Here is a 225,751-nt window from a genome sequence, read left to right on the forward strand (position 1 = left end):
CAGCAGCTCGTTCGCCATGGCGGAGGGCAGGCCCTCCACCTTCGCGATGCCGTCGCCGGCAACGCTGACCGTCCCGACCTCCTCGCGCGAGGCCGCGTCCGGCTGGTACGACTGGACAAAGTTATCCAGTGCGTCCCGGATCTCCTCCGGCCGGATCGTAAGCTCCGCCATCTGGGGTTCCCTGCTCTCCTTGTTGGGCCCGAAGTTTCTCAAAGGGGTCTGGGGGCGACCCCCAGGAATCTTCTGCAATTTCTGCACGGCCCAACCGGGCCGCTGTTCTTGCTCGTTCAGTTGGTGCTGTGGCGCTGCGCGCTGTCAGCCGGCCATCCTGCGGGTGACCTCTTCGAGGCGCTCCGCGATCGTGCCGTTGATGACCTCGTCACCGACGCGCACCGAGATCCCGCCGAGGACCTCGGGGTCCACGTCCAGGTTCAGGTGCATCTGCCGGCCGTAGATCTTCGCCAGGGCGGCGCCGAGGCGCTGCTTCTGGCGATCGGACAGCGGCACCGCCGAGGTGACGACGGCGACCATGCGGTCCCGGCGCTCCGCGGCGAGCCTGGACAGGGAGTCGAGTCCCGCTTCCAGGCTACGTCCTCGGGGCTGCGTCACGAGGCGCGTGACCACGCGCTCGGTGACGGGCTGGGCCTTGCCACCGAGCAGGCTGCGCAGCAGCTCGCTCTTGGCGGAGACCGTGGCCGACTTGCTGGTCAGGGCGGACCGCAGTGCCACGTCGGAGGAGACGATCCGGCCGAACCGGAACAGCTCGTCCTCGACGTCGTCGAGCACACCCGCGCGCTGGGCCGCGGTGAGGTCCGCGGTGTTCGCCAGCTCCTCGACCGCGTCGACCAGGTCACGCGATTGCGACCAGCGCGAACGGACCATGCCGGAGACCAGGTCCACGGCTTCGCCGCCCACCTGACCGCGCAGCAGCCGTCCGGCCAGCTCGGCCTTGGCCTCGCCGCCCTGCGACGGGTCGGTGAGGACCCGGCGCAGCGATACCTCGCGGTGGAGCAGCGCGGTGACGGCTGCCAGCTCCTCGGCGAGCTTCGCCGCGTCGACCGACGTCGAGTCGGTCAGTGCGTCGAGGCGCTCGCGTGCGGCGGCCAGCGCCTCGCGACTCGCTCCGTTCATCGGACGGCCTCGGCCTTCGCCTCGAGCTCGTCGAGGAACCGGTCGACGGTGCCGCTCTGCCGGGCGTGGTCCTCGAGGGACTCACCGACGAGCTTGCCGGCCAGGGCGGTGGCGAGGCTGCCCACGTCCTGGCGCAGCGCGGACGCCGCTGCCTTGCGGTCGGCCTCGATCTGGGCGTGGCCGGCCGCGATGATCTCCTCGCGCTGCCGCTGACCCTCCGCCCTCATCTCCTGGATGATGACGGCACCCTGCTCCTGAGCCTCCTGGCGCAGGCGGGCGGCCTCGTGGCGGGCCTCGGCGAGCTGAGCCTTGTACTGCTCAAGCACGCTCTGGGCCTCGGTCTGGGCCGCATCGGCCTTCTCGATACCGCCTTCGATGGCCTCGCGGCGCTCTTCCAGAACCTTGTTGATGTTCGGGAGGAGCTTCTTGGCGAGGAAACCGAAGACGATGGCGAAGGCGATGAGGCCGATGACGATCTCAGGCACCGCGGGAAGCAGCGGGTTCTGGATCTCTTCTTCGGACGCCAGCAGTAGGGCGTTCACATCAATGCCTTTCGTCGCTTCGGGCAGTGGGAATGCCGCGAATTAGTCGACCGGGTAGACGAAGGGCATGACGAGACCGATCAGGGCGAGCGCCTCACAGAGCACGAAGCCGAGGATCTGGTTCGAGCGGATCAGGCCGGCGGCCTCGGGCTGACGGGCCAGGGCCTGGGTGCCGTTACCGAAGATGATGCCGACGCCGACGCCGGGGCCGATCGCGGCGAGGCCGTAGCCGATGGAACCGAGGTTGCCCGTGATGTTGACGGCGGCGAGGGTCTCAAGAGCGGACATGCCGTTTCTTCCTTCTCTTTCAGAACCGGTGGGGGTTGGCCACCGGACGACTATCGGGGGTGGAGCTGGCTGCTCAGTGGTGCTCGGCGAGAGCGCCCTGAATGTAGTTGCAGGCCAGAAGGACGAACACATAGGCCTGCAGCGCCTGGATGAACAGCTCGAAGGCGGTCATCAGGATGGTCATCACGAACGACACACCGGCGTAGGCGATGCCGATGCCGTTCAGCAGGTACCAGCTGGCGATCGTGAAGATCAGCAGCAGCACGTGGCCGGCGAACATGTTGGCGAACAGTCGCACGGCGTGCGTGAAGGGCCGGATCAGCAGGTTCGACATGATCTCGATGATCATGACGAAGGGAAGAGCCGGGCCGATCGACGGGTCGTAGCCGGAGATGTTCTTCCAGCCGCCGACGAAGCCGTGCCGCTTGAAGGTCAGGCTGACCCAGAGGATGTACACGATCGCGGCCAGCGCCACCGGGAATCCGATGACCGAGACCACCGGGAACTGGGCGAAGGGAATGATCGCCCAGAGGTTCATGATCCAGATGAAGAAGAACAGCGAGACCATGAGGGGCACGTACTTCTGGCCCTCACGCTTGCCGAGCGTCTCGTAGACCACACCGGTGCGGATGAAGTCGTAACCCGCCTCGGCGACCATCTGGAGCTTTCCGGGCACGACCTTCGGCTTGCTGAAGGCCGCCCAGAAGAAGCCGACGACGACAACGGTGCTCAGGACCGCCAGCAGCATCGGCTTGTTGATCTCGATGCCGCCGACGGTGAACATCGGCTCGAAAACAAAGGAGTGCAGGCCAGGAGCCGGGAAGCCGCATCCGTCGAAGATGTGGCAGTCGGTCTCGAAGGCGAGCACCGTCGTCGGGTCAGCACTCACCGCGGGCTCCTTCAGCGTGGCGCATAGGTACGGCAACCTCGTTGTGTCGGCGCGGCAGGCAGCCGCTGGTCGGCACTGGACTGGTCTTACGGATGGGGGGCGGCTCAGGCATTACGCCTCGCGATGAAGCAGGCGCCGTTTTTGATGCCCGCGCCCGCAGTGCCGCAGTTGGCACCGGACGATAGCAGGGTCTCGAACGAGCGCTTATCCCGGCCCTACCCCTCACGTCGACGACCCCATGTTCTCGGGCTTCTTGCCCGCGGACGAGTCCGGCTCGACGTAGAGGATCTTGGCTTTCATGTGGACGCGGATCTGCGCCGCGACCCACGAGAGGGTCGCGACGATCACCGCGGCTGCGAAAGCCCTGGGATTGAACAGCGTCGTGTTCTTGAACGCGGCGACGAAGACGAACAGCAGCAGCAGTTCGGTCGTGTACAGCAGGAGCCCCATGGACTGGAACAGATGCGGCAGGGACTTCGCGGTGCGCTGCAGAACGGCGAGCCCGATCCCCATGAAGAGCATCACCACCAGCGTCCCGACGGTCGCGCCGACCGCTCCCTTGCCGCCGGCGAGCGCAGCACTGACGGCGACGGTGACGACACCGACGGCGGCAGTGGGCACGGCGGTGTGGAGGAGAGTCCGGACGTCGTTGGACGGCATGGCGGTTACTCCGCATTGCAGGGGGTGGGCAAAGGTCGTCAGGGACGAGCGTAGGCCCGGTCCGAGTCGATGTTTCGGGCCAATGGACCGTGCTACTCAGGTCCTTCGGCTTCCTCACCGGGCTTCGTGAACGGTATCACAAACTATTTGATGAGGTCTTTACTCAGAACGTGTGCCAGCTGTCACACATGAGGGCTACTCCGCGCGTGTGTGCAGAACATCACGACGCGCTGTCTGGTATTGGCACATCCGCCCAGCAGGATCAACGCGAGGAGTCGGCACGGTCCCGATCCGCGAAGCGCGAACGGGGGCCGATGGCTGTCGCTCCGTTGACGCCTGAGACGCCCACGGCGACGGGCGCCCGCTCCGGGGCCGGAGAGGCCATCTGCGAACCGTCCAGGCCGTGTTGCCCCTCCGGGGCCTCCTCCTCGCCCTCCCCGTGCCGCCGGCGCCGGTAACGCGGCGGCACGAAGGACTCGGCCCAGCGCGGGGCGCGCGGCGTGAAGCGCGGCATGAGCAGCAGGACCAGGCCCACGGCGCTGAGCCCCACGATCACCAGCACGATCCAGAGCGACGCGGAGTGCACGGAGTAGCCGACGGCACCGAACGCGATCAGCGCGGACCAGAAGTACATGATCAGGACCGACCTGCTGTGCGAGTGCCCGACCTCCAGCAGCCGGTGGTGCAGGTGCCCGCGGTCCGCGGCGAACGGCGACTGCCCGTTCCACGTACGCCGCACGATGGCCAGCACCAGGTCGGCCGCCGGGATCGCGATGATCGTCAGGGGCAGCAGCAGCGGGATGAAGACCGGGAGCATCGCGTGCGTCGCCCCGCGCTCGCCGCCCACGAAGATCCCCAGGCGGTCGGGGTCGACCTGCCCGGTGATCGAGATCGCGCCGGCGGCCAGCACCAGCCCGATGAGCATCGACCCCGAGTCACCCATGAAGATCCTCGCGGGGTGCATGTTGTGCGGCAGGAAGCCGAGGCACATGCCCATGAGGATCACGGCGAAGAGCGTGGCCGGCGCGGCTTCCTCGATCCCGTAGCCGTACCAGAGCCGGTAGGCGTAGATGAAGAACGCCGCGGAGGCGATGCAGACCATGCCGGCGGCCAGACCGTCCAGGCCGTCGACGAAGTTGACCGCGTTGATGGTGATCACGACCAGGGCGACCGTGAGCAGCGTGCCCTGCCACTGGGTGAGTGCGACCGTGCCGACACCGGGGATGGGCAGCCACAGGATCGTCAGACCCTGGATGACCATGACGGCGGCGGCGATCATCTGTCCGCCGAGCTTGATCAGCGCGTCGATCTCGAACTTGTCGTCCAGGACGCCGATCAGCCAGATCAGCGCGGCACCGGACAGCAGCGCGCGCGGCTCGTTCGAGAGCTGGAAGACACTCGTCAGGTTGAACAGATGGGCGGCGACGACCAGACCCGCGCACAGCCCGCCGAACATCGCGATGCCGCCGAGCCTCGGCGTCGGCTCGCGGTGCACGTCCCGCGCGCGGATGGCGGGCATCGCCCCGACCGCGATGGCGAACTTCCGCACCGGCCCGGTCAGCAGATAGGTCACTGCGGCCGTGGCACAGAGCGTCAGCAGGTAATCACGCACGGGCTGCCCCAGAAATCTAGCTGTTGACCGAGCCTCACACCGTCGACCGTACCGTGCGGGACGGCGAGGGCTCCTGCTGCGCCGGATCAGGGGAAGCGGACGACTCCCCCCGGCGGACCGAGGGGCGCGACACCCGTGGAACACACGCCCCCGATACCGGCGAAGGGACGTGTGGAGAGAGCATCAGCTCCGGCCACAGTGTAGATCGAACCCACAAACCTCAGGACACGCCCGCCGGATCCGCACGGACGTCCTCTACGACGAGGGAACGGCCGCGGGCGGTTCCGTCCCCGGCCCGGTCCGCGCGACCGGGCCGCACCGCGCGCGTCCTCACCTCTCGCCGTGCGGGCGTCCGGCTAGGCGCGGGGGTCCGTGGTGTCCGGGCGGACCGGGTTGCGGGAGGCCAGTTCCCGGACCTGTGCGAGGACCGTGCCCGTGCCGCCCTCGTCGCGTACGGCCGCGCCGAACAGCTCGGCGATCCTGGCCATGTCGTCCTCGTCCATCCCCTGGGTGGTGACGGCCGCGGTGCCCAGCCGGATGCCGCGCTCGTCCCCGTACGGCAGCGCGCACGTGTCCACGACCAGCCCGGCCGCCATGAGCCGCTCGCGGGCGGTGCGGCCGTCGACGCCCAGCGGGCCGGGGTCCGCGACGACGATGTGGGTGTCCGTGCCGCCCGTGGTGATCTCGAAGCCCTCGGCCTCCAGCGCGGCGGCGAGGACGCGGGCGTGGGCGACGACGCGGTGGGCGTAGACCGCGTACGCCGGGGTCGCGGCCTCTCCGAACGCCACCGCCTTCGCCGCGATCGTGTTCATCTGGGCGCCGCCCTGGGTGAAGGGGAAGACCGCGCGGTCGATGCGTTCGGACAGTTCGACCCCGCACAGGATCATGCCGCCGCGCGGGCCGCGCAGCACCTTGTGCGTCGTCGCGCACACCACGTCCGCGTACGGGACGGGGCTGGGCGCCGCTCCCCCGGCGATCAGTCCCATGGGGTGGGCGGCGTCCGCGATCAGATAGGCGCCCACCTCGTCGGCGATGGCCCGGAACTGCTCGTAGTCGGGGTGGCGGGGGTACGAGATGGAGCCGCAGACGATCGCCTTGGGCCGCCGCGCCCTCGCCAGGGCACGCACCTGGGTGTAGTCGATCAGCCCGCTGTCGGGGTCGACCCCGTATCCGGCGAACTCGAACCAGCGTCCGGAGAAGTTGCCCGGGGCGCCGTGGGTCAGGTGCCCACCGTACGGAAGTCCCATGGCCAGCACCGTGTCGCCGGGGCGCAGCAGCGCGGCGTAGGCGGCGAGCACGGCCGAGGAGCCGGAGTGCGGCTGGACGTTGGCGTGCTCGGCGCCGAACAGCGCCATGGCTCGCCGGACGGCGGTGCGTTCGGCGGCGTCGGCCTGTTCGCAGCCGCCGTGGTGACGGGCCCCGGGGTAGCCCTCGGCGTACTTGTTGGCGAGCGGGGAGCCGAGGGCTGCGAGAACAGCCGGCGAGGTGAAGTTCTCGGCGGCGATCAGCTGGAGTGTGCTCGCCTGCCGGTCCGCCTCGGCCAGCAGGATGCCGCCGATCTCCGGATCCTGGCGGAGCAGGGCGTCGAAGTCCCGGGGCACGCCGGTGTCGTACGGGGAGGGAGGCGGCGCGGTTGCGCGTGCGGCTGGAGTGGTGACCGACATGTGACGGCTCCGGGCCTGAGGAGGGGGGTGCGTGGCGTCAGCTCCAATGTAGGCCCGCCCCGGGCGGCCTGCCCGCTGCCGTGCGGCCCTCTACGCCGGTCGGCGCACCTCAGTGCGGAGCGCGCACACCGGTCAGTGCCGTCATCACGGGGTCGAGCGCCTGGCTGATCTCGTCACCGATCGAGCGGAAGAACGTGATCGGGGCGCCGTACGGGTCGTAGACCTCGTCGGCCTCCGCCGTCGGCGCCAGCAGCCAGCCGCGCAGGGCCGCCGCGGCGCGCACGAGTGCGCGGGCCCGCTCGACGACGCCCTCCTCGCGGGCGTCCGGCAGGGTGGCGGGGTCTATGGCCCGCACCAGGCGGGTGAACTCCTTGAGCGTGAAGGTGCGCAGACCCGCCGAGTGGCCCATCGAGATCACCTGGGCGCGGTGGTCGCGGGTGGCGGTGAGCACCAGGTCCGCCCGGATCACGTGCTCGTCGAGGAGCTCGCGGCCGACGAAGCCGGTGGCGTCCGCACCGAAGTCGGCGAGGACGACCTCGGCGTTGGCCTCCATGGGCGCGCCCTCGTGCCCCCAGGTGCCGGCGCTCTCGACGATGAGGCCGCCGCTGAGCGGATCGCCGAGGCGGTCCACGAGGGCATGGCGGGTCAGCCGCTCGGTGATGGGCGAGCGGCAGACGTTGCCGGTGCTGACGTGGAGGATGCGGAAAGTGTCGTGCTGCCCCGCTATGCCACGCCCCTCAGGGGCGGTCAATTGGCCACCTCGAGGTCGGGTACCACCTTGCGGAGTTCCTCGACGGAGAGCGCGCCCGCGCGGAGCAGCACGGGGACCTTGCCGGTGACGTCGACGATCGAGGACGGCACGATGCCGGGGGTCGGTCCGCCGTCGAGGTAGACGGAGACGCTGTCGCCGAGCATCTCCTGGGCGGAGTCGCAGGTCTCGGGCGAGGGGTGTCCGGTGAGGTTGGCGCTGGAGACGGCCATGGGGCCGACCTCCGTGAGGAGCTCGATCGCCACGGGGTGCAGGGGCATCCGGACGGCGACGGTGCCCCGGGTGTCACCGAGGTCCCACTGGAGCGACGGCTGGTGCTTGGCGACGAGCGTGAGGGCGCCGGGCCAGAACGCGTCGACGAGCTCCCAGGCCTGCTCGGAGAAGTCGGTGACCAGGCCGTGCAGGGTGTTCGGGGAGCCGATCAGGACAGGGGTCGGCATGTTGCGTCCGCGGCCCTTGGCGTCCAGGAGGTCGGCGACGCCCTCGGAGCTGAAGGCGTCCGCACCGATCCCGTACACGGTGTCCGTGGGCAGCACGACCAGTTCGCCGCGGCGGACGGCGGACGCGGCTTCACGCAGGCCGGTCGTACGGTCGGTCGCGTCGTTGCAGTCGTATCGCCGTGCCATCAGCCGGCCTCCTCGGACATGTACGGGTGGGAAGGGTGGAAGGGTCGCGGTGCCGGTGTGCCGGTGGTCACGGCATGGCCTTGCGGGCCGTCGCGAACCGGGGCCGCCTGTTCAGGTCGGGGTGGTCGGCCGCGTCGGCCCAGCCCCGCTCCTCGGTGAAGATCCACGGCACCTGGCCGCCCTGGGTGTCGGCGTGCTCGATGACGACGAGCCCGCCGGGGCGGAGCAGCCGGTGGGCGGTCCGTTCGATGCCCCGGATGGTGTCGAGGCCGTCCTCGCCGGAGAACAGCGCCATCTGCGGGTCGTGGTCGCGGGCCTCGGGTGCCACGTACTCCCACTCGGTGAGCGGGATGTAGGGCGGGTTGGAGATGACCAGGTCGACCTGCCCGTCGAGCTCGGGGAGGGCGCTCAGGGCGTCGCCGCGGTGCACCGTGACCCTGGACCCCTCGGCGTTCTTCCGGGTCCACCTCAGGGCGTCCTCGGAGAGCTCCACGGCGTGCACGCGGGACCGCGGCACCTCCTGGGCCATGGCGAGCGCGATCGCGCCCGAACCGGTGCAGAGGTCGACGATCAGCGGTTCGACGACGTCCATCGCGCGGACCGCGTCTATGGCCCAGCCGACGACCGACTCGGTCTCGGGCCGGGGCACGAAGACGCCGGGGCCCACCTGGAGCTCCAGGTAGCGGAAGAAGGCGCGGCCGGTGATGTGCTGGAGCGGCTCGCGGGCCTCACGGCGGGCGATCGTCTCCCAGTACCGGGCGTCGAAGTCGGCGTCCGGCACGTTGTGCAGCTCGCCCCGCTTGACGTCGTGCACGAACGCGGCGAGTTCCTCGGCGTCGAATCGCGGTGAGGGGACACCGGCGTCGGCCAGCCGCTGGGTGGCCTGGGCCACCTCGGCGAGCAGCAGGTTCATCGCGGTTCTCCGTACGGGTTCACGAGCGGGGCGGGGCGGTGGAACTCACGCGGCGGCGAGCTTCGCCGCGGAGTCGGCATCGACGCAGGCCTGGATGACGGCATCGAGGTCGCCGTCGAGCACCTGGTCCAAGTTGTACGCCTTGAAGCCGACGCGGTGGTCCGAGATGCGGTTTTCCGGGAAGTTGTACGTCCGGATCTTCTCGGACCGGTCGACGGTGCGCACCTGGCTGCGGCGTACGTCGGAGGCCTCCTGCTCGGCGGCCTCCTGGGCCGCGGCCAGCAGCCGGGACCGCAGGATGCGCATGGCCTGCTCCTTGTTCTGGAGCTGGCTCTTCTCGTTCTGGCAGGAGGCGACGACGCCGGTCGGCAGGTGCGTGATGCGGACGGCGGAGTCCGTGGTGTTGACGGACTGGCCGCCGGGGCCCGAGGAGCGGTACACGTCGATGCGGAGGTCGTTGGCGTGGATCTCCACGTCGACCTCCTCCGCCTCGGGCGTGACGAGCACACCGGCGGCGGAGGTGTGGATGCGGCCCTGGGACTCGGTGGAGGGCACGCGCTGCACACGGTGCACGCCGCCCTCGTACTTCATCCGCGCCCAGACGCCCTGGCCGGGCTCGGTGGCGCCGTTGCCGCCCTTGGTCTTCACGGCGACCTGGACGTCCTTGTAGCCGCCGAGCTCGGACTCGGTGGAGTCGATGATCTCGGTCTTCCAGCCGACGCGCTCGGCGTAGCGCAGATACATGCGCAGGAGGTCGCCGGCGAAGAGGGCGGACTCGTCGCCGCCCGCGCCCGCCTTGATCTCCAGCAGCACGTCCTTGTCGTCGCTGGGGTCGCGCGGGACCAGGAGGAGCCGCAGCTTCTCGGTGATCTCCTCGCGCTGCTTCTCCAGGACCTTGACCTCGGCGGCGAAGTCCGGGTCGTCGGCGGCGAATTCGCGGGCCGTCCCGATGTCGTCACCGGTCTGCTTCCAGGACCGGTACGTGGAGACGATCGGGGTCAGCTCCGCGTAGCGCTTGTTGAGCTTGCGCGCGTTGGCCTGGTCGGCGTGGACCGACGGGTCGGCGAGCTTCTTCTCGAGATCGGCGTGCTCGCCGATCAGTTCCTCGACCGCCTCGAACATCTTCGGGCTCCTGGTTTCTGCGTCATACGTCTGCGGGCCTGCTGGACGGCGTACCGGCGGCTCCGCGGCCCCGGAGGGCGCGCCCTGCCGCGCAGCCGGAAAAAACGCCGGCCCCGGCGCCCCCGCTAGAGGGCGCCGGGAACCGGCGCAGTGGCTCGCTACTTGCTGGCGGAGCCGGCAGCCTTGCCGAAACGGGCCTCGAAGCGGGCCACGCGGCCGCCGGTGTCGAGGATCTTCTGCTTGCCCGTGTAGAACGGGTGGCACTCGGAGCAGACGTCGGCGCGGATGGCGCCGCCCTGGAGGGTGCTCCGGGTGGTGAACGACGCACCGCAGGTGCAGCTGACCTGCGTCTCGACGTACTCGGGGTGAATGTCGCGCTTCAAGGTGTCTCCTAGATTCGGGAGGGCTCCGGGTCGTTCGCGCGGATTGCGCGTCCGTGAACCGGGGCCGACGTACCAGTCTGCCAGGACCGGCCGTATCTCCCAAAACGAGGACCCCGCCGCAGGTATTCCCGTGCCCGCGGGGGACGTTCCGCGACCGTCCGGCGACGGAGGGTGCCGTTACCGTACGACCTTTCCCGCCCCGCCCTTGTCGCCCGCCGACTGCGCGGTGGCGGAGGCCGGGATGGGCTTGTCCTGCTTGAGGGCCGCCCAGACCTGCCGGCCGGCCTTCTCCTGGGGCAGCACCCGGTTGGGGTCGGCCGGGTCGTACTCGACGGGCAGGGTCACCATGTCGACGTCCGACGAGCCGAGTCCCTTGAGTCCGTTCGCGAAGCTCGTGAGCTGCTTGACCGAGGCGAGCGCGGAGTCGGTGGTGACGGCCTTGGTCGCGGCGTCGGCGAGGCCGAACAGCTTCTTCGGGCTGGAGAACACCCCGACGCTCTTCGCCTGGTCCATCAGGGCCTTCATGAACGCCTGCTGGAGCTGGATGCGGCCCAGGTCGCTGCCGTCCCCGACGCTGTGGCGCGTGCGGACGAGGCCGAGCGACTGCTCCCCGCTCAGGGTGTGGGTGCCGGGCTTCAGCGCGAGGTGGCTGTCGGGGTCGTGGATTGCCTGCGAGGTGGTGATCTCGACGCCGCCGAGCTCGTCGACGAGCTTCTTGAAGCCGGTGAAGTCGACCTCGAGGTAGTGGTCCATGCGTATGCCCGACATGGCCTCGACGGTCTTGACCGCGCAGGCGGGCCCGCCCGTCTGGTAGGCCGAGTTGAACATCGTCTGGTGCGCGGCGGGGACCTGCTCGCCGGTCGTGGCGTTCGTGCAGGCGGGGCGGTCGACGAGGGTGTCGCGCGGGACCGAGACCACGCTCGCGGAGGTGTGCCCCTCGTCGACGTGCACGACCATCGCGGTGTCCGCCCGTGCGGTGCCCTCGTCGGTGCCGTACGCGGCGTTGGCGCCGGAGCGGGAGTCCGAACCCAGCACCAGGATGTCTTCGGACCCGTTGTCCACGTCGTCGGGACGGTGCGTCCCGAGGGCGGCGTCGATGTCGACGCCCTTCAGGTTTCCGTTGAGCGTGACGTAGGCGTACCCGAGCCCGGAACCGCCGACGACCACCAGTGCGGCGGCGCCCCACAGGGCGGCGTTCCTGGCCCGCCTGCCGCGCGAGGGCTTCCTCCGGCGGCTGCCGGTGCCGCGTATTCGGCCGGTGCTCCTGCTCTGCTCGCTCATGCGGATCCCTCTTTCCGTTCCTCGCCGCTGACCCCCTGCCGTGGCGCACGGGCGTGGTCCGGTGTCGCGCGGTGCGACGACCGGAGCAGCGAGAAGCCTCGCACAACGGGCTGAGGCCCCCGCCGAACGGCGGGGGCCTCTCCCGGAGCGGGTGAGCGGGCCGGGAACCCGGCGCTCACCTGGTGTTTCAGCTGACCGTGTAGTAGCTGTTCCAGCCGGTTCCGAGCTTCACCTGTGTGGCAAAGATCTCCGAGGTGCCGACGCCCGTCCCCTTGAGGAGGTACAGGGCGCCCGCGGGCGTGCGCGCCACGAGGTCGGACTTGGCGTCGCCGTTGACGTCGCCGGGCGTGACCAGCAGGTCGTAGGCGGACCAGTTGCTGCGGACCTTGACCGGGACCTCGAACGGGGCGGTGGACTTGCCGGTGCCCTTGGCGAGGTAGAGGTCGTTGGTGCCGCCGCGGCGCAGCAGCAGGTCGTTCTTGCCGTCGTAGGTGAAGTCACCGTGACCGCGGACCTGGTTGTACACCTGGTAGCCGGCAGCCGCCTTGACCGCCGTGTTGAACTTCCCGTTGCCGTAGCTCGGGTACACCAGCAGGTCACCGGTGGAGGTGACCGCCAGGACGTCGCCCTTGCCGTCGTTGTTCACGTCGCCGGGGGCCACGATCGCGCGGACGGTCTTCCAGCCGCTGAACATCTTCGTCTTGGCGTAGGTCGAGCTGGTCGCCGACCGGTGCAGCCAGTAGACGTCGCCCGTCGAGCTCTGCCGGGCGATGAGGTCCTCGTAACCGTCACGGTTGAGGTCCGTCTGGATGATCAGGTTGTACGCGCTGTACGAGCCGGCGAGGACCTTGCGCGCGGCGAGCGCCTCACCGGTGGAGTTCATGGTGTAACCCGTCGCCCCGGTGGTGCGGGCGAACAGGTCGGCGCGGTGGTCCCGGCTGAAGCTGGTGTCGTCGATCCGCGGCTGGATCGAGCGGTAGTACGTCGACACCTTGGTGTACACGTCGTACGTGCCCTGCATGTTGCAGGCCTCGAAGTCACTGGCCACACCCCACGAGGTGATGCCGATGACCCTGCCGCTGACGAACATCGGGCTGCCCGAGTCACCGGGGCAGGTCGCCTTGCCCGTGGCGTCGTTGCCCGTGCCGCCCACGCCCGCGCAGATCATGTGCCCGGGCTTGTAGGCACCCGGGATGTTCACGGCCGTGTCGAGGTTCGCCGAGCAGTCGGCGTCCGACTGCAGCGGCTGCTCCAGGCGCAGGAGGGTGTCCGACAGCGGGGAGAGGTCCCAGTCGGAACCCGTCATGCCCCAGCCGTACGTGGTGGCCACGGTGCCCGGGGCGTACCGGGCGGTGTCGCCGTACGAGGCCGGCTGGGCCGGGGTGTAGGACAGCGGCTTGGAGAGCGTCAGCAGCGCGATGTCGTTGTCGATCGCGTCCGCGTTGTACGTACCCGCGAAGTAGGAACGGGTGATTCCGACGGCGGTTCCCTCGTCGGCAGGACCACCCGCGAGCTTGGCGGTGCCGGCGAGCACCATTCCGTGCCCCGCCATGTCGAGCGCTTTGCCGTTCTCGTCGGTGACGCAGTGCGCCGCCGTCATCACCTTGTTGGGCGCGACGAGCGTGCCGCCGCAGGTGAAGTAGAAATATCCGTCGTTGTCGTACTCGAACAGGAGCTGCACCATCCAGGGGGCGCTGCTGAACGACGTACCTGTACCGCCGATTATCTTCGACGACATGTTCTTCGGGCTGACCACCTTGGCGCCCTTCGGCGGCAGGAACTGCTCGCCGCCGTCATCGGCCTGGGCGGTGGCCGTCAGGCCGCCCCCCAGGAGTGCCAGCGTGGCCATACCGGCAGCGAGGTATCTGCTGATTCTTCCTACCGATATGCCACGACGCGACATGCGCACACAAGTCTCCCGTTGTCCAAAAGCATGTGGTGTGTGGTGCCGTAAGTGGGGGGAGAGTGACGGCAAGTTGAATGGTACATGCAGAAATCCGCCCCGTCACCGAAGTAACAGGGCGGATTTCAGAGAAACTTGACCGGTACTGCGTCAGAAGTGAATTCAGTCGTTCCCATTGCCGTTGCCCGGCGTGGTCTTCTGGATCTGGAGCAGGAACTCCGCATTCGACTGCGTCTTCTTCATCCGGTCCAGCAGCAGCTCGATCGCCTGCTGCTGGTCGAGCGCGTGGAGCACCCGGCGCAGCTTCCAGACGACGGCCAATTCGTCGGTACCGAGGAGGATTTCTTCCTTACGGGTGCTGGACGCGTCCACGTCCACCGCCGGGAAGATGCGCTTGTCCGAGAGCTTCCGGTCGAGCTTGAGCTCCATGTTGCCGGTGCCCTTGAACTCCTCGAAGATCACCTCGTCCATGCGCGAGCCGGTCTCGACGAGCGCGGTGGCCAGGATGGTCAGCGAACCGCCGTCCTCGATGTTGCGCGCCGCACCGAAGAAGCGCTTCGGCGGGTACAGCGCGGTCGAGTCGACACCACCGGACAGGATGCGGCCGGAGGCCGGTGCCGCCAGGTTGTAGGCGCGGCCCAGGCGGGTGATCGAGTCCAGCAGGACCACCACGTCGTGCCCCAGCTCCACGAGGCGCTTCGCACGCTCGATGGCGAGCTCGGCGACCGTGGTGTGGTCCTCGGCGGGACGGTCGAAGGTCGAGGAGATGACCTCGCCCTTCACCGACCGCTGCATGTCGGTGACCTCTTCCGGACGCTCGTCGACCAGGACGACCATCAGGTGGCACTCGGGGCTGTTGACCGTGATCGCGTTGGCGATGGCCTGGAGGATCATGGTCTTACCGGTCTTCGGCGGGGCCACGATCAGGCCTCGCTGGCCCTTGCCGATCGGGGCGACCAGGTCGATGATCCGGGTGGTCAGGACGTTGGAGTCGGTCTCCAGACGGAGCCTGTCCTGCGGGTACAGCGGGGTCAGCTTCTGGAACTCGGGGCGTCCCCGGCCGCTCTCCGGCGCCATGCCGTTGACGGAGTCGAGGCGGACCAGCGCGTTGAACTTCTCGCGGCGCTCGCCGTCCTTGGGCTGGCGCACCGCACCGGTGACGTGGTCACCCTTGCGCAGTCCGTTCTTGCGGACCTGGGCCAGCGAGACGTACACGTCGTTCGGGCCCGGCAGGTAGCCGGAGGTCCGGATGAACGCGTAGTTGTCGAGGATGTCGAGGATGCCCGCGACGGGGATCAGGACGTCGTCGTCGGCCACCTGCACGTCGGTCGCGAAGTCGTCGCGTCCACGACGGCCGCGGCGGTCGCGGTAGCGGCCCCTGCGTCCGCGCCGGCCGCTCTCGTCGTCGTAACCGTCGTCCTGCTGGCCGCCACCCTGCGGGCCCTGGCTCTGGCCGCCGCCCTGCTGGCCCTGACGGCGTCCGCCGCCCTGCTGGCCCTGGTCGTCGCCCTTGCCGCGGCGGTCGCGCTGGCGGTCCCGGCGGTCACCGCGGTCACCGCGCTCCTGGCGGTCGCCGCGACGGCCGTCCTGGCGGTCGCCACGGCGGCCCTCGGCGGCGTCCGCGGCGGACTCGGCCTTGGCGTCGCCCTTCGCCTCGCCGCGCTCGTCGGCGCGGTCCTGGCGGCCCTCGCCCTTGTCCTGGCGGGGCTCGGCCTTCGGCTCGGCCTGCGGCTCCGCCTTGGACTCGGCCTTGGTGTCGGGGCTGCCCGCCTGCGCGGTGGCGCGGCGACGGCGACGCTCGCCCTGGGGCTGGTCGTCGCTGGCCGGCTGACCGGGGATGTCGATCTGCTGCTGGGCGGCGGCCTTCTCGGCCGGCGCGGCGGCGGTCTCGTCACCGGTGCGCGACTTGGACGTGGCGCGCCGCTTCGGCTTGCTCGCGGTGTCCGTACCGGCGGACGCGGCGGCCTTGGGGGCGGGCGTGGAGGAGCCTCCGGCCTGCGCCTCCTTGATGACCTCGATCAGCTGGCTCTTGCGCATCCGCGCAGTCCCCCTGATGCCGAGGCCGGACGCGACCTGCTGCAGCTCGGCCAGGACCATGCCCTCGAGGCCGGTGCCGGAGCGGCGGCGCCGTGCGGTGGTGCCAGTGGCAGCACCTTCGGCGGGCACGGAGCTGTCGACGCTCTTGTCGGCAGTCACGCCCATCAGATCGGTGGTGTCGCTCACGAAGGGTCCTTCCCTGGAGCGGACGTCGGCCTTCTGGCTCGGCGACCGGTTGTGCTGTCCGACTGCGGTCTGTTGATCGTGTCGATCGCGGACCGTGCCGGGGCGGTGGTCCGCCGGGTACGGCGGAGAGATGAATGTGCGGGGTTCCGGCGCGAGATCCCCCTGCTCGGCCCACTCCTGGACGAGCAAGAGGGTGTCGTGCCGGTTCCGGAGCGTGCTCGAAAGCTCAGGCAGGCTGCTCAGGCAGTCGGGGAGGCTCCCGGAAGAGTGGTGGTCCCGGAGGGGGACACGAAGCAACGCGCCACGAAGACGTCGATTGCTGACTTGAGGTTAACACTACCGGCTCCAACAAACATTCCCCCTCTCATGCACCGGCAATCACATGCGATCACGCGGCGAGCGGCAGCACGCTCGCACCCGGGGCGTCGAGAGAGAGCCGGTTCGCCGCCCAGCCCTCACCCGCCAGCCGGGCGACCTTGTCGGCGGAGCCCTCCTCCGTCAGCGCGAGCACGGTGGGCCCCGCGCCGGAGATGACGGCGGGGACGCCGTCGGCGCGCAGCCGGTTCACCAGCTCCACGCTCTGCGGCATCGCGGGACCCCGGTACTCCTGGTGGATGCGGTCCTCTGTGGCGGCGAGCAGCAGCTCGGGACGCCTGGTCAGGGCCTCGACGAGCAGGGCGGCGCGGCCGGCGTTGGCCGCCGCGTCCACGTGCGGGACGGTGCGCGGCAGCAGGCCGCGGGCGGTCTCGGTCAGCACCGGCGTGGCCGGGACGAAGACCACCGGAACGACCGAGTCCGCGGGGTCCATCCTGATCGCCCTGGCGGCTCCGCCGTCCATCCAGGCGAGGGTGAATCCGCCGAGGAGGCAGGCGGCGACGTTGTCGGGGTGGCCCTCGATCTCGGTCGCCAGCTCCAGCAGGGCGGCGTCGTCGAGGCGGGCCTCGCCGCCCGTCGTCACGGCGCGGGCGGCGACGATGCCGGCGCAGATGGCCGCGGAGGAGGAACCGAGGCCACGGCCGTGCGGGATGCGGTTGGCGCAGACGATCTCGAGACCGCGGGGCTGTCCGCCGAGCAGGTCGAAGGCGGTGCGCAGGGAGCGTACGAGCAGGTGGCTCTCGTCGCGGGGAAGCGTCTCGGCGCCCTCACCCGCGATGTCGATGTGCAGCCCGGAATCGGCGACCCGGACGACCACGTCGTCGTAGAGCCCCAGCGAGAGGCCGAGGGCGTCGAAACCCGGGCCCAGGTTGGCGCTGGTTGCGGGGACGCGCACCCGGACGGCGGCGGCTCGGAACGCGGGACCGGCCATCGGTTGGACGACTCTTCCTGTACGGCGGCGGGGATGTGGTGCAGGGTACTTCGGCGTGCGTGGGGTGCCGTTGTGCGGGGGATGGGGGACCCGGCAGTCACGACGGCTGCTGCACCGCGGCGGATGCGGCGGGGCGGGTTGAGTACAGCTTATCGAAGGAAGGTTCTGTGGCGACATAGGGCGCACAGGAGGCGCACGATGCGTGTCGCACACCTCCCATGCGCTCTCCGCCCCTGGAGGCGGGGAGCTGCCACGGCGGCCGGGCGGGCGAGGCCCGCCTCCCGGCCGCCTCGGCCGTCAGGCCAGGCCCAGCTTCTCGGCGGCGGCGACCGCGTCCACCGGGACCGTGACCGGCTGCGGAGCACCCGCGACGGCCCAGTCGGGGTCCTTCAGCCCGTTGCCGGTGACGGTGCAGACGATCTTCTGGCCGGGGTCGACCTTGCCCTCTTCGGCGGCCTTGAGCAGACCGGCCACGGACGCGGCCGACGCGGGCTCGACGAAGACACCTTCCTGCGACGCCAACAGGCGGTATGCGGACAGAATCTGACGGTCCGTCACCTCGTCGATGAAGCCGCCCGACTCGTCCCGCGCGTCCAGTGCGTACTGCCAGGAGGCCGGGTTGCCGATGCGGATCGCCGTGGCGATGGTCGCCGGGTCCTTGACGATCTCGCCGCGCACGATGGGCGCCGAACCCGAGGCCTGGAAGCCCCACATCCGGGGCGTGTGGGTGGAGATCGCGTCCCCGGCGTACTCCTTGTAGCCCTTCCAGTACGCCGTGATGTTGCCCGCGTTGCCCACCGGGAGGACGTGGATGTCGGGGGCGTCGCCGAGCGCGTCGACGATCTCGAACGCGGCGGTCTTCTGGCCCTCGATACGGACCGGGTTCACCGAATTGACCAGCGCCACCGGGTAGTTGTCCGAGAGGCTGCGGGCCAGCGTCAGGCAGTCGTCGAAGTTGCCGTCGACCTGGAGGATCTTCGCGCCGTGGACGAGGGCCTGCCCCATCTTGCCGAGCGCGATCTTGCCGCGCGGCACGAGGACGGCGCAGACCATGCCGGCGCGCACGGCGTACGCGGCGGCGGAGGCGGAGGTGTTGCCGGTGGAGGCGCAGATGACGGCCTGCGCGCCCTCCTCCTTGGCGCGGGTGATCGCCATGGTCATGCCGCGGTCCTTGAACGAACCCGTCGGGTTGGCGCCCTCGACCTTGAGGTGCACCTCGCAGCCCGTGCGCTCGGAGAGGACCTGCGCCGGAACGAGCGGCGTACCGCCTTCACGCAGGGTGACGACCGGCGTCGTGCTCGTGACCGGAAGCCGGTCCCGGTACTCCTCGATGATGCCGCGCCACTGGTGGGTGCCCTTGGTGGTCATGGGTCCTTACTCCCCTTCAACACGCATGATGCTGGCGACACCGCGCACGGTGTCCAGCTTGCGCAGCGCTTCGACGGTCCCGGAGAGGGCGGCGTCGGGCGCGCGGTGGGTGACGACGACGAGGGATGCCTCGCCGTCCCCGCCCACTCGTCGCCCGCTGCCGCCCTGCTCGATGACGACTTCGTCGCCGCTGCTCGAATGTCGGCTCTGCTGTCGGACCGTATCGATCGATACGCCCTGTTCGGCGAAGACCGTCGCGACCTGGGCGAGTACGCCAGGCTTGTCGGCCACGTCGAGACTGATGTGGTAGCGCGTGACGACATCGCCCATGGGGCTGACGGGCAGGCGCGTGTACGCGGACTCACCGGGGCCGGTGGTCGCGCCGATGATGTTGCGGCACACGGCGACCAGGTCACCGAGGACCGCGGAGGCGGTCGGGGCGCCGCCGGCGCCGGGGCCGTAGAACATGAGCTGCCCGGCCGCCTCGGCCTCGACGAAGACCGCGTTGTACGCCTCGCGGACGGAGGCGAGCGGGTGGCTGAGCGGGATCATCGCGGGATGCACCCTCGCGGTGACGGATTTGCCGTCGGCGGCGCGCTCGCAGATCGCGAGCAGCTTGACCGTACAGCCCATGCGGCGGGCGGAGGCGATGTCGGCGGCGGTGACCTCGGTGATGCCCTCACGGTGCACCTCACCGATCTTCACCCGGGTGTGGAAGGCGATGCCGGCCAGGATCGCGGCCTTCGCGGCGGCGTCGAAGCCCTCCACGTCGGCCGTCGGGTCGGCCTCGGCGTAACCGAGCGCCGTGGCCTCGTCGAGCGCCTCCGAGTAGCCGGCGCCGCTGGTGTCCATCTTGTCGAGGATGAAGTTGGTCGTGCCGTTGACGATGCCGAGCACCCGGTTGACCTTGTCGCCCGCCAGGGACTCGCGCAGCGGGCGGACGAGCGGGATGGCGCCGGCCACGGCCGCCTCGTAGTAGAGGTCCCTGCCGTTGCGCTCCGCGGCGGCGTGGAGCGCGGAGCCGTCCTCGGCGAGCAGTGCCTTGTTGGCCGAGACGACGCCCGCGCCGTGTTCGAAGGCCGTGGTGATGAGCGTGCGGGCGGGCTCGATGCCCCCGATGACCTCGACGACCACGTCGATGTCGCCCCGTTTGACCAGGGCGGTCGCGTCGGTGGTGATCAGGGCGGGGTCGATCCCCTCCCGCACCTTGGAGGGCCGGCGGACGGCGACACCGGCGAGCTCGACCGGCGCGCCGATGCGCGCGGCGAGGTCGTCGGCGTGCGTCGTCATGATGCGCGCCACCTCTGAGCCGACCACTCCACAGCCCAGCAGCGCCACCTTCAGCGGACGCGTACGCATCATCCGACCTCGTTTCTCATACTTCTGATGTGTGGACCAGTCTCACTCACCGGACGGGGGTTTCTGCCACCCGTCCGGATTTTGAGATGTGAATTTCATCAGCCGACATCGAGACGCAGGAGATCTTCCTCCGTCTCGCGCCGGACGATGACCCGCGCCTCACCGTCACGCACGGCGACGACGGGCGGGCGCAGCGCGTGGTTGTAGTTGCTCGCCATGGAGCGGCAGTACGCCCCGGTGGCAGGCACCGCGATCAGGTCGCCCGGTGCCAGGTCGGACGGCAGGAACGCGTCCTTGACCACGATGTCACCACTCTCGCAGTGCTTGCCGACGACGCGTACGAGCATGGGCGCGGCGTCCGAGCTGCGCGAGACGAGGGCGACGCTGTACTCGGCGTCGTAGAGAGCGGTACGGATGTTGTCCGACATGCCGCCGTCGACACTCACGTACGTCCGCAGGCCCTCCAGGGGCTTGATGGTGCCGACCTCGTACAGGGTGAAGGCGGTCGGGCCGACGATCGCGCGGCCGGGCTCCACGGAGATGCGCGGGGTGGCCAGACCGGCCGCCTCGCACTCGCGGGTCACGATGTCGCCCAGCGCCTTGGCGATCTCGTGCGGCTCGCGGGGGTCGTCCTCCGAGGTGTACGCGATGCCGAGGCCGCCGCCGAGGTCGATCTCCGGGAGCTCGATGCCGTGCTCGTCGCGGATCTCCGCGAGCAGCTGCACGACGCGCCGCGCGGAGACCTCGAAGCCGGCCATGTCGAAGATCTGCGAACCGATGTGCGAGTGGATGCCGATGAGCTCCAGCCCGTCCAGGGTGAGCGCCCTGCGGACCGCTTCCGCCGCCTGCCCGTCGGCGAGCGCGATGCCGAACTTCTGGTCCTCGTGCGCGGTGGCGATGAACTCGTGGGTGTGCGCCTCCACGCCGACCGTGACGCGGATCTGGACGCGCTGGCGGGTGCCGAGCGCCTGGGCGATGTGGGAGACGCGCGCGATCTCCTGGAAGGAGTCGAGCACGATCCGCCCGACGCCGGCCTCCACGGCCCGCTCGATCTCCGCGACGGTCTTGTTGTTGCCGTGGAAGGCGATCCGCTCGGCGGGCATCCCCGCCGCCAGCGCGGTGGTGAGCTCGCCGCCGGAGCAGACGTCCAGGTTCAGGCCCTCCTCCTCGAGCCAGCGCACGACGGCGCGGGACAGGAAGGCCTTGCCTGCGTAGAAGACATCGGCGTCCGGACCGAAGGCGTCGGCCCAGGCGCGGCAGCGCGACCGGAAGTCGGCCTCGTCGAGGAAGTACGCCGGGGTGCCGAACTCCTCGGCCAGCCGCGCGACTTCGATCCCACCGACGGTGAGCGCGCCGTCCGCGTCACGGGTGACCGTACGCGACCAGACCTTCGCGTCCAGCTCGTTCAGGTCGGTGGCCGGGGCGGTGTAGTGGCCCTCGGGGAGGACGTCGGCGTGACGGGGCCCGGCGGGGTGTGCGGATCGGCTCATCGTTCTGCTCTGCTCTCTCAGGTCTCAGAGGTGTTCGGGCGCGCTGATGCCGAGCAGGGACAGGCCGCCTGCGAGCACCGTCCCGGCGGCTTCGGCAAGAGCCAGCCGGGAGCGGTGGGCGGCCGAGGGTTTCTCGTCGCCGGCGGGCAGGGGCGGGGTCGCGCCCTGGAGGTCGAGGAAAGCGTCGGCCAGCGTTTCGAGATGCCTGGCGAGCCGGTCGGGTGCCTGGTGACGGGCGGCGGCGGCGAGGACGGAGGGGTAGTCGTCGAGCGCGGCGTGCAGCGCGGGCGCGGGAACGTCGGCGGAGTGCTCGTACACGCCTGTGACGCCGAGCCGCGCGCCCTCGCGGACGAGCGCGCGGGCGCGGGAGTGGGCGTAACGGACCAGGAAGAGGGGGTTGTCCTCCCCCTGTACGAGGAGTTCGCGGCCGAGGGCCGCGTGGTCGTGCCCGGCGGGCCTCAGCAGCCCCCACCGGGCGGCGTCCACGCCGAGCCGCTCCAGGAGCTCTCCCGCGCCGGCTCCGGCGGGGACGGGGCGCGTCTCCCTCAGGGGGGTGGGAGGGTGCCCGTGCCCGTCGACGGTCACGCCGAGACGCGCCCAGCCGGGGTCGGGGGTCTCCTCGCAGGTGGTGCGCACCAGGGCACCCTGCGCGCGGAGCAGCTTCGCCACCGTGGCCGCCACGACCGCCGCCCGGACCTCGCGCCGGTGGTGGAGCTGATGGATCTGGCCGGCGCAGACGTCGCCCCGTCCGTAGCGCACTCCCCGCTCCAGCACCTCGTGGACGCGGGCGGAGCGGGCGACTCCGCCTGCGGAGGGGGCGAGCGTGAAGTTCAGGAAGCCCGGACCGGTGATCTCGACGCGCCCGATGCCGGGCGCCCCGGCCACCCGCTCGCGCAGGATCTCGGCCACCCCACGCGCCGGAAGCCCCGCGGGCCCCGCCAGCTGCAGCGCCACCGCGCAGGCGTAGTCCCCGCTCCCGCCGGGCCGCGTCCGCTCCACCCGCACGCGGGCGGGCACGGGCGCGCGCAGGGCGTCCTCGTCGACCGCACGGCGCACAGCGTGCAGCACGGTCCGGGAGAGATCTGCGGGGGTCACGGGACAAGCGTATGGGAGGAAGGGGGGCACTTCGCCAACCGGTTTCGCCATACGGTCACCGACCCGCCGGCCGTGCGTCCGGCCACCCGCTCAGCCGGCCGTGCTCCCTGCCGTTCCCGCCCCACGCCTGCCGTCCAGCGGCACCCTGCTCCCCCGCTGCGCGAGCCGCCGCACGATGCGCACCAGCTCGCTCGGCTCGAACGGCTTGGCGAGGAAGGCGTCGACCCCCACGTACTCCCCGGACTCCACCTCGTACGGCGTGCAGGCACTCACGACGGCGACGGGCAGGTCCACGGTCCGGGGATCGGCACGCAGCCTGGCCGCGGTCTGGATCCCGTCGAGCCGGGGCATGACCACGTCCAGCGTGATCACATCGGGGCGGACGTCGTGCACGAGGTCCAGGCACTCGACACCATCGGCCGCGGTCACGACCTCGAAGCCCTCCAGCTCGAGATTGACCCTGATCAGCTGCCGGATGACCTTGTTGTCGTCCACAACAAGCACGCGGCCGTACGCCCCTGACACCCTTCGAGAGTAGGTCGACCGGAGGAGCCGCGTCCGGGTTTTGCCCACTTCCGCCCCCGCAGGAGTGGCCGGCTCCCCTCCCGCGTCCGCCCCACGGGGGCACGCGCGACGCGGAAATACCTGTTCCCGGACACCCCCTCGGAGCTGGTAGGGTTTCACTCGTCGCCGCCGAGCGCAGCGACATCGCCCCCGTAGCTCAGGGGATAGAGCATCGGCCTCCGGAGCCGGGTGCGCAGGTTCGAATCCTGCCGGGGGCACTTCGCAGGAAGTGCCGAAAAGACCCTCTCGCCAGTGGAAACACTGCGCAGGGGGTCTTTTTCATGTGGGGCCGCCAGGGCGGCTCTTCTCTCCGGAGCCGCACCCTCGGGATCCAGGGCACGGACCAGGCCCCGCGCGCAGCGGGAAGCGCGGGGCATGGCCGATGAAGAGCCCCGGCACGATCTCTTCCGGTGAGCCGTCCGCACGCCCCGCGTGCCTGTCGCCGTTTCGTCCTGGCGGTTCCGCGCCTGCGCCACCGCCACGACCGGTGGCTTCGGACGCCCGTCGGAGGACTACGGCCTGGTCGTCGTCTCGGACACCGAGGTGGGCATGTACGGGAACTTCTCCGACTGCTGAACCGCCCCTCGACGACGCCCGACCGTCCTCCCGCCGGGCCCGTGACGCGGCCTATCGGCGCTTCAGGAGACGCCAGTCACGACCAGGCTTCGGGATCTTCGCCTCGTCCGCCGCCGGACGGTCCTCGTCCTGGATGACCTCACCCGGGATGACCTGACCCCCGGCCGGCCTGGCGAGTTCCAGGCCGGAGAGATGCGTCTTGAGCCTCTTGGACATGGGGCGGAAGGTCGCGTACGTGAGCCCGCCGGAAACCGCGGCCCCGACGAGGGGAATGGCCTTCGACACGGACTTGGCGAAGGTCTGCTTCGTCATCTCGACGCCGAGATACTCGGCGACCTTCTTCACGATGGGGTAGACGACACCCTTGGTCAGGGCCTGCTGAGGCAGCTTCTTGGCGACCTGCTCGGCCATCGCCTCCGCCACCTTGCCCACGGCGGCGTTCGCGGACTGCGTCCCGAACATCACTCCGAAGAAGAGCGTGAGCACTCCCTTGGTGGCGTCATCGAGGTCGTCCTTGTCCGTGGAGAAGAGATCGGGCCAGCTGTAGAGGTAGGCGAGCTTCTGCGCGATGCGCAGCATGTGGCCGACGTACTGGGCCAGATCGGCAGGCACCGTGGCCGGCAGGGCGAGGACTCCAGGAAGTCCCGCCGCCGCGGAGAGCGCGCTCACCTTGGCGGTCTCGTAGCGGATGGACTCGTTCGCCACCCTGTCCAGAACGTCAAGAGGGATACCCGCCGCTGCGGGGGTCTCTTCCATCGCCCTGAGCACATCTTCTTCCGGGCAGTGCCGGGCGAGCGCCGTCCGGAGGTACGCCTCCCGGTCGACCCGTACGCCCGGAAGCCTTGCCGCGCCCGCCAGAAGAGCGGAGAAACGTGACTCCGGGTTCTCGCTCACTTGTCCCTTGACCATGCCCGGAACGTACATCAGACGGGTGACGCGTATCCCCGGAACTCGTGCAGGAGCGAGCCCGCGTCCCACGACCGTCCCGCCCCGGACGTGGCGGAGCCCGGGAGTCGTATCCAGCTCCCGGGCCCCTGGGGTTGCCACCCAATTGCGCTTGCCAGCGCCGTTTAAGAGTGCGGATCAGTCGTCATACCGTCGCGTTCTGCCTTTGAACTACCGCGCCGCGTAGAGGCGCAGGCCGGATTCGAACCAGCATTCAACGGTGTTCGTCCGTACTCGGTCGATCTGGCAATCGGCGGCGATACTGAAGCTGGAGCGAGAGTCTGAGATTGATCGCGGCTGCCTCTGCCATGTTGGGCCACCCCGGCAGGTGGAGCCGGGGGGAGGACTCGAACCTCCACCGTCACCGCGTCTTCAGGCTGAACGTTCAGTTTCAGCTTGCGCTCGTCACACGGGGCGGACCTCAATTCCGCCTCGTGCAGGGTGCGCAGCCCCCACGGCATTGGCGCGGGGGCGTTCTTGGGGTGCCGCCTGGCGCGTCCGGCGTCAGCCGAACAGGTAGCCGAACACCGCGTCGCCGACCCGCCGGTCGGTGACCTCGGCGCCGTTCGCCTCCTCGCGGGCGAACTTCACCGCGTGCTGGAGCTTCTCGACCCGCTCCATCAGCTCGTTCACCCGGCGCGCCGGAAGCGCTCCGGAGAACTTCACGGTCGTCCAGTACCCGATCGGGACGTCCTCGTAGTACACATCGACCTGGGCCGGGTGCTTGTCCGTCGCCTCCGCCTTGACGTGGTTGCGCGGCACCTTCTTCGTGCGGATCGTGCGGACCGGGTCCGTCTTCCACCAGTCCGTCGACGGGTCGAGCGACCAGGACTCGGAGGCGTCCAGGACCGGGAGCTTCTTCACGAAGGTGTGCAGGTCGGTGAGCTGCTTCTCCAGGAACAGCAGGTAGCTGACCGGGACCTCGGCGACGATCGTGCGTCCGTCGACGGTCACGTCTGCGCGGGCCGTGCAGTTCGCCCAGTCCTTCGTCGCGGTCACGTCGAACAGGCGGGTCAGCGACGCGGACATCTCACGCAGCGCCTCCTCGGCCTTGACCTGCACCCGGGCGGACTCGGGCGGCAGCTGCTCGCCCTCCTCGTCCTTCGGCTGGTACGTACGCGAGATGCCGGCCAGCAGCGCCGTCTTCTGCACCTTGTGGTGGGCCGCGGTGATGTCCTGGAGCGACTTGCTCTTGACACCCTTCTCCACGGCGATGATCTGGTTGAGCTTGGTCACTTCGCCCCCTTCGAGTGACAGGAACGTACCGCACGCGACCTCGATCGTCCGTACGGTTTTTCAGCGGGGTCCGGACTACGGAGCCGGGTACGTCACCCGGCCGCGTCCGTCGACCCGGGGCTCCGCACCCCAGGCACCCAGTTCGTGAACGCGGGTCTCGAAGGAGCCGGAGCCGGAGCCCAGGATGTGCCGGACCGTCCAGCCGCGGGCGGTGAGGGTGTTGGCGATCAGCAGGCGATGGCAGCGCCACGGCATCGGCTCGCCGCACATGACGGCGACACGGCCGTGCTCCGCGAGCGAGGTCAGGCGGGTGATGCCCTGCTCGTAGGCCGGGAGGAGGGTGTAGTCGGCGTAGTTCCTGAAGCTGGGGTTGTGCCAGCCCGCGTTGACGGCGGGGTCCACGTCCTGCTTGCGCCGCCGGCCGCCGAGCTCGTCCAGGTAGGCGTAGTCGATCCCCGCCCGCTCCAGCCACTCGGGCATCACGTCACGCGAGAACTGCGGGCTCCGGCGCGAACCGGGGTGCGCCCGGACGTCCGCCAGGGCATCGACGCGCTGGGCGTCGAGCAGGCCGATGAACGTCTCCTCCGGGCACGTCCAGTGGCCGACCGTCCAGATCTCACGCACCACGTCATGATGCCCTCCGCCGCGCCCTGGGGCCGCTCGCGACACCCAGGCGTCCCCCGCGCCGGTCAGCCCGCGTTGCGGGCCATCCGGAAACCGAGGTCGTCGATCGCGAACGTGGGGTGGCTGCGACGGCGCACCGTGGCGCCGCAGCCGCGCTCAGCCTCGGCCCAGCCGCCGCCGCGGAAGGTGCGGTAGGCGCCGTAGACCTCCTCGTCGTAGAGGTCCCAGCACCACTCCCAGACGTTGCCCAGCATGTCGTACAGGCCCCAGGCGTTCGGAGACCTGCCGCCGACGTCGTGGAGCCTGCCGTCCGCGTTGTCCTCGTACCAGGCGATGCTGTCGAGTTCGCCGTAGCGGTAGCCGGTGGTACCCGCCTTGCACGCGTACTGCCACTCCGCCTCCGTGGGCAGGCGGTAGCCGTCGGCGGCGAGGTCGCGCACGACCTCGCCGCTCCGTGCGTCGCGGGAGTAGACCGGGGCCAGGCCGACACGGGCCGAGAAGCGGTTGCAGAGGTCGACGGCGTCGAGCCAGCTGACGTTCGTCACCGGCAGGGCGTGGGACACCGAGAGGTCGGGGGCCGTGTCCGTGAGAGCCCAGTACTGCCCGAGCGTGACGGGGAGGCGGGCCAGCAGGAACGGCTGGACGGCCTCCTGCCACCGTGTCCCGCGGCGGTCGTCGCGGAGATCGACGGTGCCGGCCGGGATCCGGACCATGCCTGCTGCCGTCTCGTCGTCGAGCAGGCTCACGCGGCGCCCTCCTTCACCGAGGGCCGAAGTGCCCTCGTGCACAGGCTACTTCGACCGGCGGACGACCGCCGGTGAACCGGCTCCCGCGACGGGACCGCCTCAGCCGAGCCTGCGGACGGGCTCTCCGTCGAGGTAGGCGCGGATGTCCTCGACCGCGTGGCCGTAGTACGCGGCGTAGTTGGCCTGTGACACATACCCCAGGTGCGGTGTGGCCAGCAGGCGCGGGGCGCCGCGCATCGGGTGGCCAGCCGGGAGGGGCTCGACGTCGAACACGTCGACTCCGGCCCCGGCGATGGCTCCCCGCCGCAGGACGTCGAGCAGCGCGTCCTGGTCGACGATCGCCGCCCGCGACGTGTTGACCAGGTAGCTGCCGGGCCGCATCAGACCGAGCTCCTTCGCGCCCAGCAGCCCCCGGGTGCGCTCGCCGAGGACCAGGTGCACGGAGACGAAGTCGCTGGTCTCCAGCAGCTCCTCCTTGGAGGCGGCGAGTCCCACCCCGGCCGCTTCGGCCCGCTCCTGGGTGAGGTGGTGACTCCAGGCCACCACGTCCATCCCGAAGGCGAGGCCGACCGCGGCGACCCTGGTGCCGATCCTGCCGAGGCCGAGGAGGCCGAGCCTGCGCCCGTGCAGGTCGGCGCCGACGGTGGACTGCCAGGGGCCGCCGTCCCGCAGGGCGTTGGCCTCGGTCACGATCCCCCGCGCCAGGCCGAGCAGCAGGGCCCAGGTGAGCTCGACGGGCGGTGTGGCCGTGCTGGCGGTCCCGCAGACGGTGACGCCGTGGCGTCGGGCGGCGGCGTGGTCGATGGACGTGTTGCGCATGCCGGACGCGACGAGCAGCCGCAGGCGCGGCAGCCGCTCGATCAGGGTCGCCGGGAAGGGCACCCGTTCCCGGAGCGTGACGACGATGTCGAACTCGGCCAGCCGCGTGGCGAGTTCGTCCTCGCTCGCACAGTGGTCCGCGAAACACACGACGTCGACCTCACCGGTGACGGGCGACCAGTCGGCGGCGGTGGACGCCACGGACTGGTAGTCGTCGAGCACGGCACAGCGGAGCTTCATGTGTCTTCCCCTTCGGCGGCGCGGCAAGGCTCCGCGGCGGCCCGTCCTTCGCCGGCCGTCCTTCGCCGGCTCAGCCTCCAGCGACACAGCTTCCGGCGGCCGGCTCCGGCGGCCCGGGCAGGCCTGCGGCAGCACCCGGGAATCTACCGGCTCCGGCCCGCCCTCACGCGTCCAGCCAGGCCTCCCCGTTGCGCGCCACGTCGTAGACCCGCTCCACCTGGGTGGGGGTGAGCACGCCGGTCAGCGGGGCGAGAGCGGACACCTGCCGCTCGCGGCAGACCCGGATGCCCGGCGGGGTCGCGACCACCTCGAGCGCGGTGACGCCGGTGAACACCAGGACGGACTGGACGGGCACCTCGAAGACGCAGTGCGCCCCCAGGACGGCCCGGGCCCACCGGGTGCCGGGGACGGCGTCCAGCACGTACGGCTGCGGGGTCCCCTCGTCGATCCGCACGGTGCCGTCGCCGATCCGTACCGATGCGCCGGGGCGGTGCTCGGTGCCCACCGCGAACACTCCACCGGGCCCCATGAGCAGATGCCCGATCTCCGTACCGTCCGGCAGGGGCACGGAGTGCAGGACCCGCCAGCCGTGCCGGGTCAGCCGTTTGAGCTCGGCCCCGACGCGCCGCTCCCCCGCGAGGGCGCTCCGGCGCGGGTCCGGGTCCTTGTGCCGTCGCAGCGCTCCGGTGGCCGCCCGGACGAGCGCCCCGGTGCCGGACTCGCCGAGCTGCTTGCGCAGTGCGGCGCCCGGCCGGCGCGCCGCGAGGTCGTTCGCCGGTGTGAGCGCGGGCAGGACGGGCCCGCGCGGGGAGCCTTCCCGGCGCGGCACGGACAGCGGCGGCCGGACCCGCTCCTCCCCGGCCGAGGGCGCCACCCCCGCAGCGCCCTCGCCGGGCTGTCCGGGCGCCTCCGCCCCCGCGCCCCCGGCCGGCCGGCCAGGCGCCGCCACCGCGGTGCCGTCCTCCACAGGCTGCCCGGTCTCTCCGGGTTCCGGCCTCCGTACGGGCATCGACTCCGCCGCGGGCGGCGGTTTCTGCGCGGGCACGCCGTTCACCGCGACGCCCCGTTTACGCAGTCCCCGCACCGGAGGGATTCTCGGGACCTGCGGCGGCGTGCGGGGTGCCGGCGGCCCCGCCGGGCCCTCCTCGCCGACGAGCGCCGGCAGGTCCGGGACCTGCCGCGCGAGCGCGTCGGTCACGGCGTCGCGGTACCGCGGGTGCAGCACCGTGATCGTGCCGCTGCCCCGGTCCGCCCATCCGATCGCGGTGCCGTCCGGCAGGTTCACATACAGCCGGTCGTGCCCGAAGAGCTGCCATGACGTGACCTTGAGATCCTGCATCGTGCCCCCTCTGTTCACAGCTCCGGCGTCCGTCTCCGCCAGCCTCTACGGCGATCCGGCGGCCGCACAGGGCGCAGAACGGGCGCGCGGGATCGGGGGCCCGGCGTTCCGGAGCAGTCCGGGCCCCGTGTGCCCCCGGAGCGGACTGCTCCGGCGCCCCCGTCAGACCAGGGGGAGCCCCGGCGCCGGATAGGCGTCCATCATCGTCCTGACCTCGTCACGGACCGCGGAAACGGTCGCTTCGTCACCTGTACGAGCGGCATCGACCACCAGACCGATCCACTCCGCCACCGCCGCCATCTCGGACGCGGGGATGCCCCGGGAGGTGAGCGCGGGGGTGCCGATACGGATGCCGGACGGGTCGAACGGCTTGCGCGGGTCGTAGGGGACGGTGTTGTAGTTGACGACGATCCCGGCGCGGTCGAGGGCCTTGGCCGCGATCTTCCCGGACACGCCCTTGCCGGTGAGGTCGGCCAGCAGCAGGTGGTTGTCCGTGCCGCCGGAGACGAGGTCGAAGCCCCGGGCCGCCAGCTCCTCCCCCAGTACCCGGGCGTTGGCGACGACCTGGTGCGCGTACGCGGCGAACCCGTCCCCTGCCGCCTCCTTCAGCGCCACGGCGATGGCTGCGGTGGTCTGGTTGTGCGGCCCGCCCTGGAGCCCGGGGAACACGGCCCGGTCGACGGCCCTGGCGTGCTCCGCCCGGGTCAGCAGCATCGCCCCGCGCGGCCCGCGCAGGGTCTTGTGGGTGGTGGTGGACACCACGTCGGCGTACGGGGCGGGCGAGGGGTGCGCGCCTCCCGCGATCAGCCCCGCGATGTGGGCGATGTCGGCCACCAAGACCGCGTCCACCTCACGGGCGATCTCGGCGAAGCCGGCGAAGTCGATCACGCGGGGCACCGCGGTCCCTCCGCAGAAGATCACCTTGGGGCGCTCGGCACGCGCCAGGTCGCGCACCTCGTCCAGGTCGATGCGCCCGGTGTCGCGGCGCACCCCGTAGCGCACGCCCCGGAACCACGTGCCCGTGGCGGAGACGTCCCAGCCGTGCGTCAGGTGCCCGCCCATCGGCAGCGACATGCCGAGGACGGTGTCACCGGGTTCCAGGAACGCCAGGTAGGCGGCGAGGTTGGCCGGGGAGCCCGAATACGGCTGCACGTTGGCGTGGTCCATGCGGAACAGCGCCTTGGCCCGCTCCACGGCGAGTGTCTCTACCTGGTCGATGACCTGCTGGCCCTCGTAGTAGCGCTTCCCGGGGTAGCCCTCGGAGTACTTGTTCTGCAGGACGGTGCCGGACGCCTCCAGCACGGCGGCGGAGACGTAGTTCTCGCTGGGGATCAGGCGCAGGGTGTCCGCCTGGAGCCGCTCCTCGGCGTCCACCAGTGCGGCGAGTTCGGGATCTGCGGCTGTCAGGGCGGGGCGGCGGGCATCGGACGGCTGTACGGCCACGGGGTTCCTCCCGGGTCGGTCGCACGGGGCGACGTGGACCCGGACAGCCCAGGCGGACGGCCCTCCGGCGATGACGCCCCGGGCGTGCCCGGAGTGTGCCGCTCCCTCGTGGTCGGTTCCACGGAGCACCCGAAGGGTGCGCGCCAGTCGCGGCACCGGGCACTCTACTGCGCGCGGGGCCGATCCGGCAGCGCGCCCCGTCCGGCCCGTACGCCCTCGGAGCGGACCTTTCGCGCCATTTCCTCCGGACGCCCCCGAGGGTGCGTGAACGGGTACGGAACTGGGCAGTTTCCCCGGGACCTGACGAGGTTCGGCGGTGGGGGGCCGTGATGGAGTCACGTGATCAGCCGGGTGCGCCCGGAACCGGACCGGGGTTCGGGACGGAGCCGGGGACGGAGCGCCCTCCCGGGGCCGCGTGGGGCGGATTCCGGCCGCCGCCACCGCCCGCGGGGCCGTCGGCCGGCCCGCCTCCGCAGGGGGCAGCACCGCGCGCCCTCGCCGCTGGACTGCTCGGCCTCTCGGGCCTGGGCCTCGGCCACCTCCTGGTGCGGCGCCCGCGCCGGGCCGCGGTGAGCTGGGCGGCGACCGGGATCTTCCTGCTGGTCGCCCTGCCCGCCGATCCCGACGGGGTGCCCGGCGCACTCGTGGCCGCCTATCTCCTGGTGCTCGTCCTGGCGGGTGCCGACGCGGCCCGCATCGCGCTGCGCACGGACACCGGACGGCCGCCCCGGCCGCTGATCGCGGCGGTCCTGGGGCTGCTGCTGCTCGCGGTCCCGGTCGGTGGCGCCTTCGCCTACGGCTCCGCCCGGGACGAGGCCGTGGAGCAGGAGCTGCTGGACCGTCTGGAGAAGGGCGACGTTCTGGTCGCGAAGGCGGCGAAGAGCCCGTTCGCCCTGTCCCGGCCCGACTACCACCGCGCGCTCACCCTCTACCGGGAGCTGGGCGAGAGGCATCAGGGCTCGCGGGCCGCCGCCCTCGTGCCCGCACGGCTCCAGGCCTACTACGACACGGTCGCCGCGCCGTACCGCGCGAAGGAGCACTGCGAGGCGGTCGCTCCCCTGACCTATCTGCGGACGGTGCCCGAGAGCGTGGACGGGAAGCTGCTCGGCGATCTCGCGGGCTGGCCCGACACCCCGCTCGCGGAGTCGCTGTACGCCTGCGGCGTCTCCCGCCTCGGTGGTACGGGGACGAGTTCGGGCGGCGAGGAGCTGGGCGCCCTGCTGCGTACGTTCCCCGACTCCGCGCAGGCCGGACAGGTCGGCCCGGCGATCAGCGCGACGATACGCAAGCAGGTCGCGGGCCTGAGGAGCGGGGACCCCTGCACGGTGACCGAGCAGCTGCGCGGCACGCGCACCCTGGTCGCCGCGCTCCCCGGAACCTCCCTGTCCGCGCTGGAGCCGCAGGCCGAGGCCGGAGTGCGCGACGGGGTGTACGCCTGCGGCGTGGACGAGTTCACGCACGAGCGGTTCGCCGAGGCCCGGCAGACCCTGGGCGATTTCGCGGACACCTACAAGGACGACGGCCGCAGGCAGCAGGCCCGGAACATCGCCATAGCGGCCGAGATAGCCGAGGACCGCCCGGCGGCCGGAAAGCGACTGCCCAGGAGCGGCAGGCCCGGGGGCGCCCGCATGGAGCTGGTCATCAGCAACGACGCGCCCTCCGGAGTCGAGGTGCTCTACACGGGCCCGGTCACGGGCAAGGTGAAGCTGAAGGGCTGCGGCGGCTGCGCGCGGTACTCCAGCGAGGCCGCCGGCTCGGCGAAGTCCTGCCGGGCGAACGGCAGGTCGTACCCGAAGGTACGGCTGAGCCTCCCGGCGGGCGACTACCACTTCCTGTACAAGCGCGGCTCGGACGAGGAGGCGGCCGTGGACAACTACACCTCGGGCACCAGCGTCAAGCCCGGTTACTCGTACACGAGTTGTACGTACGTCGTCGAGCAGGACAAGTACGGCCTGGACCTGCCCCTGCTGCCGGACCCGCTGGAACCCGCGACCGCCCGCCGGTGAGCGGCCCGCCTCGGCCGGTGCGGTGACGCGTCAGGCGGAGGCGCGTCAGGCGGAGGCGCGCTTGCGCGTGCCCCCGCCGGACGTCTTCGCCGCCGTCGTCTTCGTGGCCTGTGCCTTCTTCGCGGGGGCCTTCCCCGTCGCGGCCTTCTTCTCGGCGGTCTTCTTCGCCGGGGTCTTCTTCGCGGCGGTCTGCTTCGTGCCGGTCTTCCCCGCGGCGGACTTCTTCGCGGGGGCCCTGCCCGCGCTCGCCTCACCCTCCGCCGCCCCGTCAGCCGAGGTCTTCTTCGCGGGCGCCTTCCTCGCGGCCGTCTTCTTCGCGGCCGTCCTCCCCCCTGCGGACTTCCCGCTCTCCCCCCGTTTCGCCGGGGCCCGCCCGGAGGGACCGGTCTTCTTCGCACCGCCGCGGCCGGAGCCGATGGGGTGGACGTCCGCCACCCCTCCCTCGCGCCCGCCGTCCTGCCCGTGGGACTCCTGCGCGGCCCGCACGCTGCTCTCCAGCGCGGCCATCAGGTCGATGACCTTGCCCTCGGGCTCCTCGCCCTCCGTCTGCGCGACGGGTTCGCCCGCCGCCTTCGCCGCGACGAGTTCCTCGACCGCCTCGCGGTAGTCGTCGTGGAGCGTGTCCATGTCGGCGTCACCGAGGGTGTTCATCAGCGCGTCGGCCAGGTCGAGTTCGGCGTCACGGACCTTGACGCCCGCGTCGGGGGCCACGCCTTCCGGGGCGCGGATCTCGTCCGGCCACAGCAGGCCGTGCATGGCGATCACGTCGTCGACCACCCGCAGCATGCCGAGCCGTTCCCGCCCCCGCAGGGCGTACTTCGCGACGGCCACCTTCCCGCTGCGCCTCAAGGCCTCCCGCAGCAGGGCGTACGGCTTGGCGGCCGGGACGCCGTTGGCCGAGAGGTAGTACGCCGAGTCCAGCTGGAGGGGATCGATGGCCGACGGGGGCACGAAGCCCTCGATCTCGATCGTCTTGGCGGTGGGGAGCGGGAGCGAGGCGAGGTCCTCGTCGGTCACCGGGATCACCGTGCCGTCGGCGTCCTCGTACGCCTTGACGGTCTCCGAGGCGGGGACCGCCTCCTCGTCCAGCTCGCAGACCTTGTGGTACCGGATCCGGCCACCGTCGGCGAGGTGGATCTGCCGGAAGGAGATCGAGTGGTTCTCGGTGGCGTTCATGAGCTTGACCGGGATGCTGACCAGTCCGAACGAGATGGAGCCGTTCCAGATGGACCTCACCGTTCACCCCTTACGCCCGCTACGCCCTCATCGATACGATTTCATGTGATTCTTATCGTATGACGCCGATCACAGAGGTGGAGGGGCGGCGCCTGGCGCTCAGCAACCTCGACAAGGTGCTCTATCCGGCCTCCGGGACCACCAAGGGCGAGGTGCTGCACTACTACGCGGCCACGGCGGCGGACGCGATGCTGCCCCATCTGCGCGACCGCCCGCTGTCCTTCCTGCGCTATCCGGACGGCCCGGAGGGGCTGCGCTTCTTCACGAAGAATCCGCCGCCCGGTACGCCCGAGTGGGTGCGTACGGCCCCGGTGCCGCGCAGCGACGACCCGGGCGCCCGGCAGGTGCTCGCGCAGGACCTCCCCTCGCTGATGTGGGCGGCGAACCTGGTGGTGGAGTTCCACACCCATCAGTGGCGGCAGGACTCCCCCGCCGTGGCCGACCGCATGGTGTTCGACCTGGACCCCGGACCGCCCGCGAGCGCCGTCGAGTGCCGCGTGGTCGCCCTGTGGCTGCGGGAGCGGCTGGCGGCGGACGGGCTTGCGGCCTACGGGAAGACCTCCGGTTCCAAGGGGCTGCACCTGCTGGTCCCGCTGGTGCCCACGCCCTCCGAGGAGGTGACGGCGTACGCCAAGGAGCTGGCCGTGGAGGCGCAGGGCGCGCTGCCCGACCTGGCGGTGCACCGGATGACGCGCGCCCTGCGGCCCGGGAAGGTCTTCGTGGATTTCAGCCAGAACGCCGCGGCGAAGACGACCGCGGCCCCGTACACCTTGCGCGCGAAGGGCCGCCCCACCGTGTCGGCGCCCGTCACCTGGGACGAGATCGAGGCGTGCGAGGCCCCGGAGGAGCTGGTCTTCCTCGCGGGCGACATGGCCGCGCGGCTGGACCGGCACGGGGATCTCCTCGCTCCGCTGAACGATCCCGTGCAGGCGAGGCCTCTTCCCTGACGCTGAGCCGACGGGACGCGCACAGCCTGTTCACAGCCGTCGGGGCGCCGTGAGGAAAGGCCGCAAGTGGCGGGTGGATTGTCCTGGCGGTGGTGCACACTCTGCGCAGGCGCTGCTTCGCGGACGCGGTTTCCCGCCGCTTCCGGGACGCGGAGGCAAGACACGGGGAGGGTGTGGCGTGTTCAGGGGGATCGACGAGGTCGACTGGGCCTCGATGAAGCATGCCTACGGCCCGGCGGACGACGTGCCGGGGCTCCTGTACGGACTCGCCTCCGCCGATCCGGCGGAGCGGGAGAGCGCGCTCGACGGGATGTACGGAGCGGTGCACCACCAGGGCTACGTGTACGCGTGCACGCTCGCCTGCATCCCGTTCCTCTTCGAACTGGCCGTGGACCCCGGCATAAGGGACCGCGGCGGCATCGTCGAGCTGCTGACCAGCATCGGCGGGATCGATCTGGACGAGGACGAGGAGGACGGGCTCGACGAGCTGGACGAGGACGAGATGGAGGGCATAGCCAACTACGCCATGGCCGCGGCGGCGGTGTCCGCCGGCTCTGCGGTGTTCTTCGAGCTCGTCGCCGACGAGGACCCGTGCGTGCGGCTCGCCGCCCCCCTGGCCCTGGCCACGCTGCACGAGCGGCCGGACAGGGTGCTCGCGCTGCTGCGGGAGCGGCTGCCGGTGGAGCCGGACGACGAGGTGCGGCTCGCGCTCGTCGAGGCGGCGGGCCGGATCGCGCTGCGCCACCGGCGGCTGGGCGGACAGGCGGCGGACTGGCTGAGCCGGCTGGCCGCCGAGGCGTACGCGCCGGGACTGCGGCTCGCGGCACTCGCCCAGCTGGCCCGGTGCGCCCCGGACGCGCTGCCCGGTGACGTCGTCCGGCTCGTGTCCGGCCTGCTGCGGGAGCTGCGCTCGGGCCCGGTCCGGGCGGAACCGGCCGCCGGGAAACCTCCGGCCGGTGAGGGGGACGGGCCGGCGGACCGTGCCACCACACCGACCCTGGTGGGACAGCTGCGGGAGCTGACCGCCGGGGAGTCCGCGGGCCGCAGCGCCCCCTGGGCCGCCGACCTGCTGCGGACGCTGCACAGCGGGCTGGGCGACCGGGTGGACGACCGGACGGCGCTGCTGATGGACCAGCTGCGCAGTCCGGACCCCTGGCAGCGCGTCGACGCCGTGCGGATGAGCGGTGGACTGATCCGGACCTGGCGCGGTTCGTACGAGGGTCTGGTGCGGCTGGTCGGGGTCCAGCTCGGTGATCCGGAGCCGCGGCTGGCCGACGCCGCCTCGCACGTGCTGGAGGAGCTGTTCGGCCTGGCGGCGCCTGCCGCCGACGCCCTGGCCGCGCGCGTGGCGGCCGACCCCTCGGCGTGGGTGAAGGAGTGGGCCAGCGGCCCGCCGGGGCTGGGTTCGGCGGTGAAGGCGCTGGCGGGGCTGGGGGACGCCCGGGCGCTGCCCGCGCTGGCGGCGGCCCTGGAGCGGCCGGAGGTGCCGCACGACGCGGGGTTCGCGATCCGGTGCCTCGGTGACGCGGCGGCCCCGCTCGCCGGGGTGCTGCGGCGCAGGCTCGGGGAGGTCGGCCTGGACGAGGGCGCGTACGACCGGGCGAGCCCGCTGCTCACGGGGCTGACGGCGCTGCGGGCGGGCGAGGCCGCACCGGAGGTGCTGCGGGTGCTGCGGGGGGCGCCCGAGTACCGGGGCGAGTGGCTGCGGACGGCGGCGGTGCGGGCCCTGGCGTCGTTCGGGCCCGCAGCCCACTGTGCCGTTCCGGAGCTGCGGCGGCTGATGGCCCGGCCCGGGACGGGGGCGGCGACGGAGGCGGCCGAGGCGCTGTGGGCCGTCACCGGCGACGCCGACGCGGTGCTGCCGGTGCTGACCGAGGGGCTGCGGGCGGAGAGGGCGCACGACTGCCTGGCGGCGGCGAGCGCCCTGGGCGCGCTGGGGCCGCTCGCCTCGGCCGCGGAACCGGGGCTGCGGGCCCTGCTGTCGCACGAGGAGCTGTGGCTCGGGGTCGAGGCGGCGATCGCCCTGTGGGAGGTCTCGGGGCGGACCGCCGACGTGGTGCCCGTGCTCCTGTCGGCGTGGGAGAGGAACCGTCACGTCAGGGTCCGGGTCGCGGAATGCCTGGCGCAGATGGGCCCCGGCGGTGCAGGCTCGGACGCGACACGGGTGCTGCGCGCCGAGCTCCTCTCCGTACGCCGTCACAACGCGATGGACGGCGGGTACGGCAGTCACGACACTTATAGGGACGAGAAGCTGCTGGCGCTCTGCCGGCGGGCGCTTCCGGGAGAAGCGGGGAAAGGAACCACATCATGATCATCTTCGGTACGCGGGGCTATCTGTACCAGCTGGCGGTCCTCACGATGGTGTGCGGCTGGTGCGGCAATCCGGCGGCGCACACCCTGCGCAAGAGGGTCACCAAGTTCACGCTGTTCTTCGTGCCGCTGTTCCCGTTCTCGACGAAGTACGTGACGCAGTGCACCTTCTGCGGCGGGGAGCGGCAGATACCCAAGGAGCAGGCCGACCAGCTGCTGGCGCAGGCCCAGGGCGGCCAGGACGGCAATCCGTACGGCGCCGCGCCGCAGCAGCCCGGCTACGCGCCGCCCGGCGGCCAGAACCCCTACCAGAGCTGAGCCGTCGCGGGAACGCCCACCGAGGAGTGCCACGAAGCTGACATAAGGGAAATAATACCCGCCTCTTGCTACGTTGCGGGGCATGACCGCAACGACGGCGGACGCGCGCCCGCCCGAGCTACGCCTGCCCAAGCGGCGCGGGGTCGAGCTCTCGCTCCTGATCGGGGCCGTGATCGTCTCCGTCTACGGTTACGCCGCCGTCGGCCTCGCCCGGAACAACGCCGTACCCCCCGACGTGGCGGGCTACGGCGCCGGTCTCGGTCTCCTCGCCCTGCTCGCCCATCTCGCGGTCCGCTTCCGGGCCCCGTTCGCCGATCCGCTGCTGCTGCCGATCGCCGTGCTGCTCAACGGGCTGGGCCTGGTGCTGATCTACCGGCTCGACCTGGAGACGCCGAGCGACCGGGCGGCCACGACCCAGCTGATCTGGTCCACGCTCGGGGTGGCCTTCTTCATCGTGGTCGTCGTCCTGCTGCGCGACCACCGGGTGCTCCAGCGCTACGCCTACCTCTCGGTGGCCGCGGCGCTGGTGCTGATGATCGTGCCGATCTTCTTCCCGGCGGTGAACGGGGCCAAGATCTGGATCCGCGTCGGCGGGCTCTCCTTCCAGCCGGGTGAGTTCGCCAAGATCCTGCTCGCGGTCTTCTTCGCCGCCTACCTCGCGGCGAACCACAACGCGCTCGCCTACACCGGCCGCAGGATCTGGAAACTCCAGTTCCCCACCGGACGCGTCCTGGGGCCCATCGTCGCGATCTGGCTGCTCAGCGTCGGGGTCCTCGTCCTCGAACGGGACCTCGGCACCTCACTGCTCTTCTTCGGCCTCTTCGTGATCATGCTCTACGTGGCGACCGGCCGGACCGGCTGGATCGCCGTCGGGCTGCTCCTGGCCGCCGCGGGCGCCTTCGCGGTCGGCTCCTTCGAACCCCATGTGCACAGCAGGGTGGAGGACTGGCTGAATCCCTACGCCACGATCGAGGCCGGTCAGGGCCCCAGCCAGCTCGCCCAGTCCCTCTTCGCCTTCGCGGCGGGCGGCATGCTCGGCACCGGTCTCGGGCTCGGGCACTCGATCCTCATCGGCTTCGCCGCGAAGTCCGACTTCATCCTGGCCACTGCGGGCGAGGAGCTCGGTCTGGCCGGGCTCACCGCGATCTTCCTGCTGTACGCGCTGCTGGTGGCCCGCGGCTTCCGTGCCGGGCTGGCCCTGCGCGACCCCTTCGGGCGGCTGCTGTCCATCGGCCTCGCCTCGATCCTGGCGCTCCAGGTCTTCGTGATCGCCGGCGGTGTGATGGGGCTGATCCCGCTGACCGGGATGGCGATGCCGTTCCTGGCCCAGGGGGGATCGTCGGTCGTGACCAACTGGATCATCGTCGCCCTGCTCATCCGGGTGAGCGACGTGGCCCGCACCCCCGCCCCTCCGGCCGCCCCCGCCCCCACCGGATCCGGCACCCCGGGGCCCGTCGCCGCCGGGGAGGACCAGTGATCCGCTACATCCGGCACGCCGCGGCCTTCTGCCTGCTGCTGCTCGTCGCCCTCCTGGCGAACGCCGCGCGCGTCCAGCTGTTCGAGGCCGACGAGCTCAACGCGAACCCCGCCAACCGCCGCACCACGATCGACCGTTACGACCAGCCGCGCGGCAACATCCTGGTCGGCGACGAGCCGGTCACCGGCTCGAAGGACACCGGGGAGCAGCTGGCGTACGAACGCACCTACCGCCACGGCCCGTTGTACGCCCCGGTGACGGGCTACGCCTCCCAGACGTACGGCACCACGCTGCTCGAGAACGCCGAGGACGCGATCCTCTCGGGCACCGACCCGATCCTGGCTCCGCTCCCGCTGTGGGGCGACATCACCCGCAGCAGGCAGCCCGGCGGTGACGTGGTCACCACCGTCGACGAGGCGATGCAGCGGGCGGCCTACGAAGGGCTGGACGGCCGGCGCGGGGCGGTGGCCGCGCTCGACCCGTCCACCGGGCGCGTCCTGGCGCTGGTCTCCTCCCCCTCGTACGACCCGGAGGTCCTCTCCGGCACGGGATCCGCCGTCACCGACGCGTGGACACGGCTCAACCGCTCGGCGAGCAGGCCCATGCTCAACAGGGCCATCCGGCAGACCTATCCGCCCGGCTCCGCCTTCAAGATCGTGACGGCGGCCGCGGCGCTGGACGCCCGGGTGGTGACCGATCCGGACGCGGAGACGGACACCCCGTCCCCGTATGTCCTGCCGGGCACCTCGACGACGCTGCCCAACGAGGCGAGGGGCTGTGAGAAGGCGTCGCTGGCGGAGGCGATCCGGGTCTCCTGCAACACGGTGATGGCCCATCTCGGCGTCGAGGTGGGGCTGGACGGGATGCTGGAGGCGGTGGGCCGGTTCGGCTTCAACGACGACGACCTGACGATCCCCTCCCGGGTGGCCCGCAGCAACTTCGACACCGACATGAGCGACGACCAGCTGGCGCTGTCCTCGATCGGCCAGTTCGACACGACGGCGACCCCGCTGCAGATGGCGATGGTGGCCGCGGCGGTGGCCAACGGCGGTGATCTCAGGCGCCCGCACCTGGTGGACCGTGTGACCACGGGCGACGGGGACACCGTCCGCAGGCCCGGCTCGGAGTCGTACCATCAGGCGATGGAGCCGGGGACCGCGCAGCAGCTCCAGCGGATGATGGTCGACGTGGTGGAGAGCGGCACCGGTGCCAACGCGGCGATCGACGGGGTGACGGTCGGCGGCAAGACGGGCACGGCCCAGCACGGCGTCGACAACTCGGGCACGCCGTACGCCTGGTTCATCTCCTGGGCACAGGCCCCGGACTCCGGGCGCCCGGCGGTCGCCGTGGCGGTGGTCGTGGAGGACGCCTCGGCCGACCGTGCGGACATCAGCGGGGGCGGCAACGCGGCGCCGATCGCCAGAGCGGTGATGGAGGCCGCGCTGGAGAACTGAGGCCGTCCCGCGGCGCGTCACCCAGCAGACTGGGGCCATGACCACGGCACTGGAGACGGCCCTCGCCCGGATCGACCGGTTCGACCCCGAGCTGTGCGCCTTCACGGAGGTCTGGCACGAGCAGGCGCGGGCCCGCGCGGGGGCCGCGTCCAGGCTCCCGCTCGCCGGACTGCCGTTCGCCGTGAAGGGTCCCACGGGCATCCGTTCCTACGCCGCCCTCCGGCTGACCGCCGCGGGCGGGATACCGGTCGGTGCGACCTCGGTGCCCGGTCCGGGCACCACGTGGCAGACGTGGGGGCAGGGGGCGCGGGGCCGCACGGTCAACCCGTGGCGCCCCGACCGGACCCCGGGCGGCTCCTCCGCGGGATCGGCGGCGGCGGTCGCGGCCGGCCTCGTGGAGCTGGCCACGGGAAGCGACGGCGCGGGGTCGGTGCGGATTCCGGCGGCCTGGTGCGGGGTGTTCGGCCTGAAGACGACGGCGGGCCTGCTCCCCTCCCCCGACCGCACGGGTCTCGCGTCCCCGGGGGTGCTGGCGAGCTCGGCCGCCCGGGCGGAGACCTGGCTGCGCCACGTCCTGGACGGGTACGTCCCCCGGCCCGCGCGGCTGCCGGTTCCGGCGGTCTACAGTCCCGACCTGGGCTTCGCGTCCGTCGACCCGGCGGTGGCGCGGGTGACCCGGGAGGCGGTGGACCGGCTGGTGGACGCCGGGACCGTACGCCTGGTGCCCGGCTCGTGCGACCTGGCCGACCCCGCCGCGGCGTGGTTCGCCACGCGCGCGGGAGGGCCCCTGGCCCCGGCCCGGCGGCTGCGGGCCGCCGACGACCGGGTGCTCGACGCCTGCTTCGCCCGTGCGCCGTTGCTGCTCACCCCGGTCACGCCCAACTCCCCGCACGGCCACGAGGGACCGGGGGAGCTCTACTCCACGGCCCTGACCTGGGCGTTCAACCTCAGCGGGCATCCGGCGGCGAGCGTGCCCGCCGGCTTCACCCCGGACGGCTGCCCGGCGGGGCTCCAGCTGGTGAGCGGGCGGGGCACGGACGCGGCGCTGCTGGGGGTGGCGCGCGCGGTGGAGCGCGTCCTGCCCCCCTCCCGGCCGCCCCGGTTCAGCTGATCGGCCGGCGCAGCTCGGAGCGGACCTGGGCGGTCTCCTCGGCGGCCTTGTCGAGGTCGACCGACTGCGCGTCCTTGTCGAGGTCGGCCGTGCGGAGCACGGAGACCATGGCGGCGGTGTTCCCGTCGGCCCACGCGCACACGGGCTTGTTGACGGTCAGGCCGATCTCCTCGATCTTCACGACCTGGCACTCCACGGTGATGTCGTACCCCTCGGGACTGAACTCCTCGGGGGGCACGGCCACGGTCGTCCCCTCCGCGGCGGTGACACCCTCCAGGATCTTCGTCCGCATGAGCGAGGGGTCGGACAGCCGCCCGTGCAGGCCGGAGAGCACCAGCATGCCGTTCTCCTCGGAGCCGTACTGGGCGAGCGCGGCCTCGCCGTCCCGGACGGTCGGATCGGGTGCCTCCTCGATCTCCTTGCCCTCGGTGTCCGACAGGTCCTGGGTGAGGGTGAACTCCCCCTTCAGCACGGTCTCGCCGACCACGAGTTCGTGCGTCGCCTCGGGGAACGACGTCGTCGCGCTCCTGCCGAGCAGCGCGAACACGCCGAAGCCGACGGCGAGTACGAGGACGAGCGACCCGAGCACGATGCCCACGACGAGCCCCGCCCGGTTCCTGCGCGGCGCCCGGGGCGGTTGCGGCCACCCGGGCCCGCCGGTGTTCCCCCACGGACCGCCGGCGCTCCCGGGCTGCTGCGGGTAGCCGTGGACCTGCTGCGGATACGGGGGCTGCTGCGCGTACGGGTTCTGCTGCGGCAGAGGGTGCTGCCCGTACGGGCTCTGCGGCGAGGGCTGCCCGTACGGATTCTGCTGCGGCGGTGGCATGCTCATGCACTCACGTTACGTCACCCTCGTCAACGGGCAGCCGGCGTACGGGAGTACGGGCCGCGGGCGCCACCGGAGACCGGCCGTCCGCGGGCCGGACCGCGGCCCCTTTGCGGGTCCGCCCGCCGCTCAGTCCAGCGGTTCCCGGCGCAGGCGCCACTCCGCGGGGACCCCGTCCATGCCCGTGGCCGCGCCGACGACGCCCCCGGTGATGGCGCACGTCGTGTCCACGTCCCCGAACCCCTCGGCCGTCGCCCACAGGGCCGCCTCCAGGTCGCCCTGGTGCCGGGCGGCGGTCCACAGCGCGAACGGCACCGTGTCGTCGGCCCTGATCCGGTGGCCGTTGCCCAGGAGGTCGGCGGCCTGCCACGGCTCCGTGGCGAACGGCACCTCCGCCGCCCGCAGTACACCGTCCCGCACCAGCCCCGCGGGCGTGCGCTCGGCCACCGCGTCCAGCGTGAACTCCCCCCGCACCGAGAGCGCGGCGGCCACCGCGACCGCCACCGCTCCGGCGACGCCCTCGGGGTGGGAGTGGGTGACGACCGCCGAGAGCTCGGCCTGCTCCGCGGCGTGGCCGAGGTCGGCGTGGAAGCGGGCACCGAGCGGCGCGACCCGCATCGCGGCGCCGTTGCCGAGGCTGCCGCCCTCGAACAGGGTGGGCGCCAGGGTGCGCCAGTCGGCGGGCGCGGACAGGAGCAGCGGCAGCAGCATGTGCATGCCGTGCCCGTAGCCGCGGGCCTGGTCCGCGTCGAAGGCCAGGGCGTAGTACAGGGCGAGCCGGTCCTGTTCGACCTCCCCGTACTCGTCGAGGACCCGCTGGAGGGCGAGGGCCAGGGCGGTGTCGTCGGTCCAGTGCCACACGGGCTCGTGCGGGGTCCGGCGCGCCCGGACCTCCGCGTAGGCCTGGCGGGGCGGCCTGAAGAGCGGGAACCACCGCTCCCCGAAGGCGTCACCGAGTGCGAGTGCCTCGAGGCTGCGCCGTGCCGCCGCGCGGTCCCCTGGGACGGTGGTCGAGTTCATGCCTCCATCCTGTCCGTACGGCCCGGGCGCCGTACACCCCGTTTTCGGCACGCGGCCGGGAGCACACCCGCCGCCGGCGCGGCCCGAGCTCCGAAGGGAACGGCTCAGTCCCGTACGCCGCCGTCGGCTATCGCCTCCTCGACCTCCGCCACGCGCGCCTGCTCCTCCGCCGCGAAGCGGTCCCGGTCCAGTTGCTCGGCGATCTCCTCGTCCTGGGCCATCAGCAGGTCCAGGTTCGAGTCCCCGAGTTCGAAGACGCCCATGTCGACGTAGGCCTTCTGGAGCCGCTCGCCCCAGAGGCCGATGTCCTTGACGCACGGCACGATCCGGCTGAACAGGAGCTTGCGGAAGAGCTGGAGGTACTCCGAGTGCTCGGAGAGGTCCTTGGCCTCCTGCTTGCCGATGCCGAAGTTCTCCAGGACCTCGACGCCGCTGAGGCGGTCGCGCATCAGGTAGCAGCCCTCGATGACGAACTCCTCGCGCTCGCGCAGTTCCGCGTCGCTCAGCTGCTTGTAGTAGTCGCGCAGCGCCATCCGCCCGAAGGCCACGTGCCGGGCCTCGTCCTGCATGACGTAGGCGAGGATCTGTTTGGGCAGCGGCTTCGTCGTGGTGTCGCGGATCATGCCGAAGGCGGCGAGCGCGAGCCCTTCGATGAGGACCTGCATGCCGAGGTAGGGCATGTCCCACCGGGAGTCGCGCAGGGTGTCGCCGAGGAGCCCCTGGAGGTTGTCGTTGATCGGGTAGAGCATCCCGACCTTCTCGTGCAGGAAGCGGCCGTAGATCTCGGCGTGCCGCGCCTCGTCCATCGTCTGGGTGGCGGAGTAGAACTTCGCGTCCAGGTCCGGGACCGATTCCACGATGCGGGCGGCGCAGACCATGGCGCCCTGCTCACCGTGCAGGAACTGGCTGAACTGCCAGGAGGTGTAGTGCTTGCGCAGCTCACCCCGGTCCCGCTCGGTCATCTTGGACCAGTGCGGGGTGCCGTAGAGGGTGAGGGCCTCGTCCGGGGTGCCGAGCGGGTCGGCGGGGTCGACCTCCAGGCTCCAGTCGATGCGTTTGTTGCCGTCCCACTGCTTGTCCTTGCCCTTCTGGTAGAGGGCGAGGAGGCGTTCGCGGCCGTCGTCGTAGTCCCAGCTGAACCGGGCGGCACCCGTGGCAGGAACCTGCCATGTGGGAGCCGGGGGCGGGGTGATGTAGAGGTCGTGTGTCGACACGGACAGCTCCTTCGCCTGGCGAGGATCGTGCATTCCGTGGTGCTGACGTCAGTTGGCAGGTTCACACGTTGGTAGACGCGCGGTCAACAAGTCGCGCACAAGGGATTGACTGCCTTGCTGACAAGCCGTCTCATAATCTCTGAACGGAAGTTGACCGCCGGTAACCCCCGCAGAGAGGTGCCTTCAGCCATGACGCCAGTGACCGAAGAGGACATCCAGGTGCTGCGCGACGCGCTCGGCCCCCTCAAGGACCGCGAACAGGTCGCGGTCCGCCTGCTCGAGGCCTCGGCCAAGCACTCCTTCGACCCGGACACCGAGCTCGACTGGTCCTCGCCCATCGAGGACGGCAAGTGGTTCTGGCCCCCGGAGCTGGTCTCCCTCTACGGCACGCCGCTGTGGCGGAGGATGCCGGAGGAACAGCGGATGGAGCTGGCCCGCCACGAGGCCGCCTCCCTGGCCTCGCTCGGCATCTGGTTCGAGATCATCCTGATGCAGCTCCTCGTGCGCCACATCTACGACAAGTCCGTGACGAGCAAACACGTGCGCTACGCGCTGACCGAGATAGCGGACGAGTGCCGCCACTCGATGATGTTCGCCCGGATGATCGAGTGGGGCGGCGCGCCCAGCTATCCCGTGCCTCCGCGCTACCACAACCTGGCGCGGGTGCTGAAGACGGTCTCCACCACCCCCGGTTCCTTCGCCGCGACCCTGCTCGGCGAGGAGATCCTGGACTGGATGCAGCGGCTCACCTTCCCCGACGAGCGCGTCCAGACGCTCGTCCGCGGAGTGACCCGCATCCATGTCGTCGAGGAGGCCCGGCACGTGCGCTACGCACGCGAGGAACTGCGCCGCCAGATGGTGACCGCGCCGGCCTGGGAACGGCGGATGACACGGCTGAGTTCCGGGGAGGCCGCGCGCGTCTTCTCCGTCTGCTTCGTCAACCCGCAGGTGTACGACAACGTCGGGCTGAACCGGCACGAGGCCGTCGCCCAGGTGAAGGCGAGCGGCCACCGCGCCGAGGTCATGCAGACGGGGGCGAAGCGGCTCACGGACTTCTTCGACGACATCGGTGTGCTCAACGGCGTGGGACGCAGGCTGTGGAAGAGCTCGGGTCTGCTGGCCTGAGGGGGCTCTTGAAGCCACCGCTTAGGCTTCGGAGTATGACCTCCGCCCCCGCAGCACCGCCGGCCCGCGCCTACCGACGGCTCGGTGTCGAGGAACGCCGCGCCCAGCTCCTCGCCGCGGCGCTCACGCTCTTCGCCCACCGGGCGCCGGACGACGTGTCGATCGACGAGGTGGCGGCGGTGGCGGGGGTCTCCCGGCCGCTGGTCTACCGCTACTTCCCCGGCGGCAGGCAGCAGTTGTACGAGGCCGCGCTCGGTTCGGCGGCCGAGCAGCTGACGCTCTGCTTCGCGGAACCGCCCGTCGGGCCCCCGACCGAGCGGGTGGGCAGGGTCCTGGACCGCTATCTGGGCTTCGTCGACCAGCACGACGCCGGTTTCAGCGCGTTGCTGCGCGGGGGCAGCGTGGCCGAGACCTCGCGCACCTCCACGATCGTGGACGGCGTGCGCAGGGCCGCGGCCGAGCAGATCCTGCTCCACCTGGGCCGGGGCAGCGGCCCCGGACAGGAGGCCGCCGGTCCCCGGCTGCGGATGATGGTGCGCACCTGGATCGCCGCCGTGGAGGCGGCGTCGCTGATCTGGCTCGACGAGGGGAAGCAGCCCGACGCCGCCGGGCTGCGGAGCTGGCTGGTGGACCATCTGATGGCCCTGCTCGCGGTCACCGCGGCCTCGGACGAGGAGACCGCAGCGGTGGTGGCGGACCTGCTGAGCCAGGAGACGCCCGAGGGCCCCGCCGGACGGCTCGCCACGCTCATCGTCCCGGTGGTGGGCGGGGCGGCGCACCTGCTGCCGCCCGGCTGACCGCGCCTGGGTCAGACTGGCCCGGTGAAAAGTGAGAACACCCCCTTCCGCGGCGGGCCCCTGGACGGCCGCGAGCTGCCCGTCCTGCTCGGGCCGACCGGCCATCCGCCCAAGTGGTACGAGGTGCCGGTACCGGACGCCGGGGGCGGCCCGGCCACCGTGTACGCCTACCGGCGCGCCCCGGCGGGATATTCGAAGCGGCTCGGCATCCAGCGCGGCTGGGTCTACGAGTTCGCCCCCGGCGGCCGTGAGCGCTTCACGCCCAAGTGGCCCTGGACCAGGCGCCGCAGCGAGTCCTGAGCGGTGGGCCCGCCCACGCCCGTAAGATCGACGGTCAGATGCCGAGGGCACGGTCACAAGGGGGGTGCGCCATGGAGGCGCTGCGTCAGGACGATCCACGCCGCTTCGGCCCGTACACGGCGCTGGCCCGCCTGCGCGAGAGCGCGAGCGCGGTGCACTACCTGGCCCGGGACGCGGACGGCGGCGAGCTCGCCGTGGTGACCGCGGCGCGGGCCGCCCTCGCGTCCGTACCCGCGTTCCGCAGGCGCTTCCGCGCGGAGGCGGGCATCGCGGAACGGCTGGCGGGCGGCTGGGTGCAGCCCTCGCTCGCCGTGCCCGAGGACGACGGCCTGTGGACGGCCGCGGCGTACGTCCCCGCGGTGACCCTCGCCGAGGCGATCGGCCTGGCGGGCCCGCTGCCCGAGCGTGCCGTACGGATACTGGGCGCCGGGCTGGCCGAGACCCTCTCCCGGGTGCACGCCACCGGAGCCGTCCTCCAGGGGCTGGCCCCACAGACCGTGCTGCTGGCCGGGGACGGGCCCCGGCTGACGGCGTTCGGGCCGCTGGGGGCGGCGGCCTCCGCCGAGGCGCGCGAGGGCGGGCAGCTGTCCGTGCGGCTCGGCTACCTCACTCCCGAGCAGGTCGCGGGCAAGGAGGCGGGGCCGGCGTCCGACCTCTTCGTCCTGGGTCTGCTGCTCGCGTACGCGGCGACCGGGACGACCCCGCTCGCCGACGGCCCCGTGGAGGAGGCGGCGGAGCGCATCGCCCACGGGTCGGCCGAACTGGGCTCCGTACCCGACGAGTTGCGCGCGCTCATCGCGAGCTGCCTGGCGAAGGACCCGGACGACCGTCCCACCGCGGGGTCGGTGGCGGCGGAACTGGCGCTGGAGGGCGCCGCCGGGCTCGCCAAGGGCGGCTGGCTCCCCGGGCCGCTGGCGGCGGCCGTGACGGACCAGGGGGCGCGGGCCCGGGCACTGGAGCCGCCGTCCGATCCGGTCCAGGACGAGGGACCCGCAGGCGGTGACGCGCCAGCGGTCGGCGGGGACACCGCCGAGGACAGCGGGACGACCCGCTTCCTGGGGACCGTGCGGGCGCCCCGGTCAGACCGGGCCACGGCCCAGCTGGCACTGCCGCGCGAACTCCCCGGCGCGCTCCCGGGCGGTCCTTCCGGCGAGGACCCCCGCGCGCTCCCCGGCCCGGCCTCCGGTGCCGTGCCCCCGCGGCCCGCCGCTCCCGCGCCGCTCCCCGCCCCGGCTCAGGCCCGGCCGTACGGCTACACCCACCCGGCCTCGGCGCAGGGCGCCCCGGCTCCGCTGCCCCTGCCGGGCGCAGCACCGGCCTCCACGGCGGCCTCCACCCCCGCGACCAGCAGGCGGGCCCTGCTGACCACCGTCGCGGCGGGTGCCGCCGGACTGGTCCTGGGCGCGACCGCGGTGTCCGCCCTCGGCTCCGACGAGCCCGCCCCGGCCACCGACGGGAAGCCGGCGGCGAAGCCCCGTCCCACCGCTCCCGGGCGGGCTCCCGACCCCCGGTGGACGTACCACCACCCGGCCGCCGGGCCCGCCCCGCTGACGGCGGGGGTGTGGCGCGACGAACTGCTCGTGCTGACGGACACGGCCGGGGCGACCGCCGTCGACCTGCGGACCGGCCGCAAGCGCTGGGAGCGCGCCGAGGCCGCGGGCGCGCAGACCGTCATGGCCGCGGGGGACGGGCTCTGCTTCCTGGCGAGCCCGACGGAGTTCCTGTGGCTGTCGCCCGAGGACGGGCGGATCAGGCACCGGCTGCGCTACGCGGACCAGTTCACCGGCGTACCGGGGATGAAGGTGGCCCCGCTGACCGGCCTGACCGGGTCCGTCCTCTGGTTCACCGGCTCCCACACCGTCACCGTGAAGTCCCCGAAGCCGAAGAAGGGGAAGAAGCCCGGCAAGGACACCCAGGTCGTCAGGGCCTACTTCTTCGCGTACGACATCGTGCGGCGCGAGGAGCTGTGGCGCGTCGCGGTCCCGGCCGGCCGGGCGCCCGGCACCCCCGCCTACCGGCTGACCGCCGTCCGCGACGCCGACCTCGTGGTACGCCAGGACGCCGCGACGCTCACCCCCGCCGACGTGACGGCCGGAAAGGGCAAGGCCGTCTTCCGCTGCTTCGACCGCACCACGGGAAAGCTCCTGTGGAACCGGCAGTTCGGCACGGTCGCGCCGTCCGGCGCGGCGACCGGTGACGAGGGGGGCCGGCTGTACGCCGCCGTCGGCGACGATCTGCAGGCCTTCGAGACGGGCACGGGCAAGCCGCTCTGGACGCTCAACGGGACCGCGTCCTCCCTCTTCGGCACGCCCCTCCCCGCCGGGACCCTGCTGCACACCACGAACCGCAACCAGGAGGTCGGCGCGGTCGAGCGGGCGACGGGACGGCTGCTCTGGCGCCGCTCCACCGAGGTGCCCCTCGGCGGCAACGCCCCCGCGCTCACGCTCAGCGGCGGCGGGAAGACCCTGCTGGCCGCCGACGCCTCGCAGGTGACCGCGTTCGCGGCCGGGGACGGGCGCAGGCTGTGGAAGTTCCAGGACGTGGGGGTGCAGGACCCGAAGGGCGCCACGGTGCTCGCGCCGTACCGGGTGCTCGCCGCCGGGAGGAAGAACGTGGTCGTCCAGCGCGAACGGGCCTTCTACGCCCTGCCCGTGACGTGACTCCCCCGTGGGCCGCCCCCTGCCGGTGTACGCCGTCCGTGGCGCGCCAGGGGCGTACGCCGTTCGGGGTACGCCCCGGACGGCACGCCGGTCGGTCCTTGCATCCCCCCACGGCACATGACCGGATGGTCGCGATCCGACCATTCGTGGGCTTTTCCGATTAGCTGGCATCGCCCTCGTCCTTGGAGGTGATGTCGTGTCAGGCCGGCTCGCACGTACCCTCTGCACCGCGGCGCTCGCCGCCGCCCTCGTCGCCGCCTCCCCCGCACCCGCGGAGCCGGCCGGCGCCGATCCGGTCCCGGCCCCGGGACCCGCCCCGCAGGGCGTCGCCGGGCTGCTCAAGCAGTTGCAGACGCTCTACCAGCAGGCCGAGGAAGCCGGGGAGCTCTACAACGGCACCGAGGAGGAGCTGAAGAAGCGGACCGCGGAGGCCAGGAGACTGAGCACCGAGGTCGCACGCGCCCGCACCGCGCTGGAGTCCGGCCGCAGGGAGGCGGGGCGGCTGGCGCGGGACCAATACCAGGGAAGCAACGACTTCTCCGCGTACCTGCGGCTGCTGCTCGCCGACGACCCCTCCCGCGCCCTGGAGCAGAGCCACGTCATCGAGCGCGCGCAGGCGGGCCGGGCGGCCGTGATCGAGCGGCTCACCGGCGCGGAGAAGCACGCCGAGACGCTGGCCGCCAGGTCACGGGCGGTGCGGGAGCGGCAGCGGGTGCTGACCGAGCGGCGGAAGGAACAGCGGGACGCCGTGCGGTCCCGGCTGAAGGGCATCGAGGCGATGCTGGCCTCGCTCTCGGACGAACAGCTCGCCGCGCTCTCGGCGCTCGAACGGAAGAACGTCGGCGAGGCCCAGGACGCGCTGGCGGCCTCGGGAGCGCTCAGCTCGGCCCGGGCACCGTCCGAGGAGGGCGAGGAAGCGGTGGCGTACGCGGTCGAGCAGATCGGCAAGCCGTACGTCTGGGGCGCCGAGGGCCCGGAGTCCTACGACTGCTCCGGGCTCACCTCGCAGGCGTGGTCCGCCGCGGGCCGGGACATCCCGCGCACCTCGCAGGAGCAGTGGCGCCGGCTGCCCAGGGTGCCGATGGACTCGCTGCGCCCGGGCGACCTGGTGGTCTACTTCCCGAAGGCGACGCATGTGGCCCTCTACATCGGCGACGGGCTGGTGGTGCAGGCTCCGAGGCCGGGCGCCACGGTGAAGGTCTCGCCCCTCGCGTCGAACCCGCTGCTGGGCGCGGTACGCCCCGACCCGGAGAGCGAGCCGCTGAGCACGTACACGCTGCCGGACCTGCCCGAGGACGCCGTCTCGGGTGCCGACGACGGGTACGACGCCCCGGAGGTCTGAGACGCACCGGGCCGCCGCGCCCGTCCCCTGTCCGGCGACGGATGCGGCGGCCCGGTCGGCGCTTCGCGGACCGAGGTCCTACAGGGCTCCGGTGAGCGAGCCGAGGTAGGCGTTCGTCTTCTCGGGCTCGAAGAAGAAGTTGTCGAAGTCCGCGGGGTTGTCGAACCCGTTGGCGAACCGGTCGGCGGCGGGCTGGAGCTGACCGGACGCGCCGATCAGGTTCAGCACGTGCTCCGGCGGCGGGCCGAGCATCGCGTTCGTCCACTTCACGACGTGCTGCGTCTTCTCCCAGTGCCGCTCGAAGGTGGCTTCCATCCACTCCTCGTCGAAGGGGCGGTCGCCGTGTTCGAGGATCGAGTGCAGGTAGGAGTGGGCGCACTTGGACGCGGTGTTGGAACCCTGGCCGGTGATCGGGTCGTTGGCCACGACCACGTCGCCCACGCCGAGCACCAGGCCGCCGCCGGGCAGCCGGCCGACGGGCTTGCGCACGGTCGGGGCGTAACGGCCCGCCAGCGTGGCGTTGGCGTCGGTCAGCTCCACCTTGGTGGCGCGCGCGTACTCCCACGGCGTGAACCGCTCCATGAGCTCCAGCGTCTTGGCCAGGTGCTCCGAGGGGTCCTTGATGCCCTGGAAGGCGTCCAGGGGCCCGCCGGGGATGCCTTCCCAGAACAGGATGTCCGCGCGGCCCGAGGTCGTCAGGGTCGGCATGATGAAGAGTTCGCCGACGCCCGGCACGAGGTTGCAGCGCACCGCGTCGAACTCGGGGTGCTCCGGGCGCGGGCCCATGCCGTGGACGTAGGCGACGGCCAGCGCGCGCTGCGGGCTGTCGAAGGGCGAACGGGAGGCGTCCCGGCCGAACATGGAGACGAGCTCGCCCTTGCCCGCGGAGACCATGACGAGGTCGTACGTACGGGAGAAGTAGTCGAGGTCCGAGACCGCGGCACCGTGGATGACGAGCTGACCGCCGCGCTGGGCGAAGGTCTCCATCCAGCCGGCCATCTTCACGCGCTGGTCGACGGACTGGGCGTAACCGTCGAGCTTGCCGACCCAGTCGACGGCACGCGAGGAGTCGGGACCGGCGACCGAGACTCCGACGCCCTCGATCCGCGGGGCCTGCGACTCCCAGAAGTTGAGCTGGAGGTCACGCTCGTGCTGGAGAGCCGTGTGGAACATGCACTGGGTGGACATGACTCGGCCGGACCGGATCTCGTCCGCGGTGCGGTTGGACATCAGGGTGACTTCGTACCCGTGGGACTGGAGTCCGAGGGCCAGCTGGAGACCGGACTGGCCGGCTCCGACTATGAGTATCTTCCGCATCGCGGTTCTCCGTTACGTGTACTGGGTGCGTCTGTCGTTACTCGGGGGCGACGTCGAGGGCGTGGCCCACCAGAGCGAGCAGCGACTCGACGACGGTGATCCTCTTACGCGCATCCATGATCACAACAGGCACGTGCGGAGCTACGGTCAGGGCCTCCCTGACGTCGGCCTCGTCATAACCGGTCGTTCCCTCGAAGTGGTTGACGGCCACGATGTAGGGCAGGCCGCAGCTCTCGAAGTAGTCGAGTGCGGCGAAGCAGTCGGCGAGGCGCCGGGTGTCGGCCAGGACGACGGCGCCGATCGCGCCGCGCACCAGGTCGTCCCACATGAACCAGAAGCGCTGCTGACCGGGCGTGCCGAAGACGTACAGGACGAGGTCGTCGTCGAGCGTGAGACGGCCGAAGTCCATCGCCACGGTCGTGGTGACCTTGTCGGGCGTGGCCGAGAGGTCGTCGGTCTCCTCGCTGGCCTGTGTCATCAGCGCTTCGGTCTGCAGCGGGGTTATCTCGGAGACCGAACCGACGAAGGTCGTCTTGCCCACACCGAAACCTCCGGCGACCACGATCTTGGTCGCGATCGGCGCGCGGGTGGTGTCGAGTTGCCAGGCCTGTACCGACTCGACGGGCGCGTCCTGAGAACCTCGGGGGCGCGGAGTGAAGAGCGGCGCCTCAGAGACGGCGGAGTCCATTGAGCACCCTTTCGAGCAGTGCGCGGTCGGGCTGGCCGGCTCCGTGACCGGTTCCGTACACGCGGATCTTTCCCTGGTCGGCCAGGTCGCTGAGCAGCACCCGGACGACTCCGAGCGGCATCTTCAGCAGGGCCGAGATCTCCGCGACCGTACGCATGCGGCGGCAGAGTTCGACGATGGCGCGGAGCTCCGGCATGACCCGGGAGGCCAGATTGCCGTTGGTCAGCTCGCGGCGCTCCTCGGGTGCTTCCAGCGCGGCGACGAACGTCTCGACGAGCAGGACGTGGCCGAAGCGGGTCCGGCCGCCGGTGAGGGAGTACGGACGGACGCGTGCCGCCTTGCGGTCGGCACCCCGGACGGGGAGTTTTCGTACGGGTTCAGCAGCTGACGTCACTGGGTGCTCTCCATCGATTTGCGCAGCTCACTGCGGAGTTCGGGGGTGAGTACGTGTCCTGCACGGCCGACGAAGAGCGCCATGTGGTAGGCGACGACGCTCATGTCGCAGTCGGGGGTGGCGTGCACACCGAGCAGCGAACCGTCGCTGATCGACATGACGAAGACGCTGCCCTCGTCCATCGCCACCATCGTCTGCTTGACGCCGCCGCCGTCCATCAGCTTGGCGGCGCCGATCGTGAGGGACCCGATGCCGGAGACGATCGTGGCGAGGTCGGCGCTGGAGCCCCTGGGGCCTCCGGCACCTCCCGCGGCCTTGGCCGCCGCGAGACCGGGGTCCGAGGACAGCAGCATCAGTCCGTCGGACGAGACGACGGTGACCGAGTGGACTCCGGGCACCTCCTCCACGAGATTGCTCAGCAACCAGTGAAGGTTCCGGGCCTCGGTGCTCAGCCCGAATGTGCTGGGCGCAGTCAACTGCGTGCCTCCTCGACTGTGTCCCCCGTCTCATCGATTCGACCGTCGTTACGGTCGGTCAGCTCAGTGTGGTCGGTCTGTGGGCCGCTCTCGGCGATCTCCGCCTCGACGTCGCGCCGCCCCTCCTTGGCGCCCTGGTGGAAGCCGCCGAGCCTCCGGCGCAGGGCTTCCCTGTCGATGCTTCCCTTGCGCTCGGCGACCGGGGCGGTCGGTGACGCCACGATCTTCGGGGTGCGCTTGGGCAGCCCCTTGTCGGTGAGCCGCGCGGGACTGGGTGCGGGGTCGGGCACCTCTTCGCCCAGTCCGGTCAGCGGCTGCCGGGGGCCGGGGACGGCGTCGGCGTGAGCGGCGGCCGGGGCGGCGGGCGACGGAGCGGGACTCGTGTCGGCGGCGCGCTCATGGCGGTCGGGGCTGATGGCGTACGGGCTCTGCGCCTCGGGCCGGGCGTGCGAGGGCGCCTCGGGCCGGGACGGCACGGGCACGTCGGAGGGGGTGCCGGGCTCCGCGTCACGGCCGGTGCCCTGCTCGGTGTTCTGCTGCACGGGCAGCCGGACCTGCATGGTGGTCTCGGCCTCGGACTCCGGGGGGATCCCGGCACCGGAGGCCGGCGCGGCCGGGGCCGGCGCCTCGGGGGCCGGGGCGGACGCCGAGGGCGCCGCTCCGGCGGGTGCGGCGTCCGCTGCCGCGGGGGCGACCGGTCCGGGTGCGGGGGCGGCGTCCGCCGCTGCGGGCGCTGCGGCATCGGCTTCCGCCGCCGCGTCCGTGCCCGTGGCCCGCAGGGTCCGCTCGGCGGCGGCGATCAGCGGGTCACCGGCGGAACGGGACGGCAGGGCGTTGGAGTTGGCCTCGGCGACCGACCCCGGGAGGTTCAGCGCGGGCGCGTCCCCGGGAAGCTGGACGGGCGGCGGGGAGGACGCGGGCGGCGCCTTGGGCAGCAGGGCCTGCGGAAGGACGACGACCGCTGTCACCCCGCTCCCCTTCTGCTCGCGCAGCTGGACCCGTACGCCGTGGCGTGCGGCCAGCAGCGAGGTCACCTGAAGACCCAGCCCGGCCCCGTCCGCGGCCTGTTCACCCGCTTCGAAGGACGCCGGGTCCGCCAGCCTGGCATTGAGCTCGCCCATCCGGACCGCCGACATGCCGATGCCCTCGTCCTGCACGGAGAGCATCACCTCTCCGGTCTCCAGCAGCCAGCCGGAGAGCTCGACATGCGAGTCGGGCGGCGAGAAGGACGTCGCGTTCTCCAGGAGTTCGGCGACGAGGTGGCTGAGGTCGTCCGCGGCGAAGCCCGCGACCTGGGCGTGCGGCGGCAGGGACTGGATGGTGACCCGCTCGTACCGCTCGATCTCGCTGACGGCGGCGCGCAGGACGTCGACGAGGGGGATCGGGTTCGGGTGGCTCTGTCCGTGCTCGGTGCCGGCGAGGACGAGCATGTTCTCGCTGTGCCTCCGCATCACGGTGGCCATGTGGTCGAGCTTGAAGAGCGTGGCGAGGCGCTCCGGGTCCTGCTCGCGCTCCTCCAGGCCCTCGATGACGCCGAGCTGGCGCTCCACAAGCCCCAGCGTGCGCAGCGAGAGGTTGACGAAGGTGTGGTGGACCGTGTTCCTCAGCCGCTCCAGCTGACCGGTGAGTTCGGCCACCGTGACCTGGAGTTCGGCCCGCTGGAGGGTGAGCGCCTCGCGGCCCGCGACGAGTTCGCCGCGCTCGGTCTGCAGGCTCTGGAGCTGACCGGTGACGTCGTGGTGCAGGCCGTGCAGTTTGCCGTGCAGCGCGTTGATGGACCGTACGACCTGGGCGAACTCGTCGTTGCGCCCCGTGTAGCGGACCGGCTCCGCGGTCTCGGGCTCGGCGGCGATACGGCCCGCCCCGATCCGCAGGACGGCGAGCGGCTGGGTGAGGGTGCGGGCGACGGCGGTGGAGACGCCCACGGCGATGAGCAGGCAGCCGCCGAGGAGGGCGAGGCGCAGCTCCAGGGCGGTGACGTCGTCGTCGCGGATCCCTTCCAGACGCTGCACCTGTGCGGTGCCGAGCGCGGACTCGACCCCGCGCATGCGGTCGATCCTGGCGGAGAGGGCTGCCTCGACCTTCTCGGGGTCGGAGGACCGGTCCGAGTCGGACAGCTCGGGCCGGTCGGTGAGCCGGGTGAGGTACTTCTCCGCGGCGGTGACCTCGGGGCCGGTGACGGTGGAGCCGAGCTTGTCGCGTGCGGAGGGCCCCGCGGCCTGGTCGAACTCGGCGAGGGAGGCGAGTTCGCGTACCCGGGCCTGCTGGGCCGCGGCGCTGAGCTCGTCGCGGTTGCGGTCGTCCTCGCCGCTGCTCGTGTCCTGCCCCTGGACGGGCAGCCCGGTGAACGGGTCGATCCGGGGTTCCTGCGGCTCGGTGCCGGGCACGGAGAGCGCCGCCAGGAGCAGCCCTCGCGTGGCGGCGGCCTGCTCCACCGCGCCGCCGAGGGCGAGCGGGGCGCGGGTGGCGTCGGCCGCGCGCGGCGGTGTCTTCTGGGCGAGTTCGTCCGCGAGGCCGTGGAGCTTGGCGATGACCTCGGAGTACGCCTGGTAGGCGTCCATCGCGGAGCCTTCGCCGGTGAGGGCGGCGCGGCGGAGCGAGGGGATGGTCGAGAGGTCACGGCGCAGCGCGGCGGGGGCGGCCTCCCGGATCTCGTCCACCTGCTGGTCGACACGGGCCGCGGGGCTCGACGAGCCGTCCTCGTCCCCGCCCTTGCGGCCGGCCGCGATGTGCGTGACGACCTCGTCGCGCTCGTCCGCGAGGGAGTGCGCGAGGGTGATCGCCTGCTGGTTCAGCTTCGCGAGCGTGACCAGGCTCTGGGACTCGTTGAGATCGGAGGACGCGCCGAGAGCCGCCGGGGCACCCGCGGCGATGACGGTGATCCCCACGACGGCGACGCCGGCGACCAGCCGGCTGCGTACCCGTACGGTCCGCTTGGAGGCACCCGCTGTCTGAGGCGTCGCCCCGGACTCCTCGCGCGTGCTGTCCTTGCTCCGAGGCCGCTTCTTCTGCACCGGTGCTCGCAATCTTGACTCGTCCGCCCTTGAAGCAGAGGTGACGCACGGTCACGTAAATGAACCCCGCCCTGGTGGGCACCGTACGGCTTCTGACCATTCCAGCGCTTTTGAGAGGGGGCCGCGCATCAACCGCTCCGCCACTCGAACGAGTGAACATCACTCCGGAGTTGGCGAACAAGTCTCCCCCGGGGCGCCGTCGGGCATGCACGGGCCGCCGGGTGGAAGTTCGGGCCAGGCTTTGGCAGTATGCCCGCCCGCATATGCACGGAGCCCGCTGTTCCGGTGCCGCGGGCCACTCTGACCTGCTGGTACGGTCCCGCCGCGATCGTGCAGGCCCCGTGAAGGCTTGGTGCAGACTGGCCGGATGCGTATCGAACTCGCCACCGAGCCCGGCAGTCCCGAACGCCCCAACGAGGACTGGGCGTCGGCCGTCGCCCCTGCGGCCGGCCAGGGCGGCACCCTCGTCCTGCTCGACGGAGTCACGCCACCCCGGGGCGGCGACGGGTGTGTGCACTCGGTTTCGTGGTTCACCTCGCGGCTCGGCGGCGCCCTGGCCGAACTGTCCGCTTCGCGGCGGGATCTGACGCTGGCGGACATCCTCGCACTGTCCATTCGGCGCACCGCCGACACGCACCGTTCCCTGTGTGACCTTTCTCACGTACGCACGCCCCAGGCGACGGTGGTCCTCGCGCGGTGGGACGACGTGCGGATCGAGCACCTGGTGCTCTCCGACTCCGTTCTGCTGCTGGAGGCGCCCGACGGGACCGTCGAGCCGGTGCTCGACGACCGCCTCGACCGGCTGCCTCCGGGCTCGCTCACCTCGGAGGAGGCCGTGGACACCCACCTGCGCAACAAGGAGGGCGGCTTCTTCACCGCCGGCGCCGACCCGTCGGTGGTGTCACGCGCGGTGACGGGCGAGCACCTCCGGACGGAGGTGCGGGCCCTGGCCGCGCTGACCGACGGGGCGAGCCGCTGGACGGAGAAGTTCCGCGAGGGCGACTGGGCGGGGACCCTCGGAATGCTCCGCAAGGTGGGGCCGCAAGGGCTCATCGACCGGGTGCGGGAGCTCGAGCGGGCCGACACCGGCCGTGTGTTCCTGCGTCGGGGCAAGACCCACGACGACGCGACAGCCGCGCTGGTGGAGTTCTAGCCCGCGTCCGCGATCCCCCAGCGCCGCACGCCCTCCTCGCGCGCGGCCCCCGGCCGTGGGGCGCGCGTCACTCCGGGCGCGCCCGTCCCCGTGGCCCGCGGGCGGCCCTCCCCCCGCCGTCCGTCCGGCCTCGCGCCGGCTCGCCTCAGTCCCCGGAGCGCTCGTTGAAGTGGTGCAGCAGCCGCGCGAGTTCGGCGACCTCGGCGCGGTCCCAGCCCGCGAGCTTGCGGGCGTACCGGCCCCGGCGCGCGTCGCGGACCCTCCGGAAGCGCGCGAGGCCTTCATCGGTGAGGTGGACGAGGGAGGCGCGACCGTCGGCCGGATCGGTCTCCCGGGCCACCAGCCCCAGCGACTCCAGGGCCCGCAGTTGCCGGCTCATGGTCGCCTTGCCGACACCGAAGTAGGCGGCGAGATCCGTCGCGCGCTGCCGCCCGGCCGACTCCAGCCGTACGAGCAGCCCGTAGGCCGCGGCCTCCAGGTCCGGGTGCACCTCGCGGGCCATCTCACCGGAGTTGGCGCGCGCCCGGCGCAGGAAGACCGCCAACTCGCGCTCCAGCGCCAGGAACTCATGGTCCACACCACTTCCGGCGGTTGCGCCGGGTTCACCACCGCTTTCGCTCCCGTGCACGTCAGTACCCCTCACACGCTTTCCAGCCGATGAAAATTTCTTTCAACCGCCGCTATCACCGCAGCTTGGCCAGTATTTCGCAGGCATAGACCTCCGGCGTCGCCCAGGCCCCCTTCCGGAGGGCGGGTCTACGTGCGTAGCTTCGTGAGTGCCATGGGTGGCATGTCCACACCATGGCGCACGACCGCAGGAGCGTCCCGCATCCGCTCCTGGGCCATGAGCTCCCCCCACCGAGCCCTCGGAGGCACGCAATGCCCGTGCACAGATCCGGAACCTCCCCCTCTCGCCGCTCCCGTGTCGCAGCGGCGGGCGCACTCCTCGCCGCCCTCGCCCTGCTGCTCACACTCCCCGGCGCGGCGTCCGCGGCCGGCACCGCGGTCGTCCCGGAACGAGGGACGGCGAGGATGGGCCAGGGCGTGCTCGCCCACGACGGCGGGCAGAGCGGCGGCGTCGGCGCGACCGCCGTCCAGACGGAAGGCGTGGACGTCAGCGGCCACCAGGGCAACGTCGCCTGGTCGACCCTGTGGAACAGCGGCGTGAAGTGGGCCTACGTCAAGGCCACCGAGGGGACGTACTACAAGAACACCTACTTCACCCAGCAGTACAACGGCTCCTACAACGTCGGCATGATCCGCGGCACGTACCACTTCGCGACCCCGGACACGACGAGCGGCGCCACCCAGGCGAACTACTTCGTCGACAACGGCGGAGGCTGGTCCAGGGACGGCAAGACCCTGCCCGGCGTGCTGGACATCGAGTGGAATCCGTACGGGGCGCAGTGCTACGGCAAGACCCAGGCCGGCATGGTCTCCTGGATCCGCGACTTCGTGAACACCTACAAGGCGCGCACCGGGCGTGACGCCGTGATCTACACCGCGACCAGCTGGTGGAAGGACTGCACGGGCAACAACGCGACCTTCGGCGCGACCAACCCGCTCTGGGTGGCCCGCTACAACACCACGGTGGGCGAACTCCCGGCCGGCTGGGGCTACTACACGATGTGGCAGTACACGTCGTCGGGCCCGACGGTCGGTGACCACAACCACTTCAACGGCGCACTCGACCGCGTGGCCGCACTCGCCAACGGCTGACCCCGCACGACGCACGACCGGACCCCGGTGACCAGCCCCAGGTCACCGGGGTTCCGCGTGGTGCCGCCACCCCCACTATGCACGATGCGTATACACGCTATGTATAGTCACGCCGTGCCGCACCGCCGGCGTGCGGCCGAGCCACGGGGAAGTGACGCGCTGTGTCTGTTGTGCCCGGAAAGATGTCGTCGTTCCGTCCAGGGTTGGCCGCCGCCCTGGTGACGGTGCTCACACTGACGCTCGGCGGGTGCGGTACGCGGACCACGGCCCCCGGGTCCGCCCGCGCCGAAGCCGCCTCCGACGCGAAGGGGGCGTTCGGGTCGGTGGACTGCCGCAAGGCCATGTGCATCGCGCTGACCTTCGACGCCGGTCCGGCGAAGGACACGCCGCACCTCCTGGACGTGCTGGCGGAGAAGAAGGTGCCGGCCACCTTCTTCCTGCTCGGCAGGGACCACGTGCTGAAGCACCCGCAGACCGTGCGCCGCATCGAGGCCGAGGGGCACGAGGTCGCCAACCACACCTGGTCCCACAAGATCCTGACGGAGCAGAAGCCCGAGGAGATACGCGCGGAGCTGGAGAGGACACAGCTCGCGATCGAGGACATCACCGGGAAGAAGCCCCGGCTGATGCGCCCCCCGCAGGGCCGCACCGACGACACCGTGTCCAGGATCTGCGAGGAACTCGGGCTCTCCCAGGTGCTGTGGAGCGCGACCGCCAAGGACTACTCCACCGACGACCGCGCGCTGATCAGGAAGCGGATACTCGACCAGGCGGGCAAGGACGGGATCATCCTGCTGCACGACATCTACCCGGGGACGGTGCCGGCGGTGCCGGGCATCATCGACGCGCTGAAGGCGCGGGGCTACACCTTCGTGACCGTTCCCCAGCTGATGGCCCCCGCGGAGCCGAAGCCCGGCACGGTCTACCGCCCCTGACCCCCGGACCTCCCCCTGCGCCGCGGTCCAGGCCCGGGCCCGCGGCCCATGGTGGGGCCCGATCCCTGCCCCCGCGTCCACGCGGAACGGCCCGCCCTCCGAGGGGAGGGCGGGCCGTCCGTACCGGCCGCGCGCGCGGCGCCGCGTCCGTCACCACGTGACGCCTATGCGGCGGCCGGGATCCTCTCCTGCGCCCTGGCCGGGGCCAGCGCGATCTCCAGCACCTGGCGCACATCGGTCACCGGGTGGACCTCCAGCGTTTCGAGGACCTCCGCCGGGACGTCGTCCAGGTCGGCCTCGTTGCGCTGGGGGATCACCACGGTGGTGATGCCCGCGCGGTGGGCTGCCAGCAGCTTCTGCTTCAGGCCGCCGATCGGCAGCACCCGTCCGGTCAGCGACACCTCGCCGGTCATCGCCACATCCGTACGGACCAGCCGCCCGGAGAGCAGCGAGGCCAGCGCGGTCGTCAGGGTGATGCCGGCGCTCGGGCCGTCCTTCGGGACCGCGCCCGCCGGGAAGTGGATGTGCACACCCCGGTCCTTGAGGTCGGCGACCGGAAGCTCCAGCTCGGCCCCGTGGGAGCGCAGGAAGCTCAGGGCGATCTGCGCGGACTCCTTCATGACGTCGCCGAGCTGACCGGTCAGGGTCAGTCCGGACGCCCCGGTCTCCGGATCGGCGAGCGAGGCCTCGACGAAGAGCACGTCACCGCCGGCTCCGGTCACGGCGAGTCCGGTGGCCACCCCGGGTACCGCGGTGCGGCGCTCGGCCGGGTCCTGGGCGGACTCGGGCACGTGGTGCGGCCGGCCGATCAGACCCCGCAGGTCCTGATCGGTCACCGTGAACGGAAGCTCCCGCTCACCCAGTTCGTGCTGCGCGGCCGCCTTGCGGAGCAGCCGGGCGACGGCCCGCTCCAGGTTCCGGACCCCGGCCTCCCGGGTGTACTCGCCGGCGAGCTTGCGCAGAGCGGACTCGTCGAGGCTCACTTCGCTCTCCTCCAGTCCGGCCCGCTCCAGCTGACGCGGCAGCAGGTGGTCCCGGGCGATGACGACCTTCTCGTCCTCGGTGTAGCCGTCCAGCGTGACCAGCTCCATGCGGTCGAGCAGGGCCTCCGGAATGGCGTCCAGGACGTTGGCCGTCGCCAGGAAGACGACGTCGCTGAGGTCGAGTTCGACCTCCAGGTAGTGGTCGCGGAAGGTGTGGTTCTGGGCGGGGTCGAGGACTTCGAGCAGGGCCGCCGCCGGATCTCCCCGGAAGTCGGAGCCGACCTTGTCGATCTCGTCGAGCAGGACGACCGGGTTCATGGAACCGGCCTCCTTGATCGCCCGCACGATCCGTCCCGGCAGCGCGCCGACGTACGTACGCCGGTGCCCGCGGATCTCCGCCTCGTCCCGGACGCCGCCGAGCGCCACCCGGACGAACTTGCGCCCCATGGCGTGGGCGACGCTCTCGCCGAGGGAGGTCTTCCCGACCCCGGGCGGCCCGACCAGGGCCAGCACCGCACCGCCGCGCCGGCCGCCGACGACACCGAGGCCCCGGTCGGCACGCCGCTTGCGTACCGCGAGGTATTCGGTGATGCGCTCCTTCACGTCCTGGAGACCCGCGTGCTCGGCGTCGAGGATCTCCTGGGCGCCCCGGATGTCGTACGCGTCCTCGGTGCGCTCGCTCCACGGGAGTTCGAGGACCGTGTCCAGCCACGTCCGGATCCAGGAGCCCTCGGGGCTCTGGTCGGAGGCGCGCTCCAGCTTGTCGACCTCCTTGAGCGCGGCCTCACGGACGTGCTCGGGCAGGTCGGCGGCCTCGACGCGGGCCCGGTAGTCGTCGGTCTCGCCCTCGGGATCGCCGTTGAGCTCGGACAGCTCCTTGCGTACGGCGTCGAGCTGGCGCCTGAGAAGGAACTCGCGCTGCTGCTTGTCGACGCCCTCCTGGACGTCCTTGGCGATGGACTCGGCGACGTCCTGCTCGGCGAGGTGCTCCCCGAGCCACTGGATGGCGAGCTTCAGCCGGGCGATCGCGTCCGTGGTCTCCAGCAGCTGGACCTTCTGCGCCGTGGTGAGGAAGGGGGAGTAACCGGAGTTGTCCGCGAGGGCGGAGATGTCGTCGATCTGCTGCACCCGGTCCACGACCTGCCAGGCACCGCGCTTCTTCAGCCAGCTGGTGGCCAGCGCCTTGTACTCCTTGGCCAGCTCGGCTGCGGAGCCCGGGAGCGGGTCGGGCAGGGACACGTCGATCCGGGTGCCCTCGACCCAGAGCGCGTTGCCCGGGCCGCTGGTGCCGGCGCCGATGCGCACCCGGTCACGGGCCCGGATGAGGGCGCCGGGGTCCCCGTCCGACAGCCGTCCGACCTGTTCGACGGTGCCCAGCACCCCGGTGCCGGTGTAGTTCCCGTCGATACGCGGCACGAGCAGCACCTCGGGCTTGCCGCCACCGGGCCGCGCGACGGCCTGGGCCGCCTCCACGGCGGCCCGCACCTCCGCGTCCGACAGGTCGAGCGGAACCACCATCCCGGGCAGTACGACCTCGTCGTCGAGCGGCAGCACGGGCAGGTCGATCGGCGTGGACGCCTTGGACGCATTGGATTCGGCAGTCATGATCTCCCCTTCGGCAGGCAAGTTGAGCTATGTGGGCTCAATGCTTGTGAGTCCCTGAATGTTCCCCGGACCGTGTTCGCTGTGAGCGATCACCGCTCCACCGGCTTCCGGCGACCGCGTGTCCCGCTCCGGAGCCGGACGGGATCGGCGACCACCGGGGACACCGAAGGGGCCGCCCGGTCCGCCTGCCTCTCTACGGCAGCACCTCGCCCTCCGCGGTCATTCCCCGCACCTCCGCCCGGCCGGGACCCGGCGTGCGGCGGAAGCGGCCGGCACCCCCGCACAGGAGGGTGAGATCTCAGGAATCCACTGGTCCGGGCCTCCGCCGACGGGAAAAATGGGCGCCCGAAGAGCCACGCCGACCGGAGACCGGAGACCGCGCCCATGCCCGCCACAGACGCCCACCGCCCCGTCGTCCTGGACCGCCGCGAAGGGCCGTTCGGCGAAGTCGTCCTCCGGGAGCGCGGCGAGGACTTCGAGATCATCGCCAACGGCTGCTTCCTCATGGACACCTCCGACGGGCGTTCCGAACGGCTGCTGGTCGACGCCGCGCTCGCCGCGCTGCCCGCCGGCCGGCCGGACCCGTCGGTACTGATCGGCGGGCTCGGCGTCGGCTTCTCGCTGGCGCACGCCGTGGCGGAGCCACGCTGGGGCCGGATCGTGGTGGTCGAGCGCGAGGAGGCGATCGTGGACTGGCACCGCACCGGACCGCTGGGCCGGATCTCCCGCGCGGCGCTCGCCGACCCCCGGACCTCCATCCTCCGCACCGATCTCGTCGCCCACCTCTCCACGGCCACGGAGCGTTACGACGCACTGTGCCTCGACATCGACAACGGCCCCGACTGGACCGTCACCCAGGACAACGGAAGCCTCTATTCCGCCACCGGTCTGGCAGCCTGCCGGGCGCGGCTGAAGCCCGGTGGAGTGCTCGCGGTGTGGTCGGCGCAGCCCTCCGCGATCTTCGAGGAATCCCTGCGGAATGCCGGATTCCGCGCAGTAAGCACCGAAGAAGTAGCCGTTGCCCGAGGTGTGCCGGACGTGGTCCATCTCGCACTCCGCGGGGACTGAACCCCCACCCGGTATGCGCACCCCCGTCCCGCTGCGGATCACGTGCCGCAAGTCCGCCGATCCGTCCCTATCCCGTGGGTAACACCTTCACGACGGACAACACCCTGCGTAGCCGAGAGGCCCGCTCAGCCTTTACGCTGCTTGGCGGCACAAGGGATCACCGACGACATCCACAAGCGATAACCGTGCTTCCGGGGGAATGGCCTCCGCGAGAACGGGCAGGGGCGGGGCGATGGAACAGACACACACCACCCACAACGGCGTCGCGGCCACCCCCGGGGCTCAGCGCCGGGTGCTGGTGGTAGAGGACGACGCGACAATCGTCGACGCCATTTCCGCCCGGCTGCGGGCCGAGGGCTTCCTGGTGCAGACCGCACTGGACGGGCCCGCGGCCGTGGACGCGGCCGAGGCATGGCAGCCCGACCTGATGGTGCTCGACATCATGCTTCCCGGCTTCGACGGCCTGGAGGTCTGCCGTCGTGTGCAGGCCCAGCGCCCCGTGCCGGTGCTGATGCTCACCGCACGCGACGACGAGACCGACATGCTGGTCGGGCTCGGGGTCGGCGCCGACGACTACATGACCAAGCCGTTCTCCATGCGGGAACTGGCGGCGCGCGTGCACGTCCTGCTGCGCCGGGTCGAGCGGGCCGCGCTGGCCGCGGTGACCCCGCGCAGCGGCATCCTGCGGCTCGGCGAGCTGGAGATCGACCACGCCCAGCGCCGGGTGCGCGTGCGCGCGGACGACGTCCACCTCACCCCGACCGAGTTCGACCTGCTGGTCTGCCTGGCCAACACGCCGCGCGCGGTGCTCTCCCGGGAACAGCTGCTCGCCGAGGTCTGGGACTGGGCCGACGCCTCCGGGACCCGGACGGTCGACAGCCACATCAAGGCTCTGCGCCGGAAGATCGGCGCCGAGCGGATCCGTACCGTGCACGGCGTCGGCTACGCCCTGGAGACCCCCGCGCCATGACCCGGCCCGGCTCCGGACTGCGGCCCTTCTCCATCAAGGCCAAGCTGGGCACCCTCGTGGTGATCTCCGTGTTCATCACGACCGGACTGCTCATCGTCGCCCTGCGGACCAGGACGGAATTCCGTTTCATCACGGTCTTCTCCGTGATCGCCACGCTGCTGATCACCCAGTTCGTCGCGCACGGCCTGACCGCACCGCTGGACGAGATGCGCGCCGTCGCGCGCTCGATCTCGCACGGCGACTACACGCGCCGGGTCAGCGGCGCCGGGCGGCGCGACGAGCTCGGGGACCTGGCGCAGACGATCAACCGCATGGCGGACGACCTGGAGGCGGAGGACCGGCACCGCAAGGAGCTGGTCGCCAACGTCTCCCACGAACTGCGCACCCCCATCGCCGCGCTCAGAGCCGTGCTGGAGAACGTGGTGGACGGGGTGTCCGCCGCCGATCCCGAGACCATGCGTACGGCGCTGAAGCAGACCGAGCGCCTCGGCAGACTCGTGGAGACCCTGCTCGACCTCTCGCGGCTGGACAACGGGGTGGTGGCGATCAAGGCCCGCCGCTTCGAGGTCTGGCCGTATCTGTCGGGCGTCCTGAAGGAGGCGAACCTGGCCGCTTCCCAGCGCCGGCTCTCCTCCGGCTCCGGCAATCACTCCCGCACGGACGTCCATCTGCATCTGGACGTGTCGCCGCCCGAGCTGACCGCGTACGCCGACGCGGAGCGGCTGCACCAGGTGGTCGCCAACCTGATCGACAACGCCGTCAAGCACAGCCCGCCGCACGGCCGGGTCACGGTGCTGGCCCGGCGCGGGGCCCATCCCGAGTCGCTGGAGCTGGAGGTCGTGGACGAGGGCCCCGGCATCCCGGAGGCGGAGCGCCACCGGGTCTTCGAGCGGTTCAACCGCGGTCAGGCCCCGTCGCCGCACGGTCCGGGGAGCGACGGCGGTACGGGACTGGGGCTCGCGATCGCCCGCTGGGCGGTGGATCTCCACGGCGGACGCATCGGCGTGGCCGAATCCGCCCGTGGCTGCCGGATTCAGGTCACTCTTCCGGGGAACCCGCAACCAGTGGGTTGACCTGCTGTTCGAAGATCAGGGCCCTTGTTCTCCCCAGCCCGGGGAAAGAGATACGGTCCAGGGGGCCGTAGCACCGGCCTCGCGTACCGAAGGGCAGCGGAACCCTGCTTGTTTCCCGCCATTTCATGCGCCGAAACCCGGCTTCGGATGTGATGTGCACGACGAAGACCGGCCCGGCCTGCACGTAACGGCTCGGGAGGCGTAGCCTTGATTTCCGCTGTCCATCACCTTGTGAAGCGGAAGAGGGCGGTTGCCGCCGTGTCGTCTCAGTCCCCCAGTAACTCGAGCATCTCGACCGATCAAGAAGCAGGCTCCGGGTCGAACCCGGCCGCCGCTTTCGGCCCCAATGAGTGGCTCGTCGACGAGATCTACCAGCAGTACCTCCAGGACCCGAATTCGGTCGACCGCGCCTGGTGGGACTTCTTCGCCGACTACAAGCCGGGCGCGTCCGGCACGGCGGACAAGCCCGTACCCGCCCCCGCGGGACCGGTGACACCGGCTCCGGCAGCCGCCGCGGAAGCGCCGGCTCCGGCGAAGGCGCCCGCCGCCCCGGCCGAGCCCGCCCCCGCCGCTCCGGCGAAGGCAGCAGCTCCCGCGAAGGCCGCACCCGCGGCCCCGGCCAAGGCGGCCCCCGCCAAGGCCGCTCCGGCCGCCGCGAAGGCGGAAGCCCCGGCCGAGGCCCCCGCGGGCCCGGAGTTCGTGACGCTGCGCGGCCCGTCGGCCGCTGTCGCGAAGAACATGAACGCCTCCCTGGAACTGCCGACGGCCACGTCCGTCCGCGCCGTCCCGGTGAAGCTGCTCTTCGACAACCGCATCGTCATCAACAACCACCTCAAGCGCGCCCGTGGCGGGAAGATCTCCTTCACGCACCTCATCGGGTACGCGATGGTGCAGGCCCTCAAGGCCATGCCGTCGATGAACTACTCCTTCGCGGTCAAGGACGGCAAGCCGACCCTGGTCAAGCCGGAGCACGTCAACCTCGGTCTGGCCATCGACCTGGTGAAGCCCAACGGCGACCGCCAGCTCGTCGTCGCGGCCATCAAGAAGGCCGAGACGCTCAACTTCTTCGAGTTCTGGCAGGCGTACGAGGACATCGTCCGCCGTGCCCGCGTCGGCAAGCTCGGCATGGACGACTTCACCGGAGTCACCGCCTCGCTGACCAACCCCGGCGGCATCGGCACCGTCCACTCCGTGCCGCGCCTGATGCCCGGACAGGGCCTCATCATGGGCGTCGGCGCGATGGACTACCCGGCGGAGTTCCAGGGGACCTCGCAGGACACCCTGAACAAGCTGGGCATCTCGAAGGTCATGACCCTGACCTCGACGTACGACCACCGGGTCATCCAGGGTGCGGCGTCCGGCGAGTTCCTGCGCGTCCTGGCCCAGCTGCTGCTCGGCGAGAACGACTTCTACGACGAGATCTTCAAGGCGCTGCGCATCCCCTACGAGCCGGTCCGCTGGCTCAAGGACATCGACGCCTCGCACGACGACGACGTCACCAAGGCCGCGCGGGTCTTCGAGCTGATCCACTCCTACCGGGTCCGCGGCCACGTCATGGCCGACACCGACCCGCTGGAGTACCGCCAGCGCAAGCACCCCGACCTGGACATCACCGAGCACGGCCTCACCCTGTGGGACCTGGAGCGGGAATTCGCGGTCGGCGGTTTCGCCGGCAAGACGATGATGAAGCTCCGCGACATCCTCGGCGTCCTGCGTGAGTCGTACTGCCGCACCACCGGCATCGAGTTCATGCACATCCAGGAGCCGAAGGAGCGCAAGTGGCTCCAGGACCGGGTGGAGCGTCCGCGCCCGGCACCGGAGCGCGAGGAGCAGCTGCGGATCCTGCGCCGCCTCAACGCCGCCGAGGCGTTCGAGACGTTCCTGCAGACGAAGTACGTCGGTCAGAAGCGCTTCTCGCTGGAGGGCGGCGAGTCCGTCATCCCGCTGCTCGACGCGGTCATCGACTCCGCCGCCGAGGCCCGCCTCGACGAGGTCGTCATCGGCATGGCCCACCGCGGCCGGCTGAACGTCCTGGCGAACATCGTGGGCAAGTCGTACGCACAGATCTTCCGCGAGTTCGAGGGCAACCTCGACCCCCGGTCGATGCACGGCTCCGGCGACGTCAAGTACCACCTGGGCGCCGAGGGCACCTTCACCGGTCTGGACGGCGAGCAGATCAAGGTCTCGCTGGCCGCCAACCCCTCGCACCTGGAGGCCGTCGACCCGGTCCTCGAGGGCATCGCCCGCGCCAAGCAGGACATCATCAACAAGGGCGGCACGGACTTCACCGTCCTGCCCGTCGCGCTCCACGGCGACGCGGCCTTCGCGGGCCAGGGCGTCGTCGCCGAGACGCTCAACATGTCGCAGCTGCGCGGTTACCGCACCGGCGGCACCGTGCACGTGGTGATCAACAACCAGGTCGGCTTCACCGCCGCACCGGAGTCCTCGCGCTCCTCGATGTACGCCACGGACGTGGCGCGCATGATCGAGGCGCCGATCATCCACGTCAACGGCGACGACCCGGAGGCCGTGGTCCGCGTCGCGCGGCTCGCCTTCGAGTACCGGCAGACGTTCAACAAGGACGTCGTGATCGACCTCATCTGCTACCGCCGCCGCGGTCACAACGAGGGCGACAACCCGGAGTTCACCAACCCGCAGATGTACACCCTGATCGACAAGAAGCGCTCGGTGCGCAAGCTCTACACCGAGTCCCTGATCGGTCGCGGCGACATCACGCTGGAAGAGGCCGAGCAGGCCCTCCAGGACTTCCAGGGCCAGCTGGAGAAGGTCTTCGCGGAGGTCCGCGAGGCCACCTCGGCGCCGTCCCAGCCGCACGTCCCGGACGTGCAGGCGGAGTTCCCGGTCGCCGTGAACACCGCGGTCTCCTCGGAGGTCGTGAAGCTGGTCGCCGAGTCGCAGGTGAACATCCCCGACGGGATCACCGTCCACCCGCGTCTCCTGCCGCAGATGCAGCGCCGTGCCGCCTCCGTCGAGAACGGCACGATCGACTGGGGCATGGGCGAGACGTTGGCCATCGGTTCGCTGCTGATGGAGGGCACCCCGGTCCGGCTCGCCGGCCAGGACACCCGCCGCGGCACGTTCGGCCAGCGCCACGCGGTCCTCGTCGACCAGAAGACCGGCGAGGACTACACCCCGCTGCTCTACCTCTCCGACGACCAGGCCCGTTACAACGTCTACGACTCGCTGCTCAGCGAGTACGCGGCGATGGGCTTCGAGTACGGCTACTCGCTGGCCCGTCCGGAGTCCCTGGTGATCTGGGAGGCCCAGTTCGGTGACTTCGTCAACGGCGCCCAGACCGTCGTGGACGAGTTCATCTCCTCGGCCGAGCAGAAGTGGGGCCAGACGTCCGGCGTCACCCTGCTGCTCCCGCACGGCTACGAGGGACAGGGCCCGGACCACTCGTCCGCCCGCCCGGAGCGTTTCCTGCAGATGTGCGCGCAGGACAACATGACGGTCGCGATGCCGACCCTCCCGTCGAACTACTTCCACCTCCTGCGGTGGCAGGTGCACAACCCGCACCACAAGCCGCTGATCGTCTTCACGCCGAAGTCGATGCTGCGCCTCAAGGCCGCGGCCTCGAAGGTGGAGGAGTTCACCAGTGGCGGCTTCCGCCCGGTGATCGGCGACGAGACGGTCAAGGCCGAGGCGGTCCGCAAGGTCGTCTTCGTCTCCGGCAAGCTCTACTACGACCTCGACGCCGAGCGCGAGAAGCGTGGGGACACGGAGACGGCGATCATCCGTCTGGAGCGCCTGTACCCGCTGCCGGGTGCCGAGATCCAGGCCGAGATCGCCAAGTACCCGAACGCCGAGAAGTACCTCTGGGCCCAGGAGGAGCCGGCGAACCAGGGTGCGTGGCCGTTCATCGCGCTCAACCTGATCGACCACCTGGACCTGGCCGTCGGCGCCGATGTGCCGCACGGCGAGCGCCTGCGCCGCATCTCGCGTCCGCACGGCTCGTCCCCGGCGGTCGGCTCGGCCAAGCGTCACCAGGCCGAGCAGACGCAGCTGGTCGCCGAGGTCTTCGAGGCCTGATCAGCGGCTGTACGTCACCGGAGGGCCCGGCCCCGCGAGATGCTCGCGGGGCCGGGCCCTCCGGTGTTCCGGCCTCGTTATTCTTGTTCCATGTACTTCACGGACCGTGGCATCGAGGAACTGGAGAAGCGGCGCGGCGAGGAGGAGGTCACCTTCGAGTGGCTCGCCGAGCAGCTCCGCACGTTCGTCGACCTCAACCCCGACTTCGAGGTCCCCGTCGAGCGCCTCGCGACCTGGCTGGCCCGGCTGGACGACGACGAGGACGAGTAGTCAGTTTCCGGGGCCGCTCCCGGCCGCGTCCCTGAAGCGGTTGTACGCGATCCCGAGCACGCCCTGCACCAGCAGGACCAGGCCCGCCGTGATCCAGCCGCCGCTGCGGCGGCGGGCGCCCCAGAGCGTGAGCGGCAGACCGGCGGCGATCTGCGCCGTCGCCACGGCACGGGCTCTGGGGCCGAGCATCCACGGGCCGAGGCTGCCGCTCTCCACCGCGTCGAGCTCCACCCGCACGGCGTCGCGCCATCCGCCCCATTCGATCTGTTCCGTCTCCGGGTGGACCCCCGCGACCGAGCGCAGCCGGTCGGCCGGCTCGCCGGGGGCGAGGCCGGGGGGCAGGGCGACTCCCGCCCGGGCGAGCACGGCGATCAGACCGCGGAGGCGGGCGTCCGCGTCGGTGCCGGGGTCCGCGCGGGTGAGTGCTTCCAGCTCCTGCACGTCCAGGACGGGGTCGAGGCCCAGCCGGGTGGCGAACGTCCGCATGGCCTCGTCCTCGGCCACCGGGGTGCCGTCGGCCAGCCAGATGTAGCCGACGGGGCGCCGGAAGCCCGAGGCGAGCGTGTACCCGGACCGGTCCCCGTCCCACCACAGGGCGAGTACGGGCCAGGTGGAGCCCACCGCGAGCGCGGTGGCCCAGCCGCCCACGACCCGGTCGACGGGCTCGGGCTCCCGCCCGGCCGCCGCCCCGCCGCTCGTGTTCCCACCGGGCCGCCACGGCGTGCCCTCGGGGACGAGCACGCTCCAGCCGTCCCCCGCAGGCATGAGCAGCATGTGCTCCTGGAGGAGATGGGCCACGGGCCGTACGGTCTCGGGTTCGGCCCGGCAGAGGAGCAGGGCACCCACGGATGTCGCGGTCATGCCTCACACGCTAGGGCACATTGCCCGGATCTGAACCATTTGCACCGATTCTGCGGCTCTCCACCCCTCGACCACCTCCTCCTGTTCACCCTTGACTTCCAAGATCCGCGATATATCGTGAAGAGGAGAAGACGCGATATGTTGCGTCACGCCACCTCATGGGAGGTCAGACCATGCCCGAGTCGACGTGGACCGTCGCCGAGCCCCGGAAGCTCACCTTCGACGACCCCGTGACGGCGCTCCACGTGCGCATCGTCGACGGCGCGGTCAACGTCGTGGGCACCGACGAGACGACCGCCCGGCTGGAGGTGTCCGCCATCGACGGCCCTCCCCTGGTCGTGACCCAGGAGGGCGGGACCCTCACGGTGACCTACCCGGATCTCCCGTGGCACGGCATCCTCACCTGGCTCGATCGCAAGGCCCCACGCCGCCGCGCGGCGGTCTCCCTCGTGGTGCCCGCCGGCGCGGCGGTGGAGGTCGGCGCGATCGGCGCCGAAGCGGTCGTCTCGGGAATCAAGGGCCGCACCGAACTGCGGGGGATCTCCGGCGACAGCACCGTGGTGGGCCTGTCCGGCATCGTCCGGGCCGAGACCGTGTCCGGAAACCTGGAGGCCCAGACCGTGAGCGGCGACCTCCGCTTCCACTCCGTGTCGGGCGATCTGACGGTCGTCGACGGCTCCGGCACATCGGTCCGGGCCGAGTCGGTCACGGGCCACATGGTGCTCGATCTCGGCGCCTCCTCGAAGCCGACCGACATCAGGCTGACGTCGGTCTCCGGAGAGATCGCCATCCGGCTGCCGCACCCGACGGACGCCAAGGTGGAGGCGAACACCGCGAGCGGCGCGGTCTCCAACGCCTTCGAGGATCTGCGTGTGGGCGGTCAGTGGGGCGCCAAGAAGATCACCGGCACGCTGGGCGCGGGCACGGGGAAGCTCAAGGCGACCACCGTCTCGGGCTCGATCGCACTGCTGCGCCGCCCACCCGCCCAGGACCACACGCACGAGGCCGAGCCGACCGGAAAGGTGCTCTGACATGCCCCCCGTATTCGCCCACGGGCGCCTTCGCCTGTACCTCCTCAAGCTGCTGGACGAGGCCCCTCGCCACGGCTACGAGGTGATCCGGCTCCTGGAGGAGCGCTTCCAGGGCCTCTACGCCCCCTCGGCGGGCACCGTGTACCCGCGGCTGGCCAAGCTGGAGGCCGAGGGTCTGGTCACCCACGCCACGGAGGGCGGCCGAAAGGTCTACTCGATCACCGACGCCGGCCGGGCCGAGCTGGAGGGGCGCGGCGCCGAGCTGGCCGATCTGGAGCTGGAGATCCGCGAGTCGGTCTCCGAGCTGGCCTCGGAGATCCGCGACGACGTGCGCGGGGCCGCGGGCCGGCTCCGCAGGGAGATGCGTGCAGCCGCCTCCGAGTCCCGGCAGTCCTCCGCGCCCACGAGCAGCGGCTGGGACGCCGGATTCGGCGAGAAGGAGGCGTGGCGCACCGCGAAGGAAGAGCTGCGCAAGGCCAAGCAGGAGTGGAAGGAGCAGGCCCGCAAGGCGAAGGCCGAGTCCCGCAGGGCCAGGGAGGAAGCGGAGGAGGCCCGCCGTCAGGCCCAGGAGGCGCATGAGAACGCCCGGCGGCAGATGCAGAACGCCGCCCGCCAGGTCCAGGAGCACTTCGCGCGCGGCGACTGGCCCACGGGCGTACGGGAAGGGCTGGCCGAGATCACCGGGCAGCTCGGCAACTTCGCGAGCACCGGGACTTGGCCTTACTACAGCAGGCCCACGCCCGAGGAGCCGGACATCGAGTGGGCTGCCGACACGGCGAGCACCGGCGATCCCGGCCGGGACCTGGACCGCTTGCTGGACCGCTTCCGCGACGACATCCGTGACGCGGCCCGGGACCACGGCGTGACCGGGAGCCAGCTCGCGGAAGCCCGCCGGCATCTGGCCACGGCCGCCACCCGGATCGAGGGACTGCTGCGAAAGAGCGCCGACACGCCGAAGGACACCTCCGGCAAGGCCTGACCGGCGCGTGCTGTCCGGGCGGGGGATGCTCCGGCCCGGGCGGTACGGGGGCGGAGCCGCTGACGCCCGGGCAGCGGCTGTACGGGCCAGGCCGACCGACGCCGTACAGGCCGGGCCCTATCAGCTCGATACGGGCCGGCCCGGCGCGGCGGCCCTGCGCGGCCCGGCGCCGGACGTTACCGGGACGACCGATCCGCACCGTACGGCCGGTCCAGCGCGGTACATGACGGCACGGTGCGGAACCACGGACCGGGTCGGCCCGTACCGCGCTGTGCAGCCGGGTCAGCCCGCCAGGGCCTGGCCCTGTGCCCCGCCTCCCGCGCCGTACAGGGCGCGTTCGACCGTCGTGTACGTGGCACCGTGCTCGGCGAGCACATCTGCGACGACTCCAGGGCCGGCTGTCAGAGCCAGCAGCAGGTGCTCCTCGCCGATGAAGCGGTCGCGACGCCCGAGCGCGATGCGCAGGGACTTCTCCAGGATGCTCTTCGCGCCCCCCGTGAAGGGACGGCGTGCCGACCACCACCGGCGGGTCGAGCGGTCGCCCGCCAGGACACCCTCGCCGTGCGCGTCCTCGACCCGCGCCACGATCTCGGTGACGTCGATGCCGATGCCGGCCAGCGCCTCCGTGTCGGCCTTGGTGAGCCCGCCACGGCGGCGGGCCTCGGCGAGCGAGGCCTCGAGCGAGGCGCGCCGGTCGGTGAGCCCGAGTGCCGCGACGGCGAAGGACGCACGACTGCCCTCCTGGTCCAGCAGCGAGAGAAGCAGGTGTTCCTCGGTGACGGAGTCCGCGCCCGTTCGCTCGGCGTGTGTCACCGCACCGGTCACGGTGGCGCGTGCGCCTTTGGTGAATCGCTCGAACATCAATGCCTCCCGTACTTCTTGTGCACGGCCTGCCTGGTGACACCCAGCTCGGCAGCGATTTCCTGCCACGACCACCCCTTGGCGCGGGCGCTCCTCACCTGGACGGCTTCGAGTTGCTCCAGCAGCCGCCGCAGGGCGGCGACGGCCCGCAGCCCGACGCGCGGGTCGTGGTCACCGGCGCGTTCGGCGAGATCCGTTGCTTCGGTCATGACGTCAACTTACGTTGACACCAGGGTTCCGTCAACCGTCGTTGACATCATCGGTGGCAAGGCGGGCGTGACGCTCCACGTCGTAGCGTTCGTCGCCGTAGCGGAGCTTCTGCCGGTCGATGCCCTCGGCGGCGAAGCCGGCCCGCCGGGCGACCGCGCAGGAGGCGGGGTTGTTCGTACGGTGTCCGAGTTCCAGCCGGTGGAGGCCCAGTTCGTCGAAGGCCCAGCGGGCCAGCGCCCGTACTCCCATCACGGCGACGCCTCTCCCCCGCGCCGACTCGACGGTCCAGTACGAGACCCAGCCGGTGTCGTGGACGTGGTTCACCGCCGCCACGGCCACGGAGCCGAGCGGGACATCGTCGCGGACGACGGCCCACGTGTACGCGGTGCCCGCCGCCCGCTCCGCCTCCCGGGCAGCCACCCAGTCCAGGGCCTCGGCCATGGTCGTGACGGACCGCCCCGCCTGGCGGGCCATCTCCTCCGGCACGAAGGCGCGGAGGACGGCCGCCGCGTCATCGGGACGCCAGGGCCGCAGCAGCAGCCCTCCAGGCGTCGGCAGCTCCTCCGCCCCGCTCACGAGGTGGTGAGGACGATCTTCCCGAACAGGTCTCCGGCGGCTAGTCGTTCGAAGCCCTCACGCGCGCGGTCCAACGGCAGGGTCTCGTCGATGACGGGCCGCACCCCGGTCGCCGCGCAGAACGACAGCAGGTCTTCCAGCTCGTCCTTGGAACCCATCGTGGAGCCGACGACCTTCAGTTCCAGGAAGAAGATCCGGGTCAGTTCCGCGTGCGAGGGCCGGTCGCCACTGGTGGCGCCCGAGATCACCAGGGTGCCGCCGGGCCTCAGCGACTTGACCGAGTGGGACCAGGTCGCGGCACCCACGGTCTCGATGACCGCGTCCACACGCGCCGGCAGCCGCGCGCCCGGCTCGTACGCCTCGACGGCCCCCAGCTCGACGGCCCGCTTGCGCTTGGCCTCGTCGCGACTGGTGGCGAACACCCTGAGCCCCGCCGCCTTGCCGAGCACGATCGCGGCGGTGGCCACACCGCCGCCCGCGCCCTGCACGAGCACGGAATCGCCCGGGCGCACCCCGGCATTGGTGAAGAGCATGCGATACGCCGTCAGCCAGGCGGTGGGCAGGCAGGCGGCCTGCTCGAAGCTGAGTTCCTTCGGCTTGGGCAGCACGTTCCAGCTGGGGACGGTGACCTGCTCGGCGAAAGTGCCCTGGTACCGCTCGGTGAGGATGGAGCGCGGCTCGTCCGGGCCGACCCCGTGTCCCGTCTGCCCGATGACGGAGTGCAGGACGACCTCGTTGCCGTCCTCGTCGACGCCCGCGGCGTCACAGCCGAGGATCATGGGCAGCTTGTCCTCCGCGAGGCCCACCCCGCGCAGGGACCAGAGGTCGTGGTGGTTGAGCGAAGCGGCCTTGACCCGGACGGTGGTCCATCCGGGCCGCGCCTCGGGGGCCGGGCGTTCACCCAGCTCAAGTCCGTCGAGGGGCCGGTCACGGTCGATGCGGGCTGCGTAGGCGGCGAACATGGCACGACGATAGGACGTGACGCGACGTGACGTAACCGTTCGATGGTGTGACACACACCCCAGCGGGCGGAGCGGGCCCGCCCGCGAGGAAAGCACCGCGCCCGCCGGTGCGGGGGGCCCGCCGGCACGAAGGCCCCGGGCCCCGCCGACACGCCAAGATCCCCGCCGAGACGAGAGAGGCCGACGCGCAAGGGCGACGCACAAGGGCCGACGCGCAACAGCGACCCCGCCGGCGTGAAGGGGACCGACCCGCCGATGCGGGAGCACCGTCCCCGCCGAGACGAGAGAGGCCGGCCCGGCACGGAACGCCCTGGCCCGGCGCGAGAGGGGAGGGCCCGACGAGAAGGGCGGGCCCCACGTGAGAGGGGCGGGCCCGAAGCGCGGTCTCGCGCCGCGGCGCGCGTCCGTACCCCGTCCCGCCCCGTCGGGCGTCAGCGCCGGGCCACGCCCTCGGCGCGGGCGGCGGCGGCGACGGCGGCCGTGACCGCCGGAGCGACCCGCTCGTCGAACGGCGACGGAATCACGTAGTCCGCGGCCAGTTCCTCACCCACGACGTCCGCCAGCGCGTTCGCCGCGGCGATCTTCATGCCCTCGGTGATGCGGGAGGCACGCACCTGGAGCGCGCCCGCGAAGATGCCGGGGAACGCCAGCACATTGTTGATCTGGTTCGGGTAGTCCGACCGTCCGGTCGCCACCACGGCCGCGTACTTGTGCGCGACGTCGGGGTGGACCTCGGGGTTCGGGTTGGCCATGGCGAACACGAACGCGCCGGGAGCCATGGAGGCCACGGCAGGCTCGGGGACCGTACCGCCGGAGACGCCGATGAAGACGTCGGCGCCGGCCAGGGCCGTTTCCAGCGAGCCGGTGATGCCGGCCCGGTTCGTGAGCTCCGCCAGCTCGCGCTTGACGTCCGTGAGGTCCTCCCGGTCCCCGCTGACGATGCCCTTGCGGTCGGCGACGGCGACGTCACCGATGCCCGCCTCCAGCAGGAACTTGGCGATGGCCACGCCGGCCGCCCCCGCGCCGGAGATGACGGCGCGCAGATCGCCGAGCGTCCGGCCGGAGAGCTTCGCCGCGTTCCGCAGGGCCGCGAGCGTCACCACGGCGGTGCCGTGCTGGTCGTCGTGGAAGACCGGGATGTCCAGACGCTCCTGGAGCTTGCGCTCGATCTCGAAGCACCGGGGCGCCGAGATGTCCTCCAGGTTGATGCCGCCGAAGGAGGGCGCGAGGCGCACCACGGTGTCGACGATCTCGTCCGCGTCGGTGGTGGCGAGCGCGATCGGCACCGCGTCGACACCTCCGAACTGCTTGAACAGGATCGCCTTGCCCTCCATCACCGGGAGGGAGGCCTCGGGACCGATGTCCCCCAGGCCGAGGACGGCGGTGCCGTCCGTGACGACGGCCACGACCTGGGACTTCCAGGTGTAGTCGTGGACGAGCTCGGGATTCTCGGCGATGGCGCTGCACACCTTCGCCACGCCGGGCGTGTACGCGAGGGACAGGTCGTCCTTGTCGCGGATCGGAACGGTGGCCTGCACGGCCATCTTCCCGCCGCGGTGCAGGGCGAACGCCGGATCGAAGGGCTCGTCGGCCCCGCCGATTCCCGCCGTCCCGGCCGTGCCGTGCGTCGTGCTGTCGCTGCGAGGATTGACGATCTCCGCTGCCATTGTGTTGACCCCTTAAGTCTTCATCAGTTGAGGGTGGCCACTCCTGGTTGAGGAGGGGTGGGCGGGCACCGCGTACGTTCCCGGCACTGAGCGGGTTGGCCCGCTCCGGCAGGGGAGGCACATACGCGCGGGCGCGCCGCACACGCGCCCTGAGCCCCGGATGAGGGGTGTAAAGGTCTTTCTTACCGGACGGACCGGGCCTCTTACGAGTCGGTATCGAATCGGTGACATGACTCATAAGCGAATATCTGGACAAGTCCACTAAGGACCACAAAGGCCGTCCGAAGACCGAGACGCACCGGAGATTCTCCGGAGGAGCACTCGCTTTTCAGCAGATGGTCCGGCCTTGCCATGCCGGTCCGTTGAGGTTCGGGGGTCACCCGTTACCCGATTTTGACATGCCAGGCCCCCTGGATGGGTGAGTCCGAATGGCAAGATGCCCTAATCACACAAGGTGGCGACACTCGAAGGTGCGTGCGTGCCCACCTGACCAGCATTCCCTCACCGCCGGAGGATTCCGACCATGACCGCAAGCACCCTCTGCCGTTCGACCGCGAAGTCCCGGATTGCCGCGGTCTGCGCAGTCGCGGTCGCCGGCACCCTGCTGCTGACCGCCTGTGGAGACCAGACCGACAGCGCCTCCACGAAGGAGTCGGGCTCGGCCACCGCCACGAAGGACGCGCCGCTCGCCGACCTCCTCCCCAAGGCCGTCAAGGACAAGGGCGAGATCAAGGTCGGGTCCGACATCGCCTACCCGCCGGTCGAGTTCAAGGACGAGTCCGGCAAGACCGTCGGTATCGACCCCGACCTGGCGGACGCGCTCGGCAAGCAGCTCGGCGTGAAGTTCGTCTTCGAGAACGGCACCTTCGACACCCTGCTCACGGGCCTGCGCTCGAAGCGCTACGACCTGGCGATGTCGGCCATGACCGACACCAAGGACCGCCAGGAAGGTGTGGACTCCGAGACGAAGAAGAAGGTCGGCGAGGGCGTCGACTTCGTCGACTACTTCACGGCGGGCGTCTCCATCTACACGAAGAAGGGCGACGACAAGGGCATCAGCACCTGGTCGGACCTCTGCGGCAAGAAGCTCGTGGTGCAGCGCGGCACGGTCTCCCACGACCTGGCCAAGGCCGAGAGCGCCAAGTGCGGCAGCAAGGGCAAGATCGCGATCGAGGCGTTCGACAACGACCTGGAGGCCCAGACCCGCCTGCGAGGCGGCGGCGCCGACGCCGGTTCCTCCGACTTCCCGGTGGCCGCGTACGCGGTCAAGACCTCGGGCGGCGGCAAGGACTTCCAGCTGGTCGGCGAGCAGGTCGAGGCGGCCCCGTACGGCATCGCCGTCGCCAAGGGCAACGACGAGCTGACCAAGGCGATCGAGGCGGCCCTGAACGCGGTCATCGAGAACGGCGAGTACCAGAAGATCATCGCCAAGTGGGGCGTCGAGGCCGGCGCGGTCACCGAGGCCAAGATCAACGGCGGATCCTGACCGGGTTCCGGCGCTGAAAGGCAACATCTGTGACTGACATCAAGAAGACGGACGCGGCGGCCACCCCGCCCACCCCGTCGGCGGGGCCGGAGGCGATCAAGGCCATTCCGGTACGCCACTACGGCCGGTACGTCTCCGCGGTCGTCGCGCTCGGCCTGCTGGCCTCGCTCGTCTACGCGTTCGCGCAGGGCGACATCAACTGGAACGCGATCCCGGACTACTTCTTCGACGACCAGATCCTCGAGGGCGTCAAGAACACGGTCATCATCACGGTCCTGTCGATGATCATCGGCGTCGTGCTGGGCATCGTGCTCGCCGTGATGCGGCTCTCCAAGAACCCGGTGACGACCTCCATAGCCTGGGGCTACATCTGGTTCTTCCGCGGTACCCCGGTCTACGTACAGCTGCTGGTCTGGTTCAACCTCGGCATCGTGTTCGAGTACATCAACCTCGGGCCGGTCTACAAGGACGAATGGTCGTCCTTCATGACGCCGTTCCTCTGCGCGCTGCTCGGCCTGGGGCTCAACGAGGCCGCGTACATGGCGGAGATCTGCCGGGCGGGCCTCCAGTCGGTCGACGAGGGCCAGACCGAGGCGGCGCACGCCCTGGGCATGAGCCACGGCAAGACGCTGCGGCGGATCGTCGTCCCCCAGGCGATGCGCGTGATCGTGCCGCCGACGGGCAACGAGGTCATCAACATGCTGAAGACCTCCTCGCTCGCGGTCGCCGTCCAGTACACCGAGTTGCTGCGTTCCACCCAGAACGTCTCGCAGACCTCGGGTGCCACCGTGGAGATGCTGTTCCTGGCCGCGGCCTGGTACATGGTGCTCACCTCGGTGCTCAGCGTCGGCCAGTACTACCTGGAGCGGTACTACGCGCGCGGCTCCAGCCGGAGCCTGCCGGACACCCCGTTCCAGAAGATCAGGGCCACCATGCTGTCGCTGGGCCGCCCGAAGGGAGGCGCCGCATGACCGCCATGGTGAAGGCCGAGGGCGTCCACAAGTCCTTCGGCCCCGCGCACATCCTCAAGGGCATCGACCTGGAGGTCGCCCCCCGCGAGGTGTTCTGCCTGATCGGCCCGTCCGGCTCCGGCAAGTCGACGTTCCTGCGGTGCATCAACCACCTGGAGCAGATCAACGCCGGCCGGCTGTACGTCGACGGCGACCTCGTCGGCTACCGCCAGAAGGGCGACAAGCTCTACGAGCTCAAGGACAGCGAAGTCGCCCTGAAGCGCCGGGACATCGGCATGGTCTTCCAGCGCTTCAACCTGTTCCCGCACATGACGGCCATCGAGAACGTCATGGAGGCTCCCGTCCAGGTGAAGGGCGAGGCCAAGGCCGTCGCCCGGGCCCGGGCGGAACGGCTGCTGGACCGGGTCGGCCTGTCCGACAAGGCGAGGAACTACCCCTCCCAGCTCTCCGGCGGGCAGCAGCAGCGGGTGGCCATCGCCCGCGCCCTGGCCATGGAGCCGAAGCTGATGCTCTTCGACGAGCCGACCTCCGCGCTCGACCCGGAGCTGGTCGGCGACGTCCTGGACGTCATGCGCGGACTGGCCGAGGAGGGCATGACGATGATCGTCGTCACCCACGAGATGGGCTTCGCCCGCGAGGTCGGCGACGCGCTGGTCTTCATGGACGACGGCGTCGTGGTCGAGTCCGGCCACCCGCGCGACGTCCTGACCAACCCGCAGCACGACCGGACGAAGTCGTTCCTGTCGAAGGTGCTCTGACCCCACCCGCACGGCGAGGAGGGCGGTACGGACCCGGTCCGTACCGCCCTCCTCGCCGTCGCCCCGTCCCGTCCGCTACTTCCGCCCCTGCTCCGCCGGCACCAGCTCCGGCCTCAGCAGCAGGGCGCGCAGCTGCGCCCGGTCCAGCGGCGTGCTCGCGAGCAGCGGTCCCTGCGACCGGCTGCCCTCGTAGCCGGTGCTGGCACGCGCGGCCAGCAGCGAACCGTCCTTCAGGACGAGCCGGGCCGTGAGTTCGGGCCCCCACTGCGGTGTGCCGCCGTCGCCGTAGTCCATCGCGTCGCGCCAGATCGTCAGGACCCCGCCGTCCGGCAGTTCCTCGCGCACGCACTCGGAGCGGGGCGGCTCCTTGCCGCGGACCGCGCAGAAGTCGCCGAAGGGGTCCGTCCCCCCGAGCTTCCGGGCGGCCTGTGCGCGGGGCAGGTACGAGAGGGTCAGGAAGCCGACGCCCCCGTCCCTGCGCACGGAGTACTGCCCGTCCAGCGGACCCGTGTAGGTCTCCTTGGCCTGTGCGGGTGTCGCGTTCTTGATGAGCACGGCGAGCGACACCTGCTCGACACTCCCGACCCCCTCCGGCAACAGCGCGGTCAGCCGCTCCGCCCTGTCCCCGGCGCCGCTCCTCTCGGGGGCGCCCGCCACCGACGTCCGCTCCGTCCCCGGCCCCGTGGCGAACCCCGGGAGCACGAACGCCCCCGCCGCCACCACGGCCAGCGCGACACCCGATCCGGCGACACGGCGCCCCCGGCGCACCCGGCCGGCCCGTGCGTACACCGCTTCGGTGGACACCGCGGGCTGTCCCGCACCTTCGGCGGCCCGCTCCAGCAGCTCACGTACGTCGCTCATACCAGTTCCCCCGCCATCTCGGCGCGCAGCGCCGTCAGCCCCCGAGCCGTGTGGCTCTTGACCGTGCTCTCCCGCATCCCGAGCAGTTCGGCCGTGGCCTGGACGCTCAGGTCCTCCCAGTAGCGCAGCACCAGCACCGCTCGCTGCCTGGCCGTGAGCCGGGCGAGCGCCGCCCGGACCATCAGCCCCGTGTCCGAGTCAGCCTGCTCACCGGCGCTGTCGGGCAGTTCGCCGTACGGTCGCTCCCGCCGCCAGAAGCGACGGCGGGCGGCGATGTGCGTGTTGACCAGCGTCTTGCGCGCGTACGCCTCGATGTTGTCGAGCCGCCCGTGCCTCTTCCCGCCGAGCACGACCTTGACCAGCGTCGTCTGGACCAGGTCCTCGGCCTCGTGCCGGTCGCCGCACAGCAGGTAGGCGCTGCGGAACAGCGCCGCGCGTCTGCTCTCCACGAACGCGTGCAGAGCCGCGTCGTCCTCGATCCGCGCCATCGGCGCCCCTCTCCGGGTCCGCGGGTGCGGACCGTCTCACCCTTCCAGTGCGCCGGGGCGGGCCGCAGGTTGCAGGGCGGCGAAAAGAGGACGAGGGGCGGCCGGAGCCGCCCCTCGTCCTCCGTCTTCCGGCCCTTCTCGCGGGGGCCTTCGCCCTCGCGGGGCCCTCGTCCTCGCGCGCGGGCCCTACTTCACGGCCAGTACCAGGCTGTCCGAGGGCGAGGACCAGACCGCGCGCGCCTCCGCGAAGCCGGCCTCGCGGAGGGTGCGGGCGTGCCAGTGGACGGACGGCATGTCTCCGTCCGCGTGTTCGCCGTAGATGGCGAACCGCTCGGCGGTGGGCCCCGCGAGGGCGGGGTCCTCGGCCGCCAGGGCCCACCACCCCGCCCAGTCCACCGCCCCCGCGGCCTTCGCCCGGTCCATGGCGGCGTGCCGGTGGGCGCGCTCCGCCGCGTTGATGCGCGGGGTGGAGGTGTCGATCATGTGGTCCGCGTTCATGAACACCCCGCCGTCCCTGACCAGCCCGCCGATCTGCCCGTACAGGACCGCGAGCGGTTCGCTGTGCAGCCAGTGCAGGGCGGTGGCGGTGAGCACGGCGTCGTACGAGGTGTACGGGAGGCGCTCGGTCCAGGCGGCGTCCTTCAGGTCGGCGGTCACGAAGGTGACCCGGTCGTCCCCGTCGAAGGTGCCGCGCGCGATGGCGAGCAGCGCCGGGTCGAGGTCGACGCCCGTGCTGGTGGCCTCGGGGAACCTCTTGAGGAGCCGGTCCGTAATACTGCCCGTACCGCACGCCAGATCGAGCACCCTCGGTTCGGGCCCCACGACGGCTTCGACCATGTCCAGCATCACCCGGAACCGTTCCTCACGGTCCGGCATGTACCACTCCTGCTGCCGGTCCCAGCTCTCCTGCCAGGACTGCCAGTCGGTGCCCGTCCCCGCCATGCGAACCTCCACCTGTACCTCTATGCGTAAGACCCTTTGAGTACGACCACCCATTACACTGGTCGACACAGCGACCATAGACCCGCGCCGTAAGGACTACAAGTGGAACTGGCCTATTACTCGGACTACGCCGTGCGTCTGGTCAACACCGAGGAGCCGGCCCGCGACAAGGACAGCCTCACGACGGTCGAGTCCGTGCGCGAGCTGTTCGGCGCCAACGCCCAGGCGGCCCGCCGGGCGACCGACGCGGACGTGACACGCTTCCGGTCCGTGCGGGCCCGGCTGCGCGCGGTCTTCGAGGCGGCGGACGACGGCGAGGAGACCCTGGCGGTCGACCTGCTCAACTCGCTGCTGCTTGAGTTCCCGGTGAGCCCGCAGATCTCCGGCCACGACACCCGGGACGAGGACGGCAAGCCGGACTGGCACATGCACCTCGCCGACCATCCCTCGAACGCGACGGCGGGATTCGCCGCGATCGCGGCGATGGGCCTGGCCTTCCACCTGACCTCGCACGGGGTGGACCGGCTCGGCCTGTGCGAGGCGGCGCCGTGCCGCAACGCCTACCTCGACACCTCCACCAACCGCTCCCGGCGCTACTGCTCGGACCGCTGCGCGACCCGGGCCAACGTGGCCGCCTACCGGGCCCGCAAGCGCCTGGAGACGGACCGCTCCGGGGAGACACGGCGCACCGCGGACAGCGCCCAGCCCATCACCCCGAGCACCGATCGCTGATCCTTGCCCAACGGCCGGTAGCGGGCCCGCGCCCTGGCCAGCACGAGCTCCTCGGGGACCGTCCCGTAGTCCGTACTGTCACCGCCCGCGTACGCGTTGTCCCCCAGCACCCACCAGCCGTTGCCGCGCCGCTCGGCGGCGCGCTTGACGACCAGCAGGTCCTGCTGGAACGGGTGACGAAGGATCACCACGTCCCCGGGACGCACCGGCGCCCCGTACTGCACGAGCAGCCAGTCCCCGTGGTACAGCGTGGGCACCATCGAGGGCCCCGTCACCTCCACCACCTGGAACGACCTCCGCGCCGCCCGCCCGTTCCCTGACCCCTGCGCCGGTTCCGGCATGTGTGGCACCTCCCGGTCCATCCTCCAGTACACCGCTGCGCGCACCGTCCGTGTTTTCGGCCCACCGTCCCATCCTCACCCTGGACTTTTGGCCTAAGCCCAAGGGGGCAGCCGCAAAAAGCCGCTTCCCACGGAGTAATGTCCCACCTGAGAAGACGATCACGAGGAAGGACAGCTCCATGCTTTCCCGCCTGTTTGCCCCCAAGGTGAAGGTCAGCGCGCACTGCGACCTGCCCTGCGGTGTGTACGACCCGGCCCAGGCCCGCATCGAGGCGGAGTCCGTCAAGGCCGTCCAGGAGAAGTACCAGGCCAATGAGGACGCGGACTTCCGCACCCGCGCCGTTCTGATCAAGGAACAGCGTGCCGAGCTCGCGAAGCACCACGTCTCGGTGCTCTGGAGCGACTACTTCAAGCCCCCGCACTTCGAGAAGTACCCGGAGCTGCACCAGCTGGTCAACGACACCCTGAAGGCGCTCTCCGCGGCCAAGGGCTCGAACGACCCGGCCACGGGCCAGAAGGCTCTGGACCTGATCGCTCGCATCGACGAGATCTTCTGGGAGACCAAGAAGGCGTGACGCGTGCCCGGCACGTCCGACCCGCTCCGCTGCGGGCCGGACGGCCCGGCTGACCGCACCCGGTCCTCAGGCCGCCGGCAACGGCAGTCCTGACGGGCCGGGTGCGGTTGTGCGTTCCGGGGTGTGCTGCCCGGCGCGCGTCCGGCCGCGCGGTGCGGCGGCCGGGGAGCGGCGATGCTCCTGTCCCGCCGGGTCAGCCGCCCGGCAGGAGGTGGCGGTAGCTGTCCGGGTTCTCCAGGAGATAGGCGGCCAGGTTCTGCGCCGGGCGGCCCGTGAGGGTGGGGACGGCGTCCGAGACGGTCTCCAGTTCGCCGGCCGCGATCGCCTCGTACGACGTGACCCAGCCGGCCACCTCCCACTCCGCGGCACCGTAGTGGGCGCGGGAGGCGTAGGCCTCCTCACGGCTCTCGGGGACGTACCGGATCGTGCGGCCGGTGCGCCGGCTCAGCTCACCGGCGGCCTCCGCGAGGGTGAACGCCTCCGGGCCCGTCAGGTCGTACGTCGCGCCGTCGTGGCCGGTCCCCGCGTCCAGCAGCACCGCTGACGCCGCGTCCGCGATGTCCTGGTGCGACACGGCCGAGACCCGGCCCTCTCCGGCGGGTCCGCGCAGGATGCCGTCGGCACCCGTCATCGCGGGGATCGCCGCCAGATACCAGCTGTCACGCAGGAAGGTGTGGCGCGCCCCGGCCACCCGGATGTGCGCCTCGGTGTGCCAGTGGTCGCGCGCGAAGGTGAACGTGGCGTCCGGTGCCGCACCGAGGAACGACACGTACACGATGCGCTCGACGCCGGCCGCGAGGGCCGCGTCCACCGCGGTGGTGTGCTCCAGGACCCGGTCCGGGCTCTCGTGCGCCGAGACGAGGAAGAGGGTGTGCGCCCCGTCCAGCGCGCGGCGCATCGCCTCGCCGTCGCCGTACGGAGCGGGCGGCGCGGCGACCGCGCCGGGGAGCCGGGGCAGGCGCGAGGGGTCCCGGCCCAGGAGCCGCACCGGGACGCCTTCCCGGGCCAGCCGCCCGGCGACCCGGCCACCGACCGCTCCGCTCGCGCCCGTCACCGCTACGAGGGGACTGGTGAGGGGGCTGGTCATTCCGCCTCACCTCCCGCGTGCGACGGGTGTCCGGCCCAGGGGCGCACCTCCACGACCGCGTCGGCGGGAAGCGGTCCGTAGATGTGCGGGAACTCCTCGCCGCCGGGCTCCATGGCCTCGTAGCGCACGGGCGCCGGAATACGGTCCGCGTCGATGACCAGCACCACCAGGCCCTGGGCGTCGGCCCCGTACAACGCCTGGGCCACGGCGGGGAGCTGATGGGGCAGCGAGCAGTGGATGAACCCTTCCTCGCGCAGGGTGCGGCCCCGGGTGGACATCTCGTACGTCCCGGCTCTCCGGGCGGCCTCCCACAAGGGCTCTTCGGTGAGGTGCAGCAGGTGTTCGGTCATCGGGCCACGCTAAGGGCTGCCGGGGGCCGAGAGGAGCTTCGCCTCGGTCCGCGCGTCGAGCCCGACGGACGGCCGGTCGGGCCGCTGCGGGGCCGTGCCCCCTCGTCCGCGCAGCCAGGTCCAGGTGTCGACGACGGTTTCGGTGACGGGTCTGCACCGCAGGCCCGCGGCGTGGGCCTTGGTGACGTCACCCTGGTGCATGGTGTCGTGGAGCTCTCCCGCCGGCAGCCAGATCGGCAGGTCGGTCCAGGGTTCGACACCGGCGGCCAGGATCACGTCCGGGTCGGTCCAGCGCAGTCGCGCGCTGTCGCCCGTGACGCGGACGCAGGCGTCCAGCAGCTCCCCCATGGTGGTGTGCCCCGGGCGACTCACGGTGTTGTACGCCCCGCTCAGGCCGCCCGCCGCGGCGTCCAGGAGCCACTCGGCGAGGTCCCTGGCGTCGATGTACTGGAGTGGGGCGTCCGGTGGCCCCGGCGCGATCACCGGACCGCCCCGTGCCGCTCTGGTGAGCCACCACGGCAGCCGGCCGATGTTCTCGCCGGGGCCGAGGATCAGCCCGGCCCTGGCCAGCAGGGCCTTCTCCCCGAAGGCGTCGAGGGCCGCCAGCTCCCCGCCCCGCTTGGCCTGGGCGTAGGGGACGTCCGGCCCCGCGTCCGGGGAGGCGCCGGCCACCAGTGGTCCGTCCTCCGTGAGGCCTGCCGGGGCCGGGTAGGCGTAGACCGATCTGCTGGAGACGTAGCTGAAGTGCCCTGCTCTGCCCGACAGCATCCGGGCGGCGTCGCGCACGGCCGAGGGCGCGCCGCTCCAGGTGTCGACCACGAGGTCCCAGCTGCCGTCCGCCAGCGCCGCGAGTCCTGCCTCCCCCGTCGTCCGGTCCCCTGTCAGCGACCGCACCCCGGCGGGCGGCGGGTGGTGGCCTCGGTGGAACACGGTCACCTGCCAGCCCCGGCCGAGCGCCGCGTCGGTGACCGCGCGCCCGACGAATTCCGTGCCGCCCAGCATCAAGATCCTCATGCGCTGAGGCTGCCCGTCGTCGCAGGCGGGGGAAACCGGACCTCGCTGTCGGCAGAACGGGGAACTCCCGCCCCCTGCGGTGCCGTTCGGGCCCACCCCGGCCAGGCGGCGCCGTTCCGGATCACCCGGCCCCGCGGGCGGAGCCCGGTGAGCCCACGGTGCCGGGCCGCCGCAGGGAAGTGCCTGACGAGAGCAGGGGGCCCTCCCGCTCTCCCGCTCTCCCGCCCTCAGCATCAGGCCGGTCGGGCAGGTCGGGCAGGTCAGGCAGGTCAGGCGAGTTCGAGCGGGAAGGCGCCCCGGTGACCGGTGCCTGCGCCGTGTGCAGGGCGCGGTTCGAACTCCCGGCAGCTCCATATCTCCTGGACGAAACCGGTGCGCCGGTCCCACAGGCCCGCGACGTCCTGGCCGCCCTCCACGTCACGGTAGGCGTCCTTCGCGCCGCGGAAGCAGGCGAGCCCACCGGACAGGCCGCGAGCGGGCGCGGGGAAGTAGTCGGAGAAGGCGCAGGCGATACAGGTCTGCAGATGCATGCCCGGCGGCAGGATCCGCTGCACCGTGGCCAGCGCGGCGGCGAAGTCGCCCTCGGCGCGGTTGGACTCGTAGACCGCCCCGTCCAGATGGAGGGCGAGATACAGGTCCGGGTCGGCGCGGCGCAGCGACAGCAGGCAGCTGAGGGTGGCCTGGCGGACCGTGCCGGAGACGAGCACCGGCAGCGGGAGATCCCACTCCAGCACGCAGTCGCCCAGTACACCGTCCACCAGGTCGAACAGGTCCTCCTGGACCGGGGCTCCGGCTGCGGGTCCCAGACCGTCGAAGCTCTCGCCCTCGAAGTCCGTGCCCCGGACGCGGATACGGAGCTGCTGCCCGTCCGTGGTGAAAATGACGGCCGCGGAACCATGACGGTCCCGGTACCAGCCTGCCCACGACTCATCTGTCATGAGCAGGGACTGTAGTCCGTGCCCCGGTTGGCTCCGGTGGCACCCTCCCCTTCCGCGGACACGGTCTCCGGCTCTCGCCCAACAGGCCCTGGGATCGGCCTTCATGGGTGGTGCGACGGCCTGTCAGAAGGCCCGCCCCGGGCCTTGTCGACGCTCCGCAGGACCGCGTGGACAGGGCCGGGGCCGGTCGCGCTCCCCCTCCCTACGCCCGTGAACCGGACCCGCCTCTGCCGCTTCCTGCAGTCCGGCCGGGCAGCGGAAGCGGCGGCCCTGCGCTCAGTGCGTTCTGCGGGTGACGAACTCCGCCAGGGCCAGCAGGTCTCCGGCGGCTTCCGTGCCCGGAACCGCGACGGACAGATGGTGCACCGCGCGGGCCATCCGGTCCGCTGCCGAGGTCTGGGCCCAGTCACGGCCGCCCGCCCGGTCGATCGCGTCTGCGGCCGTCCTCACCTCCTCCTGCGTGTTCATGGCGCCCCGGTAGAGCGCCGCCAGTTCGTCCGCGGCCGGGGTGCCCGAGGTGAGCGCCGCGACCACCGGAAGCGATTTCTTGTGCGCGGTCAGATCGGCTCCGGCAGGCTTGCCCGTGCGGTCGGTGTCCCCCCAGATGCCGATCAGGTCGTCGATGAGCTGGAAGGCGAGCCCCGCCTCGCGTCCGAAGCCGTCCATGGCCCGGACCTCCCGCTCCCCGGCGCCGCTGTAGAGCGCGCCCAGGGCGCAGGCACAGCCGAGCAGCGCTCCCGTCTTGGCCATGGCCATGGCCACGCACTCGTCCAGGGTCACGTCTTCGGGACCGCGCTCCTCCAGGGCGCAGTCGGCCTGCTGTCCCGCGCAGAGCTCGATGACGCAGGCGGCGAGCCGCGCCGAGGCGTGGGGGGACGCCGGGTGCGGGTCGTCCGCCAGCAGCCGCAGTGCGAGGGCGAGCATGGCGTCACCCGTGATGACGGCGTCCGGCACCCCGAACACCGCCCAGGCCGTGGGTCTGTGGCGACGGGTGGCGTCCTCGTCGATGACGTCGTCGTGGAGCAGGGTGAAGTTGTGCGCGAGCTCGACGGCCACGGCCGCCCTCATGGCTGTCTCCGGGTCACCGCCCAGAGCTCGGGCGGCGGCCAGGACGAGCGCCGGCCTGATGGCTTTGCCCGCCTGCCCGGAAGCGGGCGTGCCGTCGGCGTTCTGCCAGCCGAAGTGGTACATGGCGACGCGGCGCATGGCTCCGGGCAAGGTCTCGACGGCTGCCCGGATGTGCGGGTCGACGGCGTTGCGGGTGTGCTCCAGGAGTTCGGCGGCCTTCCGCCCCTCCATCGCGGCATCCGTACTGGTCATGGTCACGGTCACTCCTTCCGGGCGCCCCGGGGCACCTTGGTCGCGGCCTCGGCCTGCCGGGCCCGGGCGGAGGCCGCCCGGGCCCCGGGAAGCGTCACCGCCAGCGGCTCACCTCCACGTTCTCCAGCACGCCGAGGGCGTCCGGGACCAGGATGGCGGCGGAGTAGTACGCCGTGACGAGGTACGAGATGATCGCCTGCTCGTCGATTCCCATGAAGCGGACCGAGAGGCTCGGTTCGATCTCGTCCGGGATGCCGCTCTGCTGAAGTCCGATGACGCCCTGGTCGGCCTCACCGGTCCTCATGCAGATGATCGACGTGGTGCGGGCGTCGGTGACCGGGATCTTGTTGCACGGGAAGATCGGGACCCCTCGCCAGGCGGGCACGTGGTGCCCCCCGACCTCGACGCTCTCCGGCACCAGGCCGCGCTTGTTGCACTCGCGGCCGAAGGCGGCGATGGCCCGGGGATGGGCGAGGAACAGGTTCGATCCGCGCCGCCGGGACAGGAGTTCGTCCATGTCGTCGGGGCCCGGCGCTCCGTCGTGGGGCTGGATCCGCTGCCCGTAGTCGCAGTTGTTGAGCAGGCCGAACTCGCGGTTGTTGACGAGCTCGTGCTCCTGGCGCTCACGGAGCGCCTCGACCGTCAGCCGCAACTGCTGCTCGGTCTGGTTCATCGGCTGGTTGTAGAGGTCGGCCACCCTGCTGTGGACCTTCAGCACGGTCTGCGCGACGCTCAGTTCGTACTCGCGTGGCGCCGATTCGTAGTCGACGAAGGTGTGGGGCACGACGGTCTCGCCGACATGTCCCGCCGAGAGGTCGATCTCCGCCTCGCCGTAGCGGTTGGTGCGCTGGTGCGGGATGGCGAGCAGCCCCGCGAGGTGGTCGCGGAGGGAGTCCGCGCGGGCGGCGAGATTGAGCACGTCGGACCGGCGCAGGGTCAGCAGCGTGCAGGCGGTCACCGCACGGGCCGTGTACTCCCAGGTCGCGTCGCCGTCGACGAGTACGTGGTCGCCGAAGTAGGCGCCGTCCGCGAGGACTCCGAGCACCGTCTCGTCGCCGTACGGCCCGGAGCCGATCTTCTCGATCTTCCCGTGGGCCAGCAGATGGACGCGGTCCGCGGCGTCCCCCGCCGCCGCGAGCACCTCACCCGCCTCGACGTCACGCTGTTCGCACCGGCGGGCCAGTTCGGCCAGCACGTCCTCGTCGGCGAAGTCGCGCAGGGCGGGGAGTTCACCGAGCTCGGCGGGGATGACGGTCACCCGGTCGCCCGTCTGCACGAACGTCACCCGGCCGTCCCCGACCGAATAGCTCAGCCGGCGGTTCACCCGGTAGGTGCCGCCCTGCACCTGAACCCACGGCAGCATGCGCAGCAGCCACCGTGAGGAGATCTCCTGCATCTGCGGGGCGGACTTGGTGGTCGTCGCGAGGTTCCGCGCAGCCGCTGTGCCGAGACTCTGCTGCGGCTGCGGCTGCGTGTCGCGAACCTCTTCACCAACGGACATCCGAAATCCTCTCGATCATGGGCTGACCTGCGAGAAAGAGACTTCCAGCCGAAGGACTCCGGGCGCTATTACACAAAAGAGTGTGACTATTCGGGCGCGGGCGGGGCACATTGCCCGGACCCGGGCCGATGCATGTCGGCTCGCCGGAAGGAACCGCGAACGGCAACTACCGCTCCACGGCCGCCTCCCGGACACCCGCCGCGGCCCGCCGCCTCCCTCGCCGGCCCGTTCCCGGGACGGACCCGGGCCCGGGCCCCGAGACGTAGGACCACCTCCGTCCCGCTGCGGGACCTCAGCCCGTTACGGCTCCGCCGCCGGCCCCCTAGCGTCGGCGCCATGGATACGACAGGCACGCTCGACGAGGCGCTCCAGCGGCTGCACGCCGCGGGACCCGAAAGGCTCGGACGGCTCACCAACCACGCCCCGATGGCCGTGGAGGCCCTCGCCGCGCACGGGCAGGCGCGCTCGGTGCACCGCTGGCTCGACGCGTACGCGCCCCGGCTGGAGGAGTTCCCGGCCGAAGTCGCACCGGTCACGGACGCCGACTGGCCTTCGGCGCTGGGCGATCCGCGCCGCGCCGCCGACTGGATCGGCTACTTCGACCGGCGGATCGCCGAGCGCCCCTGGCGAGACGTCCTCGCCGAGTGGTGGCCCCGCCTCCTGCCCGGTCTGTACGGCGGATCGACGCACCCGGTGATTCGTGTGGGTCACGCCGTGCGCACGCTCCTGGCGGGCGGGAGCACAGCCCCGCGGCTGACCGAGCTCGCGCACGGCCTCGGCTACTGGGCGGCCCGCCACCACCCCGTCACGGGCCTCGTCCCGGTGCCCGGCGCGGACAGCGCGGCGGCGGCGCTGGACGCGGTGCCGCCGATCGCCGAACGGGAGGGCGGCTTCCCCACCCGGCTCGGCGGCGTCAGGAGCCTGCCGGTGTGGGCGGGCACGGTCACGGACCCGGCCGAGGCGCACCGCCGCCTCACCGAACTGGTGACCGCGGCCACCCATCGGTACGCGACCCACGGCCACGGCGAGGAGACGATGCTGGTCCACGCGGCGACGGCGCCCAACGCCGTCCTGCGTACCCTGCCCGCTCTGCCCCGGGCCCTGTGGGTCCCGAGCCTGCGAGCCGCCTGGACGGCCTCGGCCGCGGTGACCGCCATGTACGCGCCGGACGCCCCGGTGGCCTACGTGCCGCCCGGCCCGGTCACCCCCGAGGAGGTCTTCGAGCTGGCCGTGGCCCACGGCGACGAGCACGTCGTCAAACTGACCGACACGGCCCTCGACATCGGTGACGAGCGGGCGCTGGCGGCGGCACTGCGCGCCGTCGAACTCAGCGAACCGCTGCGGTAGGGCCGGCGCCGGGAGTTCACCCCGCCAGGGGGGCGCCCGACTCGACCACCTTGCCCGGGTTGAGGATGCCGTACGGGTCCAGGGCCGCCTTGACCGCTCGCTGCATGGCCAGATTGACGGAGCCCACCTCGCGGTTCATGCCGCCCATCTTCAGCAGCCCGACGCCGTGTTCACCGGTGACCGTGCCGCCGAACGAGATCGCCGCGTCGAGGATGTCCTCGAAGGCGAGCTGGGCGCGCGCCCGTGCGGCCTCGTCGCCGGGTTCGGTGATGATGAGGGGGTGGAGGTTGCCGTCGCCCGCGTGGGCGATGTTGGCGATGCGCACGTCGTGTGCGCGGGCGATCTCCTCGACGCGTCCCAGCATCCGGGGCACCAGGGCCCGCGGCACCACCACGTCCTCGGTGAGCACGGGGCCCAGCCGCTCCAGTGCCGGGTAGGCGAGCCGCCGGGCCTGGAAGAGGGCGTCCGCCTCCGCCTGGTCGGTGGAGACCTCGGCCCACGCCGCGCCGGCCTCGGCGAAGCAGGCGCGGATGGCCTCGGCCTCGGCGTCGCCCGCGGCCCCCGGGGTGTCCACGCGGCCGAGCAGGATCGCGTCCGCGTCGGCCGACAGCCCCATGTTCTTCCACTCGTCGACGGCCTTCAGGCAGTGCCGGTCGAGGAGTTCGAGCGCGGAGGGCACCAGACCCGCCTCGGTCACCCTGCTCACCGCGTCGCCGGCCGCGACCACCGAGTCGAAGAAACCGGCGACGGTGCGCTCGGCCGGCCGGGCGCCGCGGAGCTTCACGGTGATCTCGGTGATCACGCCGAGCGTGCCCTCGGAGCCGACGAGCAGCCCGCACAGGTCGTAGCCGGCGACCCCCTTGGCGGTCTGCCGGCCCACGCGCACGACCTCGCCGAGGCCGTTGACGGCTTCCAGCCCGATCACGTAGTCCCGGGTCACCCCGTACTTCACGCAGCACATGCCGCCCGCGTTGGTGGCGGCGTTCCCGCCGATGGTGGACCAGGGCGAGCTGGCCGGGTCCGGGGGGTACCAGAGGCCCTGCTCGGCGCAGGCGGCGCGCAGGTCGTCGTTGACGACGCCCGGCTGGACGACGGCGAGCCGCTCCACCGGATCGATGCGCAGGATGCGGTTCATGTCCTCGAAGGAGAGGACGACGGCACCGTCCACCGCGTTCGCCCCGCCCGAGAGCCCCGTGCCCGCGCCGCGCGGGACCACCGGGATGCGGTGCTCCACGCAGTGGGCGACGACGGCCCGCACCTCGTCCGTGTCCTGGGGCCGTACGACGGCGAGGGGGCGTCCGGCCGGTGCCCACTCCGCTTCGTCGTGCGCGTAACGGCCCAGGCTGTCCGGGTCGGTGACGACCTTGCTCGCCGGTATCCCGTCGGCTCCGTTCGGCTTCGGCACGGCCGCTGACCACCTCTCTCGCGCTCGCGCACCCCGCATCCTCCACGGGGCCGCACCCACCCATCATGACGCGCCCGCCGGTGGCGTGGACCGGCGGTCTAACTTGCATCCACAATGCAACTTATCTACGCTGCGGCCATGCGGCTGACGCGATTCACCGATGTGGCACTCCGGGTGCTGATGCGCCTGACCGTCACGGCCGAGGGCGAGCACCCACCGACCACCCGCGAGGTGGCGGACACCATGCAGGTGCCGTACACCCACGCGGCGAAGGTCGTCGCCAGGCTCCAGCACCTGGGTCTCGTGGACGCGCGCCGCGGCCGGGGCGGAGGACTCTCCCTCACCACCGCCGGACGGTCGGCCTCGATCGGAGCCCTGGTCAGGCAGCTGGAAGGGCCGGGCGAAGTCGTCGAGTGCGAGGGCAGCACCCCGTGCCCGCTGCGTTCGGCCTGCCGGCTCCGCTCCGCGCTGCGCCAGGCCGAGGAGGCGTTCTACGCCTCCCTCGACCCGCTCACGGTCGGCGATCTCACCGCCTCCCCCACCGGCCCGCTGCTGCTCGGCATCAGCCGCAGCCGCCCCGCGCCCGGCTGATCCGCTCCCTTTCCGCCCGCGCGCACCCCACCGCGCACGGGTGGCGTCACGCCGCTCGAAAATATGCATCTAACTTACCAATTAGTGGGCCGCCGTTGCACGGCGCCCCCGCACAGAGGAGTCAACGGATGCTCTCCGAGACCTCGACCGCCACTGTCCGAGCCACGCTCCCCGCCGTCGGCGCGGCCATCGGTGACATCGCGGACCTCTTCTACCGCAAGCTCTTCGAGGCCCACCCGGAGCTGCTCCGGGACCTGTTCAACCGGGGCAACCAGGCCTCCGGCGCCCAGCGCCAGGCGCTCGCCGGGTCCATCGCCGCCTTCGCCACGCAGCTCGTCGAACACCCCGGCACCCGCCCCGACGTGATGCTGGGCCGGATAGCGAACAAGCACGCCTCACTGGGCATCACGGCCCCCCAGTACGAGATCGTGCACACCCACCTCTTCGCCGCCATCGCCGAGGTGCTCGGCGACGCGGTCACCCCGGAGGTCGCCGCGGCCTGGGACGAGGTCTACTGGCTGATGGCCAACGCCCTCATCTCGATCGAGGCACGGCTCTACGCACAGCGGGGGGTGACGGCGGGCGACGTGTGGCGCGAGTGGACGGTGGTCTCACGCAGCGAGGAGACCGCCGACGTCGCCACCTTCCGGCTCACCCCGGCCGACGGCTCACCGGCGCCCGCGTTCCGGCCGGGCCAGTACGTCTCCGTACAGGTGGAACTCCCCGACGGCGCACGCCAGATACGTCAGTACAGCCTCATCGGCGCGCCCGGGGCCGAACTGCGCTCCTTCTCGGTGAAGCGGGTCCGCGGCGAGAGCGGCCCCGAAGGCGAGGTCTCGGCGCACCTGCACGCGCGGCTGCGCGCCGGTGACCGGCTGCGCGTCTCCGCCCCGTACGGCGACCTGGTGCTCGACGGCTCGGACGCCCCGCTGCTCCTCGCGTCGGCCGGCATCGGATGCACCCCGATCGTGTCGATGCTGGAGCACCTGGCGGCCGAGGGGCACCGTTCACCCGTCACCGTCGTGCACGGCGACCGGTCACCCGCCGACCACGCCCTGCGCACCCGGCACGCGGCACTCACGGCCGAGCTTCCCGACGCCAGTGCCCACTTCTGGTACGAGAACCCGGAGCCCGGCAGCGCCGGCGAGCTGACCGGCACGGTCGATCTGGGCGACCTCCCCCTCGCCCCGGGCACGCACGCCTACCTCTGCGGGCCGCTGCCCTTCATGCGCTCCGTCCGCTCCCAGTTGCTCGCCAAGGGGGTCGCGGCGGCCGACATCCACTACGAGGTGTTCGGCCCCGACCTGTGGCTCGCCCAGGCCTGAGCGCCGCAGGTCTCGGCGCTCGCGGACTGTCCGGATCGGCTCGCACAAGACTCGGGACAAAACCGAACAGGTTTGCCGGAGGCTCTGATTCCGGTAAAAGCGCTGTACGGACACGCTCCCCGAGCACCGAAGGAGTCGGCCATGTCCTCACCCATGTCCGCGAGCAACTTCCTCAAGGCCCTGAAGGACGAAGGACTCACCGTCGTCCAGGTGGGCGACTGGCGTACACACAACCGCAATCACAAGGGCCCCTGGGGGCCGGTCCACGGAGTCATGCTCCATCACACCGTCACCAGGGGCACGGCCCGCACGGTCGAGATCTGCCGGGACGGCCACGCGGGACTGCCGGGCCCCCTCTGCCACGGCGTGATCGCCAAGGACGGCCGGGTCCACCTGGTCGGCTACGGCCGCACCAACCACGCCGGACTCGGCGACGACGACGTCCTGCGCGCCGTCGTCGCCGAGAAGCGCCTGCCGTCCGACAACGAGTCGAACACGGACGGTAACCGGCACTTCTACGGATTCGAGTGCGAGAACCTCGGGGACGGGGAGGACCCCTGGCCCGCCGTCCAGCTCGAAGCCGTCGAGAAGGCGGCGGCCGCCGTCTGCCGCTTCCACGGCTGGGACGCGCCGTCGGTCATCGGGCACCGTGAGTGGCAGCCGGGGAAGGTCGACCCGCGCGGTTTCTCGATGACCGGCATGCGCAGACGGATCCACGACCGGCTGAAGTAGCGCGCCACCCGGGTACCGCCACCGGCGGGCCCGGGCCGCCGGCCCCCGCGCCGGCGGCCCGGCACACAATGAGGGCATGCACGACGAAGCGCCCGACCTCGCCCGGCTGCGGCCGGTGATCCCTTCGCCCCTGCGGCCGGCCGAGGACGAGCGCTTCGCACGCCACGGCGTGACCTTGCTCCTCAAGCGCGACGACCTGATCCATCCGGACCTGCCGGGCAACAAGTGGCGCAAGCTCGCCCTCAACCTCCGGGCCGCCGCCGGGCGCACCGTGCTGACCTTCGGCGGGGCCTACTCGAACCACCTGCGGGCCACGGCCGCCGCCGGCCGTCTGCTGGGTTTCCCGACGGTCGGCGTCGTACGCGGCGACGAGCTGGCCCACCGCCCGCTCAACCCCTCCCTCGCGCAGTGCGCGGCCGACGGCATGCGTCTGCACTTCGTGGACCGGGCGACGTACCGCCGGAAGACCTCTCCCGAGGTCCTGGACGGCCTGCTGAGCCTCTTCAGCGCCTGTCTGGTCCTCCCGGAGGGCGGCAGCAACGCGCTCGCCGCACAGGGCTGCGCAGCCCTCGGCCGCGAACTGCGTGGCCCGGCCGGCACGGTGGCGGTGGCCTGCGGCACCGGGGGCACTCTCGCGGGTCTGGCGGCGGGTCTCGGTCCGGAGCAGCGCGCCCTGGGCATTCCGGTGCTGCGCGGCGGCTTCCTGGGGGACACCGTGCGCGCCCTGCAGCAGGAGGCGTTCGGCGGGCCCGCCGGGCGGTGGTCCCTGGACGAACGCTTCCACTTCGGCGGCTACGCCCGCACGCCCCCCGAGCTCCACTCCTTCGCGGACGACTTCGAGGACCGGCACGGCCTTCCCGTCGAGCGGCTCTACGTGGCCAAACTCCTGTACGGGCTGACCGTGCTCGCCGGGGAGGGCGCGTTCGCCCCCGGGTCCACGGTCACCGCGGTCGTCACCGGCGCCCCCTGGGACGGCCGGCCACGGGGTCACGCGCCGTCCGACTCCCGGTAGGCGGCGGCCTCCTCCAGATCCAGCCTCCTGAGAAGGGCGCGCAGCATCTCGTCGTCGATGCGCCGGGCGTCCCTCAGGCGTACGAAGACCTCGCGCTCGGCGGCGATCATCTCCCTGGCCAGCCGCCGGTAGGTGTCGTCGGCGGACTCGCCGGAGACCGGATTCGCCGCGCCCAGCCGCTCCCAGACCGCGTTGCGCCGCCGCTCCATGACGGTGCGCAGCCGCTGGACGAGCGGATCCGGCAGTGCGTTGCTCGGGTTCTCCAGCAGCTCCGCGAGCCGCGCGTCCGCGGCCTCGGACGCCTCGCTCTGCGCCTGGGCCTCGGCCAGTGTCTCGGCCCGCGCGTCGCGTCCCGGGAGCTTGAGCACGCGCACCAGCAGGGGCAGCGTGAGCCCCTGGACGACCAGGGTTCCGATGACGGTGGTGAAGGTCAGGAACAGCACGAGGTTGCGGGCGGGGAAGTCCTCGCCGTCGTGCGTGGACAAGGGGATGGAGAAGGCGATGGCGAGCGAGACGACGCCTCTCATGCCGGCCCAGCTCACGATCAGGGGCGAGCTCCAGGGCAGCGGGCCCTCCCGCCGTCTGACCCGCTCGGAGAGCCACAGCGGCAGGTAGCTCGCCGGATAGACCCAGACGAAGCGCACCACGACCACTGCGACGAACACGAGCACGGCGTAGCCCAGGGCCTCGGCCACCCCGTAGGAGCCCAGCCCTCTGAGCACGAAGGGCAACTGCAGTCCGATGAGCGCGAAGACCGCGGACTCCAGGACGAAGGCGACCATCTTCCAGACCGCCGCCTCCTGGAGCCTGGTCGCGAAGTCGACCTGCCAGGAGCGGTGCCCCAGGTAGAGCGCCACGACGACGACGGCGAGCACCCCGGAGGCGTGCACGCGCTCGGCGGCGGCGTACGCCACGAAGGGGATGAGCAGGGACAGCGTGTTCTGCAGCAGCGCCTCCTTGAGGTGCGTGCGCAGCCAGTGCAGCGGCACCATCATCAGCAGGCCGACACCGACGCCGCCGACCGAGGCCAGCAGGAACTCTCCGACCCCGGCGCCCCAGCTCATGCCCTCACCGACCGCGGCGGCGAGGGCCACCTTGAAGGCGGTGATCGCGGTGGCGTCGTTCACCAGGGACTCGCCCTGGAGGATCGTGGTGACCCGGGCGGGCAGCCCGACCCTGCGGGCGATCGCGGCGGCGGTGACGGCGTCCGGCGGGGCCACCACGGCCCCGAGCACCAGGGCCGCGGTGAGCGGCAGGTCCGGCACGAGCAGGTAGGCCAGCCATCCCACGGCGAACGTGGCGAAGAGCACGTACCCCACGGACAGCAGCGCGACCGGCCGCAGATTGGCCCGCAGGTCGAGGTACGAGCTGTCGACCGAGGCGGTGTAGAGCAGCGGAGGCAGCAGCAGGGGGAGGACGACGTGCGCGTCCAGCGTGTAGCTCGGCACCCCCGGCAGGTAGGCCGCCAGCAGGCCGGCGGCCACCAGCAGCAGGGGTGCGGGCACCGGCGTCCGGCGGGCGGCCCCCGCGACCGCGGCGCTGACCGCCACGAGTGCCACCAGCGGCAATGCGTCCATCTCACCTTCCCCGCATCCGACGTAACGTGGCCATCATGAGTGAGTGCCTCCACGTTGACGAACTGCCGCGCCCCGAGCCCGCCCCGCTCAGTGACACCTGCCTGGAGTGTCTGGCGGCCGGTACGCATCCCGTGCAACTGCGGCTCTGCCTGTCCTGCGGGCACGTCGGATGCTGCGATTCCTCGCCCCTGAAGCACGCGACGGCGCACTACAAGGAGACGGGGCATCCGGTGATGCGCAGCTTCGAATGCGCGGAGAGCTGGCGCTGGTGCTTCGCCGACGGTTCGATCGTCTGACGCCTGGGTACGTCAAACCGGCGCCGGTTCTTCGTAATTGACCGCCGCAGACCTCTAGCCACTGTGCGTGGCCATGTGCCTACCATGAGTGACGGCGGGGTTGGAGCCCCGGCGACACGGCATCATGGGTCGCGATAGCGTCGCCGGACCACCGGACCGACGACGGACCGCACGGCCCCGGGCAGTCGTCCCGGAGCCTCGAACGAGTTTGTGCCACCTTGGAGGTGAGGGTGTCCCAGATCGCAGGCGAGCCCGGGAACCAGGACTTCGTTGAGGTCCGGCTGCCCGCTGCGGGTGCCTACCTGTCGGTGCTGCGTACGGCCACGGCCGGCCTCGCAGCGCGCTTGGACTTCACTCTCGACGAGATCGAGGATCTCCGTATCGCGGTCGACGAGGCCTGCGCGATCCTGCTCCAGCAGGCCGTGCCCGGCTCCGTCCTCAGCTGCGTCTTCCGCCTCGTCGGGGACTCCCTCGACGTGACGGTCTCGGCGCCCACCACGGACGGCCGCGCTCCCGAGCGCGACACCTTCGCCTGGACGGTGCTCTCCGCGCTGGCCGGCAAGGTCGACTCCACGGTCGCGGACGACCGTACGGTCAGCATCAGCCTCTACAAACAGCGCGGCGCGGGACCCGGGCCGGCGTGAGCGACGGGAACGGGGACGGTCCTGTGCGGGACGAGACGATCCGGTCCGGAGCGGTGCGCCCGGCCGCCCTGCCGGAACAGCAGGCCCGGCCGCACCCGGAGGACGGGGCGGACGGCACGGACGGCGTGCGGAGCGGTCCGGTCGCGGTGGAGCAGTCGCAGGCGGAGCGGGCGGGCCAGATGAGCGAGCACAGGCAGCACGATCCACACGACCGCAGCGGGGCGCGGGCACTCTTCGTGGAGCTGCGGGAGCTTCCCGACGGCTCTCCGGAGAAGGCCGAGCTGCGCAATCGGCTGGTGCGGATGCACCTGCCGCTGGTGGAGCACCTGGCGCGCCGGTTCCGCAATCGCGGCGAGCCGCTGGACGACCTGACCCAGGTCGCCACGATCGGCCTGATCAAATCAGTGGACCGGTTCGATCCGGACCGGGGCGTCGAGTTCTCGACGTACGCGACCCCCACGGTCGTCGGCGAGATCAAGCGCCACTTCCGGGACAAGGGCTGGGCGGTGCGGGTCCCGCGCCGCCTCCAGGAGCTGCGGCTGTCGCTGACCACCGCCACCGCGGAGCTCTCCCAGCAGCACGGCCGCTCGCCCACGGTGCACGAACTGGCCGAGCGTCTGGGCATCTCCGAGGAGGAGGTCCTGGAGGGGCTGGAATCGGCCAATGCCTACAGCACGCTCTCCCTGGACGTGCCGGACACGGACGACGAGTCGCCGGCGGTCGCGGACACCCTGGGCTCGGAGGACGAGGCCCTGGAGGGCGTGGAGTACCGGGAGTCGCTCAAGCCGCTGCTGGAGGACCTCCCGCCGCGTGAGAAGCGCATCCTGCTGCTGCGTTTCTTCGGCAACATGACCCAGTCGCAGATCGCACAGGAGGTCGGCATCTCCCAGATGCACGTCTCCCGGCTGCTGGCCCGCACGCTCGCGCAGCTGCGCGAGCGGCTGCTCGTCGAGGAGTAGCGGGCGGGCCCCCTACCGGGCCGGGTCAGGCATCCGGGGTCGTACGCGGCCCGCGGATGCCCAGTTCCCGGGTGGTCGCCGGGTTGAACAGCAGCACGAGCGCCGTCACCGCGACCGCGGCGAGCACGATGCCCGCGGGGATCATGGCGCCCTGGGCCCGCAGGAGCGTCCAGGCCACGGGCATCGCCATGAGCTGCGTGATGAGCGCGGGGCCCCGGCTCCAGCTGCGCCGCAGCAGCAGCCCACGGGCGGCGAACAGCGGGATCAGGCCGAGTGCCACCAGCGTGAGCCCGCCCATCTCCGCCTGCTGGATGCTGTCGGGCCGGCCGAACAGCCCGACGGCCAGCATGTAGATCCCGCCGACGGCGAGCGCCGCGCCTTCGAGGGCGGTGAGTGCGGCCAGGGCGGCGATCCGGCCCGGCTTCCCGGAGCCGGCCGCCGGCGACGGGGAGGGCGTGTTCTGCTGAGTGCTCACGCCTTTCAGATTCGCATCCCGGCCCGCCGGACGCGAAGCCGGGGCCCAGGGGGCCACCGGATCCGGCGGCCCGGCGCGCGAGCGGCCGGCCCGCTCACTCTCCGTGCACGCGCGCGAACGGGCCGGGCGGAACTTCAGGGCGGCACGGCGCGGTAGGTACCCTGGCGGGCATGCGCGCACTTCTCGTGGTCAACCCAGCTGCCACCACTACCAGTGCGCGGACCCGTGACGTGCTGATTCACGCCCTGGCGAGCGAGATGAAGATCGAGGCCGTGACCACGGAGTACCGCGGCCACGCCCGTGACCTGGGACGGCGGGCCGCCGACTCCGACGACATCGATCTGGTGGTCGCCCTCGGCGGTGACGGCACGGTCAACGAGGTGGTCAACGGGCTGCTGCACCGGGGCCCCGACCCCGAGGGCCTGCCGAGCCTCGCCGTGGTCCCCGGCGGCTCCACCAACGTCTTCGCCCGGGCCCTGGGCATCCCCAACGACGCCGTGGAGGCGACGGGCGCCATCCTGGACGCGCTGGCCGACCGCAGCGAGCGCACGGTGGGTCTCGGCCTCGCGACCGGGACCCCGGGCACGGCGGACGAAGCCGTACCGGAACGCTGGTTCACCTTCTGTGCCGGGCTCGGATTCGACGCCGGCGTCCTCGGCCGGGTGGAACAGAAGCGCGAGCGCGGCAAGCGTTCGACCCACCCGCTGTACGTGCGTCAGGTCATACGGCAGTTCCTGGAGGAGCCGCACCGCCGCAACGGCCTGATCACCTTGGACGTCCCCGGCCAGGAGCCGGTCACGGACCTCGCGCTCTCCATCATCTGCAACACCGCGCCCTGGACCTACCTGGGAAATCGCCCGATGTACGCCGCTCCCAAGGCGTCCTTCGACACCGGCCTGGACGTCCTCGGACTGAAGCGCCTCACCACCGCCGCGGTGGCCCGGTACGCCACTCAGCTGCTCACTTCGAGCCCGGAAAGGGGCCCGCACGGCAAGCACGCCGTGTCCCTCCACGACCTCACGGACTTCACCTTGCATTCCAAGGCGCCGCTGCCCTTCCAGATGGACGGCGACCACCTGGGACTGCGTAGGAGCGTGACGTTCACAGGCGTACGCCGTGCACTGCGTGTGATTGTGTGAGTGGAAGGGGCCAAAGTCCTTTGACTCGAACGTTTGGGCTGGCCCCCACCCCTTAGAAGTACGGCTGTGACCTAGTCGACACCGAGGAATCAAAAAAAACTTTCCAGAAGGGGTTGTATCCGCCGCCGAGGTTTGCGAATCTCTACATGGCGATCGGGACGGCCCGCAACATCGGCCTCTGAGAGCCAGAACCCCTCCTCACCACAACAGGACCACATCCAGCTCTTCTGGGCGTCGGACCTTCGTCTGCGGGGGGATTCGTGAAAGCGTTCACATTCACAAGCACCAGCATGTAATACCAAGGAGAGGTAGCAGCCATGGACTGGCGTCACAACGCCGTTTGTCGTGAGGAAGACCCCGAGCTGTTCTTCCCCATCGGCAACACCGGTCCTGCGCTGCTGCAGATCGAGGAAGCCAAGGCCGTCTGCCGTCGCTGCCCCGTCATGGAGCAGTGCCTGCAGTGGGCGCTCGAGTCCGGCCAGGACTCCGGCGTCTGGGGTGGCCTCAGCGAGGACGAGCGCCGCGCAATGAAGCGCCGCGCCGCTCGCAACCGGGCGCGTAACGCCAGCGCCTGACCGACGCCCCCGCACAACGAGCCCCAGCCAGGCGGCGCGTACAGAGCGTACGCACAGCCCCGCCTTCGAGTCGCAGCGCGCAGTACCCCCGAAGCGCATCGCACCGTGAGCACCACGCAGTGGGCCCGGACCGTCACCACGGTCCGGGCCCACTGCTGTGTGCGGAGTTCCGTCACTGGTCCTTGCGGGACGGAGCGTTCCGGACGGGGATGTCGAGCACCACCTGGGTACCGCGAACCGGTCCCGGAACCATCCCGAAGGTGCCGCCGAGCTCGCCCTCCACCAGCGTCCGCACGATCTGGAGACCCAGATTGCCCGCCCGCTGCGGGTCGAACCCCTCGGGCAGTCCCCGGCCGTCGTCCGTCACGGTGATCAGCAGCCGGGCCTCGGCCGGCGATCCGCCGCGCACCGCGGACACCTCCACCGTGCCGCGCTCGGCGACGGTGAACGCGTGCTCCAGCGCGTTCTGCAGTACCTCGGTGAGCACCATCGAGAGCGGAGTGGCCACCTCCGCGTCGAGGATGCCGAAGCGGCCCGTGCGGCGGCAGGTGACCTTCCCGGGCGAGATCTCGGCGACCATCGCGATCACCCGGTCGGCGATCTCGTCGAACTCGACCCGCTCGTCCAGATTCTGGGACAGCGTCTCATGCACGATGGCGATCGAACCCACGCGCCGCACCGCCTCGTTGAGCGCCTCGCGGCCCCGCTCCGACTCCATCCGGCGCGCCTGGAGCCGCAACAGGGCCGCCACCGTCTGGAGGTTGTTCTTCACCCGGTGGTGGATCTCCCGGATGGTGGCATCCTTGGTGATCAACTCCCTTTCACGGCGACGCAGTTCCGTGACGTCCCGGAGCAGGACCAGCGAGCCGATGCGCACGCCCTTGGGGGAGAGGGGGATCGCGCGCAGCTGGATGACTCCCCCGGCACCCTCGACCTCGAACTCCCTCGGCGCGTACCCGCTCGCCACCTTGACCAGCGCCTCGTCCACCGGACCGCGGGAGGGGGCGAGTTCGGCGGTCGTCGCGCCGAGGTTGTGGCCGACGAGGTCCGACGCGAGGCCGAGCCGGTGGTAGGCGGAGAGGCCGTTGGGACTGGCGTACTGCACGATGCCGTCGGCGTCGAGCCTGATCAGCCCGTCGCCCACCCGTGGGGACACGTCCATGTCCACCTGCTGGCCGGGGAACGGGAAGGAGCCGGCGGCGATCATCTGGGCCAGGTCGGACGCGGACTGGAGGTAGGTGAGCTCCAGCCTGGACGGCGTGCGCACCGTGAGCAGGTTGGTGTTGCGGCCGATGACCCCGAGCACCCGGCCCTCCCGCCGTACGGGGATCGACTCGACCCGTACGGGCACCTCCTCCCGCCACTCAGGGTCGCCCTCGCGCACGATGCGGCCCTCGTCCAGGGCGGCGTCGAGCAGCGGGCGGCGGCCCCGCGGCACCAGATGGCCGACCATGTCGTCCTGGTAGGAGGTGGGGCCCGTGTTGGGCCGCATCTGCGCGACGGACACGTAGCGGGTCCCGTCGCGGGTGGGCACCCACAGGACGAGGTCGGCGAAGGACAGATCGGAGAGCAGCTGCCACTCCGAGACCAGCAGGTGGAGCCACTCGAGGTCGGTGTCACTCAGGGCTGTGTGCTGGCGGACCAGATCGTTCATGGAGGGCACAGGTGCGAGCGTACCCGCGGAATCGAGGAGGTTCCGAACCGATCGGCCCTCCGATGCGTGACACTGTGGGAGGGGCGCACCGCGGCAGGAAAGTCCGCGCCCGCGGATGGACACGGCCTATTGGTCTAGTCCACAATGCACCATGTACGGACGCCACACCCAGGACGCGTCCCGTGCACGACTGACCTCCGTTCTCCCCGCACAGGAGAACGGACCGAGGTGTCCGGCGCTCTCTGCCCTGACTGCGCCGGCGCCTCACATGGCCGGAGGCACCGCACACCGCCGGCCAGGAAGCTCCGGGCTGCGGTGCCGGACGGGCTGAGGGTCCCGTCCCGGCGCCGCGGCCCGCGGGTGTTTCCGGGCCCTTTCCACCCTGCACCTCCGCACGTTTCCGCGCCCACCCGGTTCCGCCCGCGCGCGTCTCCGCGCCCCGGCTACCTCCGCAGGCGTGTCCGGAGCCTCCCCCACTGCGCCCCGCGCGCGATTCCGGGCCCGTCACACCCCTCGGCCCGCACGCGCCCACCGGGCTCCACCCGCCGCCGGCGCGGCCGTCCGCCGACAGAGCGACAACCAGCGACGAACAGACGAACGGTTCACCTTCGAGCCGCCCCGTTCTGCTAGATTGGGCACTTAGATTGGTCTATACCACCAGCCACTCTTCAGATCGGCAGGCACAGCGTGGAAGTTGTCATCGTCCCGGACGCCTCGGCAGGCGGAGAACTCATCGCGGAGGCCGTCGCGGCCCTGCTGAGCCGCAAGCCCGACGCCCTGCTCGGCGTTGCCACCGGCTCGACCCCGCTGCCCGTCTACAAGGCCCTCGCGGCGAAGGTCCGCTCGGGCGCCGTGGACGCCTCGAACGCCCGGATCTGCCAGCTCGACGAGTACGTCGGGCTGCCCGCCGGCCACCCCGAGTCCTACCGCTCGGTCGTGCTGCGCGAGGTCGTCGAGCCGCTCGGCCTGTCCGAGAAGTCCTTCATGGGACCGGACGGCACGGCCGAGGACGTGCAGGCCGCGTGCGAGGCGTACGACAAGGCGCTCGCCGAGGCGGGCGGGGTCGACCTCCAGCTCCTGGGTATCGGCACCGACGGGCACATCGGCTTCAACGAGCCGTGCTCCTCGCTCGCCTCGCGCACCCGCATCAAGACGCTGACCGAGCAGACCCGGATCGACAACGCGCGCTTCTTCGACGACGACATCGAGCAGGTGCCGCGCCACGTCATCACCCAGGGCATCGGGACCATCCTGGAGGCCCGCCACCCGATCCTGCTGGCCACCGGTGAGGGCAAGGCCGAGGCCGTGGCCCGTACCGTCGAGGGCCCGGTGGCCTCCGTCGTCCCGGCATCCGCGCTCCAGCTGCACCCGCACGCGACCGTGGTGGTCGACGAGGCGGCGGCGTCGAAGCTGAAGCTGGCGGACTACTTCCGCGCCACCTACGCGGCGAAGCCGCCGTGGCAGGGCCTGTAGGGCTCCTCGTACGCGTGAGGGCCGGGTCACCGCACGGTGACCCGGCCCTCGTTCGTCGTCGCGTCGCCCCGGACTCAGGGGGCCGTGCCGGTGAGGGTCTCCGCCGCCGCGATCCCGCAGACGCGTGCCGCGCCGTGCGTGGCGATGTGCCACGCACCCCGCGGAAGGGCCGCGGGCAGGCCCATCTCGACCACGACCGTGGCCGGCCGCGCCGCTACCAGGGCGTCCACGGCCGCGCCCATCCACGGGTGCCGGTGGGCGTCGCGGACGACCGCGACGATGCGCCGCTCCCCCGCCGCCTCCAGCACCTCGTCCGCGGGGGACGCGCTGTCGCTGCCATAGGTGTCCGCCACGGTGCCGGGCAGGATCCGGGACAGCTCCGCGGCGACGCCCCACGGGGTCTCGGCGCCGACGGCGATGTTGGCGACCGGGGTGAAGGCCGCGACATAGGCCGGGTCCCGCAGCGGCGCGCCGGAGCCCGTGACCGTCACGGCCCTGCGGGCGGCGATCAGCCCGATGTCGGCTCCGGCGCCGGGCGCGGTCCCCTCCTGCATGTCCGCGCCCGGCTCCGGGGCAGCCCCCCTGGCCCGCAGCGTCCATGACGCGAGGGCCCGTACACGTGCGGCGGCGTCGGCCAGCCGCTCCTCCGGCAGTTCGCCGGTACGCACCGCCGTCACCAGCGCGTCGCGCAGTCGCAGCACGGTGTCCTCGTCGGCCAGCCCGCCGCCGACGCAGATCGCGTCGGCGCCCGCGGCTATCGCGAGGACCGATCCGCGCTCGATGCCGTACGTGCCGGCGATGGCGTCCATCTCCATGCCGTCGGTGACGATCAGCCCGTCGTAGCCCAGCTCCTGACGGAGCAGACCGGTGAGGATGCGAGGGCTCAGGGTCGCGGGCCGGGAGGGGTCGAGTGCGGGTAGCAGGATATGTGCACTCATCACGGATTTGGAACCCGCTGCGATGGCGGCCCGGAAAGGCACCAGCTCACGGGCGTGCAGGGTGTCCGAATCCACATCGATGCGCGGCAGCGCGTGGTGCGAGTCGACCGCCGTGTCGCCGTGGCCCGGGAAGTGCTTGGTGCACGCGGCGACACCGGCGGCCTGGAGGCCCTCGACGTACGCGGCGGTGTGGCGGGCCACGAGGGCGGGATCGGCGCCGAAGGAGCGTACGCCGATGACCGGGTTGCCGGGATCGGAGTTGACGTCCGCGGACGGCGCCCAGTTGAGGTTGACCCCGCACTCGGCGAGTCGGCGGCCGAGCTCCCGGGCGACGGCCCTGGTCAGGTCCACGTCGTCGACGGAGCCCAGGGCGAGGTTGCCGGGGAAGGAGGAGCCGTTGCGCACCTCCAGCCGGGTGACGTCACCGCCCTCCTCGTCGATCGCGACGAGGACGTCGTCGCGCTCGGCCCGCAGCCGGGCGGTGAGCGCGGCGAGCTGTTCGGGCGAGTGGATGTTCCGGCCGAACAGCCCGACGGAGGCGAGGCCTTCGCCGACCCTGCGCAGCAGCCAGTCCGGCGCCGTGGTGCCGGTGAATCCCGGCTGGAGGACGGCGAGGGCGTCGCGGGTGACGGTGTCCGTGGTGGAAACGAGTGTGGTCATGGGGCTGCGTTATCCCTTCACGGCGCCGGAGGTGAGCCCCGTAGCCATCTTCCCCTGAATGATCATGAAGAAGATGACGACCGGGATGGAGATGAGCGTGGAGGCCGCCATCAGCGCGCCGTAGTCCGTACCGCGTTCCGTCGTGAACGTCATCAGCCACACGTTGAGCGTGTACTTGGAGTTGTCGTTGATCAGGATGTAGGCGAAGAGGTACTCGTTCCAGGCGTTGACCAGGGCGAAGATGGACGCGGCCGCGAGCCCCGGCGCCAGCAGCGGGAAGATGACCCGGCGGAAGGCCCCCATGCGGGTGCAGCCGTCCACCATCGCGGACTCCTCTAGCTCCACGGGGATGTTGATCACGAAGCCGCGGATCATGATCGTCGCGAAGGGCAGCGTCGAGACCAGGTAGACGACGATGAGTCCCCAGTACTCGTCGATGCCTCCCATCGCGTTGAGCTGGAGGTAGATCGGGATCAGCATCGCGGTCGGCGGCAGCATCTGGACCAGGATCATGATCATCATCAGCGCCTTCCGCCCGAAGAAGCGGAAGCGGCCGATGGCGAGCGCCGCGAGGGTCGCGATGATCATGCCGCCGACGACGGCGGTGACCGAGACGATGAGGCTCGACTGGATCGCCGTGGCGAAGTTGTCCTGCTTCACCGCACGCGCGAAGTTGTCGAAGGTCAGGGAGGACGGCCACAGGGTCTGGTCGTAGGACCGGATCTCGTGGTTCGGACGCAGCGAGCTGACGATCAGCCAGTAGACCGGGAAGGCCATGACCCCGGCCGTGACCAGCGCCAGGATGTTGTAGCCGAGCCGGTTCCTCTTGCGGTCCGGCCGCAGGACCTGGGCCGGCGCGTGGTTCGTGGGCGTGGAGGCGCTCATTCGACCTCTCCCGTCTTGATCAGCTGGCGCAGGTAGTACACGGCGACGCCTGACAGCATCAGGACGGTGATCAGCGCGATCGCGCTGCCCTGGCTGAAGGAGGTGGACTCGAACGCCTTGGAGAACGAGTAGAGGCCGAGGGTCTCGTACTCGGGTTCGGGCTTGTTGCCGCGGAGCAGCCAGATCTGGCCGAACACGTTGAAGTCCCAGATGACCGAGAGCGTGGCGACCATCGTGAAGACCGGCTTGATGACCGGCCAGGTCACGTAGCGGTAGACGCCGAACGCGGTGGCTCCGTCGAGGGCCGCCGCCTCCTCCAGCTCCTTGGGGACCTGGGTGAGGGCCGCGTACATCGTGATCACGACGAACGGGATGGCGCCCCAGACGACCAGGAGCGTGATGATGCCGAAGCCCTGCCACGGGTCGAGGAACCAGTTGTGCCCCAGCCACCGGTCCTCGTTGCCGGTGATGTCGGCGAGCAAGGTGTTGATCAGGCCGTAGTCCGAGTCGGAGAGCCACCGGAAGACCGAGGCGGCGACCATGAGCGGCATGGACCACGCGGCGATCAGGGCCACCGTGAGGACGAGCCGGACCCAGGTGGAGAGTCTCAGCATCATCAGGGCGATGAGCAGCCCGAGACCCATGGTCAGCGTGACGCAGATGACCATGAAGACGATGGTCCTGCCGACGACCGCCCAGAACTCCGGGTCGCCGAGGATGTTGGTGAACTGCTCGAGGCCGACCCACGGGGTCTCGCCGTTGCCCCACAGGGCCGCCCGTCCCAGGTCCTGGAAGGACATGATCACGGTCTTGATCAGCGGGTAGACGTAGACGGCGGCGATGGCAAGGATCGCCGGCAGGATCAGGAGGTAAGGGAGGAGTTCCCCCTTCTTACGCCGCTTCTTCGGGCGGGGCCCGTCGGCTTCCTGTCCGGAGGGTGAGATCCCGGTCTTCTCCGGGACACGCGGTGCGGGGACCGGTGGACCGGCGGCCTTGGTGTCGGCAGCAGTCACGTGACTGACCTTCCATCGGGATTCCGGGGATCTGCACCCGGGAATCACGGCGTTTCTACCTGAGAAAGGGAGGCGGCGGGGGCCCGGTGTCGGCCGGACCCCCGCCTGGAGAGCCGAAGCCCGGGGACTACTTGTTGATGAGCTCGTTGATCTTGTCGTCGGCCTTCTTGGCGGCGTCGGCCACCGAGGTGCCCTTGAGGATCTCCAGGAGCATGTTCTCCAGGACCTCCTCCTTCTCGATGGAGGTCCAGCCCGGCGCGATCGGCGTGAACCAGGCGTCCGGCACGGCGTTGGCGACGGCGGCCGTCTCCGGCTTGGACTTCAGCGGCTCGAGCTGCTTCTCGTTGTTCGGGAGGATGTTCTTGGAGGTGAGCACCTCCTGCGACTTCTCACTCGTGAAGAGGGAGACCCACTCCTCGCCCAGGTCGGTGACCTTGGACTTGGCGGTCACCGCGAGGTCCGAACCACCGATGAAGGACGGAAGGGCCTTGCCGTTCGGGCCGGGCATGCCGGCCGTGCCGATCTTGCCCTCGAGCTTCGGGTTGCCGTTGTTGGCACCGTCGACGACGGAGCCGGCCTCCCAGCCGTTGCCGTAGATCAGCGAGGTCTTCTCGTTGGCCATGACGTTGGCGTGGTCCTGCTCGTCCTTCGTCTGGTCGGCCTTGTTGTACTTCTTGACCAGGTTGACGAAGTGCTCGATGCCCTTCTGGGACTCGGGGGAGGAGAGGTTGCCCTTCCACTCCTTCGCACCCTCGTCGTACTCGGCGATGGAGCCGCCGTAGCCCGCGACGTAGGACATGGCCGCGTACCAGTAACGGCCCGGCAGGTAGAGGGACGAGAAGCGCTTGTCCTTCTTGCTGTACTCGGCCGAGACCTTGTCGAGCGCGGCCAGCAGCTCGTCCTCGGTCTGCGGGAGGGCGTCGCTGCCGGTGCCCTTCTTGAGCATGTCCTTGTTGTAGATGGCGACACGGGCGCCGGCGTAGTAGGGCACGCAGAACTGCTTGCCCTCGAAGGTGCAGGTGTCCTTCAGACCCTTGATCCAGGTGTCCGAGTTGTCGTACTTCTTGGGGTCGATCTCCGCCAGCGCACCGTTGAGGATGTACTGCATCGTCTCGGTGTTGCCGAGCTCGACGACGTCCGGGAACTTGTCGCCGCCGAGGGCCGTGTCGAGCTTCTTGGCCTTGTCCGCCCACTGCTGGTACTGGACGTTGACCTTGACCTTCGGGTACTTCTTCTTGAACTGCGCGTTGACGTCCTTGACCAGTTCCGGCCAGGTGCTCTGCGCGTCGACCATGAGCCAGACCGTCAGGTTCTCGGTACGGTCCTTCGGGTCCTTCGAGGCGTTGTCACTACCGTCCCCGCCACACGCCGCGATTCCGGTCATCATCGCTGCGACGCCTACTGCCGCAATGAGCTTGCGCTTCATGCCACACCCTCCTCAGGGATACCAGCAACCCCCCGCCCACCGCGAAGACGTACGCCTGGCGCTACCTGTGGGGCTGGGACCTGGTCTTTAATGGTTTAGACCAGTACCCGGAGCTTGGCCTAGACCTTTAGGGGTGTCAAGGGTGTATAAGAAGTGCACTCGCGTCCGTTATCGGACCGACACCTGAGGGAGGGCGACGACCCGTGACGAGGCCGTGCCACCATGTGAGCCGCTACAGACGGAGGAGCCGGTGACGGCAGCAACGCATCAGTCGGGAAGGCGGGCCATGGGTGCCGACGGGGGCAGCAGTACGAGCGAGACCGGTGCGGGTGCGCGTACGGCGCGCGTCCCGAAGTACTACCGGCTCAAGCGCCATCTCCTCGACATGACGGACACCATGCCGCCGGGCACCCCGGTGCCGCCCGAGCGGACCCTGGCCGCGGAGTTCGACACCTCGCGCACCACCGTGCGCCAGGCACTCCAGGAGCTGGTGGTCGAGGGCCGGCTGGAACGCATCCAGGGCAAGGGCACCTTCGTCGCCAAGCCGAAGGTCTCCCAGGCCCTGCAACTCACCTCGTACACCGAGGACATGCGCGCGCAGGGCCTCGAACCCACCTCGCAGCTCCTGGACATCGGGTATGTCACGGCGGACGACACGCTCGCAGGCCTCCTGGACATCACCACGGGCGGCAGGGTCCTGCGGATCGAGCGACTGCGGCTCGCGAGCGGTGAGCCGATGGCCATCGAGACCACCCACCTCTCGGCCAAGCGCTTCCCCGCGCTGCGGCGTTCACTGGTGAAGTACACCTCCCTCTACACCGCTCTGGCCGAGGTGTACGACGTCCGGCTGGCCGAGGCGGAGGAGACCATCGAGACCTCCCTCGCCACTCCCCGCGAAGCGGGGCTGCTCGGGACGGACGTCGGCCTGCCGATGCTCATGCTGTCCCGTCACTCGATCGACGGACACGGCGAACCGGTGGAGTGGGTGCGCTCGGTGTACCGGGGCGACCGCTACAAGTTCGTGGCCCGCCTGAAGCGTCCCAACGACTGAGACACCGACGGCAGTACGACCCCACCGGTCCTCCCGCGCCCGCGCGGGGGGACCGGTCGTTTTCGGGCGACACCGGACCGTTGCAGGACCGCAATGCGGACGGGGGGTGACGGTGGCCGGATCTCTCGCCTAGATTTCCTGCGCATTACACCAGGTGATCAGCGAGGGGACGGAGTCGCCAATGCCAGCGGAAAACGATGCGAAACCACCGGTGGTGACACCCACCAGAGTGGTCATCGCACTCTGCCTGATCGCCCCGTTCGTGGCGATGCTCTGGGTGAGCTCGTACGCGAAGGTCGACCCGACCTTCATAGGCATTCCGTTCTTCTACTGGTACCAGATGCTCTGGGTGCTGCTCTCCACCGCGCTCACGATGGTCGCGTACAAGCTGTGGCAGCGTGACCAGCGCGCCCGCAAGGGAGGTGCTTCCGCATGAAGGACGGCGTGAACGGCGTCGCACTCGCCGTGTTCATCTTCTTCTTCCTGGCCGTCACGGTCATCGGCTTCATGGCCGCGCGCTGGCGCAAGGCCGAGAACGAGGCCAGCCTCGACGAATGGGGCCTGGGCGGCCGGTCGTTCGGCACCTGGGTGACCTGGTTCCTGCTGGGCGGCGACCTCTACACGGCGTACACCTTCGTCGCGGTGCCGGCGGCGATCTACGCGGCGGGCGCGGCGGGCTTCTTCGCCGTCCCGTACACGATCCTCGTCTACCCGCTGATCTTCACCTTCCTGCCGCGCCTCTGGTCGGTCTCGCACAAGCACGGCTACGTCACCACCTCGGACTTCGTCCGCGGGCGCTTCGGCTCGAAGGGGCTCTCGCTGGCGGTGGCCCTCACCGGCATCCTCGCCACGATGCCGTACATCGCGCTCCAGCTGGTGGGCATCCAGGCCGTGCTGGACGTCATGGGCGTCGGCGGTGGCGAGACCACCCACTGGTTCGTCAAGGACCTGCCGCTGCTGATCGCGTTCGCGGTCCTCGCCGCGTACACGTACTCCTCGGGTCTGCGGGCGCCCGCGCTCATCGCGTTCGTCAAGGACGGTCTGATCTATCTGGTCATCGCCGTGGCGATCATCTACATCCCGATCAAGCTCGGCGGCTTCGACGACATCTTCGCCAAGGCGAGCGACGCGTTCTCGGCGAAGAACGAGGCCGCGGGCAAGCCCGTCGCGGGCCTCGTCCCGGGCGAGATGGGCCAGTGGGGCTACGCCACGCTGGCTCTGGGGTCGGCGCTGGCCCTCTTCATGTACCCGCACTCGATCACGGCGACGCTCTCCAGCCGCAGCCGTGAGGTGATCCGGCGCAACACCACGATCCTGCCGCTGTACTCGCTGATGCTCGGCCTGCTGGCCCTGCTCGGCTTCATGGCGATCGCCGCCGGCGTCAAGGTGGACAACGGGCAGCTGGCGATCCCCCAGCTATTCGAGAACATGTTCCCCGACTGGTTCGCGGGCGTGGCCTTCGCCGCGATCGGTATCGGCGCCCTGGTGCCCGCGGCGATCATGTCGATCGCCGCGGCGAACCTCTTCACCCGCAACATCTACAAGGACTTCATCAAGCCGGACGCGACCCCGGCCCAGGAGACCAAGGTCTCCAAGCTGGTCTCGCTGCTGGTCAAGGTGGGCGCCCTCGCCTTCGTCCTCACCATGGACAAGACGGTCGCGATCAACTTCCAGCTGCTGGGCGGGATCTGGATCCTCCAGACGATGCCGGCCCTGGTCGGCGGCCTGTTCACCCGCTGGTTCCACCGCTGGGCGCTGATCGCCGGATGGGCGGTCGGCATGATCTACGGCACGGTGGCGGCGTACGGCGTCGCCAGCCCGACCCAGAAGCACTTCGGCGGCTCCTCGAAGGAGATCCCCGGCATCGGCGAGATCGGCTACATCGGTCTCACCGCCTTCGTGCTGAACGTCGTCGTCGTGGTCGTCCTGACCTTCGTCCTCAACGCGGTGAAGGCCCCGGCCGGCGTGGACGAGACCTCCCCCGCCGACTACACGGCGGACGTGGGCGACCCCGGCGTCCAGGCCGAGCTGCCCCCGGCCACGGTGGGTGCCCCCGGAGGGGGTCACTGACCTCGCGGCAGTGGTGAGACGTACGACTCCGTCCCGGCAGGGCCCCCCTGCCGGGACGGAGTCGTTCCGGCCCCCTTCCCACGGGGCCGGAAGCGGGGAGGCGCCCGAAATCGAGGGCGCCTCGCACACCTCCTGCGGCAGACTTCCCCTCATGGACGTATCGATCGGACCGGTTCTGCCCGCTCAGTTCGAGGAGCTGGGCGAGATCACCGCCCAGGCCTACCTCGGCGACGGGCTCCTGGACTTCGGAGCCGAGGACCCTTACCTGGAACAGCTCCGCGCGGTCGGCCGACGGGCGGCCGAGGCCGAGGTGCTGGTCGCGCAGGACGCGGAGGGCCGGCTGCTGGGAGGCGTCACCTACGTCGCTCCCGGCAGCCCGTGGGCCGACATAGCCAGGGAGGACGAGGCGGAGTTCCGGATGCTGGCCGTCGCCCCGCGGGCCCGGGGCCGGGGCGCCGGGGAAGCCCTCGTACGGGCCTGCGTCGACCGGGCGCGGTCCGCCGGAGGACTGACCGGACTCGTCCTGTCGACGCAGCCGGCCATGCTGGGCGCCCACCGGATCTACCGGCGCCTCGGCTTCGCACGGACTCCGGAGCGCGACTGGTACCCCCTCCCCGATCTTCCGCTGCTGACATTCCGACTGCCGCTGTGAGCCCTCACGACACAAGATGTGGGGGCTGCTTCATTCAGCAGCCCCCACATGTATGCTCGACCTCGCTGTCGCCGCAGGGGAATCCGGTGCGAATCCGGAACTGTCCCGCAACGGTGTGACCGGCGCGCTCCCGCGCACCGGCGAAGTCCGAAGACCTGTCGACAGTGCGTCCGGCTCGACCGAACCGGACGCCGAGACGTCCGGGCCCCGCGGAGGGCCGGTGGACGCCGTGCACACCGTGCCGCCCTCCCCCGGGCATCGCCGTGCCCGGCTGCCCCCGCTCCCGCAGGCACCGAGCCGAGCGAGGGATAGCCCCAGTGACCATCGCGCCAGCCGATCCGGTTTCAGCCGCGGAATCCGAAGGCCGCACGAACGACGCGCCCGGGACCGCACTGCTGCGGACCCTGACCGGCCTCACCGCCGATCTCCCCGACACCGACCCCGGGCGGGTCGCCGCAGCCGCGCTCCGGGGCCGCAGCGCGCGGGCGGACGAGGCGGAGCTGCGCTCGCTGGCCACCGAGGCCGCCGCGGGGCTGATCTCCGAGGACCCGGCGTACTCCAGGCTGGCCGCCCGCCTCCTCACCCGGGCGGTGGCGGAGGAGGCGGCCGGGCAGGGCGCCGTCTCCTTCTCCGCGTCGGTCGCCGTGGGACACCGCGAAGGCCTGATCGCGGACCGCACGGCGGAGTTCGTCACGCTGCACGCCGAGGCCCTCGACTCCCTGGTCGAGCAGGCCCTCGCCGACGGCGCCGACGACCGCTTCGGCTACTTCGGCCTCCGGACGCTGCACAGCCGCTATCTGCTGCGTCACCCGCTCACGCGCCAGGTCGTCGAGACCCCGCAGCACTTCATGCTGCGCGTGGCCGCGGGCCTCGCCGAGGACACCTCCGCGCGGGCGCTGGAGGAAGTGGCCGCGCTGTACCGGCTGATGAGCCGTCTCGACTACCTGCCCTCCTCCCCCACCCTGTTCAACTCGGGCACCCGTCACCCGCAGATGTCGTCCTGCTACCTGCTGGACTCCCCGCTCGACGAGCTCGACTCGATCTACGACCGCTACCACCAGGTGGCGCGCCTCTCCAAGCACGCGGGCGGCATCGGGCTCTCCTACTCCCGTATCCGCGCCCGCGGTTCACTCATCCGGGGGACGAACGGGCACTCCAACGGCATCGTGCCGTTCCTGAAGACCCTCGACGCCTCGGTCGCCGCGGTCAACCAGGGGGGCCGCCGCAAGGGCGCCGCCGCCGTCTACCTGGAGACCTGGCACGCGGACATCGAGGAGTTCCTCGAGCTGCGCGACAACACCGGCGAGGACCAGCGGCGTACGCACAACCTCAACCTGGCGCACTGGATCCCGGACGAGTTCATGCGCCGCGTCGACGCGGACACCGAGTGGTCGCTGTTCTCCCCGGCGGACGCGCCCGAGCTGGTGGACCTGTGGGGCGACGCGTTCGACGAGGCCTACCGTGCGGCCGAGGCGAAGGGGCTGGCCCGCAAGACGATGCCGGCGCGTGAGCTGTACGGCCGCATGATGCGGACCCTCGCGCAGACCGGCCAGGGCTGGATGACGTTCAAGGACGCCTCCAACCGCACGGCGAACCAGACCGCGGAGCCGGGCCGGGTCGTCCACTCCTCGAACCTCTGCACGGAGATCCTGGAGGTCACCGACGACGGTGAGACGGCCGTGTGCAACCTGGGTTCGGTCAACCTCGGTGCGTTCGTCGACGGCGGTTCGATCGACTGGGAGCGGCTGGACGCCACCGTCCGCACCGCGGTGACCTTCCTCGACCGCGTCGTGGACATCAACTTCTACCCCACGGAGCAGGCCGGCCGTTCCAACGCCCGCTGGCGCCCCGTGGGCCTGGGCGCGATGGGTCTCCAGGACGTCTTCTTCCAGCTGCGGCTGCCGTTCGACTCCCCCGAGGCCCGCGCGCTGTCCACGAAGATCTCCGAGCGGATCATGCTCGCCGCGTACGAGGCCTCCTGCGACCTCGCCGAGCGGTCGGGACCGCTGCCCGCCTGGTCCGAGACCCGGGCCGCGCGCGGTGTGCTGCACCCCGACCACTACGCCACGGAGCTGAACTGGCCCGAGCGCTGGGACGCCCTGCGCGCCCGGGTCGCGAAGAGCGGGATGCGCAACTCGCTCCTCCTCGCCATCGCGCCCACCGCGACGATCGCCTCGATCGCCGGGGTGTACGAGTGCATCGAGCCGCAGGTCTCCAACCTGTTCAAGCGCGAGACGCTCAGCGGTGAGTTCCTCCAGGTCAACGCCTACCTGGTGGACGAGCTGAAGAAGCTCGGCGTCTGGGACGCCCGCACCCGTGAGGCACTGCGCGAGGCGAGCGGCTCGGTGCAGGGCTTCGCCTGGATCCCCGAGGAGGTGCGGGCGCTGTACCGCACGGCGTGGGAGATCCCGCAGCGCGGTCTGATCGACATGGCGGCGGCCCGCACCCCGTTCCTCGACCAGAGCCAGTCGCTGAACCTGTTCCTGGAGACGCCGACGATCGGCAAGCTCTCCTCGATGTACGCGTACGCCTGGAAGCAGGGGCTGAAGACGACGTACTACCTGCGTTCGCGTCCGGCGACCCGGATCGCCCGTGCCGCGTCCGGTCAGGCGCCGGCCGCCGCCACCGTCCCCGTCCAGCAGGCGCAGGCTCCCGACGCGGACGCCATCGCCTGTTCCCTCGAAAACCCCGAGTCCTGCGAGGCCTGCCAGTGATGAGCTCCAGCCAAGAGAAGAACCTGCTCGACCCGGGGTTCGAGCTGACCCTGCGTCCCATGCGCTACCCGGACTTCTACGAGCGCTACCGGGACGCGATCAAGAACACCTGGACCGTCGAGGAGGTCGATCTCCACTCGGACGTCGCCGACCTCGCCAAGCTGTCGCCGGGTGAGCAGCACATGATCGGCAGGCTGGTCGCGTTCTTCGCGACGGGTGACTCGATCGTCTCCAACAACCTCGTGCTGACGCTCTACAAGCACATCAACTCCCCCGAGGCGCGGCTGTACCTGTCACGCCAGCTGTTCGAGGAGGCCGTGCACGTCCAGTTCTACCTGACGCTGCTCGACACCTATCTGCCCGACCCGGAGGACCGTGCCGCGGCCTTCGACGCGGTCGAGGAGATCCCCTCCATCCGGGAGAAAGCGCAGTTCTGCTTCCGCTGGATGGACTCGGTCGAGAAGATCGAGCGGCTGGAGACGAAGGCCGACCGCCGGCGTTTCCTGCTCAACCTGATCTGCTTCGCCGCGTGCATCGAGGGGCTGTTCTTCTACGGCGCCTTCGCGTACGTCTACTGGTTCCGCTCGCGCGGTCTGCTGCACGGTCTCGCCACGGGTACCAACTGGGTGTTCCGTGACGAGACGATGCACATGAACTTCGCCTTCGAGGTCGTGGACACCGTCCGCAAGGAGGAGCCGGACCTCTTCGACGAGGCGCTCCAGCAGCAGGTCACCGACATGCTGCGGGAGGCGGTCGAGGCGGAGCTGCAGTTCGGCCGTGACCTGTGCGGCGAGGGCCTGCCCGGGATGAACACCGAGTCGATGCGCCAGTACCTGGAGTGCGTCGCCGACCAGCGGCTCACCCGGCTCGGCTTCCCGCCGCTCTACGGCTCCGAGAACCCGTTCTCCTTCATGGAGCTCCAGGGGGTGCAGGAGCTGACCAACTTCTTCGAGCGCCGGCCCTCCGCGTACCAGGTGGCGGTGGAGGGGTCGGTCGGCTTCGACGACGACTTCTAGATCCTGGCCCAGGACCTGAGGTACGGGCGCCGCGTCGCCGTGACGGGCAGCGCGGCGCCCGCCGTTCCCGGGGGTTGGGGCACCCGGCGGAGTTCCGCTTCCCGGAGTTCGCGGTCGATGCGGCGCTCCCGGGCGAACCCGACGAGCGCGGGCAGCAGGACGAGGGCGAAAAGTGCGGCTATGGACAGGTAGCTCAGGAATGTGTTCATGGCTCCACTGTCGCCTGACGGCCCGGATTTCGTCAGTGGCAGGACTGTCACACACCATCGAATTACTGCCACACTGGCGCCATGCTGAAGAATGTCGCTGTTCTCCTGCTCGACGACGTCCACCCCTTCGAACTCGGCGTCCTGTGCGAGGTGTTCGGACTCGACCGTTCCGAGGAGGGGCTCCCGGTGCACGACTTCGCCGTCGTCTCCGCCGAGGGCCCGACCCTGCGGACCCACGCCGGGTTCTCCATCAGCGCGCTCTGCGAGCTGGACCGGCTGGAGGAGGCCGAGCTCATCGCCGTCCCGTCGGGAGGCCGCTTCGCGGAGCGCACCTACCCGCCGGAGGCCCTGGACGCGCTGCGCCGGGCCGTGGAGCGCGGAGCGCGGGTCCTGAGCGTCTGCTCCGGCGCCTTCGTCCTGGGCGCGGCCGGGCTGCTGGACGGCCGCCGCTGCACCACGCACTGGCGCCACGCCGACGAGCTGGCCCGGCGCTTCCCCGAGGCGCGGGTGGAGCCGGACGTGCTCTACGTCGACGAGGGCCCGGTCATCACGTCCGCGGGGACTGCCGCGGGCATCGACGCCGCCCTGCACCTGGTCCGCCAGGCGTACGGCCCGACCGTCGCGAACACCCTCGCGCGCCGCATGGTGGTGCCCCCGCACCGGGACGGCGGTCAGGCGCAATACATCAAGCGCCCGTTGCCGCCCACCCCGTGCGACACGGTCGGTGAGACGCTCGCCTGGATGGAACGCCATCTCCACGAGGAGCTGACCGTCGAGCAGCTGGCCGCCCAGACCCACATGTCGCCCCGGACCTTCGCCCGCCGCTTCCAGCAGGAGACCGGCACCACGCCGTACCGCTGGCTGCTCCGTCAGCGGGTGCTGCTGGCGCAGCACCTCCTGGAGACGTCGGACGAGACGATGGACACGATCGCGGGCCGGACGGGGTTCGGCACCGCGGCGGCGCTGCGCCATCAGTTCGTACGCGCGCTCGGCACCACGCCGAACGCGTACCGCCGCACGTTCCGGGGGCCGGCCGGCCTGGTGGAGGTGGCCTGACCGGACGGCCCCCGGGCCGTCAGATGCCGCAGCTGGAGGCCGACCAGAAGTGGCTCGGCCCCTGGTTCACGTGGATGTGGTCGCCGTGGCCGGGGTAGCCCGGGCCGAGGATCCCGTTGAAGCCGTGGTAGCGGGCCTGGAGCGCGATGGTGCAGAGCGAGTGGGCTCCCGCGCCGAGGTCGACGGCGTCACCGTACAGATGGCGGCTGTTGGTGGCTCCGCCGACCGCCGCGTTGCAGGAGGTGGACCGGAAGCCGCTGGTGACGCGGAGGGGCTGGTCGCCGAGCGCGTGCCGCAGGGCCTCCAGCTTCCACATGCTGCTGAGGGCGTTGGCCTTGGCCGTGCCCGCGGCGACCGCTCCACCCGCCCAGGTGCTGTTGCAGGTGTTGAGCTCCGGGTAGGTGAAGTGGATGGGGGTGCAGTCGTCGTCCTGGAGCGCGTAGAGCTTCGACTGCGTGGCCGGGCCGGCGATGCCGTCGGCGGCGAGCCCGTACGCGGACTGGAAGCGCTTGACCGCCGCCGTGGTGGCGGGGCCGTACGAGCCGTCGATGGCGAGCACGGAGTTGTAGCCCGGGTAGCCGGCCACCCGGATCTGGAGCTGGGTGACGTCGTTGCCCGTGGCTCCGGGCGACAGCGTGCGGGTCCAGGTGTAACAGCCGTCCGCCTGTGCGGAGCCGGCGGTGACGAGGGCCCCGCCGACGGCGAAAGCCATGGTCATGACAAGGCCGAGCAGCAGATGTGCGGTACGTCTGAGCATGGGGGGTCTCCCTGCGCGAAGAGTCGTGCCCTGCGGTGTAGGGGTGAGCCTGGCGGACAGGTCGACGCGCGTCAACTACGCACCGGAGAAGGCTGGTTGGCCAACACCGCCGCGCGCGGGCGCGCCGCGCCGCCGGAGCGGGCGCGGACAGCGGGATGGGCCCCGCCGGACGGCGGGGCCCATCCCGGGAGTCGCGGGATCAGTCGTTCGGGACGACCTCGTAGCGCGGCGTTCCCTCGGCCATCTGCTTCAGCGCGTCCTTGCGGTCCCGCTTCGAGAGCCGGTCGATGTACAGGTAGCCGTACAGGTGGTCCGTCTCGTGCTGGAGGCAGCGCGCGAAGTAACCGCTGCCCCGCACCTTCACCGGGTTCCCCTTGGCGTCCTGGCCGCGCACGACCGCGTAGTCGGGGCGGGCGAGAGAGGCGTAGGCCGTCGGCACGGAGAGGCAGCCCTCGTTGGAGTCGTCGAGGTTGCGCTGCTCCGGGGCCAGGTCCTCCAGCACCGGGTTGCAGATCGCACCCACGTGCCGCACCCCGTCGTCGTCCGGGCAGTCGTAGACGAAGACCTTGAGGTCCACACCGATCTGGTTCGCGGCCAGGCCCACGCCCTCAGCCGTGCGCTGGCTGGCGAACATGTCGTCGATCAGCTGTGCCAGCTCGTCACCGAACTCCGTGACGTCACTGCACTCCTTGTGCAGCACCGGGTTGCCGACCACCGTGATCGGGCGTGAGGTCCCGCGCTCGCGGTGCGCCGCCTCACGCGCCTCGCAGTCCTCGGTGTCCACGACGAATCCCTCGTCGTCCACACCGGCCTGCTGGTCCGTCTCCTGCTGCGACATGTCCGCCGTACGCCTTCCTGCAAACCTGAACCCGTGAGTACCCGCACCGGAATCGGTGCCCGTACAGCCTACGGGCACCGCTCAGCAGACTTCTTCCAGATCCCGCCACTCGCGGCTGTCCGGACTGTCCGCCACCCAGCCGTCCAGCAGCCCGCGCACCAGCGCGGCGGGGGCCGCTATCCCGCACTCACGCTCCGGCACCCAGAGGTCGCCCGCAGTGCGGTGCCCGAGGGGGCCGGGGTGGCCCGGCTCGCTGTGGTCGTGCGGGTCCAGGTGCTCGCCGTCGCCCTCGTCGCTCTCCATCCGGCTCTCCGAACAGGCCCGGCAGAGCAGCCGTACGGAGGAGGACCAGTCCTCCGCCGCGAACCCGGCGTCCGAGGCCAGCTGCTCCAGCGCGTCCCGGTCGGCCTCGGTGGCCGCTTCCAGCAGCACCACCCAGGTGGGGACCGGAGAGGGCGCCCACAGCTCGATCTCGTCGAAGACCGGGTAGGACGGACCGGCCGCCGTGACCCGCTCGCCGTTCGGCACACCGTCGTGCAGGACGACCTCGCCCCAGCGCCGCCCCGAGGACGGCAGCGGGATCGACAGCACCTCCATGCGCGCCGGATCGAGCCTGCGGCCCCAGACGACCTCGGCCTCACCCTCGGGCGAGAGCCGCACGGCCGCGCTGCCCAGCTCCATGCCCGTGGGCTCGCTGTTGGACGCCGCGTTGTGCTGGCCGCTGCCCGGCACCTTCAGCCCGTAGGCCTGCCAGGCCCTGCGGGCCAGTGGCCAGTCCTGGAGCGCCGTGGCGGCGATCCCGACGTTCCACCAGTCCGGAGCCCCGGACTCCCGGTCGAGCAGCGCGACGGCCCGCAGACCGGCGGCCCGCGCCTGCTCCCAGTCGTGCCTGAACTTGTGCAGCAGCGCGAGATTGAACCAGGACTCGGAGAGCCAGGGCTCCAGGTCCGCCGCGCGCGTCAGCAGCGCCCCCGCGTCCTCGTACCGGCCGTCGCCGATCAGCGTGAACGCGCGGTCCGTGGCCTGCCGCCAAGAGGCGGACGGCCGATGCCGTACCTTCCCGAAGATCCTCACGATTCCCGCCTGTCCCGACTGGACACCCTCGTTTTCCGCTCTCCTTCGCATCCAACCATGCCGGGCCGGACGCTCGCTCATTACCCATGGGTTACCCAGCCCGCACCGGGGCCAGACCACCCCGCGCCAGGACTCTGGCCAAGGCTTCGACGACCTGCGGCTGGTAGTCGCGCCCGGTGCCGAGCCTGAGCTGCTCCAGGGCCCCCAGGGGGCCCTTGACGCCTTCCCCGCACAGGTCGTCGTACGCATTGACCGTACGGACGATCCTGGCGGCAGTCTGCTGTTCCCGGTACGGATCCGCCTGCTGTTCCACCACGGCGGCGACCGCGGGGTCCACCCCGGTCTGGCGGACCACCTCTCCCCCGAGCAGTGCGATCCTGCGCTGCTCGGCGGCGGGGAGGACGGCGGTCGCCCCGTCCGCCACCGGATCGACGAGCGAGAGCTGCCCGATGTCGTGCATCAGTGCCGCGTACTCCAGCACCGTCAGCTCGGGTCCGGCCAGTCCCAGCTCCCGGCCCACGGCCGTGGAGAGGTCGGCCACCCTGCGGGCGTGCCCGTGCGGGGTGTAGCCCGCGATCTCCGTGGACCGGGCCAGCGAGGCGATGGTCTGCCGGTAGGTCGTGCGGACGGCGGCGTACCGGCGGAACGACACCTGGGTGAGCAGCAGCGGTACGCACAGGACGGGCAGCGCCCACAGCCCCGCCACCGCCACCCCGAGGGCCATCACCACGCCGGTCGCGCAGACGGCGGAGCCGATGCCGCTGAGGGCGTGGAGCTCGTCGCGCAGCTGCGGGCCGAAGCGTCGGCCCGTGCCCGCCGTCAGGGCGGCGAGGACGGCGTCGCACAGGGCGGTGAGGAGCAGCAGCAGGAGCAGGAAGAGCGCCACGTACGGCCCCTGGCCGAGCCAGCGCTCCGAGAGGCCGGACTGCTGGAGCGGCCGGCAGCAGACCGCCGCGAAGCCGACGGTCAGGACACGGCGGGCCAGCTGGTCCGGGGCCGGCCCGCTGCCGCGTGCCACATGGGGCACCGAGGCGAGCAGCTGCGCCGCGACGACGACGGTGATTACCTGCGGGACGCCCTGCGCGGTGGGCTCACCGCCGCTGCGCCCGAGCAGCGCGTACGCGAGTGCGCCCGCCGCCCCCAGGGGCGCCGGTTCACGCTCACCGGGCTGGGCTCCCCATCGGGCCAGTTCGCCGACGGTGATCAGCAGACCGAAGGCGAGGGCGTGGCCGGGCTCGGCGACGCCGTTCCACAGGGTGTGCCCGAGCGCGGCGACTGCGAGGAGGAGCGCGGTGGCGCGGACCACGAGGGCGGCGGGCGCGGGACCCCGGGGCGTCACCGGGGCTGCCCCGGCCGGCCGGCGGTTCCCGTGTCCTGGGTGCCCTGCGCGGTCCGCTTCTGCTGCGGCAGACCGGCCGGCGCCTCCTCGGAGGTGACCGTGTTGGCCGCGGCGGACCAGCCGTGGCGGTCGACGGCGCGTGCCAGGGCCCGGACCATCCTGGGGTCGAACTGGCTTCCGGCACAGCGTTCGAGCTCCTCCACGGCCGCCGGCACCGGCCGTCCCCGCCGGTAGGAGCGGGTCGAGGTCATGGCGTCGAAGGCGTCCGCGACGGCGACGACCCGGGCGAACTCGGGGATCTGCTCGCCCGCGAGGCCGTACGGGTAGCCGCTGCCGTCCAGCCGCTCGTGGTGGTGCAGGATCGCGGCGCGCGCCTCGTCGAGGAAACCGATGCCCCGGACGATCTCGTGCCCGTACTCCGGATGCAGTTCGATCACCCGCCGTTCCTCCGGGGTCAGCGGCCCGTCCTTGCGCAGGACGCGGGTCGGCACACCGAGCTTGCCGACGTCGTGCAGGATCCCGGCGAAGCGGAGCGCTTCCATCCGGCTTTCCTCCATGCCCAGTTCACGGGCGATCAGTTCGGAGGCCCGCCCCACCCGCTCGCTGTGGCCCCGGGTGTACCCGTCCTTGATGTCGACGGCCTGGACGAGTGCCCGGATGGTGGCGCGATGAGCGGCGTGCCGGCGGTGGTACTGGGCGAAGACCCAGCAGGAGATGTACATCGGCAGCAGGACGACCAGCGCCGACACCGGGCCGTAGGTGCTGCGCCAGAGGACGGCCATCATCAGCCCTGCGAGCGCGTGCACCAGGTGCGGCCCGACGGCGCCGGCCGCCGGCCCCCGCCAGGCGTGCCGGACGGCCACCCGCTCGGCCGTGGCGAGGATGCCACCCTCCAGAGCGGCCCACACGAGGCTGAAGACGAGCGCCGCCGCGCAGGCGGGCACGAGGGCGTACGGGAGGTTCGGCACGGCGCCGCCCGCTCCACCGAGCGCGGCGGGTCCGCCCAGGAGTCCGTAGGCCCAGGAGGCCGCCGCCACGGTCAGGGCGAGCTGCGCGGCCCGCCAGATCCGGCGCGCCGCCACGGGGGGTTGCTCCACCCGGCCCGCCAGCGCCCCGGGCACGGCGACGAGGGCGGCCTCGGACGGCGGGAGCAGGAAGGCCGCCGCGAGCAGCAGGGGGAAGAACGATCCGGCACCGATCGGCACGGAACCGCCGAGGAGGCGGTGGCGGCCCGGAAGGTCGCAGGCCACGCAGAGCGCGGCCAGGAGGCCGAGCGTGCCCCACGGCGTGTCGGCCCCCGGGACCGCGGCGGGGAGAGCGCTGAGTGCGGCGCAGACGGCGACGCACAGGATGTAGACGCGCGCCGCCTCCGGTGTGCCTCTCACCCGTACCGCCCCGCCCCCCGGCTCCGTCAATGGAGGCGCCAGGCTAGCGAGTTGGGGGGCGGCGAGGTTCCGAACGGAGTGGATTACCACATTCGGGTGACATGGCACGCCTCTTGGGGTGCCGTCGGCCGGTGCCGTGCGAGAGCAGCGCACGCCGGGGTGCGCCGCCGGACCTCGGTCCGGCGGGCCCTACGGCGGTCAGCCGGCCGAGGGTGACGTCATTCGGCCGCTGCCGCCGGCCGGTCGGCCCCGCCCAGGGACACGTCCTGCCCGGGCACGGCCTGACCGGAACGGATCAGGTCGATCCGTCCCATCACCTTCGAGCGCAGGTCGGCGGGGACGTCGTCCTGCCCGCAGCAGCGCTTGACCAGCTTCTTCACGGCCTGCTCGAGGCCGTACTTCTCCAGGCACGGGGAGCACTCCTCGAAGTGCACCTCGAACTTGGTGCAGTCGCCCTCGGGCATCTCATGGTCGAGAAACTCGTAGAGATGATCGAGAACCTCTGAGCAATCCGTCTCGTGCGGCTCTCCGCAGCTCATGAGGCCGAGCCTTTCGTGTCGTCCGACTCACCGGCTCCGGCCGGGACGAGTCCGCGCTCACGCGCGTAGTCCTCCAGCATGCCGCGCAGCTGACGGCGTCCCCGGTGCAGCCGGGACATCACCGTACCGATGGGTGTCCCCATGATGTCCGCGATCTCCTTGTAGGCAAAGCCCTCTACGTCGGCGAGATACACGGCGATGCGGAACTCTTCGGGGATCGACTGCAGTGCGGACTTCACGTCGGAGTCCGGCAGGTGGTCGAGTGCCTGGGACTCGGCCGAGCGCAGACCGGTCGACATGTGCGACTCGGCGCGCGCCAGCTGCCAGTCCTCGATCTCCTCGGCGGCACTCCGCTGGGGCTCGCGCTGCTTCTTGCGGTACGAGTTGATGAAGGTGTTGGTGAGGATGCGGTACATCCACGCCTTGAGGTTCGTGCCCTCACGGAACTGGTGGAAGGAGCCGTACGCCTTCGCGTACGTCTCCTGGACGAGATCCTCCGCGTCGGCGGGGTTGCGCGTCATGCGCAGCGCGGCCGAGTACATCTGGTCGAGATATCCGAGAGCGTCCCGCTCGAAGCGCGCGTTGCGTTCGGCAGTCGTCTCCTGCGCACGGCCGTCGTCGGTCCCTGTGTCGGTCCCAGTGACCGGACCCACCTCCTCCAACGATGTGGCGGAACCGAGGCCGGACCCGCTCGCATCGGAGAATAGTCGACCTTGCTTCCGCGCGGGCTGACGACCGGCTCCACCCTCGGCCCGCGCCGGGGTGACCCTGTCCGCACGAAGCACCGTCCACTCCAGCTCTGCGGCGTTCGAGCGGCTCGGGCAGATGGTCGAACCCATGCGACGGACTCCCTCTCGACATACGGCGTTGTTGTACCGACACCAGCCACAACAGCCGCCCCGCGTGCAGCATTCCCGGGGTGCGGGAGGGGCCGTGGATGTGAGGAGAACTACGTTCCCGTACGCGGCCCGGCCGCCCGCCGCAGGCGAGTCCGTCCGTCCGTACGGCGACCACGGAAGGCCCCGGGGACGCCGGAGCCCGTCCGCCCTGCCGCCCTCACGGCCGGCTCAGGCAAGCCCTTCCAGCCATGCCGCCACCGCCCCGGTCAGCAGCTCCATCGCCTGATCCTCGGTCAGCGGCGCCTTCTTCGGTACGGCGAACCCGTGATCGGCGTGCGGCACCTCGACGAGTCCGTGCTGCCCCGGGGGGAATTCCTCCGGCCGCCCGAACGGGTCGCGGCCTCCCTGGACGACGAGGGTGGGCAGGCCCGTCCCGAGCAGTTCCTCCGCCCTGGACTTCTCCGGCCTGCCCGGCGGGTGCAGCGGGAAGCTCAGGGCCAGCACCGCACGGGCGCCGAGCTCCGCCCCCGTTCGGCAGGCCACCCGCGCCCCCGCACTACGGCCGCCCGCGACCACGGGAAGGCCCGGGGCCGCCAGCGCCGGCCAGAGACCACGCCAGCCGGTGTCCAGGGTCCGCGGCGCCGGGGCCAGCTTCTTCCCGGCCACCCGCCACGGCTGCTCGACCAGCGCGACCGTCACCCCGTGCCCCGGCAGCGCGGCGGCCAGCGCCTGGAGGTCCCGCGCCTCGATGCCGCCCCCCGCCCCATGGCTGACGGCGAGCACCAGACGGGCTCCCTTCGCGGGGATCCAGGTGATCCTGGCCTCCCCGGCGTCCGTCATGACGGTCTCGGTCCGCTGCGCTGTCCCTGATGTACGGCTCACGGCACCATCCTGCCGGTCAGAAGAGCGTGCCCACCTCAGGCGCGGCCAGCTCCTCCAGCAGCTCGGGGCCGTTGTTGCGGACGTTGCTGACGGCGGTGGCCACGGGGTAGGCCCGCATCAGCCCTCCGGGCGGCGGCTCCAGCAGGCCCTTCAGCTCCTCCAGGTCCGTACGCGAGGGATCGAGCCAGGCGTCCCACCGGTCCGGCGTGAGCATCAGCGGCATCCGGGGGTGGATCTCGGAGAGTGAGGACGGCCCCTCCGCCGGACCCACGGCCAGCGGTGACGTCTCCGCCTCGGTGGTGATCACGGAGCAGGTGACCCACCAGGCCTGCGGGTGGTCGTCGGGGAGCGTCCGGTCCCGCCAGAAGTCGTACAGCCCCGCCATGGCGAAGACGGAGCCGTCGGCGGGGGTCACGAAGTACGGCTGCTTGCGGGGCCGCTTCCTCCTCCCCTTCTCCTCGAGCTGCCGCTCGTCGGCGCCGGTGACCCACTCGTAGTAACCGTCGGCGGGCAGGATGCAGCGCCGGGAGACGAAGGGGCGGCGGAAGGACGGCTTCTCGTGGACGGTCTCCGCACGGGCGTTGATCATGCGGGCGCCGCCTTCCGGCGACTTCGACCAGGACGGCACGAGTCCCCACTTCAGGACGCGCAGCTGGCGAACCGGACGCCCGTCCTCTGCGTCCTTCACAGGACGGTCCAGAACCGCGTAGACCTCCTTGGTCGGCGCCACGTTCCAGTCGGGCTCCAGGGTCTCGGTGGGTTCCCACCTCTCCACGCCGAAGAGTCCGGTCAGATCCTCTGGCCGCCGGCTGGCCGCATACCGTCCGCACATAAGTGCCAGACTGCCACGACCCGCCGTCCGAGTGGACGCCGATCCCTCCACCACATCGAGGAGCCGCCCTCACCATGGACAGCACCGAACTGGGCGATCTCTGGGATCGCGTCTTCGGCACCCAGCCCGCTCCTGAGCAGTGGCTCGTGGTCGTCACCGCCACGGCGGCGCTCGCCGTCGTCGTCCCGAACCTCATATGGCGCCTCTCGCGCAACGCGATCACCATCGCGCACGAGGGCGGTCACGGCCTCGTCGCCCTGCTCACCGGGCGGCAGCTCTCGGGCATCAGGCTGCACTCGGACACCAGCGGCCTCACCGTCAGCCGTGGCAAACCCACCGGTATCGGCATGATCCTCACCGCCGCGGCCGGCTACACCGCGCCCCCGCTGCTCGGCCTGGGCGGTGCCTGGCTGCTGACCAACGGCCGGATCACCCTGCTCCTCTGGCTGGCGACGGCGCTGCTGGCGGTGATGCTCGTGATGATCCGCAACCTGTACGGGGCGCTGACGGTCATCCTCACGGGGACCACCTTCCTCCTGGTGTCGTGGCTCACCTCGGCCGACGTGCAGTCCGCGTTCGCGTACACGGTGGTCTGGTTCCTGCTGCTGGGCGGCGTGCGCCCGGCGTTCGAGCTCCAGTCCAAGCGCAGGTACGGCGGTGCGCCCGACTCCGACGCCGACCAGCTGGCCCGCCTGACGCACGCGCCGGCCGCGATGTGGCTGTTCCTCTTCCACGCGGTGTCGCTCTGCTCGCTCATCGGCGGCGGACGCTGGCTGCTCGGGCTGTGAGGGCGCGCGAGCGGGGGTGGCTGGGAGGATGCCCTGTACCACCCTTGGGTTACACCCCGGTTTCCTCCCATTTGATCAGGATCTGGGATTGCGGCGAGCCACTAAAGTGAGGGGCATGACCGAGAGCCCCGTGCACCCCGCCCTCTGGCCCGCCCCCCGTGCGACCGGAGCCGTCGACGCGACCGTCACCGTGCCCGGATCGAAGTCGGTCACCAACCGCGCCCTCGTCCTCGCGTCGCTCTCCTCCGAGCCGGGGTGGCTGCGCCGCCCGCTGCGCTCCCGCGACACCCTGCTGATGGCCCAGGCCCTGCGCGCGATGGGCGTCGGCATCGAGGAGGGCGTGGGCCCCGACGGCTCGGGTGAGGCCTGGCGGGTGATCCCGGCCGGTCTGCACGGTCCGGCCAAGGTGGACGTAGGCAACGCGGGCACGGTCATGCGCTTCCTGCCGCCGGTGGCCTGCCTCGCCGACGGCCCCGTCCACTTCGACGGCGACCCCCGTTCCTACGAGCGGCCCCTGCACGGCGTGATCGACGCGCTGAAGTCGCTGGGAGCCCGGATCGACGACGACGGCCGCGGGGCGCTGCCGCTGACCGTGCACGGCGCCGGCGCGCTGGACGGCGGGCCGGTGGCCGTCGACGCCTCCTCGTCCTCCCAGTTCGTCTCCGCTCTGCTGCTGTCCGCCCCCCGGTTCAATCAGGGGGTGGAGGTACGCCACACCGGCTCGTCGCTGCCCTCCATGCCGCACATCCGTATGACGGTGGACATGCTGCGCTCGGTCGGGGCCCAGGTCGACGAGCCGGAGACGGGCGGCGAGCCGAACGTCTGGCGGGTCTCCCCCTCCGCCCTCCTCGGCCGCGATCTGACCGTGGAGCCGGATCTCTCGAACGCCCAGCCCTTCCTGGCCGCCGCGCTGGTGACCGGCGGCCGGGTCACCGTCCCCGACTGGCCGCTGAGGACCACCCAGCCGGGTGACATGCTCCGGGAGATCTTCACCGAAATGGGTGGCACGTACGAGCTGACCGAGCGGGGACTCACCTTCACGGGCTCCGGCCGCATCCGGGGCATCGACGTCGACCTGGGCGAGGTCGGTGAACTGACGCCCGGTATCGCGGCCCTCGCCGCCCTCGCGGACTCCCCCTCCACGCTGAGCGGCGTCGCCCATCTGCGGCTGCACGAGACGGACCGGCTCGCGGCGCTGACCAAGGAGATCAACGGCCTCGGCGGCGACGTCACGGAGACCGCCGACGGCCTCCGGATCAGCCCCCGCCCGCTGCACGGCGGCGTCTTCCACACGTACGACGACCACCGCATGGCGACGGCGGGCGCGATCATCGGCCTCGCCGTGGCGGGGGTGGAGATCGAGAACGTCGGCACGACGGCCAAGACCCTCCCGGACTTCCCGGAGATGTGGACCGGCATGCTCGGGGAACCCTCCGGCGCCGTGGGCGTCTCGCCAGGGGCGCTGGGCGTCTCCGCGGGCCGGCGCGAGGGCTGAGGGCATGCGCCGCTACGGGAAGAACCCTGACGAGGACGACATCCGCGTCCGCCCCAACCCCAAGGGCAACCGGCCGCGTACGCACACCCGCCCCAAGCACGAGGACGCCCAGGACGGCATGGTGCTCACCGTGGACCGGGGCAGGCTGACCTGTCTGGTCGAGGACCGCACCGTGACGGCCATGAAGGCCCGCGAGCTGGGCCGCAAGGCCGCGGTGGTCGGCGACCGGGTCTCCCTCGTGGGTGACCTCTCCGGCGCCAAGGACACCCTGGCGCGCATCGTGCGGATCGGCGCACGCACGTCGGTGCTGCGGCGCACGGCGGACGACGACGATCCGTTCGAGCGGGTGGTCGTCGCCAACGCCGACCAGCTGGCCATCGTCACCGCGCTCGCCGACCCGGAGCCCCGCCCGCGCATGATCGACCGCTGCCTGGTGGCGGCGTACGACGGTGGGCTCACCCCGCTCCTGGTGCTGACCAAGTCGGACCTGGCCTCGGCGGACAAGCTACTGGAGGCCTACACCCCGCTCGGCGTGCCGTACATCGTCACCAGCCGCGAGGAGCTGGAGAACGGCGGCGCAGCCGACCGGGTGCGCGAGTTGCTGAACGACCGGGTGACGGCGTTCGTCGGGCACTCCGGGGTCGGCAAGACGACCCTGGTCAACGCCCTGGTACCCAAGGACCGCAGGCGGACCACCGGGGTGGTCAACGCCGTCACGGGACGCGGCAGGCACACCACGACCTCGGCCCTCGCGCTGCCGCTGCCGGACGGCCGTGGCTGGGTGGTCGACACCCCGGGCGTGCGCTCGTTCGGGCTGCACCACGTCGACCCCTCCCGGGTGATCAACGCCTTCCCCGATCTCCAGCCGGGCACCGAGAACTGCCCGCGCGGCTGCACGCACGACGGCCAGGAGCCGGAGTGCGCCCTGGACGCCTGGGTCGCGGAGGGACACGCCGACCCGGCGCGGCTCGACTCCCTCCGTCGGCTCCTGTCGACCCGGGAACGCCGCGAGGGTGACTGAGGCTGCCCTGGGGGATCCGGCGCCGTCCCCCGGGAGTGCGCGGCCGGTCGGCGCCCTACGGCGACTGCCCGACTCGCGCACGTTTGCGAGCTCTCCGGCCCGGTAAGGGCATAATCGCGTCGAGCGGGACGAACGTCACCTACGTGGAAGGCACCTGACGATGGCGTGGTTGCTTGTCGTGGTCGCCGGACTGCTGGAGACCGGCTTCGCCGTGTGCCTGAAGCTCTCCCACGGGTTCACCCGCCTCTGGCCGACCATCGCCTTCTGCGTGTTCGCGCTCGGAAGCTTCGGTCTGCTGACGCTGTCCCTCAAGAAGCTCGACGTGGGCCCCGCCTACGCGGTGTGGACGGGCATCGGCGCGGCGGGCACGGCGATCTACGGCATGGTCTTCCTCGACGACGTGGTCTCCACGCTGAAGCTGGTGTCGATCTCGCTGGTGATCGTCGGCGTGATCGGCCTCCAGCTCTCCGGCTCCTCGCACTGAGCGGCCCCTGTCCCCCGGCGGACCGCCGGCACCAGGGTGTAGGAGAGCGCGAGCCGCAGCGCGGTCTCGCAGGCCAGCTCCAGTTCCGCGTGGTCCAGCCGCCGGGGCCCGCGCTCCATCGCGGCCACGGCTCTGTCCCGTACGAGCGTGAGCAGTTCGGCGGGCGTGGGGGTGGGCGGCGCCGGGGCGGCCGGTCCCGCGCGGCGCCCCGCGTACGCGGCGCCCGGCCTGGGTAACCGCTCCCCCCAGACGCCGGTGAGCAGCGCCTTGACCAGCACGTTCGCCCGCGCCGCCCGGACCGTCCAGCGGGCCACCTCCGCCGGTTCGTCCCCCTGGGCCCGGGCCTCACGGAGCGCCTGTTCGACACCGGACAGATAGCCCTCGGCCGCGCGACGGATCAGCGCGCGCGCCAGGCCGTCCTTGCTTCCGAACTCGTTGTAGAGGGTCTGCCGGGAGACCCCCGCCCCGGCCGCCACGTCGACCATGCGCACGGCCGTCCACGGCAGGGTGGAGAGCGCCGATTCCGCGGCGTCCAGCAGTGCTTCTCGCGCCGTAGGCATCGTCGCCTCCCACGCCAGGGGTCTGCGCTTCAGAGTTGACGCGCCCGGCAGGGCTGTCAAGGGTCCGCGCGCACGGGGCGGGGCACCGCCGCCGGCGCCCACGGGGTCGTGTAGCCCGCCCGGGTGGCTGTGGATACTGTGACGGCATGCCCGATTACCACGATGATCTGCGCCTGGCCCATGTCCTGGCGGACGCCGCCGACGCGGCGACGATGGACCGGTTCAAGGCTCTGGACCTCAAGGTCGAGACCAAGCCGGACATGACCCCGGTGAGTGAGGCCGACAAACACGCCGAGGAGCTGATCCGTGGGCATCTCCACCGCGCGCGCCCGCGTGACGCCATCCTGGGCGAGGAGTACGGCGTCGAGGGCACGGGGCCGCGGCGCTGGGTCGTCGACCCGATCGACGGCACGAAGAACTACGTACGGGGTGTCCCCGTCTGGGCCACGCTGATCTCCTTGATGGAGGCGGGCGAGGACGGCTTCCAGCCGGTGGTCGGGGTCGTCTCGGCCCCCGCGCTCAACCGCCGCTGGTGGGCCGCCAAGGGCGCGGGGGCCTTCACCGGCCGCAGCCTGACGTCCGCGACCCGGCTGAGCGTGTCGAAGGTCGAGCGCATCGCGGACTCCTCGTTCGCGTACTCCTCACTGACCGGCTGGGAGGAGCAGGGCCGGCTCGACGGCTTCATGGATCTGACGCGGGCCTGCTGGCGCACCCGCGGATACGGGGACTTCTGGCCGTACATGATGGTCGCCGAGGGTTCGGTGGACATCTGCGCGGAACCCGAGCTGTCCCTGTGGGACATGGCGGCGAACGCGATCATCGTCCAGGAGGCGGGCGGGCGGTTCACCGGTCTGGACGGGGTCTCCGGTCCGGGCGGCGGCAACGCGGCGGCCTCCAACGGGCTGCTGCACGACGAACTGCTGGGCTATCTCAACCAGCGCTACTAGGACGCCACCCGGCGAAGGGCCCCGGGAGCGCCGGGGTCCTTGTCGAGCTCCCTCCGGAGTGCCACTCTGAGAGTCCCCCCACTTGTGAACTTGTGAAACGCCTCACGAGGGCGGCTTCGCAGGTCACTCCTCGAAGGAGGTGGCTCCCTTCATGCTCGTCCGCGACGCCATGAGCACGCTGGCCCTCACCATCGGCCCCGCCCATACGCTCCGGCAGGCCGCCCGGCTGATGTCGGCCCGGCGCATCGGAGCAGCCGTCGTCCACGACCCGGACACCTGCGGGCTCGGGATCATCACCGAGCGCGACATCCTCGACGCGGTCGGCGCGGGGCTGGACCCCGACGCCGAGACGGCCGCCACCCACACCACCACCGACGTCGTCTTCGCCTCTCCCGCCTGGACGCTGGAGGAAGCCGCGGAGGCCATGACCCACGGCGGTTTCCGGCATCTGATCGTGCTGGACGGCGAAGGGCCGGTCGGCATCGTCTCGGTGCGCGACATCATCCGGTGCTGGGCGCCCGCCAGGCGGCGGCACGCCGGCATGGTGCTCTGAGCGGCGGCCGGGCGGCGCCACCCTCCCGCCCGGGCCCTCGCGGGTCCGGACACGACGACGGGCCGGACCCCCCTGAGCCAGGGGGGTCCGGCCCGAAGCCGACGGCAAGCGCCCGTATCAGCCGCGAAGGGCCTGGACCGCGGCTTCCAGCCGCTTGCCGAAGTCTCCGTCGGCCTGACGGAAGTTGTTGATCGCGCGCTCGGCGATGTCGTCGCGCGAGACCTTGGAGATGAACCCGGCGAGGTTGTCGATCAGCCGGTCCTTCTCGTCCTCGGAGAGCAGCCGGTAGAGGTTGCCGGCCTGCACGAAGTCGTCGTCCTCGGCGTGCAGCGGCGTCTCGTGGTTGCCCGTACCTCCCGTGACCGGGATCGGCTCCCACAGGGGCCGGTCGGTCTGGACCGGGCCGCCGAAGCTGTTCGGCTCGTAGTTCTTCGTGCCCTTGTGGCGGCCGTCGTAGAGGTAGCCGTCACGGCTGTTGGTGCGCGCCTCCGTGGCGTGCGGGCGGTTCACCGGCAGGTGGTCGGCGTTGATGCCGACACGGTAGCGGTGGGCGTCGCCGTACGCGAAGAGACGGCCCTGGAGCATCTTGTCCGGGGACGGCCCGATGCCGGGAACGAAGTGCGCCGGGCTGAAGATCGACTGCTCGACCTCGGCGAAGACGTTCTCCGGATTGCGGTTGAGCTCCAGCTTGCCGATCTCGATCGGCGGGTAGTCCGCGTGCGGCCACACCTTGGTCAGGTCGAACGGGTTGAAGCGGTACGTGGCCGCCTCCGCCGCGGGCATGATCTGGACCTGGACCGTCCAGGACGGGAAGTCGCCACGCTCGATGGCCTCGCGCAGGTCACGCTGGTGGCTGTCCGGGTCGACACCGGAGAGGCGGACGGCCTCCTCGGTGGTGAGGTTCTTGATGCCCTGGTCGGTCTTGAAGTGGTACTTGACCCAGAAGACCTCGCCGGCCTCGTTGTTCCACTGGAACGTGTGCGAGCCGAAGCCGTCCATGTGACGGTACGAGGCCGGGATGCCACGGTCACCGAAGAGCCAGGTCACCTGGTGCGTCGACTCGGGGGAGAGACCCCAGAAGTCCCAGACGTTGTCCGCCTCCTGCGAGCCGGTGTACGGGTCCCGCTTCTGGGTGTGGATGAAGTCGGGGAACTTGATCGCGTCCCGGATGAAGAACACCGGGGTGTTGTTGCCGACGAGGTCGTAGTTGCCCTCCTCGGTGTAGAACTTCAGCGCCCACCCACGGGGGTCACGCACCGCGTCGGCGGAACCGAGGTTGCCCGCGACGGTGGAGAAGCGCAGGAAGGTCTCGGTCTGCTTGCCGACCTCCGAGAGGAACTTCGCGCGGGTCCACTGCGAGACGTCCCGGGTCAGCGTGAAGGTGCCGTACGCACCGGCGCCGCGGGCGTGCACGACGCGCTCCGGGATGCGCTCGCGGTTGAAGTGGGCGAGCTTCTCCAGAAGCGCCTGGTCCTGAACGAGAACCGGTCCACCCGGGCCAGCGGTCTCGCTGTTCTGATTGTCGGCTACCGGAGCGCCGGCCTCCGTGGTGAGCGGTCCCTGAGTCACGCGCGCCTCCTGCGTCATGTCCTGCGCAGCGTCCGTCCCTGCGCAGCTGTCATCGGCCCCAGCCTGTCCTGGCCAATACCGTTAGTGATCCTACAATGGACTTAGTCCAAGTCAAGCTGCCATCTAAAGTCACACCTACTCGGGACTCGGCCGTCCCACTGTTAGGCTGGTGCTCATGAGTGACCTCCTGGAACGACTCCGTGGACGCGGCTGGCGCATGACGGCACAGCGGCGCGTCGTGGCCGAGGTTCTCGAAGGGGACCATGTGCATCTGACGGCGGACGAGGTCCACGCGAGGGCCGTCGACCGACTCCCGGAGATCTCCCGCGCCACCGTGTACAACACGCTGGGCGAGATGGTGTCCCTCGGGGAGGTCATCGAGGTCACCACCGACCGCCGGGCCAAGCGCTACGACCCCAACGCCCACCGTCCGCACCACCACCTGGTGTGCGGACGCTGCGGAGCGATCCGGGACGTGCACCCGTCCGGCAATCCGCTGGCCGATCTGCCGGCCGAGGAGCGTTTCGGCTTCACCGTCTCGGAGGTCGAAGTGACCTACCGGGGCATCTGCCCGAACTGTGCCGCCACGAGCTGAGACGCCCGAAACCGTCTCCAGGGGGCCGCTTCGCCCCCTGGGGCGCCGAGTCGGCGGCCCGGGTTCCGGGCAGGCCGGCATCTGCGTCCGGCAGGATCGCTGCCGGTACCGTCCGGCAGCCCCGCGCGTCCGTCTTTGCTCGGGCATACGACAGAGGCCCGGATCCTTGGAAGGATCCGGGCCTCTGTCTTCAGTAGCGGGGACAGGATTTGAACCTGCGACCTCTGGGTTATGAGCCCAGCGAGCTACCGAGCTGCTCCACCCCGCGTCGTTGTGAGTGCAACACTACGGCACCCCCACCGACCGGAGCAAATTCATTCGCCGGACGCCCGCGCGAACCTCTGGGACACCTACGCCCCAGGGGTGCCGGACGCGATGTCACGCGGTGAGCTCCTGGTGGAGCGCCTCCAGCAGGCGCGCCGCCCGCTCGGTCACCTCCGCCGGTCCCAGCTCGACCGCGCGTGCACACCAGTGCTGCCCTTCGGCGAGCTCCCCGCGACGGGCCGCGAGCAGCGCGAGGCGAAGGGCGGCCCGGCCGTGCCCGTCGTTGGCGGCGCGGCTCCACCACAGGGCCGCCTCACGCTCGCTGCCCTCCCGGGCGAGCAGCAGGCCGAGGTTGAAGGCCCCGTTACGGCTCCCCGATTCCGCGGCCTCGCGGTACCAGCGGGCCGCGCTCGCCATGTCGCCGCGTGCGGCGGCCAGCATCCCGGCCCTGACCTGGGCACGGCGGTGCCCCTGCTCGGCGGCGCGCTCGTACCACTCCTCGCATTCGGTCTTCTCCGGCATCGGCTCTCCCAGTGCGGGAGGTCCCGGGGCCGGCTGGCGCAGGTCGAGCAGGCCGGCCAGCCGGAAGGCCGCCTCCGCGCTCCCGCCACCCGCCGCGCAGCGCAGATGACGCTCGGCCTCCTGCTCCTCGCCGTCCCGCAGCAGCGCCATGCCGACCTGGAGCGCGGCGTCCGTGTGCCCGGCAGCCGCCGCCCGCTGGTACCAGCCGAGCGCCGTGCGGTCCTCGTCCCGGCCGGCGTGCAGGATGCCGAGGTTGAAGGCCGCGTCCACGCTGCCCGCCTCGGCCGCTTTGGAGAACCAGGGCTCGGCCCCGGTCGCGTCCCCCGCCTGCAGCAGCAGCACGGCCAGCGCGTTGGCCGCCTCCCGGTGGCCGGCGTAGGCGGCCCTGCGGTACCACTGCTCGGCCTGCGCCGTCCGGTCCTGGGCTGCGCAGAGCAGGCCGAGGTTGTACGCGCCGTTCACATCGCCCGCGTCCATGGCCGCGCGGTACCAGCGCTCGGCGGTCTGCTGCTCCCCCCTGGCCGCGTGCAGCGCACCCAGCGCGTTGGCGGCGTTGCCGTCGCCGTCCTGGGCAGCGCGCAGCCACCACACGGCCGCGCTCTCCTCGTCCCCGGCGTCGCGGAGGAGGAAGCCGAGGGCGCACGCCGCGCGCGGCTCCCCCTCCTTCGCGGCGGTGAGGTACCAGCGCCCGGCCTCCTTCAGCTCGCCCCGCTGTTCGAGGATGGCGCCGAGATGCAGCGCGGCACGCCGGTGTCCGCGCGCGGCGGCCTGGCGGTACCACTGCTCCGCCTCCCCCACGCGCCCGGCGTCGGGCCCCGCGACAGGGCTGTCGCGCTTCGCGGGCGTACCGGCTCCGAGCCCTCTCGGGCCGTCGGCCACGGCGCGGCCCATACCGAAGGCGTCGTGCGCGTCGCCGACGGCGTTGCGCTCGATCGCCCGCGCGAGGCGGTACGCGGCCTCCCGGTGGCCCTGTTCCGCGGCGGCCCGCAGCCAGCGCTCGGCGCCGACGTCGCCCCGGTGTTCCAGCAGGTCGGCCAGGGCGTACGCGCCCAGCGCGTGTCCCTGCTCGGCGGACTGGCGCAGCCAGTACTCGGCTCCCGGCTCGTCTCCTCGCTCGCGGAGGTGGCGGCCCAGGGCGTGCGCGGCGGCTGCGGATCCCGCGACGGCGGCGATCCGCCACCAGCCCGCCGCCTCGTCCGCGTATCCCCTCTGGTGCAGGAGCACGCCGAGGTTGTTGGCAGCGGCCCGGTCACCCTCGGCGGTGGCCGCACGCAGATGGGCCTCGGCCCCGTCCAGGTCCCCCCGGCGCAGCAGGAGGGCGCCCAGGACGCTCATCGAGGCGGTGTCCCCGGCCTCCGCGGCGCGCCGGTGCCGCGCTTCGGTCTCGTCGGCGTGATCCGTGGTGTCCGTGGTGTCCGTGCCCCCGGAGGAGCCGGTCGTCTCCGCGTCGTACGGCGCCGTGTCAGCGTCCTCCACGGCGGCGCGAGTGGCCTCGCGGGCGCGCTCGGCGGGGTCAGCGGCGTCGGCGACGGCAGCGGCGAATACCGCATCTTCCACATTTTCCGTCGTTCGAACGCGTCGCTGCACAAACCGCCCTGTCTCCAACAGAGTTGCCCTGTCCCCCATAAATACCATCGTCGCACCACCTGCAACCCGCGTACACCTGGTATACCGCGGCCAGTGAGGTCACTTCAGCGTTTTGTCGACATGCCCACAGAGAGACAAGTGAAACACGGTTGGGCTCAACTCGTGCCCCGCGAACCGCACTTCACTCCGACAACTTGAGAGAAATTGGCCCACGACATGACGAAGGCCCGGATCTCAAAGGATCCGGGCCTTCACCTTTCAGTAGCGGGGACAGGATTTGAACCTGCGACCTCTGGGTTATGAGCCCAGCGAGCTACCGAGCTGCTCCACCCCGCGTCGTTGTGTTCAAACCGTACCACGACGCGGGGTGGTGCTTTCTCAACTCCCCTGGTCGTCGCCCTCGGGCTTCGTGGCGCCCTCGGAGTCCGAGGCGCCGCCGCCCTTGGGCTGCGCCGCCGCAGCGCGTTCAAGGGCCTTCTGCAGGTCTGCTTGGGCCTTGCCGTAGGCCTCCCAGTCCTGCTCCTTGAGAGCCGTCTCGCCCGCCGTGTACGCCTTCTGGGCGTCCGCGATGGCCTTCTTCAGCGCCGCGTCCCCCGTGGCCGGAGGCTCCGTGGTGTCACCCGGCGGCTCTTCCGGCTCCGTGGTGTCGGAGCCCTCGACCCCGAAGACCGCGTTGAGCGCCTCGCCGAGACTGTTCTCGAAGACGATCTTCGACCCGTACGAGGCGGCGACCTTGCGCAGCAGCGGGTAGTTCTGCGTGCCACCGCGCGTGTAGACCGGTTCGATGTAGAGGAAGCCCCCGTCGAGCGGCACGGTGAGCAGGTTGCCGTACTCGATGTCCGAGTCGGTGCCCTTGAGGTTTCTCACGAACTCGGCGACGTCGTCGTTGCCGTTGAGCTCACTCTGTACCTGACCGGGGCCCTTCACCGTGGTGGTGACCCTCAGCAGTCTTATCGTGCCGTAGTCCTTGCTGGCCGCGTCCGCGTCCACCGCCATGAACGCCCCGAGGTTGGGCCGTCCTCTCGGTGTGAACGTCGTGGTCAGTGAGAACTTCTGCGTGTCCTGACCCGGCATCTTCATGCTCAGGTAGTACGGCGGGACGGCCCCGGGCTCCTTGTTGGTCGGGTCGTCCGGCACCTGCCAGGCGTCACTGCCGCTGTAGAACTGCGCGGGGTCCTCGACGTGGTAGCGCGTGAGGAGCTCCCGCTGGACCTTGAACAGGTCCTGCGGGTACCGCAGGTGGTCCCTCAGGTCCTGCGGGATGTCTCCCCGGGACTTCACGGTCCCCGGGAAGGCCTTCCGCCACGTCTTGAGCACCGGGTCCTCGGTGTCCCACTCGTAGAGCGTGACCTTGCCGGTGTAGGCGTCGACGGTGGCCTTCACCGAGTTCCGGATGTAGTTGACCTGGTTCTGCTGGGCGACGACGGCCCGCTGATTGGTGGTCAGCGAGTCGGCCGTGGTGTCACCGAGCGTCGTACGCGAGGCGTACGGGTAGCCGTTGGTCGTGGTGTACGCGTCGACGACCCACTGGATGCGCTTGCCGACGACCGCCGGATAGGCGTCGCCGTCGATGGTCAGCCAGGGGGCGACCGCCTCGACGCGCTCCTTGGGGGTCCGGTTGTACAGGATCCGCGATCCCTCGCCGATGGCTCCCGAGTACAGGATCTGCGGCTCGCTCATGGACACCGCGTAGGCGGCGCGGTTGAAGGCGTTGGAAAGACTGACCCCGCTGTCACCCTTGTAGCTGGTGGTCTTCTCGCCGTCCTCCTCGTAGTCGAGCTCCTTCTGGGGCCCGCCGACGATGGAGTACTGCTCGGTCTTCTCGCCGTAGTAGATCCGCTGCTCGTACTCCCCCAGCTCGCCGGTGGTCGGCAGACCCGACTCCGTGAAGTCCGGTGACCCCGCCGGGTTGGTGCCCGTCGTGGTGCCCCGGGCCGCGATGGCGCCGTAGCCGTGGGTGTACGTGAAGTGGTCGTTGATCCAGTTCCGCTTGGGGAGGCCGTCGAGGTTGAGCTCGCGCAGCCCGATGACGGTGTCCTGCTCCTTGCCGTCCTCGCCCTTGTAGCGGTCGACGTCCAGCGTCTTGGGGAACTGGTAGTAGTTCCTCCTCTGCTGGAGCTGCTGGAAGGCCGGGGAGACGACGTTCGGGTCCATCACCCGGTAGCTCGCGGCCTCGTTCGCGGAGGTGCGCAGCTTGGCCGCGTCCGTCGTCGTGCTCTTGCCGGAGTAGTCGTCCACCTGCGCGTCGTCGATGTCGTAGGCATCACGGGTCGCGTCGATGTTCTTCTGGATGAACGCCGCTTCCTTGGCCTGCTCGTTGGGCTGGACCTGGAACTTCTGCACGATCGCCGGGTAGAGGCCGCCGATCAGGATCGCCGAGAGCACCATCAGCCCGAAGCCGATCACCGGCAGCTGCCAGGTGCGCCGCCAGAGCGTCGCGAAGAACAGCACCGCGCAGATCACGGCGATGCAGAAGAGGATCGTCTTCGCCGGCAGGTAGGCGTTCGCGTCGACGTAGCGCAGGCCGGTCCAGTTGTCGGTGGCCTTGAAGTCACTGGACTTCACGGCCAGGCCGTACCGGTCGAGCCAGTAGGCCACGGCCTTCAGCGAGACGAAGATGCCGAGCAGCACCGAGAGGTGGCCGGTGGCCGCCCCCGTCGCCCGGGCCCCGGGGCTCGTGACCCGCAGCCCGCCGTACAGGTAGTGGGTCACCGCGGCGGCGATCAGCGACAGCACGACGGCGGCGAAGCCGAACCCGAGCAGGAAGCGGTACCACGGAAGGTCGAACGCGTAGAAGGAGACGTCCAGCTTGAACTGGGGGTCCTTCTGCCCGAACGGCACGCCGTTGACGTACATGAGCCACGTACGCCACTGGCCCGACGCCGAGGCGCCGGCGATCAGTCCGACGAGCGCGGTGATCGCGAGCAGCACCCACTTCTTGTACGGGGCGACGCTCATCCGGTAGCGGTCCAGGCTCTGCTGTTCCAGTGACATCGCGCTCAGCGGCGGCCTCAGCCGGTGCGCGAGCCAGATGTTCACGCCGATGGCCACGGCCATCAGCAGTCCGAAGACGAGGAACAGCCCGATCTTGGTCCACAGGGTGGTGGTGAAGACGGATGAATACGCGACCGACCTGTACCAGAGCCAGTCCGTCCAGAACCCGGCGAACATGACGAAGGCCATGGCGAGGACCGCCAGGACACCCAATGTCATGAGCAGGGTACGGACGCGCCGGGACGGGCGGCCGACTCTGATCCGTGGCCCGGTCGGGCCTCCGCCGCGGTCCGGCATCTGGAAAGCCAACGTGCGCACCTCGAAGTTCGCGGTCGTGTGAAGCAGGCCCAGCGATCGTAGAGCCCACCTATGCAACTTACTGAGGCTTTACCTAGTTCCCGTTCCCGGGGCGGAAGGAGGCAGGATGTTGCCCATGCCCAACGTTTCCTCCTCAGGCCCTCCGATGGCCGCCAGTCCTCTGACCGTCGCCGTCCTCGAGATCGACACCTACGCAGCCGGCCTCGGCTGGGACCAGCCGGCCCGGCTCTTCGCGCTGGTCGACACCGCCCGGCTGCGTGCCCACGAGCCGGGCCTCGCCGCGCAGCTCGGCCTCGACGACACCGCTTCCACGGGAGCGGCCCTCACCCCGGTCGAGCAGGAGGAGCTGCCCGCCGGCACCGCGCTGGACGAATTCCTCGCCACGATCGCCTGGCCCGACGCCGTGGTCGGCTGCGCGATGACCGTGGAGCGGATGATGCTCCCGCCGTCGGCCGAGGCATCCGTACCCGAAGGCCTCAGCGACGCCCAGCTGACCGAGTGGGTCGCCCGGCACCCGGACCGCCAGGAGGTGCGGATGACCGTGGCGGTGCTGCGTGACGGTGCCCAGGACTCCGCCGTGCGGCTGCGGGAGAAGGACTCCCCGACGGAGGTCCTGACAGGTGCGGGGCTGGTTCCGGGGCTGGCCGACGCGCTCGCGGCGACCTTCGAGTCCTGACCCTCCGGGGGGCCGGCCTCAGCTCGCCGAGCAGCTCGGCAGCGCGGCCGTGTCCCCCGCACGGATCTTCTCCAGGGACTTCTTCGCGTCGTCGAGCGTCTTCACCCTGACCAGGGTGAGACCGCTCGGGGTGTCGGACGCGGCGGCGGCACAGTTGTCGTCGGGCGTCAGGAAGTACCGGGCGCCCGCGTCGCGCGCGCCGACCAGTTTCATGTTGATCCCGCCGATGGGCCCGACCGTGCCCTCGTCGTCGATGGTCCCGGTCCCGGCGATGAACTTGCCGCCCGTCAGCTTGCCCGGCGTCAGCTTGTCGATGATGCCGAGCGAGAACATCAGCCCCGCGCTCGGGCCCCCGACGTCGGCGAGCTTGATGTCGATCTCGAACGGGAACGTGTGGTCGACTCCCGCCTGGATGCCGACGATCGCCCGGTCCCCCGAAGGGCTGGAGGGGTCCGCCGGCGCCTTCCGCGTGGTGAGGGTGACGTCGCGGGCGCCCTTGGGCTCCTTGCCCGCCTTCTCCGCGGCGGCGGCGGTCCTGGCGGGAACGACCGAGAAGACGACGTCCTCGCCGGGCTTGTGCTTCGTGACCAGCTTCGCGACGTCCTCGGGCTGTTCGACCGCCGTACCGTCCACGGCCTTGATCACGTCGCCCGCGTGCAGCACGCCCTCGGCGGCACTGTCCTTGACGACCGTGGAGACGACCACACGGGAGGTCACCGGAATCTTCAGCTCTTCCAGGGCGGCGACCTTGGCGCTCTCCTGGGACTGGCTGAACTCCTCGGCGTTCTCCTGGGTGGACTCCTCCTCCGTCTTGCCGTCCGGGTACAGGGTGTCGTGCGGCACGATCACGCTGTCGTGCGCCAGCCAGCCGTAGACCGCCTCGACGATGTTCATGTCGTAGTCCGCGCCGGTGACGCGGACCGTCGTCATGTTGAGGTTCCCGGACGTCGGATACGTCTTGTGGCCGCTGATGTGCAGGACGGGCTCGCCTCGCGCGTCGCCGAGGGTGTTGACCGTCGGGCCCGGAGACATCTCCGAATACGGCACGGGGATCAGCACGCCTGCGCAGAGCAGCGCGATCAGGATGAGGGTCGAGGCGAGCATCGTCGCGGTGCGGCGTGGCATGGAACGACAGTACGGGAAGGGCCTGTCAGTGCACCGTTCGGGCCGGTCCGTACGAAGCGGACGAGCCGGTGGTCCGCAGGGCCGGAGAAGCATCGCTCACGCGCGGAGTGGACACGCGTCCCGCGAGCCGATGCGGTGCCGGATCGGCAACCGCGTACGGTTGCCGGCGTCTCAGACGGCCTCGGAACCGGAGTGCGATTTCTCCATCGCCTCGCGGAACCTGGCGTAGCCGGCGAGTTCGGTGACGTCGCCGGTCGTTCGATTGCGGGCTGCCCACCCGCCCCATATCGCCGCGCCAAGAGCAGCTATGAGCGGAATCAAGAGCCAAGCGAGTGCTGCCATCACGACCTCCCTGCCCCATGAGCGACCGCAACTGACGATCAGAAGATTAACCACCTGCGGAACCAACGCTCATGGCAGGGGTGCGGTTACGCAAATCGGGGCTGATGCCCCCTGGGGCGGTTTGCGCTCAGCAGGCGCCGACCCACTCCTCCGTGCCGTCGGAGAAGCGCTGGTGCTTCCAGATCGGGACCTCGTGCTTGAGGTCGTCGATCAGCTTGCGGCACGCCTCGAAGGCCTCACCCCGATGGGCGCAGGAGACGGCGACGACCACCGCCAGATCGCCCACACCCAGTTCACCCACCCGGTGGACGGCGGCCAGCGCGCGCACCGGGAACTCGGCCACGACCTTCTCGGCCACCCTGCGGAGCTCGTCCCCCGCCGTCGGGTGGCAGGAGTACCCGAGGGCCCCGACGTCCTGTCCGCCGTCGTGGTTGCGCACCGTGCCGACGAAGAGCGCCGTGCCCCCTGCGGCGTCGTCCCCGACAGCACGGAAGACCTCGTCGAGGGAGAGCGGCGTGTCGCGAATGTCCAGGAGCCGGATGGGGTCCTGGGCTGCCTGCTCGCCGGGGTGATCGTGGGTGCGTGCCATGGGGCTATGGTGCCGTACGGCACCGACATCACGGAATAGCGTTTTCGACCGGCGGCGCGCCGGCCGGTTTGGAGCCTCCTACCAGGGCGACGGAGCGGGGACGACGGACGGGGACGGTCCCGTCAGAAGCGGCGGCGGGCCTTGCGGGCGCGTCTGACCAGCGCCGCCGTGCCGAGCAGTGCGACCGTGGCCCCTGCGGCGCCCGCGGCGGTGGCGTCCTTGCGGCCGAGCCGCCGTCCGGCGAGGGTGTGGCGCCCCTCAACCTCCGCAAGCAGGGCGGCGAGGACCTCCTCGTTGGTCCACCGCGGCCTCCACCCGGCGTCGTGCAGCCTGCTCACGCTGACCACCCAGGGGTGCATGGTGTACGCGAGGTCGCCCGCCGGGGACGGGGTGAGACCGATCCGGTGCAGCCGGGCCGCGGCACCCAGGGCGACCGCGGACGGCAGCTCCATACGGCGCACGCCGGAGAGCTCCTCCACCTCCTCCTGTTCCAGCCAGCCGTCGCAGCCGACCGCGAACTCGCCCTCGATCTTCTCGAGCGCGGCGTACTCCAGGGCGGTCACCAGGTCGTCCACGTGGCAGAACTGCCAGGCCGGCCGTGATCCGGCGACGACCAGGAGCCTCGGGGACTCGAAGTACCGGGTGAGTGCCGTGTCCGTGCCGCCGACGAGGACCGTGGGCCGCACCACCGTGACGTTGAGGCCGGGGTGGGCGCGGGGGGCGCGGCGGCCGAGCCTCTCGATCTCCAGCAGGTCACCGACCCCGGTGGCCTCGGCGGTGGCCCGGAGCTCGGCGTCCTCGGAGAGCGGGATGTCGTTGTCGGGCAGAGCGCCGTAGACCATCGCCGAGGTGCAGAGCACGACCCGGTGGACGCCCACAGCCGCGGCGGCCGTCAGCACGGTCTGGGTTCCGCGCACGTTGTACGCGGTACGGGCGGCGGGGTCGGTCTCCAGGTCGAGGTCGAGTGCCATGTGCACGACGACATCCGCGCCGCGGAGCTTCTCCGCGATGGCGGGGTCCCGCACGTCCAGGATGTGCCAGGTCGCCTCGGAGACGTCCCCCCGGCGCTCGTCGATGGCGATGACCTGCTTGATCTCGTCGGATGCGGCGAGATGGGCGGTGAGAAGTTCACCGACGCCCGTGGCGGCGCCGGTGACGGCGACGACGGGGCCGCGGCTTCGGGAGAGATTTTTCGTGGGCTTGCTTTCGGGCGAGGGGTCGGCCAGGTTTCGCGCTGCGCGAACCTGCGGATCTGGGGAACTCACCGGGCGTCTCCAGCGGTTGTCTTCAGTACGTACCCGAATGACGCGTGCGTACCAGGTGGCGTCCATCCTGCCGCAGGCCGGGAGCCGGCGGAGCACTGAGGCCCCAAGCGGTCTTTGGTGTCTACGCTGGATGGTGATGTCGGGCAGTCGCCGTCGGTTCGAGCCGGCGGCCCTACGAGCCGAGGAAACCCGTGAGTGACACCCCATTCGGATTCGGCCTTCCGCCGGAGGAGCCGGAAGACGGCGACGAAGGCAAGAAGAAGGACCCCACCGGTGGTGGGCAGGGCTCGGGCGGGCCGGCGAACCCGTTCGGCTTCGGGCCCGGCATGGGCGGGGACAACCCGTTCGCCGCGATGTTCGGCTCGATGAACCCGAACGACCTGGGTGCGGCCTTCCAGCAGCTCGGCCAGATGCTGAGCTACGAGGGCGGCCCGGTCAACTGGGACATGGCGAAGCAGATCGCCCGCCAGACGGTGTCGCAGGGCACCACGGACGGCAGCAAGGACGCGAGCGTCGGTCCGTCGGAGCGGTCCTCCGTCGACGAGGCGCTGCGTCTGGCCGACCTGTGGCTGGACGGCGTGACGTCGCTGCCCTCCGGTTCCGTCTCGTCGGTGGCGTGGAGCCGCGCCGAGTGGGTCGAGGCCTCGCTGCCCGCCTGGCAGCAGCTGGTTGACCCGGTGGCCGAGCGTGTCGGTCTGGCGATGGGCGATGTCCTGCCGGAGGAGATGCAGGCCATGGCGGGTCCGCTGATCGGCATGATGCGCTCGATGGGCGGTGCCATGTTCGGCCAGCAGATCGGGCAGGCCGTGGGCGTCCTCGCGGGCGAGGTCGTCGGCTCGACCGACATCGGGCTCCCCCTGGGCCCGGCCGGCAAGGCCGCGCTGCTCCCGCTGAACGTCGAGCGGTTCGGCAAGGACCTGAGCGTTCCGCAGGACGAGGTGCGGCTGTACCTGGCGCTGCGCGAAGCCGCCCACCAGCGGCTCTTCGCCCACGTCCCGTGGCTGCGCTCGCATCTCTTCGGCGCTGTCGAGGCCTATGCGCGCGGCATCAAGGTCGACACCAGCAAGCTGGAGGACGTCGTCGGCCAGTTCGACCCGTCGCAGCCAGAGCAGCTGCAGGACGCGCTTCAGCAGGGCATGTTCCAGCCGGAGGACACCCCGGAGCAGAAGGCCTCGCTGGCCCGCCTGGAGACCGCTCTGGCCCTCGTCGAGGGCTGGGTGGACGCGGTGGTGCACGAGGCCGCGAAGTCCCGGCTGACCTCGGCGGACGCCCTGCGCGAGACGATGCGACGGCGCCGGGCGACCGGCGGCCCCGCCGAGCAGACCTTCGCCACCCTGATCGGTCTCCAGCTGCGTCCGCGCCGGCTGCGGGACGCCTCCCGGCTGTGGGCCTCGCTCACGGACGCCCGGGGTGTCGACGGCCGTGACGGTCTCTGGGAGCACCCGGACATGCTGCCGACGGCCCGGGACCTGGACGACCCGGACGGCTTCGTCCATCACGAGCAGCTCGACTTCTCGGAGCTGGACAAGATGCTGGGCGAGGCGGCGAAGGGGACACAGAAGCCTGCCGCCGACGAGCGCGGCGAGGACGAGTCCGGGGACGGCATGGACGGCACGGACGGCGAAAGCAAGGACGACTCCGGCCGGTGAGCCTCCACGACGACGCGGTCTCCGTACTCAAGTCCTACGGCCGCTCCGGCGCCGACGCCCAGCAGTCGCAGCTGCGGCTGGCGTATCTGGACCATCTGGCGGGGCACCCCGACGCCATGTGGAAGGCATGCGGTGCCGGGCATCTGACGGCCAGCGCGCTGGTCGTCGATCCGGAGCGCGGGCGGGTCCTGCTGACCCTGCACAAGAAGCTGGGGATGTGGCTCCAGATGGGCGGGCACTGCGAGCCCGAGGACACCACCCTGGCCGGGGCCGCCCTGCGCGAGGCCACGGAGGAGTCGGGGATCTCCGGGCTCACGCTGCTGCCCGGCGGGCCGGTCCGGCTGGACCGGCATCCCATCCCCGCCCCCTGCCACTGGCACCTCGACGTGCAGTACGCGGCCGTGGCGTCGGCCGGGGCCGTGGAGCGGATCAGCGACGAGTCCCTCGACCTGCGCTGGTTCCCCTACGACCAGGTGGCGGACACGGCGGACGCCTCGGTGGTGCGGCTCCTGGAGAGCACCCGCGAGCGGCTGGAGCAGGGCGCCTAGACCCACGCGAGGGGCGGGCTCCGCGGTGATTTCGCTGAGCCCGCCCCTCGCTGGTGTGCCTGTCCCGCCTCGGCGGGGAGGACTCAGTTCCAGGCGTTGTTCTGGTTCTGGCTGCGGGCGCCGTGCTGGCCCACACCGAACTGCGCGGCAGCTCCCTGGCCGACCTGGGCGTTCTGCGGAGGCAGTACCTCACTCGGCTGGACGAGGGCGAACCCCTGCCCCAGGAAGCTCAGCTCCCAGCCTTCCCCGGTGTTCCCACGGCGGCGCATGACCCCCGACGAGTGGGTCTGGGCCTGCATCTGCACCCTGAGCCCGCTCGACCAGGCGACGATCGCGTCGGCGTCGGCGTTGACGTACTTGTCCGGCGTGACCTGCATCATCAGCGGCTGGCCGGAGGTCATGAGCGCGACCTTGCCGTTCCCGGAGATGTTGAGCTGGTACTTGCCGGTGCCGGAGATCCCGTACTGGCTGTCCACCGCGATGACCTCGGTGTGCAGCGAGGAGTCCAGGGCCAGGACGTAGGCGCTGTCCACCGTCATGCCCTCGTGGTCGACGTCGACCAGGTGGATGTACTGGGCGAGGTTGGCCAGATAGACCGTGCCCTGGCCCGAGCAGCGCATGAGGTCGAGGCCCTCGCCCGTGTTCCTGCGGGCACGGCGCTGGCTCTGCGACTGGTACTCCCCGTCGAACTCCATGAGCCCCTGGTAGGCGACCATGGCACCCTTGCGGGCGAGGACGTCGTCGTGCCCGGTGAGGGAGACCCGCAGGAGCTGCGGGTTCTGGACGGTGTAGCGGTCCTGCGACTGCTGTTCGGTGTGGCTGAAAAGCGGACTCTGCATGATGTGTTCTCCCCCGCTCAGTGCCGGATCCGCAGGCGGTCCGTACTGTCCTCGCTCGGCTGGACGACGACGATGCCCTGGCCCGAGAAGGCCATCTGGTAGGCCTCTCCGCTGCCCCGCCCGATGAGCGAGCTCGCCTTGAAACTCCGCTTGCCCTTCACCTTGAGGTTCGGGGACCAGGCGACGAGGGCGTCGGGGTCGACGTACGTCTCGTCCTCGCCCCGGCCGCAGTCCACGACGATCGGTGTGCCGCGCGAGGTGATGGCGACCCATCCCGTGCCCTGGACACCGACGTTCCACAGGCCCTGGCCGGCGAACTTGGCCAGCCCCTTGACCCTTTCCACACCCCAGGTGAGGTGGCCGTCGAAGGCGAGGAGGTTGGTGCCGTTGACCGAAAGGGCGTCGTTGTCGAGGTTGATGACGACCACGTCGGCGCCGTAGTCGGCGAGGTAGAGCAGTCCGTCACCCGCGCACTTCATCAGGGGCGCGCCCTCTCCGGAGATCCACTGGGAGGCGATCTGGCGGACGGCGGGCGGGTTGGGCTCGTACTGGATGAAGCCCTCGTAGGCGACCATCGAGCCGGTGCGTGCGTAGAGGTCCTGGCCGGTGGCCATGGCGACCTTCAGCATCGAGCGGCCGTGGTTCTCCATACGGGCCGTGACGGGGGTCGGGGCGAAGCCCGCGAGTTGCTGATTCATGACGGGCTCCCTCAGACCTCGTACGGCTGGACGACGATGAAGTTCCCGGGCGCTCCCCGGAACTGGAGGTTCACGGTCTCCCCGCTGTGCCCCGGATACGCGTTACGGCGCAGCCGGACCTGGCTGGAGAGGATCACCTGGGACGCGGAGGACCAGGCCACGACGGCGTTGCAGTCCGCGAAGGTGGTCGGCGTGACCGGCAGGACCACCGGGACACCGTGTGTCTTGATGACGACGGTGCCGGTGCCCTGGAACTGCATGGTGAACAGGGCCCCGCCGGGGATCCCGTGCCCTTCGATCCTGCGGACCTCGTACTGCAGGGATTCGTCGAAGGCGAGGACGCTCTCCGCCGAGACGCAGATCCCGTCGCCCTGCAGCTCGATGGGGTGCAGATGCGAGCCCTCCTCGGCGAGGAAGACCTGCCCGCGGCCGGTGCAGCGCATCAGCTGCATCTCCTGCCCCGTCGCGTTGCCGACCATGCGGCCCGCGAAACCGGCCCCCTTGTACCCGAAGTCGACCTTGCCCTGGTACATGACCATGCTGCCCTGGCGGGCCAGCACCGGGGTGCCGCCCATCGTCAGGTCGACACGCATGAGCTGCTGGTTCTGCGAGGTCCAGCGCTGCCCGGTGGGCGCCTCCTTGTAGGGCTGCAGGGCCGCCTGCAGGCCGGCGCCGCCCGGCGGAACACCCTGGGGCACCCCCTGCTGCATGCCAGGAGGCTGCTGCCCGAACGGTACGGCAGGCTGCTGCCCGAACTGCGGAGGCGCCGGTGGCTGGTGGCCGAACTGCGGCGCCTGCGGCTGCTGGCCGTACGGCGGGGCCTGCGGCGGAGCGGCCTGGCCCGGGACCTGCCCGAACTGCGGCTGCTGCGGCGGCTGTCCGTACGGAGCGGGCGCAGGAGGCGCGACCGGAGCGGCGATGGTGGGGGCGGCATGGATGGGCTGCGGCGCGGGGGCCGGGGCCGCCGGAGCTCCGAACGCCGGGGCGGGCTGAGGTGCCTGAGGGGCGGCAGGCGCTCCGAACGCGGGGGGTGCCGTGGCCTGGCCGGGCGGGGCGAACCCCGGGGCGGCGCCCTGCGGCTCGGGGGCGGGAGCCTCTTCGGCGACCTCGCCTCCGAAGTTCTTGAGCAGCGCGTCGAGGCCGCCGTCGAATCCCTGACCGACCGCGGCGAACCGCCAGACGTCCTTCAGGTAGAAGTCTCCGAGCATGACCGCGCGCTCGGTCGTGAACTCCGAACCGGTGAAGGCGTACCTCACCACTTCTTCCCCGCCGGCGACGATACGGATGTAGCCGGGGCCGGCCTGCGACATCTGCCCGGCACCGTCGATGGTGGCGGTGAAGGACAGTTTGTGGATGTTCGCGGGAATACGGTCGAGGGTGACGCGGAAGGACTCGGTGTCACCGGCCTGGGCACCGAGAAGCTGAATGGACTCCTCGGGCGACGTGGGCTGGTTGAAGAAGATGAAATACCGGTCGTCCGAGAGCTGCTCATTGGCATCGAGACCGAAGCAGCTGATGTCGAACGTCAGGCCTGGGCCCGCGATCTGCACGCCTACGTACAGATCCGTCCCTGACGTGAGATCACTGATCTTGGCCTTGTGGCCGCGCTGAAATTCCCTGGCCATGCGTAACGACCGTCCCCCATCCCGAAGGTGAATGCGTCGCGTCAGGCTAACCGCAAACCGCGACATTGAGCCAAGCCGGTACAGACCCGGTACAGAATCGGCGAGGTCACTCTTCGCGTGCGGCGGGCAGATGGGGGAGCCGGTCGGCCGCGACGACTCCCTCGAGATAGCCACGGGCCCGCTCGGTGCGCGAGTACGCCTCCAGCAGCCGCCAGAACCGTGGCCCGTGACCGGGGACCAGCAGGTGGGCCAGCTCGTGGAGGAGTACGTAGTCGACCACGTACTCCGGCATGCCCTGCAGCCGGTGCGAGAGACGGATGCTGCCCTCGGCCGGGGTGCACGAGCCCCAGCGGGTGTTCTGATTGGTCACCCAGCGCACCGAGGCGGGGCGCGCCCGGCCCTCCAGATACTGGCCGGAGAGCCGCTCCGCCCGCTCGGCGAGTTCGCTGTCCCCGATGACGCGCTTGCTCTCCTGGGCGGCGAGCTTGTCGAGCATCACCCCGACCCAGCGCTGCTCCTCGGCCTCCGACATCCGGGCGGGGATGAGCACGATGGTGCGGTCACCTTCCCGGTACGCGGAGACCGTTCTTCGCCGCCGGGAACTCCTGCGGACCTCGACCGCGCTCGGCAGCGATGCGCGGGGCTGCTGGATGGCGGCGGGGCGCGGCTGGCGTTCGGCGCTGCGCGCGGGGGTCTCCCCGGCGAGACCGGGAGAGAGGTCGGCGGGCACGGCACGACGTTACCCGCTGCCGATGGGGGAAGTCCCGCCTCCGCCCCTGTTCGATGGTGATCCACTTCGCGGGTCGCGCCATTTGAACTACTAATGCCCCAGCCTGTGGATAACTTTCCGCCCGTTTCGCCGCCACGTTGCATTCTGGCAACAGCTCACGACATCGACCTGGAGAAGTCATGCACCCGATGCTGAAGCCCGCGCTGCGCCGGGCCTGGCGTGGACGGAACACCGTGCAATTCGGTGTGACGCCCGCCCACGCGGTAACGCTCGGCCCGATGGATATCGCGACCGGCAGCTTTCTGGAACTGCTCGACGGAACACGTGGACTGCCTCTGCTGCGTGAAGAGGCCAGAGCTCTGGATCTGTCGGACCGTCACGTGGACATTCTCGTATCGCGTCTTACGGAGGCGGGTCTGCTGGACGATCCGGACGCGGGCGGCCCGGAGGCCGACGCCTTACGCCGACGGGCCGAGACCCTCGATCGTCAGCGCCCTGACGCGGCGGCCCTCTCCGTGGTCCATCCGGCGCCCGGTGGCGGGCTGCGCGCACTCGCGGCACGGCGCGCGATGCGGGTCCAGGTACGCGGCGCGGGCAGGGTGGGTGCGGCGATCGCCGCCCTGCTGTCCGGCTCGGGGGTGGGTCACGTCGAAGTGCTCGACGGGGGCCGGACCGAGCCGTGGGACGTCTCGCCAGGCGGACTCCCGGCCGCATCGGTCGGAGAGCGCAGGGACACGGCCGCCCGGCAGCTGGTCCGCAGGTCCGCGGTCGGCGGACCCGCGCGGGCGGGAGCACCGGACGCGGCGCGTGCGTGCGGCGACCCGGCGCTCGCCCTGGTCGTCGTGGCCCCCAGGGACGGCCTCGCGGTCTACGCCCCGGACCCCGGTACGGCGGCGCCGTGGATCACCTCGGGCACGCCCCACCTCTACGCGGGGGTGATCGAGGCCACAGGGGTGGTCGGGCCGCTGGTGCTGCCCGGAGGAACGGGCTGCGCGGGATGCCTGGCGCTGCGCCGGGCGGAGCGGGACCCGCAGTGGCCGCGGATGATGGCTCAGTGGAAGTCGGGGCGGCGCCACGGCGTACAGGCCTGCGACCTGGGGCTGGCGACCGCGGTGGCCGGGCTCGCGGCCGCCCATGCGCTGTCCTTTCTCGACGGTGAGCTGCCGGCCAGCACCGGGGCACGGTGGGAGGCCGCCATGCCGCTGCTGGACTGGCGGTCGGATCAGCTGGAGCCCCACCTCGACTGCGCCTGTGGTGCGGCCGGGCACACTGAGGGGGAGCTCACCTCCGCGACCGGCGCGGCGCAGGACACAATGGCGGGGTGACCGTCGCCGACGGAGCGGAGCCGGTACTCACGCGGCACGGCAGTCTGGGAACTGGAGGGGCACATGTCTGATCTACCCCGGAAGGCGGTCACTCGTACCGCGAAGCTGGCTGCTCTGCCGCTCGGCTTCGCCGGACGTGCCACATGGGGCCTGGGCAAGCGGATCGGCGGGAAGTCCGCCGAGATCGTGGCCCGAGAGGTCCAGCAGCGGACGGCCGATCAGCTCTTCAAGGTGCTCGGTGAGTTGAAGGGGGGCGCGATGAAGCTGGGCCAGGCGCTGTCCGTCTTCGAGTCCGCGCTTCCCGAGGACGTGGCGGGCCCTTATCGCGCGGCGCTGACCAAGCTGCAGGAGGCAGCACCGCCGATGCCGACCCGCACGGTCCACGAAGTGCTCGCCGAACGGCTGGGCGAGGACTGGCGCGAGCTGTTCACCGAGTTCGAGGACCGTCCCTCGGCGGCTGCCTCGATCGGGCAGGTCCATAGGGCGGTGTGGCACGACGGGCGCGATGTGGCGGTGAAGGTGCAGTATCCGGGCGCCGGTGAGGCGCTGCTCTCGGATCTCACCCAGCTCAGCCGCTTCGCGCGGCTGCTCGGCCCGCTGGTCCCGGGGATGGACATCAAGCCGCTCATCACGGAGATGCGGAACCGGGTCTCCGAGGAGCTGGACTACGCACTGGAGGCACAGGCCCAGCAGGAACATGCCACGGAGTTCGCGAACGATCCCGATGTGGTCATCCCCGGAGTGGTGCACCAGAGCGATCAGGTGCTGGTGACCGAGTGGATGGAGGGCATACCTCTGTCGGAGATCATCGCCGACGGCACGCCGGAGCAACGGGACAGGGCGGGTCAGCTGCTGGCGCGCTTCCTGTTCTCGGGACCCGCGCGCACCGGTCTGCTGCACGCGGACCCGCATCCCGGGAACTTCCGGCTGCTTCCCCCGGCCGACGCGGTCGACTCGGATGGGAGTGGCTCGGACGCGGACCGCCCGGAGACGGACAGCCCGGAGGAGGGTGAGCTCGGCGGAGACCCTGGGCAGTGGCGCCTGGGGGTGCTGGACTTCGGCACGGTGGACCGGCTGCCCGGCGGCTTGCCGCAGACCATCGGCGACGCGCTCCGGATGGCTCTGGAAGGTGACGCCGAGGGCGTCCACGCGATGCTCCGCGAGGACGGCTTCATCAAGGAGTCGATCCAGCTCGAAGCAGACGCCGTGCTCGCCTACCTGCTCCCCATCATCGAGCCCGCACAGGTGGAGGAGTTCACCTTCACCCGCTCCTGGCTGCGCAGCCAAGCTGCCCGGATCGCCGATCCGCGCTCCCCCGCGCACCAGTTGGGCAAGCAGTTGAACCTCCCCCCGTCCTACCTGCTGATCCATCGCGTCACGCTCAGCACGATCGGCGTGCTCTGCCAGTTGGGCGCGACGGTCCGGCTCCGGGACGAACTGGAGTCCTGGCTCCCCGGGTTCCTGGAGTACGCACCCGATGCGGAGGACGCCGAGGCCGGGGACAGCGCCGAAGAGTGGGGCGAGGAGAGCGCGGCGGCGGGGACGTAGGCGAGCACGGCAGCCGAGGCGGAGTCAGACGGCACGGCGGCAGTGACCCGGCGGCGCCGACAGGCGAGGCGGAGCCAAGCGTGAACCGCCAGGCCGGTCCGGCGACGCGCCGCGAACGGCAGACACCAACGCGACGGCCGAGGCAGGCGCGGCGGAGCCCTGTGCGAACCGCCAGGTCCGGGCCGACAACGGGGCAGCTGAGACGAACGCCGCGACCGAGCTGCCCCGGCTGCCGCTGCGGGCGGGCGTCGCTGCGGGCAGGCGTCGCGGCGGCCGACGCAAACGAGGCGGAGCCAAGCGTGAACCGCCAGGTTCGGGTCGGCAATGCGGCCGGCGCTGCGGCGCGAAGGGCAGATACCAACGCGCCCGCCGAGGCAGAGCTGCGGGGAGGCACGGCGGGCAGGGGTGCGGGGCAGGCGCGCGGGCGGTCGTGCCCGGGTGTCACCACCAGTCGGCGTCGAGCCGGCTCTCGATCGACCTGATGTGGGCGCGGGCGCACGCGTCGCAGAAGTACTGGCGCGTGCCGTTCTCCACGGAGCAGAGCCAGGTCGGAGGCGGCCCCTCGCCCTCGGCGGTGGTGCCGCAGCGGGCACACCGCATACGGCCGGAGCCAGGATCCCCGGGCTGATCGGTCTCCTCGTCCACCTCGCGACGATAACGCCGCGGCCAGGGTGCGGCATGGTGAAACGCACCGCGGGGGCCGGCCTGTTCGGGCCGGCCCCCGCGGAAGGGGAGGTGGCTGCCCTGGGCGGAGCGGTTGCCCGGCAGCCGTGTCGCGTCGTACTACGGTGCGGCTGTCAGTGCATGACAGCCATGGCGAGCGCCCGGCGGGCGCGCATCGAGGCGCGCTCCGCACGGCGCTGCATCCGCCGAGCGGCGACCAGGCGCACGGCCTGGCGTCCCTGCTCGGCTTCCCTCAGGCGCTCGTGCATATGCGCACGTGCCAGGGCTTCTGGGATGAGTTGCATCTCGCGGGTCCTGTTCTGACGCGAGTCGTTCGCGCCGATGATGGTGACGTCCGGGGTGGCGGAGCCGACGGGCTCCCTCGTGGGGGTGGTCATTGGTGCCTGATTTCGGGGGTCATGGGTGTGGGGACGGTCGATGGTTCCGATGCGCTTCGTGCGTGTGGGGGACATGACCCCCAGGCCGGCGGTCACGCCGCGACCGGGTTCTTGCGCGGGCGGCCACGCGGACGCTTGCGGGCGACGACGACGCCCTGGACGAAGAGCTCGCCACCCCAGACGCCCCACGGCTCGCGACGCTCTTTGGCTCCGGCGAGGCAGGCCTCGACGAGCGGGCAGGTCCGGCAGAGGGACTTGGCGTACTCGACGTCGGCCGGCGACTCGGCGAAGAAGACCTCCGGGTCGTAGGAGCGGCAGGGGACGGGTACGCCGAGGTTCTCGATGGCGTCGTCGAGCGCGGTGAGCGCGGTGAGGGGGATCAAGGTGGAGTCCTCCGTGAGGCCGGGCGGGGAGATCGTGTCGGAAGGCGGTACGGACGGGGCGTGCGTCTCGAGTTGCACGGTGGCGTTGTCCTCGTCTGGTCGTGCCGGCCTGTTGGCCGGTTGGCGGCTGGTACCAGGTCCTGCTGTCCCGAGGCTCCTTCGTCTCGTCTCATCCGTTCGGACAAAACAAAAGGGCCGCGGATCCCGAGTGGGGTTCCGCGGCCCTGAAGGCGCCGGCCTGATGCGTATCAGGCTGGATCACTCCAGGGTTCAGGCCCACGGAAGGCCCACATCGTGTGGTGGTGCTGCGTCGTCTGCTTCTTGGCTCCGGCACCGGCTGCCGCAAAGGCATAGGCCGCGGCCTGTCCCTTCGCTACTGCTGCTTCCGGTGCCTCGGTCGGTCGCTCATTGCGCTCCCGCACGGGCAGGATCGCCAGGGACAGCGGGCGAGCGGCGGCGACGCCGGACGCACTGGTGCCACGGAGCGAGAGCGCGGAAGAACGGGTGAGGCCGAGCGAGCAGGTGGAGACGACCGACGGATCGGTCATTTTGATGGTGTTGATGATGCTGATCACGACAATCGCCTCCTCTCGGCGTCTCAGGGGACCGGCCGGGGCCGATCCTGCGGTATTCGGATAAGTACAGCACGGAGTCAGGGCTTCAGAGAAGTCGCTGTTCCCGTGGTTAAGAACCTATGGTGATGACTGCTGCGCGCGCAAACTATTTTCTGGACGAGTTTTTCTCACACCTCGGCCTCGTCCTCCCCGGGCTCCGTATCAGGGGTCCGGCCTGCGCAGATGGCCAGCACGTCGGTCCCGAACCTGGTGAGCTTCCGGTTGCCCACACCGGCGATGACGACCAGCTCGCCCTCGCTGTCGGGCGCCGCCTCCGCGATGGCCATCAGGGTCTTGTCGGTGAACACGCAGTAGGCGGGCTGGCTGATCCGCTTCGCAGTGTCGGCACGCCACTCGCGCAGCCGCTCGTAGAGCGCCTCGTCCATGTCCGACGGGCAGTCCTCGCAGCGCATCAGCTTCATCTCGCCGGCGTCGGTGAGCGTCCTGCCGCAGACCCGGCACCGGACAGGTCCGCGCCGTCCGGGCCGGGCCAGCGCCGCCGCGCCCGTGCCCCCCGGCCCGGTCCCCGTACGGGAGCCGCGGTCGATGCCGCCGCCCCCTCCGGCACCGGCCCTGGCACCCGGAGCTGCCGAGCCGGGCCGCAGGCCGTTCAGGAAGCGGGTCGGACGACGGCCGCCGCGACCGCCCGGCGACCGGGACACCGCCCAGGACAGCGAGAGGTGGAAGCGGGCCCGGGTGACCCCGACGTACAGAAGCCGGCGCTCCTCCTCCACCTGCTCGTCGGTCTTGGCGTAGGCGATGGGCATCATGCCCTCGGTGAGTCCGACGAGGAACGTCGCGTCCCATTCCAGGCCCTTCGCCGAGTGGAGCGATGCCAGGGTGACGCCCTGGACGGTGGGCGCGTGCTGGGCGGCGGCACGCTCGTCGAGCTCCGCCACGAGGTCGGAGAGGGTCGCGCCCGGCCGGGCCTGTTCGAAGTCCTCGGCCAGCCGGACGAGTGCGGCGAGCGACTCCCAGCGGTCCCGCACCGCTCCGGAGCCGGCGGGCGGCTTGGAGCTCCACCCCTTGGTGGAGAGGACCGCCCGCACCTCGGAGGGCAGGTCGTCGGCGCCGTCGAGCAGGGAGTCGTTGCCTCCCGCGCGGGCGGCACCGCGCAGGGCGACGCCCGCCTCCCGCACCTCGGGGCGGTCGAAGAAGCGCTCGGCGCCGCGCAGCTGATAGGGCACACCGGCGTCCGCGAGCGCCTGTTCGTAGACCTCGGACTGGGAGTTCACCCGGTAGAGCACGGCGATCTCACCGGCCGGGACGCCGGCGGCGATCAGGTCGCGGATCCGGCGCGCGGTGCCCTCGGCCTCCGCCGGCTCGTCCGGATATTCGGTGTAGACGGGTTCGGGGCCCTTGTCCCGCTGGGACACCAGCTCCAGCCGGTGTTCGGCCGCCTTGCCCCTGGCCTGGCTCAGCAGGCCGTTGGCCAGATGGACGACCTGGGGCGTCGAACGGTAGTCCCGCACCAGCTTGACCACCGTCGCGTCCGGATGACGCGTGCGGAAGTTCAGCAGGTGGTCGGGGGTGGCGCCGGTGAAGGAGTAGATCGTCTGGCCGGCGTCCCCGACGACGCAGAGGTCGTCCCGGTCGCCGAGCCAGAGATCGAGGAGGCGCTGCTGGAGGGGGCTGACGTCCTGGTACTCGTCGACCACGAAGTGCTGGTACTGACGGCGCACGTGGTCGGCGATGTCGTGCCGGTCCTGGAGGATCCCCACGGTGAGCAGCAGCACGTCCTCGAAGTCGATCACCGACCGGTCCCGCTTCAGCTGCTCGTACATCGCGTAGATCTGCGAGAGCTCGGCCGGGTCGCGCGGGGCGTCCCGCTGGGTCTTCGCGACGGCGGCCGGATAGTCGGCCGGGACGGTCTGGGTGACCTTGGCCCACTCGATCTCGCTCGTGGCGTCCCGCAGTTCGTTGCGGTCCAGCCGGATGCCGCAGCGGGCCGCGGCCTCGGCGACCAGCTGGACCTTGCGCTCCACCAGCCTCGGAAGCTCGCCACCGACTGCTTTCGGCCAGAAGTACTGGAGCTGGCGCAGGGCGGCGGAGTGGAAGGTGCGGGCCTGGACACCGGTCGCGCCGAGCTGGCGGAGCCGGCCCCGCATCTCGCCCGCGGCACGGTTGGTGAAGGTGACGGCGAGCACGGTCGTCGGCTGGAGGATCCCGGCACGCACCCCGTAGGCGATGCGGTGCGTGATCGCCCGCGTCTTGCCCGTCCCGGCTCCGGCCAGCACGCACACGGGTCCTCCGAGGGCCAGCGCGACCTCGCGCTGCTCCGGGTCGAGCCCGTCGAGCACGGCGTCCGCGGAGTCGGGGACCTGTGGGAAGAGGGTGGAATGCGTTGCTGCTGTCACCCCGCCATGCTGCCAGGTCGCGCGAGGCGGGTGCGGCGGTTGTCCACAGGGCCTGGCGTTCGTCATACCGGAAGGGGCGGCCGGGAATGGCGGCAGCTCCACGCGCGTTGGCCCAGTGCGGGAAGGTGCGTGAGCGTACGGTCCCGCCTTCGCGATGAGACGTACGAGACAAGAGGGAGCACCGACGACATGGCGGGCACTGTGACGATGTACAGCACCACATGGTGCGGCTACTGCCGCCGGCTCAAGGGCCAGATGGACCGCGAGGGCATCGCGTACACCGAGGTCAACATCGAGCTGGACCCGGCTTCGGCGGCGTTCGTCGAGAAGGCGAATGGCGGAAACCAGACGGTTCCCACGGTTCAGGTGGTTCCCTCCGGCGGTGGCGCCGAGGTCGTGATGACCAACCCCAGCCTCGCCCAGGTCAAGCAGGCGCTCGGCGTCTGAGACCGCACGCCACGCGTGCCGCCGCATCCTTGCGGTGCGCGGAACCCCTGGCCGGCGCTGAGCCGGCCAGGGGTTCCGCGTATCCGGCCGGGGAAGGCACACGCCGCCCGCCTCCGGCCCGCCGGTGGACAGGATCCGGACGCGGACGGCTCAGGCGGACGGTCGGCACGGCGGCACCGAGGCGGACACGGCAGTTGCTGCGCGGGCCTCCCGAGGGGGCGCACATGACAGGGCAGGGCGCCGTCACGACGGAACTCCTGGCCGGATCGGCAGCAGCACGCGCCGAGGACGGGTTCCGGCTGATCTATGCCGAAGCGTTCGCCGAGCCTCCCTACGGAGAGACCGAGGACGATGTCTCCTCGGCCTTCCGCCGCTTCCCCGCCCAGGTGCGCAGACGTACCTTCCGCGCGGCCTCGGCGCGTACCGGGACCGGCGAGCCGGTGGGTATGGCGTACGGCCACACGCTCACCGCCGACACGGTCTGGTGGGACGAACTCACCGAGCCCGTGCCCGAGGACGTGCGGCGCGAGGACGGGCGGCGCACCTTCGGGCTCATGGAACTCGCCGTGCGCCGGGCATGGCGCGGCCGGGGCGTCGCGCGGCGGCTGCACGAGACACTGCTCGCCGGTATCGCAGCGGAGCGGGTGCTGCTGAACGTCCATCCGGGCAGCGCGGCGGCGTCCCGCGCCTACCGGGCGTGGGGCTACCGCAAGATCGGCGAGGCCCGTCCCGGGGGCGGGAGCGCGGAACTCCACGACGTGATGCTGCTCGACCTGCGTTGAGGTCGGCGGGCGCCGCGGGGAGACGAGGAAAGCCGATCCCGCCCGGGACCCCCCTCGCCGCCGTGGCCGGGTGGTTCCCTCAGGCAGTGGCGCCCGGCCTGGGGAGCGGCTTGCCGTACCAGAGCTCGATCAGGCGAGCGGCGATGGAGACGCCGAACGGGGGGAGCACCTCGCCCGACTCGAAGGCCTTCGTCAGCTCCTCTCGGGAGAACCAGCGGGCCTCCTCGATCTCCTCGCCGTCCACGGTGATCTCCGAGGACGCGGCCCGGGCCATGAAGCCGAGCATCAGGCTGGAGGGGAACGGCCAGGGCTGGCTGGCGACGTACTCGACCTCGCCGACGGTCACCCCCGCCTCCTCGAAGACCTCGCGCGCCACGGACTGCTCGATCGACTCCCCGGGCTCGACGAAGCCGGCGAGCGTCGAGAAGCGCCCCTCGGGCCAGTGCACCTGGCGGCCCAGCAGCGCGCGGTCCTGGTCGTCGGTGACGAGCATGATCACCGCGGGGTCGGTCCGGGGGTAGTGCTCCGCCCCGCAGGCCTGGCAGCGGCGGATGTGACCGGCTGCGGCGATGACGGTGCGCTCGCCGCAGCGCGAGCAGAAGCGGTGCAGCCGCTGCCAGTTCTCCAGGGCGACGGCGTGCACCAGGAGGCCGGCGTCGCGGGGGCCGAGGAGCAGGCCCGCCTCGCGCAGACCGGCCGCGCGCGCCGACTGGTCCATGCGCCCCGGCAGGGAGTCCTTCTGGAGGGCGAAGTACCGCACGCCGTCCGCGTCCGTGCCCAGGAAGTAACGGTGGGTCTCGGTGAGCGGCGCCTCGAAGGAGGGCGTCATGACGAGCTCGGTGCCGCCGTCGGGGGTGTCGTCGATGAGGGCCTGGCCTCCGGAGACGACGAAGACCCTGGTCGTCGGGTGGCTCCAGGCAGCGGCGAGCCAGGCCTCGTCGAGCCGGTGGTGCGCCGCGCGGTCGATACCGCTGGGCGCGGTGAGACCGATCGGACGGTCTGCGGTGGCGTTGTCGAAGGTGCTCACAGGTGCTTCCTACTCCCCCGGGGGTGGATCGGGCGTTCAGAGATTCAGCGGAGGGCGGTGGCCAGCTCGCCCCACAGATGGGCGGTGGTCTCCACGCCCTTGAGGAGAAGGTCCAGTTCGACCTTCTCGTCGGGTCCGTGCCAGCCGTCGGACGGTACGGAGATGCCGAGGAAGAGGACAGGGGCCCCGAGCACGTCCTGAAGGTCGGCGGCCGGACCCGAGCCTCCCTCACGGGTGAAGAGGATCTTCGTCCCGAAGGCACGTCCCATGGCGCGGGCCACCGCCTGCAGAGCGGGGTGGTCCAGCGGCGTCAGACAGGGGCGGGTGGCCGGGCTGAAGGTGATCCGGTGGCGGACGCCGGCCGGGATCCGGGCTTCGGCCCAGGCGCGTACCGCTTCCTGGACGTGTGCCGGATCCTGGCCCGCGACGAGCCGGAAGCTCAGTTTCACCAGGGCGGACGCGGGGATGACCGTCTTGCTGCCCGCACCCTGGTAGCCGCCGCCGATGCCGTTGACCTCGGCGGTGGGGCGGGCCCAGACGCGTTCCAGGGTGGAGTAGCCGGCCTCGCCCGCGGTGGCCTGCGAGGCGGCCGTACGCAGCCAGGTCGCCTCGTCGAAGGGCAGTTCCGCGAAGAGCGCCCGCTCCGTCTCGGTGAGTTCGGTGACCCCGTCGTAGAAGCCGGGGACGGCGACCCTGCCGTCCGGGTCGTGGAGGGCGGCGACCAACCGCGCGAGCGCGGTCGCCGGGTTCGGGACGGCTCCGCCGAAGGACCCGGAGTGGACGTCCTGGGCGGGCCCGTGGAGCTCGATCTCGCACTCGGCCAGGCCGCGCATGCCGGTGCAGACGGTCGGGGTGTTCTCGTCCCACATGCCGGTGTCGGAGACGATCACGACGTCCGCGGCGAGGCGGCCGGCTCGCTCCTCGGCCAGCGCGCGGAAGTGGGGGGAGCCGGACTCCTCCTCGCCCTCGACGAGGAGCTTGAGGTGCACGGCGGGGGCGCTGCGGCCCGTGGCGGCGAGGTGGGCGCGGACACCGAGTGTGTGGAAGAACACCTGGCCCTTGTCGTCGGCGGCGCCCCGGCCGTACATCCTGCCGTCGCGGATCACCGGTTCGAACGGGTCGGTGCTCCACCCGTCCTCACGGGCCGCCGGCTGCACGTCGTGGTGGCCGTAGACGAGGACGACGGGTGCCTCGGGATCGTCCGACGGCCACTCGGCGAAGACCGCCGGGGCTCCGGGCGTCTCCCAGATCTCGGTGACCGGGAAGCCCGTCCCGGACAGCTTGGCGGACAGCCATTCGGCACTGCGCCGTACGTCCTCGTCGTGCTCCGGCTGAGCGGACACGGACGGGATGCGCAGCCACGCGGCGAGGTCGTCGAGAAAGGCCGTGCGGTGCTGCTCCGTGTACGTGCGGACGACGCTGTCCGGGGTGTTGCTCATGCTTATGAGCCTATCGGCCTCACGGAGGTGGCTCGTCCAGCAGGAGCCTCTCCAGCTCCTCCCTTCCCGGCAGCCCGGCGGGACGGACGGTCTCCCCCGTACGTACGTACAGGAAGGTCGCGGTCACCGCGTCCAGGGGCAGGCCGTGCAGCTCGGCCCATGCCAGGCGGTAGACGGCGAGCTGCAGCGGATCGGCCGTGCGGTGCCGGGTGGTCTTCCAGTCGACGATCTCGTAGGTGTCACCCGTCCGGTACACCGCGTCGATCCTGCCCCGGATCACCCTGCCGGCGAGAGCGATCTGGAACGGCGTCTCGACGCGGTACGGAGTGCGCCGGGCGTACGCGGTGCGCTCGAAGGCCTCCTTGAGTTCGGCGAGGTCGCGTTCGTCGGCGATCTCCGCGTCGCTCTCGTCGCCCCCGGGGAGTTCGTCCGGGCCGAGCATCGGCAGGGGCAGTTCCTCGAACCGGGACTCCACCCAGGCGTGGAAGCGGGTACCCCGCCGTGCGGCGGGCTGCGGGGGCCGGGGCATGGGGCGGGCGAGCTCCCGCGCGAAGCCCTCCGGGTCGTCGGCGAGGTGCAGCAGCTGGGTGGCGGAGAGCGTGGCCGGCACGACGACGTCCCGCACGGCGGCGCGGGCACGGCGCAGCTCACCGGCGAGGGCGTCGAGATCGCGGTCCCAGGAGGCGAGGGTCCGGGACTCCTCCGGGGTGAGACCCGCGTCCACGGGGGCGCGGGCTGCCGGCACATGCGGCGCGGGAGGGGCAGGGGGCGCCTGCGGTTCGGCGGGAGCGGGTCCGGTGGACGGCCCCTGGGCGGGCGGGACGGCGCCGGGGCCCGGGAACCGCCGTCGGCCCCGGCCCTCCAGGTACTCGTACGGAGGGCCGGCCTCCTCGAAGGGCCGCTCCTCGCCGTACGCACGCTCCTCCTCGTACGGAGGCTCGTCGCCGTGCGGCGGTTCCTCCTCGTACGGAGGCTCGTCCCCGAAGGGGGGCTCCTCCTCGTACGGAGGCTCGTCCTCGTACAGCGGCTCGTCGTGCGAGGGCGGACCGGGCGTCTTCGCCGGTTCCTCGTACGCGTCGGCGACAGGCGTGGCCGCCAGCGCCTCCAGGTGGGCCAGGACCGTGTCCCGGGCCGCTCGGCGGCGGGCCATGGCGGTGTCGTCCAGGGGGAGCGGCCAGGGCTGCTCGGCCCCCTTCTCCTGGAGCTCCGGGTTCTCCTCGTCCTCCTCAGGCTCGTCGGCCCAGACCTCGATCTCTCCGTGTCCGGCCGCACAGTGGCCGTACAGCGCGTCCAGGAAGGCGGAGGGGCCCCGGGGCTTCTTCTGGGTCGGGCCCCACCAGTGACCTGAACCGAGGAGCAGGCTGCGGGGGCGGGTGAAGGTGACGTAGCCGAGGCGGAGTTCCTCCGTGTGCTGGTGCTCCTTCATCTCCTCCTTGAACGCCTTCAGGCCCTTGGCGTCGAAGGCGTCGAGGGAGGGCAGCGTGGGAGCGTCACCGCGCAGCGCGTGCGGCAGGACCTGCGGCTGTGAGGTCCACGCCTCCCGGGCCCGCGTGCTGGGGAACTGCCCAGTGACGAGCCCCGGCACCGCGACGACGTCCCACTCCAGTCCCTTGGACTTGTGCGCGGTGAGGACCTTCACGGTGTTCTCGCCGCCGGGCAGGGCGTTGTCCAGGCCCTTCTCGTACTGCGCGGCGGTGCGCAGGAAGCCGAGGAAGGCGAGCAGGGTCGCGTTCCCGTCCACCGCGGCGAAACCGGCCGCGACGTCCAGGAAGTTGCCCAGGGTCTCGCGCCGGCGTGCGGCCAGGGCGTGCGGCGACGCGGAGAGTTCGACCTCCAGGCCGGTGGTCGCGAGGACCCGGTGCAGGACGTCCATGAGGGGGTCGGCCAGCGAGCGCCGCAGGTCGCGCAGTTCGGCGGCGAGACGGGCGAAGCGGACGCGGGCCTCGGCGGAGAACGGCAGCTGGTCGTCCTCGGCCCCGCCGGCCTCCAGGAACGTGTCGAGGGCGTCGGCGAGCGAGATCACCTCGGCGGGGTCGATGCCCTCGACGGCCTCGGCCAGGCGGCGGTCCGGGTCCGTGCCGTCGTCGCCGGGCGAGGAGCGGTGCACCAGGAGGCGGGCGCGGCGCCCCAGGAGCGCCAGGTCCCGTGGGCCGATGCGCCAGCGCGGACCGGTGAGCAGACGGACGAGTGAGGCGTTGGCCCCGGGGTCCTGGAGCACCTCGCACACGGCGACGAGGTCGGCCACCTCGGGCAGGTGCAGCAGTCCTGACAGACCGACGACCTCGACGGGGACGTCCCGGGCGACGAGCGCCGCCTGGATCCGGGGGAAGTCGCCGGCGGTCCTGCACAGGACGGCGATCTCCCCGGGCGGTGTTCCGGTCCGCACGAGGTGGGCGAGCGAGTCGCCGAGCCACTCGATCTCCTCGGAGTGCGTGCGCAGGAGGGCGCAGCGTACCGTGCCGTCCCTCTCGGCCCCGGGTGCGGGGCGCAGCGCCTCGACCCCTTCGTGCATGGCGCGCAGGGGCTCGGCGAGACCGTTGGCGAGGTGGAGCAGCCGGCCCCCGCTGCGCCGGTTCTCGCTGAGGGAGTAGCGGGTGGCGGGCGTGCCGTCGGCGTGCGGGAAGTGGTGCGGGAAGTCGTCGAGGTTGGCCACGGAGGCGCCGCGCCAGCCGTAGATCGCCTGGCAGGGGTCGCCGACCGCGGTGACGGCGTGGCCCGCCGTGCCGCCCTCCGCTCCCCCGCCGAAGAGCGCGGCCAGCAGCAGCCGCTGGGCCACGGAGGTGTCCTGGTACTCGTCGAGCAGGACGACCCGGTACTCCTCGCGGAGGATCGCGCCGACCTCGGGCCGGGTGAGGGCCAGCTCGGCGGAGAGGGCGATCTGGTCACCGAAGTCGAGGAGGTCGCGGCTGCGCTTGGCCTCGCGGTAGCGCCGGGTGAGTCCGAGGAGTTCGCGGCGGGCCTCGGCCGTCTCGGGGATCTTGCGCAGCTCGGCGTTGGTCAGCCGGGCCGTCTCCAGGGTGCGGAGGAGGGCGGTGTCGTACGCGACGAGCTGGTCGGGTCCGGTGAGGTGTTCGGCGAGCTCGGCGTCCAGGGCCAGCAGGTCGCTGACGAGGGTGGGGAAGGACCTGGTCAGCGCGGGATAGGGGCCTGGTGCCTCGCGCAGCACCCGGGCGGCGAGCTGGTAGCGCGTGGCGTCGGCGAGGAGGCGCGTGGTGGGTTCGAGGCCGATCCGCAGCCCGTGGTCGGTGAGGAGCCGGCCGGCGAAGGCGTGGTAGGTGGAGATGCTCGGCTCGCCCGGCGGGTCGTCCGGGTCGATGACGTGCGGATCGGTGACCCCAGCCGCGACGAGGGCCCTGCGGACCCGCTCGGCGAGCTCGCCGGCGGCCTTGTTCGTGAAGGTCAGGCCGAGGACCTGCTCCGGGGCGACCTGGCCGGTGCCCACCAGCCAGACCACCCGGGCGGCCATCACCGTGGTCTTCCCCGAGCCCGCTCCGGCCACGATCACCTGCGGGGCGGGCGGCGCGGTGATGCAGGCCGTCTGCTCCGGGGTGAAGGGGATCCCGAGGAGCTCCTTGAGCTGCTCGGGATCGGTGATGCGGGAGGACACTCCAGAGAGGCTAACCGGAGGCACCGACAACGCCCTCCGGCCTCGGATCCGTCAGGGCGCTCATTCGATGATCTGACCGCCCTCGGGCTGGGCGCTGCACGACGCCCGGAACGCGCAATGGGTGCAGTGCTGGCCGGCCGTGGGCGTGAAGCGCTCGTCAAGGACCCGTCCCGCCGCCGTCGCCAGCAGGTCGGAGACCCATTCCCCGGAGAGGGGTTCCTGGGACTGCACCTTGGGCAGGGCGTCGCCGCCCTCCTTCTTCGGTGCGGGCTGACGCAGCTGGACGAGCTCGGCTCCCCCGGTCTCCGGACGGCGGCCGTCGAAGATCTCGTCGACGGCGCCCTCCCTGACCGCCAGCTGGTACACGGCGAGCTGGGGGTGGGAGGCGACCTCGTCCTTGGTCGGCGCCCCCTTGCCGGTCTTGAAGTCGACGACGTACGCCCGGCCCTCGGTGTCCTGCTCGACCCGGTCCATCGAGCCCCGGATGCGCACGGCGTACTCGCCGGCTTCGAGGGTGACGTCGAAGTCGTGCTCGCTGGCGACAGGGGTGCGCCCGGCGCGGTCCATGACGTGCCAGCGCAGGAAGCGTTCCAGGGCGGCGCGTGCCGTGTCCTTCTCCTGTTGCGACTTCCAGGGGGCGTCGAAGACCAGACCGTCCCAGACGGAGTCCAGACGCTCCATCAGGACGTCCAGGTCGGCGGCGGTCCGCCCGGACGCCACCTCGTCGGCGAGTACGTGGACCACGTTGCCGAAGCCCTGTGCGGCCGTCGCCGGGGCGTCGGCCTTCACCTCGCGGCCCAGGAACCACTGGAGGGCGCAGGTGTGGGCGAGCTGGTCGAGCGCGCTCCCGGAGAGCGCGACGGGCCGGTCCCGGTCGCGCAGCGGCACCTCGGAGCGGGTCGGTTCGTTCAGCCCCCACCAGCGGTGCGGATGGGCCGCGGGGACCAGGGGCTGGCCCTCGTCGTCGGTGAGCGCGGCGAGCCGGGCGAGGCGCTGCGCGGCGGCGTCGCGCAGCGCGTCCGAGGCGGCCGGGTCGACGGTCGTGGCGCGGAGCTCGGCCACGAGCGAGGCGACCGCGAGCGGCCTGCGGGGACGGCCGGTGACGTCCCGGGGCTCCTCCCCGAGCTCGGTGAGGAAGCGGGACGGCTGGTCGCCGTCGTCCGCCGGCGCCTTCACCGCGGTGACGATCAGGCGTTCACGGGCGCGGGTGGCCGCGACGTAGAAGAGCCGGCGTTCCTCCGCGAGGAGAGCCCCCGGGGTGAGCGGTTCGGCGAGGCCGTCGCGGCCGATCCGGTCCGCCTCCAGGAGCGATCCGCGCCGGCGCAGGTCGGGCCACAGGCCCTCCTGGACTCCGGCGACGACCACCAGGCGCCATTCCAGCCCCTTGGAGCGGTGCGCGGTCATCAGGCGTACGGCGTCGGGGCGCACGGCACGCCGGGACAGGGTGTCGGCGGCGATGTCCTGGGCGTCGATCTCCTCCAGGAAGTTGAGTGCTCCGCGTCCTCCGGTGCGCTCCTCGGCCCGCGCGGCCGTCTCGAAGAGGGCGCACACGGCGTCGAGGTCACGGTCGGCGTTGCGTCCGGCTGCGCCACCGCGCAGTGCGGCCCGCTCCAGCCGGCCGGGCCAGGGAGTGCCGTTCCACAGGGTCCACAGGGCCTCCTCGGCGGTGCCGCCGCCCTCCAGGAGTTCACGGGCCTTGCGCAGGAGCGCGCCGAGACGCTGCGCTCCGCGGGCGTACGCCGGATCGTGCGTGACGAGCCGCTCGGGCTCGCTGAGTGCCTGGGCCAGCAGCTCACCGGAGGGCGGGGGCACCCGCTGCCCGGCGGCCCGTTCCTCGTCGCGCAGGGCCCGGCCGAGACGGCGCAGATCGGCGGCGTCCATGGAGCCGAGGGGTGAGCTCAGGAGGGCGAGGGCGGTCTCGGTGTCGATCCGCTCCGGCGCCCCCGCGTCCTCCGCGACCGGGCCGTACGCCACCTCGCCGCTCTCGGAGGCGACCGAACCGTCCGCCACCCCGCCGCTCTCGGAGACGGCCGAACCGTCCGCGACCCCGCCGTCCCCGGAGCCGACCGGGCCGTGGCCGTCCGCCACCCCGCCGTCCGCCACCCCGCCGTCCTCCGCGCCCCGGCCGTTCGGCCGCTGCTCGGGCGCGGTACGGCGCAGGGCCGCAGTGGCGACGGCTCGCAGGGCGGTGAGCAGCGGGGCGACGGCGGGCTCGTGGCGCAGCGGGAGATCGTCCCCGTCCACATCCAGGGGCACGCCGGCCGAGGTGAGCGCCCGGCGCACGGCGGGGATCGAACGGCCGCCGGCGCGCACGAGGACCGCCATGTCCCTCCATGCCACGCCCTCCTCCAGATGCGCGCGCCGGAGCAGATCGGCGATGTTCTCCAGCTCGGTGGAGGGCGTCGGGTAGGTGTACGCCTCGACCCGGCCGCCGTCGCGCGCGGCGGCGAGCTCGCGATGGGCGCGGACCTTGTCCGAGGGCAGCCGCGTGAGCGGCATCCGGCGGGTGAGCAGCCGGGTGGCGGCGAGCAGCCGCGCACCCGAGCGGCGCGAGGTGGTGAGGACACCGACCGGGGCGGGTGCGCCGTCGGCCCGGCGGAAGGTGTCGGGGAAGTCGAGGATGCCGTTCACGTCGGCGCCCCGGAAGGCGTAGATCGACTGGTCGGGGTCGCCGAAGGCGATGAGCGTCCGTCCGCCGCCGGTGCCCGGTGCTCCGCTCCCCGGGTTCCCGGCCAGCGCGTGCAGCAGCCGAACCTGCGCGGGGTCGGTGTCCTGGTACTCGTCGACCAGGACCGCGTCGTAGCTCCGGGCCAGCACGGCGGCGACCTCGGGCCGCTCGGCCAGCAGGACCGCCCGGTGCACGAGTTCCGCGTAGTCCAGGACGCCCTGGGCGTCGAGGACGTCCAGGTACTCGGCGAGGAACTGGGCGGCGGCGCCCCAGTCGGGGCGCCCGGTGCGGCGCGCGAAGGCGGCCAGCGCGTCGGGGCCCAGGCCGAGCTCGCGGCTCCGCGCCAGCACCGCCCGCACCTCGTCGGCGAAGCCGCGGGTGGTCAGGCAGGCCCGCAGCTCGTCGGGCCAGCGGACGTGGGCCAGCCCGGCCCGCTCCAGGCCGAGCTGGCCGGCGAGGAGCTCGCGGACGGTGACGTCCTGTTCGGGGCCGGAGAGCAGGCGCAGCGGATCGGCGAACAGGTCAGCGTCCTGATGGGCGCGGACCAGGGCGTAGCAGTACGAGTGGAAGGTGGTGGCCTGCGGCCCGCGGGTGCCGCCGAGCCGCGCCGCCATCCGGTCGCGCAGCTCGACCGCCGCCTTGCGGCTGAAGGTGAGGACGAGGATGCGGGCCGGGTCGGTCCCGTCGGCCACGCGCCGTGCGACCGACTCGACCAGGGTCGTGGTCTTGCCCGTGCCCGGCCCCGCGAGCACCAGCAGCGGTCCGTCCCGGTGGTCAACCACCGCGCGCTGCGGTGCGTCAAGGAGAGGGGGCTCCACCGACCCGGGCGGCGTGCGCACCAGCCGGTACGCGCCCGGAGCCCGCCGCCGTGCCTGACGGTGCGGGCTGTTCCGGGTGGTGGAGGAGGAGCTCACGTGGGTCGCCGGTCCTGGTGGGTGTACTCGGTCTGCTGGGGCGGCCCGCCGGTGGTGACCGGCAGGCCGGGGACGGCCTCGTGACGACGGCCCGATGGTGACGGAAACGGATGAGGAGCGGAGCGTGCCGTGTGTGGACGACGCTACGCCAGCGGCGGAGCGGAAACCGGATGATGGGCCGCGTCGCCCGTCACATGCGCGCCCCCGCCGCCCGGTCCCTCCCCTTCACCGGCCCGGCGCCTGTCCCGTCGGGGCACGATGGCGGAAGCTGTCAGATGTGAGCTTTGTCGCCCGTGCCCGGACCACCGGTCACGCCGTCCCACCTGGCCCGCTTCATGTCGAGGCGCGGAAGGTGCCCTTCCGCACCGCGCGCGGCCTCGCGCAGCGGGGTGCCCTCCTCGCGGTAGTGGTCCAGCGCCCGCAGTTCGTGGCCGGGCAGCAGCGCCCCGTCGGACCGCACCACACGCCACCAGGGCACCGCGGATCCGTACAGCGCCATCACCCGGCCGACCTGTCTCGGGCCGCCGTCGCCGAGCCACTCCGCGACGTCCCCGTAGGTCATGACGCGGCCCGGGGGGATCAGGTCGGCCACGTCCAGGACCCGCTCCGCGTAGACGGGCAGTTCGGCGGTCACGGGGGTGGCGGGTGCGGCACCGGGCCGGCCACCGCTCGTCCGGTCTTCGCTCATCCGTCACATCCTGCCGTACGCCACCGACAGCCGGGCGTGCCCGGTGTCGTCCTGGTCACACAGCGTGCAAGCCGGGGCGAAGCCGCGTATGTTGCGCATCGCGCCCGTGCCGTGCACCCTGATGCCCCCCTCTGTCCGCAGGCCGTGCCACCATCATGCGGGCGGTGACCGGTGATACGAGACCACGAAGATTCATCAGAGGCGAAGGAGCAGGGCGTGCAGCCACCGAAGGCGGCGGACGCCTCTGACGCCGAGCCGCGTCCGGACGCGCCCGGAGCGGGGGAGACCCCCGAACCGGACGGCAAGCCCCTCGCGGGCTCGACCCTCGCGTCTGCCGACGCCGCGCTGACCGATCGCGTCTCGGGCGACGAGCCGCTGCTGCCCGCCCGGGTGCACCGCCCGTCGGACCTGCTGCGGCTCCTCGTCGGCGTCCTCGCGATCGCTCTGCTGTTCTCCATCGCGGCCTTCGCCCAGGGCACCACCACCGGCCTCGAGGACGACATCTCCAAGGGCACCGACCAGGCGCCCGACCTGCTGATCAAGCTCGCCGGTCTGGTGTCCAGCATCGCCGTGCTCCTGGTGCCGGTCGCCTTCGCGATCGAGCGCCTGGTGAAGCGCGACGGGCTGCGGATCGCGGACGGCGTGCTCGCCGCCGTGCTGGCCCACGGGGTCACCCTGGCCACCGACCTCTGGGTCGCCAGGTCGGCCTCGGGCACGATCAGGGACGCGTTGACCCAGCCGCAGCCCGGGGACGCGCTCACCGACCCCGTGCACGGCTATCTCGCACCCGTCATCGCCTACATGACGGCTGTGGGGATGGCGCGCAGACCCCGCTGGCGGGTCGTGCTGTGGGTGGTGCTGCTCCTGGACGCCTTCGCCATGCTCGTCGGGGGCTACACGACACCGTTCTCGATCGTCCTCACCGTGCTGATCGGCTGGACCGTGGCGTACGGCACCTTGTACACCGTCGGCTCACCGAACGTACGTCCGACCGGCCAGCACCTGATGGCAGGACTGCGGCACGTCGGTTTCCGCCCGGTCGCCGCGATGCGCACCGAGGACGCTCCCGAGAACGTCGAGCAGAGCGACCGTGGCCGCCGCTATCTGGTCACCCTGGAGGACGGGCCGCCGCTGGACGTGACGGTCGTCGACCGGGAACAGCAGGCCCAGGGCTTCTTCTACCGGGTGTGGCGCAGGCTCACCCTGCGCAGCATCACCCAGCGCCGCTCGATCCAGTCGCTGCGCCAGGCCCTGGAGCAGGAGGCTCTCCTGGCGTACGCGGCCATCGCCGCCGGGGCCAACGCCCCCAAGCTGATCGCCACCTCCGAGCTCGGGCCCGACGCCGTCATGCTCGTGTACGAGCACATCGGCGGGCGTTCGCTGGACGCCATGGAGGACGAGGAGATCACCGACGAGCTGGTGCGGGGCGCCTGGCGGCAGGTGCGCGCACTCCAGTCGCGGCGCATCGCGCACCGCAGGCTCACGGGCGACGCGATCCTGGTGGATCGTTCCGGCACGGTGTTCGTCACGGATCTGCGCGGCGGAGAGATCGCCGCGGGTGACCTGATCCTGCGCATGGACGTCGCCCAGCTGCTCACCACCACCGGCCTGCGCGTGGGTGCCGAACGGGCCGTGGCCGGGGCCCTCGCCGTGCTCGGCCCCGACGCCGTCGCCGACTGCCTGCCGCTGCTGCAGCCGATCGCGCTGAGCCGCTCCACCCGGGCGACGCTGCGCAGGCTCGCCCGGGAGCGTTCGCAGCGCGAGCGTGAGGCGGTGCTGGAGGCCTCGCAGGCGGCGAAGCAGGCGAAGGCCGAGGAGCACGACTCCGGCGGCGACCGCAAGGCCGCCCGCAAGTCGCTCCGTACGGAGAAGCAGGCCGAGAAGCGGGCGATGGACGACGCCCTGGAAGAGGCCCGCGAGGAGGACATGCTGGCCCAGATCCGCCGCCAGGTGCTGCTGATCAGGCCGCAGGCGCCGGTCGAGCCGGTACGTCTGGAGCGCATCAAGCCGCGCACACTCTTCAGCTTCATCGCGGGCGCGATCGCCGCGTACTTCCTGATCTCGCAGGTCACCGAGGCCGACTTCGGCACGGTCGTGGAGCAGGCCGAGTGGGGCTGGGTGGCGGCGGCCCTGGGCTTCTCGGCCCTGAGCTACGTCGCCGCGGCCATGAGCCTGCTGGGCTTCGTGCCCGAGCGGGTGCCGTTCAGGAAGACCGTGCTGGCCCAGGTGGCCGGGTCCTTCGTGAAGATCGTGGCACCGGCCGCGGTCGGCGGTGTGGCGCTGAACACGCGCTTCCTGCAACGCGCCGGAGTGCGCCCGGGGCTCGCCGTCGCGAGCGTCGGCGCGTCCCAGTTGTTCGGCCTCGGCTGTCACATCCTGCTGCTCGCCCTTTTCGGTTACCTGACCGGCACGGAGAAGACCCCGGACTCCCTCACCCCGTCGAGGACGGTGATCGCGGGCCTGCTGACCGTCGCGGTGCTCGTGCTGGTGGTCACCGCGATCCCGTTCCTGCGCAAGTTCGTCGTCACCCGGGTGCGGTCGCTGTTCGCCGGCGTCGTACCGCGCATGCTCGACGTGGTGCAGCGTCCGCAGAAGCTGGTCACGGGCATCGGCGGGATGCTGCTCCTGACCGGGCTGTTCGTGCTGTGCCTGGACGCGTCGATCCGCGCGTTCAGCGGCCCCGACGTCCCCCAGCTCAGCTACGCGAGCATCGCGGTCGTCTTCCTCGCGGGCAACGCCCTGGGCTCGGCCGCGCCGACTCCGGGCGGTATGGGCGCGGTCGAGGGCGCGCTGACCCTGGGTCTGATCGCGGTCGGCCTGCCGAAGGAGGTCGCGGCTCCGGCGGTGCTGCTGTACCGCGTCATGACGCTGTGGCTGCCCGTGCTGCCCGGATGGCTCTGCTTCAACCAGCTCACCCGGAAGGGAGAGCTCTAGAACAGCTGCGCGAGGCGGAGCCACTCGCTTGGCCCACGCCCCGCGCGCCGCCCCACGGCCCACCGCACGATGGGGGCATGAGGACTTCCCCCGCCCTGCGTGCCGCTGCCCTCGCCGCCACCGCCACCGTGCTGCTGCCGCTGACGGCCTGTTCGGACGACGGCGACGACGGAGGTACGGGGGCGAGGCCCTCGGTGGCCTCGACGGCGGCCCCCACGGCCACCCCCCGGGAGCTCACCTCCCAGAAGCTCGACTGGCAGCCCTGCCCCGCGCCCAGCACGGCCCAGGGCAGCGGCACGGCCCCCTCCCCGCTGCCGGGCGGCACCGGCTGGGAGTGCTCCTTCATGGACGCGCCCCTCGACTACGCGGATCCGGACGGCCGGACCGTCGAACTGGCCCTCATCCGCGCCGCCGCCAGGAACCAGGACCGGCGGATCGGCTCGCTGATCTTCAACTTCGGCGGCCCCGGCGCTTCCGGCGTGGCCACGCTGCCGTCCTTCGGCACCGACTACGACACCCTGCGTACCCGCTACGACCTGGTGAGCTTCGACCCGCGCGGGGTCGGCCGCAGTGAAGGCGTGGAGTGTTCGGACGACGAGGCGCTCGACAAGCGCTACGAGCAGGACGGCACCCCGGACGACGGCCAGGAGGAGAAGCAGTTCGTCGAGGACCTCACGTCCTACATCGCGGACTGCGAGGAGAACTCCGGGGACGAGCTGCCCTACGTCGGCACGACGAACGCGGCCCGGGACATGGACCTCCTGCGCCAGGTGCTCGGCGACGACAAGCTGTACTACTTCGGGATCTCGTACGGCACCGAACTGGGCGGCGTCTACGCCCACCTGTACCCGAAGAACGTCGGCCGGGCCGTCCTGGACGCCGTCGTCGACCCGACGGAGAACTCCCTGGAGTCCTCGATCGGACAGGCCGAGGGATTCCAGCTCGCCCTGGACAACTTCACCGCCGACTGCGCGGAACGGGACGACTGCAAGCTCCCGGGAGCCACCTCCGAGGAGGTCCAGGACTGGATCGCCGGCCTGCTCGCCGACCTGGAGGAGAAGCCCGTCCCGGGGCTCGGTGAGCGGGAGCTGACCCAGACCCAGGCCACGACGGGCATCGCGTCGGCCCTCTACTCCAAGGAGACCTGGCCCCTGCTCGAACAGGGCCTCGACGAGGCGGACGGCGGCAACGGCGGGCTGCTGCTCGCGCTCGCCGACTCGCTGAACGGCCGCTCCGAGGACGGTTCCTACGACAACTCGAACGCCGCGAACGCCGCCGTCAACTGCGCCGACTCCCGGCAGCGGTTCACCCTGGAGCAGACCAAGGAGGCTCTCCCCCGGTTCCGCGAGGCCTCCCCCGTCTTCGGCGACTACCTCGGCTGGGGACTGATGGCCTGCACCGGCTGGCCCGTCGCGGGCGCCTGGGACACCCCCGACGTCAGTGCGCCCGGTTCGGCCCCGATCCTGGTCGTCGGCAACACCGGGGACCCGGCGACCCCCTACGCCGGGGCGAAGGCCATGGCCGCGGAACTCGGCAAGGGCGTCGGCATCGAGCTCACGTACAAGGGCGAGGGCCACGGCGCGTACAACGGCGGCAGCACCTGTGTGCAGAAGGCCGTGGACGGTTATCTGCTGGAGGGGAAGGTGCCGAAGTCGGGAACGGTCTGCGAGTGACCGCTCGTTGGACGGCCGGACACCGATGACGCCCGGACCGGCCCGGGGGAGGGAGCGCTCATGCGTGTACGCGGACGGGCCCGCCCGGTCACCGTGGCGACCGCGGCGGCCCTGCTCCTGACGGCAACGCTCGCCGGGTGCGACGGCGGCCCGGCGCACCCGCAGTCGTCGAAGGGCTCGTCGGCCCGGGCCTCCCAGGAGCCCCAGGAGTCACCGGACGCCCCGACAGGCACGTCCCGGCCGCTGGAGTGGAAGCGCTGCGCCGCTCCGGAGGGCGGCACGGAGCCGGGCCCTGCCTGGCGCTGCGCCACCCTCGACGTCCCCCTGGACCATGCGGAGCCGGACGGCAGGACGATCGGCGTCGCCCTGGTCCGCAAGGCGGCCACGAGGAAGAGCGAGCGGCTCGGGTCGATGCTCTTCAACTTCGGCGGACCGGGCGGCTCCGGCGTCGGCATCCTGCCGCGCGCCGCGGGTGCGTACAGGCAGCTCAACACCCGCTACGACCTGATCGGCTTCGACCCGCGCGGGGTCGCTGCCAGTGCCGGGGTCCACTGCCGGAGCGACGAGGAGCAGGAGACCGCCTACCGCGAGGTCGACATGACCCCGGACACGCCGGCGGAGGAGGCCGCGTTCCTCGCCGACGGCGCCGCCTTCGGCGCCGGCTGCGCCCGCCTCTCCGGCACGGTGCTCCCCCATGTGGGCACGGCCAACGCCGCGCGGGACATGGAAGCGATCCGGGTGGCGCTGGGCGACGAGAAGCTGTCGTACTTCGGCGTCTCCTACGGCACGGAGCTCGGCGGTACCTACGCCCATCTCTTCCCGGACAAGGTGGGGAGGGTGGTGCTGGACGCCGTGGTCGACCCGACGGCCGACTCGGCCGGTCACGCACGCAACCAGGCGACGGGCTTCCAGCGCGCCCTGGAGAACTACCTGCGGGACCGCGGCCAGGACCCCGCCGCGGGCACCCGGCGCATCGCGCGGCTGCTGGAGCGGATCGACGGAACCCCCCTGCCGACCGCCTCCGGACGCGAGCTCAACGAGTCACTGGCGGTCCTGGGTATCGTGAAACCCCTCTACTCCAGGAGTGGCTGGCCCACCCTGACCGCCGCGCTCGACGAGGCGGAGGAGACAGGCCGGGGCGATCGGCTGCTGGCCCAGGCCGACGCGTACAACGGCCGGGACGGGGAGGGGCACTACGACGACCAGAGCCACTCCCAGCGGGCGATCTCCTGCGCCGACGCGAAGGCACGGCCGACGGCTGCCGACGCGCGTGCGCTGCTCCCCGAGTTCCGGAAGCTGTCACCGGTCTTCGGCCCGTTCCTGGCGTGGGACACGGCCGGCTGGTGCGCGGGCTGGCCGGTCGACGGTGAGCGCGACACCCCGGAGGCGAGCGCTCCGGGCGCCGCCCCGATCCTCGTCATCGGCACGACCGGCGACCCGGCGACCCCGTACGAGGGGGCGCGGCGGATGGCGGACGAGCTGGGAGAAGGGGTCGGTGTGATGGTGACCAACAAGGGTGAGGGGCACGGCTCGTACGGCGAGAGCTCGTGTGTGACCGCGTTGGTCGACTCCTACTTCCTGGACGGGAGGGTCCCGGCGGACGGCCGCACCTGCTCCTGACCTCCGGACACACCGGAGGGGCCGGCTCCGTTCCTCCGGAGCCGGCCCCTCTCGCGCTGCGCGGGTCTAGTAGACCGGCTTCTCGGGCTCGATCTGGTTGACCCAGCCGATGACGCCGCCGCCGAGGTGCACCGCGTCGGCGAAGCCCGCCGACTTGAGGACCGCGAGGACCTCCGCACTGCGGACACCCGTCTTGCAGTTCAGGACGATGCGCCTGTCCTGCGGGAGGTCCTGGAGGGCGGTGCCCATCAGGAACTCGTTCTTCGGGACCAGGCGGGAGCCGGGGATCGAGACGATCTCGTACTCGTTGGGCTCACGGACGTCGATGAGCTCGATCTTCTCGTCGCCGTCGATCCACTCCTTGAGCTGCTTGGGAGTGATCGTCGAACCGGCCGCCGCCTCCTGGGCCTCCTCGGACACGACGCCGCAGAAGGCCTCGTAGTCGATGAGCTCGGTGACGGTGGGGTTCTCGCCGCAGACCGCGCAGTCGGGGTCCTTGCGGACCTTCACCTGGCGGTACTGCATCTCCAGGGCGTCGTAGATCATCAGACGGCCGACCAGCGGGTCACCGATTCCGGCGAGCAGCTTGATGGCCTCGTTGACCTGGATGGAGCCGATGGACGCGCAGAGCACGCCCAGGACACCGCCCTCGGCGCAGGAGGGAACCATGCCGGGCGGCGGGGGCTCCGGGTAGAGGCAGCGGTAGCAGGGACCGTGCTCGGACCAGAAGACGGACGCCTGCCCGTCGAAGCGGTAGATCGAGCCCCAGACGTACGGCTTGTTCAGCAGGACCGCGGCGTCGTTGACGAGATAGCGGGTGGCGAAGTTGTCCGTGCCGTCCACGATCAGGTCGTACTGCGCGAAGATGTCCATCACGTTCTCGGCTTCGAGCCGCTCCTCGTGAAGGACGACGTTCACCAGGGGGTTGATCCCCTGCACGGTCTCCTTGGCCGACTGGGCCTTGGACTTGCCGATGTCGGCCTGGCTGTGGATGACCTGGCGCTGCAGGTTCGACTCGTCGACCTCGTCGAACTCGACGATTCCGAGCGTGCCGACACCGGCCGCGGCCATGTACATCAGAGCCGGCGAGCCGAGACCGCCGGCGCCCACACAGAGCACCTTCGCGTTCTTCAGCCGCTTCTGTCCGTCCATCCCGACATCCGGGATGATCAGGTGGCGGGAGTACCTGCGGACCTCGTCGACGGTGAGCTCAGCAGCTGGCTCGACCAGGGGTGGCAGCGACACAGGAACCTCAACAATGCAGGTGGTCGGTTTCTACGTACTTCATCTACGTACGGTTGTTCTCCCGTAACACTGCCACGCCGCTCCTCATTCCGAGATACCGGGTCCGATCCGCGAGACGAATTCGTCCCAGTAGCTGGGCAGTGCCGCGAATGGGTCGCTTTGTCCCCTCGTGCCGTCCCGGTCCGTGAAGAAGATCGTGCCCGCACCCTGCCAGCGCGCGATGCGCATGGCCTCCTCCAGGTGGGTCCGCGGGACGCCGTGGACGAAGTGGGCGAAGCGGCCCGGTTCGTAGGCGGCGGTCCATTCGGCCACCTGCGACCAGCGGTAGTCCGTCCACGGCCCGCGGAAGGTGACCAGCTGGTCGGCGGCCTCCGCGTACCCCGGGTGCGGGTGACCGTCGTGACCGAGCACCAGATGCCCGCCGCCCTCCGCGCTGTCGCTGTCCGCCAGGAGCGCGGTGAGCGTGCCGGTCAGCCGGCGCACGGCCGGGAGCCCGTCGCGCTCGGCAGGGCAGTGGTGCAGGTAGAACCCGCCGACGCGGTACCAGTCGAGGTAGGACTGGGCGTCGGAGATCAGCTCCCCGAAGGGCCGGCTGCCGAAGGCCAGGTCGAGGTGGCCCAGCAGCCTGCCCCCCGAGGCCCGGACGGTGTCGTCCGGGGCCTCGCCGTGCATGGCGCGTTCACGGGCGTTGTGGAGGCGGCCGGCCGCCTCCAGGCAGTGCGGGTCGGGCCGGGCGCCCGGTCCGTTGTCGATGTTGAGGACCGCCCAGTGCAGGGGGGTGCCGGGCCGGTTGAGTCCGTCCCACTCCTCGGGGGCGAGAAGCGGATGGGCGTAACCGGGGACGCCGACGCCGAGCTGTTCGGCGGCGCCCGCCCGCAGGACGGAGCCCGTGCCGCTCAGATACGGCATGCCGCCTCCATCCAGATGTCGGCGAGGGACTCCTCCAGATTGATCCGGGGCCGCCAGCCGAGCCGGTCCCGCGCGGTGCGGACGTCGGCCTGCTGCCAGGCTCCGCAGCCGTCGGGGTAGGGGGACGGGGTCGCCGCGAGGTGTTCCACGACGGACTCCGCCGAGGCCCGGGGAGCGCCGATGGGCAGCCGGGCGGGAGGGGCGTCCAGTTCGTGGAGCGCGCCCGCGTATCCGGCGACCCTGGCGAGGACGGCCGCCGCGTCGCGCAGCCGCACGGCCCGGCCGGTGCCGATGTTGACGACGCCCTGCGCTGCGGAGAGCGAGGCGGCGTGCACGGCCCGCGCCACGTCGCGTACGTCCACGAAGTCGCGCTGCACCCCGAGGCCGCTGAGCTTCAGCTCCGGGTCGCCGGACTGCATGGCCCGGCGCATCGTCTCGGCGAGCCTGCCGAGCGGGGAGCCGGCCGGGGTGCCGGGCCCGACCGGTGAGAAGACCCGCAGCACGACCGCGTCCAGACCGGACCCGAGGACGAGCTCGGTGGCGGCGAGCTTGCTGACGCCGTACGGACCTCCCGGACGGGGCACGGCGTCCTCGGCGGTGGAGGACCCGGGCTGCGAGGGTCCGTACTCGGACGCGCAGCCGACCTGGACGAGCCGCGCACTGCACCCGCTGCGGCGCATGGCCTCGCAGACCGTCGCGACGGCGACGGTGTTGTGACGGGTCAGGTCGCGGGCGCCGCCGCGGGTGGCACCGGCGCAGTTGACGACGACCCCGGGGTGGACGGCGTCCAGGAAGCGGGTCAGCGCTCCTGGGCTGCCGCCCGCGAGGTCGAACCGTACGTCGGCGTCGTCGCCCCGGCCCAGTGCCGTGAGGTGGACGGCGGGGTCGGCGAGCAGGCGGTCGGCGACGAAACGGCCGAGGAATCCGTTGGCTCCGAGCAGCAGAACCCTCATCGCGCACCCCCTCGGTGCCGACGGCGAGCTGCCGGTGCGGGGGATTGGGGGGTCATGTCCGGTGTCTCCTTGAGGAAGAGGTGAGCGGGAGGGGAAGCCCGCGGCGTCGGCTCCGCGGGAGGTACGGGGGCCCGGCTAGGCCGAGGTGTGGGCGGATGCCCGGGTGAGGGTGACCGAGGCGTGGAGCAGCAGCCCCAGCGCGGCGGTGCCGCAGGCGAGGGCGGGTACACCGCCGGGGCCGGCCGCCGTCACGACGAGGTCGACCGGCCGGGCGACGAGGTCGAGACCGGGCAGCCGTCCGGCGAGTACGAGGAACGGGGCCGCGACCTCGACGGCGCAGGCGGCGGCCAGTCCGGTGGCGGCGGGTTCGGGGAACCCGTGCGCGGCGAGCAGGCGGGCCACGAAGAGCAGCCCGCCGAGGGCGACGGGGCCCGGCGCCACCACGGGGGCACCCGCCGGGCCCGGCTGCCCGAGGCCGGCCAGGAACAGCAGCGCGGTCAGCGCGCACAGGAAGAGCGCGACGACGCCCAGGAGCAGCGGGCGCGCACCGGCGCCGAACTCGGCCAGCGCATGGGACCCGGCGAGCCGGTGGCGCGCGCGGGTGGCGAACAGGTGCGCGCACCAGGCGGCGGGGGCCAGGGCGAGCGCCAGCCCGAGCAGCGGGGCGGGGGCCGCGGTCCAGTGGCCGTCGGGGCCGCCGCTGACGACCTGGGCCAGCAGGTCGTCGCCGTACACCGCGTAGCCGAGGAGCCAGCAGACGTAGAGCGCGACGCCGCCCGCGCCCTCCCGGGCGTGCAGCGGCCCGCCGCGGAGGCTGAGCCGGAGGCAGAGGAGGACGAGCAGGGCCCCCAGGGCGGTCACCGCGGCTCTGGCCTCCCCGCCGAGAAGCCCTTCGGTCACCCGGAGTGCGCCGAAGGTGGCCAGGCAGGCGGCACCCGGCAGCAGCGCGTACAGCGCCCAGCCGGCCCGCGGCCCGGTGCCGGGCTCCGCCCGCGGCACCGGCCGTCGCCGGGAGGCGACCGCCCGGCCCGCGCCGGGGACACGGGCGTAGAGCTCCTCCGCCAGCGAGAAGACGTCGCGGTGCCGGTAGCGCGCGGCGGCCCGGTCGGTGAGCCCGTGCGCCTCCAGGCCCGCGGCGATCTCCAGGGGGTCGACGGCCCGCTCGCAGAGGTCGCGGTGCCGGTGCATGAGCGCCTTCACCGGGTCCGCGGTGCCGCGCCTGGCGGCCGTCCGGCGGGCGGGGTGATGGGCGATCTCGGGCGCCCTGACGGCGGACCGGACGGCCCCCTCGTCCGCCGGGCGCGTCCCGGACGCGTCCGGGGTCGGGGCTTCGTTCGGTCCGCCCATCGGGGCACCTCCGTGGTCGTGTCCGCTCGTGTCGTCACGCATCGCCGTCCCCCGCTCCGCGTGCGCCCGCGCACACGCCCTCGGCCCCGACGGCCCAGCTCGGCACCCGCGCGGCTCCGGGGACGGCGGGTTCGCGGATCAGGTCGCCCAGCACATGGGCCTCCGGGGGTGTGGCGAAGGGGCGTGGCCGTCCGGCCGGGTGCCGCGCGTCCGGCGGTGCCGTCCACCGGGCGGGGGCCTGGCCCACGAGGTCGAGGTAGATGCCGCGGAATGCCGCGAGGTTCTGCTCGACGGTGAAGAGCTCCAGCGCCCTGGCGCGGGCCGCCGCGCCGAGGCGCGCGCGGCGCTCGGGGTCGCGCAGCAGGGCGAGGCAGGCGTCGGCGAGCGCCCGCGGATTGCGCGGGGGCACCACCAGCCCCGTGCCGCCGACGACCTCGACCACGGCACCCACGTCCGTCGAGACGGTGGCCCGCCCGCAGAACATGGCCTCGACCAGGCTGATGGGGAACCCCTCGACGACGCTGGAGAGGACGACGACGCCTCCCGCCGCGTAGGCCTGCGCGAGGTCGGGCACCTCCGCGCCGCCGATCTCCTCGAAGGTGACCGGGTGGTCGCCGGCCGCCTGGGCGTCCGTGCCCTCCTCGGGGAACAGCTGGGCGACGAGGGCCCTGCACCGGGCGAGGTACGTCTCGCCCTCGCCGCCCTGGACGGGCGCGCCGAAGATCCGCAGCCTGGCGCCGGGCTCATCCCTGCGCACCTCGGCGAAGGCGTGCAGCAGGGCGATCAGGTCCTTGGCGGGCTCGATCCGCCCGATCCACACCAGGGTGCCGGGGCCGCCGCCGTCCTCGCCCTCCCCGACGGCGGCGAAGCGCTCCGCTTCCATACCGGGGTAGACCGTCCGCAGCTTGTCCCTGTCGGCCCCGAACCGCTCCTGCCAGCGGCGCACATGGGTGTTGCCCGGGGTGACGAGTGCGGCCTGCCGGTACACCTCCGAGGCGAGCAGTCCGTGGAAGTTGGCCAGCAGGGCGCGCACCGGCGCGCTGAGCGGGGTCTCGGGCACCGCGAGGTAGTGGGCGCGCAGCGGCACCCCGTGTTCCGTCACCAGCAGGGGGACACCGAAGAAGCGTTTGGCCAGCAGTCCCGGCAGGGCCGCCGCCCCGCCGGAGGCCGCATGGCAGAGGTCGACCGCGCCGAGTGCGTCGTCGTCGTACCAGTCGAGGGAGAGGGGACGCAGCGCCCGCTCCAGCCCGGCGGCGAAGGCGAGGTAGTCGGGGACGGTGGCGCTGTGCACGGTCCGGCCGGTGCCGGGGGCACGGCAGGCGGACTCCACGATGCGTACGGTCGCCTCGGAGCGCAGGGCGGTGTGCAGACCGCCGCGTTCCTGGGCCAGTTCGGCGAGGCCGTAGAGGCCGGCCGTGAAGAGGTCCGCCGCCCGGTCCGGCTCGCCCGGTCCGGGCCCGGCCTCGGGTCCGGCGCAGACCGATTCGACGAGCGCCGTCACGTGCGCCGTGAAGCGCCGCCGGTCCCGGCGCCCGTACGCGCGCCCCAGCCCGGTGGCGATGCGGCCCTGCGGTCTTCGGGTGCGTCCGGGGTGCCGGGTGTCCTCCTCGTGGGGAGCCCACAGAGGTGCGGTGCGCACCCGGCCGATCCGGTCGGGGAGCCTGACCCAGCCGCGTTGTTCCTGGTCGGCGGAGCGGCTCAGCGCGAAGAGGTCGAACTCGTGCTGGGGCAGACCGCGCACCAGACGGTCGCACCAGAGTCTGGACTCACCGGTCGCATACGGATAACCACCGTCCGTGAGGAGTCCGATCCGCACGAGCACACCCCCGATCTCCCTTGTGGACGGCCGCCGTTGATCGGCGACTCGCAGCGGGACGACCGTAAGCGGATACGCGGGTGGTGCGACGGACGGTTGTCCGTCGCACCACCGAAAGGGGTGAACCGTCGTAACTTTCCCGCGCCGGTCGCGTTCTGTTGCGACAATGGGGCGTTCAGTGACTCACCGTCAGGCTGCGGCCAGTTCCCTGCGGATCGCCCGGCGCGTCGCCGCCAGCGCGGGATCGAGTGCGGGCACGGCCGCGAGGAGCTGCCGGGTGTACGGGTCCCGAGGCGATCCGTACACCTCGTCGACCGGCCCCTGTTCGACGATCCGGCCGTGCCGCATCACCGCCACCCGGTCGCTGACCTGGCGTACGACGGCCAGGTCGTGGGCGATGAAGACCAGGCCGATGCCCAGCTCGCGCTGGAGCTCGGCGAGGAGGGCGGTCACCTGGGCCTGGGTCGTGACGTCGAGCGCGGAGACCGGCTCGTCGCAGACGATCAGCTTCGGCTCGGCCGCGAGCGCACGCGCGATGCCGATCCGCTGACGCTGACCACCGCTGAACTCGTGCGGATAGCGCTCGTGGAGTCCCGCGTCCAGGCCGACGCGTTCCAGCAGTTCGCCCACCCGGCCCCGGATCCGCCTCTCGTCGGTCTCCCCCGCCGCGCGGATCGGATCGGCGACGGACTCCCCGACCGTCCGGCGCGGGTTGAGCGAGGCGACCGGGTCCTGGAAGACCATCTGGAGCTCGCGCCGGAAGGGGGCCAGGCCCTTCTCCGGGAGCGAGCCGATCTCCTTGCCCCGGTACCGGAGGTGTCCGGCCGTGGGGTCGAGCAGGCGCACGAGCATCCGCCCGAGGGTCGTCTTCCCGCTGCCGCTCTCGCCCACGATCCCGAGGGTCTCGCCCGCGTGGAGGGTGAGCGAGACCTCGTCCACGGCGGTGACGCGCCCCGCGCCCCGGCCGAACTCACGCCGCAGCCCGGCGGTTTCGAGCAGCGGCACGCCCTCGTCGCCGGTGGTCCGCGGCCCCGGGAGCCGGGGGGCGCGCTTCGCGTCCACCCGGGGCACCGACGCCAGGAGTTCACGGGTGTACGGCTCCCGGGGCGCGCCCAGCACCTCGGCGACCGGCCCGCGCTCCACCGCCCGCCCGTGCCGCATCACGAGGATGTCGTCCACGCTCTCCGCGGCGACGCCCACGTCGTGGGTGACCAGCAGCAGGGCGGTGCCGGTCTCGCGGCGCAGCTCGTGCAGCAGGTCCAGGATCTGGGCCTGCACGGTGACGTCCAGGGCCGTGGTCGGCTCGTCCGCCACGATCAGCCGGGGTTCGCAGACGAGAGCCATCGCGATGAGCGCCCGCTGCCGCATGCCGCCGGAGAACTCGTGCGGCCGGGAGCGGGCCCGCCGGGCCGCGTCCGGGATGCCGACCCGGTCCAGCACCTCGACGGCGCGGGCCCGTGCCGCCCGCCGGGAGACGCGGTGGTGCACCCGGTACACCTCGGCGATCTGGCCGCCGACCGTGTAGTACGGGTCGAGCGAGGAGAGCGGGTCCTGGAAGACCATGGCGGCCTCGGCACCCCGCAGGGCCCGCAGTCCGGCCTCGTCCGCCGCGCCCACGTCCGTGCCGGCGACGCGGACGGTCCCGTTGACCCGGGCGCCCGTCCCCCGGTGCAGCCCCAGCAGCGCCGAGGCGGAGGCGCTCTTGCCGGAGCCGGACTCACCGACGACGCCGAGGGCGGCGCCCGCCTCCAGGGTGAAGGAGAGCCCGTCCACGGCGCGGACGCTCCCGAAGTCGACGGTCAGGTCCTCGACCTGCACCAGCGGCGTTGTCATGACAGGACCACCCGTCGGTCGGCCAGCGCGTACAGCATGTCCGCGACGGCATTGGCGAGCACCACGAAGAAGCCGGTCACCAGCACCATGCCGACGACCACGGGCAGATCGACGACCTTGACGGCGTGGACCAGTTCGCGCCCGATGCCCGGGATCCCGAAGAGGGACTCGGTGAGCACGGCGCCGCCGAACATCGAGCCGAAGTCCAGGGCGCTGAGCGCGATCACGGGGGCGAGCGCACCGCGCAGCGCGTGCCGCCCGATGACGGCACGCTCGCTGACGCCGTAGGCGCGGAAGGTGCGCACATGGTCCTCGGCGAGCGTCTCCAGCATGGAACTGCGGGTCAGCCGGGCGTATTTGGCGGACTCGATGAGTGCCAGGGACACCCAGGGCAGCAGGAGCCCCCAGGCCCACTGCTCGGGGTTCTCGCCGAACGGCACGTAGGTGGGCGACGGCAGCCACTGGAGCGTGGAGCAGAAGATGATGATGAGCAGCAGCCCGATGACGAAGACCGGGGTGGCGGTCCCGGCGAGGGTCAGCCAGGTGAGGACCCGCTCGGTGATCCGCCCCCGCCGCCAGGCGGACAGCACGCCCGTACCGACGCCGAGCAGGATCCACAGGACGAAGGCACCGAGGACGAGCGAGCCGGTGACCGGCAGCTTGGCCAGGATCAGCCGCATGACCTGCTCGTCGCTCTGGTACGAGACCCCGAGGCAGGGCGCGGAGCAGTGCTCCACGCCCGTGCCGGTGGAGAAGTCCCGTCCCGCCACGATGCCCTGGAGGAAGTGCCCGTACTGGGTGTACACGGGGTCGTCGAGCCGGAGCTGCGCGGTGACCTGGGCGACCTGGGCGGGCGAGCAGCGCGGACCGCAGGCGATCTGGGCGACGTCGCCCGGTGCCACGTAGAAGACCGCGTACAGGATGACGGTCAGGGAGAGCAGCACGAAGACGGCACCGCCGAGCCGCCGCAGCAGGAATCCGGTCACGGCGTCCACTCCTTCGCGGGTTCCCCGCGCCGCTCGCGTCCGGTGCCGATCCGCAGCCGGGAGGCGGCCCGCGGGTCGAGTGCCGTCCGGATGCCCTCGCCGAGCACGGTCAGGGCGAGCACGGTGACGAACAGCAGGCCCGCGGGCAGCAGGAGGTAGGTCGGGGCCGACTGGTACCAGGTGTCGGCCTCGGTGAGCATCTGGCCCCAGGACGGTGTGGGCGGCTTGATGCCGACGCCGAGGAAGGACAGGGCCGCCTCGACGGTGATGTTGACGGGGAACAGCAGCGCTGCGTACGTGATGACCGGCGCGGCCAGCGAGGGCAGGAGTTCCCGCCGGGCGATGCTCCACCGTCCGCGCCCGGCGAGCCGGGCGGCCGAGACGAAGTCGAGGGACTTCAGGGCGAGCGCCTGGGCGCGCACGATCTTCGACGTCCCCGCCCAGTTGATGCCGCCGATGACCAGGGCGATCAGGACGGGCCGGGGGAAGGAGGCCGGCACGATCGCGAGCAGGCCCAGGGCGATGACCATGAGCGGCAGGGCGACGTTGATGTCGGTGATCCGGCTGAGGACCTGGTCGGTCCTGCGGCTTCCCAGGGCGGCGGCCAGGCCCACGGTCACTCCGATGACGACCTGGAGGACGGTGGCCACGACGGCCACGCCGAGCGAGACCCTGGCGCCGTACACGACGCGGGCGAAGAGGTCGCGGCCGGTCTGCGGCTCCACGCCGAACCAGTGGTCCGCGCCGATGCCGCCGAAGGCCCCGATGGGGACCCCGCCGGCCGCGGAGTCGACCAGGTCGGGGTGGTAGGTGTCGGGGTCCTGGCCCGCGAGCGCGGCGAGCAGCGGCGCGGCGATCGCGGTCAGGAGGAGCAGGAGGACCACGGCCGCCGCGGCGGTGGCCGCGCGCTGTGCGCGCAGCCGCCGCCAGAACTGCCGGGCCCCCGAGACGGGGGCGGCGGCCGGCGCCGCTCCCGCCTCCTGGACCAGAAGTGCTTCGGACAGGGTCACTTGACCGCGACCTGGGAGATGTCGAGCACGCCGGTCCAGTCGCTGATGACGACGTTCTTGACGTCCTGGCCGTAGAGCCGCTTGTAGACCGGGTGGAACAGCGGCACCGTCAGCGCCTGCTCGCCGATCTTCTTGTCGAGGGCCCCCCACCGCGTGGCGGCGGCGTCCAGGTCGGTGAGCTTGTTGATCTCGTCGATCTCCTTGTTGACCGCCGGGTCGTTCAGGAAGGCCGTGTTGAAGTTGGCGCCGTCCTTCACGATCTGCCGGCCGTCGAAGATCGGCGCGAGGAACGGCCCGCCCGAGGGCCAGTCGGCACCCCAGTGCGCGAGGAAGAAGCCCGGCTCCTCGGAGGCGCTGTGGATGGTGTCGGAGTAGTCGTTGCCCTCCAGGCCCTTCAGCTCGACGGTGATGCCGGCCTTCTTGAGCGCGGCCTGGATCGCCGTGGCGATCTCCGGGCCGGTCTCGAAGTCCTTGTCGTTGGAGTGCGTCAGGGTGACCTTCAGGCCCTTGGGGTGACCCGCCTCCTTCAGCAGTTCCCGGGCCTTCGCCGCGTTGCCCGTCTCCCCCGCGGGGAAGTGGTCGTAGGGGGTGTGACCGAAGGACTTCTGGTTCGGCAGGTAGGTGGTGGCGGGCTCGGCGAGCGAGGAGCCGCCTGCCGCGTTGATGACCGAGGAGCGGTCGACGGCGTAGGCGATGGCCTGGCGCACCTTCGGGTCGTCGAAGGGCTTCACCTTCGGGTTGAAGGCGATGTAGTTCGTGTAGCCGAAGTGGCCGGTGCCCACGCGCGCGGCGAGTTCCTTGTCCCCGGAGACCTTGGCGAGCTCGGCAGGACCGAGGTTGGTGTCGGTGGTGACGGCCGCCGCGTCGGCGCCCTGCGAGGCGGAGAGCCGCTGGTTGATGACGGCGGAGTCGAGTCCCGAGCGTACGTCGATCCTGTCCGGGTAGGCCTTGCGCTCCTCGTCGGTGGCCGCCGACCAGTGGGGGTTGCGCTCCAGCACGAGCCGCTCGCCGTCGTTCTCGTTGGAGACGACCTTGTACGGGCCGGAGGAGACGGGGTGCTCCTCGTACGTGGTCCCGGTGTCCTTGGCCCGGGGCACCGGGGTCGTCTGGGTCTGCGTGGCGAGGTACGGGAACTCGCCCTCGGGCTTGTTCAGATGGAAGACGATGGTCTTCGCGTCCGGGACCTCGATGGAGTTGAGACCCTTCTTGTCCTTGTACGGCCCCTGGTAGTCGGCTCCGCCGATCAGCCAGTCCCGCAGGTAGGGCGCGCCGCCGGAGAGCTCCGCGGCGAAGGACCTCTCGATGCCGTACTTGATGTCCGCGCTGGTGATCGCGGTGCCGTCCTCGTACTTCAGCCCGTCCTTGAGGGTGTACGTCCACACGGTGGCGTTCTTGCTGGGCGTGCCGAGGTCGGTGGCCAGGTCGGGGACGACCTGGGCGCCGGCCTCGCCGTTCTCGCGGTTGCGGGTGGTGAGCGTACGGAAGACGAGGGAGGGGACGTTGCCGCCGCCGGAGGTGTAGAGCCGGGCGGGGTCGAAGTCCTGCTGGGGGTTGCTGTTGAGGACCGTGAGGGTGCCGCCCTCGGCGGGCTCGGCCGAGGCGCCGTCGCCGCCACTCCCCCCGTTGTCCTGCGGCCCGGCGCAGGCCGCGAGCCCGGCGGCCAGGGCGAGAGCTGCTGCGGCGGCGGTTGCCACGCGGCGCGATATGACGGACGGCTGACTCATCGGAAGATGACCTCTCGGGTGTGCTGCTGCGACGGGGATGGGGAGTTGCCCGCGCGGGCACGGCGAGGTCACACCCCGTCGAGGGGGTGGGGAGACCCGGAGACACACATGCCGCGCCCGCGGACGGAGTACGCCCGGGCGCGGAGGTCAGGAAGGGCGAAGGAGCCGGACAGGGCCTCTTCGGACGTCGACGCGCGCTCGAGCAGGCGTCAGCGACAGAGAACGTCGGCTACGCAGTGCCCGGCCACGCCGAAGAGCGCCAGCTCGATGGCGGCGCGCTCGGTGGATGCGGACGTGCGTGACATGCGGAGAAATATGGACGACCCCTCCCGCGATGTCAACGCGGGATGGGACGCGCGTCTCACGATCCGGGACGAGGTGCTCGACGCGGCACTCAACTGCCGGGATACACCCATGGGTTGGGGCGGCACTTGATGCCGTCCAGTTCCAGGGTCTTGGTCTGCTGCTGCATCACGGGCGCGAGGGCGCCCGGCGTGCGGCAGCTGACGTGGTTGTGTCCCAGCCGGTGGCCCACTTCGTGGTTGATGAGCATCTGCCGGTACGTCAGCAGCTTGTCCGGGCCGAAGGTGGCGGCACCCTGCGCCCAGCGGTAGGCGTTGATCATCACGCGGTCGGTGGCCGCGGAGTCGCAGGAGACGTTGTCCTCGGTGGTGTCCAGGCCCGACTTCTCGCACCAGACCGCGGTGGTGCCGGGACTCGCGAGCGTGATCACGAAATCGGCTTCCCCGGACGAGACCCGCTCGAAGGTCATGGCGCCGTTGTGCGCCCAGCTCCGGTCGTCGTTCAGCGTCTTCTGCACGGCTTCGGCGAACAGCGCGGCGTCGAGACCGAGGCCCTTCTCGACATCGATCCGGTACCGGTGCAGCTGCCCCTTGCCCGGGGCGTCGGCGTGCCCCGCCACCGCCTCGAAGGCGCCGGACCCCTTGAGATCGGCTGCCAGCGGGTAGGCGACGGCCATCTTCTGGGCGTACGACAGCGGCGTGACGTCCTGTTGCTTCACCTCGGGGGTGGGCCGGTCCACCGAGCGGGAGGAGTCGCCGGAGTCCTGCCGGTCGACACCTGTGGTCGACGGCGTGTTCCGCGTGCTCCCGGAGTCCTGCGCCACCTGCCCCGCCACCACGACCGCGAGCACCGTGGTCACCGCGGCGGCGGCGATGCCGGTGAAGGTGCGCCCCTTGCCGCCCTTCGCCCTGCCGTCCGTACCGTCGAGGTCCTCGCCGGGGCCCTCAGGGCCTTCGGGGCCTTCGGGGCCGTCGGGCCAGGGGGAGGTCTCGAAGGTCTCGGACGCGCTCGCGGAGGACGCGGGCGGGGCTGGACGGGAGGAGTCCGTGTCGAACGCCTCCAGGAACTCCTTGCGCGGACCGGGTATCAGCGGGGCACTGCCCGTCTGCGGCCCGGAGGTACGCCGGTCCGCCGCCATCCGCTGCGCGGCCTGCTGCCGCGCCATGGCCTGGCGCGCCCGGTAGGCCTCCTGGCCCACCTGCCCGGCCGGTCCCCGGCCGTCGTACGCGGGAACCGGACCGGTTCCCCAGCCGCCTCCCGGCTCACGCTGTTCGGGGTGGCCACCGCGCGCCTGGGGGGCGTCGTGGAACGGGCCGGCGGCACCCGCGGCGGGCGGCGCGGCGCTCCGCCCGCGTCGGCCGGTGCCCCGCCCCGTGCCCGCTGCGGCCCCGCCGGGCGCGGCCTCGCGCCCTGTGGCCTCGGGGCCCTTTCGGCTGTGTCGTCCCACGCCCCGGATCAGCTCCCGCCGCGTTCGTCGAGCAGGTCCCGGAACGCCTGGGCGACCGCCTCCGGGTACTCCATCATCGCCACGTGCCCGGCGTCGGGCAGTGTCAGCAGGCGCGAGTCGCGGAAGGCCGCGGACGCCCTGCGTGCCATCCGGTACGAGACGAGCTGGTCCCGTCCGCCGTACACGAGCAGGGTCGGTGCGAGCACCCTCTCGGCCTGGCGCCACAGGTTGTGCTGTCCGCCCAGCGTGTAGGCATCGACGATGCCCCGGGCCGAGCGTGTCATGGCGTCCCAGAAGTACGGCAGCCCCAGCCTGCGCTCCATCTCGGCCACCGCGTGGCGGAAGGCTTCGTCGGAGATGCGTGCCGGATCGCCGTAACAGAGTGCCATGGCTCCGCGCGTGCGCTGCTCGGCGGTCCAGTCCCGGGTGAGCCTGGCGAACAGGGAAGCGACGCCGGGGAGTGCGAGCAGCGCCGTCGGGACGGCGGGCCGCTGGACCCGGATCTCGGGCAGAGCAGGGGAGATGAGCGTCAGGGTGCGCACCAGATCGGGACGCACGGCCGCGACCCTCGTGGCAACGGCGCCCCCCAAAGAATTCCCGAAAAGGTGAACGGGCCCGCGCCGCTCCTCGTCCAGCAGCCGGATCACCGCCCTGGCATGCCCGGTGACGGAGTAGTTGCCGTCGTCCGGCGGCGGGGAGTCCCCGAAGCCGGGCAGGTCGACGGCCTCGCACGCGAGCGTGTCCGCCAGGAGGGGCATCAGGGCCGACCAGTTCTGGGAGGAGCCGCCCAGGCCGTGCACGAAGAGGGCGGGCGCGGCCCCCGCTCTCTCCGCCGGTCGCGAGCGGACGGTCAGGGTGAGGCCCACCGGGGTGACGGTGCGCAGCTTCTCCCCCTCCGCCACCCGGACGGCGCTGACCGTGGGGGCCGCCGCGGCGGCGACGGCCCGGATACCGGGCAGCTCGGTCGAAGACATGCGGCAATGTTACGAGACGATCACGCGGTGGTTCATGTGTTCGCGGTCACAGGCCGCATAGCGTCCCCGCAGGGTTGCTCCTAGGCTGCAAAGGAAGGAAGGGAGCCACCATGACGGTCGACCCGAGCGACCCCGAGACCTTCGAGGACACCGAGCCGGAGGAGCGCGCCCCCGAGGCCCCCGAGGCGGACACCGCCGAGCAGCGGTCCCCCGTGCGGCCCGAGCACGACGAGCCCCTCACCCGCATCGATCCCGGCAGGACGAACGAGGCCGATGCGGCCGAGCAGGCCCGCGTCGTCTCGGAAGATGAGGACGATTACCGGTAGATCGCACCGCTTTGCGCTGCCGGTCGGCATATCTGCGGCTACCGCGGCCGTCCGGTCCGTGAAATTCTGCGTCCGCGCCGCGCGCACCCGGGTTACCGAAAAGTACGATGGCATCCACGGCGCAGCGTGCACGGTACGACTGTGTTCGATCACGAAATTTTGGGAGGCGGCGTGACAGCCATCGAGCAGACAGAGGCGGCGCGCCCACGGGGTACCCGGCTCCCTCGCCGTGCCCGACGCAATCAGCTGCTGGGCGCCGCGCAGGAGGTCTTCGTCGCGCAGGGCTACCACGCCGCGGCGATGGACGACATCGCCGAGCGGGCGGGCGTCAGCAAGCCGGTGCTGTACCAGCACTTCCCCGGCAAGCTCGAGCTGTACCTCGCCCTGCTGGACCAGCACTGCGAGTCGCTGCTCCAGGCGGTCCGCACGGCGCTCGCCTCCACGACGGACAACAAGCTGCGCGTGGAGGCGACGATGGACGCCTACTTCGCGTACGTGGAGGACGAGGGCGGCGCCTTCCGGCTGGTCTTCGAGTCCGACCTGACCAACGAGCCCGCGGTCCGCGAGAGGGTCGACCGGGTCTCGCTCCAGTGCGCGGAGGCCATCTCCGACGTCATCGCGGGTGACACGGGCCTGTCCAAGGACGAATCGATGCTGCTGGCCGTCGGCCTCGGCGGTGTCTCCCAGGTCGTGGCGCGCTACTGGCTCTCCAGCCCCTCGGGCATCCCGCGTGACAGCGCCGTCCAGCTCCTCACCTCCCTCGCCTGGCGGGGCATCGCGGGATTCCCGCTGCACGGCGCCGATCAGCACTGAGCCGGAGCGCCGCCGGGACCGGTGTTCGCTGCGGGCGTTGCCGGTCGGCCCCTGCCCGGTCCCTTCACCGGGCTAATGTGTGCTGCGTACGGCGCGGTTCACCGCGCAGAGACGGACCGTCGGAGGGACATAGCCGTGGAGGTCAAGATCGGGGTGCAGCACACGCCCCGCGAGATCGTTCTGGAGAGCGGACTTTCCGCCGAAGAAGTCGAGAGCGCGGTCGGGGAAGCGCTCAACGGCAAGGCGCAGCTGCTCAGCCTCACGGACGACAAGGGCCGCAAGGTCCTGGTGCCGGCCGACCGGATCGCGTACGTGGAGATCGGCGAGCCCAGCACCCGGCGGGTGGGGTTCGGCGCGCTGTAGCACGCGCGACGCGGAGCAGAAGAGGTGGGGGGGCCGGGGGCCGGGTGGGCCGGGGCCCCCCCCCCACGGCGCCCCGGGCCCCCCCCGGGCGCGCCCGGGGGGGGGGGGGGGGGGGGCGCTCCCGCCGGGGGGGCCGGCCCGGGTGGGGGGGGGGGGGGGGGCCCCGCCCCCGGCCCCCCCCCACCTCTTCTGCTCCGGATCCGCCCCGGCGTTCCCTCGGTGGGGTCGTCCGGGGGCCCAGGAGGGTTGCGTTCCGCAGGTCACGGGTAGTACGGCCTAGGACCGACCGCCCGCCGCACCATCAAGCGAGGTGACCCCTCTGTGCTCTGGGAATCCATCAGCTCCGTCGTGCTCGGACTCGCACTCTCGTGGGTCGCGCTGCGCTCTCTGCCCCGCCGCCTCCCGTCCCCGCGCGTGGTCTTCGTCACGGGTGCGCTCGGCGCCCTGTTCGGCGCGTTTCTGACGCACTCGGCGCTGGACGGCGGACACTTCCTGGCGGCACCGGCCGGTGCCGTGCTGGTCGGGGCGGTCACGCTGTCCTTGCTGATCCGCCCACGCCGCAGCCGGCCGGTGCGGTCGGCTGCGGTCTAGGTCAGGCCGCGAGGCCGAGTGCGGCCATCCGCTTGGTGTGGGCCTCGGTGATCCGGGAGAACATCCTGCCGACCTCGGCCAGGTCGAAGCCGTCCGCGACACCGCCCACGAGCATCGTGGAGAGCGCGTCACGGTCCGCGACCACCCGCTGTGCCTGGGAGAGTGCCTCGCCCATCAGCCTGCGCGCCCACAGGGCGAGCCGGCCGCCGACGCGGGGCTCGGCCTCGATCGCGGCCCGCACCTTCTCCACCGCGAAGTTCCCGTGCCCCGTGTCGTCGAGCACGGAGAGGACGAGGGAGCGGGTGTCGCTGTCGAGCCGGGCGGCGATCTCCCGGTAGAAGTCACTGGCGATCGAGTCGCCCACGTACGCCTTGACCAGGCCCTCCAGCCAGTCCGACGGCGCGGTCTGGCGGTGGAAGTCGTCGAGCGCCTTCCCGAAGGGCTCCATGGCCCCGGTCGGCTCCGCGTCGATCGCGGTGAGCCGGTCGGTCAGCTGCTCGAAATGATGGAATTCGGCGGACGCCATCCTCGCCAGGGCCGCCTTGTCGCCGAGTGTCGGCGCGAGTTTGGCATCCTCGGCGAGCCGCTCGAAGGCCGCCAGCTCCCCGTAGGCGAGCGCCCCCAGCAGGTCCACGACCGCGGCGCGGTACTGCGGGTCGGCAGAGGCGGTGGCCCAGTCCTGGGCGGCGATTCCGGTCGGTGCGGGCGCTTCGTCGGATGCTTCGATGGCGTTGTCAGGCGTCTCCATGGAGCGCAGAATAGCCCGCCACGCCGGGGGTGGACGGGCCTGTCCGATCGGAGACATCACACCGTTCCGATGAATTCGCCCAACACACATGCGCGAATCCGGGGTACAGTGGTATTGCGCTTACTGAGCATTTTCTTGTGCCAGGAGCGCGACCTTGAATGAGGATGCCCGGTCGGTGGCCCGATCGGCTCCGACCCGACAGCCCTCCACGCGAGGCGTACCCCTGGTACGACCGCAGATGAGGGGCCCCCTCAGCGGCACGAGCGCTCGAGCGACGGCAGTGGTCCCGCGCCACCCGGCCCATCCACGGCCGGATGACCAACCCCGGCACGGTACGACCCCCAGCGTTCGCCTCGGGCCGCGTCTCACAGAAGAGGCAGCACCCTGACTACGTTCCGCGACCTCGGAATTCTCACCGAGACGGCCGAAGCCCTCGAGGCGGTCGGCATCACTTCCCCCTTCCCCATCCAGGAGATGACGCTCCCCGTAGCGCTCTCCGGCTCGGACGTCATCGGCCAGGCCAAGACCGGCACCGGCAAGACGCTCGGGTTCGGCCTGCCGCTGCTGGAGCGCGTCACCGTCCCCGCCGACGTCGAGGCCGGCCGCGCCGCGCCCGAGAAGCTGACGGACGCGCCGCAGGCCCTGATCGTCGTCCCCACCCGCGAGCTGTGCCAGCAGGTCACCAACGACCTGCTGACCGCCGGCAAGGTCCGTAACGTCCGCGTCCTCGCGATCTACGGCGGCCGGGCCTACGAGCCCCAGGTCGAGGCCCTCAAGAAGGGCGTCGACGTGGTCGTCGGCACCCCGGGACGACTGCTCGACCTGGCGGGCCAGCGCAAGCTCGACCTCTCCCACATCCGCGTCCTCGTCCTGGACGAGGCCGACGAGATGCTCGACCTGGGCTTCCTGCCCGACGTCGAGCGCATCATCACCATGCTGCCGCCCAAGCGCCAGACGATGCTGTTCTCGGCCACCATGCCCGGTGCCGTGATCAGCCTCGCGCGCCGCTACATGTCGCAGCCCACGCACATCAACGCCACCTCGCCCGACGACGAGGGCACGACCGTCAAGAACACGGCGCAGTTCGTCTACCGCGCCCACTCGATGGACAAGCCCGAGATGGTCTCACGCATCCTGCAGGCCGAGGGCCGCGGACTCGCGATGATCTTCTGCCGCACGAAGCGGACCGCCGCCGACATCGCGGAGCAGCTGGAGAAGCGCGGCTTCGCGTCCGGCGCCGTCCACGGTGACCTCGGCCAGGGCGCGCGTGAGCAGGCGCTGCGCGCCTTCCGCAACGGCAAGGTGGACGTCCTCGTCTGCACCGACGTCGCCGCGCGCGGCATCGACGTCGAGGGTGTGACCCATGTCATCAACTACCAGTCGCCGGAGGAGGAGAAGACCTACCTCCACCGCATCGGCCGTACCGGCCGCGCGGGCGCCAAGGGCATCGCGATCACGCTGGTCGACTGGGACGACATCCCGCGCTGGCAGCTGATCAACAAGGCCCTGGACCTGAAGTTCCCGGACCCGGTCGAGACGTACTCCACGTCTCCCCACCTGTACGAGGACCTCGGCATCCCGGCGGGCACCAAGGGCGTCCTGCCCCGGGCCGAGCGGACCCGTGCGGGTCTGCGCGCGGAGGAGATCGAGGATCTCGGTGAGACGGGCGGCCGTGGCCGCAAGTCCGCCGCCTCCGCCCCGGCCCCCCGCGAGGAGCGTCCGCCGCGCACACCGCGTCAGCGTCGCCGCACCCGGGGTGGCAGCAGCGTGGAGGAGGGTGCCGTCACCGTGCCGGCGCCGTCCACCGAGGCACCCGTCGAGGAGGCCGCGGAGCCGCGTACCCCGCGCCGCCGTCGCCGTACCCGCGCCGCCGCCGAGGCCGTGCCGGAGGCAGCGGTGGCCGTGACCGAGGCCCCGGCCGTCGAGGCCCCGGTCGTCGAGGCCGCACCCGCACCCGTGGCCGAGGCCGAGCCCGTGTCGAAGCCGCGCCGCCGCCGTTCGCGTGCCGCCGCTTCCGCCGTCGCGGAGCCGGCCGTGGTGGCGGCCCCGGCCGCCGAGCCCGTGGTCGACTTTCAGACCGTGGCGATCGCCGCGCCGCCGGCGGAGCCCGTGGCCACCAGGCCGCGCCGCCGGACCCGGGTCGTGAAGCCTGCCGACGAGGTCGACTTCCAGATCGCCCCGGTCTCCGAGCCGGTGACCGAGACGAAGCCGCGCCGCCGGACCCGTGCCGCGGCCAAGCCGAAGACCGAGGTGACCGTCGAGACCCCGGCCGCCGACGAGGCCGTGGAGACCAAGCCCCGCCGCCGCCGTCCCCGCGCCGCGGAGAAGGCGGAGGCCGCCCCGGTGACGGAGGCCGTGGTGGAGGGTGAGGCGGCCCCCGCCAAGCCGCGCCGCCGCCGGTCCCGCGCCGCCGCCACGGCCACCGCGGAGACGGCCGAGAGCTGATCCTCGGCCACGGCCCAGCCTGCCTACGGCCCCGGTTCCCGCGCTGCGGGGGCCGGGGCCGTAGGTCTGCCCGGGCACGGTCCCGCCCCCGGCGATACGCTCGGCCCATGAGCCGGCCGCCCACCTTCACCCCGCCCCCCTGCGCCCGTTCCCGCACGCTGCGCACCGCGCGGGGGGACTTCGCCGTGCTGGACGCCGCGCCGTCCGGTGACGCGCACGCCACGGCCCTCCTGCTGCCCGGCTACACCGGCAGCAAGGAGGACTTCATCGCACTGCTCGAACCCCTCGCCGAGGCCGGCTTCCGGGTGCTGTCCGTCGACGGCAGAGGGCAGTACGAGACCGCGGGGCCGGGCCACCAAGAGGCTTACGCGCAGGCGGAGTTGGCCAGGGACGTGCTGGCGCAGGCCGCCGCGGCGGACGACGGCGGGGCGCCGGTGTCCGGCGGGATCCATCTGCTGGGTCACTCGCTGGGCGGCCAGATCGCCCGCGCGGCGGTGCTGCTCGACGCCGCGCCCTTCCGCTCACTGACCCTGATGTCCTCCGGCCCCGCCGAGATCACCCCCGAGCAGCAGAAGAAGGCGCAGCTGCTCGGTGACGCGCTCGGCCGCTGGAGCATGGACGAGGTCTGGCGGATGATGCGGGCGATGGACCCGCCGGAGGACGCCGACACGGGTGACGGCGAGGATCTGCGCCGCCGCTGGATGCGCCACGACCCGGCTCAGCTGATCGCGACGGGCGCGCAACTGTCGTGCGAGCCCGACCGGGTGGCCGAGCTCGCCGCGCTGCCCCTGCCGGTGCACGTGATCTCGGGCGAGCGCGACGACGTCTGGCCCCTGCCGCTGCTCGACGCGATGGCGCGGCGGCTGGAGGCCCGCCGGACCGTGATCGAGGGCGCCGAGCACTCCCCCAACACGGCCCGGCCCCTGGAGACGGCCGCTTCCCTCGTCTCGTTCTGGAACAGCGTCCGCCCCTGACGGCCGGGGCCGGGACCCACGGACCGTCAGTATTGCGCCTGCAGGTGCTGCCAGAAGCCGTCGCGCAGCGCCCTGCGCAGGTGGGCGTGGCCGCGCAGGGAGTGCTGGAGGAGACGTTCCGCCTCGACGAGGAGGTCCTGGTCGACGGAGCCCGGCAGGTAGGGGTGGCCCGGCAGCAGGTCGGCGAGCGCGTCACGGCCGCGCGAGGTGAGCCAGGACGCCGCGATCTGGGCTCCGACGAAGCGGACGTCGTCGCGGGCGGGGGCGGGACTGTCGTCCTCGTACATCGTGACGGAGCGCCGCGTCACGTACGGGCGGCAGAAGTCGAGGTCGAAGGTGCGCTGGCTGTCGACCTCCCAGAGCAGTGGCTCGGCCTGGTTGCGGCCCTCGCCCGCCTCGATGCCCCACAGGTGCACGCGGGCTCCGTATCCCTGGGCCGCCTCGACGGCCGAGACCAGGTCCTCGTCGCCGCCGACGAGCGCCGCGTCGCTGATGGCGCGGTGCCGGGCGAGCGACTCCAGGTCGGTGCGGATGAGTGAGTCGACGCCTTTCTGCTGGTTGTTGGCGTTGAGATTGCCGAGCCTGACCTTCACGTCGGGGAGTTCGGCGATGGACTGCTGCTCGACGGTGTGGATCCGGCGCCTGGCCCCGTCGTACCAGTACACGCGGAGCAGCCTGCTGTCCGCGAAGATCGTGCGGGCCTTGTCGATGAAGGCCTCGATCAGCCCTTCCGCGTCCAGGTCGAAGGAACGGCGGTCCTCGGTGCCGGTGACGAGCAGCCCGGCCGCCGCGTAGACATAGCCCGCGTCCACGAAGATGGCGTGGGTGGAGGGGGTCTTCGACACCTCCGCCAGCACCCGCTGGAGGAGTGCGTTGGTGCGGTCCAGCTGTTCGCGGATGTCCGGCCCTTCGTCCGTCCGCGTGTCCGCGTGGTTCATGCGGACCTCATCGTCCGCGTATGGCTGATTACCGACGGGTACTTAGACATCCAAAAAATTTCCTTAGCGTAGGGAATGTTTGCTGCCGGCAAGCCGTTGTCACCCTTGTGGAGCGCGGGGCGCGGACGCCGTGTGCTCCACATCCTTGCGGACGGCATGCCCGTCCTCCCAGTAGTTCTCCAGCAGGAGGATCAGACGAAGGGAAGCCGTATGCGCTTCGAGATCATGCGACTCGACGATGTCGACGGTACCGCCGTGGACAGCACCGTCGTGGACGCCGCCTCCGTCAACCGGATCGTGCAGCAGGCCGCGGCAATGGGCCAGCGCATCTACATCCGGCCGGCCGACACGTCGGCTTCATAACACCTGGTTTCGCTTCGTGTCGCTGACCACCGGCGCATGACGAGCTGAAGAAGACGAAGCGCCCCCGCACGGAAGGCCCGTGCGGGGGCGCTGTGGTGTCCGGGGGCACACCTCACCGGCGACCTCCGGGAGTTCAGGAGGTCTGGATGACCTGGGTGACGCCGTTGATGATCTGCTGTACGGCGATGGCCGAGAGCATCATCCCGGCGAGCCGGGTCACCAGCACCACTCCGCCGTCCTTGATCACGCGGATGATCAGCAGCGAGTAGCGCATGACCACCCAGAGCACGAGGTGCATGGCGACGATCGCCGACCAGACCGAGACCTGCCCGCCCACCCCGTCGGCGTGCTGCACCGCGAGGATCACCGAAACGATCGCGCCGGGCCCGGCGAGCAGCGGCATACCCAGCGGCACGAGCGCCACGTTGACGTCCTTGGTCTGGGTGGGCTCGTCCGTCTTGCCGGTGAGCAGGTCGAGCGCGATCAGCAGCAGGAGCAGCCCGCCCGCGATCATCAGTGCGGGCACGGAGACGTGCAGGTAGGCGAGGATCTGCTGGCCGAGCAGTCCGAAGACGGCGATCACGCCGAAGGCGACGGCGACCGCCTGGAGGGCCATCCTGCGCTGGACCTTTGCGGGGCGGCCCGCGGTGAGGGCCAGGAAGATCGGGGTGATTCCGGGAGGATCCATAATCACAAAAAGGGTGAGAAAAAGGGATCCGAAGACAGCGATGTCGAACACGGTGAGCCTTGAGCCTTGCGAGAGAGGAGCGGGGGGAACAGGGAGGTGCGCGCACGCCGGCGCCACGAGGGCGGCCGGACGCGCCTGCGCGCGAAGAAGGCGGGGAGGGGCAGCGCCCCGCCGAACGGGGCGGGCCCGTCGTGGGCGGGGTGGCTCCGTTACGCGGGGAGCGGTCCGCCGGCGCCCGGCACCGGGAAGGCTCCCGTGGCGCGCCGGGTGATCTCGCCGTAGATCTCGGGATCGGTGGTGTACTCCCCGAGCCGGACGGTCTTGCGGGTGCCGTGGTAGTCGCTGGAACCGGTGGGCAGCAGCCCCAGTTCGGCTGCGAGCCCCCGCAGCCGGGCCCTGGTGGGCTCGTCGTGGTCCATGTGGTCGACCTCGATGCCGTCGAGTCCGGCCTCGGCCAGCTGCGCGATCACGGTCTCGGGCACCACGGTGCCGCGCTTGACGGCGAGGGGATGGGCGAAGACGGTGACGCCGCCCGCGGCCTTGACCAGCCGGATCGCGTCGAACGGGTCGAGCTCGTGCTTGTCGGCGTACGCCCGCCCGCCGTTCCCGAGCCAGGCCGAGGTGAAGGCGTCGGAGACCGTGTCCACGACACCCAGCTCCACGAGTGCGGTGGCGACGTGCGGCCGGCCGACCGAGCCGTCGCCCGCGATCCGCGCGACCTGCTCCCAGGTGATCGGGACACCCAGCTCCTGGAGCCTGGCCACCATGGCCTGGGCCCGCGGCACCCGGTCGTCCCTGACGAGCTCACGCTCGCGGGCCAGTTCGGGCTCGGCCGGGTCGAAGAGGTAGGCCAGCATGTGCAGGCCGATGCCGTCGATGCGGCAGGAGAGTTCGGCGCCGGTGACGAGGGTGAGCCCCTCGGGCAGGGCCGCTGCCGCCTGCGCGTGGCCGCCCACGGTGTCGTGGTCGGTCAGGGCGACGACGTCGAGACCCGCCGCGGCGGCGGCTGCCACCAGTTCGGCGGGGGTGTCCGTGCCGTCCGACGCGGTGGAGTGGGTGTGCAGATCGATGCGCACGACGCGTACTCCAGTGCTGGCGGACGGACAGGGGACGCTCAAGGATAACCGCCGCCCGTCACCCCTTCAGCCCTCGCCGGGGCACCCCGCCGGCCCTGGTCAGGGCCGTGTGAGCAGCCGGGGGGTGAGTGCTCCGCACGGCAGCAGGTCCACCTCGCCGCCCGCCTCGCGCAGGTCGGTCAGCACCAGCTCGTCGTACATCAGGAGCCCTGACTGCTCGGGCCAGACGATCGCCCAGAGCCACAGCCCCCTGGCCTCGCCGGCGAAGACGGCGCGGTCGGCCGGGGCGTCCTTGACGTGCCAGAGCGCGGTGGGGCGGCCCGCCGCGAGGACCTTGGCGTCAGGTGCGGAGTCGACACCCAGGGCGGCACCGGGGTCGGGACCCTCGATGCCCGCGTAACGCGCACCGAGCCCGACGCCGAGCTCCTCGGCGACGAGCAGCAGCTCCCCCATGCCACCGAGCGGGCCGGGACCCGAACACGCCACGGCGGTGGCCCGGCCACCGCTGCGGTCGTCGCCCGCGTACGCCGCGCCCGTGAACAGCCAGCCCACGGGGAGCGGCCAGGGCATCCACACGGGCACCTGGGCCCGGTGCACGACCACGCCGAGCGCCTCGACGCTGGGCGGGACCACCGGCTGCATCGGGTGCACCTGGCCGTGCGCGGCGCACTGCCAGGCATCGGCGAAAAGGCCGGGCGCCCTGACCCGGCCACCGCACTTCGGGCAACTGGGTTCGCCCCTCATAACGCCCCACGGTCCTCTCCGGTCGTCGTCGCGTCAAGGACGATCACCCGTCCGCAGCGCGGCTCCCGCCGGGAGAGATAGATGTGAGTTGCACTTATTAGAGTGTCTAACTTATTCTGTGCAAGGGACAACGATCTAGTGGAGAGCGAGAGAAGCCATGCGGGGAGAGGATCCGTTCGACGAAGGGGCGACCAGCATCCTGCGTCAGCCGAAGGCCGTATGGGCCACGGCGGGCGCCTCGGTCGTGGCCTTCATGGGGATCGGCCTGGTGGACCCGATCCTGCCGTCCATCGCCGAGGGGCTGGAGGCCACACCGAGCCAGGTCTCGCTGCTGTTCACCTCGTACTTCCTGATCACCGCGGTCGCGATGCTCGTGACCGGTTTCGTCTCCAGCCGCATCGGCGGCCGGAAGACCCTGCTGGCCGGCCTCGCGCTGGTCGTCGTCTTCGCCGCGCTCTCCGGGACCTCCTCGTCCGTCGGCGAACTCGTCGGCTTCCGGGCGGGCTGGGGCCTGGGCAACGCGCTGTTCGTGTCGACCGCCCTCGCGGTGATCGTGGGAGCCGCGGCGGGCGGCAGCGCCGCGGCGATCCTGCTGTACGAGTCGGCCCTCGGCCTCGGCATGGCGTGCGGGCCGCTGGTCGGCGCCCTGCTCGGCGACGCCAGCTGGCGCTACCCGTTCTTCGGGACCGCCGCGCTGATGGCGATCGGCTTCCTGTGCATCACGGCGTTCCTCAGGGAACAGCCCAAGCCGGCCAGGAAGACCTCGCTGCTCGACCCGGTCAGGGCGCTCGGCCACGGCGGGCTGGCCTCGGTCGCCACCTCGGCGTTCTTCTACAACTACGCGTTCTTCACGATCCTGGCCTTCACGCCGTTCGTGCTGGACATGTCGCCGTACAGGTCGGGGGCGGTGTTCTTCGCCTGGGGCCTGCTGCTCGCCGTCTTCTCCGTGCTCGTCGCCCCGCGGCTGCAGCGGCGCCTCGGCTCGCTGAAGGTGGTGGGCGGCTCGCTGGTGCTGCTCGCCGCCGACCTGGTGATCCTCGGCTACGGCGGTCACACCACGGCCGTCGTCTGCACCATCGTCTCCGGCGCGTTCATCGGCATGAACAACACGGTCTACACCGAGCTCGCCCTCGGCGTCTCGGACGCTCCGCGCCCGGTGGCGAGCGCCGGCTACAACTTCGTCCGCTGGTTCGCCGCCGCCGCGGCTCCGTACCTCGCACCGAAGATCGAGGAGTGGACCGACATCCACATCCCGTTCGTGGTCGCCGCCGTCGCCGCCCTCGCCGGCGCGCTGGTGGTGTGGGTCCGGCGCGCCGCGCTGACCCAGCAGGCCGAGGAGCTGGAGCCCCGGCACGCCGCCGAGGACGGTGTCACCGTCTTCGCCGACTGACGCGGCTCCCCCGTCCGGCCCCGCCCACGGTCCCCCTCCTGGCCGCGCGGCGGGGCCTTCCGCGTTCCGCGCGCCTTCCGGGTGCACCCGAACCGCGTGCCGCCCGCCCCGGCGTACGCTGCGCGCCCCTCGCACGCCCCGCGTGCGTCAGTCCAGCGCCACGGACCCGCGCAGCGGGTCCCGCAGGTCCGTGCCCTGCGAGAGCCAGCGCTCCTGGAGCTCCTGAGCGCCCCTGACCCGCTTCCAGGCGGCCTCGTTGTGCGTCATCGGCAGCAGCGGCAGGAAGCGCACCGGGTCCATCGGGGCGTCCAGCTCCAGATCCTCGACCAGGCCGCCGGGTTCGGCGACCAGGACGGAGCCGAAGGGCGCTCCGGGCCACAGCGGCTGCCCGAGGTCGAGCGACGCGCCCGGGGCCACGATCAGCCCTTCGACCTGCGGGGACGCCGCCAGTACCGCAAGGGGCCGCAGCACCTGGTCGGTGTCCGCGAGCCTCGCCCGCACGGAGAGGACCAGCTCGGCGCGCGGCCCCTTCACCGGGTCGGCGAGCGGCGAGGTGGGATCGGCCATCGGCTGGGCCGACATGCCGAGCGTCGCGTAGCGCACCACGTCGCCGTCGACGAAGCGGAGCACCTCGATACGGTCCGTGCCGAGGAACGTCACGTCGGCGCGCGCGTCCGGCTCCCCCAGCGCCGTACGGAGACGGGCCTCGACCAGATCAAGAATTTCTCGCATGCCGCGAGCATAGAACGCGTTGTGAACGGGCAAAGGAAGGAATTGGCCCTGAGTCAGGCTGATAGCCTGGGCCGTCGGTCGGGACAGCACGCCAAGCGTCGCTCTCAGTCCTGACAACACGTGATCCCCCACGGGGGACCGGCCGGAGGAGGTGGGGCTGCGGTGGATCCAAGTCGACCGTGCAGTACCAACCGCTCTTCCGCACGACGTCTGCCTTCTGTGATCTGACGTCCTTCCCGGACCTCACCACGGCAGTTCGCGCACCGGAAGAGCCCCTCGTTTTTGCCTGTCTGTAGCGAACGCCGTCATCGCGCCCGCGCGGTGCCGCCCGCTTTGCGGACGTGAGCGCACGTCCCCATTCCGGGCTGTTCCACGCCCCGCCGACGGCTCTCCGTGGAAGAGGAGCCAGCCATGTCGATGATCCGTGACCTGCGCGCCGCCGTGCGCCCGTCCCTGCGCAAGAGCAACACCCCGTACAGCACGTACGACACCACGCGTGACCCCTCCGTCTCCAGCGCCGTGGTCGACTGCGCGGTCTACCGCGACGGACGCAGGGTCACCGACGCCTCCTGCCTGACGCCGCGCGAGGCGATGCTCCGGGTGCGCGAGGACGGCGGCTTCGCCTGGATCGGCCTGCACGAGCCGACCGAGGAGGAGTTCTCCGGTATCGCCCGGGAGTTCGGGCTCCACCCGCTCGCCGTGGAGGACGCGGTCCACGCCCACCAGCGGCCCAAGCTGGAGCGGTACGACGAGACGCTGTTCACGGTCTTCAAGACGATCCACTACGTCGAGCACGCCGAACTGACCGCGACCAGCGAGGTCGTCGAGACCGGCGAGGTGATGTGCTTCACCGGACGGGACTTCGTCATCACCGTCCGGCACGGCGGCCAGGGTTCGCTGCGCGCCCTGCGGCACCGGCTCCAGGACGATCCCGAACTGCTCGCCAAGGGCCCCTCCGCCGTGCTGCACTCCATCGCCGACCACGTCGTCGACGGGTACATCGCGGTGGCCGGATCGGTGCAGGACGACATCGACGAGGTGGAGATCGACGTGTTCTCCACCCCGGCGAAGGGCAGCCGGCGTGGCTCGGACGCGGGCCGGATCTACCAGCTCAAGCGCGAGGTACTGGAGTTCAAGCGCGCCGTGTCGCCCCTGCTGCGGCCGATGCAGCTGCTCAGCGAACGCCCCATGCGGCTGATCGACCCCGACATCCAGAAGTACTTCCGTGACGTGGCCGACCACCTGGCCCGCGTGCACGAAGAGGTCATCGGCTTCGACGAACTGCTCAACTCCATCCTCCAGGCCAATCTGGCGCAGGCGACGGTCACGCAGAACGAGGACATGCGCAAGATCACCTCCTGGGCGGCCATCATCGCCGTACCCACGATGATCTGCGGGGTGTACGGCATGAACTTCGAGCACATGCCCGAACTGCGGTGGACGTACGGCTATCCGATGGTGCTGGCGCTCATCGGTGTCGTCTGTTTCTCCATCCACCGCACCCTCAAGCGCAACGGCTGGCTCTAATAGAGTTCGGGCATGACTGCTGCTGACGTGTTGCTGGCCCGGGCTCTCGTCGAGGAGGCCACCAAGAAGTCCGGCCTGATCTGGGTGCGGGGCACCGGACCCGCCCGGGCGCTGTGGCACGTGTGGCACGAGGGCGCCGCGGTGCTCGTCGGGGACGGCCCGGGCGAGCAGCCGCTCCCCCCGGGGCTGGACGCCGGCGCCGCCGCCGACGTGACCGTGCGCAGCAAGGACAAGGGCGGCCGACTCGTGGCCTGGACCGCCGACGTCACGGTCCTGGAACCGCACTCCGAGGCGTGGGAGGCCGCGGTCGGCGAGCTCAAGGGCAAACGGCTGAACGCACCGGACGCCGAACGGATGGCCGAACGCTGGGCGCGTGAGTGCCGGGTCGTACGGCTGACGCCCGGTGCCTCCCGTACCGATCTGCCGGACGGCTCGCTGGCCGCGACTCCGCTTCCCACCCCGGCGACCACCCGGCGCACGGCCCCCGCCGCGCTGCCCCGGCTGCTCCTGAAGCGCCGGGGCAGGCGCTGACGGGCTCCGTCAGCCGGAGGACCTGGGCAGCTCGCCGCCGTAGTCGACGGTGTCGTCCTCGGACGGTGCCTCCAGCGCGAACGTCTGACCCCAGTCGGCGAGGGTGATGGTGCCGCCGCCCCCGCCGCGGGCGACCCGCAGGGGGTACGGGGTGCCCTCCAGGGAGACGTCGAGCGCACCCCCCTCACCCTTTCCGCCCATGATCTGCACGGTGCGGATCCCGCCGATGGTGTCCCGGTCGCCCTTGTTGACCTTTCCGTGGAGCGTGAGCATCCCGTCGAGCAGCGTCTTCTTCTCCGTGAAACCGCGCAGCTGCTGGTAGGTCGGGTCGTCCTCGGGAACCTTGACGTACTTGCCCTGGAGCTTGTCGGCGGCCTGGTCGCTCTCGTCGTCGCCCGTCCCGCCCTTCCAGAAGCCGGCGTCGGCCTTGAGGAAGAGCTCGTCACCGACCCGCAGCAGCGCGAACGTGTTCTGCTCCGAGGTGACCGATCCGGTGCCGCCCTCGCCGCTGAGCCGCATGTTCAGGCTGTACGTGACGCCCTTGCTGACCAGCTTCCCCGTCAGCCGCACCGCGTCCGCGGCGTCTGCGGCGGCCCGCGTCTTCCGGTCGATCTGTGCGGCCGTCAGCTTGCCGACTCCGTTGGTGCCCTTGTCCGGGTCCTCGCCCGCGCAGGCCGCGAGCGAGGCGGTCAGTCCCGCGCAGAGCACCACGGCGGCAACGGTCCGGCGTCGGGCCCGGACGGCCGGGGCGGAAGAGGTCACGGGCGCACTGCCTCTCATCTGTGTGTCGGGGGTGGCAGACGGCAGCGTACCCGTGCGCCGTACGCCATTCGGCAGAGCGCCTTACGGACGGTCCGCCAAGGCGCCCCGCAGCGGTACGGGCTAGCCTGATCACGGCCCAGAAGGACGTGGACGACGAGGGAGGCGCACAGGATGGCGGCAGGCGCTCCCAGAGTTTTCGTCTCACACCTCTCCGGCGTACCGGTGTTCGACCCCAATGGTGACCAGGTCGGCCGGGTGCGCGACCTGGTGGCGATGCTGCGGGTGGGAGGCAGGCCTCCGCGCCTGCTCGGCATGGTCGTCGAGGTCGTGAGCCGCCGGCGCATCTTCGTGCCGATGACCCGGGTGACCGGGGTGGAGTCGGGCCAGGTCATCACGACCGGCGTGGTCAACATGAGGCGGTTCGAGCAACGCCCGACCGAGCGACTCGTCCTCGGCGAGTTCCTCGACCGGCGGGTGAGGCTGACGGAGACGGACGAGGAGGTGACCGTCCTCGACGTCGCCATCCAGCAGCTCCCCGCCCGCCGTGACTGGGAGATCGACAAGTTCTTCGTGCGCAAGGGCCGTGGCGGTGCCCTGCGCCGCAAGGGCGAGACACTGACGGTGGAGTGGTCGGCCATCAGCGGCTTCTCGCTGGAGGAGCACGGGCAGGGCGCCGAGAGTCTGGTGGCGACCTTCGAGCGGCTGCGCCCCACCGATGTCGCCAACGCCATGCACCATCTGACGCCCAAGCGCCGGGCCGAGGTCGCCGCCGCGCTCGACGACGACCGGCTGGCGGACGTCCTGGAGGAGCTCCCCGGGGACGACCAGGTGGAGATCCTCGGCAAGCTGGAGGAGGACCGCGCCGCGGACGTCCTGGAGGCGATGGACCCGGACGACGCCGCCGACCTGCTCTCGGAGCTCCCGGAGGCGGACAAGGAACGGCTGCTGGCCCTGATGCGGCCGGACGACGCGGCCGACGTACGCCGTCTGCTGTCGTACGAGGAGCGGACCGCGGGCGGGCTGATGACGACCGAGCCGATCATCCTGCGTCCGGACGCGACGGTCGCCGACGCACTGGCCCGGGTCCGTCAGCAGGACCTGTCCCCCGCGCTCGCCGCCCAGGTGTACGTGTGCCGCTCTCCGGACGAGACGCCGACCGGCAAGTACCTGGGCACCGTGCACTTCCAGCGGCTGCTGCGGGACCCTCCGTTCACCCTCGTCAGCTCGATCGTCGACAGCGACCTCGTGCCGCTCACCCCGGACACCCCGCTGCCCGCCGTGACCAGCTATCTGGCGGCGTACAACATGGTCTCCGTGCCCGTCGTGGACGAGAGCGGCTCGCTGCTGGGCGCGGTGACCGTCGACGACGTGCTGGACCACCTGCTCCCGGAGGACTGGCGCGAGACCGACTTCCAGGGCGAGGAGGGGATCGCCGGTGGCAGCTGAGGACCGTTCGCGTACCGTGCCGACCGGCGCCTCGGGCATCGTGCGCCCTCCGCGGCCCCGGCTCGACCAGCCGAAGGCGCCCCGGCGCCGGCTGCTGCCGGAGTACGACCCCGAGGCGTTCGGCCGGTTCTCCGAGCGCATCGCCCGCTTCCTGGGCACCGGGCGGTTCATCGTCTGGATGACGCTGATCATCATCCTGTGGGTGGTGTGGAACATCTTCGCGCCGCCGGACCTGCGGTTCGACGAGTACCCGTTCATCTTCCTGACGCTGATGCTGTCCCTCCAGGCCTCCTACGCGGCCCCTCTGATCCTGCTCGCGCAGAACCGCCAGGACGACCGTGACCGGGTCACCCACGAGCAGGACCGCAAGCAGAACGAGCGCTCCATCGCCGACACCGAGTTCCTCAGCAGGGAGATCGCGGCGCTGCGGATGGGCCTCGGCGAGGTCGCCACGCGTGACTGGATCCGCTCGGAGCTGGAGGCCATGGTGAAGGACATGGAGGAGCGCCGGCTGTTCCTTCCGGTCGAGAGTGACGAAGGTGACCGCGGAGGGGCTACCCGCCCGTAGGGATCGGCGCCGTACCATCGTCCTATGGCTACGGAAGACGCGGTGCGCGAAGCACTGGCGACAGTGAACGACCCGGAGATCCACCGACCGATCACCGAGCTGGGCATGGTGAAGTCGGTCGAGATCGATCCTGACGGTGTAGTCGCTGTCACCGTGTATCTCACGGTCTCCGGCTGCCCGATGCGCGAGACGATCACCAAGAACGTGACCGACGCGGTGGCCCGCGTCGAGGGCGTCTCGCGGGTCGAGGTGACGCTCGACGTGATGAGTGACGAGCAGCGCAAGGAGCTCGCCTCCTCGCTGCGCGGTGGCACGGCGGAGCGCGAGGTGCCGTTCGCCAAGCCCGGTTCGCTGACGCGGGTCTACGCGGTGGCGTCCGGCAAGGGCGGCGTCGGCAAGTCCTCGGTGACGGTGAACCTCGCCGCGGCCATGGCGGCCGACGGGCTCAAGGTCGGTGTGGTGGACGCGGACATCTACGGGCACAGCGTGCCCCGGATGCTCGGCGCGGACGGCAAGCCCACCCAGGTCGAGAACATGATCATGCCGCCGTCCTCGCACGGCGTGAAGGTGATCTCCATCGGCATGTTCACCCCGGGCAACGCCCCGGTGGTGTGGCGCGGCCCCATGCTGCACCGGGCGCTCCAGCAGTTCCTCGCCGACGTGTACTGGGGCGACCTCGACGTCCTGCTGCTCGACCTGCCGCCGGGCACCGGAGACATCGCGATCTCCGTGGCGCAGCTCGTGCCCAACGCCGAGATCCTGGTCGTCACGACCCCGCAGCAGGCGGCGGCGGAGGTCGCGGAACGGGCCGGCTCGATCGCCGTGCAGACCCACCAGAAGATCGTCGGCGTGGTCGAGAACATGTCGGGCATGCCGTGCCCGCACTGCGACGAGATGGTCGACGTGTTCGGTTCGGGCGGGGGCCAGCGGGTCGCCGACGGGCTGACGAAGACGGTCGGCGCCGAGGTGCCGGTCCTCGGGTCCATCCCGATCGACGTACGGCTGCGCGAGGGCGGCGACGAGGGCAAGCCCGTCGTGCTGTCCGACCCGGACTCCCCGGCCGGCTCGGCCCTGCGGTCCATCGCGGAGAAGCTGAGCGGCCGTCAGCGCGGCCTGTCGGGCATGTCCCTGGGTCTCACCCCGCGCAACAAGTTCTGAGCGTGCGACGGGCGGTGGGCAGCCTCCTGCGAGGCCGCCCACCGCCCGTCTGCGTACCGCTCAGCTCTCCTCGTACGAGGCGATGTCACCGATCACCGCGAAGCCGAGGCCGTAGGCGCTCATGCCGCGCCCGTACGCGCCGATGTGCACCCCCTCGGGAGCCGAGCCGGCCAGCACCCAGCCGAACTCGGACTCGCGGTAGTGGAACTCCACGGGCACACCGTCCACCGGGAGCGACAGCGTCGACCAGGGGGCCCGGCCGAGGTCGTGGGCGAGCTCGAACGCGGTCTCCGTCTGCTGGTTCAGCCATTCGCCACGCAGCGTGTGGTCCATCTGCGGAGGCCAGGTGCAGTCCAGCAGGCCGGAGCCCGCCAGCCAGGCCGCCGACGAGACGGTCGTGGCGTCCAGCACACCCGTCCCGTCGTCGCTGTCGCGCACCGGGCTGCTGCCCACCGTCACGACCACCGCGAAGCGCGCCTTCTCCGCCCCCGCGTCCGCGCGCACCACCGGCTCCTCACCGTGCCCGGTGGAACCGTGCTGCACCGTGTCGTCCGCCGTGGCGGTGACGTGCATCAGCCAGCGTGGGCCCGTGAAGGCGCCGTCCAGCCCGTACCAGGGGAACGGCGCCTTGAGATAGCCGTCGACAGTACGCCGGGTCGCCGGCACCCCCTCTGCGGTGACTGTGCTGGGCGCACCGTCCGCCCCTACCCGACTCGTCGTCTCCATCTGCCCGGCCGCCTCCTCGATCTTCCGCTGATCCGGAGCGGCCCTCCCCCCATGGGCATGGGCAACCTCGCAACCGGACAGATGGAGAATAGCCATACCGTCCGGACGAGCCGGGATTGACGGGTCTCAGGTGGCGTCTGCGTCGAAGGGCGGGCGCTCGTCCTTGGCGGGCTGCGCCGGCTTCTTGAGGAGGTCGGGGGCTCCGGCGGCCGCCCCGGACGCGGCAGCGGCGGCACCGGTGGGGGACGCGCTCTCGCGGCCGTTCACCGCGTCGGTGACCTCGGCCATCTCCTTGCGGAGGTCGAAGCTCTCCCGGATCTCCTTGAGCCCCAGTTCGTCGTTCCCGTTGGTGAGCTGCTTACGGATGTACGTCTTGGGGTTGAGGTCCTCGAACTCGAAGTCCTTGAACTGCGGGCCGAGCTCCGAGCGGATGTCCTCCTTCGCGCTGTCCGAGAACTCACGGATCTTGCGAATGGTGCGCGTGACGTCCTGGATGACCTTCGGCAGCTTCTCCGGGCCGAATACGAGCACGGCGAGAACCACGAGCGTCAGCAACTCGAGTGCGCCTATGTCATTGAACACCTTGCTGCTCCTCGTGTTCTCTGCGTGTTCTCCGCGTGGTCTGCGCCGCCAGGTCGTCAGGGCCCGGGCCGCTCCACGGTACCCGGCGAAGCTGTCCGCGCGGTACCTGCCGGTGTCCGTCAGGTGCCGCTCGCCGACCCCAGGGTCAAGGTCTTGGACAGTTCCTTTCCACCGCGGGTCAGCCGGAGGCCGAGCCGGTCGCCCGGGCGGTGGGCGCGGATCTTGACGATCAGTTCCTCCCCGCTGTGCACGCGCTGGCCCTCCACGGCGGTGATGACGTCCCCCGCCCGGATGCCGGCCTTGTCGGCGGGACCCCCCTGCGTCACGGCCGATCCGCCGTCGGCCGCCTTGCCTCCGACCTTGGCACCGTCGCCCGTGAACTCCATGTCGAGCGTGACGCCGATCACGGGGTGGGTGGCCTTGCCGGTATTGATCAGCTCCTCGGCGACCCGCTTGCCCTGGTTGATCGGTATCGCGAAGCCGAGGCCGATGGAGCCGGACTGGCCGCCTTCGGCACCGGAGGCGCTGTCGGCGGCGCGGATGGCGCTGTTGATGCCGATGACATGGGCGTCGGAGTCGACCAGGGGCCCACCGGAGTTGCCCGGGTTGATCGGGGCGTCGGTCTGCAGGGCGTCGACGTAGCTGACGTCGGTGCCGTCGCCCTTCTCACCGCCGGCGGTGATGGGCCGCTGCTTGGCGCTGATGATCCCCGAGGTGACCGTGTTGGACAGGTCGAAGGGGGCCCCGATGGCCACCACCGGGTCGCCCACCTGCACGTTGTCGGAGTTGCCGAGCGGCAGTGGCGTGAGGCCCGACACCCCGGTCACCTTGACCACGGCGAGGTCGTAGCCGCTGTCCTTGCCGACCATCTCGGCGGACGCGGTCTCCCCTCCACTGAAGGTGACCGTGATGTCGCCGGTGGAGCCCGCGGGGGCGACCACATGGTTGTTGGTGAGGATGTGCCCCTTGCCGTCGAGCACGAAGCCGGTGCCGGTGCCGGACTCGGCGGAGCCGCTGACGTGCAGGGTGACCACGCTGGGGAGCGCGCTGGCGGCGATACCGGCGACGCTCTCCGGTGCCCGGCCACCGTCGTCGCGTCCTGCTTGGGGGAGCTCGACCGTGGTCAGGCCGCCGTTGCGCTCGACGTAGGCGCCGATGCCGCCACCGATCCCGCCCGCGACCAGCGCGAGCAGCGCGGCGCCGATGACGAGGGACCCCCGGCGGCCTCTGCGCGGCCCGCTCTCGGGTCCCGGGTGGCTCAGGGGCTGGTGCGGTTGCTGAGGCTGCTGAGGCGCACCCCAGGGGTCGTAGCGCAGCCACTGCGAGGGCTGCTGCGGTGCCTGCGGCCCCAGTTGCGGCTGCTGAGCCTGTGCGGAGGACTGCGGGGGCACCGTGTGCTGCGGCGGCGGGGCAGAAGCGGAGTGGCCCTGCTGGGTGGTGTGAGCCTGCGGCGGGGCCGGGTGAGTCTGCTGAGCGGTGTGAATCTGCTGAGGCGGCGCGTAGCTCTCGGCGGGGGTCGCCTGCCCGGCCTGGGCCGGGGCGGGCGCGGGCGTGCCGTGGCCGTTCCCGCCCGCGTACGGCGGGGGTACGGGGGTGCCCTGGGCCGGGGTCGGCACCGGGCGCTGCACCGGCGGCGCGGGGGCCCAGGGCCCCGGGCCGCCGTAGGGCGGGGTGCTGTACTCGTCGGGCGCGTGCAGCGGCCGGGTCCGTGGCGCGGGAGCGTGCGGCTCGGGTGCGGGGGCGGCCGGACCGGCGTGGGCCGGGGAGGCGGAACCGACCGGCTCGGCGGGGGCCGGAGGTGCGGGGGTGTAGTCCTCCGCCTCGGTCCTGGCGGACGGCGGGGCGGCCACGGCGCCGGCGGACGGCTCGTCAGCCGGGTCGCCGGGGGCCGGCGGCGCGGCGGGCGCCGGTGGCGCGTGCACGTAGTCCTCGGTCCCGGCGGACGGCGCGGGTGTTCCTGCGGTCTCGTCCGCCGCGCCGGGGGCGGGGGCCTGCGGTCCGGCCGGGCCGGACCGTCCCGTCGAGGGACGGCTCCACCACTTCGTCTTCGGCCCGCTGGGCCTACCGTCGTCCATGCTCTCCCCGCAACTGGCCCTTGCACGCCCCACAGAGGCGTCCCTGCCGGAATTCAACCAGGTTTGCGAATCGGCGCGCAGGCTGCCGGTCAGCGCAGCGGGGAAAGCGGCATCGCGTGGTCGTAAACAGGCGGTGTCACGGTCGTCGCGGACGGCACAGGCCGCTGCGGATCCGCTCCCCTCCCGGGCGACGCCGAGTAGAGCGGGCCGGCGTCGGTCGGGCGTATGAGCGGCGGCACGCTCACGTTCAGCACGGGGAAGGTGTACGTGCCCGCGGTGAGCGGCGAGGTGCTGAGCAGCGACGGCGCGGAGGCGAGCACGGGCCGGCCCGAGGCGGAGGGGACGGGGCTGCCCGCACCCTGCCGGCCCTCCTGTACGGCGAGTGCCCCGCCGCCGCTGCGGCTGGCCGCCGTTCCGGCGCCGCCGGTCCGCTCCCGCGCGTCGAGCGGAACCGCGCTGCTGCCGGCGCCCTCGGCACTGAGAGGAGCCTCGGGGCTGTAGTCGAGCGGAAGGGCGCCGCCGAGGGCGATGGCCGCCAGCGAGACGGCACTGGCCGCGGCGAACGCGAAGCGCCGGGCACGCCAAGGGGATCGGTCGGCCTCGCGGCTCACGTCATGGATGCGGAAACCCCGGTGCGAGGAGCCGCCCGGGAGCACCGCCGTCGAACCGTGGGCCGTGGGGAGGTAGCCGAAACCGTCCAGCGGTGAGCGACCCGCTTCCGCCGGACCGCCGGGCTGGAGCACGGGGAAGATGCCGTCCGAGAGACGCCGGTTGCCACCGAAGGGGCCGCCGGAGCCGTCGTCGTCGGATCCGGAGCCGCCGGGAAGACCCTGCAACCGGGCGAGGAAACCCTCGGAGGGCGACGGGGCGGCGGAGGTCGCGAAGGCGCTCTTCAGCCGCCGCTGGGCGTCGGCCTCGGCCTTGCAGCGCGAACAGGTCGCGAGATGGGCCAGGACCCGCTCCCGCGCGTCGTGTTTGAGCTCGCCGTCGACAAGCGCGGCGAGCCGGTCCCCGAGATGCTGCTCCGCGGGGGTCGGACGTGTGCCACTCACGCCGTTCCGCCCTCCCCTGCCAGGACCGCGTCCGCCAGGGAACGCTGCTCGGCGCGGGCCTCGGGCGAACGGTGCTGGAGTGCCTTGCGCAGGTGCGAGCGACCGCGGTGGATGCGGCTGCGCACCGTGCCGAGCTTCACGCCGAGCGTGGCGGCGATCTCCTCGTAGGAGAGGCCCTCGATGTCGCAGAGGACGACGGCCGCACGGAACTCGGGCGCGAGGGTGTCCAGCGCCTGCTGGACGTCCGCGTCGAAGTGCGTGTCGTTGAAGACCTGCTGCGGAGACGGCTCACGGCTCGGCAGGCGCTCGGCCGCGTCGTCGCCGAGCGAGTCGAAACGGATCCGCTGCTTGCGGCGGACCATGTCCAGGAAGAGATTCGTCGTGATCCTGTGCAGCCAGCCCTCGAAGGTGCCGGGCGTGTAGGTCGACAGCGACCGGAAGACGCGGACGAAGACTTCCTGGGTGAGGTCCTCCGCGTCGTGCTGGTTACCCGTCAGCCGGTAGGCGAGGCGGTACACACGGGCGCTGTGCGTGCTGACGATCTCTTCCCATGAGGGCGGGGTCCACGCCTGGGAATCCGCATCTGAGGCGAAGGTCGCGGTCGGTGCGGAATCGTTGGAAGAACGGTCAGCAATGTTGGTCACGGATTTCGGCTCACCCGCCGACCTGAGAAAGCGCCGCAGCGCTCCTCTCCGATCCACAGGCGCAGCCGCACCTCCCCTATCGGCTCTGGTGGTGTCCAGTGGAGCCCCTACCATAGCCACCTCGCCCGTTAGCTCCGGATAAGCCTTTTCCCTGCTGGCGCCCCGGTCTCGCCGGGAGCAAGAGGCACATTCCGGGCCCGGCCCGAGGGCCCGGTCCAGCTGTTGTCCTCCGCCCCCTTCTAACGCCTGGTCCCATCTGCGGGTTCCCGGGTGCAGCGGATACAGTCACCGTTGCGCGAACTACGGGGACAGGAGAGGGTCATTACCGCCAACCGGCAGACGAGCTGGGCATTCGCCGACGCCTTTGTCGCCGAGGAAGAAGCTCTGCTCTGGGCGCGGGACCGGGCCCAGGAGTCAGGGCTCCGCCCGGTGTCCTCGGGCACCGGCGCGGCGCTGCGTCTGCTCGCTGCCACCGCGGACGCCAAGGCGGTGGCCGAGATCGGCACCGGAACCGGCGTGTCCGGCATCTATCTGCTCCAGGGCATGCGCCCGGACGGCGTACTGACCACCGTCGACCCGGAGCCCGAGCGTCAGCAGTTCGCCCGGGAGGCGTTCCGCGCGGCGGGCTTCGCCACCAACCGTGCCCGCTTCATCCCCGGCCGCGCGCTCGACGTCCTGCCGCGGCTCGCGGACGGCGGGTACGACCTCGTCTTCTGCGACGGCGACCGGCTGGAGAGTCTCGACTGTCTCGCTGAATCGTTGCGCCTGCTACGACCGGGTGGCCTCGTGTGCTTCGAGGGTGTGTTCGCCGACGGCCGCACCATCGACTCCGCGGCGCAGCCCGCCGAGGTGCTGCGCCTGCGCGAACTGCTGCGGGCCGTGCGCGAGAGCCAGGAGCTCATGGCGACCCTGCTGCCGGTGGGCGACGGCCTGCTGTGCGCGGTGCGGCGCGGCTGACCGGCCCGCTCCGGCCTCCTCGCCCCGCCTGCCCCCGTGGCCGTTCCCGTCCTCGTCGTTCCGGCCTACGGCGCACCACTGCCCCGGCACGGAGTCCGTGCCGGGGCAGTGGTGAAGTGTGGGCGCCTGCGCCTCAGCCGACGACCTGCTTCAGTGCGTCGCCAAGTGCGTCGGCCTCGTCCGGAGTCAGCTCGACGACAAGCCGACCGCCGCCTTCGAGCGGAACGCGCATGACGATGCCCCGCCCCTCCTTTGTCACCTCGAGCGGGCCGTCGCCCGTCCGCGGCTTCATGGCCGCCATGCTCGTTCCCCTTCCTGAAACCAGCTCATCGCAGCCGGCGGCCCCATGACAGGCGCTGCCTCACCGGCGTCGAACACAATGCTTCCTCCGCATTATCCCGCATCGAAGACCCCGATGACCAACATCGGTCGGCATCGCTTGCGCAACGCGCTTTCCCAAAACCACCCAATTCGGCGATCCGGCTGCGATACTGCGCCACCCCCGGCCCTCAGCCGAGAGCCAATCGTTAGACGCAGGTCACATGTCAGGCCCGCGGGAAGTCCGCCATGCTTGCCTGGACAGGCACAATGCCGGCGCCCTTAAGGAGACCCAGCGATGGCCGACGTGGCCGACACCGTGCTCACGGACGTGAGCCACGGGCTCGCGACGATCACGATCAACCGACCCGACGCGATGAACGCCATGAACACGGCGGCCAAGGTCGCGCTCCGCGACGCCCTGCTGGCGGTCGCGGCCGACCCCGCGGTGCGCGCGGTTCTGCTCACCGCCACCGGGCGCGCCTTCTGCGTGGGCCAGGACCTCAAGGAGCACGTCGCCAAGCTGGCCGAGGCGAGCGCGTCGGGCACGGGCAACGCGCTGAGCACCGTGTCGGAGCACTACAACCCCATCGTTCGCGCGATCACCGAGATGGAGAAGCCCGTGGTCGCGGGGGTCAACGGGGTCGCGGCCGGCGCGGGCTTCGGCTTCGCGCTCGCCGCCGACTACCGCGTGGTCGCCGACACCGCCGCCTTCAACACGTCGTTCGCGGGCGTGGCGCTGACCGCCGACTCCGGCGTCTCCTGGACCCTGCCGCGGCTGATCGGCGCGAGCCGCGCCGCGGACCTGCTGTTCTTCCCGCGTTCGATCTCCGCGCAGGAGGCCTACGAGCTGGGCATCGCGAACAAGGTGGTCCCCGCGGCCGACCTGGCGGCGGAGGCCCACGCGGTGGCCCGCGCCCTGGCGGACGGACCGACGGTGGCGTACGCGGCGCTGAAGGCGTCCGTGGCGTACGGCGCGGGGCACACCCTCGCCGAGACGCTGGAGAAGGAGGACGAGCTCCAGACGAAGGCGGGCGCCTCCAAGGACCACACGATCGCGGTCGAGGCCTTCCTCGCCAAGCAGACGCCGAGGTATCTGGGCGAGTGAGGGCGGGGCGGGGTCCTCAGTGCCCGCCCCGGGCCACACAGTCGGCGAGGTGGTCGTCGACCAGGCCGCAGGCCTGCATCAGGGCGTAGGCGGTCGTGGGGCCGACGAAGCGGATGGAGCGCTTCTTCAGTTCCTTGGCCAGTGCGGTGGACTCCGGGGTGACGGCCGGGATGTCACCGAGGGTGCGCGGGGCGGGCCGGGTCGCCGGGTCCGGGGCGTACGACCAGATGAGCGCGTCCAGCTCGCCCTCGCCCCAGCCGGCCAGCACCTCCGCGTTGGCGAGGGTGGCGTCGATCTTGGCGCGGTTGCGGATGATCCCGGCGTCGGCGAGGAGCCTCTCCTTGTCGGCGTCGGTGAAGGCCGCCACCGCGGAGATCTTGAACCCCGCGAACGCGCTGCGGAAGCCCTCGCGTCGGCGCAGGATGGTGAGCCACGACAGCCCGGACTGGAACGCCTCCAGGCAGAGCCGCTCGAAGAGCTGGTCGTCGCCGTGGACGGGACGGCCCCACTCGGTGTCGTGATAGGCGAGGTAGTCCTCCGTGGCCAGGCTCCACGGGCAGCGCGGGCGGCCGTCCGCGGCCGGCTCGGCCCCGCTCATCGGCCGTCCTCCTCGTCCCTCGGTGCGCCGCTCTCCCCCGTGAGCGGCTCGCCCGGCCGCTTGAACAGGTCGGGGCCCGTGACGGCGCTCGCCTGGGCGCCCGCCAGCGCCGACTCCAGCTCGGCGATGTGAGCGTCCCGCTCGGCGAGTTCGGCGCCGAGCCGGTCGAGGGCCTCGTCGACGTCCGCCATGCGGTATCCGCGGACGGACATGGGCAGCCGCATCGCCTCGATGTCGGCCCGGCCGACCGGGCGGTTCGCGGGCAGCGGATCGGTGAGCCGCTCGGGCTCGACGTCCTGCAACACGGCGCTTCCGCCTCCGCCGACCACCGCCAGCGTGACCGCGGCCACCACCACGGCCATCGTGAGCAGCAAGAACCAGAACACGTTCATCTCCTCGGGGAGCGGCATACCTGTCCGGGTCAGATCGTGCCATGCGCCACTGACAGTTAGGGTCGCAGGCGCAGGCGAGCTACAGGAGGAACCAGGGATGCGAAGCGGTGCGCTCAGGCTGGGGCGGCGGGAATTCGGGCCGAACGAGCCGGTGATCATGGCGATCGTGAACCGGACCCCCGATTCCTTCTACGACCAGGGAGCCACGTTCCGCGACGAGCCGGCCCTCTCCCGCGTCGAGCAGGCGGTCGCCGAGGGCGCGGCGATCATCGACATCGGCGGGGTGAAGGCGGGCCCGGGCGAAGAGGTCACGGCGCAGGAGGAGGCGCGCCGCACGGTCGGCTTCGTCGCCGAGGTGCGCCGTCGTCATCCCGACGTGGTGATCAGTGTGGACACCTGGCGGCACGACGTGGGCGAGGCGGTCTGCGCGGCGGGGGCGGACCTGCTCAACGACGCCTGGGGCGGTGTGGACCCGAAGCTGGCGGAGGTGGCGGCCCGCCACGGAGCGGGACTCGTGTGCACCCACGCGGGCGGCGCCGAGCCGCGCACACGGCCTCACCGGGTGACGTACGACGACGTGATGGCGGACATCCTGGAGGTGACCGTGGGCCTGGCGGAGCGGGCCGTGGAGCTCGGCGTCCGCCCCGACGGCATCATGATCGACCCGGGGCACGACTTCGGGAAGAACACCCGGCACTCGCTGGAGGCGACGCGCCGGCTGGAGGAGATGGCGGCCACCGGCTGGCCGGTCCTGGTCTCCCTCTCCAACAAGGACTTCGTGGGCGAGACGCTGGACAAGCCGGTGAAGGAGCGCGTGATCGGGACGCTCGCCACGACGGCCGTGTCCGCGTGGCTGGGCGCTCGTGTGTACCGGGTGCACGAGGTCGCCGAGACCCGGCAGGTCCTGGACATGGTGGCGTCCATCGCGGGCTATCGCGCCCCGGCGGTCGCACGGCGGGGGCTGGCCTAGGCCCGGGCGGACGGGCGGACCGCGGGCCCTCGCACCCCGCCGCCCCGGGGCCGCGGTCAGGAGCCCCCCGCGTACTCCACGTACGTCGTCCCGCGGACGAAGAAGCCGGACGGACCGGCCCCGCCTCCCGGGCCCTGACGCGGCCGGTGGGCGGGTCCGGTGGGCGCTAGCGGCCGACCTCCTTGGTCACCAGCCGGACCGCCTCGTCCACGTCGTCCGTGACGTGGAACAGCATGAGGTCCCGCTCGGACGCCTTGCCCCCCGCGACCACCGTGTCCCGCAGCCAGTCCACCAGGCCGCCCCAGTACGCCGTACCGAACAGGACGATCGGGAAGCGGGTCACCTTGCCCGTCTGGACCAGGGTCAGTGCCTCGAAGAGCTCGTCCAGCGTGCCCAGGCCGCCCGGCAGGACGACGAAGCCCTGCGCGTACTTCACGAACATCGTCTTGCGCACGAAGAAGTAGCGGAAGTTCACGCCGATGTCGACGTGCGGGTTCAGCCCCGACTCGAAGGGCAGCTCGATGCCGAGTCCCACGGAGACGCCCTTCGCCTCCCGCGCCCCCTTGTTCGCCGCCTCCATCGCCCCGGGGCCGCCCCCCGTGATGACGGCGAACCCCGCTTCGACGAGCGCCTTGCCGATCCGTACGCCCGCCTCGTAGTCCGGTCCGCCCGCAGGGGTGCGCGCGGAACCGAAGACGCTGATGGCGCTGGGGAGTTCGGCCAGTGCGCCGAAGCCCTCCACGAACTCCGACTGGATGCGCATGACCCGCCAGGGGTCGGTGTGGACCCACTCGGAGTCACCCTCGGAGTCCAGCAGCCTCTGATCGGTCGTGCCCGGCTGGACCTGGTCCCTGCGCCGCAGTACCGGACCCAGTCGCTGTTCCTCGGGCATCACCGCACCCTCGGGAATCTGCGCGCCCTCGGGGATCCGTGCGTCCTCCGGGTTGCCCATGACCTGCTCCCTCCGCCGACCTGCGATGTGCGTGTGTCGCTTCAGCGTAGATCGGCGGAGGTTACGCGCAGGGGAATGCCGTGAGTCAGCTGGTGAGCCAGGAGCGGAGACGCTCCTCGCAGTGCGTGATCCGCTCGACCCGCACGTGCTCGTCCCGCTTGTGGGCGAAGAGGGGGTCGCCCGGGCCGTAATTGACGGCGGGGACGCCCAGGGAGCCGAAACGGGACACGTCCGTCCAGCCGAACTTGGGCCGCGCCACGCCACCGACCGCTTCCATGAAGGCCTTGGCGGCGGGGTGCGAGAGGCCCGGCATCGCGGCACCGGTGTGGTCGTCCACGACGAACTCGTCGACGCCGCAGTCCGCGAAGACCTCCTGGACGTGCGCCTCGGCCTCCTCGGCCGTGATGTCGGGGGCGTAGCGGTAGTTGACGACCAGGGTGCAGGCGTCCGGGATGACGTTGGTGGCGACGCCGCCCTCGATGCCCACGGCGTTGAGCCCTTCGTGGTACTCCAGCCCGTCGATGACCGGGCGGCGCGGCTCGTACGCGGCCAGCCGGGCCAGGGCGGGAGCGGTCGCGTGGATCGCGTTGGACCCCATCCAGCCGCGCGCGGAGTGGGCCCGCTCGCCCTTGAAGCGCAGATGGACGCGGAGCGTGCCCTGGCAGCCGCCCTCGACCTCGCCGTTGGAGCCCTCCAGGAGGACGGCGAAGTCGGCCGCGAGCCACTCCGGGTGCGCCTCGGCCACGTGTCCGAGGCCGTTGAGGTGGGCGGCGACCTCTTCGTTGTCGTAGAAGATGAAGGTGAGATCACGGTTGGGCTCCGGCACCGTCGCCGCGATCCGCAGCTGGACGGCGACGCCCGACTTCATGTCGGAGGTCCCGCATCCCCACAGCACCCCGTCGTCGTCGAGCCTGGACGGCACGTTGTCCGCGATCGGGACGGTGTCGATGTGTCCCGCCAGCACGACACGCTCGGCACGGCCGAGGTTCGTCCTGGCCACGATGTTGTTGCCGTGACGGTCCACCGTCAGATGCGGCAGCGGGCGCAGGGCCGCCTCGATGGCGTCGGCGAGCTCCTTCTCCTGCCCGCTGACCGACGGGAAGTCGACCAGCCGGGCGGTGAGCGCCGGGCCGTCCAGTGCGAGGTCGAGCGAGTGTCCATCCATGGTCACGAGCCTAAGGGACTTCGCTGGCGGGCCCCGTCGTACCCTCCAGTACGGTGGGCCCCGTGCCCCGGACCGCCTCCGCCTCCCGCCGCAGCCGCCTCTTCCGAGTCGTGGCCGCCTTCACCGTGCTCGTGGCCCTGGCCGGCTATCTGGCCGTGCAGTACCTCTCCGGCTACAAGGGGGCCCCGCGCTGCACGGTGGGCCCTGCCGACGGGGGCGAGGGGCGCACGTACGAGCTCTCCCCCGACCAGGCCGCCAACGCCGCGACGATCTCCGCCGTCGGTCTCACGCGTGGGCTGCCGGAGCGCGCGGTGACCATCGCGCTGGCGACCGCGCTGCAGGAGTCGGCCCTGCGCAACATCGACCACGGTGACCGGGACTCGCTCGGGCTCTTCCAGCAGCGGCCCTCGCAGGGGTGGGGAAAGCCGGAGCAGATCATGGACCCGGTCTACTCGGCCGGGAAGTTCTACGAGCACCTCGCCGAGGTCCCGGGGTACTCACGCCTGCCGCTGACCGTCGCGGCCCAGCGGGTCCAGAAGAGCGGCTTCCCGCAGGCGTACGCCAAGCACGAGCCGGACGCCACGCTGCTGTCCGCCGCCCTGACCGGACGCGCCCCCGCCTCGCTGACCTGTTCGCTGTCCACGCGGCCGGCCGCGGGCCCGGGGGACGCGGCCGAGGTGCGGGCGGACCTGGTGCACGCGTTCGGCAAGGGCGTCCTGCCCGCCACGGAGTCGGCGGGCGCCGCCGCCGCGAGCACGGTGTCGGTGCCCGTGCGGGCCGGGGACGGGCCCGCCTCCCGGCGCGGCTGGGAGCTCGCCCACTGGGCGGTCGCCCGGGCCGGCGCCCTGCGGATCGACGAGGTCTCGTACGACGGCAGGATCTGGACCAGCGACACCGGCTGGCGCACCGAGCGCTCGGGATCGGCCGCCGGAACCGTCCGAATGCGGCTCGCTCAGTAGTACGGCCCATCCTCCGTACGGGCCGTTCAAACGCACCTCGAAACGCCGTCCGCGCGGCCGGATTCCCATCCCCGCGGAATCACGGATTCGCTTACACACCAAGGGAAGTGACGGTTCGTCAACCTTTCGCCGACCGCACCGTCACGCCGGGTTCCCCGATTGCGGATTATCTGACGCATTACTCACTCTTTACCTCGGTGCCCCGCAACCTTCCCCGCCCCCGGACCTGTTGTTCAGTGCGTCCGATCAACTGGACAGGCAGATTCCACATCTGCGACGACACTGTCGACGTCCCGCCGAAGGAGCATCATGTCCCTCCCCCTGACCCGCCGGATCGCCCGTGCCGCGCTGCTGATCGCCGCGGGTGCGGCCCCCGTGGTCGGCGCGGCCGGTGCCGCGGGCGCCGCGGGGCTCCCGCAGACCCCCGCGCTCGGCGGCCTCACCTCGCTCGACGGCGCCGGTCTCAGCAGCACGGTGGACTCCACCGCGAAGCAGGGCTCCGAGGTCGCGAACGAGACCGGCGGCAAGGTGGTCGGCACGACCCTGCCCGCAGCGGGCAAGACCCTGGAGAAGGCCGGCACCGTGACCGACGGCGAGCTCGCTTCCGACAGCCTGCCGACCAAGGGCCTGCCGATCGGCTGATCCGCCGGCGCGCGTGCCGCACGGACACGAAGGGGCCTCGGGAGTGCGCACTCCCGAGGCCCCTCGGCACATCCGCGGGCTCGCCCGCAGCGACCCTACGACAGCCGCTCGACCGCGGCGTCCACCCGCTCGTCCGTGGCCGTCAGCGCCACCCGTACGAAACGGTCCCCGGCCGGGCCGTAGAAGTCGCCCGGAGCCACCAGGATGCCGAGCTCGGCCAGATGGGCCACGGTCTCCCAGCACGGCTCGTCACGCGTCGCCCAGAGGTACAGGCTCGCCTCGCTGTGTTCGATCCGGAAGCCGTGGGCCTCCAGCGCGGCGCGCAGGGCCGTGCGGCGCCGGGCGTAGCGCTCGCGCTGCTCCGCGACGTGCGCGTCGTCGCCCAGGGCCGCCACCGTGGCCGCCTGGACGGGAGCCGCGGTCATCATGCCGCCGTGCTTGCGGATCTGGAGCAGTTCGCCGAGCACCGCCGCGTCGCCCGCGACGAAGGCCGCGCGGTATCCGGCGAGGTTGGAGCGCTTGGAGAGCGAGTGGACGGCCACGATGCCCTCGTACGTCCCCCCGCAGACGTCCGCGTGGAGCACGGAGACAGGCTCCGTCTCCCAGCCGAGCTCCAGGTAGCACTCGTCGCTGAAGACCAGCACCCCGTGCTCGCGCGCCCAGGCGACGATCCGGGTCAGCTCGTCCTGCGGCAGCACCCGGCCCGTCGGGTTGGACGGGGAGTTCAGCCACAGCAGCGCGAGCCCTTCGGGGTCCAGCTCCGTCGGGTCGTCGTAGACGACGGGCTCGGCCCCGCAGAGCCGGGCGCCCACCTCGTACGTCGGGTAGGCGAGCCGGGGGTAGGCCACCTTGTCGCCCGCGCCGAGGCCGAGCTGCGTGGGCAGCCAGGCGACCAGCTCCTTGGAACCGACGACCGGCAGTACGTTCTCGTGCCGGACGTCCACCGCGCCGAGCCTGCGCTCGACCCAGCCGGTCAGGGCGTCACGCAGCGCCTCGGTCCCCCACACCGTCGGATAGCCGGGGCTGTCGGCCGCGGCGATCAGCGCCCGCTGGATCAGCTCGGGCACCGGGTCGACCGGCGTGCCGACGGACAGGTCCACCAGACCGTCCGGGTGGGCCACGGCCGTCGCCTTGTAGGGCGCGAGCTTGTCCCAGGGGAAGACGGGGAGACGGGACGAGACGGGAACTGCTGCGGACACGGAACTCTGCTTTCTCGTACGGGGGGCGTGGGGCCGGAAACACGTCGGCCCCGTACGGTGACGAGCCGTACGGGACCGGGCGGCGCTCGTGCTGCTACTGGTTCTGCGGCGGCAGCGCGGCGATGAACGCGTGGTCGCGCTCGATGAGACCCAGCTTGGACGCACCACCCGGCGAGCCGAGGTCGTCGAAGAACTCGACGTTGGCCTTGTAGTAGTCCTTCCACTCCTCCGGGGTGTCGTCCTCGTAGAAGATGGCCTCGACCGGGCAGACCGGCTCACAGGCTCCGCAGTCGACGCATTCGTCCGGATGGATGTACAAGGACCGTGAGCCCTCGTAGATGCAGTCGACGGGGCACTCTTCGATGCAGGCCTTGTCCTTCACGTCGACACAAGGCTGCGCGATGACGTAGGTCACGCTGTCGTTCCTCCTCGGTAGGGCGTTGGCTCTCGCGCGGGAGCGCGGCGTCGTCGATGCCCGCCACCTAGTATCTCCGTTCCGGGGCACGATCCGAACAGGAGGGGCGTACAGAGCTGTGGAATTCACCATGGGCGGACAACTCGAGGTTCGCATGACAGCTGCTGACGTGGGTAAACGCGTCTCGGTCCGGCGCGCCGTCGATGCCCCTGGTGAGGGCGCGAAGTTCAGCGACACGGTCGGCGTTCTCACATCGTGGGACGCCGGAGTGCTGTCCGTCACGACCAGGAGAGGCGAGAGTGTCCGCATCGCGGAATCCTCGCTCCTGGCGGGCAAGGTGGTGCCCCCCGCACCGGCCCGCCGCCGCGGTCCCGCCGCGTCCTTCGGGGAACTCGTCCTGGTCGCCGCGCGCGCCTGGCAGCCGGTGGAGAGCGAATCGCTGGGCGAGTGGCGCCTGCGCGCCTCGTCCGGATTCACCCGGCGCGCCAAC

The 225,751-nt window shown here is 71.6% G+C and carries 208 protein-coding genes, 3 tRNA genes, 1 pseudogene and 1 riboswitch (2 of these 213 cut by a window edge); of the genes and pseudogenes, 83 read left to right on the top strand and 129 right to left on the bottom strand.

Annotation, left to right across the window (positions count from 1 at the left end):
• From atpA to ACFY8O_RS01995, 22 genes are all read right to left on the bottom strand, one after another.
• Positions 1–171, bottom strand: partial view of a F0F1 ATP synthase subunit alpha gene (gene atpA, locus ACFY8O_RS01890; protein WP_145803146.1) — the 5' portion only. The gene continues 1,401 nt to the left of window position 1, outside the view; only the first 171 of its 1,572 coding nucleotides appear in the window; its start codon is at positions 169–171; its stop codon lies off the left edge, out of view.
• Positions 172–315: 144 nt separating this feature from the next.
• On the bottom strand, positions 316–1,131 hold the full coding sequence (locus ACFY8O_RS01895) for a F0F1 ATP synthase subunit delta (RefSeq protein WP_145803148.1): 816 nt from the start codon (positions 1,129–1,131) through the stop codon (positions 316–318).
• Positions 1,128–1,673, bottom strand: coding sequence for a F0F1 ATP synthase subunit B (locus ACFY8O_RS01900; RefSeq protein WP_145803150.1), 546 nt, complete (start codon positions 1,671–1,673; stop codon positions 1,128–1,130). The genes ACFY8O_RS01895 and ACFY8O_RS01900 overlap by 4 nt, the downstream gene beginning before the upstream one ends.
• Positions 1,674–1,715: 42 nt before the next feature.
• Positions 1,716–1,961 (bottom strand): ATP synthase F0 subunit C, encoded by a 246-nt coding sequence (gene atpE / locus ACFY8O_RS01905; RefSeq protein WP_014048348.1) that lies wholly within the window; start codon positions 1,959–1,961, stop codon positions 1,716–1,718.
• Between the two features lie 73 nt (positions 1,962–2,034).
• Positions 2,035–2,850 carry a F0F1 ATP synthase subunit A gene (gene atpB, locus ACFY8O_RS01910; protein ID WP_145803152.1) on the bottom strand — a complete coding sequence of 272 codons (816 nt, stop codon included), beginning with the start codon at positions 2,848–2,850 and terminating at the stop codon, positions 2,035–2,037.
• Between the two features lie 222 nt (positions 2,851–3,072).
• Entirely contained in the window at positions 3,073–3,510 is a 438-nt protein-coding gene (locus ACFY8O_RS01915) for a hypothetical protein (RefSeq protein WP_145803154.1), read from the bottom strand.
• A gap of 262 nt (positions 3,511–3,772) precedes the next feature.
• Positions 3,773–5,134: an MraY family glycosyltransferase gene (locus ACFY8O_RS01920; RefSeq protein WP_387899519.1), complete on the bottom strand. Its 1,362-nt coding sequence runs from the start codon at positions 5,132–5,134 to the stop codon at positions 3,773–3,775.
• A gap of 344 nt (positions 5,135–5,478) precedes the next feature.
• Positions 5,479–6,786 (bottom strand): serine hydroxymethyltransferase, encoded by a 1,308-nt coding sequence (locus tag ACFY8O_RS01925; RefSeq protein WP_387897887.1) that lies wholly within the window; start codon positions 6,784–6,786, stop codon positions 5,479–5,481.
• Positions 6,787–6,895: 109 nt separating this feature from the next.
• Positions 6,896–7,537 (bottom strand): arsenate reductase/protein-tyrosine-phosphatase family protein, encoded by a 642-nt coding sequence (locus tag ACFY8O_RS01930; protein ID WP_073745241.1) that lies wholly within the window; start codon positions 7,535–7,537, stop codon positions 6,896–6,898.
• The gene (locus tag ACFY8O_RS01935) at positions 7,534–8,181 is read right to left on the bottom strand and encodes an L-threonylcarbamoyladenylate synthase (protein WP_145803158.1); all 648 of its coding nucleotides are present in this window, start codon (positions 8,179–8,181) and stop codon (positions 7,534–7,536) included. Before ACFY8O_RS01935 ends, ACFY8O_RS01930 begins: the two co-directional genes overlap by 4 nt.
• Positions 8,182–8,248: 67 nt before the next feature.
• Positions 8,249–9,094 carry a peptide chain release factor N(5)-glutamine methyltransferase gene (prmC, locus tag ACFY8O_RS01940; protein ID WP_145803160.1) on the bottom strand — a complete coding sequence of 282 codons (846 nt, stop codon included), beginning with the start codon at positions 9,092–9,094 and terminating at the stop codon, positions 8,249–8,251.
• Between the two features lie 45 nt (positions 9,095–9,139).
• Positions 9,140–10,216 (bottom strand): peptide chain release factor 1, encoded by a 1,077-nt coding sequence (prfA, locus tag ACFY8O_RS01945; RefSeq protein WP_014154059.1) that lies wholly within the window; start codon positions 10,214–10,216, stop codon positions 9,140–9,142.
• A gap of 158 nt (positions 10,217–10,374) precedes the next feature.
• Positions 10,375–10,599 carry a 50S ribosomal protein L31 gene (gene rpmE, locus ACFY8O_RS01950; RefSeq protein ID WP_145803162.1) on the bottom strand — a complete coding sequence of 75 codons (225 nt, stop codon included), beginning with the start codon at positions 10,597–10,599 and terminating at the stop codon, positions 10,375–10,377.
• A gap of 177 nt (positions 10,600–10,776) precedes the next feature.
• Positions 10,777–11,880, bottom strand: a complete 1,104-nt coding sequence (locus tag ACFY8O_RS01955) for an LCP family protein (RefSeq protein ID WP_387897893.1) — start codon at positions 11,878–11,880, stop codon at positions 10,777–10,779.
• Between the two features lie 187 nt (positions 11,881–12,067).
• Positions 12,068–13,729 carry a trypsin-like serine protease gene (locus ACFY8O_RS01960; RefSeq protein WP_387897896.1) on the bottom strand — a complete coding sequence of 554 codons (1,662 nt, stop codon included), beginning with the start codon at positions 13,727–13,729 and terminating at the stop codon, positions 12,068–12,070.
• 216 nt (positions 13,730–13,945) lie between these two features.
• Positions 13,946–16,006, bottom strand: coding sequence for a transcription termination factor Rho (gene rho, locus ACFY8O_RS01965; RefSeq protein ID WP_387897899.1), 2,061 nt, complete (start codon positions 16,004–16,006; stop codon positions 13,946–13,948).
• 388 nt (positions 16,007–16,394) lie between these two features.
• A complete protein-coding gene (thrB, locus tag ACFY8O_RS01970) occupies positions 16,395–17,312 on the bottom strand; it encodes a homoserine kinase (protein ID WP_145803170.1) in 918 nt (305 codons plus the stop codon).
• Positions 17,313–17,609: 297 nt separating this feature from the next.
• On the bottom strand, positions 17,610–18,680 hold the full coding sequence (thrC, locus tag ACFY8O_RS01975; protein ID WP_145803172.1) for a threonine synthase: 1,071 nt from the start codon (positions 18,678–18,680) through the stop codon (positions 17,610–17,612).
• A gap of 6 nt (positions 18,681–18,686) precedes the next feature.
• A complete protein-coding gene (locus tag ACFY8O_RS01980) occupies positions 18,687–20,042 on the bottom strand; it encodes a homoserine dehydrogenase (RefSeq protein ID WP_387897904.1) in 1,356 nt (451 codons plus the stop codon).
• A gap of 95 nt (positions 20,043–20,137) precedes the next feature.
• Complete coding sequence (gene lysA, locus ACFY8O_RS01985; protein WP_387897907.1) at positions 20,138–21,529, bottom strand: diaminopimelate decarboxylase; 1,392 nt, start codon at positions 21,527–21,529, stop codon at positions 20,138–20,140.
• Positions 21,530–21,553: 24 nt separating this feature from the next.
• Positions 21,554–22,624 carry an ArgS-related anticodon-binding protein NrtL gene (nrtL, locus tag ACFY8O_RS01990; RefSeq protein ID WP_387897910.1) on the bottom strand — a complete coding sequence of 357 codons (1,071 nt, stop codon included), beginning with the start codon at positions 22,622–22,624 and terminating at the stop codon, positions 21,554–21,556.
• A 90-nt stretch (positions 22,625–22,714) separates the two neighbouring features.
• The gene (locus tag ACFY8O_RS01995; protein ID WP_387897913.1) at positions 22,715–23,197 is read right to left on the bottom strand and encodes a response regulator; all 483 of its coding nucleotides are present in this window, start codon (positions 23,195–23,197) and stop codon (positions 22,715–22,717) included.
• 137 nt (positions 23,198–23,334) lie between these two features.
• Between ACFY8O_RS01995 and ACFY8O_RS02000 the strand changes: the two genes are divergently transcribed.
• Positions 23,335–23,406 (top strand) — tRNA-Arg (locus ACFY8O_RS02000).
• A gap of 214 nt (positions 23,407–23,620) precedes the next feature.
• Positions 23,621–23,764, top strand: coding sequence for a hypothetical protein (locus tag ACFY8O_RS02005; protein WP_387897916.1), 144 nt, complete (start codon positions 23,621–23,623; stop codon positions 23,762–23,764).
• A 51-nt stretch (positions 23,765–23,815) separates the two neighbouring features.
• On the opposite strand, the gene ACFY8O_RS02010 is transcribed toward ACFY8O_RS02005, so the two are convergent.
• The 7 genes from ACFY8O_RS02010 to ACFY8O_RS02040 form a co-directional block, all read right to left on the bottom strand.
• Complete coding sequence (locus ACFY8O_RS02010; RefSeq protein WP_387897919.1) at positions 23,816–24,673, bottom strand: hypothetical protein; 858 nt, start codon at positions 24,671–24,673, stop codon at positions 23,816–23,818.
• Positions 24,674–25,213: 540 nt separating this feature from the next.
• The gene (locus ACFY8O_RS02015) at positions 25,214–25,945 is read right to left on the bottom strand and encodes a DUF7873 family protein (protein ID WP_387897922.1); all 732 of its coding nucleotides are present in this window, start codon (positions 25,943–25,945) and stop codon (positions 25,214–25,216) included.
• 75 nt (positions 25,946–26,020) lie between these two features.
• Positions 26,021–26,569 (bottom strand): DUF488 domain-containing protein, encoded by a 549-nt coding sequence (locus tag ACFY8O_RS02020; protein ID WP_387897925.1) that lies wholly within the window; start codon positions 26,567–26,569, stop codon positions 26,021–26,023.
• Positions 26,570–26,634: 65 nt separating this feature from the next.
• Positions 26,635–27,315 carry a formylglycine-generating enzyme family protein gene (locus ACFY8O_RS02025; protein WP_387897928.1) on the bottom strand — a complete coding sequence of 227 codons (681 nt, stop codon included), beginning with the start codon at positions 27,313–27,315 and terminating at the stop codon, positions 26,635–26,637.
• A 99-nt stretch (positions 27,316–27,414) separates the two neighbouring features.
• Positions 27,415–28,374 (bottom strand): D-2-hydroxyacid dehydrogenase family protein, encoded by a 960-nt coding sequence (locus ACFY8O_RS02030; RefSeq protein ID WP_145803189.1) that lies wholly within the window; start codon positions 28,372–28,374, stop codon positions 27,415–27,417.
• Positions 28,375–28,537: 163 nt separating this feature from the next.
• Positions 28,538–29,713 carry a nuclease-related domain-containing protein gene (locus ACFY8O_RS02035; protein ID WP_387897931.1) on the bottom strand — a complete coding sequence of 392 codons (1,176 nt, stop codon included), beginning with the start codon at positions 29,711–29,713 and terminating at the stop codon, positions 28,538–28,540.
• 162 nt (positions 29,714–29,875) lie between these two features.
• The gene (locus tag ACFY8O_RS02040; protein ID WP_145803193.1) at positions 29,876–31,156 is read right to left on the bottom strand and encodes a serine hydroxymethyltransferase; all 1,281 of its coding nucleotides are present in this window, start codon (positions 31,154–31,156) and stop codon (positions 29,876–29,878) included.
• 329 nt (positions 31,157–31,485) lie between these two features.
• On the opposite strand from ACFY8O_RS02040, the gene ACFY8O_RS02045 reads away from it, so the two are divergent.
• Positions 31,486–33,162 carry a hypothetical protein gene (locus tag ACFY8O_RS02045; RefSeq protein ID WP_387897935.1) on the top strand — a complete coding sequence of 559 codons (1,677 nt, stop codon included), beginning with the start codon at positions 31,486–31,488 and terminating at the stop codon, positions 33,160–33,162.
• A 45-nt stretch (positions 33,163–33,207) separates the two neighbouring features.
• Here the strand turns inward: ACFY8O_RS02045 and ku are convergent, their stop codons facing one another.
• The gene (gene ku / locus ACFY8O_RS02050) at positions 33,208–34,398 is read right to left on the bottom strand and encodes a non-homologous end joining protein Ku (RefSeq protein ID WP_387897938.1); all 1,191 of its coding nucleotides are present in this window, start codon (positions 34,396–34,398) and stop codon (positions 33,208–33,210) included.
• A 59-nt stretch (positions 34,399–34,457) separates the two neighbouring features.
• Between ku and ligD the strand changes: the two genes are divergently transcribed.
• The 6 genes from ligD to ACFY8O_RS02080 all read left to right on the top strand — a co-directional run bounded on the left by ligD (position 34,458) and on the right by ACFY8O_RS02080 (position 42,015).
• A complete protein-coding gene (gene ligD, locus ACFY8O_RS02055) occupies positions 34,458–35,345 on the top strand; it encodes a non-homologous end-joining DNA ligase (RefSeq protein ID WP_387897941.1) in 888 nt (295 codons plus the stop codon).
• 178 nt (positions 35,346–35,523) lie between these two features.
• A complete protein-coding gene (locus tag ACFY8O_RS02060) occupies positions 35,524–37,656 on the top strand; it encodes a PBS lyase (protein ID WP_387897944.1) in 2,133 nt (710 codons plus the stop codon).
• Positions 37,653–37,973, top strand: a complete 321-nt coding sequence (locus ACFY8O_RS02065) for a zinc-ribbon domain-containing protein (RefSeq protein WP_145803200.1) — start codon at positions 37,653–37,655, stop codon at positions 37,971–37,973. Before ACFY8O_RS02060 ends, ACFY8O_RS02065 begins: the two co-directional genes overlap by 4 nt.
• 82 nt (positions 37,974–38,055) lie before the next feature.
• Positions 38,056–39,450, top strand: coding sequence for an FtsW/RodA/SpoVE family cell cycle protein (locus ACFY8O_RS02070; RefSeq protein ID WP_387897947.1), 1,395 nt, complete (start codon positions 38,056–38,058; stop codon positions 39,448–39,450).
• The gene (locus ACFY8O_RS02075) at positions 39,447–40,904 is read left to right on the top strand and encodes a penicillin-binding transpeptidase domain-containing protein (protein WP_387897950.1); all 1,458 of its coding nucleotides are present in this window, start codon (positions 39,447–39,449) and stop codon (positions 40,902–40,904) included. Before ACFY8O_RS02070 ends, ACFY8O_RS02075 begins: the two co-directional genes overlap by 4 nt.
• 37 nt (positions 40,905–40,941) lie before the next feature.
• A complete protein-coding gene (locus tag ACFY8O_RS02080) occupies positions 40,942–42,015 on the top strand; it encodes an amidase family protein (protein ID WP_387897952.1) in 1,074 nt (357 codons plus the stop codon).
• Here ACFY8O_RS02080 and ACFY8O_RS02085 read toward each other — a convergent pair.
• From ACFY8O_RS02085 to ACFY8O_RS02095, 3 genes are all read right to left on the bottom strand, one after another.
• Positions 42,008–42,847, bottom strand: coding sequence for a hypothetical protein (locus tag ACFY8O_RS02085; protein ID WP_387897955.1), 840 nt, complete (start codon positions 42,845–42,847; stop codon positions 42,008–42,010). The genes ACFY8O_RS02080 and ACFY8O_RS02085 overlap by 8 nt on opposite strands.
• A 123-nt stretch (positions 42,848–42,970) precedes the next feature.
• Positions 42,971–43,861 carry an ADP-ribosylglycohydrolase family protein gene (locus ACFY8O_RS02090; protein WP_387897958.1) on the bottom strand — a complete coding sequence of 297 codons (891 nt, stop codon included), beginning with the start codon at positions 43,859–43,861 and terminating at the stop codon, positions 42,971–42,973.
• 104 nt (positions 43,862–43,965) lie between these two features.
• Complete coding sequence (locus tag ACFY8O_RS02095) at positions 43,966–45,075, bottom strand: ferritin-like domain-containing protein (protein ID WP_145803210.1); 1,110 nt, start codon at positions 45,073–45,075, stop codon at positions 43,966–43,968.
• 189 nt (positions 45,076–45,264) lie between these two features.
• Here ACFY8O_RS02095 and ACFY8O_RS02100 point away from each other — a divergent pair, with 189 nt between their 5' ends.
• The 5 genes from ACFY8O_RS02100 (at position 45,265) to ACFY8O_RS02120 (ending at position 51,299) form a co-directional block, all read left to right on the top strand.
• Positions 45,265–46,200: an AurF N-oxygenase family protein gene (locus ACFY8O_RS02100; protein ID WP_387897961.1), complete on the top strand. Its 936-nt coding sequence runs from the start codon at positions 45,265–45,267 to the stop codon at positions 46,198–46,200.
• A 35-nt stretch (positions 46,201–46,235) separates the two neighbouring features.
• Positions 46,236–46,997, top strand: coding sequence for a TetR/AcrR family transcriptional regulator (locus ACFY8O_RS02105; protein ID WP_387897964.1), 762 nt, complete (start codon positions 46,236–46,238; stop codon positions 46,995–46,997).
• A gap of 24 nt (positions 46,998–47,021) precedes the next feature.
• Positions 47,022–47,297: a hypothetical protein gene (locus ACFY8O_RS02110; RefSeq protein WP_145803216.1), complete on the top strand. Its 276-nt coding sequence runs from the start codon at positions 47,022–47,024 to the stop codon at positions 47,295–47,297.
• A 71-nt stretch (positions 47,298–47,368) separates the two neighbouring features.
• Positions 47,369–49,957, top strand: coding sequence for an outer membrane protein assembly factor BamB family protein (locus ACFY8O_RS02115; RefSeq protein WP_387897967.1), 2,589 nt, complete (start codon positions 47,369–47,371; stop codon positions 49,955–49,957).
• Between the two features lie 196 nt (positions 49,958–50,153).
• Positions 50,154–51,299, top strand: coding sequence for a C40 family peptidase (locus ACFY8O_RS02120; RefSeq protein WP_387897969.1), 1,146 nt, complete (start codon positions 50,154–50,156; stop codon positions 51,297–51,299).
• 78 nt (positions 51,300–51,377) lie between these two features.
• Here ACFY8O_RS02120 and ACFY8O_RS02125 read toward each other — a convergent pair whose 3' ends face one another.
• Genes ACFY8O_RS02125 through ACFY8O_RS02145 form a run of 5 tightly spaced genes read right to left on the bottom strand, consistent with a single transcriptional unit; the run spans position 51,378 to position 57,188 of the window.
• Positions 51,378–52,616: a styrene monooxygenase/indole monooxygenase family protein gene (locus tag ACFY8O_RS02125; protein WP_145803222.1), complete on the bottom strand. Its 1,239-nt coding sequence runs from the start codon at positions 52,614–52,616 to the stop codon at positions 51,378–51,380.
• Positions 52,617–52,653: 37 nt separating this feature from the next.
• Entirely contained in the window at positions 52,654–53,304 is a 651-nt protein-coding gene (locus ACFY8O_RS02130; RefSeq protein ID WP_145803224.1) for a GTP-binding protein, read from the bottom strand.
• Positions 53,285–53,698 carry a DUF742 domain-containing protein gene (locus ACFY8O_RS02135; protein WP_145803226.1) on the bottom strand — a complete coding sequence of 138 codons (414 nt, stop codon included), beginning with the start codon at positions 53,696–53,698 and terminating at the stop codon, positions 53,285–53,287. The genes ACFY8O_RS02130 and ACFY8O_RS02135 overlap by 20 nt, the downstream gene beginning before the upstream one ends.
• Entirely contained in the window at positions 53,695–54,174 is a 480-nt protein-coding gene (locus ACFY8O_RS02140) for a roadblock/LC7 domain-containing protein (RefSeq protein ID WP_145803228.1), read from the bottom strand. Before ACFY8O_RS02140 ends, ACFY8O_RS02135 begins: the two co-directional genes overlap by 4 nt.
• Positions 54,171–57,188 carry a sensor histidine kinase gene (locus tag ACFY8O_RS02145; protein ID WP_387897975.1) on the bottom strand — a complete coding sequence of 1,006 codons (3,018 nt, stop codon included), beginning with the start codon at positions 57,186–57,188 and terminating at the stop codon, positions 54,171–54,173. Before ACFY8O_RS02145 ends, ACFY8O_RS02140 begins: the two co-directional genes overlap by 4 nt.
• A gap of 367 nt (positions 57,189–57,555) precedes the next feature.
• On the opposite strand from ACFY8O_RS02145, the gene ACFY8O_RS02150 reads away from it, so the two are divergent.
• Positions 57,556–58,341, top strand: coding sequence for a hypothetical protein (locus tag ACFY8O_RS02150; protein ID WP_387897977.1), 786 nt, complete (start codon positions 57,556–57,558; stop codon positions 58,339–58,341).
• A gap of 145 nt (positions 58,342–58,486) precedes the next feature.
• Here ACFY8O_RS02150 and ACFY8O_RS02155 read toward each other — a convergent pair whose 3' ends face one another.
• Positions 58,487–58,969 carry a MarR family winged helix-turn-helix transcriptional regulator gene (locus ACFY8O_RS02155; protein WP_145803234.1) on the bottom strand — a complete coding sequence of 161 codons (483 nt, stop codon included), beginning with the start codon at positions 58,967–58,969 and terminating at the stop codon, positions 58,487–58,489.
• Positions 58,970–59,220: 251 nt separating this feature from the next.
• Here ACFY8O_RS02155 and ACFY8O_RS02160 point away from each other — a divergent pair, with 251 nt between their 5' ends.
• Both ACFY8O_RS02160 and ACFY8O_RS02165 read left to right on the top strand, forming a co-directional pair.
• The gene (locus ACFY8O_RS02160) at positions 59,221–60,060 is read left to right on the top strand and encodes a lysozyme (protein ID WP_387897979.1); all 840 of its coding nucleotides are present in this window, start codon (positions 59,221–59,223) and stop codon (positions 60,058–60,060) included.
• Between the two features lie 182 nt (positions 60,061–60,242).
• Entirely contained in the window at positions 60,243–60,995 is a 753-nt protein-coding gene (locus tag ACFY8O_RS02165) for a polysaccharide deacetylase family protein (RefSeq protein ID WP_387899522.1), read from the top strand.
• A 164-nt stretch (positions 60,996–61,159) separates the two neighbouring features.
• Here ACFY8O_RS02165 and lon read toward each other — a convergent pair whose 3' ends face one another.
• Entirely contained in the window at positions 61,160–63,583 is a 2,424-nt protein-coding gene (gene lon, locus ACFY8O_RS02170; protein ID WP_387897982.1) for an endopeptidase La, read from the bottom strand.
• A 384-nt stretch (positions 63,584–63,967) separates the two neighbouring features.
• Between lon and ACFY8O_RS02175 the strand changes: the two genes are divergently transcribed.
• The 5 genes from ACFY8O_RS02175 (at position 63,968) to ACFY8O_RS02195 (ending at position 71,017) form a co-directional block, all read left to right on the top strand.
• A complete protein-coding gene (locus ACFY8O_RS02175; RefSeq protein WP_387897985.1) occupies positions 63,968–64,651 on the top strand; it encodes a spermidine synthase in 684 nt (227 codons plus the stop codon).
• Positions 64,652–64,883: 232 nt separating this feature from the next.
• The gene (locus tag ACFY8O_RS02180; RefSeq protein ID WP_014154105.1) at positions 64,884–65,621 is read left to right on the top strand and encodes a response regulator transcription factor; all 738 of its coding nucleotides are present in this window, start codon (positions 64,884–64,886) and stop codon (positions 65,619–65,621) included.
• On the top strand, positions 65,618–66,694 hold the full coding sequence (locus ACFY8O_RS02185) for a HAMP domain-containing sensor histidine kinase (RefSeq protein ID WP_145803241.1): 1,077 nt from the start codon (positions 65,618–65,620) through the stop codon (positions 66,692–66,694). Before ACFY8O_RS02180 ends, ACFY8O_RS02185 begins: the two co-directional genes overlap by 4 nt.
• A gap of 258 nt (positions 66,695–66,952) precedes the next feature.
• Positions 66,953–70,747, top strand: coding sequence for a multifunctional oxoglutarate decarboxylase/oxoglutarate dehydrogenase thiamine pyrophosphate-binding subunit/dihydrolipoyllysine-residue succinyltransferase subunit (locus ACFY8O_RS02190; RefSeq protein WP_145803243.1), 3,795 nt, complete (start codon positions 66,953–66,955; stop codon positions 70,745–70,747).
• Between the two features lie 90 nt (positions 70,748–70,837).
• Positions 70,838–71,017 carry a DUF6104 family protein gene (locus ACFY8O_RS02195; protein ID WP_014048295.1) on the top strand — a complete coding sequence of 60 codons (180 nt, stop codon included), beginning with the start codon at positions 70,838–70,840 and terminating at the stop codon, positions 71,015–71,017.
• Here the strand turns inward: ACFY8O_RS02195 and ACFY8O_RS02200 are convergent, their stop codons facing one another.
• The gene (locus ACFY8O_RS02200; protein WP_387897989.1) at positions 71,018–71,878 is read right to left on the bottom strand and encodes a hypothetical protein; all 861 of its coding nucleotides are present in this window, start codon (positions 71,876–71,878) and stop codon (positions 71,018–71,020) included.
• A 173-nt stretch (positions 71,879–72,051) separates the two neighbouring features.
• Here ACFY8O_RS02200 and ACFY8O_RS02205 point away from each other — a divergent pair, with 173 nt between their 5' ends.
• Complete coding sequence (locus ACFY8O_RS02205) at positions 72,052–72,909, top strand: DUF4097 family beta strand repeat-containing protein (RefSeq protein ID WP_387897991.1); 858 nt, start codon at positions 72,052–72,054, stop codon at positions 72,907–72,909.
• A 1-nt stretch (position 72,910) separates the two neighbouring features.
• Positions 72,911–73,888 (top strand): PadR family transcriptional regulator, encoded by a 978-nt coding sequence (locus ACFY8O_RS02210; protein ID WP_387897993.1) that lies wholly within the window; start codon positions 72,911–72,913, stop codon positions 73,886–73,888.
• A 282-nt stretch (positions 73,889–74,170) separates the two neighbouring features.
• Here ACFY8O_RS02210 and ACFY8O_RS02215 read toward each other — a convergent pair whose 3' ends face one another.
• The 5 genes from ACFY8O_RS02215 to ACFY8O_RS02235 all read right to left on the bottom strand — a co-directional run bounded on the left by ACFY8O_RS02215 (position 74,171) and on the right by ACFY8O_RS02235 (position 78,164).
• The gene (locus tag ACFY8O_RS02215; RefSeq protein ID WP_387897996.1) at positions 74,171–74,749 is read right to left on the bottom strand and encodes a Clp protease N-terminal domain-containing protein; all 579 of its coding nucleotides are present in this window, start codon (positions 74,747–74,749) and stop codon (positions 74,171–74,173) included.
• Positions 74,749–74,958 carry a helix-turn-helix domain-containing protein gene (locus ACFY8O_RS02220; protein WP_145803252.1) on the bottom strand — a complete coding sequence of 70 codons (210 nt, stop codon included), beginning with the start codon at positions 74,956–74,958 and terminating at the stop codon, positions 74,749–74,751. Before ACFY8O_RS02220 ends, ACFY8O_RS02215 begins: the two co-directional genes overlap by 1 nt.
• A gap of 31 nt (positions 74,959–74,989) precedes the next feature.
• Positions 74,990–75,535, bottom strand: a complete 546-nt coding sequence (locus ACFY8O_RS02225; RefSeq protein WP_387897999.1) for a GNAT family N-acetyltransferase — start codon at positions 75,533–75,535, stop codon at positions 74,990–74,992.
• Positions 75,532–76,497: a zinc-binding dehydrogenase gene (locus tag ACFY8O_RS02230; protein ID WP_387898002.1), complete on the bottom strand. Its 966-nt coding sequence runs from the start codon at positions 76,495–76,497 to the stop codon at positions 75,532–75,534. The genes ACFY8O_RS02225 and ACFY8O_RS02230 overlap by 4 nt, the downstream gene beginning before the upstream one ends.
• 431 nt (positions 76,498–76,928) lie before the next feature.
• Positions 76,929–78,164, bottom strand: a complete 1,236-nt coding sequence (locus ACFY8O_RS02235) for an NAD(P)-dependent malic enzyme (protein ID WP_145803258.1) — start codon at positions 78,162–78,164, stop codon at positions 76,929–76,931.
• 523 nt (positions 78,165–78,687) lie between these two features.
• Between ACFY8O_RS02235 and ACFY8O_RS02240 the strand changes: the two genes are divergently transcribed.
• Genes ACFY8O_RS02240 through ACFY8O_RS02250 form a run of 3 tightly spaced genes read left to right on the top strand, consistent with a single transcriptional unit; the run spans position 78,688 to position 81,379 of the window.
• A complete protein-coding gene (locus ACFY8O_RS02240; RefSeq protein ID WP_145803260.1) occupies positions 78,688–79,650 on the top strand; it encodes an ABC transporter substrate-binding protein in 963 nt (320 codons plus the stop codon).
• 29 nt (positions 79,651–79,679) lie between these two features.
• Positions 79,680–80,621, top strand: a complete 942-nt coding sequence (locus ACFY8O_RS02245; RefSeq protein ID WP_387898005.1) for an amino acid ABC transporter permease — start codon at positions 79,680–79,682, stop codon at positions 80,619–80,621.
• Positions 80,618–81,379, top strand: a complete 762-nt coding sequence (locus ACFY8O_RS02250; RefSeq protein ID WP_145803262.1) for an amino acid ABC transporter ATP-binding protein — start codon at positions 80,618–80,620, stop codon at positions 81,377–81,379. The genes ACFY8O_RS02245 and ACFY8O_RS02250 overlap by 4 nt, the downstream gene beginning before the upstream one ends.
• A 75-nt stretch (positions 81,380–81,454) precedes the next feature.
• Here the strand turns inward: ACFY8O_RS02250 and ACFY8O_RS02255 are convergent, their stop codons facing one another.
• The 3 genes from ACFY8O_RS02255 to ACFY8O_RS02265 form a co-directional block, all read right to left on the bottom strand.
• Complete coding sequence (locus ACFY8O_RS02255; protein WP_387898008.1) at positions 81,455–82,240, bottom strand: hypothetical protein; 786 nt, start codon at positions 82,238–82,240, stop codon at positions 81,455–81,457.
• Complete coding sequence (locus tag ACFY8O_RS02260; RefSeq protein WP_145803266.1) at positions 82,237–82,728, bottom strand: SigE family RNA polymerase sigma factor; 492 nt, start codon at positions 82,726–82,728, stop codon at positions 82,237–82,239. Before ACFY8O_RS02260 ends, ACFY8O_RS02255 begins: the two co-directional genes overlap by 4 nt.
• A 186-nt stretch (positions 82,729–82,914) precedes the next feature.
• On the bottom strand, positions 82,915–83,670 hold the full coding sequence (locus tag ACFY8O_RS02265) for a class I SAM-dependent methyltransferase (protein WP_145803268.1): 756 nt from the start codon (positions 83,668–83,670) through the stop codon (positions 82,915–82,917).
• A 102-nt stretch (positions 83,671–83,772) separates the two neighbouring features.
• Here ACFY8O_RS02265 and ACFY8O_RS02270 point away from each other — a divergent pair, with 102 nt between their 5' ends.
• Entirely contained in the window at positions 83,773–84,402 is a 630-nt protein-coding gene (locus ACFY8O_RS02270) for a CGNR zinc finger domain-containing protein (protein ID WP_387898011.1), read from the top strand.
• Here ACFY8O_RS02270 and sodX read toward each other — a convergent pair.
• Positions 84,306–84,743, bottom strand: coding sequence for a nickel-type superoxide dismutase maturation protease (sodX, locus tag ACFY8O_RS02275; RefSeq protein ID WP_387898013.1), 438 nt, complete (start codon positions 84,741–84,743; stop codon positions 84,306–84,308). The two genes, ACFY8O_RS02270 and sodX, sit on opposite strands and share 97 nt — an antisense overlap.
• A gap of 179 nt (positions 84,744–84,922) precedes the next feature.
• Here sodX and sodN point away from each other — a divergent pair, with 179 nt between their 5' ends.
• Entirely contained in the window at positions 84,923–85,318 is a 396-nt protein-coding gene (sodN, locus tag ACFY8O_RS02280) for a superoxide dismutase, Ni (protein WP_145803274.1), read from the top strand.
• 193 nt (positions 85,319–85,511) lie between these two features.
• On the opposite strand, the gene ACFY8O_RS02285 is transcribed toward sodN, so the two are convergent.
• The 6 genes from ACFY8O_RS02285 to ACFY8O_RS02310 form a co-directional block, all read right to left on the bottom strand.
• Positions 85,512–86,405: an SDR family oxidoreductase gene (locus tag ACFY8O_RS02285; RefSeq protein WP_387898015.1), complete on the bottom strand. Its 894-nt coding sequence runs from the start codon at positions 86,403–86,405 to the stop codon at positions 85,512–85,514.
• Positions 86,402–86,755 carry a DUF952 domain-containing protein gene (locus ACFY8O_RS02290; protein ID WP_387898017.1) on the bottom strand — a complete coding sequence of 118 codons (354 nt, stop codon included), beginning with the start codon at positions 86,753–86,755 and terminating at the stop codon, positions 86,402–86,404. The genes ACFY8O_RS02285 and ACFY8O_RS02290 overlap by 4 nt, the downstream gene beginning before the upstream one ends.
• A 9-nt stretch (positions 86,756–86,764) precedes the next feature.
• Positions 86,765–87,769, bottom strand: coding sequence for an NAD-dependent epimerase/dehydratase family protein (locus ACFY8O_RS02295; RefSeq protein ID WP_387898020.1), 1,005 nt, complete (start codon positions 87,767–87,769; stop codon positions 86,765–86,767).
• A 269-nt stretch (positions 87,770–88,038) separates the two neighbouring features.
• Complete coding sequence (locus ACFY8O_RS02300) at positions 88,039–88,707, bottom strand: DUF6304 family protein (RefSeq protein ID WP_145803280.1); 669 nt, start codon at positions 88,705–88,707, stop codon at positions 88,039–88,041.
• Between the two features lie 276 nt (positions 88,708–88,983).
• Positions 88,984–90,027 (bottom strand): family 2 encapsulin nanocompartment cargo protein polyprenyl transferase, encoded by a 1,044-nt coding sequence (locus ACFY8O_RS02305; protein ID WP_145803282.1) that lies wholly within the window; start codon positions 90,025–90,027, stop codon positions 88,984–88,986.
• Positions 90,028–90,121: 94 nt separating this feature from the next.
• Positions 90,122–91,528 carry a family 2B encapsulin nanocompartment shell protein gene (locus ACFY8O_RS02310; protein WP_145803284.1) on the bottom strand — a complete coding sequence of 469 codons (1,407 nt, stop codon included), beginning with the start codon at positions 91,526–91,528 and terminating at the stop codon, positions 90,122–90,124.
• A gap of 336 nt (positions 91,529–91,864) precedes the next feature.
• On the opposite strand from ACFY8O_RS02310, the gene ACFY8O_RS02315 reads away from it, so the two are divergent.
• Positions 91,865–92,875, top strand: coding sequence for a questin oxidase family protein (locus ACFY8O_RS02315; RefSeq protein ID WP_387898023.1), 1,011 nt, complete (start codon positions 91,865–91,867; stop codon positions 92,873–92,875).
• 16 nt (positions 92,876–92,891) lie between these two features.
• On the opposite strand, the gene ACFY8O_RS02320 is transcribed toward ACFY8O_RS02315, so the two are convergent.
• Positions 92,892–94,319, bottom strand: coding sequence for an FAD-linked oxidase C-terminal domain-containing protein (locus tag ACFY8O_RS02320; protein ID WP_208765957.1), 1,428 nt, complete (start codon positions 94,317–94,319; stop codon positions 92,892–92,894).
• Positions 94,320–94,418: 99 nt separating this feature from the next.
• On the opposite strand from ACFY8O_RS02320, the gene ACFY8O_RS02325 reads away from it, so the two are divergent.
• The 4 genes from ACFY8O_RS02325 to ACFY8O_RS02340 all read left to right on the top strand — a co-directional run bounded on the left by ACFY8O_RS02325 (position 94,419) and on the right by ACFY8O_RS02340 (position 97,940).
• Entirely contained in the window at positions 94,419–94,871 is a 453-nt protein-coding gene (locus ACFY8O_RS02325; protein WP_387898026.1) for an RrF2 family transcriptional regulator, read from the top strand.
• Between the two features lie 128 nt (positions 94,872–94,999).
• The gene (locus ACFY8O_RS02330; protein ID WP_145803292.1) at positions 95,000–96,196 is read left to right on the top strand and encodes a globin domain-containing protein; all 1,197 of its coding nucleotides are present in this window, start codon (positions 95,000–95,002) and stop codon (positions 96,194–96,196) included.
• Positions 96,197–96,337: 141 nt separating this feature from the next.
• Complete coding sequence (locus ACFY8O_RS02335; RefSeq protein WP_167526135.1) at positions 96,338–96,928, top strand: N-acetylmuramoyl-L-alanine amidase; 591 nt, start codon at positions 96,338–96,340, stop codon at positions 96,926–96,928.
• A gap of 76 nt (positions 96,929–97,004) precedes the next feature.
• Positions 97,005–97,940, top strand: a complete 936-nt coding sequence (locus ACFY8O_RS02340) for a 1-aminocyclopropane-1-carboxylate deaminase/D-cysteine desulfhydrase (RefSeq protein WP_387898029.1) — start codon at positions 97,005–97,007, stop codon at positions 97,938–97,940.
• Here the strand turns inward: ACFY8O_RS02340 and ACFY8O_RS02345 are convergent.
• Positions 97,916–99,517 (bottom strand): Na+/H+ antiporter, encoded by a 1,602-nt coding sequence (locus ACFY8O_RS02345; protein WP_387898031.1) that lies wholly within the window; start codon positions 99,515–99,517, stop codon positions 97,916–97,918. The genes ACFY8O_RS02340 and ACFY8O_RS02345 overlap by 25 nt on opposite strands.
• Before the next feature lie 35 nt (positions 99,518–99,552).
• On the opposite strand from ACFY8O_RS02345, the gene ACFY8O_RS02350 reads away from it, so the two are divergent.
• The 3 genes from ACFY8O_RS02350 to ACFY8O_RS02360 all read left to right on the top strand — a co-directional run bounded on the left by ACFY8O_RS02350 (position 99,553) and on the right by ACFY8O_RS02360 (position 101,416).
• The gene (locus ACFY8O_RS02350) at positions 99,553–99,813 is read left to right on the top strand and encodes a UBP-type zinc finger domain-containing protein (protein ID WP_145803299.1); all 261 of its coding nucleotides are present in this window, start codon (positions 99,553–99,555) and stop codon (positions 99,811–99,813) included.
• Positions 99,814–100,043: 230 nt separating this feature from the next.
• Entirely contained in the window at positions 100,044–100,457 is a 414-nt protein-coding gene (locus tag ACFY8O_RS02355) for an anti-sigma regulatory factor (RefSeq protein ID WP_145803301.1), read from the top strand.
• A gap of 23 nt (positions 100,458–100,480) precedes the next feature.
• Positions 100,481–101,416, top strand: coding sequence for an RNA polymerase sigma factor SigF (locus tag ACFY8O_RS02360; RefSeq protein ID WP_145804764.1), 936 nt, complete (start codon positions 100,481–100,483; stop codon positions 101,414–101,416).
• A gap of 25 nt (positions 101,417–101,441) precedes the next feature.
• Here ACFY8O_RS02360 and ACFY8O_RS02365 read toward each other — a convergent pair whose 3' ends face one another.
• Entirely contained in the window at positions 101,442–101,891 is a 450-nt protein-coding gene (locus ACFY8O_RS02365; protein WP_387898035.1) for a hypothetical protein, read from the bottom strand.
• A gap of 170 nt (positions 101,892–102,061) precedes the next feature.
• On the opposite strand from ACFY8O_RS02365, the gene ACFY8O_RS02370 reads away from it, so the two are divergent.
• Both ACFY8O_RS02370 and ACFY8O_RS02375 read left to right on the top strand, forming a co-directional pair.
• On the top strand, positions 102,062–103,030 hold the full coding sequence (locus tag ACFY8O_RS02370) for a diacylglycerol/lipid kinase family protein (protein ID WP_387898037.1): 969 nt from the start codon (positions 102,062–102,064) through the stop codon (positions 103,028–103,030).
• 317 nt (positions 103,031–103,347) lie between these two features.
• Positions 103,348–103,605 (top strand): WhiB family transcriptional regulator, encoded by a 258-nt coding sequence (locus ACFY8O_RS02375; RefSeq protein ID WP_003953983.1) that lies wholly within the window; start codon positions 103,348–103,350, stop codon positions 103,603–103,605.
• Positions 103,606–103,777: 172 nt separating this feature from the next.
• Here ACFY8O_RS02375 and ACFY8O_RS02380 read toward each other — a convergent pair whose 3' ends face one another.
• The gene (locus ACFY8O_RS02380) at positions 103,778–105,259 is read right to left on the bottom strand and encodes a sensor histidine kinase (protein WP_145804768.1); all 1,482 of its coding nucleotides are present in this window, start codon (positions 105,257–105,259) and stop codon (positions 103,778–103,780) included.
• 687 nt (positions 105,260–105,946) lie between these two features.
• Here ACFY8O_RS02380 and nagB point away from each other — a divergent pair.
• Positions 105,947–106,732, top strand: coding sequence for a glucosamine-6-phosphate deaminase (nagB, locus tag ACFY8O_RS02385; protein WP_145803305.1), 786 nt, complete (start codon positions 105,947–105,949; stop codon positions 106,730–106,732).
• A gap of 74 nt (positions 106,733–106,806) precedes the next feature.
• Here the strand turns inward: nagB and ACFY8O_RS02390 are convergent, their stop codons facing one another.
• The 4 genes from ACFY8O_RS02390 to ACFY8O_RS02405 all read right to left on the bottom strand — a co-directional run bounded on the left by ACFY8O_RS02390 (position 106,807) and on the right by ACFY8O_RS02405 (position 111,654).
• Positions 106,807–108,330, bottom strand: coding sequence for a glycoside hydrolase family 3 protein (locus ACFY8O_RS02390; protein WP_387898042.1), 1,524 nt, complete (start codon positions 108,328–108,330; stop codon positions 106,807–106,809).
• A gap of 9 nt (positions 108,331–108,339) precedes the next feature.
• Positions 108,340–109,215, bottom strand: coding sequence for a carbohydrate ABC transporter permease (locus ACFY8O_RS02395; protein ID WP_145803309.1), 876 nt, complete (start codon positions 109,213–109,215; stop codon positions 108,340–108,342).
• Complete coding sequence (locus tag ACFY8O_RS02400; protein ID WP_145803311.1) at positions 109,212–110,228, bottom strand: carbohydrate ABC transporter permease; 1,017 nt, start codon at positions 110,226–110,228, stop codon at positions 109,212–109,214. Before ACFY8O_RS02400 ends, ACFY8O_RS02395 begins: the two co-directional genes overlap by 4 nt.
• 127 nt (positions 110,229–110,355) lie before the next feature.
• Complete coding sequence (locus ACFY8O_RS02405; protein WP_387898046.1) at positions 110,356–111,654, bottom strand: sugar ABC transporter substrate-binding protein; 1,299 nt, start codon at positions 111,652–111,654, stop codon at positions 110,356–110,358.
• A 286-nt stretch (positions 111,655–111,940) separates the two neighbouring features.
• Between ACFY8O_RS02405 and ACFY8O_RS02410 the strand changes: the two genes are divergently transcribed.
• From ACFY8O_RS02410 to ACFY8O_RS02435, 6 genes are all read left to right on the top strand, one after another.
• Positions 111,941–112,705, top strand: coding sequence for a GntR family transcriptional regulator (locus ACFY8O_RS02410; protein ID WP_387898048.1), 765 nt, complete (start codon positions 111,941–111,943; stop codon positions 112,703–112,705).
• A 181-nt stretch (positions 112,706–112,886) separates the two neighbouring features.
• Positions 112,887–113,141: a DUF3311 domain-containing protein gene (locus ACFY8O_RS02415; RefSeq protein ID WP_145803315.1), complete on the top strand. Its 255-nt coding sequence runs from the start codon at positions 112,887–112,889 to the stop codon at positions 113,139–113,141.
• Entirely contained in the window at positions 113,138–114,775 is a 1,638-nt protein-coding gene (gene mctP, locus ACFY8O_RS02420; protein ID WP_387898052.1) for a monocarboxylate uptake permease MctP, read from the top strand. Before ACFY8O_RS02415 ends, mctP begins: the two co-directional genes overlap by 4 nt.
• 151 nt (positions 114,776–114,926) lie before the next feature.
• Entirely contained in the window at positions 114,927–115,427 is a 501-nt protein-coding gene (locus ACFY8O_RS02425; protein WP_387898055.1) for a GNAT family N-acetyltransferase, read from the top strand.
• Between the two features lie 52 nt (positions 115,428–115,479).
• A riboswitch (cobalamin riboswitch) is annotated at positions 115,480–115,604 on the top strand.
• Positions 115,605–115,744: 140 nt separating this feature from the next.
• The gene (locus ACFY8O_RS02430; RefSeq protein WP_387898058.1) at positions 115,745–118,141 is read left to right on the top strand and encodes a ribonucleoside-diphosphate reductase subunit alpha; all 2,397 of its coding nucleotides are present in this window, start codon (positions 115,745–115,747) and stop codon (positions 118,139–118,141) included.
• Positions 118,141–119,157, top strand: a complete 1,017-nt coding sequence (locus ACFY8O_RS02435; RefSeq protein ID WP_145803323.1) for a ribonucleotide-diphosphate reductase subunit beta — start codon at positions 118,141–118,143, stop codon at positions 119,155–119,157. Before ACFY8O_RS02430 ends, ACFY8O_RS02435 begins: the two co-directional genes overlap by 1 nt.
• On the opposite strand, the gene ACFY8O_RS02440 is transcribed toward ACFY8O_RS02435, so the two are convergent.
• Positions 119,154–119,366 (bottom strand): hypothetical protein, encoded by a 213-nt coding sequence (locus tag ACFY8O_RS02440; RefSeq protein ID WP_387898061.1) that lies wholly within the window; start codon positions 119,364–119,366, stop codon positions 119,154–119,156. The genes ACFY8O_RS02435 and ACFY8O_RS02440 overlap by 4 nt on opposite strands.
• 81 nt (positions 119,367–119,447) lie before the next feature.
• Between ACFY8O_RS02440 and ACFY8O_RS02445 the strand changes: the two genes are divergently transcribed.
• Positions 119,448–120,422, top strand: a complete 975-nt coding sequence (locus ACFY8O_RS02445) for a GlxA family transcriptional regulator (RefSeq protein ID WP_387898064.1) — start codon at positions 119,448–119,450, stop codon at positions 120,420–120,422.
• 19 nt (positions 120,423–120,441) lie between these two features.
• Here ACFY8O_RS02445 and ACFY8O_RS02450 read toward each other — a convergent pair whose 3' ends face one another.
• From ACFY8O_RS02450 to ACFY8O_RS02490, 9 genes are all read right to left on the bottom strand, one after another.
• Positions 120,442–121,179, bottom strand: a complete 738-nt coding sequence (locus tag ACFY8O_RS02450) for a D-Ala-D-Ala carboxypeptidase family metallohydrolase (protein ID WP_145803328.1) — start codon at positions 121,177–121,179, stop codon at positions 120,442–120,444.
• A 199-nt stretch (positions 121,180–121,378) separates the two neighbouring features.
• A complete protein-coding gene (gene def / locus ACFY8O_RS02455; protein ID WP_145803330.1) occupies positions 121,379–122,017 on the bottom strand; it encodes a peptide deformylase in 639 nt (212 codons plus the stop codon).
• 81 nt (positions 122,018–122,098) lie between these two features.
• Positions 122,099–123,091, bottom strand: coding sequence for a tetratricopeptide repeat protein (locus ACFY8O_RS02460; protein ID WP_387898066.1), 993 nt, complete (start codon positions 123,089–123,091; stop codon positions 122,099–122,101).
• A 91-nt stretch (positions 123,092–123,182) separates the two neighbouring features.
• The gene (locus tag ACFY8O_RS02465) at positions 123,183–124,430 is read right to left on the bottom strand and encodes an HD-GYP domain-containing protein (RefSeq protein ID WP_387898068.1); all 1,248 of its coding nucleotides are present in this window, start codon (positions 124,428–124,430) and stop codon (positions 123,183–123,185) included.
• Positions 124,427–125,815, bottom strand: coding sequence for an HD-GYP domain-containing protein (locus ACFY8O_RS02470; protein WP_387898071.1), 1,389 nt, complete (start codon positions 125,813–125,815; stop codon positions 124,427–124,429). The genes ACFY8O_RS02465 and ACFY8O_RS02470 overlap by 4 nt, the downstream gene beginning before the upstream one ends.
• Positions 125,816–126,033: 218 nt before the next feature.
• The gene (gene rsrA / locus ACFY8O_RS02475) at positions 126,034–126,354 is read right to left on the bottom strand and encodes a mycothiol system anti-sigma-R factor (protein ID WP_145803338.1); all 321 of its coding nucleotides are present in this window, start codon (positions 126,352–126,354) and stop codon (positions 126,034–126,036) included.
• On the bottom strand, positions 126,351–127,007 hold the full coding sequence (locus tag ACFY8O_RS02480; RefSeq protein WP_187281824.1) for a sigma-70 family RNA polymerase sigma factor: 657 nt from the start codon (positions 127,005–127,007) through the stop codon (positions 126,351–126,353). The genes rsrA and ACFY8O_RS02480 overlap by 4 nt, the downstream gene beginning before the upstream one ends.
• A gap of 414 nt (positions 127,008–127,421) precedes the next feature.
• Entirely contained in the window at positions 127,422–128,033 is a 612-nt protein-coding gene (locus ACFY8O_RS02485) for an alpha/beta hydrolase family protein (RefSeq protein WP_387899527.1), read from the bottom strand.
• Between the two features lie 58 nt (positions 128,034–128,091).
• A complete protein-coding gene (locus ACFY8O_RS02490; protein ID WP_387898074.1) occupies positions 128,092–128,907 on the bottom strand; it encodes an SOS response-associated peptidase in 816 nt (271 codons plus the stop codon).
• 74 nt (positions 128,908–128,981) lie between these two features.
• Between ACFY8O_RS02490 and ACFY8O_RS02495 the strand changes: the two genes are divergently transcribed.
• From ACFY8O_RS02495 to ACFY8O_RS02510, 4 genes are all read left to right on the top strand, one after another.
• Positions 128,982–129,695, top strand: a complete 714-nt coding sequence (locus tag ACFY8O_RS02495) for a M50 family metallopeptidase (protein WP_145803346.1) — start codon at positions 128,982–128,984, stop codon at positions 129,693–129,695.
• Positions 129,696–129,810: 115 nt separating this feature from the next.
• Positions 129,811–131,190 carry a 3-phosphoshikimate 1-carboxyvinyltransferase gene (gene aroA, locus ACFY8O_RS02500; RefSeq protein WP_145803348.1) on the top strand — a complete coding sequence of 460 codons (1,380 nt, stop codon included), beginning with the start codon at positions 129,811–129,813 and terminating at the stop codon, positions 131,188–131,190.
• 4 nt (positions 131,191–131,194) lie between these two features.
• Positions 131,195–132,211: a ribosome small subunit-dependent GTPase A gene (gene rsgA / locus ACFY8O_RS02505; protein WP_387898078.1), complete on the top strand. Its 1,017-nt coding sequence runs from the start codon at positions 131,195–131,197 to the stop codon at positions 132,209–132,211.
• Positions 132,212–132,371: 160 nt separating this feature from the next.
• Complete coding sequence (locus ACFY8O_RS02510; RefSeq protein ID WP_145803350.1) at positions 132,372–132,695, top strand: DMT family transporter; 324 nt, start codon at positions 132,372–132,374, stop codon at positions 132,693–132,695.
• Here the strand turns inward: ACFY8O_RS02510 and ACFY8O_RS02515 are convergent.
• Positions 132,587–133,255 carry a TetR/AcrR family transcriptional regulator gene (locus tag ACFY8O_RS02515; RefSeq protein WP_145803352.1) on the bottom strand — a complete coding sequence of 223 codons (669 nt, stop codon included), beginning with the start codon at positions 133,253–133,255 and terminating at the stop codon, positions 132,587–132,589. The two genes, ACFY8O_RS02510 and ACFY8O_RS02515, sit on opposite strands and share 109 nt — an antisense overlap.
• 146 nt (positions 133,256–133,401) lie before the next feature.
• Between ACFY8O_RS02515 and hisN the strand changes: the two genes are divergently transcribed.
• Positions 133,402–134,202, top strand: coding sequence for a histidinol-phosphatase (gene hisN / locus ACFY8O_RS02520; protein ID WP_145803354.1), 801 nt, complete (start codon positions 133,402–133,404; stop codon positions 134,200–134,202).
• A gap of 151 nt (positions 134,203–134,353) precedes the next feature.
• On the top strand, positions 134,354–134,755 hold the full coding sequence (locus ACFY8O_RS02525) for a CBS domain-containing protein (protein ID WP_387898083.1): 402 nt from the start codon (positions 134,354–134,356) through the stop codon (positions 134,753–134,755).
• Between the two features lie 117 nt (positions 134,756–134,872).
• Here the strand turns inward: ACFY8O_RS02525 and ACFY8O_RS02530 are convergent, their stop codons facing one another.
• Complete coding sequence (locus ACFY8O_RS02530) at positions 134,873–136,324, bottom strand: catalase (RefSeq protein WP_387898086.1); 1,452 nt, start codon at positions 136,322–136,324, stop codon at positions 134,873–134,875.
• A gap of 175 nt (positions 136,325–136,499) precedes the next feature.
• On the opposite strand from ACFY8O_RS02530, the gene ACFY8O_RS02535 reads away from it, so the two are divergent.
• On the top strand, positions 136,500–136,919 hold the full coding sequence (locus tag ACFY8O_RS02535; RefSeq protein ID WP_145803359.1) for a Fur family transcriptional regulator: 420 nt from the start codon (positions 136,500–136,502) through the stop codon (positions 136,917–136,919).
• 194 nt (positions 136,920–137,113) lie between these two features.
• On the opposite strand, the gene ACFY8O_RS02540 is transcribed toward ACFY8O_RS02535, so the two are convergent.
• The 4 genes from ACFY8O_RS02540 to ACFY8O_RS02555 form a co-directional block, all read right to left on the bottom strand.
• A tRNA-Met gene (locus ACFY8O_RS02540) sits at positions 137,114–137,187 on the bottom strand.
• 110 nt (positions 137,188–137,297) lie between these two features.
• Entirely contained in the window at positions 137,298–139,340 is a 2,043-nt protein-coding gene (locus ACFY8O_RS02545) for a sel1 repeat family protein (RefSeq protein ID WP_387898089.1), read from the bottom strand.
• Positions 139,341–139,554: 214 nt separating this feature from the next.
• A tRNA-Met gene (locus ACFY8O_RS02550) sits at positions 139,555–139,628 on the bottom strand.
• Positions 139,629–139,670: 42 nt separating this feature from the next.
• Entirely contained in the window at positions 139,671–142,583 is a 2,913-nt protein-coding gene (locus ACFY8O_RS02555) for a UPF0182 family membrane protein (RefSeq protein ID WP_387899529.1), read from the bottom strand.
• 127 nt (positions 142,584–142,710) lie between these two features.
• Here ACFY8O_RS02555 and ACFY8O_RS02560 point away from each other — a divergent pair, with 127 nt between their 5' ends.
• Positions 142,711–143,280, top strand: coding sequence for a PPA1309 family protein (locus tag ACFY8O_RS02560; RefSeq protein ID WP_387898092.1), 570 nt, complete (start codon positions 142,711–142,713; stop codon positions 143,278–143,280).
• 18 nt (positions 143,281–143,298) lie between these two features.
• Here the strand turns inward: ACFY8O_RS02560 and ACFY8O_RS02565 are convergent, their stop codons facing one another.
• The 4 genes from ACFY8O_RS02565 to ACFY8O_RS02580 form a co-directional block, all read right to left on the bottom strand.
• Positions 143,299–144,405: a YlbL family protein gene (locus ACFY8O_RS02565; RefSeq protein ID WP_145803363.1), complete on the bottom strand. Its 1,107-nt coding sequence runs from the start codon at positions 144,403–144,405 to the stop codon at positions 143,299–143,301.
• A 171-nt stretch (positions 144,406–144,576) separates the two neighbouring features.
• Positions 144,577–144,747 carry a hypothetical protein gene (locus ACFY8O_RS02570; protein ID WP_014048224.1) on the bottom strand — a complete coding sequence of 57 codons (171 nt, stop codon included), beginning with the start codon at positions 144,745–144,747 and terminating at the stop codon, positions 144,577–144,579.
• A gap of 127 nt (positions 144,748–144,874) precedes the next feature.
• Positions 144,875–145,336 carry a molybdenum cofactor biosynthesis protein MoaE gene (locus ACFY8O_RS02575; RefSeq protein ID WP_145803365.1) on the bottom strand — a complete coding sequence of 154 codons (462 nt, stop codon included), beginning with the start codon at positions 145,334–145,336 and terminating at the stop codon, positions 144,875–144,877.
• Positions 145,337–145,458: 122 nt separating this feature from the next.
• On the bottom strand, positions 145,459–146,601 hold the full coding sequence (locus ACFY8O_RS02580; protein ID WP_145803367.1) for an SDR family oxidoreductase: 1,143 nt from the start codon (positions 146,599–146,601) through the stop codon (positions 145,459–145,461).
• A gap of 191 nt (positions 146,602–146,792) precedes the next feature.
• Here ACFY8O_RS02580 and ACFY8O_RS02585 point away from each other — a divergent pair, with 191 nt between their 5' ends.
• On the top strand, positions 146,793–148,250 hold the full coding sequence (locus ACFY8O_RS02585) for a zinc-dependent metalloprotease (RefSeq protein WP_387898096.1): 1,458 nt from the start codon (positions 146,793–146,795) through the stop codon (positions 148,248–148,250).
• Positions 148,247–148,798, top strand: a complete 552-nt coding sequence (locus tag ACFY8O_RS02590) for an NUDIX hydrolase (protein ID WP_387898099.1) — start codon at positions 148,247–148,249, stop codon at positions 148,796–148,798. Before ACFY8O_RS02585 ends, ACFY8O_RS02590 begins: the two co-directional genes overlap by 4 nt.
• A gap of 83 nt (positions 148,799–148,881) precedes the next feature.
• Here the strand turns inward: ACFY8O_RS02590 and ACFY8O_RS02595 are convergent, their stop codons facing one another.
• From ACFY8O_RS02595 to ACFY8O_RS02610, 4 genes are all read right to left on the bottom strand, one after another.
• Positions 148,882–149,637: an AIM24 family protein gene (locus ACFY8O_RS02595; RefSeq protein ID WP_145803373.1), complete on the bottom strand. Its 756-nt coding sequence runs from the start codon at positions 149,635–149,637 to the stop codon at positions 148,882–148,884.
• 17 nt (positions 149,638–149,654) lie between these two features.
• Entirely contained in the window at positions 149,655–150,335 is a 681-nt protein-coding gene (locus ACFY8O_RS02600) for an AIM24 family protein (protein ID WP_145803375.1), read from the bottom strand.
• Between the two features lie 11 nt (positions 150,336–150,346).
• The gene (locus tag ACFY8O_RS02605) at positions 150,347–151,960 is read right to left on the bottom strand and encodes a TerD family protein (RefSeq protein ID WP_387898103.1); all 1,614 of its coding nucleotides are present in this window, start codon (positions 151,958–151,960) and stop codon (positions 150,347–150,349) included.
• Between the two features lie 106 nt (positions 151,961–152,066).
• Positions 152,067–152,690 carry a M48 metallopeptidase family protein gene (locus tag ACFY8O_RS02610; RefSeq protein ID WP_387898106.1) on the bottom strand — a complete coding sequence of 208 codons (624 nt, stop codon included), beginning with the start codon at positions 152,688–152,690 and terminating at the stop codon, positions 152,067–152,069.
• Between the two features lie 179 nt (positions 152,691–152,869).
• Here ACFY8O_RS02610 and ACFY8O_RS02615 point away from each other — a divergent pair, with 179 nt between their 5' ends.
• Together ACFY8O_RS02615 and ACFY8O_RS02620 are read left to right on the top strand one after the other, a co-directional pair.
• Positions 152,870–154,015, top strand: coding sequence for a ThiF family adenylyltransferase (locus ACFY8O_RS02615; protein ID WP_387898109.1), 1,146 nt, complete (start codon positions 152,870–152,872; stop codon positions 154,013–154,015).
• A 63-nt stretch (positions 154,016–154,078) separates the two neighbouring features.
• A complete protein-coding gene (locus ACFY8O_RS02620; RefSeq protein WP_387898112.1) occupies positions 154,079–155,563 on the top strand; it encodes an ABC1 kinase family protein in 1,485 nt (494 codons plus the stop codon).
• A 441-nt stretch (positions 155,564–156,004) separates the two neighbouring features.
• On the opposite strand, the gene ACFY8O_RS02625 is transcribed toward ACFY8O_RS02620, so the two are convergent.
• From ACFY8O_RS02625 to ACFY8O_RS02645, 5 genes are all read right to left on the bottom strand, one after another.
• The gene (locus ACFY8O_RS02625; protein WP_387898115.1) at positions 156,005–156,208 is read right to left on the bottom strand and encodes a hypothetical protein; all 204 of its coding nucleotides are present in this window, start codon (positions 156,206–156,208) and stop codon (positions 156,005–156,007) included.
• Positions 156,209–156,360: 152 nt separating this feature from the next.
• Positions 156,361–156,720, bottom strand: coding sequence for a hypothetical protein (locus tag ACFY8O_RS02630; protein ID WP_145803387.1), 360 nt, complete (start codon positions 156,718–156,720; stop codon positions 156,361–156,363).
• On the bottom strand, positions 156,717–157,085 hold the full coding sequence (locus tag ACFY8O_RS02635) for a WhiB family transcriptional regulator (protein WP_033298139.1): 369 nt from the start codon (positions 157,083–157,085) through the stop codon (positions 156,717–156,719). The genes ACFY8O_RS02630 and ACFY8O_RS02635 overlap by 4 nt, the downstream gene beginning before the upstream one ends.
• Before the next feature lie 170 nt (positions 157,086–157,255).
• Complete coding sequence (locus tag ACFY8O_RS02640) at positions 157,256–157,582, bottom strand: hypothetical protein (protein WP_145803389.1); 327 nt, start codon at positions 157,580–157,582, stop codon at positions 157,256–157,258.
• 167 nt (positions 157,583–157,749) lie between these two features.
• Positions 157,750–159,978 (bottom strand): ATP-dependent DNA helicase UvrD2, encoded by a 2,229-nt coding sequence (locus ACFY8O_RS02645; protein ID WP_387898120.1) that lies wholly within the window; start codon positions 159,976–159,978, stop codon positions 157,750–157,752.
• A 189-nt stretch (positions 159,979–160,167) separates the two neighbouring features.
• Here ACFY8O_RS02645 and ACFY8O_RS02650 point away from each other — a divergent pair, with 189 nt between their 5' ends.
• Positions 160,168–160,425, top strand: coding sequence for a glutaredoxin domain-containing protein (locus ACFY8O_RS02650; RefSeq protein WP_145803392.1), 258 nt, complete (start codon positions 160,168–160,170; stop codon positions 160,423–160,425).
• A gap of 224 nt (positions 160,426–160,649) precedes the next feature.
• The gene (locus ACFY8O_RS02655; RefSeq protein ID WP_387898122.1) at positions 160,650–161,207 is read left to right on the top strand and encodes a GNAT family N-acetyltransferase; all 558 of its coding nucleotides are present in this window, start codon (positions 160,650–160,652) and stop codon (positions 161,205–161,207) included.
• 79 nt (positions 161,208–161,286) lie between these two features.
• Here the strand turns inward: ACFY8O_RS02655 and nudC are convergent, their stop codons facing one another.
• The 5 genes from nudC to ACFY8O_RS02680 all read right to left on the bottom strand — a co-directional run bounded on the left by nudC (position 161,287) and on the right by ACFY8O_RS02680 (position 171,550).
• Positions 161,287–162,234 (bottom strand): NAD(+) diphosphatase, encoded by a 948-nt coding sequence (gene nudC / locus ACFY8O_RS02660; protein ID WP_145803396.1) that lies wholly within the window; start codon positions 162,232–162,234, stop codon positions 161,287–161,289.
• Between the two features lie 44 nt (positions 162,235–162,278).
• The gene (locus ACFY8O_RS02665; RefSeq protein ID WP_387898124.1) at positions 162,279–163,673 is read right to left on the bottom strand and encodes a dipeptidase; all 1,395 of its coding nucleotides are present in this window, start codon (positions 163,671–163,673) and stop codon (positions 162,279–162,281) included.
• 19 nt (positions 163,674–163,692) lie between these two features.
• Positions 163,693–167,280 (bottom strand): UvrD-helicase domain-containing protein, encoded by a 3,588-nt coding sequence (locus ACFY8O_RS02670; protein ID WP_387898127.1) that lies wholly within the window; start codon positions 167,278–167,280, stop codon positions 163,693–163,695.
• Positions 167,281–167,340: 60 nt separating this feature from the next.
• Positions 167,341–170,862: an ATP-dependent helicase gene (locus tag ACFY8O_RS02675; RefSeq protein ID WP_387898128.1), complete on the bottom strand. Its 3,522-nt coding sequence runs from the start codon at positions 170,860–170,862 to the stop codon at positions 167,341–167,343.
• A 271-nt stretch (positions 170,863–171,133) separates the two neighbouring features.
• Positions 171,134–171,550 (bottom strand): MGMT family protein, encoded by a 417-nt coding sequence (locus ACFY8O_RS02680; protein WP_387898131.1) that lies wholly within the window; start codon positions 171,548–171,550, stop codon positions 171,134–171,136.
• A gap of 216 nt (positions 171,551–171,766) precedes the next feature.
• Between ACFY8O_RS02680 and ACFY8O_RS02685 the strand changes: the two genes are divergently transcribed.
• The 3 genes from ACFY8O_RS02685 to ACFY8O_RS02695 all read left to right on the top strand — a co-directional run bounded on the left by ACFY8O_RS02685 (position 171,767) and on the right by ACFY8O_RS02695 (position 177,777).
• Positions 171,767–174,484, top strand: coding sequence for a lysylphosphatidylglycerol synthase domain-containing protein (locus ACFY8O_RS02685; protein ID WP_387898134.1), 2,718 nt, complete (start codon positions 171,767–171,769; stop codon positions 174,482–174,484).
• 77 nt (positions 174,485–174,561) lie between these two features.
• Positions 174,562–176,157, top strand: a complete 1,596-nt coding sequence (locus ACFY8O_RS02690; RefSeq protein ID WP_387898137.1) for an alpha/beta hydrolase — start codon at positions 174,562–174,564, stop codon at positions 176,155–176,157.
• 60 nt (positions 176,158–176,217) lie between these two features.
• A complete protein-coding gene (locus ACFY8O_RS02695; RefSeq protein ID WP_387898140.1) occupies positions 176,218–177,777 on the top strand; it encodes an alpha/beta hydrolase in 1,560 nt (519 codons plus the stop codon).
• Positions 177,778–177,843: 66 nt separating this feature from the next.
• On the opposite strand, the gene moeZ is transcribed toward ACFY8O_RS02695, so the two are convergent.
• The 12 genes from moeZ to ACFY8O_RS02755 all read right to left on the bottom strand — a co-directional run bounded on the left by moeZ (position 177,844) and on the right by ACFY8O_RS02755 (position 192,324).
• On the bottom strand, positions 177,844–179,022 hold the full coding sequence (moeZ, locus tag ACFY8O_RS02700; protein ID WP_145803412.1) for an adenylyltransferase/sulfurtransferase MoeZ: 1,179 nt from the start codon (positions 179,020–179,022) through the stop codon (positions 177,844–177,846).
• Positions 179,023–179,106: 84 nt separating this feature from the next.
• A complete protein-coding gene (locus ACFY8O_RS02705) occupies positions 179,107–179,931 on the bottom strand; it encodes a spherulation-specific family 4 protein (protein ID WP_387898143.1) in 825 nt (274 codons plus the stop codon).
• Positions 179,919–180,884, bottom strand: a complete 966-nt coding sequence (locus tag ACFY8O_RS02710) for an NAD-dependent epimerase/dehydratase family protein (RefSeq protein WP_145803415.1) — start codon at positions 180,882–180,884, stop codon at positions 179,919–179,921. Before ACFY8O_RS02710 ends, ACFY8O_RS02705 begins: the two co-directional genes overlap by 13 nt.
• 135 nt (positions 180,885–181,019) lie before the next feature.
• Positions 181,020–182,231, bottom strand: a complete 1,212-nt coding sequence (locus ACFY8O_RS02715) for a hypothetical protein (RefSeq protein WP_387898146.1) — start codon at positions 182,229–182,231, stop codon at positions 181,020–181,022.
• Positions 182,232–182,265: 34 nt separating this feature from the next.
• Positions 182,266–184,047 (bottom strand): DUF3492 domain-containing protein, encoded by a 1,782-nt coding sequence (locus ACFY8O_RS02720; RefSeq protein WP_387898149.1) that lies wholly within the window; start codon positions 184,045–184,047, stop codon positions 182,266–182,268.
• 189 nt (positions 184,048–184,236) lie between these two features.
• Positions 184,237–185,880: a dipeptide ABC transporter ATP-binding protein gene (locus tag ACFY8O_RS02725; protein ID WP_387898152.1), complete on the bottom strand. Its 1,644-nt coding sequence runs from the start codon at positions 185,878–185,880 to the stop codon at positions 184,237–184,239.
• A complete protein-coding gene (locus ACFY8O_RS02730; RefSeq protein ID WP_387898154.1) occupies positions 185,877–186,866 on the bottom strand; it encodes an ABC transporter permease in 990 nt (329 codons plus the stop codon). Before ACFY8O_RS02730 ends, ACFY8O_RS02725 begins: the two co-directional genes overlap by 4 nt.
• Positions 186,863–187,870, bottom strand: coding sequence for an ABC transporter permease (locus ACFY8O_RS02735; RefSeq protein ID WP_387899532.1), 1,008 nt, complete (start codon positions 187,868–187,870; stop codon positions 186,863–186,865). Before ACFY8O_RS02735 ends, ACFY8O_RS02730 begins: the two co-directional genes overlap by 4 nt.
• A 2-nt stretch (positions 187,871–187,872) precedes the next feature.
• Positions 187,873–189,600 (bottom strand): ABC transporter substrate-binding protein, encoded by a 1,728-nt coding sequence (locus ACFY8O_RS02740; RefSeq protein ID WP_387898157.1) that lies wholly within the window; start codon positions 189,598–189,600, stop codon positions 187,873–187,875.
• Between the two features lie 209 nt (positions 189,601–189,809).
• Positions 189,810–189,905, bottom strand: a complete 96-nt coding sequence (locus ACFY8O_RS02745) for an Ms4533A family Cys-rich leader peptide (RefSeq protein WP_387898160.1) — start codon at positions 189,903–189,905, stop codon at positions 189,810–189,812.
• A gap of 89 nt (positions 189,906–189,994) precedes the next feature.
• Positions 189,995–191,350 (bottom strand): DUF3152 domain-containing protein, encoded by a 1,356-nt coding sequence (locus ACFY8O_RS02750; protein WP_387898163.1) that lies wholly within the window; start codon positions 191,348–191,350, stop codon positions 189,995–189,997.
• 8 nt (positions 191,351–191,358) lie between these two features.
• A complete protein-coding gene (locus ACFY8O_RS02755; protein WP_387898166.1) occupies positions 191,359–192,324 on the bottom strand; it encodes an alpha/beta fold hydrolase in 966 nt (321 codons plus the stop codon).
• Between the two features lie 110 nt (positions 192,325–192,434).
• Here ACFY8O_RS02755 and ACFY8O_RS02760 point away from each other — a divergent pair, with 110 nt between their 5' ends.
• The 4 genes from ACFY8O_RS02760 (at position 192,435) to ACFY8O_RS02775 (ending at position 194,417) form a co-directional block, all read left to right on the top strand.
• Positions 192,435–192,650, top strand: coding sequence for a hypothetical protein (locus ACFY8O_RS02760; protein ID WP_145803427.1), 216 nt, complete (start codon positions 192,435–192,437; stop codon positions 192,648–192,650).
• A 171-nt stretch (positions 192,651–192,821) separates the two neighbouring features.
• On the top strand, positions 192,822–193,463 hold the full coding sequence (locus ACFY8O_RS02765) for a TetR/AcrR family transcriptional regulator (protein ID WP_099174612.1): 642 nt from the start codon (positions 192,822–192,824) through the stop codon (positions 193,461–193,463).
• 135 nt (positions 193,464–193,598) lie between these two features.
• Positions 193,599–193,826 carry a DUF3107 domain-containing protein gene (locus tag ACFY8O_RS02770; RefSeq protein ID WP_167526138.1) on the top strand — a complete coding sequence of 76 codons (228 nt, stop codon included), beginning with the start codon at positions 193,599–193,601 and terminating at the stop codon, positions 193,824–193,826.
• A gap of 321 nt (positions 193,827–194,147) precedes the next feature.
• Positions 194,148–194,417 carry a hypothetical protein gene (locus tag ACFY8O_RS02775; protein WP_145803429.1) on the top strand — a complete coding sequence of 90 codons (270 nt, stop codon included), beginning with the start codon at positions 194,148–194,150 and terminating at the stop codon, positions 194,415–194,417.
• Position 194,418: 1 nt separating this feature from the next.
• On the opposite strand, the gene ACFY8O_RS02780 is transcribed toward ACFY8O_RS02775, so the two are convergent.
• Positions 194,419–195,174 carry a ferritin-like fold-containing protein gene (locus tag ACFY8O_RS02780; protein ID WP_387899535.1) on the bottom strand — a complete coding sequence of 252 codons (756 nt, stop codon included), beginning with the start codon at positions 195,172–195,174 and terminating at the stop codon, positions 194,419–194,421.
• 465 nt (positions 195,175–195,639) lie between these two features.
• Here ACFY8O_RS02780 and ACFY8O_RS02785 point away from each other — a divergent pair, with 465 nt between their 5' ends.
• Both ACFY8O_RS02785 and ACFY8O_RS02790 read left to right on the top strand, forming a co-directional pair.
• Positions 195,640–197,610 carry a DEAD/DEAH box helicase gene (locus ACFY8O_RS02785; RefSeq protein ID WP_387898170.1) on the top strand — a complete coding sequence of 657 codons (1,971 nt, stop codon included), beginning with the start codon at positions 195,640–195,642 and terminating at the stop codon, positions 197,608–197,610.
• Between the two features lie 107 nt (positions 197,611–197,717).
• Positions 197,718–198,584 (top strand): alpha/beta fold hydrolase, encoded by an 867-nt coding sequence (locus ACFY8O_RS02790; protein WP_145803435.1) that lies wholly within the window; start codon positions 197,718–197,720, stop codon positions 198,582–198,584.
• Positions 198,585–198,610: 26 nt separating this feature from the next.
• On the opposite strand, the gene ACFY8O_RS02795 is transcribed toward ACFY8O_RS02790, so the two are convergent.
• The gene (locus ACFY8O_RS02795) at positions 198,611–199,522 is read right to left on the bottom strand and encodes an NYN domain-containing protein (RefSeq protein WP_145803437.1); all 912 of its coding nucleotides are present in this window, start codon (positions 199,520–199,522) and stop codon (positions 198,611–198,613) included.
• 210 nt (positions 199,523–199,732) lie between these two features.
• On the opposite strand from ACFY8O_RS02795, the gene ACFY8O_RS02800 reads away from it, so the two are divergent.
• A complete protein-coding gene (locus ACFY8O_RS02800) occupies positions 199,733–199,885 on the top strand; it encodes a hypothetical protein (RefSeq protein ID WP_014154223.1) in 153 nt (50 codons plus the stop codon).
• Positions 199,886–200,018: 133 nt separating this feature from the next.
• Here ACFY8O_RS02800 and ACFY8O_RS02805 read toward each other — a convergent pair whose 3' ends face one another.
• The 3 genes from ACFY8O_RS02805 to ACFY8O_RS02815 form a co-directional block, all read right to left on the bottom strand.
• The gene (locus ACFY8O_RS02805) at positions 200,019–200,624 is read right to left on the bottom strand and encodes a MarC family protein (RefSeq protein ID WP_145803439.1); all 606 of its coding nucleotides are present in this window, start codon (positions 200,622–200,624) and stop codon (positions 200,019–200,021) included.
• A 158-nt stretch (positions 200,625–200,782) separates the two neighbouring features.
• Positions 200,783–201,649 carry a PHP domain-containing protein gene (locus ACFY8O_RS02810; RefSeq protein WP_387898174.1) on the bottom strand — a complete coding sequence of 289 codons (867 nt, stop codon included), beginning with the start codon at positions 201,647–201,649 and terminating at the stop codon, positions 200,783–200,785.
• Positions 201,650–201,748: 99 nt separating this feature from the next.
• Positions 201,749–202,393, bottom strand: coding sequence for a DUF6758 family protein (locus ACFY8O_RS02815; protein WP_387898176.1), 645 nt, complete (start codon positions 202,391–202,393; stop codon positions 201,749–201,751).
• Between the two features lie 157 nt (positions 202,394–202,550).
• On the opposite strand from ACFY8O_RS02815, the gene ACFY8O_RS02820 reads away from it, so the two are divergent.
• A complete protein-coding gene (locus ACFY8O_RS02820) occupies positions 202,551–203,783 on the top strand; it encodes an MFS transporter (protein ID WP_387898178.1) in 1,233 nt (410 codons plus the stop codon).
• A gap of 147 nt (positions 203,784–203,930) precedes the next feature.
• On the opposite strand, the gene ACFY8O_RS02825 is transcribed toward ACFY8O_RS02820, so the two are convergent.
• Positions 203,931–204,515 (bottom strand): suppressor of fused domain protein, encoded by a 585-nt coding sequence (locus ACFY8O_RS02825; protein ID WP_387898181.1) that lies wholly within the window; start codon positions 204,513–204,515, stop codon positions 203,931–203,933.
• 411 nt (positions 204,516–204,926) lie between these two features.
• Between ACFY8O_RS02825 and ACFY8O_RS02830 the strand changes: the two genes are divergently transcribed.
• Both ACFY8O_RS02830 and ACFY8O_RS02835 read left to right on the top strand, forming a co-directional pair.
• A complete protein-coding gene (locus tag ACFY8O_RS02830) occupies positions 204,927–206,042 on the top strand; it encodes a magnesium and cobalt transport protein CorA (RefSeq protein WP_145803449.1) in 1,116 nt (371 codons plus the stop codon).
• Between the two features lie 12 nt (positions 206,043–206,054).
• Positions 206,055–206,573: a hypothetical protein gene (locus ACFY8O_RS02835; protein WP_387898183.1), complete on the top strand. Its 519-nt coding sequence runs from the start codon at positions 206,055–206,057 to the stop codon at positions 206,571–206,573.
• Positions 206,574–206,582: 9 nt separating this feature from the next.
• On the opposite strand, the gene ACFY8O_RS02840 is transcribed toward ACFY8O_RS02835, so the two are convergent.
• A complete protein-coding gene (locus tag ACFY8O_RS02840) occupies positions 206,583–207,335 on the bottom strand; it encodes a hypothetical protein (protein ID WP_387898186.1) in 753 nt (250 codons plus the stop codon).
• A 171-nt stretch (positions 207,336–207,506) separates the two neighbouring features.
• On the opposite strand from ACFY8O_RS02840, the gene ACFY8O_RS02845 reads away from it, so the two are divergent.
• Genes ACFY8O_RS02845 through ACFY8O_RS02855 form a run of 3 tightly spaced genes read left to right on the top strand, consistent with a single transcriptional unit; the run spans position 207,507 to position 210,507 of the window.
• Positions 207,507–208,781, top strand: a complete 1,275-nt coding sequence (locus ACFY8O_RS02845) for a magnesium transporter MgtE N-terminal domain-containing protein (RefSeq protein ID WP_145803455.1) — start codon at positions 207,507–207,509, stop codon at positions 208,779–208,781.
• Positions 208,771–209,349: a DUF1003 domain-containing protein gene (locus ACFY8O_RS02850; RefSeq protein ID WP_387898188.1), complete on the top strand. Its 579-nt coding sequence runs from the start codon at positions 208,771–208,773 to the stop codon at positions 209,347–209,349. The genes ACFY8O_RS02845 and ACFY8O_RS02850 overlap by 11 nt, the downstream gene beginning before the upstream one ends.
• A gap of 24 nt (positions 209,350–209,373) precedes the next feature.
• On the top strand, positions 209,374–210,507 hold the full coding sequence (locus tag ACFY8O_RS02855) for an Mrp/NBP35 family ATP-binding protein (protein ID WP_145803458.1): 1,134 nt from the start codon (positions 209,374–209,376) through the stop codon (positions 210,505–210,507).
• A 60-nt stretch (positions 210,508–210,567) separates the two neighbouring features.
• Here the strand turns inward: ACFY8O_RS02855 and ACFY8O_RS02860 are convergent, their stop codons facing one another.
• From ACFY8O_RS02860 to sigE, 5 genes are all read right to left on the bottom strand, one after another.
• Positions 210,568–211,233, bottom strand: a complete 666-nt coding sequence (locus ACFY8O_RS02860; RefSeq protein ID WP_145803460.1) for a hypothetical protein — start codon at positions 211,231–211,233, stop codon at positions 210,568–210,570.
• A 126-nt stretch (positions 211,234–211,359) separates the two neighbouring features.
• On the bottom strand, positions 211,360–211,815 hold the full coding sequence (locus ACFY8O_RS02865; RefSeq protein ID WP_145803462.1) for a sec-independent translocase: 456 nt from the start codon (positions 211,813–211,815) through the stop codon (positions 211,360–211,362).
• A 119-nt stretch (positions 211,816–211,934) separates the two neighbouring features.
• Positions 211,935–213,890, bottom strand: coding sequence for a trypsin-like peptidase domain-containing protein (locus tag ACFY8O_RS02870; RefSeq protein ID WP_387898192.1), 1,956 nt, complete (start codon positions 213,888–213,890; stop codon positions 211,935–211,937).
• A gap of 89 nt (positions 213,891–213,979) precedes the next feature.
• Positions 213,980–214,942, bottom strand: coding sequence for an anti-sigma factor family protein (locus tag ACFY8O_RS02875; protein WP_387898194.1), 963 nt, complete (start codon positions 214,940–214,942; stop codon positions 213,980–213,982).
• Entirely contained in the window at positions 214,939–215,700 is a 762-nt protein-coding gene (gene sigE, locus ACFY8O_RS02880) for an RNA polymerase sigma factor SigE (protein ID WP_208765960.1), read from the bottom strand. Before sigE ends, ACFY8O_RS02875 begins: the two co-directional genes overlap by 4 nt.
• Before the next feature lie 177 nt (positions 215,701–215,877).
• Between sigE and ACFY8O_RS02885 the strand changes: the two genes are divergently transcribed.
• Positions 215,878–216,543, top strand: a complete 666-nt coding sequence (locus ACFY8O_RS02885) for an O-methyltransferase (RefSeq protein WP_145803469.1) — start codon at positions 215,878–215,880, stop codon at positions 216,541–216,543.
• A gap of 133 nt (positions 216,544–216,676) precedes the next feature.
• Here ACFY8O_RS02885 and ACFY8O_RS02890 read toward each other — a convergent pair whose 3' ends face one another.
• A complete protein-coding gene (locus tag ACFY8O_RS02890; RefSeq protein WP_018105485.1) occupies positions 216,677–216,844 on the bottom strand; it encodes a DUF3117 domain-containing protein in 168 nt (55 codons plus the stop codon).
• Between the two features lie 315 nt (positions 216,845–217,159).
• Here ACFY8O_RS02890 and chcB point away from each other — a divergent pair, with 315 nt between their 5' ends.
• Positions 217,160–217,969: a 2-cyclohexenylcarbonyl CoA isomerase gene (gene chcB / locus ACFY8O_RS02895; RefSeq protein ID WP_387898198.1), complete on the top strand. Its 810-nt coding sequence runs from the start codon at positions 217,160–217,162 to the stop codon at positions 217,967–217,969.
• Between the two features lie 16 nt (positions 217,970–217,985).
• On the opposite strand, the gene ACFY8O_RS02900 is transcribed toward chcB, so the two are convergent.
• On the bottom strand, positions 217,986–218,567 hold the full coding sequence (locus ACFY8O_RS02900; RefSeq protein ID WP_387898201.1) for a DNA-3-methyladenine glycosylase I: 582 nt from the start codon (positions 218,565–218,567) through the stop codon (positions 217,986–217,988).
• The gene (locus tag ACFY8O_RS02905) at positions 218,564–218,959 is read right to left on the bottom strand and encodes a DivIVA domain-containing protein (RefSeq protein WP_208765984.1); all 396 of its coding nucleotides are present in this window, start codon (positions 218,957–218,959) and stop codon (positions 218,564–218,566) included. Before ACFY8O_RS02905 ends, ACFY8O_RS02900 begins: the two co-directional genes overlap by 4 nt.
• Before the next feature lie 97 nt (positions 218,960–219,056).
• Here ACFY8O_RS02905 and folP point away from each other — a divergent pair, with 97 nt between their 5' ends.
• On the top strand, positions 219,057–219,929 hold the full coding sequence (gene folP / locus ACFY8O_RS02910; RefSeq protein WP_145803476.1) for a dihydropteroate synthase: 873 nt from the start codon (positions 219,057–219,059) through the stop codon (positions 219,927–219,929).
• A gap of 166 nt (positions 219,930–220,095) precedes the next feature.
• Here folP and ACFY8O_RS02915 read toward each other — a convergent pair whose 3' ends face one another.
• Positions 220,096–220,881, bottom strand: a complete 786-nt coding sequence (locus tag ACFY8O_RS02915; protein WP_145803478.1) for an LOG family protein — start codon at positions 220,879–220,881, stop codon at positions 220,096–220,098.
• 85 nt (positions 220,882–220,966) lie between these two features.
• The gene (dapE, locus tag ACFY8O_RS02920; protein WP_145803480.1) at positions 220,967–222,046 is read right to left on the bottom strand and encodes a succinyl-diaminopimelate desuccinylase; all 1,080 of its coding nucleotides are present in this window, start codon (positions 222,044–222,046) and stop codon (positions 220,967–220,969) included.
• A gap of 62 nt (positions 222,047–222,108) precedes the next feature.
• Here dapE and ACFY8O_RS02925 point away from each other — a divergent pair, with 62 nt between their 5' ends.
• Positions 222,109–223,005 (top strand): hypothetical protein, encoded by an 897-nt coding sequence (locus tag ACFY8O_RS02925; RefSeq protein WP_145803482.1) that lies wholly within the window; start codon positions 222,109–222,111, stop codon positions 223,003–223,005.
• Positions 223,006–223,314: 309 nt separating this feature from the next.
• A pseudogene (locus tag ACFY8O_RS02930) lies at positions 223,315–223,572 on the top strand (ATP-binding protein); the annotation flags it as partial.
• Positions 223,573–223,742: 170 nt separating this feature from the next.
• On the opposite strand, the gene dapC reads toward ACFY8O_RS02930, so the two are convergent.
• Together dapC and fdxA are read right to left on the bottom strand one after the other, a co-directional pair.
• Complete coding sequence (gene dapC, locus ACFY8O_RS02935; protein ID WP_145803485.1) at positions 223,743–224,846, bottom strand: succinyldiaminopimelate transaminase; 1,104 nt, start codon at positions 224,844–224,846, stop codon at positions 223,743–223,745.
• 94 nt (positions 224,847–224,940) lie between these two features.
• On the bottom strand, positions 224,941–225,261 hold the full coding sequence (gene fdxA / locus ACFY8O_RS02940) for a ferredoxin (protein WP_014154250.1): 321 nt from the start codon (positions 225,259–225,261) through the stop codon (positions 224,941–224,943).
• A gap of 118 nt (positions 225,262–225,379) precedes the next feature.
• On the opposite strand from fdxA, the gene ACFY8O_RS02945 reads away from it, so the two are divergent.
• Positions 225,380–225,751, top strand: the 5' end (the start) of a protein-coding gene (locus tag ACFY8O_RS02945; RefSeq protein WP_387898207.1) for a GNAT family N-acetyltransferase. Its footprint extends 630 nt past the window's final position; 372 of the gene's 1,002 nt are visible here — the first part of the coding sequence; its start codon is at positions 225,380–225,382; its stop codon lies beyond the right edge, outside the window.

The organism is Streptomyces argenteolus (assembly GCF_042902585.1).
GTDB classification, from domain to species: Bacteria; Actinomycetota; Actinomycetes; order Streptomycetales; family Streptomycetaceae; genus Streptomyces; species Streptomyces argenteolus.

Excerpts from the sequence above, each read along its gene's own strand:
- ACFY8O_RS01895 (WP_145803148.1), bottom strand. The coding sequence starts at position 1,131 with ATGAACGGAGCGAGTCGCGAGGCGCTGGCCGCCGCACGCGAGCGCCTC.
- atpE (WP_014048348.1), bottom strand. The coding sequence starts at position 1,961 with ATGTCCGCTCTTGAGACCCTCGCCGCCGTCAACATCACGGGCAACCTC.
- ACFY8O_RS01915 (WP_145803154.1), bottom strand. The coding sequence starts at position 3,510 with ATGCCGTCCAACGACGTCCGGACTCTCCTCCACACCGCCGTGCCCACT.
- ACFY8O_RS01925 (WP_387897887.1), bottom strand. The coding sequence starts at position 6,786 with ATGTCGGTCACCACTCCAGCCGCACGCGCAACCGCGCCGCCTCCCTCC.
- ACFY8O_RS01935 (WP_145803158.1), bottom strand. The coding sequence starts at position 8,181 with ATGGCACGGCGATACGACTGCAACGACGCGACCGACCGTACGACCGGC.
- prmC (WP_145803160.1), bottom strand. The coding sequence starts at position 9,094 with ATGAACCTGCTGCTCGCCGAGGTGGCCCAGGCCACCCAGCGGCTGGCC.
- prfA (WP_014154059.1), bottom strand. The coding sequence starts at position 10,216 with ATGTTCGAGGCGGTCGAGGAACTGATCGGCGAGCACGCCGATCTCGAG.
- ACFY8O_RS01955 (WP_387897893.1), bottom strand. The coding sequence starts at position 11,880 with ATGAGCGAGCAGAGCAGGAGCACCGGCCGAATACGCGGCACCGGCAGC.
- ACFY8O_RS01960 (WP_387897896.1), bottom strand. The coding sequence starts at position 13,729 with ATGGCCACGCTGGCACTCCTGGGGGGCGGCCTGACGGCCACCGCCCAG.
- thrB (WP_145803170.1), bottom strand. The coding sequence starts at position 17,312 with ATGGCCGGTCCCGCGTTCCGAGCCGCCGCCGTCCGGGTGCGCGTCCCC.
- thrC (WP_145803172.1), bottom strand. The coding sequence starts at position 18,680 with ATGACCACCAAGGGCACCCACCAGTGGCGCGGCATCATCGAGGAGTAC.
- ACFY8O_RS01980 (WP_387897904.1), bottom strand. The coding sequence starts at position 20,042 with ATGATGCGTACGCGTCCGCTGAAGGTGGCGCTGCTGGGCTGTGGAGTG.
- lysA (WP_387897907.1), bottom strand. The coding sequence starts at position 21,529 with ATGAGCCGATCCGCACACCCCGCCGGGCCCCGTCACGCCGACGTCCTC.
- ACFY8O_RS02010 (WP_387897919.1), bottom strand. The coding sequence starts at position 24,673 with ATGGTCAAGGGACAAGTGAGCGAGAACCCGGAGTCACGTTTCTCCGCT.
- ACFY8O_RS02030 (WP_145803189.1), bottom strand. The coding sequence starts at position 28,374 with ATGAAGCTCCGCTGTGCCGTGCTCGACGACTACCAGTCCGTGGCGTCC.
- ACFY8O_RS02035 (WP_387897931.1), bottom strand. The coding sequence starts at position 29,713 with ATGCAGGATCTCAAGGTCACGTCATGGCAGCTCTTCGGGCACGACCGG.
- ACFY8O_RS02045 (WP_387897935.1), top strand. The coding sequence starts at position 31,486 with ATGGAGTCACGTGATCAGCCGGGTGCGCCCGGAACCGGACCGGGGTTC.
- ligD (WP_387897941.1), top strand. The coding sequence starts at position 34,458 with ATGACGCCGATCACAGAGGTGGAGGGGCGGCGCCTGGCGCTCAGCAAC.
- ACFY8O_RS02065 (WP_145803200.1), top strand. The coding sequence starts at position 37,653 with ATGATCATCTTCGGTACGCGGGGCTATCTGTACCAGCTGGCGGTCCTC.
- ACFY8O_RS02070 (WP_387897947.1), top strand. The coding sequence starts at position 38,056 with ATGACCGCAACGACGGCGGACGCGCGCCCGCCCGAGCTACGCCTGCCC.
- ACFY8O_RS02080 (WP_387897952.1), top strand. The coding sequence starts at position 40,942 with ATGACCACGGCACTGGAGACGGCCCTCGCCCGGATCGACCGGTTCGAC.
- ACFY8O_RS02085 (WP_387897955.1), bottom strand. The coding sequence starts at position 42,847 with ATGAGCATGCCACCGCCGCAGCAGAATCCGTACGGGCAGCCCTCGCCG.
- ACFY8O_RS02090 (WP_387897958.1), bottom strand. The coding sequence starts at position 43,861 with ATGAACTCGACCACCGTCCCAGGGGACCGCGCGGCGGCACGGCGCAGC.
- ACFY8O_RS02100 (WP_387897961.1), top strand. The coding sequence starts at position 45,265 with ATGACGCCAGTGACCGAAGAGGACATCCAGGTGCTGCGCGACGCGCTC.
- ACFY8O_RS02105 (WP_387897964.1), top strand. The coding sequence starts at position 46,236 with ATGACCTCCGCCCCCGCAGCACCGCCGGCCCGCGCCTACCGACGGCTC.
- ACFY8O_RS02115 (WP_387897967.1), top strand. The coding sequence starts at position 47,369 with ATGGAGGCGCTGCGTCAGGACGATCCACGCCGCTTCGGCCCGTACACG.
- ACFY8O_RS02125 (WP_145803222.1), bottom strand. The coding sequence starts at position 52,616 with ATGCGGAAGATACTCATAGTCGGAGCCGGCCAGTCCGGTCTCCAGCTG.
- ACFY8O_RS02130 (WP_145803224.1), bottom strand. The coding sequence starts at position 53,304 with ATGGACTCCGCCGTCTCTGAGGCGCCGCTCTTCACTCCGCGCCCCCGA.
- ACFY8O_RS02150 (WP_387897977.1), top strand. The coding sequence starts at position 57,556 with ATGCGTATCGAACTCGCCACCGAGCCCGGCAGTCCCGAACGCCCCAAC.
- ACFY8O_RS02160 (WP_387897979.1), top strand. The coding sequence starts at position 59,221 with ATGCCCGTGCACAGATCCGGAACCTCCCCCTCTCGCCGCTCCCGTGTC.
- ACFY8O_RS02165 (WP_387899522.1), top strand. The coding sequence starts at position 60,243 with ATGTCGTCGTTCCGTCCAGGGTTGGCCGCCGCCCTGGTGACGGTGCTC.
- lon (WP_387897982.1), bottom strand. The coding sequence starts at position 63,583 with ATGACTGCCGAATCCAATGCGTCCAAGGCGTCCACGCCGATCGACCTG.
- ACFY8O_RS02175 (WP_387897985.1), top strand. The coding sequence starts at position 63,968 with ATGCCCGCCACAGACGCCCACCGCCCCGTCGTCCTGGACCGCCGCGAA.
- ACFY8O_RS02180 (WP_014154105.1), top strand. The coding sequence starts at position 64,884 with ATGGAACAGACACACACCACCCACAACGGCGTCGCGGCCACCCCCGGG.
- ACFY8O_RS02185 (WP_145803241.1), top strand. The coding sequence starts at position 65,618 with ATGACCCGGCCCGGCTCCGGACTGCGGCCCTTCTCCATCAAGGCCAAG.
- ACFY8O_RS02195 (WP_014048295.1), top strand. The coding sequence starts at position 70,838 with ATGTACTTCACGGACCGTGGCATCGAGGAACTGGAGAAGCGGCGCGGC.
- ACFY8O_RS02200 (WP_387897989.1), bottom strand. The coding sequence starts at position 71,878 with ATGACCGCGACATCCGTGGGTGCCCTGCTCCTCTGCCGGGCCGAACCC.
- ACFY8O_RS02205 (WP_387897991.1), top strand. The coding sequence starts at position 72,052 with ATGCCCGAGTCGACGTGGACCGTCGCCGAGCCCCGGAAGCTCACCTTC.
- ACFY8O_RS02210 (WP_387897993.1), top strand. The coding sequence starts at position 72,911 with ATGCCCCCCGTATTCGCCCACGGGCGCCTTCGCCTGTACCTCCTCAAG.
- ACFY8O_RS02215 (WP_387897996.1), bottom strand. The coding sequence starts at position 74,749 with ATGTTCGAGCGATTCACCAAAGGCGCACGCGCCACCGTGACCGGTGCG.
- ACFY8O_RS02220 (WP_145803252.1), bottom strand. The coding sequence starts at position 74,958 with ATGACCGAAGCAACGGATCTCGCCGAACGCGCCGGTGACCACGACCCG.
- ACFY8O_RS02230 (WP_387898002.1), bottom strand. The coding sequence starts at position 76,497 with ATGTTCGCCGCCTACGCAGCCCGCATCGACCGTGACCGGCCCCTCGAC.
- ACFY8O_RS02235 (WP_145803258.1), bottom strand. The coding sequence starts at position 78,164 with ATGGCAGCGGAGATCGTCAATCCTCGCAGCGACAGCACGACGCACGGC.
- ACFY8O_RS02240 (WP_145803260.1), top strand. The coding sequence starts at position 78,688 with ATGACCGCAAGCACCCTCTGCCGTTCGACCGCGAAGTCCCGGATTGCC.
- ACFY8O_RS02250 (WP_145803262.1), top strand. The coding sequence starts at position 80,618 with ATGACCGCCATGGTGAAGGCCGAGGGCGTCCACAAGTCCTTCGGCCCC.
- ACFY8O_RS02255 (WP_387898008.1), bottom strand. The coding sequence starts at position 82,240 with ATGAGCGACGTACGTGAGCTGCTGGAGCGGGCCGCCGAAGGTGCGGGA.
- ACFY8O_RS02260 (WP_145803266.1), bottom strand. The coding sequence starts at position 82,728 with ATGGCGCGGATCGAGGACGACGCGGCTCTGCACGCGTTCGTGGAGAGC.
- ACFY8O_RS02265 (WP_145803268.1), bottom strand. The coding sequence starts at position 83,670 with ATGGCGGGGACGGGCACCGACTGGCAGTCCTGGCAGGAGAGCTGGGAC.
- sodX (WP_387898013.1), bottom strand. The coding sequence starts at position 84,743 with ATGCCGGAACCGGCGCAGGGGTCAGGGAACGGGCGGGCGGCGCGGAGG.
- sodN (WP_145803274.1), top strand. The coding sequence starts at position 84,923 with ATGCTTTCCCGCCTGTTTGCCCCCAAGGTGAAGGTCAGCGCGCACTGC.
- ACFY8O_RS02285 (WP_387898015.1), bottom strand. The coding sequence starts at position 86,405 with ATGACCAGCCCCCTCACCAGTCCCCTCGTAGCGGTGACGGGCGCGAGC.
- ACFY8O_RS02290 (WP_387898017.1), bottom strand. The coding sequence starts at position 86,755 with ATGACCGAACACCTGCTGCACCTCACCGAAGAGCCCTTGTGGGAGGCC.
- ACFY8O_RS02295 (WP_387898020.1), bottom strand. The coding sequence starts at position 87,769 with ATGAGGATCTTGATGCTGGGCGGCACGGAATTCGTCGGGCGCGCGGTC.
- ACFY8O_RS02300 (WP_145803280.1), bottom strand. The coding sequence starts at position 88,707 with ATGACAGATGAGTCGTGGGCAGGCTGGTACCGGGACCGTCATGGTTCC.
- ACFY8O_RS02305 (WP_145803282.1), bottom strand. The coding sequence starts at position 90,027 with ATGACCAGTACGGATGCCGCGATGGAGGGGCGGAAGGCCGCCGAACTC.
- ACFY8O_RS02310 (WP_145803284.1), bottom strand. The coding sequence starts at position 91,528 with ATGTCCGTTGGTGAAGAGGTTCGCGACACGCAGCCGCAGCCGCAGCAG.
- ACFY8O_RS02315 (WP_387898023.1), top strand. The coding sequence starts at position 91,865 with ATGGATACGACAGGCACGCTCGACGAGGCGCTCCAGCGGCTGCACGCC.
- ACFY8O_RS02320 (WP_208765957.1), bottom strand. The coding sequence starts at position 94,319 with ATGCGGGGTGCGCGAGCGCGAGAGAGGTGGTCAGCGGCCGTGCCGAAG.
- ACFY8O_RS02325 (WP_387898026.1), top strand. The coding sequence starts at position 94,419 with ATGCGGCTGACGCGATTCACCGATGTGGCACTCCGGGTGCTGATGCGC.
- ACFY8O_RS02330 (WP_145803292.1), top strand. The coding sequence starts at position 95,000 with ATGCTCTCCGAGACCTCGACCGCCACTGTCCGAGCCACGCTCCCCGCC.
- ACFY8O_RS02335 (WP_167526135.1), top strand. The coding sequence starts at position 96,338 with ATGTCCTCACCCATGTCCGCGAGCAACTTCCTCAAGGCCCTGAAGGAC.
- ACFY8O_RS02340 (WP_387898029.1), top strand. The coding sequence starts at position 97,005 with ATGCACGACGAAGCGCCCGACCTCGCCCGGCTGCGGCCGGTGATCCCT.
- ACFY8O_RS02345 (WP_387898031.1), bottom strand. The coding sequence starts at position 99,517 with ATGGACGCATTGCCGCTGGTGGCACTCGTGGCGGTCAGCGCCGCGGTC.
- ACFY8O_RS02350 (WP_145803299.1), top strand. The coding sequence starts at position 99,553 with ATGAGTGAGTGCCTCCACGTTGACGAACTGCCGCGCCCCGAGCCCGCC.
- ACFY8O_RS02370 (WP_387898037.1), top strand. The coding sequence starts at position 102,062 with ATGCGCGCACTTCTCGTGGTCAACCCAGCTGCCACCACTACCAGTGCG.
- ACFY8O_RS02375 (WP_003953983.1), top strand. The coding sequence starts at position 103,348 with ATGGACTGGCGTCACAACGCCGTTTGTCGTGAGGAAGACCCCGAGCTG.
- ACFY8O_RS02380 (WP_145804768.1), bottom strand. The coding sequence starts at position 105,259 with ATGAACGATCTGGTCCGCCAGCACACAGCCCTGAGTGACACCGACCTC.
- ACFY8O_RS02390 (WP_387898042.1), bottom strand. The coding sequence starts at position 108,330 with ATGACCACACTCGTTTCCACCACGGACACCGTCACCCGCGACGCCCTC.
- ACFY8O_RS02395 (WP_145803309.1), bottom strand. The coding sequence starts at position 109,215 with ATGAGCGCCTCCACGCCCACGAACCACGCGCCGGCCCAGGTCCTGCGG.
- ACFY8O_RS02405 (WP_387898046.1), bottom strand. The coding sequence starts at position 111,654 with ATGAAGCGCAAGCTCATTGCGGCAGTAGGCGTCGCAGCGATGATGACC.
- ACFY8O_RS02410 (WP_387898048.1), top strand. The coding sequence starts at position 111,941 with ATGGGTGCCGACGGGGGCAGCAGTACGAGCGAGACCGGTGCGGGTGCG.
- ACFY8O_RS02415 (WP_145803315.1), top strand. The coding sequence starts at position 112,887 with ATGCCAGCGGAAAACGATGCGAAACCACCGGTGGTGACACCCACCAGA.
- mctP (WP_387898052.1), top strand. The coding sequence starts at position 113,138 with ATGAAGGACGGCGTGAACGGCGTCGCACTCGCCGTGTTCATCTTCTTC.
- ACFY8O_RS02425 (WP_387898055.1), top strand. The coding sequence starts at position 114,927 with ATGGACGTATCGATCGGACCGGTTCTGCCCGCTCAGTTCGAGGAGCTG.
- ACFY8O_RS02435 (WP_145803323.1), top strand. The coding sequence starts at position 118,141 with ATGAGCTCCAGCCAAGAGAAGAACCTGCTCGACCCGGGGTTCGAGCTG.
- ACFY8O_RS02440 (WP_387898061.1), bottom strand. The coding sequence starts at position 119,366 with ATGAACACATTCCTGAGCTACCTGTCCATAGCCGCACTTTTCGCCCTC.
- ACFY8O_RS02445 (WP_387898064.1), top strand. The coding sequence starts at position 119,448 with ATGCTGAAGAATGTCGCTGTTCTCCTGCTCGACGACGTCCACCCCTTC.
- ACFY8O_RS02450 (WP_145803328.1), bottom strand. The coding sequence starts at position 121,179 with ATGCTCAGACGTACCGCACATCTGCTGCTCGGCCTTGTCATGACCATG.
- def (WP_145803330.1), bottom strand. The coding sequence starts at position 122,017 with ATGTCGCAGCAGGAGACGGACCAGCAGGCCGGTGTGGACGACGAGGGA.
- rsrA (WP_145803338.1), bottom strand. The coding sequence starts at position 126,354 with ATGAGCTGCGGAGAGCCGCACGAGACGGATTGCTCAGAGGTTCTCGAT.
- ACFY8O_RS02485 (WP_387899527.1), bottom strand. The coding sequence starts at position 128,033 with ATGACGGACGCCGGGGAGGCCAGGATCACCTGGATCCCCGCGAAGGGA.
- ACFY8O_RS02490 (WP_387898074.1), bottom strand. The coding sequence starts at position 128,907 with ATGTGCGGACGGTATGCGGCCAGCCGGCGGCCAGAGGATCTGACCGGA.
- ACFY8O_RS02495 (WP_145803346.1), top strand. The coding sequence starts at position 128,982 with ATGGACAGCACCGAACTGGGCGATCTCTGGGATCGCGTCTTCGGCACC.
- aroA (WP_145803348.1), top strand. The coding sequence starts at position 129,811 with ATGACCGAGAGCCCCGTGCACCCCGCCCTCTGGCCCGCCCCCCGTGCG.
- rsgA (WP_387898078.1), top strand. The coding sequence starts at position 131,195 with ATGCGCCGCTACGGGAAGAACCCTGACGAGGACGACATCCGCGTCCGC.
- ACFY8O_RS02510 (WP_145803350.1), top strand. The coding sequence starts at position 132,372 with ATGGCGTGGTTGCTTGTCGTGGTCGCCGGACTGCTGGAGACCGGCTTC.
- ACFY8O_RS02515 (WP_145803352.1), bottom strand. The coding sequence starts at position 133,255 with ATGCCTACGGCGCGAGAAGCACTGCTGGACGCCGCGGAATCGGCGCTC.
- hisN (WP_145803354.1), top strand. The coding sequence starts at position 133,402 with ATGCCCGATTACCACGATGATCTGCGCCTGGCCCATGTCCTGGCGGAC.
- ACFY8O_RS02525 (WP_387898083.1), top strand. The coding sequence starts at position 134,354 with ATGCTCGTCCGCGACGCCATGAGCACGCTGGCCCTCACCATCGGCCCC.
- ACFY8O_RS02535 (WP_145803359.1), top strand. The coding sequence starts at position 136,500 with ATGAGTGACCTCCTGGAACGACTCCGTGGACGCGGCTGGCGCATGACG.
- ACFY8O_RS02545 (WP_387898089.1), bottom strand. The coding sequence starts at position 139,340 with ATGGTATTTATGGGGGACAGGGCAACTCTGTTGGAGACAGGGCGGTTT.
- ACFY8O_RS02555 (WP_387899529.1), bottom strand. The coding sequence starts at position 142,583 with ATGCCGGACCGCGGCGGAGGCCCGACCGGGCCACGGATCAGAGTCGGC.
- ACFY8O_RS02560 (WP_387898092.1), top strand. The coding sequence starts at position 142,711 with ATGTTGCCCATGCCCAACGTTTCCTCCTCAGGCCCTCCGATGGCCGCC.
- ACFY8O_RS02565 (WP_145803363.1), bottom strand. The coding sequence starts at position 144,405 with ATGCCACGCCGCACCGCGACGATGCTCGCCTCGACCCTCATCCTGATC.
- ACFY8O_RS02570 (WP_014048224.1), bottom strand. The coding sequence starts at position 144,747 with ATGGCAGCACTCGCTTGGCTCTTGATTCCGCTCATAGCTGCTCTTGGC.
- ACFY8O_RS02575 (WP_145803365.1), bottom strand. The coding sequence starts at position 145,336 with ATGGCACGCACCCACGATCACCCCGGCGAGCAGGCAGCCCAGGACCCC.
- ACFY8O_RS02595 (WP_145803373.1), bottom strand. The coding sequence starts at position 149,637 with ATGCAGAGTCCGCTTTTCAGCCACACCGAACAGCAGTCGCAGGACCGC.
- ACFY8O_RS02600 (WP_145803375.1), bottom strand. The coding sequence starts at position 150,335 with ATGAATCAGCAACTCGCGGGCTTCGCCCCGACCCCCGTCACGGCCCGT.
- ACFY8O_RS02605 (WP_387898103.1), bottom strand. The coding sequence starts at position 151,960 with ATGGCCAGGGAATTTCAGCGCGGCCACAAGGCCAAGATCAGTGATCTC.
- ACFY8O_RS02615 (WP_387898109.1), top strand. The coding sequence starts at position 152,870 with ATGCACCCGATGCTGAAGCCCGCGCTGCGCCGGGCCTGGCGTGGACGG.
- ACFY8O_RS02620 (WP_387898112.1), top strand. The coding sequence starts at position 154,079 with ATGTCTGATCTACCCCGGAAGGCGGTCACTCGTACCGCGAAGCTGGCT.
- ACFY8O_RS02650 (WP_145803392.1), top strand. The coding sequence starts at position 160,168 with ATGGCGGGCACTGTGACGATGTACAGCACCACATGGTGCGGCTACTGC.
- ACFY8O_RS02655 (WP_387898122.1), top strand. The coding sequence starts at position 160,650 with ATGACAGGGCAGGGCGCCGTCACGACGGAACTCCTGGCCGGATCGGCA.
- ACFY8O_RS02665 (WP_387898124.1), bottom strand. The coding sequence starts at position 163,673 with ATGAGCAACACCCCGGACAGCGTCGTCCGCACGTACACGGAGCAGCAC.
- ACFY8O_RS02680 (WP_387898131.1), bottom strand. The coding sequence starts at position 171,550 with ATGAGCGAAGACCGGACGAGCGGTGGCCGGCCCGGTGCCGCACCCGCC.
- ACFY8O_RS02690 (WP_387898137.1), top strand. The coding sequence starts at position 174,562 with ATGAGGACTTCCCCCGCCCTGCGTGCCGCTGCCCTCGCCGCCACCGCC.
- ACFY8O_RS02695 (WP_387898140.1), top strand. The coding sequence starts at position 176,218 with ATGCGTGTACGCGGACGGGCCCGCCCGGTCACCGTGGCGACCGCGGCG.
- ACFY8O_RS02705 (WP_387898143.1), bottom strand. The coding sequence starts at position 179,931 with ATGCCGTATCTGAGCGGCACGGGCTCCGTCCTGCGGGCGGGCGCCGCC.
- ACFY8O_RS02710 (WP_145803415.1), bottom strand. The coding sequence starts at position 180,884 with ATGAGGGTTCTGCTGCTCGGAGCCAACGGATTCCTCGGCCGTTTCGTC.
- ACFY8O_RS02715 (WP_387898146.1), bottom strand. The coding sequence starts at position 182,231 with ATGGGCGGACCGAACGAAGCCCCGACCCCGGACGCGTCCGGGACGCGC.
- ACFY8O_RS02725 (WP_387898152.1), bottom strand. The coding sequence starts at position 185,880 with ATGACAACGCCGCTGGTGCAGGTCGAGGACCTGACCGTCGACTTCGGG.
- ACFY8O_RS02740 (WP_387898157.1), bottom strand. The coding sequence starts at position 189,600 with ATGAGTCAGCCGTCCGTCATATCGCGCCGCGTGGCAACCGCCGCCGCA.
- ACFY8O_RS02745 (WP_387898160.1), bottom strand. The coding sequence starts at position 189,905 with ATGTCACGCACGTCCGCATCCACCGAGCGCGCCGCCATCGAGCTGGCG.
- ACFY8O_RS02755 (WP_387898166.1), bottom strand. The coding sequence starts at position 192,324 with ATGTCTTCGACCGAGCTGCCCGGTATCCGGGCCGTCGCCGCCGCGGCG.
- ACFY8O_RS02760 (WP_145803427.1), top strand. The coding sequence starts at position 192,435 with ATGACGGTCGACCCGAGCGACCCCGAGACCTTCGAGGACACCGAGCCG.
- ACFY8O_RS02785 (WP_387898170.1), top strand. The coding sequence starts at position 195,640 with ATGACGCTCCCCGTAGCGCTCTCCGGCTCGGACGTCATCGGCCAGGCC.
- ACFY8O_RS02790 (WP_145803435.1), top strand. The coding sequence starts at position 197,718 with ATGAGCCGGCCGCCCACCTTCACCCCGCCCCCCTGCGCCCGTTCCCGC.
- ACFY8O_RS02795 (WP_145803437.1), bottom strand. The coding sequence starts at position 199,522 with ATGAACCACGCGGACACGCGGACGGACGAAGGGCCGGACATCCGCGAA.
- ACFY8O_RS02800 (WP_014154223.1), top strand. The coding sequence starts at position 199,733 with ATGCGCTTCGAGATCATGCGACTCGACGATGTCGACGGTACCGCCGTG.
- ACFY8O_RS02815 (WP_387898176.1), bottom strand. The coding sequence starts at position 202,393 with ATGAGGGGCGAACCCAGTTGCCCGAAGTGCGGTGGCCGGGTCAGGGCG.
- ACFY8O_RS02820 (WP_387898178.1), top strand. The coding sequence starts at position 202,551 with ATGCGGGGAGAGGATCCGTTCGACGAAGGGGCGACCAGCATCCTGCGT.
- ACFY8O_RS02825 (WP_387898181.1), bottom strand. The coding sequence starts at position 204,515 with ATGCGAGAAATTCTTGATCTGGTCGAGGCCCGTCTCCGTACGGCGCTG.
- ACFY8O_RS02830 (WP_145803449.1), top strand. The coding sequence starts at position 204,927 with ATGTCGATGATCCGTGACCTGCGCGCCGCCGTGCGCCCGTCCCTGCGC.
- ACFY8O_RS02835 (WP_387898183.1), top strand. The coding sequence starts at position 206,055 with ATGACTGCTGCTGACGTGTTGCTGGCCCGGGCTCTCGTCGAGGAGGCC.
- ACFY8O_RS02845 (WP_145803455.1), top strand. The coding sequence starts at position 207,507 with ATGGCGGCAGGCGCTCCCAGAGTTTTCGTCTCACACCTCTCCGGCGTA.
- ACFY8O_RS02855 (WP_145803458.1), top strand. The coding sequence starts at position 209,374 with ATGGCTACGGAAGACGCGGTGCGCGAAGCACTGGCGACAGTGAACGAC.
- ACFY8O_RS02860 (WP_145803460.1), bottom strand. The coding sequence starts at position 211,233 with ATGGAGACGACGAGTCGGGTAGGGGCGGACGGTGCGCCCAGCACAGTC.
- ACFY8O_RS02870 (WP_387898192.1), bottom strand. The coding sequence starts at position 213,890 with ATGGACGACGGTAGGCCCAGCGGGCCGAAGACGAAGTGGTGGAGCCGT.
- sigE (WP_208765960.1), bottom strand. The coding sequence starts at position 215,700 with ATGGTAGGGGCTCCACTGGACACCACCAGAGCCGATAGGGGAGGTGCG.
- ACFY8O_RS02890 (WP_018105485.1), bottom strand. The coding sequence starts at position 216,844 with ATGGCGGCCATGAAGCCGCGGACGGGCGACGGCCCGCTCGAGGTGACA.
- chcB (WP_387898198.1), top strand. The coding sequence starts at position 217,160 with ATGGCCGACGTGGCCGACACCGTGCTCACGGACGTGAGCCACGGGCTC.
- ACFY8O_RS02900 (WP_387898201.1), bottom strand. The coding sequence starts at position 218,567 with ATGAGCGGGGCCGAGCCGGCCGCGGACGGCCGCCCGCGCTGCCCGTGG.
- ACFY8O_RS02905 (WP_208765984.1), bottom strand. The coding sequence starts at position 218,959 with ATGAACGTGTTCTGGTTCTTGCTGCTCACGATGGCCGTGGTGGTGGCC.
- folP (WP_145803476.1), top strand. The coding sequence starts at position 219,057 with ATGCGAAGCGGTGCGCTCAGGCTGGGGCGGCGGGAATTCGGGCCGAAC.
- ACFY8O_RS02915 (WP_145803478.1), bottom strand. The coding sequence starts at position 220,881 with ATGGGCAACCCGGAGGACGCACGGATCCCCGAGGGCGCGCAGATTCCC.
- dapE (WP_145803480.1), bottom strand. The coding sequence starts at position 222,046 with ATGGATGGACACTCGCTCGACCTCGCACTGGACGGCCCGGCGCTCACC.